The organism is Streptomyces sp. Edi4, assembly GCF_040253615.1.
GTDB lineage: Bacteria > Actinomycetota > Actinomycetes > Streptomycetales > Streptomycetaceae > Streptomyces.
This window is the reverse complement of sequence record NZ_JBEJGY010000004.1, coordinates 6,573,604-6,799,994: the sequence shown is the minus strand read 5'-3', so window position 1 is coordinate 6,799,994 and position 226,391 is coordinate 6,573,604. Positions and strand designations below refer to the sequence as shown.

Annotated in this window: 208 protein-coding genes and 4 pseudogenes (2 of these 212 only partly in view); 94 read left to right on the top strand and 118 right to left on the bottom strand. The window is 71.3% G+C overall.

All coding sequences use genetic code 11. From position 1 onward, the window contains the following. From ABR738_RS32610 to ABR738_RS32600, 3 genes are all read right to left on the bottom strand, one after another. Positions 1-95: the start of a VOC family protein gene (locus tag ABR738_RS32610; RefSeq protein ID WP_350233525.1), read on the bottom strand. Its footprint begins 361 nt before the window's first position; 95 of the gene's 456 nt are visible here — the first part of the coding sequence; the start codon lies at positions 93-95; its stop codon lies off the left edge, out of view. 65 nt (positions 96-160) lie between these two features. Beyond that, positions 161-529: a hypothetical protein gene (locus ABR738_RS32605; RefSeq protein WP_350233524.1), complete on the bottom strand. Its 369-nt coding sequence runs from the start codon at positions 527-529 to the stop codon at positions 161-163. A 149-nt stretch (positions 530-678) separates the two neighbouring features. Further along, on the bottom strand, positions 679-2,646 hold the full coding sequence (locus ABR738_RS32600) for a DUF5107 domain-containing protein (protein ID WP_350233523.1): 1,968 nt from the start codon (positions 2,644-2,646) through the stop codon (positions 679-681). 428 nt (positions 2,647-3,074) lie between these two features. Here ABR738_RS32600 and ABR738_RS32595 point away from each other — a divergent pair, with 428 nt between their 5' ends. Then, a complete protein-coding gene (locus ABR738_RS32595; protein ID WP_350233522.1) occupies positions 3,075-3,416 on the top strand; it encodes a DUF6204 family protein in 342 nt (113 codons plus the stop codon). Positions 3,417-3,431: 15 nt separating this feature from the next. Here ABR738_RS32595 and ABR738_RS32590 read toward each other — a convergent pair whose 3' ends face one another. The 3 genes from ABR738_RS32590 to ABR738_RS32580 all read right to left on the bottom strand — a co-directional run bounded on the left by ABR738_RS32590 (position 3,432) and on the right by ABR738_RS32580 (position 4,807). After that, complete coding sequence (locus ABR738_RS32590; protein WP_350233521.1) at positions 3,432-4,010, bottom strand: GNAT family N-acetyltransferase; 579 nt, start codon at positions 4,008-4,010, stop codon at positions 3,432-3,434. Between the two features lie 17 nt (positions 4,011-4,027). Continuing rightward, positions 4,028-4,369 (bottom strand): hypothetical protein, encoded by a 342-nt coding sequence (locus ABR738_RS32585; RefSeq protein WP_350233520.1) that lies wholly within the window; start codon positions 4,367-4,369, stop codon positions 4,028-4,030. Between the two features lie 195 nt (positions 4,370-4,564). Then, on the bottom strand, positions 4,565-4,807 hold the full coding sequence (locus ABR738_RS32580; RefSeq protein WP_350233519.1) for a LapA family protein: 243 nt from the start codon (positions 4,805-4,807) through the stop codon (positions 4,565-4,567). Positions 4,808-5,033: 226 nt separating this feature from the next. Here ABR738_RS32580 and ABR738_RS32575 point away from each other — a divergent pair, with 226 nt between their 5' ends. Then, positions 5,034-5,765: a GntR family transcriptional regulator gene (locus ABR738_RS32575; protein ID WP_350233518.1), complete on the top strand. Its 732-nt coding sequence runs from the start codon at positions 5,034-5,036 to the stop codon at positions 5,763-5,765. Between the two features lie 44 nt (positions 5,766-5,809). Further along, positions 5,810-6,913 (top strand): adenosine deaminase, encoded by a 1,104-nt coding sequence (locus ABR738_RS32570; RefSeq protein ID WP_350233517.1) that lies wholly within the window; start codon positions 5,810-5,812, stop codon positions 6,911-6,913. Here the strand turns inward: ABR738_RS32570 and ABR738_RS32565 are convergent. The 5 genes from ABR738_RS32565 to ABR738_RS32545 form a co-directional block, all read right to left on the bottom strand. Further along, positions 6,894-8,678 carry a CocE/NonD family hydrolase gene (locus tag ABR738_RS32565; protein ID WP_350233516.1) on the bottom strand — a complete coding sequence of 595 codons (1,785 nt, stop codon included), beginning with the start codon at positions 8,676-8,678 and terminating at the stop codon, positions 6,894-6,896. The genes ABR738_RS32570 and ABR738_RS32565 overlap by 20 nt on opposite strands. 131 nt (positions 8,679-8,809) lie before the next feature. After that, positions 8,810-9,748, bottom strand: a complete 939-nt coding sequence (locus ABR738_RS32560) for a S66 peptidase family protein (RefSeq protein WP_350233515.1) — start codon at positions 9,746-9,748, stop codon at positions 8,810-8,812. Continuing rightward, positions 9,745-11,724, bottom strand: a complete 1,980-nt coding sequence (locus ABR738_RS32555) for a S9 family peptidase (protein WP_350233514.1) — start codon at positions 11,722-11,724, stop codon at positions 9,745-9,747. Before ABR738_RS32555 ends, ABR738_RS32560 begins: the two co-directional genes overlap by 4 nt. A 14-nt stretch (positions 11,725-11,738) precedes the next feature. Continuing rightward, on the bottom strand, positions 11,739-13,070 hold the full coding sequence (locus tag ABR738_RS32550) for a M20/M25/M40 family metallo-hydrolase (protein ID WP_350233513.1): 1,332 nt from the start codon (positions 13,068-13,070) through the stop codon (positions 11,739-11,741). Beyond that, positions 13,063-13,896: a M55 family metallopeptidase gene (locus ABR738_RS32545; protein ID WP_350233512.1), complete on the bottom strand. Its 834-nt coding sequence runs from the start codon at positions 13,894-13,896 to the stop codon at positions 13,063-13,065. Before ABR738_RS32545 ends, ABR738_RS32550 begins: the two co-directional genes overlap by 8 nt. A gap of 1,151 nt (positions 13,897-15,047) precedes the next feature. Between ABR738_RS32545 and qcrB the strand changes: the two genes are divergently transcribed. Both qcrB and ABR738_RS32535 read left to right on the top strand, forming a co-directional pair. After that, on the top strand, positions 15,048-16,688 hold the full coding sequence (gene qcrB, locus ABR738_RS32540; protein WP_350233511.1) for a cytochrome bc1 complex cytochrome b subunit: 1,641 nt from the start codon (positions 15,048-15,050) through the stop codon (positions 16,686-16,688). Between the two features lie 229 nt (positions 16,689-16,917). Further along, positions 16,918-17,523 (top strand): flavin reductase family protein, encoded by a 606-nt coding sequence (locus ABR738_RS32535; RefSeq protein ID WP_350233510.1) that lies wholly within the window; start codon positions 16,918-16,920, stop codon positions 17,521-17,523. 283 nt (positions 17,524-17,806) lie between these two features. On the opposite strand, the gene ABR738_RS32530 is transcribed toward ABR738_RS32535, so the two are convergent. Further along, complete coding sequence (locus ABR738_RS32530; RefSeq protein WP_350233509.1) at positions 17,807-19,078, bottom strand: hypothetical protein; 1,272 nt, start codon at positions 19,076-19,078, stop codon at positions 17,807-17,809. 363 nt (positions 19,079-19,441) lie between these two features. On the opposite strand from ABR738_RS32530, the gene ABR738_RS32525 reads away from it, so the two are divergent. Both ABR738_RS32525 and ABR738_RS32520 read left to right on the top strand, forming a co-directional pair. Next, complete coding sequence (locus ABR738_RS32525) at positions 19,442-19,834, top strand: response regulator (protein WP_350233508.1); 393 nt, start codon at positions 19,442-19,444, stop codon at positions 19,832-19,834. A 130-nt stretch (positions 19,835-19,964) separates the two neighbouring features. After that, positions 19,965-20,780, top strand: a complete 816-nt coding sequence (locus tag ABR738_RS32520; protein WP_502964178.1) for a VOC family protein — start codon at positions 19,965-19,967, stop codon at positions 20,778-20,780. 37 nt (positions 20,781-20,817) lie between these two features. On the opposite strand, the gene ABR738_RS32515 is transcribed toward ABR738_RS32520, so the two are convergent. From ABR738_RS32515 to ABR738_RS32500, 4 genes are all read right to left on the bottom strand, one after another. Then, on the bottom strand, positions 20,818-21,543 hold the full coding sequence (locus tag ABR738_RS32515; protein ID WP_350233507.1) for a class I SAM-dependent methyltransferase: 726 nt from the start codon (positions 21,541-21,543) through the stop codon (positions 20,818-20,820). A 175-nt stretch (positions 21,544-21,718) separates the two neighbouring features. Next, the gene (locus ABR738_RS32510) at positions 21,719-24,211 is read right to left on the bottom strand and encodes an ATP-binding SpoIIE family protein phosphatase (RefSeq protein ID WP_350233506.1); all 2,493 of its coding nucleotides are present in this window, start codon (positions 24,209-24,211) and stop codon (positions 21,719-21,721) included. A gap of 181 nt (positions 24,212-24,392) precedes the next feature. Next, a complete protein-coding gene (locus tag ABR738_RS32505) occupies positions 24,393-26,822 on the bottom strand; it encodes an MFS transporter (protein ID WP_502964177.1) in 2,430 nt (809 codons plus the stop codon). Between the two features lie 201 nt (positions 26,823-27,023). Continuing rightward, positions 27,024-27,467, bottom strand: coding sequence for an SRPBCC family protein (locus ABR738_RS32500; RefSeq protein ID WP_350233505.1), 444 nt, complete (start codon positions 27,465-27,467; stop codon positions 27,024-27,026). Between the two features lie 170 nt (positions 27,468-27,637). Between ABR738_RS32500 and ABR738_RS32495 the strand changes: the two genes are divergently transcribed. Both ABR738_RS32495 and ABR738_RS32490 read left to right on the top strand, forming a co-directional pair. Continuing rightward, positions 27,638-28,672: an Rv2578c family radical SAM protein gene (locus tag ABR738_RS32495; RefSeq protein ID WP_350233504.1), complete on the top strand. Its 1,035-nt coding sequence runs from the start codon at positions 27,638-27,640 to the stop codon at positions 28,670-28,672. A gap of 46 nt (positions 28,673-28,718) precedes the next feature. Then, positions 28,719-29,120 carry a RidA family protein gene (locus tag ABR738_RS32490; protein ID WP_350233503.1) on the top strand — a complete coding sequence of 134 codons (402 nt, stop codon included), beginning with the start codon at positions 28,719-28,721 and terminating at the stop codon, positions 29,118-29,120. Positions 29,121-29,161: 41 nt separating this feature from the next. On the opposite strand, the gene ABR738_RS32485 is transcribed toward ABR738_RS32490, so the two are convergent. Then, positions 29,162-29,737, bottom strand: coding sequence for an adenylosuccinate lyase (locus tag ABR738_RS32485; RefSeq protein ID WP_350233502.1), 576 nt, complete (start codon positions 29,735-29,737; stop codon positions 29,162-29,164). A gap of 106 nt (positions 29,738-29,843) precedes the next feature. Between ABR738_RS32485 and ABR738_RS32480 the strand changes: the two genes are divergently transcribed. The 8 genes from ABR738_RS32480 (at position 29,844) to ABR738_RS32445 (ending at position 42,549) form a co-directional block, all read left to right on the top strand. Further along, on the top strand, positions 29,844-32,909 hold the full coding sequence (locus ABR738_RS32480) for a helix-turn-helix transcriptional regulator (protein WP_350233501.1): 3,066 nt from the start codon (positions 29,844-29,846) through the stop codon (positions 32,907-32,909). A 427-nt stretch (positions 32,910-33,336) separates the two neighbouring features. Continuing rightward, positions 33,337-35,118 (top strand): 3-hydroxyacyl-CoA dehydrogenase family protein, encoded by a 1,782-nt coding sequence (locus tag ABR738_RS32475; protein WP_350233500.1) that lies wholly within the window; start codon positions 33,337-33,339, stop codon positions 35,116-35,118. Positions 35,119-35,191: 73 nt separating this feature from the next. Beyond that, the gene (locus tag ABR738_RS32470; protein ID WP_350233499.1) at positions 35,192-36,013 is read left to right on the top strand and encodes a TetR family transcriptional regulator; all 822 of its coding nucleotides are present in this window, start codon (positions 35,192-35,194) and stop codon (positions 36,011-36,013) included. Positions 36,014-36,479: 466 nt separating this feature from the next. Beyond that, a complete protein-coding gene (gene ccrA, locus ABR738_RS32465) occupies positions 36,480-37,817 on the top strand; it encodes a crotonyl-CoA carboxylase/reductase (protein ID WP_350233498.1) in 1,338 nt (445 codons plus the stop codon). A 14-nt stretch (positions 37,818-37,831) separates the two neighbouring features. Next, positions 37,832-39,859, top strand: a complete 2,028-nt coding sequence (locus ABR738_RS32460; protein WP_350233497.1) for an ethylmalonyl-CoA mutase — start codon at positions 37,832-37,834, stop codon at positions 39,857-39,859. Next, positions 39,856-40,830, top strand: coding sequence for an HpcH/HpaI aldolase/citrate lyase family protein (locus ABR738_RS32455; protein ID WP_350233496.1), 975 nt, complete (start codon positions 39,856-39,858; stop codon positions 40,828-40,830). The genes ABR738_RS32460 and ABR738_RS32455 overlap by 4 nt, the downstream gene beginning before the upstream one ends. A gap of 5 nt (positions 40,831-40,835) precedes the next feature. After that, entirely contained in the window at positions 40,836-41,342 is a 507-nt protein-coding gene (locus ABR738_RS32450; RefSeq protein ID WP_350234839.1) for a MaoC family dehydratase, read from the top strand. A 1-nt stretch (position 41,343) separates the two neighbouring features. Continuing rightward, on the top strand, positions 41,344-42,549 hold the full coding sequence (locus ABR738_RS32445) for an acyl-CoA dehydrogenase family protein (protein ID WP_350233495.1): 1,206 nt from the start codon (positions 41,344-41,346) through the stop codon (positions 42,547-42,549). A gap of 35 nt (positions 42,550-42,584) precedes the next feature. Here the strand turns inward: ABR738_RS32445 and ABR738_RS32440 are convergent, their stop codons facing one another. Next, entirely contained in the window at positions 42,585-42,731 is a 147-nt protein-coding gene (locus ABR738_RS32440) for a hypothetical protein (RefSeq protein WP_350233494.1), read from the bottom strand. A gap of 2 nt (positions 42,732-42,733) precedes the next feature. Between ABR738_RS32440 and ABR738_RS32435 the strand changes: the two genes are divergently transcribed. Together ABR738_RS32435 and pssA are read left to right on the top strand one after the other, a co-directional pair. Next, the gene (locus ABR738_RS32435; RefSeq protein ID WP_350233493.1) at positions 42,734-43,390 is read left to right on the top strand and encodes a phosphatidylserine decarboxylase; all 657 of its coding nucleotides are present in this window, start codon (positions 42,734-42,736) and stop codon (positions 43,388-43,390) included. Continuing rightward, positions 43,377-44,231: a CDP-diacylglycerol--serine O-phosphatidyltransferase gene (pssA, locus tag ABR738_RS32430; protein WP_350233492.1), complete on the top strand. Its 855-nt coding sequence runs from the start codon at positions 43,377-43,379 to the stop codon at positions 44,229-44,231. The genes ABR738_RS32435 and pssA overlap by 14 nt, the downstream gene beginning before the upstream one ends. 602 nt (positions 44,232-44,833) lie before the next feature. On the opposite strand, the gene ABR738_RS32425 is transcribed toward pssA, so the two are convergent. Together ABR738_RS32425 and ABR738_RS32420 are read right to left on the bottom strand one after the other, a co-directional pair. Continuing rightward, on the bottom strand, positions 44,834-46,354 hold the full coding sequence (locus ABR738_RS32425; RefSeq protein WP_350233491.1) for an MFS transporter: 1,521 nt from the start codon (positions 46,352-46,354) through the stop codon (positions 44,834-44,836). Positions 46,355-46,603: 249 nt separating this feature from the next. Continuing rightward, positions 46,604-47,758: a glycerate kinase gene (locus ABR738_RS32420; RefSeq protein ID WP_350233490.1), complete on the bottom strand. Its 1,155-nt coding sequence runs from the start codon at positions 47,756-47,758 to the stop codon at positions 46,604-46,606. Positions 47,759-47,899: 141 nt separating this feature from the next. Here ABR738_RS32420 and ABR738_RS32415 point away from each other — a divergent pair, with 141 nt between their 5' ends. Further along, the gene (locus ABR738_RS32415; RefSeq protein ID WP_350233489.1) at positions 47,900-49,615 is read left to right on the top strand and encodes a BCCT family transporter; all 1,716 of its coding nucleotides are present in this window, start codon (positions 47,900-47,902) and stop codon (positions 49,613-49,615) included. A gap of 80 nt (positions 49,616-49,695) precedes the next feature. On the opposite strand, the gene ABR738_RS32410 is transcribed toward ABR738_RS32415, so the two are convergent. Next, positions 49,696-49,839 carry a hypothetical protein gene (locus tag ABR738_RS32410; protein ID WP_350233488.1) on the bottom strand — a complete coding sequence of 48 codons (144 nt, stop codon included), beginning with the start codon at positions 49,837-49,839 and terminating at the stop codon, positions 49,696-49,698. Positions 49,840-49,919: 80 nt separating this feature from the next. Between ABR738_RS32410 and ABR738_RS32405 the strand changes: the two genes are divergently transcribed. From ABR738_RS32405 to ABR738_RS32390, 4 genes are all read left to right on the top strand, one after another. Then, positions 49,920-50,579 carry an ArsR/SmtB family transcription factor gene (locus ABR738_RS32405; RefSeq protein WP_350233487.1) on the top strand — a complete coding sequence of 220 codons (660 nt, stop codon included), beginning with the start codon at positions 49,920-49,922 and terminating at the stop codon, positions 50,577-50,579. 38 nt (positions 50,580-50,617) lie between these two features. Further along, positions 50,618-51,352: an ABC transporter ATP-binding protein gene (locus ABR738_RS32400; protein ID WP_350233486.1), complete on the top strand. Its 735-nt coding sequence runs from the start codon at positions 50,618-50,620 to the stop codon at positions 51,350-51,352. Beyond that, positions 51,352-53,898, top strand: a complete 2,547-nt coding sequence (locus ABR738_RS32395) for an ABC transporter permease (RefSeq protein ID WP_350233485.1) — start codon at positions 51,352-51,354, stop codon at positions 53,896-53,898. The genes ABR738_RS32400 and ABR738_RS32395 overlap by 1 nt, the downstream gene beginning before the upstream one ends. Positions 53,899-53,989: 91 nt before the next feature. Continuing rightward, positions 53,990-54,337 carry a BTAD domain-containing putative transcriptional regulator gene (locus ABR738_RS32390; protein WP_350234837.1) on the top strand — a complete coding sequence of 116 codons (348 nt, stop codon included), beginning with the start codon at positions 53,990-53,992 and terminating at the stop codon, positions 54,335-54,337. Positions 54,338-54,610: 273 nt separating this feature from the next. Here the strand turns inward: ABR738_RS32390 and ABR738_RS32385 are convergent, their stop codons facing one another. Further along, the gene (locus ABR738_RS32385; RefSeq protein ID WP_350233484.1) at positions 54,611-55,411 is read right to left on the bottom strand and encodes a maleylpyruvate isomerase family mycothiol-dependent enzyme; all 801 of its coding nucleotides are present in this window, start codon (positions 55,409-55,411) and stop codon (positions 54,611-54,613) included. A 472-nt stretch (positions 55,412-55,883) separates the two neighbouring features. Here ABR738_RS32385 and ABR738_RS32380 point away from each other — a divergent pair, with 472 nt between their 5' ends. After that, positions 55,884-56,219, top strand: coding sequence for a hypothetical protein (locus tag ABR738_RS32380; RefSeq protein WP_350233483.1), 336 nt, complete (start codon positions 55,884-55,886; stop codon positions 56,217-56,219). Positions 56,220-56,263: 44 nt separating this feature from the next. Here the strand turns inward: ABR738_RS32380 and ABR738_RS32375 are convergent, their stop codons facing one another. Together ABR738_RS32375 and ABR738_RS32370 are read right to left on the bottom strand one after the other, a co-directional pair. Further along, positions 56,264-56,764 (bottom strand): methylated-DNA--[protein]-cysteine S-methyltransferase, encoded by a 501-nt coding sequence (locus tag ABR738_RS32375; RefSeq protein WP_350233482.1) that lies wholly within the window; start codon positions 56,762-56,764, stop codon positions 56,264-56,266. A 27-nt stretch (positions 56,765-56,791) separates the two neighbouring features. Beyond that, complete coding sequence (locus ABR738_RS32370; RefSeq protein WP_350234836.1) at positions 56,792-58,261, bottom strand: AlkA N-terminal domain-containing protein; 1,470 nt, start codon at positions 58,259-58,261, stop codon at positions 56,792-56,794. A 629-nt stretch (positions 58,262-58,890) separates the two neighbouring features. On the opposite strand from ABR738_RS32370, the gene ABR738_RS32365 reads away from it, so the two are divergent. Beyond that, the gene (locus ABR738_RS32365) at positions 58,891-59,745 is read left to right on the top strand and encodes a metallophosphoesterase family protein (protein WP_350233481.1); all 855 of its coding nucleotides are present in this window, start codon (positions 58,891-58,893) and stop codon (positions 59,743-59,745) included. Between the two features lie 79 nt (positions 59,746-59,824). On the opposite strand, the gene ABR738_RS32360 is transcribed toward ABR738_RS32365, so the two are convergent. From ABR738_RS32360 to ABR738_RS32345, 3 genes are all read right to left on the bottom strand, one after another. Continuing rightward, positions 59,825-60,346, bottom strand: a complete 522-nt coding sequence (locus ABR738_RS32360; protein ID WP_350233480.1) for an O-acetyl-ADP-ribose deacetylase — start codon at positions 60,344-60,346, stop codon at positions 59,825-59,827. Next, on the bottom strand, positions 60,343-61,758 hold the full coding sequence (locus tag ABR738_RS32355; RefSeq protein WP_502964176.1) for a phytoene desaturase family protein: 1,416 nt from the start codon (positions 61,756-61,758) through the stop codon (positions 60,343-60,345). The genes ABR738_RS32360 and ABR738_RS32355 overlap by 4 nt, the downstream gene beginning before the upstream one ends. A gap of 533 nt (positions 61,759-62,291) precedes the next feature. Beyond that, positions 62,292-63,119 (bottom strand): inositol monophosphatase family protein, encoded by an 828-nt coding sequence (locus ABR738_RS32345; RefSeq protein ID WP_350233478.1) that lies wholly within the window; start codon positions 63,117-63,119, stop codon positions 62,292-62,294. Positions 63,120-63,349: 230 nt separating this feature from the next. On the opposite strand from ABR738_RS32345, the gene lplAB reads away from it, so the two are divergent. Then, the gene (gene lplAB / locus ABR738_RS32340; RefSeq protein ID WP_350233477.1) at positions 63,350-64,405 is read left to right on the top strand and encodes a lipoate-protein ligase LplAB; all 1,056 of its coding nucleotides are present in this window, start codon (positions 63,350-63,352) and stop codon (positions 64,403-64,405) included. Here lplAB and ABR738_RS32335 read toward each other — a convergent pair. From ABR738_RS32335 to ABR738_RS32320, 4 genes are all read right to left on the bottom strand, one after another. Then, a complete protein-coding gene (locus ABR738_RS32335) occupies positions 64,402-65,928 on the bottom strand; it encodes an NCS1 family nucleobase:cation symporter-1 (RefSeq protein ID WP_350233476.1) in 1,527 nt (508 codons plus the stop codon). The genes lplAB and ABR738_RS32335 overlap by 4 nt on opposite strands. A 114-nt stretch (positions 65,929-66,042) precedes the next feature. Next, positions 66,043-67,041, bottom strand: coding sequence for a TIGR03842 family LLM class F420-dependent oxidoreductase (locus tag ABR738_RS32330; RefSeq protein ID WP_350233475.1), 999 nt, complete (start codon positions 67,039-67,041; stop codon positions 66,043-66,045). Between the two features lie 314 nt (positions 67,042-67,355). Further along, complete coding sequence (locus ABR738_RS32325; RefSeq protein WP_350233474.1) at positions 67,356-70,193, bottom strand: stealth family protein; 2,838 nt, start codon at positions 70,191-70,193, stop codon at positions 67,356-67,358. Continuing rightward, entirely contained in the window at positions 70,190-71,191 is a 1,002-nt protein-coding gene (locus tag ABR738_RS32320) for a hypothetical protein (RefSeq protein ID WP_350233473.1), read from the bottom strand. Before ABR738_RS32320 ends, ABR738_RS32325 begins: the two co-directional genes overlap by 4 nt. Before the next feature lie 412 nt (positions 71,192-71,603). Here ABR738_RS32320 and ABR738_RS32315 point away from each other — a divergent pair, with 412 nt between their 5' ends. After that, positions 71,604-73,388, top strand: a complete 1,785-nt coding sequence (locus ABR738_RS32315) for a stealth family protein (protein ID WP_350233472.1) — start codon at positions 71,604-71,606, stop codon at positions 73,386-73,388. Positions 73,389-73,435: 47 nt separating this feature from the next. Continuing rightward, complete coding sequence (locus ABR738_RS32310) at positions 73,436-75,499, top strand: PIG-L family deacetylase (RefSeq protein ID WP_350233471.1); 2,064 nt, start codon at positions 73,436-73,438, stop codon at positions 75,497-75,499. A 65-nt stretch (positions 75,500-75,564) separates the two neighbouring features. On the opposite strand, the gene hydA is transcribed toward ABR738_RS32310, so the two are convergent. The 5 genes from hydA to ABR738_RS32285 form a co-directional block, all read right to left on the bottom strand. Beyond that, positions 75,565-76,956, bottom strand: a complete 1,392-nt coding sequence (gene hydA / locus ABR738_RS32305) for a dihydropyrimidinase (protein ID WP_350233470.1) — start codon at positions 76,954-76,956, stop codon at positions 75,565-75,567. Positions 76,957-77,036: 80 nt separating this feature from the next. Then, the gene (locus tag ABR738_RS32300) at positions 77,037-78,320 is read right to left on the bottom strand and encodes an aspartate aminotransferase family protein (RefSeq protein ID WP_350233469.1); all 1,284 of its coding nucleotides are present in this window, start codon (positions 78,318-78,320) and stop codon (positions 77,037-77,039) included. Next, a complete protein-coding gene (locus ABR738_RS32295) occupies positions 78,317-79,159 on the bottom strand; it encodes a nitrilase-related carbon-nitrogen hydrolase (protein WP_350233468.1) in 843 nt (280 codons plus the stop codon). The genes ABR738_RS32300 and ABR738_RS32295 overlap by 4 nt, the downstream gene beginning before the upstream one ends. A gap of 134 nt (positions 79,160-79,293) precedes the next feature. Continuing rightward, complete coding sequence (locus tag ABR738_RS32290; protein WP_350233467.1) at positions 79,294-79,827, bottom strand: HAD family hydrolase; 534 nt, start codon at positions 79,825-79,827, stop codon at positions 79,294-79,296. 141 nt (positions 79,828-79,968) lie between these two features. After that, positions 79,969-80,229 (bottom strand): helix-turn-helix domain-containing protein, encoded by a 261-nt coding sequence (locus ABR738_RS32285; RefSeq protein WP_350233466.1) that lies wholly within the window; start codon positions 80,227-80,229, stop codon positions 79,969-79,971. A 112-nt stretch (positions 80,230-80,341) separates the two neighbouring features. On the opposite strand from ABR738_RS32285, the gene map reads away from it, so the two are divergent. After that, the gene (map, locus tag ABR738_RS32280) at positions 80,342-81,109 is read left to right on the top strand and encodes a type I methionyl aminopeptidase (RefSeq protein ID WP_350233465.1); all 768 of its coding nucleotides are present in this window, start codon (positions 80,342-80,344) and stop codon (positions 81,107-81,109) included. Between the two features lie 51 nt (positions 81,110-81,160). Here the strand turns inward: map and ABR738_RS32275 are convergent, their stop codons facing one another. From ABR738_RS32275 to ABR738_RS32230, 10 genes are all read right to left on the bottom strand, one after another. Next, complete coding sequence (locus ABR738_RS32275) at positions 81,161-81,862, bottom strand: glycoside hydrolase family 75 protein (protein ID WP_350233464.1); 702 nt, start codon at positions 81,860-81,862, stop codon at positions 81,161-81,163. Between the two features lie 156 nt (positions 81,863-82,018). Continuing rightward, positions 82,019-83,833, bottom strand: a complete 1,815-nt coding sequence (gene ggt, locus ABR738_RS32270; RefSeq protein WP_350233463.1) for a gamma-glutamyltransferase — start codon at positions 83,831-83,833, stop codon at positions 82,019-82,021. A gap of 94 nt (positions 83,834-83,927) precedes the next feature. Next, entirely contained in the window at positions 83,928-85,214 is a 1,287-nt protein-coding gene (locus tag ABR738_RS32265) for a cytochrome P450 (protein WP_350233462.1), read from the bottom strand. An 8-nt stretch (positions 85,215-85,222) separates the two neighbouring features. Next, on the bottom strand, positions 85,223-85,996 hold the full coding sequence (locus tag ABR738_RS32260) for an alpha/beta fold hydrolase (protein WP_350233461.1): 774 nt from the start codon (positions 85,994-85,996) through the stop codon (positions 85,223-85,225). A gap of 114 nt (positions 85,997-86,110) precedes the next feature. Beyond that, complete coding sequence (locus tag ABR738_RS32255; protein ID WP_350233460.1) at positions 86,111-86,713, bottom strand: hypothetical protein; 603 nt, start codon at positions 86,711-86,713, stop codon at positions 86,111-86,113. A gap of 97 nt (positions 86,714-86,810) precedes the next feature. Then, the gene (locus ABR738_RS32250; protein ID WP_350233459.1) at positions 86,811-87,320 is read right to left on the bottom strand and encodes a hypothetical protein; all 510 of its coding nucleotides are present in this window, start codon (positions 87,318-87,320) and stop codon (positions 86,811-86,813) included. Next, positions 87,317-88,786: an ATP-binding protein gene (locus ABR738_RS32245; RefSeq protein WP_350233458.1), complete on the bottom strand. Its 1,470-nt coding sequence runs from the start codon at positions 88,784-88,786 to the stop codon at positions 87,317-87,319. The genes ABR738_RS32250 and ABR738_RS32245 overlap by 4 nt, the downstream gene beginning before the upstream one ends. Next, positions 88,783-89,472 (bottom strand): response regulator, encoded by a 690-nt coding sequence (locus tag ABR738_RS32240; protein WP_350233457.1) that lies wholly within the window; start codon positions 89,470-89,472, stop codon positions 88,783-88,785. Before ABR738_RS32240 ends, ABR738_RS32245 begins: the two co-directional genes overlap by 4 nt. 35 nt (positions 89,473-89,507) lie before the next feature. Continuing rightward, on the bottom strand, positions 89,508-91,151 hold the full coding sequence (gene murJ / locus ABR738_RS32235; protein WP_350234835.1) for a murein biosynthesis integral membrane protein MurJ: 1,644 nt from the start codon (positions 91,149-91,151) through the stop codon (positions 89,508-89,510). Positions 91,152-91,198: 47 nt separating this feature from the next. After that, entirely contained in the window at positions 91,199-92,359 is a 1,161-nt protein-coding gene (locus tag ABR738_RS32230; protein ID WP_350233456.1) for a lipid II:glycine glycyltransferase FemX, read from the bottom strand. A 224-nt stretch (positions 92,360-92,583) separates the two neighbouring features. Between ABR738_RS32230 and ABR738_RS32225 the strand changes: the two genes are divergently transcribed. Further along, a complete protein-coding gene (locus ABR738_RS32225) occupies positions 92,584-93,810 on the top strand; it encodes a L,D-transpeptidase (RefSeq protein WP_502964175.1) in 1,227 nt (408 codons plus the stop codon). 203 nt (positions 93,811-94,013) lie between these two features. On the opposite strand, the gene ABR738_RS32220 is transcribed toward ABR738_RS32225, so the two are convergent. The 8 genes from ABR738_RS32220 to pcaDC all read right to left on the bottom strand — a co-directional run bounded on the left by ABR738_RS32220 (position 94,014) and on the right by pcaDC (position 100,815). Next, positions 94,014-94,898: an amino acid ABC transporter permease gene (locus tag ABR738_RS32220; RefSeq protein WP_350233455.1), complete on the bottom strand. Its 885-nt coding sequence runs from the start codon at positions 94,896-94,898 to the stop codon at positions 94,014-94,016. Further along, complete coding sequence (locus tag ABR738_RS32215) at positions 94,895-95,539, bottom strand: amino acid ABC transporter permease (protein ID WP_350233454.1); 645 nt, start codon at positions 95,537-95,539, stop codon at positions 94,895-94,897. Before ABR738_RS32215 ends, ABR738_RS32220 begins: the two co-directional genes overlap by 4 nt. Before the next feature lie 7 nt (positions 95,540-95,546). After that, positions 95,547-96,452, bottom strand: a complete 906-nt coding sequence (locus tag ABR738_RS32210; RefSeq protein ID WP_350233453.1) for a glutamate ABC transporter substrate-binding protein — start codon at positions 96,450-96,452, stop codon at positions 95,547-95,549. A gap of 19 nt (positions 96,453-96,471) precedes the next feature. Then, complete coding sequence (locus ABR738_RS32205; protein WP_350233452.1) at positions 96,472-97,215, bottom strand: amino acid ABC transporter ATP-binding protein; 744 nt, start codon at positions 97,213-97,215, stop codon at positions 96,472-96,474. A gap of 283 nt (positions 97,216-97,498) precedes the next feature. Continuing rightward, on the bottom strand, positions 97,499-97,924 hold the full coding sequence (locus ABR738_RS32200; protein WP_350233451.1) for a DUF6278 family protein: 426 nt from the start codon (positions 97,922-97,924) through the stop codon (positions 97,499-97,501). An 87-nt stretch (positions 97,925-98,011) separates the two neighbouring features. Further along, positions 98,012-98,791, bottom strand: a complete 780-nt coding sequence (locus ABR738_RS32195) for an exodeoxyribonuclease III (RefSeq protein WP_350233450.1) — start codon at positions 98,789-98,791, stop codon at positions 98,012-98,014. Positions 98,792-98,821: 30 nt separating this feature from the next. Further along, the gene (locus ABR738_RS32190; RefSeq protein ID WP_350233449.1) at positions 98,822-99,460 is read right to left on the bottom strand and encodes an MBL fold metallo-hydrolase; all 639 of its coding nucleotides are present in this window, start codon (positions 99,458-99,460) and stop codon (positions 98,822-98,824) included. A gap of 44 nt (positions 99,461-99,504) precedes the next feature. Further along, positions 99,505-100,815 carry a bifunctional 3-oxoadipate enol-lactonase/4-carboxymuconolactone decarboxylase PcaDC gene (gene pcaDC, locus ABR738_RS32185; RefSeq protein WP_350233448.1) on the bottom strand — a complete coding sequence of 437 codons (1,311 nt, stop codon included), beginning with the start codon at positions 100,813-100,815 and terminating at the stop codon, positions 99,505-99,507. A 250-nt stretch (positions 100,816-101,065) separates the two neighbouring features. Here pcaDC and ABR738_RS32180 point away from each other — a divergent pair, with 250 nt between their 5' ends. Continuing rightward, positions 101,066-101,533, top strand: coding sequence for a hypothetical protein (locus ABR738_RS32180; protein WP_350233447.1), 468 nt, complete (start codon positions 101,066-101,068; stop codon positions 101,531-101,533). Positions 101,534-101,688: 155 nt separating this feature from the next. Here the strand turns inward: ABR738_RS32180 and ABR738_RS32175 are convergent, their stop codons facing one another. The 3 genes from ABR738_RS32175 to ABR738_RS32165 form a co-directional block, all read right to left on the bottom strand. Next, complete coding sequence (locus ABR738_RS32175) at positions 101,689-102,270, bottom strand: TetR/AcrR family transcriptional regulator (protein WP_350233446.1); 582 nt, start codon at positions 102,268-102,270, stop codon at positions 101,689-101,691. Between the two features lie 214 nt (positions 102,271-102,484). Continuing rightward, positions 102,485-103,879, bottom strand: a complete 1,395-nt coding sequence (locus ABR738_RS32170) for an amidase (RefSeq protein WP_350233445.1) — start codon at positions 103,877-103,879, stop codon at positions 102,485-102,487. Further along, on the bottom strand, positions 103,866-104,072 hold the full coding sequence (locus ABR738_RS32165; RefSeq protein WP_350233444.1) for a hypothetical protein: 207 nt from the start codon (positions 104,070-104,072) through the stop codon (positions 103,866-103,868). Before ABR738_RS32165 ends, ABR738_RS32170 begins: the two co-directional genes overlap by 14 nt. Positions 104,073-104,273: 201 nt before the next feature. Between ABR738_RS32165 and ABR738_RS32160 the strand changes: the two genes are divergently transcribed. Further along, positions 104,274-105,209, top strand: a complete 936-nt coding sequence (locus ABR738_RS32160; RefSeq protein WP_350233443.1) for an MBL fold metallo-hydrolase — start codon at positions 104,274-104,276, stop codon at positions 105,207-105,209. Positions 105,210-105,722: 513 nt separating this feature from the next. Then, on the top strand, positions 105,723-106,484 hold the full coding sequence (locus tag ABR738_RS32155; protein WP_350233442.1) for a TetR/AcrR family transcriptional regulator: 762 nt from the start codon (positions 105,723-105,725) through the stop codon (positions 106,482-106,484). Here ABR738_RS32155 and ABR738_RS32150 read toward each other — a convergent pair. Then, on the bottom strand, positions 106,453-109,332 hold the full coding sequence (locus tag ABR738_RS32150; protein WP_350233441.1) for a BREX system ATP-binding domain-containing protein: 2,880 nt from the start codon (positions 109,330-109,332) through the stop codon (positions 106,453-106,455). The two genes, ABR738_RS32155 and ABR738_RS32150, sit on opposite strands and share 32 nt — an antisense overlap. A gap of 455 nt (positions 109,333-109,787) precedes the next feature. Between ABR738_RS32150 and ABR738_RS32145 the strand changes: the two genes are divergently transcribed. From ABR738_RS32145 to ABR738_RS32105, 9 genes are all read left to right on the top strand, one after another. Continuing rightward, a complete protein-coding gene (locus ABR738_RS32145; RefSeq protein WP_350233440.1) occupies positions 109,788-110,273 on the top strand; it encodes a condensation domain-containing protein in 486 nt (161 codons plus the stop codon). Next, on the top strand, positions 110,270-111,013 hold the full coding sequence (locus ABR738_RS32140) for a thioesterase II family protein (protein WP_350233439.1): 744 nt from the start codon (positions 110,270-110,272) through the stop codon (positions 111,011-111,013). The genes ABR738_RS32145 and ABR738_RS32140 overlap by 4 nt, the downstream gene beginning before the upstream one ends. Before the next feature lie 110 nt (positions 111,014-111,123). Then, positions 111,124-112,014, top strand: a complete 891-nt coding sequence (locus ABR738_RS32135; protein WP_350233438.1) for a class I SAM-dependent methyltransferase — start codon at positions 111,124-111,126, stop codon at positions 112,012-112,014. 377 nt (positions 112,015-112,391) lie between these two features. After that, entirely contained in the window at positions 112,392-113,219 is an 828-nt protein-coding gene (locus tag ABR738_RS32130; RefSeq protein WP_350233437.1) for an AfsR/SARP family transcriptional regulator, read from the top strand. A 47-nt stretch (positions 113,220-113,266) separates the two neighbouring features. Continuing rightward, on the top strand, positions 113,267-113,731 hold the full coding sequence (locus ABR738_RS32125; protein ID WP_350233436.1) for a group II truncated hemoglobin: 465 nt from the start codon (positions 113,267-113,269) through the stop codon (positions 113,729-113,731). A 372-nt stretch (positions 113,732-114,103) separates the two neighbouring features. Next, positions 114,104-115,330, top strand: a complete 1,227-nt coding sequence (locus tag ABR738_RS32120) for an MFS transporter (RefSeq protein ID WP_350233435.1) — start codon at positions 114,104-114,106, stop codon at positions 115,328-115,330. Positions 115,331-115,477: 147 nt separating this feature from the next. Continuing rightward, complete coding sequence (locus ABR738_RS32115; RefSeq protein ID WP_350233434.1) at positions 115,478-116,227, top strand: methyltransferase; 750 nt, start codon at positions 115,478-115,480, stop codon at positions 116,225-116,227. A 111-nt stretch (positions 116,228-116,338) separates the two neighbouring features. Beyond that, positions 116,339-117,796: an NAD(P)/FAD-dependent oxidoreductase gene (locus ABR738_RS32110; RefSeq protein ID WP_350233433.1), complete on the top strand. Its 1,458-nt coding sequence runs from the start codon at positions 116,339-116,341 to the stop codon at positions 117,794-117,796. A gap of 130 nt (positions 117,797-117,926) precedes the next feature. Then, a complete protein-coding gene (locus ABR738_RS32105; RefSeq protein ID WP_350233432.1) occupies positions 117,927-118,334 on the top strand; it encodes a RidA family protein in 408 nt (135 codons plus the stop codon). A 71-nt stretch (positions 118,335-118,405) separates the two neighbouring features. Here the strand turns inward: ABR738_RS32105 and ABR738_RS32100 are convergent, their stop codons facing one another. Continuing rightward, positions 118,406-118,990: a flavoprotein gene (locus ABR738_RS32100; RefSeq protein ID WP_350233431.1), complete on the bottom strand. Its 585-nt coding sequence runs from the start codon at positions 118,988-118,990 to the stop codon at positions 118,406-118,408. Between the two features lie 222 nt (positions 118,991-119,212). On the opposite strand from ABR738_RS32100, the gene ABR738_RS32095 reads away from it, so the two are divergent. From ABR738_RS32095 to ABR738_RS32075, 5 genes are all read left to right on the top strand, one after another. After that, a complete protein-coding gene (locus tag ABR738_RS32095) occupies positions 119,213-122,485 on the top strand; it encodes a non-ribosomal peptide synthetase (RefSeq protein ID WP_350233430.1) in 3,273 nt (1,090 codons plus the stop codon). Continuing rightward, the gene (locus ABR738_RS32090) at positions 122,482-124,122 is read left to right on the top strand and encodes a GMC family oxidoreductase (RefSeq protein WP_350233429.1); all 1,641 of its coding nucleotides are present in this window, start codon (positions 122,482-122,484) and stop codon (positions 124,120-124,122) included. The genes ABR738_RS32095 and ABR738_RS32090 overlap by 4 nt, the downstream gene beginning before the upstream one ends. A 2-nt stretch (positions 124,123-124,124) precedes the next feature. Continuing rightward, a complete protein-coding gene (locus tag ABR738_RS32085; RefSeq protein WP_350233428.1) occupies positions 124,125-124,874 on the top strand; it encodes a thioesterase II family protein in 750 nt (249 codons plus the stop codon). Between the two features lie 4 nt (positions 124,875-124,878). After that, a complete protein-coding gene (locus ABR738_RS32080; protein WP_350233427.1) occupies positions 124,879-126,021 on the top strand; it encodes an acyl-CoA dehydrogenase family protein in 1,143 nt (380 codons plus the stop codon). Positions 126,022-126,218: 197 nt separating this feature from the next. Further along, on the top strand, positions 126,219-126,821 hold the full coding sequence (locus ABR738_RS32075) for a helix-turn-helix domain-containing protein (RefSeq protein WP_350233426.1): 603 nt from the start codon (positions 126,219-126,221) through the stop codon (positions 126,819-126,821). 45 nt (positions 126,822-126,866) lie between these two features. On the opposite strand, the gene ABR738_RS32070 is transcribed toward ABR738_RS32075, so the two are convergent. Both ABR738_RS32070 and ABR738_RS32065 read right to left on the bottom strand, forming a co-directional pair. After that, positions 126,867-127,859: an NAD(P)/FAD-dependent oxidoreductase gene (locus ABR738_RS32070; protein ID WP_350233425.1), complete on the bottom strand. Its 993-nt coding sequence runs from the start codon at positions 127,857-127,859 to the stop codon at positions 126,867-126,869. A 104-nt stretch (positions 127,860-127,963) separates the two neighbouring features. Next, complete coding sequence (locus tag ABR738_RS32065) at positions 127,964-128,881, bottom strand: LysR family transcriptional regulator (RefSeq protein ID WP_350234833.1); 918 nt, start codon at positions 128,879-128,881, stop codon at positions 127,964-127,966. A 134-nt stretch (positions 128,882-129,015) separates the two neighbouring features. Here ABR738_RS32065 and ABR738_RS32060 point away from each other — a divergent pair, with 134 nt between their 5' ends. Next, a complete protein-coding gene (locus ABR738_RS32060) occupies positions 129,016-129,450 on the top strand; it encodes a tautomerase family protein (RefSeq protein WP_350233424.1) in 435 nt (144 codons plus the stop codon). 211 nt (positions 129,451-129,661) lie between these two features. Here the strand turns inward: ABR738_RS32060 and ABR738_RS32055 are convergent, their stop codons facing one another. Next, the gene (locus ABR738_RS32055) at positions 129,662-130,087 is read right to left on the bottom strand and encodes a MarR family winged helix-turn-helix transcriptional regulator (protein ID WP_350233423.1); all 426 of its coding nucleotides are present in this window, start codon (positions 130,085-130,087) and stop codon (positions 129,662-129,664) included. 116 nt (positions 130,088-130,203) lie between these two features. Here ABR738_RS32055 and ABR738_RS32050 point away from each other — a divergent pair, with 116 nt between their 5' ends. Further along, the gene (locus ABR738_RS32050) at positions 130,204-130,848 is read left to right on the top strand and encodes an MBL fold metallo-hydrolase (protein ID WP_350233422.1); all 645 of its coding nucleotides are present in this window, start codon (positions 130,204-130,206) and stop codon (positions 130,846-130,848) included. Positions 130,849-130,926: 78 nt separating this feature from the next. Here the strand turns inward: ABR738_RS32050 and ABR738_RS32045 are convergent, their stop codons facing one another. The 3 genes from ABR738_RS32045 to ABR738_RS32035 all read right to left on the bottom strand — a co-directional run bounded on the left by ABR738_RS32045 (position 130,927) and on the right by ABR738_RS32035 (position 134,340). Then, entirely contained in the window at positions 130,927-132,432 is a 1,506-nt protein-coding gene (locus ABR738_RS32045) for a DEAD/DEAH box helicase (protein WP_350233421.1), read from the bottom strand. Positions 132,433-132,910: 478 nt separating this feature from the next. Further along, entirely contained in the window at positions 132,911-133,666 is a 756-nt protein-coding gene (locus tag ABR738_RS32040; RefSeq protein WP_350233420.1) for an SDR family oxidoreductase, read from the bottom strand. 62 nt (positions 133,667-133,728) lie between these two features. Next, positions 133,729-134,340, bottom strand: coding sequence for an NAD(P)-dependent oxidoreductase (locus ABR738_RS32035; RefSeq protein ID WP_350233419.1), 612 nt, complete (start codon positions 134,338-134,340; stop codon positions 133,729-133,731). Positions 134,341-134,501: 161 nt separating this feature from the next. Between ABR738_RS32035 and ABR738_RS32030 the strand changes: the two genes are divergently transcribed. The 3 genes from ABR738_RS32030 to ABR738_RS32020 all read left to right on the top strand — a co-directional run bounded on the left by ABR738_RS32030 (position 134,502) and on the right by ABR738_RS32020 (position 136,476). Beyond that, a complete protein-coding gene (locus tag ABR738_RS32030; protein ID WP_350233418.1) occupies positions 134,502-135,170 on the top strand; it encodes a TetR/AcrR family transcriptional regulator in 669 nt (222 codons plus the stop codon). 118 nt (positions 135,171-135,288) lie between these two features. Further along, complete coding sequence (locus ABR738_RS32025) at positions 135,289-135,450, top strand: DUF5670 family protein (protein ID WP_261712857.1); 162 nt, start codon at positions 135,289-135,291, stop codon at positions 135,448-135,450. Positions 135,451-135,759: 309 nt separating this feature from the next. After that, positions 135,760-136,476, top strand: a complete 717-nt coding sequence (locus ABR738_RS32020) for a restriction endonuclease (RefSeq protein WP_350233417.1) — start codon at positions 135,760-135,762, stop codon at positions 136,474-136,476. 33 nt (positions 136,477-136,509) lie between these two features. Here ABR738_RS32020 and ABR738_RS32015 read toward each other — a convergent pair whose 3' ends face one another. The 8 genes from ABR738_RS32015 to ABR738_RS31980 form a co-directional block, all read right to left on the bottom strand. After that, complete coding sequence (locus ABR738_RS32015; protein WP_350233416.1) at positions 136,510-137,220, bottom strand: ricin-type beta-trefoil lectin domain protein; 711 nt, start codon at positions 137,218-137,220, stop codon at positions 136,510-136,512. 161 nt (positions 137,221-137,381) lie between these two features. Then, a complete protein-coding gene (locus tag ABR738_RS32010; RefSeq protein WP_350233415.1) occupies positions 137,382-137,969 on the bottom strand; it encodes a hypothetical protein in 588 nt (195 codons plus the stop codon). Then, positions 137,969-139,156 (bottom strand): ROK family glucokinase, encoded by a 1,188-nt coding sequence (locus ABR738_RS32005; RefSeq protein ID WP_350233414.1) that lies wholly within the window; start codon positions 139,154-139,156, stop codon positions 137,969-137,971. Before ABR738_RS32005 ends, ABR738_RS32010 begins: the two co-directional genes overlap by 1 nt. A 79-nt stretch (positions 139,157-139,235) precedes the next feature. After that, on the bottom strand, positions 139,236-140,075 hold the full coding sequence (locus ABR738_RS32000; RefSeq protein WP_350233413.1) for an ATP-binding cassette domain-containing protein: 840 nt from the start codon (positions 140,073-140,075) through the stop codon (positions 139,236-139,238). Continuing rightward, the gene (locus tag ABR738_RS31995; RefSeq protein ID WP_350233412.1) at positions 140,072-141,109 is read right to left on the bottom strand and encodes an ABC transporter permease; all 1,038 of its coding nucleotides are present in this window, start codon (positions 141,107-141,109) and stop codon (positions 140,072-140,074) included. The genes ABR738_RS32000 and ABR738_RS31995 overlap by 4 nt, the downstream gene beginning before the upstream one ends. Further along, a complete protein-coding gene (locus ABR738_RS31990) occupies positions 141,106-142,089 on the bottom strand; it encodes a sugar ABC transporter substrate-binding protein (RefSeq protein WP_350234832.1) in 984 nt (327 codons plus the stop codon). The genes ABR738_RS31995 and ABR738_RS31990 overlap by 4 nt, the downstream gene beginning before the upstream one ends. A gap of 128 nt (positions 142,090-142,217) precedes the next feature. Continuing rightward, positions 142,218-142,394 carry a hypothetical protein gene (locus ABR738_RS31985; RefSeq protein WP_350233411.1) on the bottom strand — a complete coding sequence of 59 codons (177 nt, stop codon included), beginning with the start codon at positions 142,392-142,394 and terminating at the stop codon, positions 142,218-142,220. A 114-nt stretch (positions 142,395-142,508) separates the two neighbouring features. Beyond that, positions 142,509-143,228 (bottom strand): GntR family transcriptional regulator, encoded by a 720-nt coding sequence (locus ABR738_RS31980; RefSeq protein ID WP_350234831.1) that lies wholly within the window; start codon positions 143,226-143,228, stop codon positions 142,509-142,511. 156 nt (positions 143,229-143,384) lie between these two features. Between ABR738_RS31980 and ABR738_RS31975 the strand changes: the two genes are divergently transcribed. Continuing rightward, positions 143,385-144,386: a Gfo/Idh/MocA family protein gene (locus ABR738_RS31975; RefSeq protein ID WP_350233410.1), complete on the top strand. Its 1,002-nt coding sequence runs from the start codon at positions 143,385-143,387 to the stop codon at positions 144,384-144,386. A 1-nt stretch (position 144,387) separates the two neighbouring features. Here ABR738_RS31975 and ABR738_RS31970 read toward each other — a convergent pair whose 3' ends face one another. Beyond that, positions 144,388-145,590 (bottom strand): cytochrome P450 family protein, encoded by a 1,203-nt coding sequence (locus ABR738_RS31970; RefSeq protein WP_350233409.1) that lies wholly within the window; start codon positions 145,588-145,590, stop codon positions 144,388-144,390. Positions 145,591-145,769: 179 nt separating this feature from the next. Here ABR738_RS31970 and ABR738_RS31965 point away from each other — a divergent pair, with 179 nt between their 5' ends. Continuing rightward, entirely contained in the window at positions 145,770-146,549 is a 780-nt protein-coding gene (locus tag ABR738_RS31965; RefSeq protein ID WP_350233408.1) for a hypothetical protein, read from the top strand. 1 nt (position 146,550) lies between these two features. Here ABR738_RS31965 and ABR738_RS31960 read toward each other — a convergent pair whose 3' ends face one another. The 3 genes from ABR738_RS31960 to ABR738_RS31950 are packed head-to-tail and all read right to left on the bottom strand — an operon-like array spanning position 146,551 to position 149,670. Continuing rightward, positions 146,551-147,741: a cytochrome P450 family protein gene (locus tag ABR738_RS31960; protein WP_350233407.1), complete on the bottom strand. Its 1,191-nt coding sequence runs from the start codon at positions 147,739-147,741 to the stop codon at positions 146,551-146,553. A 31-nt stretch (positions 147,742-147,772) separates the two neighbouring features. Further along, positions 147,773-148,450 carry a response regulator transcription factor gene (locus ABR738_RS31955; protein ID WP_350233406.1) on the bottom strand — a complete coding sequence of 226 codons (678 nt, stop codon included), beginning with the start codon at positions 148,448-148,450 and terminating at the stop codon, positions 147,773-147,775. After that, positions 148,447-149,670, bottom strand: coding sequence for a sensor histidine kinase (locus tag ABR738_RS31950; protein WP_350233405.1), 1,224 nt, complete (start codon positions 149,668-149,670; stop codon positions 148,447-148,449). Before ABR738_RS31950 ends, ABR738_RS31955 begins: the two co-directional genes overlap by 4 nt. 145 nt (positions 149,671-149,815) lie before the next feature. Between ABR738_RS31950 and ABR738_RS31945 the strand changes: the two genes are divergently transcribed. Continuing rightward, the gene (locus tag ABR738_RS31945; protein WP_350233404.1) at positions 149,816-150,022 is read left to right on the top strand and encodes a hypothetical protein; all 207 of its coding nucleotides are present in this window, start codon (positions 149,816-149,818) and stop codon (positions 150,020-150,022) included. Here ABR738_RS31945 and ABR738_RS31940 read toward each other — a convergent pair. From ABR738_RS31940 to allB, 3 genes and pseudogenes are all read right to left on the bottom strand, one after another. After that, positions 150,023-150,520: pseudogene (locus tag ABR738_RS31940) on the bottom strand (DMT family transporter); the annotation flags it as partial. A gap of 353 nt (positions 150,521-150,873) precedes the next feature. Beyond that, positions 150,874-151,989, bottom strand: coding sequence for an allantoicase (alc, locus tag ABR738_RS31935; RefSeq protein WP_350233403.1), 1,116 nt, complete (start codon positions 151,987-151,989; stop codon positions 150,874-150,876). Positions 151,990-151,993: 4 nt separating this feature from the next. Beyond that, the gene (gene allB, locus ABR738_RS31930) at positions 151,994-153,331 is read right to left on the bottom strand and encodes an allantoinase AllB (RefSeq protein ID WP_350233402.1); all 1,338 of its coding nucleotides are present in this window, start codon (positions 153,329-153,331) and stop codon (positions 151,994-151,996) included. A 336-nt stretch (positions 153,332-153,667) separates the two neighbouring features. Between allB and ABR738_RS31925 the strand changes: the two genes are divergently transcribed. Continuing rightward, positions 153,668-154,471: an IclR family transcriptional regulator gene (locus ABR738_RS31925; RefSeq protein ID WP_350233401.1), complete on the top strand. Its 804-nt coding sequence runs from the start codon at positions 153,668-153,670 to the stop codon at positions 154,469-154,471. 51 nt (positions 154,472-154,522) lie between these two features. Here the strand turns inward: ABR738_RS31925 and ABR738_RS31920 are convergent, their stop codons facing one another. Together ABR738_RS31920 and ABR738_RS31915 are read right to left on the bottom strand one after the other, a co-directional pair. Beyond that, the gene (locus ABR738_RS31920; protein WP_350233400.1) at positions 154,523-155,227 is read right to left on the bottom strand and encodes an ABC transporter ATP-binding protein; all 705 of its coding nucleotides are present in this window, start codon (positions 155,225-155,227) and stop codon (positions 154,523-154,525) included. After that, positions 155,224-156,267, bottom strand: a complete 1,044-nt coding sequence (locus tag ABR738_RS31915) for an ABC transporter permease (RefSeq protein ID WP_350233399.1) — start codon at positions 156,265-156,267, stop codon at positions 155,224-155,226. The genes ABR738_RS31920 and ABR738_RS31915 overlap by 4 nt, the downstream gene beginning before the upstream one ends. A 133-nt stretch (positions 156,268-156,400) precedes the next feature. Between ABR738_RS31915 and ABR738_RS31910 the strand changes: the two genes are divergently transcribed. The 3 genes from ABR738_RS31910 to yczR all read left to right on the top strand — a co-directional run bounded on the left by ABR738_RS31910 (position 156,401) and on the right by yczR (position 160,467). Continuing rightward, complete coding sequence (locus tag ABR738_RS31910) at positions 156,401-157,588, top strand: sensor histidine kinase (RefSeq protein ID WP_350233398.1); 1,188 nt, start codon at positions 156,401-156,403, stop codon at positions 157,586-157,588. Continuing rightward, positions 157,585-158,223, top strand: a complete 639-nt coding sequence (locus ABR738_RS31905; protein ID WP_350233397.1) for a response regulator — start codon at positions 157,585-157,587, stop codon at positions 158,221-158,223. Before ABR738_RS31910 ends, ABR738_RS31905 begins: the two co-directional genes overlap by 4 nt. A 762-nt stretch (positions 158,224-158,985) precedes the next feature. Beyond that, a complete protein-coding gene (yczR, locus tag ABR738_RS31900; protein WP_350233396.1) occupies positions 158,986-160,467 on the top strand; it encodes a MocR-like transcription factor YczR in 1,482 nt (493 codons plus the stop codon). Positions 160,468-160,514: 47 nt separating this feature from the next. Here yczR and ABR738_RS31895 read toward each other — a convergent pair whose 3' ends face one another. Next, positions 160,515-160,832: a DUF5955 family protein gene (locus ABR738_RS31895; protein WP_350233395.1), complete on the bottom strand. Its 318-nt coding sequence runs from the start codon at positions 160,830-160,832 to the stop codon at positions 160,515-160,517. 153 nt (positions 160,833-160,985) lie between these two features. On the opposite strand from ABR738_RS31895, the gene ABR738_RS31890 reads away from it, so the two are divergent. Both ABR738_RS31890 and aceB read left to right on the top strand, forming a co-directional pair. Then, entirely contained in the window at positions 160,986-161,609 is a 624-nt protein-coding gene (locus tag ABR738_RS31890; protein ID WP_350233394.1) for a nucleotidyltransferase family protein, read from the top strand. Positions 161,610-161,896: 287 nt separating this feature from the next. After that, positions 161,897-163,528: a malate synthase A gene (gene aceB, locus ABR738_RS31885; RefSeq protein ID WP_350233393.1), complete on the top strand. Its 1,632-nt coding sequence runs from the start codon at positions 161,897-161,899 to the stop codon at positions 163,526-163,528. A 75-nt stretch (positions 163,529-163,603) separates the two neighbouring features. Here aceB and ABR738_RS31880 read toward each other — a convergent pair whose 3' ends face one another. Beyond that, positions 163,604-165,085, bottom strand: a complete 1,482-nt coding sequence (locus ABR738_RS31880) for a YfcC family protein (RefSeq protein ID WP_350234830.1) — start codon at positions 165,083-165,085, stop codon at positions 163,604-163,606. A gap of 243 nt (positions 165,086-165,328) precedes the next feature. On the opposite strand from ABR738_RS31880, the gene ABR738_RS31875 reads away from it, so the two are divergent. After that, positions 165,329-166,531 (top strand): FAD-dependent monooxygenase, encoded by a 1,203-nt coding sequence (locus ABR738_RS31875; RefSeq protein WP_350233392.1) that lies wholly within the window; start codon positions 165,329-165,331, stop codon positions 166,529-166,531. Positions 166,532-166,735: 204 nt separating this feature from the next. Beyond that, positions 166,736-167,401: a TIGR03086 family metal-binding protein gene (locus ABR738_RS31870; RefSeq protein WP_350234829.1), complete on the top strand. Its 666-nt coding sequence runs from the start codon at positions 166,736-166,738 to the stop codon at positions 167,399-167,401. A gap of 153 nt (positions 167,402-167,554) precedes the next feature. Here the strand turns inward: ABR738_RS31870 and ABR738_RS31865 are convergent, their stop codons facing one another. Beyond that, positions 167,555-168,406 (bottom strand): pentapeptide repeat-containing protein, encoded by an 852-nt coding sequence (locus ABR738_RS31865; RefSeq protein WP_350233391.1) that lies wholly within the window; start codon positions 168,404-168,406, stop codon positions 167,555-167,557. A gap of 227 nt (positions 168,407-168,633) precedes the next feature. Here ABR738_RS31865 and ABR738_RS31860 point away from each other — a divergent pair, with 227 nt between their 5' ends. Together ABR738_RS31860 and ABR738_RS31855 are read left to right on the top strand one after the other, a co-directional pair. After that, positions 168,634-169,500: a chitosanase gene (locus tag ABR738_RS31860; protein WP_350233390.1), complete on the top strand. Its 867-nt coding sequence runs from the start codon at positions 168,634-168,636 to the stop codon at positions 169,498-169,500. A gap of 190 nt (positions 169,501-169,690) precedes the next feature. Next, positions 169,691-170,164, top strand: a complete 474-nt coding sequence (locus ABR738_RS31855) for an excalibur calcium-binding domain-containing protein (RefSeq protein ID WP_350233389.1) — start codon at positions 169,691-169,693, stop codon at positions 170,162-170,164. 29 nt (positions 170,165-170,193) lie between these two features. On the opposite strand, the gene ABR738_RS31850 is transcribed toward ABR738_RS31855, so the two are convergent. The 8 genes from ABR738_RS31850 to ABR738_RS31815 form a co-directional block, all read right to left on the bottom strand. Then, entirely contained in the window at positions 170,194-171,612 is a 1,419-nt protein-coding gene (locus ABR738_RS31850) for a nucleobase:cation symporter-2 family protein (protein ID WP_350233388.1), read from the bottom strand. A 404-nt stretch (positions 171,613-172,016) separates the two neighbouring features. Further along, positions 172,017-173,408, bottom strand: a complete 1,392-nt coding sequence (locus ABR738_RS31845; protein ID WP_350233387.1) for an 8-oxoguanine deaminase — start codon at positions 173,406-173,408, stop codon at positions 172,017-172,019. A 50-nt stretch (positions 173,409-173,458) separates the two neighbouring features. Beyond that, the gene (locus tag ABR738_RS31840; RefSeq protein ID WP_350233386.1) at positions 173,459-174,859 is read right to left on the bottom strand and encodes a nucleobase:cation symporter-2 family protein; all 1,401 of its coding nucleotides are present in this window, start codon (positions 174,857-174,859) and stop codon (positions 173,459-173,461) included. Positions 174,860-174,924: 65 nt separating this feature from the next. Then, on the bottom strand, positions 174,925-175,848 hold the full coding sequence (pucL, locus tag ABR738_RS31835) for a factor-independent urate hydroxylase (protein ID WP_350233385.1): 924 nt from the start codon (positions 175,846-175,848) through the stop codon (positions 174,925-174,927). 5 nt (positions 175,849-175,853) lie between these two features. Further along, complete coding sequence (gene uraH / locus ABR738_RS31830) at positions 175,854-176,261, bottom strand: hydroxyisourate hydrolase (RefSeq protein ID WP_350233384.1); 408 nt, start codon at positions 176,259-176,261, stop codon at positions 175,854-175,856. Beyond that, positions 176,261-176,773 (bottom strand): 2-oxo-4-hydroxy-4-carboxy-5-ureidoimidazoline decarboxylase, encoded by a 513-nt coding sequence (uraD, locus tag ABR738_RS31825; protein ID WP_350233383.1) that lies wholly within the window; start codon positions 176,771-176,773, stop codon positions 176,261-176,263. The genes uraH and uraD overlap by 1 nt, the downstream gene beginning before the upstream one ends. 168 nt (positions 176,774-176,941) lie before the next feature. Next, positions 176,942-177,286, bottom strand: a complete 345-nt coding sequence (locus ABR738_RS31820; RefSeq protein WP_350234828.1) for a helix-turn-helix domain-containing protein — start codon at positions 177,284-177,286, stop codon at positions 176,942-176,944. A 152-nt stretch (positions 177,287-177,438) separates the two neighbouring features. Beyond that, on the bottom strand, positions 177,439-177,690 hold the full coding sequence (locus ABR738_RS31815; protein ID WP_350233382.1) for a YkoF family thiamine-binding protein: 252 nt from the start codon (positions 177,688-177,690) through the stop codon (positions 177,439-177,441). Positions 177,691-177,814: 124 nt separating this feature from the next. On the opposite strand from ABR738_RS31815, the gene ABR738_RS31810 reads away from it, so the two are divergent. From ABR738_RS31810 to ABR738_RS31790, 4 genes are all read left to right on the top strand, one after another. Beyond that, positions 177,815-178,669: a TIM barrel protein gene (locus ABR738_RS31810; RefSeq protein WP_350233381.1), complete on the top strand. Its 855-nt coding sequence runs from the start codon at positions 177,815-177,817 to the stop codon at positions 178,667-178,669. A gap of 50 nt (positions 178,670-178,719) precedes the next feature. Beyond that, positions 178,720-179,634: a 2-hydroxy-3-oxopropionate reductase gene (locus ABR738_RS31805; RefSeq protein WP_350233380.1), complete on the top strand. Its 915-nt coding sequence runs from the start codon at positions 178,720-178,722 to the stop codon at positions 179,632-179,634. 205 nt (positions 179,635-179,839) lie between these two features. Further along, the gene (locus tag ABR738_RS31800) at positions 179,840-181,306 is read left to right on the top strand and encodes a catalase (RefSeq protein ID WP_350233379.1); all 1,467 of its coding nucleotides are present in this window, start codon (positions 179,840-179,842) and stop codon (positions 181,304-181,306) included. A 613-nt stretch (positions 181,307-181,919) separates the two neighbouring features. Continuing rightward, the gene (locus ABR738_RS31790) at positions 181,920-182,339 is read left to right on the top strand and encodes a hypothetical protein (protein WP_350234906.1); all 420 of its coding nucleotides are present in this window, start codon (positions 181,920-181,922) and stop codon (positions 182,337-182,339) included. 26 nt (positions 182,340-182,365) lie between these two features. Here the strand turns inward: ABR738_RS31790 and ABR738_RS31785 are convergent, their stop codons facing one another. The 4 genes and pseudogenes from ABR738_RS31785 to ABR738_RS37790 form a co-directional block, all read right to left on the bottom strand. Next, complete coding sequence (locus ABR738_RS31785; protein ID WP_350233378.1) at positions 182,366-183,271, bottom strand: MvdC/MvdD family ATP grasp protein; 906 nt, start codon at positions 183,269-183,271, stop codon at positions 182,366-182,368. Continuing rightward, entirely contained in the window at positions 183,268-184,152 is an 885-nt protein-coding gene (locus ABR738_RS31780) for a hypothetical protein (protein ID WP_350233377.1), read from the bottom strand. Before ABR738_RS31780 ends, ABR738_RS31785 begins: the two co-directional genes overlap by 4 nt. Before the next feature lie 12 nt (positions 184,153-184,164). Then, on the bottom strand, positions 184,165-184,476 hold the full coding sequence (locus tag ABR738_RS31775) for a hypothetical protein (protein WP_350233376.1): 312 nt from the start codon (positions 184,474-184,476) through the stop codon (positions 184,165-184,167). Between the two features lie 484 nt (positions 184,477-184,960). After that, positions 184,961-185,417 (bottom strand): annotated as a pseudogene (locus tag ABR738_RS37790) (transposase); the annotation flags it as partial. Between the two features lie 318 nt (positions 185,418-185,735). Here ABR738_RS37790 and ABR738_RS31765 point away from each other — a divergent pair. The 4 genes and pseudogenes from ABR738_RS31765 to ABR738_RS31750 all read left to right on the top strand — a co-directional run bounded on the left by ABR738_RS31765 (position 185,736) and on the right by ABR738_RS31750 (position 189,157). Beyond that, a complete protein-coding gene (locus tag ABR738_RS31765; protein WP_350233374.1) occupies positions 185,736-185,960 on the top strand; it encodes a hypothetical protein in 225 nt (74 codons plus the stop codon). 769 nt (positions 185,961-186,729) lie between these two features. After that, positions 186,730-187,296 carry a YciI family protein gene (locus ABR738_RS31760; protein WP_350233373.1) on the top strand — a complete coding sequence of 189 codons (567 nt, stop codon included), beginning with the start codon at positions 186,730-186,732 and terminating at the stop codon, positions 187,294-187,296. 130 nt (positions 187,297-187,426) lie between these two features. Further along, positions 187,427-188,068, top strand: coding sequence for an HAD family hydrolase (locus ABR738_RS31755; RefSeq protein WP_350233372.1), 642 nt, complete (start codon positions 187,427-187,429; stop codon positions 188,066-188,068). Positions 188,069-188,179: 111 nt separating this feature from the next. Continuing rightward, positions 188,180-189,157: pseudogene (locus ABR738_RS31750) on the top strand (serine hydrolase domain-containing protein). Positions 189,158-189,462: 305 nt separating this feature from the next. Here the strand turns inward: ABR738_RS31750 and ABR738_RS31745 are convergent. Continuing rightward, on the bottom strand, positions 189,463-189,684 hold the full coding sequence (locus ABR738_RS31745) for a hypothetical protein (protein ID WP_100579962.1): 222 nt from the start codon (positions 189,682-189,684) through the stop codon (positions 189,463-189,465). Between the two features lie 132 nt (positions 189,685-189,816). On the opposite strand from ABR738_RS31745, the gene ABR738_RS31740 reads away from it, so the two are divergent. After that, complete coding sequence (locus ABR738_RS31740) at positions 189,817-190,641, top strand: ArsR/SmtB family transcription factor (protein ID WP_350233371.1); 825 nt, start codon at positions 189,817-189,819, stop codon at positions 190,639-190,641. 67 nt (positions 190,642-190,708) lie between these two features. Here ABR738_RS31740 and gcl read toward each other — a convergent pair whose 3' ends face one another. Beyond that, positions 190,709-192,499: a glyoxylate carboligase gene (gene gcl, locus ABR738_RS31735; RefSeq protein ID WP_350233370.1), complete on the bottom strand. Its 1,791-nt coding sequence runs from the start codon at positions 192,497-192,499 to the stop codon at positions 190,709-190,711. Positions 192,500-192,789: 290 nt separating this feature from the next. Between gcl and ABR738_RS31730 the strand changes: the two genes are divergently transcribed. Beyond that, positions 192,790-193,497 carry a hypothetical protein gene (locus tag ABR738_RS31730; RefSeq protein ID WP_350233369.1) on the top strand — a complete coding sequence of 236 codons (708 nt, stop codon included), beginning with the start codon at positions 192,790-192,792 and terminating at the stop codon, positions 193,495-193,497. 21 nt (positions 193,498-193,518) lie between these two features. Here the strand turns inward: ABR738_RS31730 and ABR738_RS31725 are convergent, their stop codons facing one another. The 3 genes from ABR738_RS31725 to ABR738_RS31715 form a co-directional block, all read right to left on the bottom strand. Further along, positions 193,519-195,126, bottom strand: a complete 1,608-nt coding sequence (locus ABR738_RS31725) for an AMP-binding protein (protein ID WP_350233368.1) — start codon at positions 195,124-195,126, stop codon at positions 193,519-193,521. Positions 195,127-195,264: 138 nt separating this feature from the next. Next, the gene (locus tag ABR738_RS31720) at positions 195,265-196,806 is read right to left on the bottom strand and encodes an AMP-binding protein (protein ID WP_350233367.1); all 1,542 of its coding nucleotides are present in this window, start codon (positions 196,804-196,806) and stop codon (positions 195,265-195,267) included. Positions 196,807-197,030: 224 nt separating this feature from the next. After that, positions 197,031-197,843: a helix-turn-helix domain-containing protein gene (locus ABR738_RS31715; RefSeq protein ID WP_350233366.1), complete on the bottom strand. Its 813-nt coding sequence runs from the start codon at positions 197,841-197,843 to the stop codon at positions 197,031-197,033. A gap of 63 nt (positions 197,844-197,906) precedes the next feature. Here ABR738_RS31715 and ABR738_RS31710 point away from each other — a divergent pair, with 63 nt between their 5' ends. Next, positions 197,907-199,175, top strand: a complete 1,269-nt coding sequence (locus ABR738_RS31710; RefSeq protein ID WP_350233365.1) for an MFS transporter — start codon at positions 197,907-197,909, stop codon at positions 199,173-199,175. Positions 199,176-199,231: 56 nt separating this feature from the next. Here ABR738_RS31710 and ABR738_RS31705 read toward each other — a convergent pair whose 3' ends face one another. Next, complete coding sequence (locus ABR738_RS31705) at positions 199,232-199,927, bottom strand: SDR family NAD(P)-dependent oxidoreductase (protein WP_350233364.1); 696 nt, start codon at positions 199,925-199,927, stop codon at positions 199,232-199,234. A 103-nt stretch (positions 199,928-200,030) separates the two neighbouring features. On the opposite strand from ABR738_RS31705, the gene ABR738_RS31700 reads away from it, so the two are divergent. The 4 genes from ABR738_RS31700 (at position 200,031) to ABR738_RS31685 (ending at position 203,781) form a co-directional block, all read left to right on the top strand. Next, positions 200,031-200,909 (top strand): helix-turn-helix domain-containing protein, encoded by an 879-nt coding sequence (locus tag ABR738_RS31700; RefSeq protein ID WP_350233363.1) that lies wholly within the window; start codon positions 200,031-200,033, stop codon positions 200,907-200,909. A gap of 118 nt (positions 200,910-201,027) precedes the next feature. Then, positions 201,028-201,615 (top strand): LysE family translocator, encoded by a 588-nt coding sequence (locus ABR738_RS31695; protein WP_350233362.1) that lies wholly within the window; start codon positions 201,028-201,030, stop codon positions 201,613-201,615. A 193-nt stretch (positions 201,616-201,808) separates the two neighbouring features. Then, positions 201,809-202,207, top strand: a complete 399-nt coding sequence (locus tag ABR738_RS31690) for an SAV_915 family protein (RefSeq protein ID WP_502964174.1) — start codon at positions 201,809-201,811, stop codon at positions 202,205-202,207. A gap of 338 nt (positions 202,208-202,545) precedes the next feature. Then, positions 202,546-203,781, top strand: coding sequence for a magnesium and cobalt transport protein CorA (locus ABR738_RS31685; RefSeq protein ID WP_350233361.1), 1,236 nt, complete (start codon positions 202,546-202,548; stop codon positions 203,779-203,781). Positions 203,782-204,192: 411 nt separating this feature from the next. Here the strand turns inward: ABR738_RS31685 and ABR738_RS31680 are convergent, their stop codons facing one another. Continuing rightward, positions 204,193-204,360, bottom strand: coding sequence for a hypothetical protein (locus tag ABR738_RS31680; protein ID WP_350233360.1), 168 nt, complete (start codon positions 204,358-204,360; stop codon positions 204,193-204,195). Positions 204,361-204,394: 34 nt separating this feature from the next. Beyond that, positions 204,395-204,751 carry a PRC-barrel domain-containing protein gene (locus ABR738_RS31675; protein ID WP_350233359.1) on the bottom strand — a complete coding sequence of 119 codons (357 nt, stop codon included), beginning with the start codon at positions 204,749-204,751 and terminating at the stop codon, positions 204,395-204,397. Positions 204,752-205,060: 309 nt separating this feature from the next. Between ABR738_RS31675 and ABR738_RS31670 the strand changes: the two genes are divergently transcribed. From ABR738_RS31670 to ABR738_RS31655, 4 genes are all read left to right on the top strand, one after another. Next, the gene (locus ABR738_RS31670) at positions 205,061-205,228 is read left to right on the top strand and encodes a hydrophobic protein (RefSeq protein WP_350233358.1); all 168 of its coding nucleotides are present in this window, start codon (positions 205,061-205,063) and stop codon (positions 205,226-205,228) included. Between the two features lie 90 nt (positions 205,229-205,318). Then, entirely contained in the window at positions 205,319-205,504 is a 186-nt protein-coding gene (locus tag ABR738_RS31665) for a CsbD family protein (RefSeq protein ID WP_350233357.1), read from the top strand. Positions 205,505-205,578: 74 nt separating this feature from the next. Beyond that, the gene (locus ABR738_RS31660; protein ID WP_350233356.1) at positions 205,579-205,941 is read left to right on the top strand and encodes a PRC-barrel domain-containing protein; all 363 of its coding nucleotides are present in this window, start codon (positions 205,579-205,581) and stop codon (positions 205,939-205,941) included. Between the two features lie 490 nt (positions 205,942-206,431). Continuing rightward, positions 206,432-207,286, top strand: coding sequence for a hypothetical protein (locus ABR738_RS31655; protein WP_350233355.1), 855 nt, complete (start codon positions 206,432-206,434; stop codon positions 207,284-207,286). A gap of 159 nt (positions 207,287-207,445) precedes the next feature. On the opposite strand, the gene ABR738_RS31650 is transcribed toward ABR738_RS31655, so the two are convergent. From ABR738_RS31650 to ABR738_RS31635, 4 genes and pseudogenes are all read right to left on the bottom strand, one after another. Then, complete coding sequence (locus tag ABR738_RS31650) at positions 207,446-207,850, bottom strand: DUF1003 domain-containing protein (RefSeq protein ID WP_350233354.1); 405 nt, start codon at positions 207,848-207,850, stop codon at positions 207,446-207,448. A 216-nt stretch (positions 207,851-208,066) separates the two neighbouring features. Then, a complete protein-coding gene (locus ABR738_RS31645) occupies positions 208,067-208,558 on the bottom strand; it encodes a hemerythrin domain-containing protein (protein ID WP_350234826.1) in 492 nt (163 codons plus the stop codon). Between the two features lie 168 nt (positions 208,559-208,726). Continuing rightward, positions 208,727-208,906 (bottom strand): annotated as a pseudogene (locus ABR738_RS31640) (ANTAR domain-containing protein); the annotation flags it as partial. A 92-nt stretch (positions 208,907-208,998) separates the two neighbouring features. Then, a complete protein-coding gene (locus ABR738_RS31635) occupies positions 208,999-209,454 on the bottom strand; it encodes a hypothetical protein (RefSeq protein ID WP_350233353.1) in 456 nt (151 codons plus the stop codon). Positions 209,455-209,471: 17 nt separating this feature from the next. Between ABR738_RS31635 and ABR738_RS31630 the strand changes: the two genes are divergently transcribed. Next, positions 209,472-209,936: a DUF5994 family protein gene (locus ABR738_RS31630; protein ID WP_350233352.1), complete on the top strand. Its 465-nt coding sequence runs from the start codon at positions 209,472-209,474 to the stop codon at positions 209,934-209,936. Here the strand turns inward: ABR738_RS31630 and ABR738_RS31625 are convergent. From ABR738_RS31625 to ABR738_RS31610, 4 genes are read right to left on the bottom strand one after another with little or no spacing between them, the layout of a single operon-like run. Further along, positions 209,837-210,556: an ANTAR domain-containing protein gene (locus tag ABR738_RS31625; protein WP_350233351.1), complete on the bottom strand. Its 720-nt coding sequence runs from the start codon at positions 210,554-210,556 to the stop codon at positions 209,837-209,839. The two genes, ABR738_RS31630 and ABR738_RS31625, sit on opposite strands and share 100 nt — an antisense overlap. Before the next feature lie 50 nt (positions 210,557-210,606). Next, positions 210,607-211,470: a GAF and ANTAR domain-containing protein gene (locus tag ABR738_RS31620; RefSeq protein WP_350233350.1), complete on the bottom strand. Its 864-nt coding sequence runs from the start codon at positions 211,468-211,470 to the stop codon at positions 210,607-210,609. Positions 211,471-211,474: 4 nt separating this feature from the next. Beyond that, complete coding sequence (locus tag ABR738_RS31615; protein ID WP_350233349.1) at positions 211,475-213,361, bottom strand: CheR family methyltransferase; 1,887 nt, start codon at positions 213,359-213,361, stop codon at positions 211,475-211,477. Beyond that, positions 213,361-213,960, bottom strand: coding sequence for a chemotaxis protein CheB (locus ABR738_RS31610; protein ID WP_350233348.1), 600 nt, complete (start codon positions 213,958-213,960; stop codon positions 213,361-213,363). Before ABR738_RS31610 ends, ABR738_RS31615 begins: the two co-directional genes overlap by 1 nt. 471 nt (positions 213,961-214,431) lie before the next feature. On the opposite strand from ABR738_RS31610, the gene ABR738_RS31605 reads away from it, so the two are divergent. From ABR738_RS31605 to ABR738_RS31585, 5 genes are all read left to right on the top strand, one after another. Continuing rightward, a complete protein-coding gene (locus ABR738_RS31605) occupies positions 214,432-214,761 on the top strand; it encodes an STAS domain-containing protein (RefSeq protein ID WP_350234824.1) in 330 nt (109 codons plus the stop codon). A 386-nt stretch (positions 214,762-215,147) separates the two neighbouring features. Further along, the gene (locus ABR738_RS31600) at positions 215,148-215,597 is read left to right on the top strand and encodes an STAS domain-containing protein (RefSeq protein ID WP_350233347.1); all 450 of its coding nucleotides are present in this window, start codon (positions 215,148-215,150) and stop codon (positions 215,595-215,597) included. Beyond that, positions 215,594-216,259: a hypothetical protein gene (locus ABR738_RS31595; protein WP_350233346.1), complete on the top strand. Its 666-nt coding sequence runs from the start codon at positions 215,594-215,596 to the stop codon at positions 216,257-216,259. The genes ABR738_RS31600 and ABR738_RS31595 overlap by 4 nt, the downstream gene beginning before the upstream one ends. Beyond that, a complete protein-coding gene (locus tag ABR738_RS31590; protein ID WP_350233345.1) occupies positions 216,256-217,014 on the top strand; it encodes a GAF and ANTAR domain-containing protein in 759 nt (252 codons plus the stop codon). The genes ABR738_RS31595 and ABR738_RS31590 overlap by 4 nt, the downstream gene beginning before the upstream one ends. Positions 217,015-217,103: 89 nt before the next feature. Further along, positions 217,104-217,820: a GAF and ANTAR domain-containing protein gene (locus ABR738_RS31585; protein WP_350233344.1), complete on the top strand. Its 717-nt coding sequence runs from the start codon at positions 217,104-217,106 to the stop codon at positions 217,818-217,820. Between the two features lie 318 nt (positions 217,821-218,138). Here the strand turns inward: ABR738_RS31585 and ABR738_RS31580 are convergent, their stop codons facing one another. The 3 genes from ABR738_RS31580 to ABR738_RS31570 form a co-directional block, all read right to left on the bottom strand. Continuing rightward, positions 218,139-219,560 (bottom strand): NAD(P)/FAD-dependent oxidoreductase, encoded by a 1,422-nt coding sequence (locus ABR738_RS31580; protein WP_350233343.1) that lies wholly within the window; start codon positions 219,558-219,560, stop codon positions 218,139-218,141. 439 nt (positions 219,561-219,999) lie between these two features. Continuing rightward, complete coding sequence (locus ABR738_RS31575) at positions 220,000-220,608, bottom strand: toxin-antitoxin system, toxin component (RefSeq protein ID WP_350233342.1); 609 nt, start codon at positions 220,606-220,608, stop codon at positions 220,000-220,002. Further along, the gene (locus ABR738_RS31570) at positions 220,605-221,237 is read right to left on the bottom strand and encodes a hypothetical protein (RefSeq protein ID WP_350233341.1); all 633 of its coding nucleotides are present in this window, start codon (positions 221,235-221,237) and stop codon (positions 220,605-220,607) included. The genes ABR738_RS31575 and ABR738_RS31570 overlap by 4 nt, the downstream gene beginning before the upstream one ends. Positions 221,238-222,028: 791 nt before the next feature. Here ABR738_RS31570 and ABR738_RS31565 point away from each other — a divergent pair. Both ABR738_RS31565 and ABR738_RS31560 read left to right on the top strand, forming a co-directional pair. Next, positions 222,029-222,448 (top strand): hypothetical protein, encoded by a 420-nt coding sequence (locus tag ABR738_RS31565; protein WP_350233340.1) that lies wholly within the window; start codon positions 222,029-222,031, stop codon positions 222,446-222,448. Beyond that, positions 222,445-223,188 (top strand): (2Fe-2S)-binding protein, encoded by a 744-nt coding sequence (locus ABR738_RS31560; RefSeq protein WP_350233339.1) that lies wholly within the window; start codon positions 222,445-222,447, stop codon positions 223,186-223,188. The genes ABR738_RS31565 and ABR738_RS31560 overlap by 4 nt, the downstream gene beginning before the upstream one ends. Before the next feature lie 24 nt (positions 223,189-223,212). Here the strand turns inward: ABR738_RS31560 and ABR738_RS31555 are convergent, their stop codons facing one another. Beyond that, on the bottom strand, positions 223,213-223,860 hold the full coding sequence (locus ABR738_RS31555; RefSeq protein ID WP_350233338.1) for a hypothetical protein: 648 nt from the start codon (positions 223,858-223,860) through the stop codon (positions 223,213-223,215). A gap of 436 nt (positions 223,861-224,296) precedes the next feature. Beyond that, a complete protein-coding gene (locus ABR738_RS31550; protein ID WP_350233337.1) occupies positions 224,297-225,229 on the bottom strand; it encodes a hypothetical protein in 933 nt (310 codons plus the stop codon). A 915-nt stretch (positions 225,230-226,144) separates the two neighbouring features. On the opposite strand from ABR738_RS31550, the gene ABR738_RS31545 reads away from it, so the two are divergent. Continuing rightward, positions 226,145-226,391, top strand: partial view of a phosphatase PAP2 family protein gene (locus ABR738_RS31545; protein WP_350233336.1) — the 5' portion only. Its footprint extends 1,049 nt past the window's final position; the window shows 247 of its 1,296 coding nt (coding positions 1-247); it begins with the start codon at positions 226,145-226,147; the stop codon falls past the right edge of the window.

The following is a 226,391-nucleotide window of genomic DNA, read 5'->3' as shown; positions in this document are numbered from 1 at the left end:
GGTGCACTCCACTCGACCCCAGCCGAACGCCGAAAGTCCTGCATCGCTCGCTCGATGTCCGCGACCACGAAGCACACGTGATAGAAGGCAGTCATCTGCCCATGATCGTGCCCCCCGTCCCAGCGGCACAGGGGATGAAAGACAAGCTGAGCGGCGGGCCCTAAACCGTCGCGCCGTTGAGGACCGCGCGGGCCACGGTGGCGCGGGGCGGGGCCAGTTCGGTGGCGATGGCGGCGGAGCGCCGTGCGTCGACGACGACCGCCGCCGTCTGCGGTGACCCGGCGGTGATCAGGTGGCGGCGCAGATGCGTGGGCGGGTGGGTGGAGTCGACGCTGTGGCCACACAGCGCCGCGAGGCGGCGAAGCCGCTCGTATTCGCGTTCGGGGACGGTGGCGGCGCGCTCGGCGATCCGCTCCCACAGGCCATCGGCCGTGACCCCCGGCCCGGCGGCGCCGGTCTTCGTCCGCGCGCGGACGGACTCCGTGTGCAGCGCTCCGGTGACGGAAGCGCCGATGAGCAGCCGGTCCACCGGGGCGGCGGCCGCTTCGGACGAGCCGACCCGTGCCGCGGCCCGGTCGGCGAGGTATTGGCCCCGCTGCGTAGCGCGCAGGGTGAGCCCGTCCAGGAGCAGGGTGAGGCCATTTTGGCAACGGCGCGCTCTAACCCGTCACGTCGGGGCTACTCCTCGGGGCGCATCCGGTACTGGTAGCGGTCGGGAAGCGGGTCGTCGGTCAGGCGGGACCACAGGTCGTTCAGGGTCTCGGCGCCCTCGCGCAGGTCGGGCACGTCGAAGCCCGCGTCGAAAAGGGCCCGGGCGGCCTCCGGGCGACCCTCCACCAGGAGGAGTTGGGCCTCCAGGAGGCGGAACCTGCCGCGTGCGCGCACGGCGGGGCGAAGCCGGTCCCAGATGGCGCGGGCGTCGGCGGGGCGCTCCACCGCGAGCAGTGCTTCCATCGCCTCGCGGCCGAGTGCCGCGTCGGCCGCCGTCCACGGCTCGCCGTCCCCGCGCTCCTGGCAGAAGTCGTCGTAGGCGTCCGCGTAGCGGTCGGCGGCGCGGCTCGGGTGACCCATGGACTGGTCGGCGACCGCGAGGCAGCGCAGCAGGGGCCAGCGGGAGGGGGCGAGGGTGAGGCCTCGCTCCCAGCTGCGCACCGCCTGGGCCCGGTCCCCCGCGTGCCATTGCGCGATGCCGAGGTGGTATTCGGTGAGCGGGTCGGCGGGCGCCGTCTCCAGCATGTCGCGCCAGTGCGGGGCGACGAGGGTGGGCCCGGGCGGGGCGACCTCGCACGGTTCGGGGAACACCCCGGTGCGCAGCAACCCCAGCCATGGCAGCTGTTCTTGAGTGAGTGTCAGATCCGGGAAGGGAGTGCCGGGCAGCTTCACTTCCGTACGCAGGACTTCAAGGGCGCCCCAGCCCGATCCGGTGGCCAGGCTTTCGCCGGGCTCGGCGTCGGCGAACGGGCGCCAGGCGGCGTAGGCCCGCTCCACGGCGGCTCGCGGCAGCGCCCGCTCCAGTTGGCCCTCGGTCTCGGCGCGTGCGGCCGCCCAGTCCTCACCGTGCACCAGCGCCGCGTCGGCGGTCAGCGGACCGTACGCCTCGAGCCAGGAGAACTCGGCGCCTGCCTCCAGCGGCACATGCTCCAACTGTGTGCGGGACAGGCCGGCCTGGATCTCGGCGTACCCGGCGGTGCCGGGCTCGGTCAGCCATTCCTGCCAGCGGCGCCCGCCCCGGCCCGAGCCCCACAGGAACAGCTTGCGGCCGCGCAGGGTGTCCGTGGAGGTCTGGACGAGGCCGTGGCCGTCGGCGTCGAGCGAGGCGATCCAGCGGCGGGCGCCGTCGGGGACCTCGTAGAAGTAGTCGGCGGGGTGTTCGCCGCGCAGCGGATAGGTGCGGTCCACACCGTCCCAGACGGGCACGGGCACCCGGCGCAGCGCGTGCTCGTATCCGAAGTGCCAGGCCTCGTCGGCGGGGGCGAGCACGCGGGTGCGCTCGCCCTCCTCGACCGCGATGTTCGACCACCAGTAGACGGGCGCGGTCCGCTCGTGCGGGTTGCGGACGCGGACGCCCACGTACAGGAAGTCGCTGTCGTCGGGGAGCCAGAGGTCGACCTGGAAGGGGAGGTCGCGCAGCCGCTCCCACTCCCACAGGCGCACCATCCGCCCGCCGTCGGGCGCGGGGACGAGGGCCGCGTGCAGGGGGGCGCAGGAGAGGGTGGTGTGGCCGGTGGCGCCGATGTTCCACTCGATGCCACCGGAGAACCACGCGCCGTTCAGGGCGAAGTCGGCGGGCTGTAACACCGGGTTGGCGTACAGGAGTTCACGGTTGGTCGGCTTGTGGAACAGGGAGTGCACGCGGCCACCGAGGCCTGGCAGGACGGTGGCGCGCAGATGGTCGTTCTCGATGACGATCGTGTCCAGGTCGACCGGGGTCCGCTCGCGCCCGTATCCGTCGAGGATCCGCACCGGCAGCAGCGTCTCCAGCGGCTCGTATCCGATCTGGCGGGCCATGTCGCGGGGCAGCCCGTCGAGTGCCCGCTCGTCGAGCCGGTGCGCCTCGTCGCGCGGGCGCAGCGCGGGCAGGGGGTTGGCCTGGCCCAACGGGGCGCCGGGCAGGGTCAGTACGGCTCGTCGCACGGTCGTGGCCAAGGCAACCTCACTCCCTCGTACGGGGCTTCGGCGCCATTTTCGGCCGACCCCCCCGATGACCATGGAACACCGCGCCACTGACAACGGCCAGGGGCACCTCGGGTCAGGATTGCGCAAAGCCGCCCTGACCTGCACGGACCTGGCCTGCGCCGATCCACCCTGCACCGGCCTGCCCTGGCCTGCCCCCGCCCTGCTCCGACCCGCACGGCGGGGAGGGCCGCACGCCCGGGAGGCCGCACGCCCGGGAGGCCGCACGCCGGGAAGGCCGCACGCCGTGCGCGGCCCGGACGGGGGGCACGATCCGGGCGGCGTGCGCAGTGCGGCGTATATCGATCGACACGTTCCGCTCCCCTGGGCGAGGATCTCCCCGACGGGCAGACGGCGCGTGCTGTACGGGCAGTACGGGCCTTGGGAAAGGACAGCGGGACATGGGCGAGCAGCACACCTACCGGGTGATCGTGCGCGGCGTGTGGGACGGACTGAGCGCGGACTCGCGGGCGCGGCTGCTGGCCGAGGCCGACGAGCACGGGCTGACCGCGATGGCGTTCACGCCGGAGGGCTCGCTCGCCTACGACCGCGCCCTGAAGCACTTCTCGTGGCGTTTCACCGTCGTCTCCGACGCCGCCGACGGCGAGGAGATGGCCGCCGCGATCGCCGAGGACAGGGCGGAGTCCGCGCTGTCGGCGCTCGGCCACGGGTTCCGCGACCTGCGCTCGACGGTGACGGACCTCGACACCATGAAGATCAACTACAAGGGCGGCCGGCGCTAGCGGACCGGGCAGGCGTCATCGGGGGTCCGCGGTGGGCGCCGGCTCCGCGTCCCACCGCGTCATCTCCTTCGTGATCGCCCAGCGTTCGTGGTCGCGCCAGGCGCCGTCGATGAAGAGGAAGTCCGGCGAGTAGCCCTCCAGACGGAAGCCGGCGCGGCGGACCAGGTTGACCGAACTCTCGTTGCGGGGCTGGATGTTCGCCTCAAGACGGTGCAGTCCGAGTCCGGTGAAAGCGTGGCGCAGGACGAGGGCCAGGCCCTCGCTCATCAGGCCGCGCCCGGCCGCCGGGGCGAAGGCGCCGTAGCCGATCGCGCCGCACTGGAAGGCGCCTTCCACCACGTTGTTGATGTTGATGAATCCGGCGATGCGGCCACTGTCGCGCTCACACACCAGAAAGCCGTGGCGGGACGGATCGTCGATGAGCCGGTCCGCGTAGGTGGCGTATGCCTCGAGGTCGGCGGGCGGGAAGAGCCAGGGGGCGTGCAGGGCCCGGCTCGCCGCCGCGAGCGCGGTGAACTCCCCGGCGTCTTCGCGGGTGAGGGTGCGTATGCCCACGCGGGGGCCTTCGGCGAGAAAGCCGGACTCGGTTCGCATCGGGTCAGGTTACTGATCTACGAACGGGCGGCGCCCGGGGGGCAGTTCTCGGTCTTCTTGACCACGCCGACGCTGACGCGGGTGCGGGCGGCGAGCGGCGCGCCCGGAGCGGGACTCTGGCGGCACACCTTCCAGTTGAACGGCCACAGCACGCCGCGGTGCCCGCCGCCGATGTCCTCCACCTCCAGTCTCGTTCTGGCGTCGAGTGTGTTGAAGACCTGGAGCAGGCCCTGGCCGACGAACGCCGGCATGCGTGCGGGGCGCTCGGGTGTTCCGGCGTCCTCGGCGAGGGCGGCGCCCGTCGTCAGGGCAGTCGCGAGGACGACGCCGGCCGTCACCGTGGCGGCGCGGGCCCGCATCCGCATCCGCGTACGCGCCCGTGCCCGGGTCCGCGCCCGTGCCCGGGTCCGGGTCCGGGTCCGGGTCCGGGTCCGGGTCCGGGTCCGGGTCCGGGTCCGGGTCCGGGTCCGGGTCCGGGTCCGGGTCCGGGTCCGGGTCCGGGTCCCGGGTCCGGGTCCCGGCCCCTGCCCCTGCCCCTGCCCCCGCTCTTACGCTCATCGGCGTCCCCGCCTCCTGAGGAAGTAGCCGCAGCACAGGCCCACCACGAACACGGCAAGCAGGGCGAGGTACAGCGGCATGGTGACCTCGGGGATCAGCAGCCTGATCTTGACGTGCCGGGTGTTCTCGAAGATGAAGACGAGCGCCAGGACACCGAGGATCAGGACCGCCACCCTGCCCGGCGTCACGAGGCCGCCCGCCCTGCCACCCGTACCGCTGGACTCGCCCCTTGGGCTCATGACCCGGCCCTTCCGTTCGGCCGCACGTGGTGCGCCGTCAGCTCCGTAGCGCCCAGCGTGACGGATGCGCCGCACGGGAGTGCGGTGGAGCGAGCCGTACGGGTGAGCGGGACCTCTGGGCGGCTGAAGGATGCGCGGCACCCGGGACGGACAGCCGTGGGCCCGCCTTGTCAGACAAGTAGGGGCCGGGCATGCTGGCCTTCCGGCACGTCGAGGGGTGGAGTTCATGGCAGGGAGCGGGCAGCGGCTCAGGCCGGTCGTGGCGCTGTACGAGCGGATCGCGGACGCCATCCACGACGGCACCTATCCCCCGGGGTCCACGCTGCCGTCGGAGCCGAGGCTCGCGGGTGAGCTCGGGGTGAGCCGGCCCGCCCTGCGCGAGGCGCTGCTGCTGCTCCAGGAGGACGGGTTGCTGTCAGTGCGGCGGGGGGTCGGCCGCACCGTCAACGACCGGCCGCCCCGGCGCGGCTTCGAGCAGCTGGGGCCGCTGGAGGACCTGCTGGGTCCTGTGAGGGTGTCTGCGCTGCTGCGCAGCCGGGAGGAGCCGACCGACTTCACGGCCCAGCATCTGCTCGCGCCCGCCGGGGCCGAGCTGCGTTTTTGGGAGTCCGTGCTGGTCGGGGCGGATCTGGCGGTGGCGCTCAGCCATGAGTGGGCGGCCCCCGAGGACGTCCTCGCGCGGCTGCACCCCGCGTTCGGTCAGGCTCTGGCGGCCGAGCCCGCGTCCTCGATGCTCACCGTGCTCGCCGCCTCATCGCGCGGGGTGCGCCTTGGCGCGGTGAGCCAGATCAGCGCGACCCTGCTCGGGCGGCGCAGGGGTGAGCAGCTGGACCGGCCGGCGGACACCCCCGCGGTGCTGGTCACCCAGGTGGTGCGGGTCGAGGGGGTCCCGGTGATGGCCGCCAAGCACATGCTGCCGACCGGGGCCCCGGCGCTCACGGTTCTCCAGTCGCTCTAGGCACCGGCCGGGTGGCGCTCCGGCACGCTGTACACTCCCGCCTCATGCACTTGTCAGACAACTCCGCCGCCGCCTCCTCGGCCGTTCCCGCCGAGTGGATCCGCCGCGCCCCCAAGGCCGTCCTCCACGACCACCTCGACGGTGGCCTGCGCCCCGCCACCATCGTCGAGCTGGCCCACGCGTGCGGCTACACCGCGCTGCCCACCGAGGACCCGGTCGAGCTCGGGCTCTGGTTCCGCGACGCCGCCGACTCCGGCTCCCTGGAGCGCTACCTGGAGACGTTCGCGCACACCTGCGCGGTGATGCAGACCCGCGACGCGCTGCGCCGCGTCGCCGCCGAGTGCGCCGAGGACCTGGCCGCTGACGGAGTCGTCTACGCGGAGGTGCGCTACGCGCCCGAGCAGCACCTGGAAGGGGGCCTCGGCCTCGACGAGGTCGTGGACGCCGTCAATGAGGGTCTGCGCGAGGGCGAGCGCCGCACCGGTGGGAAGATCACGGTGCGGGCGCTGCTCACCGGCATGCGGCACACCCGGCGCTCCCTGGAGATAGCCGAACTCACCGTCGCGCACCGCGACCGCGGCGTGGCGGGCTTCGACATCGCGGGCGGCGAGATCGGCAACCCGCCGGCCGCGCACCTGCCGGCCTTCCAGCACCTCAAGCGCGCCAACTGCCACATCACCATCCACGCCGGTGAGGCCGTGGGCGCGGAGTCGGTGCACGAGGCGGTCCAGGTGTGCGGCGCCGAGCGCATCGGTCACGGCGTGCGGATCACCGACGACATCGCCGCCGACGGCACCCTCGGTCATCTGGCCGCGTACGTGCGGGACAATCGGATTCCCCTGGAGGTCTGCCCGACCTCCAACCTCCAGACGGGGGCGGCGCTTTCGTATGAGAAGCACCCCATCGACGAGTTGCGCCGGCTCGGCTTCACGGTGACCCTCAACACCGACAACCGCCTGGTGTCCGGCACGACCATGAGCGAGGAGTTCCAGCACATGGCGGACGCCTTCGGTTACGGCCCGGAGGTCTTCGAGGAGTTCACCGTCGCCGCCGTCGACGCGGCGTTTTTGCCGCTGCCCGAGCGCCGTCGCATCATCGAGGAGATCGTGCGTCCCGGTTACGCGGCTCTCAGTTCAACCGCCCGCTGACGATGGGCAGTTGGAGCGTCCCCGTGTCGCCGGGGGCGCTCACGACAGTCACCGGCTTGACGCCCTTGTTGCCGAGGTAGGCGTCGTCACTCGCGGCGATCGCGAATTCGAGGCGGTGCCCGGCCTCGTAGCGGTGGGCGATGCCGGGCAGGGCGACGGTGAAGGGCTTGCTGACGTCGGGCACCCGCACAGGGGCGATCAGACGGCGCACCAGCGTCTTGGTGCCGTCGGGCGCCACGTCGTACAGCTTGGCGAACAGGACCAGCTTGTCGGCGGCGTCCTTGGACCTCTGTGTCCTTCTCGCCTCCGGTGAGGAGACCTTCAGGGTGGCCTTCGCCGAGCCGACCACGTCCACGGGCGCCGTCAGCGGGGCGGTGTCCCAGCCGAGGTAGGTGCCGGGCGTGTCGTAGGGCGCGGGGTCGGGCAGGCCGACCATGCCGGCCAGCGAGCTCTCCGAATGGCTGGTCGGGACAACGGCGTTGGTGTACGCACGGCTGCCACGCGCCACCTTCGCCCGGTTGTCGACGAGTTTGCCGTCGCCGGAGAGGTACACCTTCTGCGACAGGGGCGGCACCTTTGACGCCTCGCCGTAGCCGCTCTGCCAGTCGCGGTAGTAGGCGAACGCGGGGCCGGTGTCGGTGTGCTTGCGCCCGCGCAGGTAGCGGTCGAACCAGGACAGGATCCGCCGGCCGGTGTAGCTGGTCTCCACGTTCCCCTGCGCCAGGTCGAGTTCACCGGGCACATGGCCGCCGCTGTGTCCCCAGGACTGCCAGATCATCTTGGTGGGGGTGCCGTTGTCCTTCAGCGTGTTGTACGTGGCCGTCGCCTCGTTGAGGTTGAACAGGGTGTCGCTCTGGCCCTGGATGAGGAGCGTGGGCGCCTCGACCCGGTCGAGGTAGGTGACCGGGGAGACGCCGCGGGCGTAGCGCAGCATGGCGGCGGTGGGGGCGGCGGGGTAGCTGCCGGAGTTGAGCAGGCCGATGGTCTGGCACGCGTCGGGGACGAAGTGCGTGCAGCCGAGCGTGCCCCAGCGGGACGGGTCCAGGTTGGGCGCCGTGATGGGCAGGCGCTCCCCTATGAGGTAGAAGCCGTTGGTCCACTGCCATTTGAAGGCGCCGGGCACCTTGCGGTCGGCGACGTTGTTGGGGTCCAGCGCGTACGACAGGTCGTGCCAGGTGATCATGGGGACGAGCGCGTCGACGCGGTGATCGACGGCGGCCGTCGCCAGTTGGACCGCGCCGCCGTAGGAGCCGCCGATCATGCCGACGCGCGGGTCGCCCGGGCGGTCCTTGGTGACGAAGTCGATACGGGTGCCGTCGTCGGCGGCGCGGGTACCGGCGAGGAAGTCGATGAGGCCGGACGCGGCGCGGCCGTCGATGGCCGGGGCGTCCAGGGAGATGAGGCAGCCCGACTTGCCGAAGCCGAGCCCGGAGTAGGCGAGGGTCACATAGCCACGGGCCGCGAACGCCTTGGCGGTGGCGTTGGTGGAGCCGTCGGACTTGCTGCCGCCGAAGCCGTTGGTGGTGAGCACGGCGGGCGCCGGGTGGGCCTTGTCGACGCCGGCGGGGCGGTAGAGGTCGGCGTCGACGGCGCAGGTACCGCCGCCCGCGCGGACCGTGAACTTCAGTGCGGTGACCGTGACTTGCCCTGCTGCTGCGCCGCTCGCCGTGGCGGGGGCGGTCGCGAGCAGCGGCACGGCGAGCGCCGCGCCGAGGACGGCCGCCAGGGGCTTGCGGTTTCTGGGCACGGCAGGGCGACGGGTCACGGTGTCCTCCACGGCGAGCGGGCCTACCGATCGGTAGGCCCGGCGCCCTCATGCTCGGACACGTCAAACTCGTGCGTCAACGCCCGGGACGCAAGGTTCTTGCCCGGCACGGGAGTTCGGGCCGGGTTCGGTCACGCGAGTGCGGGTGTCTCCAGGGTAAGGGTGCCCCGGTCCGCGTCCAGGACGGCCGCCACGCCGAGCGGCATCGTCAGGGCGTTGTCGCAGTGCCCGAATCCGACGTTCTCGGCGATGGGCACGCCCAGGCGGCCCAGGCGTTCGCGCAGCACCGGACGGACGCGCTCCTCGTAGGGTCCGCACTCCCGCCAGGAGCCCAGCGCGATGCCGGTGACGCCCTCCAGGCGTCCCGCGCGCAGGAGTTGGCTCAGCGTGCGGTCCAGGCGGTAGTCCTGCTCGCCGATGTCTTCGAGCAGGAGCAGGCCGCCCTCGGCCGGCGGGCGGGCGCCGGGGGTGGCGAGGTCCGCGGCGAGCAGCGACAGACAGCCGCCGAACGTGACGCCGCGGGCCCTGCCCGGCACCAGGGCGCCGGCGCCCGGCAGCCCGAGCGTCAGGGCGGCCTCCGGCTCGAACAAGGTGGTGCGCAGGGACTCCTGCGTGGCCGTGTCGGTGAGGAAGGAGAGCGTGGCGGCCATCGGTCCGTACAGGGTGGACAGGCCGAGCCGGGCGGCGAATGCCTCGTGCAGCACGGTCGCGTCGCTGTAGCCGATGAACACCTTGGGGCCTGCGGCGCGCAGCGCGTCCCAGTCGAGGAGGTCGATCATGCGCTGGGCGCCGTAGCCGCCGCGCGCGCACATCACCGCTTCGACGCGGGGGTCGCACCAGGCGTCCTGGAAGTCGCGCGCCCGCTTCTCGTCCTCGCCCGCCAGATATCGGAACTCCGGGTCCCGTTCGGCCACTTGGGCGGTGGTGACGGGATCGAGTCCCCAGCCGCGCAGTACGTCGAGCCCGGCCCACAGCCGCTGTTCGACCACCGGGCCGCTGGGGGCGACCACGGCGATCCTGGCGCCCGGGCGCAGGCGGGGCGGCCGGGTGAGCGCGGTGGCGGCGTTCATATGGTGAGCTCCAGGACCGGGATGTCGTTACGGTCGATCGCGAACACCTGGCTATACAGGGAGAGTTCGGCTTCGATCGCACGGATCATGGTCTCGGAGCGGCGGAAGCCGTGGCCCTCGCCCTCGAAGGTGAGATAGGCGTGCCCGATGCCGCGTCCGGCCATCTTCTCCAGGAACTCCTCGCACTGCACGGGCGGGCAGATCGCGTCGTCCATGCCTTGGAGCAGCAGGAACGGCGCGGTGACGCGGTCCGCCTTGCGGCCGGGCGAGCGTTCGAGATAACGGCCCGGCACGTCGGCATAGGGGCCGATCAACGTGTCCAGGTAGCGCGATTCGAAGTCGTGGGTGACGCCGAGCCAGCCGGCGAGGTCGAGGACGGGATAGCTGATGGTGGCGCACGCGTACACGTCGGTGGTGGCGAGGGAGGCGGCCGCGGTCCAGCCGCCCGCGCTGCCGCCCCGGATCGCGATGCGGCGGGGATCGGCCGCGCCTTCCTCGGCCAGGGCGCGGGCCACCGCGGCGCAGTCCTCGACGTCGACGACGCCCCACTGCTCGCGCAGCCGGTTGCGGTAGGCGCGTCCGTAACCGGTGGAGCCGCCGTAGTCGACCTTGACGACACCGATGCCGCGCGAGGTGAAGTAGGCGGCCTCCAGGTCGAGTACGAGGGAGAAGCTCGCGGTGGGGCCGCCGTGCGCCCAGACCACATAGGGCGGCCGTTCGCCTTCGGGGCCCGTGCGGTCCGGGTGGCGCGGCGGGTAGACGTGCGCGTGGACGTCACGGCCGCCGGGGCCGGCGAAGGTGCGGATCACCGGCTCGGGGTAGTAGGCGGGATCCACGGTGTCGGTGTGGCCGCGGCCGATCACGCGGGCGCGGCCCGTGGCGGTGTCCAGTTCGACGAGTTCGGCGCCGGTCCGCGAACTCGCGGCGACCCCGACGACACGGCTGCCGTGTGCGGTGAGTGTCGCGCCCCACTGCTGCCAGGGTCCCACCGCGTCGACGAGGTCGCCGCCGCGCGGATCGAGTATGCCGAGCGCGGTGGCGCCCTTGCCGTGCACGACGGCGATCAGGCCGTTGTCCAGGGGCTGGAACCAGCGTCGTCCGATCTGCCACAGCGGCCCGGCGAACTCCTCCTCGCGCGGGCACAGAGCCGTCGTCGTCCCCTGATCGGGGTCCATGGCGTACAGGTTCCACCAGCCCGAGCGGTCGGAGCTGAACAGGAGCTGCCCCTCGACGGACCACTCGGCCTGTGCGATGGACTCGTCCGGGCCTCCGGCGACGGCGCGCGCACCGTGCGCGAGGCCGTCCGCGCCGATGTCCGCGAGGATCAGCTCGGTGCCGTCCCACGGCATCCTCGGGTGGTCCCAGGCGATCCAGACGGCGCGGCCGCCATCGGGCGAGAGCCGGGGGCCGGTGACGAAACGGTGGCGGCCGTCACTCAACTCCCGTATACGCGACCGCGCTTGGGCCGCCGACCCGTCCAGCGGTACGGCCGCGATCACCCGGCGTACGTCGGTGGGCGCCTCACCGGTGAACTCCTCCAGGACGCACCACACTTCGCCACGCTCCACGTCGATCCGGGGATCGGCCCAGCGCAGCCCGGAGCCGACCGGACAGAGCGGAGTCAGCGGGCGCGGCGGGGCGCCGGTGTCGGGCTCGTAGGCGTAGAGCCGCTGGTCGGCGAAGTGCACGAACACGATCAGGGGACCCTCGCCGGCCCGGGCCGCGCCGTGCCAGGGCGTACCGCCGTACTCCATGAGGCGGCTGCGCACGTTCCACGGCTCGGGCAGCGCCACCTCGCTCTCGCCGTCGGGGCGCCGGCGCACCAGGGCGGACCGGCCGCCCTCGGTGGGGCGCGCCAGCGTCCACCACAGCTCGTCACCGACCATCCCCACGTGGTCGGGGTGCCCGTCGCGGGCGACCGCGACGGCGGCGTCGATCGGCGAGGGCCAGCTTCCATAAGCCCCGGTGGGCACCATCGTGTGCAACTCCCCTATGCGGACCGCAGGTAGTGGTCGAGGACGCGGACGCCGAAGTGCAGGGCGTCCACGGGCACTCGTTCGTCGACGCCGTGGAACAGCGCCTGGTAGTCGAGGCCGGCCGGCATCCGCAGCGGCGCGAAACCGTAGCCGGTGATGCCAAGGCGCGAGAACTGCTTGGCGTCGGTGCCGCCCGACATGCAGTACGGCACGACGTGGCCCTCCGGCGCGAACCGCTCGATGGCGGCCCGTAGTTTGCGGTACGTCGGCGCGTCGACGGGCGCCTCCAGCGGCACACCCCGGTGGTAGTAGTCCCAGTCGACATCGGGGCCGGTCAGCTCGTCCATGGTGGTCTCGAAGGCGTCCTCACCGCCGGGTACGGTGCGCCCGTCGACGTATCCGGTGGCGATCCCCGGGATGACGTTGACCTTGTAACCGGCGTCCAGCATCGTCGGGTTGGCGCTGTTGCGCAGGACCGGTGCGACCAGGGCGGCGGCGGGGCCGAGCTTGCCGAGCAGTTCGTCGGCGTCGAAGTCGTCGGCGCCCGGGTCGGCTTCGATTCCGTGCAGGGCGGCGAGCGCGACCAGGCTCGCGCGGACGGTCGGCGTGAGGCGGACCGGCCACTCGTGGGCGTCGATGCGGGCGATGGCGGCGGCGAGCCTGCTGACGGCGTTGGCGCGGTTCACCTTCGAGCCGTGGCCCGTGCGGCCGCGCGCGGTGAGCCGCAGCCAGGCGGTGCCGCGCTCCCCCGCGCCGATCGGGTAGATCTCCATGCCGGGTCCGGCGTGGAAGGTGACGCCGCCCGATTCGCTGATGCCCTCGGTGCAGCCCTCGAACAGCTCCGGGTGGTGGTCGGTGAGGAAGGACGCGCCGTCGATGGCGCTGTCCTCCTCGTCGGCGGTGAAGGCGAGGACGATGTCGCGCCGCGGCCGCACCCCGTGCCGGGCCCAGGCCCGTACGACGGCGAGGACCATCGCGTCCATGTTCTTCATGTCGACCGCGCCCCGGCCCCACACCATCCCGTCGCGGACCTCGCCGGAGAAGGGGTGCACCTGCCAGTCGGCGGGCTCGGCGGGCACCACGTCGAGGTGGCCGTGGACAAGCAGGGCGTCGGCGCAGGGGTCACTGCCCTCGATCCGGGCGACCACGTTCGTACGCCCTACGGTGCGCTCCAGCATGCGGGGCTCAAGGCCCGCATCGGCCAGCCGTTCGGCCACGTACTCGGCGGCGGGGCGCTCGCGGCAGTCGCCGCCGCCCCGGTTGCTGGTGTCGATCCGGATCAGCCCGGAGGTGAGGGCCACCACCTCGTCGAGCGCCACCTGATCGGCCGTCTCCACCTCAGCCATACTGCTCCTCCACCGCGGACGAGACGATCGTGGTGACCGCCTTGAACGTGCGGATTCCCTCATACATCGTCGAACTGGTGTAAGAGACGCGCCGTTCACCCGTACGCGCCACGCCGGGCACGACGGTGGCCGCGTCGGACAGGTGCTCGGCGTCGAACTCGATGTCCACGGTGAACGGGCCGCCGTCCACCGGGGCCGCTCTGCCGGCGAGCCGCGTGGCCTCCTTGGCGGCGGCCCGGATGTCACGGGCGGTGCGGGCGGGGGTGCGGCACACCGCCGCGTACCGCGAGACATGGTCCTTGACGGCGACCTTGCGGGCGTCGGGCGCGTACGCCTCGGCGTCGGCGCAGGTGAGGTCGTCGCCCGTCACCAGGACCACGGGCACGCCGTACTCCGCGGCGACATGGGCGTTGAGCAGCCCCTCGCTTGCGCGGGCACCATTGAGCCACACCCCGGTGATGGAGTTGGCGAGGTAGGTGTGGGCGAGGACGCCTGCCGTGCCGGCGCCCGTGTGGTAGCCCACGAAGGCGATCGCGTCCACGTCGCCGTGCTGGATTCCTTCCACCATGGACAGCGACTTGTGCTTGCCGGTGAGCATCTGGGCGCGCTCGTCGAGGCGTTCGAGCAGCAGGTTGCGCATGGACCAGTGCGCTTCGTTGATGAGTACGTCGTCGGCGCCTCCGTCGAAGAATCCGAGCACGGCCGCGTTCACGTCGGAGGTGAACATCGACCGGCAGCGCTCCCACTGGGGCGTACCCGGCAGCACATCGGCCGGCCAGGTGACTCCGGTGGCGCCTTCCATGTCGGCGCTGATGAGGATCTTCATGCGCACGACGCTACCGGCCGCCGAATGTGCTGGCCAGGGGTGGCACCGGCCGAACAGGTCCACAAGGTGACATCAGTCGCGGCCGAGTTGAGAGGGCACCGACCCTGGCCGACTCGCGATGCCCCGTGGTGACGCAGACCGCGTATCGGCGCAGGGGATTGCGTTGTGGGATTACCCGTTTGAGCGGTGTTGGCCACAGCACGACGTCTCGTAACGAATTGGCCCTCTTGGTGGGCGCGGAAAGCGGCTCGTCAACACCGGATTCTTTCGCCACCACACCGGGGCTCCGACACCGGGGCTGAAAGCGTGGTGACGTTTTGCGACTTGTGGTTGCATCTGTCGCGTTGGGGGCACGGCAACCACGCCGTGAAAGATCTGCCGAGCCGGAGGTGTTCAGGTCGTGGGCACACGTGGATGGGTCCGTGCTTTTCATCAGCTCGCGGCCAGAAGGCATGCGCGTGCTTACCCCTATGGACTGCTCGCGCCCGTGGCACGGGTCGCTACTACTGAAACCGCTGAAAAAGTCCGTGCGTTCCTGGCAGGCCACGGAATCCGGTCCACTGTCGCCCCCAGCCCGCCGCATTGGCGCAGGAGAGGCGTGCGAGCGCAGCTGCACGTGCAGGTGCTGGTCTTCATCGAGGATGTTTCACTCGCGAGGCATCTGGTGAACCTCTGGGCCGTCCCCGTCCAGCCGGCCTGACGGCGTCGCCGGTGATCCGGCGCCGAATCATTCACCCTGACCAGCATGGGCCAACGGCAACCCTCTCCAGAGCCCGACCGGCAAGACATTCATATCGCCACTCTTCCGCCTCATCCGGGTGAAAAACTCCGCCCACGCGTCCCACTCTCGTGCGAACGGGTGGAATATGGGGCTACGTTGGCGGAACGGGCAATTTATTGCTGTGGCTCAGCGCGGTCAGGATGGGCACACATACCCACCGCACCGCATGAGGAGATCGGTTCCGCGACCAGTCATACGTTGTCATAAACCACGCCGGCGGGGTCGCCCCGACTCGGAGTGGCGTTGCCTTCAGCGCGACCAGCACACAGCAGCAACCAAGTAGAAGCGATGGAACACAGCCCCAGCCCGCAGGGCACAAGTGGGGCGTGGCCGCCTGAGCAGGCGGCCCCAACCTTCGGGAGCACGACGTATGACCTCTGCGCACCGCACCCCTTCTTCCGGTCATCGTGCAGGGCCGGAATCCAAGGGTGAAAAGCTCGCGACGTGGGCGGATGGCCGCGTCGGCCTGTTCGCGATGGCCAAGCCGAATCTCAGGAAGATCTTTCCCGATCATTGGTCTTATATGCTCGGAGAGGTCGCCCTCTACTCCTTCGTCATCATCATTCTGACTGGTGTCTATCTGACCTTGTGGTTCAAGCCCAGCATGGCTGAAGTCATTTACGACGGATCATACGTACCGTTGAGCGGCATCCGTATGAGTGAAGCCTTCAAGTCGACCATGGACATCAGCTTCGAGCAGCGTGGCGGCCTACTGCTCCGTCAAATCCATCACTGGGCCGCTGTCATCTTCATCGCATCCATGCTCGTCCATATGATGCGCGTCTTCTTCACCGGCGCGTTCCGTAGGCCCCGAGAGGTGAACTGGCTCTTCGGCGCCGGGCTTTTGATCCTCGGAATGTTCGACGGCTTCATGGGCTACTCACTCCCGGACGACCTGCTCTCCGGAACCGGAGTGCGTTTCATGGAGGGCGCGATTCTCTCCGTGCCGATCGTCGGCACGTATCTTTCCTTCTTCTTCTTCGGCGGGGAGTTCCCCGGCGTGGAATTGATCGCGCGGTTGTACACGATCCACGTGCTGCTGATCCCGGGCATCATGCTGGGCCTGCTCGTGGCCCACCTGGCGCTGGTCTTCTACCACAAGCACACCCACAGCTGGGGCCCCGGCAGGAACAACAACAATGTCGTCGGAATGCCCCTGATGCCGGTCTACATGGCTAAGGCCGGCGGATTCTTCTTCCTCGTCTTCGGTGTCATCGCCGCAATGGCGGCCACTGCCCAGATCAACCCGATCTGGGCGTACGGGCCCTATCGGCCCGATCAGGTGACGACCGACGCCCAGCCGGACTGGTACATGGGTTATTCCGAGGGTTTGATCCGCATCATGCCCGGCTGGGAGATCAATCTTTGGGGGCACACCCTTCAGCTCGGTGTTTTCATTCCGCTGATCATCTTCCCGTGCGTCCTTCTGGTGCTGTGGCTGTATCCGTTTTTCGAGGCCTGGGTCACCGGCGACCATCGCGAACACCACATCACGGAGCGTCCCCGGAACAACCCGACGCGTACGGCGTTCGGGGCTGCCTGGACCGCCGAGTACATGCTCCTGCTGCTTGGCGGCGGCAACGACTTGCTGGCCACGCACTTCCACCTTTCGATCAACGTGATCACCTGGTTTGCCCGGATCGGCTTCTTCGTGGTGCCGGTGCTCGCGTTCGTCGTCACCAAGAGGATCTGCCTCGGGCTTCAGCGCCGCGACAAGGAAAAAGTGGAACACGGCCGGGAGACCGGCCTCATCAAGCGCCTGTCGCACGGTGAGTTCGTCGAGCTCCATGAGCCCCTTTCGCGGGAACAGTTGTTCACGCTGACCGCGCACGACCAATACGCTCCCCGTGACCTGCCGTCGTCCACGGACGAAAACGGCGTCGAGCGCAAGATCAAGTGGAGTGAGAAGCTGCGTATCAGGCTCTCGAGGTCCTACTACGGTGACGATGGGCAGATCGCCAAGGCGACCGCCGCCCATCACAGAGAGCATGCCACCAGCGATCATCACTGATCGAACGCCACCGTGAGCTGTGCTCAGGCTTTGGGAGCGGGATGCGGCGCCGGTGGTGACAACGGGTCGGGTGGCTTCGCTTCGAGACGGCGGGCTGGCGCTTGCGTGGACCGACTGCTCCGTAGGTTCTGGTGGCCCAACGCCCCTGCGTGAAGGGGGCGTTGGTGGCGGCGCACGCCGATTCACCGGGGCCGTCCGGAGTCGCCCGGGGTCTGTGGATACTTGCGATATGCGTATCGACTTCGATCCCGGCGCCATGTCCTCGACCGAGTTCTACCGGCTGCTCACGGCGACCGTGGTGCCCCGCCCCATCGCGTGGGTGTCGACGGTGTCGTCCGACGGGATCCCCAATCTCGCGCCACACTCCTTCTTCAGCATCGCCGCCATCGCGCCGCCCGTCGTGCAGTTCACCTCGGTCGGGCGCAAGGACTCGCTGCGCAATGTCGAGGCGACGGGACAGTTCGTGGTCAATCTGGCGTCCGAACCGCTCATGAACCAGGTCAACGCCACCGCGACCTCCTTCCCGCACGGGGTGAGCGAGTTCGAGCAGGCGGGCCTGGCCACCGAGCCGAGCCTGCGGGTGAAGCCGCCCCGGGTGGCCGAGTCGCCGGTGGCCCTGGAGTGCGAGCTGCACAGCACGCTCGGCATCGGCGACTCGACCGTCGTGTTCGGCCGGGTCGTGCACGCGGTGGTGGCGGACGAGGTCATGGTCGACGGACACCCCGAGATCGGCCGCCTGCTGCCGCTGACCCGGCTCGGCCGGGACGAGTGGGGCACGGTCGGTTCCGTGCATGAGGTCAGCCGGGTGCCTTACGCGGGACCCGAGGGCGCTTGAGCGGTCCGGCCGCGCCGGGGAGCCCGCGGGCGGGTCGGTCGCCCCGGGGACGTGGGGCGCGGCCGGGGCGTGCGGGGCCCGGGTACGCGGACCACCCTGGGGGCATGGGGACATCAGAAACACGCCGACGCCGGTCCTCGCTCGGACTCGTACGGACACGCGGGGCGGCGCGCCTCGCGAGGCGGGTCTGGGCCGCTGGACGCCTGGCGGGCCGCTGGGAGGAACGGCTTCGCCGCCTGTCGGGCCGCCGCACACGGTGGTCACGGCGCCCCGCGCGCCGGATCTAGCGTCCGGCGGCGGCCACCGTGCCCAGCTGCTCCACGCGTCGGCGCACCGCCTCGACGGCGCCCTGACGACGGCCCGGCACCTGCTCACGCAGCGCGATCAGGGCCGGCGCGAGCGCTCGCGCGCGCTCGGGGTCGGCCAGCTGCTCCCACTGGTGATGGGCGCGGTCCACGGCGGCCTGCACATCGCTGTCGTCCGCGTCCTGGCCCCGGGTGAGTCTGCCCTGCGCGCACGACATCCACAGCTCGCACGAGCGCGCCGGATCCTGGGCCAGCCGGGCGAGGTCGGCGCGCACCTCCAGCCAGTGCAAAGCTTCCTGGGACGAGGGGCCGTGGGCCCGCCACGCCTCGCTCTCCCACATCGCCGCCATCGACGCCGCCTCACCGTGGCGTCCCGCACGGGCGGCGGCCAGGATCGCCGGGTGCGGGTCGGCCGACGCGCGCGGGGTGACGGGCGGTTCGGAGGGCAGGGGCGGCAGGGGCGGCAGAGTCCTGGCTACGCCGGCCCGTAGTGCGGGCGGGGTCGCCCGCGGTACGGGCGGGGTCTCCCGCGGTACTGGCAAGGTCGCCCGCGTTCCGGGCGGCGGCGCGGTGGGGTCGCCGCTCGGGGGTGCGGGGTTCGGGGCGGATGCCGCGTCCGCGCTCAGGAGCAGCGCGTTCTCGGGGCCGCTGTGATCGACGGCGTACGCGTGGAGCTCGGCGAGCGGCGGCCGGGCCCCACCGCGCCAGACCCGCGCGTACGTTTTGAGGTAGTCCGGCGAGGCCACCGCGCGGCGTGGCGCGGGCGGGACGATCCTGCCGTGGAGCCGGACACCGGGGCCAAGGGCGAGGCCTTCCTGGCGCAGTCGCTCCCACGCCTCCGGGTCGGCGACCAGGTCGACGATCACGGTGGTCGTGCCGGGCTCGCGCGCCTGGAACGCGTGCGCCAGCCAGAGCCAGGGCAGGGCGGTGTAGCGCACGCTCGTCCGCGTGGTGCGGGCCAGCGCCAGATGCGCCTGGTGCGCGCGGGAGTCGAGGTGCAGTTGGCCCGCGAGGTACACCGACACCGGCCCGGGCGACGCGGCCACGGCACGGACCCTGGTCAGCACGGTCTGCGGGTCGACCGGATCGGCGAGCTCCACGACGCTGGCGGTGTCCGTACCGGTCAGCACACCCGGAGGCACGGCGGCCAGCCCGGGAAGCACCGACGCCGCGTCGATGAGACGCCCCTTGTTCGCCGGGGCGGCCGCCAGCAGCAGCGCCGTACCCGGTTCCTGCCCCTTGATCAGCACACGAGCACCGTATCGGGTCCGCCCCACCCGTGGCTGCGCCGCGGGCTCAACTCCCGCACGGGGAGCGGCAATCGGGAACGCTTCGGGATGTAGGTGAGCAAACCGTCTCCGTCCCGGCAATCCGGTGGACCGACCCGGGGCCCTGGTCGGCTCGGGCCCTGGTCGGCTCGGGCCCTGGCCGGCTCGACCCTTGGCCGACCCGGCTCCTCGCGGGCCCGGGTCCTCACCGGCTGGGGTCCGGGGCCGACCCGGGCCTCGCCAATCCGGGGCCGGGTCCGGTCCGGTTCCCCACCAGCCCGGGCCCGGGCCGGCCCGCCGCCCCTTCGCGTGGCTCGCGGCGGGCGCTCGCGCCATGCTGGGAGCGTGATCACCGTGCTGCTGGTAGCCACCGACGAGGAAGCGGCCGTGCTGCGTGAGCGCATCCACCGCAATCCCCACTTCCGCGTCATCGCACATACGCCGAGCCCCCGGCTCGCCCTGGCGCAGGCGTACGTCCTGCTGCCCGACGTCACCGTCCTCGACCCCAGCATGGACGGTGACAGCGATCCGGCCGCCCTGTTCACGGGGCTGCGCTCGCTGACGCCGCCCAGCGCCGTCGTCCTGCGCACGACGCCTGCCACCGCCGTCTTTCCCGAGCTGCGCACCGTCCTGGAGGAAGGCGCCGTCCACACCGCCGCCCGGGACGATCACGATGCCCTCATGGACGCGCTGCTCACCATCGGGCGCCGGCGCGAGAGCTGCGACCCCGACCACTGACCCGCACCCGCCCCCGGGCCGCCTGCGACCGGGCCGGGGGCGTCCGGCGTGCGGGCGCTGGGCCCGCGCGAGACAATGGACAGGTCTATGTGCCGAAAAGTTGGCATTCCTGGGCGTGAGTGAGGGTCCCGTGACGGCACCACCGAGCAAAACCGGCATCTCCGCGAAGCGGGCCATCGCCTCCAGCGAGGTGGCTCTCGGGGCGCCGTGCTGGGTGAGTCTGATGGCGCGGGACCTGAGTGCCGCGCTCGATTTCTACGGCACGGTCCTCGGCTGGCGCTTCCGCTCGGGCGTGCTGGGCGAGGAGTTCCGGATCGCGCTCGCGAACGGGGTGCCGGTGGCGGGGATCGGCGCGCTGGCGCCCGCGCTCCAGGTCGCGGTCGCCTGGACGCCGTACTTCGCGGTGGAGGACGCCGATGTCACCGCGTCCCGGATCCGTGAGCGCGGCGGCACGGTGGCGGTGGGCCCGGTCGCGCTGCACACCGGGCGCGGGGCGCTGGCGGCGGACCGGGACGGGGCGGTGTTCGGGCTGTGGCAGGGGCCGCTGGTGTCGCAGTGGGAGACGTGGCGCGACACCGCGCCGGCCTGGACGCGGTTGCAGACCCGGGACGCCTTCGACGCGGCGATCTTCTACGGGGAGGTCCTGGACTGGGCGCGCGAGGGCCCGGGCTGCTGCGATGTGCGCTACGAGCACGACGAGGTCGTCCTGCGCCACGGCGGCCACGTGGTGGCGCGGCTGACCTCAGGGGCGGTGGAAGCCGCACCCGATCCGAGCCTGCGCCCGCACTGGCACACCCACTTCACCGTCGACGACCCGCTCCACCACGCGGTGAAGGCCCGGGCGCACGGCGCCACCGTCCTGGCCGAAGGCGTCTCACCCGGCGGCCCGTGGGCCCGCCTGAGCGACCCCGACGGGGCCACCTTCACGCTCAGCACGCCGGGCTGACCGCCGCGCGGCGCCGTCCACACTCCGGTCGGGCACCTCAGGCCGCGCGGCCCACGACCAGCCAGCGCGAGGGCAGCTCGATGCGTCGGCCGTCCCCGGTGTACTCCGTGGTCAGGAGCGGGAGTTCGCCTTCGGCGAGCACCGTGAGACCCGCCGTCGCGAGGAGTTCTGTGAGCGCGCGGTCGGAGACCTCGCCCGGCGCTATCCCGTGGGCGAAGACCGGCCGCAATTTGGGTGGCGGGCCCGCCGGGCTCTGGGCGAGGCCCATCAGCACGGGCTTGGCGTCCTCGGCGAGTTCCACCACGAAGGCGCGGCCCGTGTCGCCGATCAGGGTGGCTATGGCGTCCGCCACGGGCTGGCGGTCGCTCTGCTCGCACTGGTGCAGCACACCCCGTACGTACACGTTGACGTCTCCGAGCCGGTCGCGCAGGGCCTGGACCGCCTTGGCGTCGGCGGCGTCCAGCTGCTCGAACTCCGCCTCACCGGCCGGGTCCTGGCTGCGTGCCCGCTCGACGGCGGCGAGGGAGAGGTCCACACCCACCACCTTCGCGAAGTGGCTCGCGAGGTAGCGGGTCTGCGTGCCGTTGCCGCAGCCGAGGTCCACCATCGGCAGGTCGGGGCGGTCGATGCGCGGCGAGAAGTGGGCCAGGTGGCGGGCGGCGGTGAGCGCGGGTTCCGCGTCCCAGAAGACCGTGCCCGGCTCGTTGGGCGCCTCGCCCCAGAACCCGTCCCAGGCGTCCTTGTACTTACGCGTCACGCTCATGACCGACTCCCCGGGCAGCCTCACAGTGTCAAGATCGGTGTACCGCGTGGGGCGCACGCCGGGCAAGCCTCCGGCAGACACCTTCACCTGCCGTTCGAGCGGTCGTGATGGATACCGACCGCAGGCATCTACCGTGGAAGCAGGGCGATTTAAGGCTTCGCCGTCTCCCTTCGCGTCACCTGCTTCCGCGTGCCGCGCGGGGCAGCGCCACGTCGAACCAGACCGTCTTGCCGTTGCCGGTGCGGCTGCTGCCCCAGGCGTGGGCGAGCTCGCTGACCACCCGCAGACCCCGGCCCGCCTCGTCGTCGGGGCCGGCGCTGAGCAGCGAGGGCAGGGTGTGGTCGTCGTCGGCCACCTCGCACAGGAGCGCTTCGGCGCGCACCAGACGCAGCTCGACCTGGCGGCCGTGCGCGTGCCGGATGCCGTTGGTGACGACCTCGCTGACCAGCAGCTCGACGGTTTCCGTGACGGCCGCGAGGCCCCACTGGACGAGCTGTTCGCGCACCAGGTGCCGGGCGCGGCCCACCTCTTGCGCGTCGGCGGCGAGCCGCCACTCGGCGACGTCCTCGCGGGCGATCCCGTTCAGGCGCGCCATGAGCAGGGCCACGTCGTCCTTGCGTCCGCCCCGGGTGTTGAGGGAGCGGATGATCGTGTCGCAGGCGTCGTCCATGGACGCCGCCGGGTGGGCGGCGGACTCGCAGAGCGTGGCGAGGCCCACGCCTATGTCCTCGCCGCGCACTTCGACGAGACCGTCGGTGCACATCACCAGCCGGTCGCCGGGCTCTACCGCGATACGGGCCGTCTCGAACGGCACTCCGCCGACGCCGATGGGGGCGCCCGTGGGCAGGTCGATCAGTTCGCTGCGCCCGTCGGCCGACCGTACGATCACCGGCGGTACGTGACCCGCGTTGGCCATCAACAGCTCGCCCTTGATCGGGTCGTACACGGCGTACAGACAGGTGGCGAGGTAGTGCTCGCCCAGGCGCTGTGCCAAGTCGTCCAGATTGCGCAGGAGTTGATCGGGTGGCAGGTCGAGGGCGGCCATGGTCTGGACGGCCGTGCGCAACTGTCCCATCATGGCGGCCGAGTTGAGGCCGTGGCCCATGACGTCGCCGACCACGAGCGCGGTCCGCGAGCCGGGCAGCTTGACCGAGTCGAACCAGTCGCCGCCGACGCGGCCGAGCAGCGTGCCCGGCAGATAGCGGGTCGCGGTGTCGCAGCCCGCCATGCGCGGGGCGACCTGCGGGAGCATCGAGTCCTGAAGGGTCTCGGCGACGCTTTCCTGGTAGGTGTACATGCGGGCGTTGTCGAGTACGAGCCCGGCGCGGGCGGCCAGTTCGGCGCCGGTGACGCGGTCCATGTCGTTGAACTCGGCCCGCTCGGCGTGGCGCAGCAGGATCATGAAGCCGAGCACCACGTTGCGCGCCTTGAGCGGGACCACCAGCATGGAGCGGCCGTTGATGAGCGGCCGGATGTCGCGCTTTTCGAACTGCGAGGCGATGGCGGTGCCCATCTGCTCGCTGATCCGGGGCACGAGGACGGGCTCGCCCGAGGTCATGCACTGGAAGAACGGGGTGTGCGCGGGGAACGGCATGGATTCGCCGACCGGTACGACGTCGTCCCAGCGGCCCGGTTCCTCGACGTGTTCGAGGGCGACGCGGTGCCACAGGGTGCGCTCGTCGGGCGCGCCGTCGGGGAAGCCCTCGCCCGCGATGACCTGCTCGCGCAGATAGGTGCCGGCGACATCGGTGAAGCGGGGGACGACGGCGGCGCTGACCTCCTGGATGGTGCGGGCGAGGTCCAGTGAGGAGCCGATGCGGCCGCTGACCTCGTTGAGGAATTCCAGCCGTTCGCGCACCGCCGCGTATTCGAGGTCGGCGGCGAATTCGGGTGAGCGGGGCTGGGCCCACGACACGGGCTCCAGGGGGTGGCGCCGGCGCGCGGAGCGGAGTTCGGCGCGCCGGGGCACACCCCAGTCGGGTGTGACGGGCACCCGGTCGTGACGGCTGAACTCCAGGACGGGATAGCCCAGTTCGAGGACCTGGGACACGATGCGGGAGCTCTCGCCGACGCTCACGCTGGGCAGGATCTCCGGCAGCCGCCGGGCCAGCTCGTCGGCGCCGGGGAACTCGGTGTGCAGGGCGAAGCCGGGCGCTATCCGCTCGAAGGGGTTCGCGTCGTCGTCGGGGCCATCGAGGCCATCGAGGCCGTCGGGACCGTGGGGGCCGTCTGGGTCCTCGCGCTCCCGGTGCAGCTGGGCCGCGTCGGCCGCCAGGACCAGGAGCCGTTCGGGCCCGGGGCCGACCAGCGGATAGGCCCACCACACCACGTCGGTGCGCTCACGGCCGGGCTCGCGCAGCGTGGCCCGGCCGGTGCTGGGGAAGGCGGTGCGGCCGGTCAGCGGCCCGTCGAGGCCGGGACCTGCCTCCTCGAACTCCTCATAGCCGTCGCAGTCGTGGTCGTAGTGGCGCTCCAGCGCTCCGGAGACCGGGAGCAGGTCGACGGCGGGCCGGCCCACCGCGTCCTTTTTGTCGGGACCGAAGAGCCTGCGCGCGCCGGAGGACCAGTGCGACACCAGGCCCTCGCCGTCCACGACGATCACGGCGAGCGGGATCCGGCCGGCCACGGCGGGCTGTCGCGCCGGCTCCGGCGCAGTACCACGGTCCATGGATGGGGGGCTCCTTCCCCGCCGCGGCGAACGGCGGCTGTCCACCACCGTACGGCTATCGGCGCACCGCGCGCGGGGCAACTCCACAATAGGCGTACGCCCCCGCGCACATGCCGGACGCATTGACCAAAGGTCAGCCTCCGTGGTCCGGTTGAGGCCAGTCCCAGTGGTTCAGTCGAGGTCAGTCCTCGTGGCCCAGTTGGAGGTCGCGCTCGGTGCGGCCGCCGCCGGCGACCTGGAGGACGGTGGCCACCGGCGGATACCCGGCCGCGATGACCGTGTACTCGCCGGAGGACAGGTCGACGAATCTGAAGGTGCCGTCGGGGCCGGTGGTGAGGGTGTCCACGACGTTGCCCGCGGCGTCGAGCAGGGTGACCCGGGCGTCCTCGACGGGGCGTCCGCCGCCCGCGCGGACCGTGCCGCGCAGCACCGCGCCGCCGGCCAGCTCGATGTCCTGGCGGGTCTCGCGCGAGGCCTGCACGCTGACCGGGAGCGCGGCGGGCCGGAAGGCGGGGGCGCTGGCGGCCAGGGTGTACTCCCCCGCCACCAGCTCCGTGATCACATAGCCCCCCTCGCGCCCGCTGCGGGTGGCGGCCACCACCTCGCCGCGTACGTCGGTGAGGGTGACGGCGGCGTCCCGCACGGGCGTGCCGTCGGCGGTGACGACGGCACCTGCGAGGCGGCCCGCGCCGCCGAGCACCACGTCGAGGTCGACGGGGCGTTCCCCGACGGTCACGGCGACGGCCTGCGGCTGGTGACCGCCGGCGGCGGCGATCAGGACGTAGGACCCGGCGCCCGGCACGCTCAGCGCGTACCGTCCGTCCGCGCCGCTCGCGCCGCGCCCGACCTGTTGGCCGCGTACGTCGACGAGGGTGAGGGCGGCGCGCGGCACGGTGGAACCGTCGTGGTGCTGGACGGTGCCGCAGACCGGAACGCCACTGGAGAAAGGGGAGGTGGGGGCGGTTCGCGCGTGCGGCAGGGGCGCGGTCTCGGCGATGGCGGCCGGGGGAAGCGTCTCGGCGGTGGGGGCGTTCTGGGACACCAGCGGTTTCTCCTTGAGGAAGAAGGCGAGGACGAAGCCGAGCACGAGCACCGGCACGAGGTAGAGGAAGATCCGCGGCATGGCGTCGGCGTAGGCCTGGATGTAGCCGTCGCGCAGCGCGGGCGGCATGGCGCGCACCAGCTGCGGGGTGATCGACTCGGGGTCGGGAAGGCGCGCCGAGGCCGGCAGCCGCTCGGCGAGCGCGTGGGCGAGGCGGTTGGTGAACAGGGTGCCGAAGACGGCGGCGCCGACGCTGCCGCCGATCTGCCGGAAGTAGTTGTTGGCGCTGGTGGCGGTGCCGAGGTCGGCGGGGTCGGCGGCGTTCTGCACGGCGACGATGAGGACCGGCATGACCAGGCCGATGCCCGCGCCGAGCACGGCCATCCAGATGCTGTAGTCGAGCCGGGGGGTGTCGGTGCCGAGCCGGGAGAGCAGCCACATGCCGACGGCGGAGACGGCTCCCCCGATGATCGGGTAGGGCTTGTAGCGCCCGGTTCGGCTGATGAGCTGGCCCGCGATGACGGAGGCGATGACGATGCCGCCCATCATGGGCAGCACGAGCAGTCCGGACGCGGTGGCGCTGACGCCGTCGACCATTTGCAGGAACGTCGGCAGATAGCTGGCGGCGCCGAAGAGGGCGACGCCGATGACGGCGCCGACGAGGCCGGAGACGGTGAAGACGGGGTCGCGGAAGAGCCGCAGGGGGATGACCGGTTCGGCCGCGTGGTTCTCGACGACCAGGAACAGCAGGGTCGTTCCGGCGGCGCCGGCGGCGAGCCCCAGGATGGTGCGCGAACCCCAGGCGTACTCGGTCCCGCCCCAACTGGTCAGCAGGACCAGACAGGTGGAGGCGGCGGCGAGCAGCAGCATGCCGAGCAGGTCGAGGCGGGGGCGCACGGCGGGCCTCGGCAGTCGGAGCACGGCGGTGACGACGGCGAGGGTGACCAGGCCGAAGGGCACGTTGATGTAGAAGCACCAGCGCCAGGAGGTGTGGTCGGTGAAGAACCCGCCGAGCAGGGGGCCCGCGACCGAGGCCAGCCCGAAGACGGCGCCGATCAGGCCCATGAAGCGGCCGCGCTCGCGGGGCGGCACGATGTCCGCGATGATCGCCTGCACGCCGATCATGAGGCCGCCGCCGCCGACGCCTTGCAGGGCGCGGAAGGCGATGAGCTGGTCCATCGTGCGCGACCAGCCCGCCAGCGCGGAGCCGATGACGAAGACGACGATCGCGAACTGGAAGACGGGTTTACGACCGAAGAGGTCGCCGAGCTTGCCGTAGATGGGCAGCCCGATGGTCGAGGCGAGCAGATAGGCGGTGACGGCCCAGGAGACCTTGTCCAGGCCGCGCAGATCGCCGACGATCTTGGGCAGCGCGGTCGCGACGATCATCTGGTCGAGCGCCGCGAGCAGCAGCGTGAGCATCAGGCCCAGGAAGACCATCCGCACCCGGCGGGGGTCCAACTGCTTCTGGGGCGCGGCGCGTTCCTCCCCTGAAGGCACCGCCGCCACCGCCGGGGCCGCGGCGGGCCCGGTGGCCCGCCCGTCCTTCACCAGAGTGATCCCGCCCACGAAACTCTCCCCTCGTCACGCCCTGCGCCGACCATTTCTCGCATTACGCGACAACCGGGGCAAGCGGAGTGAGGGAGGGCGCCGGGCGTGCGCCGGGCGCTTATGCGCTGGCGGGAGCCCCTACGGCGCACAACCGTGGTGGACGGGAAGTCCACCCGAACCGGTGACCGCGCGGAGGGGGGCGCCCGGGGCCTCCCGGGGCTACTTCTCGGTCTTGGCGGCGAGGTTGGCGAGCATCGCGTCGTAGATGCGGCCAAGTCCCTTGGGCGCGAAGGTCCTTTCGAAGAACCCGCCGATGCCCGAAGCACCGTTCCACACGGTGGAGACGACGGCCTTGGAGCGGCCCTCGCCGGCCGGCGTGACCGTCCAGGTGGTGACCATGGAGGAGTTGCGGTCCTTCTCGACGAGCTGCCCGTCGGTCGGCTCGGTGACCTCCAGGAGGCAGTCGCGCACCCGCTTGCTGGTGGCCTGGAGCTTCCAGTGGACCAGGGTGCCCGCGCCGTCGCCGCCCTCGCGGACCTCGTACTCGCTGAAGTGCTCCGTCAGGAGTGCCGGGCGGCCGGCCCGGTAGTCGGCGAGCGTGTCGAACACGGTCTCCGGATCCGCCGCGATGATCCGTTCCGTCGTGGCTTCGACCTGTGCCATGGCGCTTCCTCCAGCAGTGGGTTTCCGGGGTCTCCGGGGATTTCGGGGTGGGCCAAGCCAACCACCTCGCGCTCGGCCGTCACAATCCGGGTTGCGATCAAGAAGGGAACATGTGTTCTATTCAGGGGTAGGAGTGACCGAACAGACCCGTGCGACCCGAGGAGGCGTTCATGCGCTGGGAGAATCTCGCCGATGACGACGCCCCGGCGGCCCGGGCGGGTACGGCCGCGCTGTTCGCCGCCGACGCGGTGACGACCCGAACGTTCGACACCCCCGAGTTCCGGGGGATCACCTTCCACGAGATCCGGGCACGCTCGATCGTCAACCGGGTGCCGGGTGCCTCCCGCATGCCGTTCGAGTGGACCGTCAACCCCTACCGGGGCTGTTCGCACGCGTGCGTGTACTGCTTCGCCCGCAAGACGCACAGCTATCTGGACCTGGACACCGGCCTCGGTTTCGACTCCCAGATCGTGGTGAAGGTCAACGCGCCGGAGCTGCTGCGCTCCCACCTCTCCTCGCGCCGCTGGCAGGGGGCGCACATCGCGATGGGCACCAATGTCGACTGCTACCAGCGCGCCGAGGGCCGTTACCGCCTGATGCCGGGCATCATCGCGGCCCTGCGCGATCACGCGAACCCGTTCTCCATCCTCACCAAGGGCACGCTCATCCTGCGGGACCTGGAGCTCCTGAAGCAGGCCGCCGCTGTGACGGATGTCGGCGCCTCGGTGTCCGTCGGCTTCCTCGACCAGGAGCTGTGGCGCACCGTCGAGCCGGGCACGCCCGCGCCGGAGCGCCGCCTCGACGTCGTACGGACGCTGACCGAGCACGGCGTCGGGTGCTCGGTCCTGATGGCCCCCGTGATCCCCTTCCTCGGCGACCACCCCGACCAGCTGCGTGCCACGGTCCGCGCGATCGCCGCGTCGGGCGCCACCTCGGTGACCCCGCTGACGCTCCATCTGCGGCCCGGCGCCCGCGAGTGGTTCATGGCCTGGCTCGGGCAGCACCATCCGCATCTGGTGCGCCGTTACGAGCGGCTGTACGCGGAAGGGGCGTACGCGCCCAAGTGGTACCAGCGCCGGATCACCGGCCAAGTGCACGAGCTGGCCACCGAGTTCGGCATCGGACCCGCCCGTCGCGGAGCGGCCCGGCGCATCCCGGCCGCCGCGCCGAGCGAGCCGGAGCCGACCCAGCTCACCCTGCTCTGAACCGCCCCGACGGCGCGCTGTCAGTGGCGTGCGCGAGGATGGGCGCATGACCTCATTGACCCATGTCCCCGCCCCCGAAGGCCTCGCGCCCAGCCCCGCCTACAGCCATGTGGTCTGGGGGACGGGACGGTTCGTCGCGATATCGGGGCAGTGCGCTCTGGACGAGGAGGGCGACGTGGTCGGCGCGGGCGACGCCCGGGCCCAGGCCGAGCGGGTCTTCGAGAACCTGCGCCGCGCCCTGGCCGCGGCGGGCGCCACGTTCGACGACGTGGTGAAGCTGACGTACTTCGTCACGGACATGGCCCACATGCCGGCGGTCCGCGCGGCGCGCGAGGCCGCCATGGGCCACGAGCGGCTGCCCGCGAGCTCGGCCGTCCAGGTCGGCGCCCTGGTCCGGCCCGAACTGCTCGTGGAGATCGAGGCGTTCGCGGTCACCGCGCCCGCCTAGATCGTGTCTTCGAAGTGGCGTCGTCCGGGCCCCCGCTCGCCTCACCGGCCGGCTTCGATGCGGCGCAGGGCCCACGCCGCCTGACGGGCGAGGCGGGGGTGGGCCAGGGCCTCGGTCAGGATCTCGACGGCCCGCCGGTCACCGAGCTCGCCCAGGCCCTCGATGCAGGCCACGGCCACCCGGCCGTAGGGGCCCTGCGGCGAGAGCAGCGGCCGCAGAGTCTTGATCAGGGCCGGTACGGACTCGGGGGCGCGCAGCGCGGTGAGCAGCCGCACCGGATGCAGGGCGTAGGCCGTGCGCAGTTCGTTGGTGGCCAGCGCCGCCGCCGCGCGCGCCGTGCGGGGGTCGCCCAGGCGCGCGAGGGCGTGGGCGGCGCTCACGCACCGCTCGGGGTCGCGGTGGTTGAGCAGCAGGACCAGCGCCTCGAAGGCCCGCCGGTCCCCCGCGACCCCCAGCCGGAAGGCTGCCAATTCCCGTGCCCAGAGCGGGCGTTCACGCTCGGTGAGCACGGCGGCGAGCTCATCGGGATCTACGGCGGCGAGCAGCCGTTCGTACGCCGCCGACCCGCCGCTCTCGCCGCGCACCCGGTCCACGAGGGAACGGAACTCCTCGTCCATGTCCAAAAGCCTAGTGGCGTAAGGCCGTTGGGGACCCAAGGATGATCGGATCCCGGCACACACCGGGACATGCCACGGGCAAGGACCCCACGCGAGGAGCAGCCCCATGGAGGCCATCGGCAGTCCGGCACTGGGCGATGGGCCCGCGCGTCCCTGGTTACCGGGCCGCCGGGCCGAGCTCGCGGCGCTCGCCGCGCGGATCCGCTCGGTGGGGCCCGCCCCCTCGCGCACCTCGCCCGGCGGGGGCGCGCTCGTCATCCGGGGGGCGCCCGGCAGCGGCAAGTCGACCCTGCTGCGCGCGGCACGCGGGTTCGCCGCCGACGCGGGCCTGCTGGTTCTGGCCACATCGGGCACGCCGTGCCCTGCGTCCCCTCCCTACGCCGCACTGCGTGAGCTGCTGCGCCCGCTGATGGGTGCGGCGGGCGCGCTGCCCGTGGCTCAGCGCACCGCGCTGCTCACCGCGTTCGGCGAGCCGGCGGGGCCCGCGCCGGGACCCCACCTCGTGGCGCTCGCCGCGCTGCACCTGTTGAGCGAGTGCGCGGTGGGCCGGCCGGTGTTCGCCGCCATCGACGATCTCACCTGGCTCGACGAGCCCAGCTTCGAGGCGTTCGGCTTTCTCGCCCGGCGCGTGGGTGACGATCCCGTCCTGCTGTGCGCGACGGCCAGGAGCGGTCCCGGCGAGCGGCCGCCCCCGGCCGGTCCTGAGCGCCTTGACCTCACAGCGCTCGGCCCGGCGGCGGCCCGTGAAATCCTCGCGGTCACGGCCACCGGCCTCACGCCCGCCCAGCGCCGGCGCGTGCTCGCGGCGGCCGGGGGAAACCTCCTTGCTTTGGCCGAACTGCCCAGCTCCTATCGCGGAATTGAGCACGGCGACCAGCAGTGGTGGGACTCCCCGACACCCCTGCCTGAGCGCCTTGAGCAGGTGTTCGCCGCACGTCTGGAGGGGCTTTCGCCGCCCGCGCGGGACGTGGTGCTGGTGGCGGCCGTCGCGGGCGTCGGGCGGGTCCTGGAGGTCCTGGCCGCCGCCTCCGCGCTCGGCGGTGGCGTCCCGGTGTCCGCCGGTGATCTGGGCCGCGCGGTGGACGCCGGTCTGCTGCGCGTCGAGGAGGACCGGGTCCGCCTCCGCCACACGGCGGCGCGCGCGGGCACGTTCCGCGCCGAGCCCCGGCCGCGGCGGCGGGCGGCGCACGCGGCGCTCGCCGGTGTCTTCGCCGCCGATCCCTACCGCGCGAGTTGGCACCGCGCGCTGGCGGTGGAGGGGTTCGACGACGCCGTGGCGGACGAGCTCGCGGCCGCCCACCAAATCCCGCTCGACCGGGGCTCGGCCGCCCTCACGGTCCGGACGCTGGAGCAGGCCGCACGGCTCACATCGTCCCCGGCGCGCCGCGACCGCCGACTGCTCCTGGCCGCCGACCACAGCGCCCGCGCCTCCCGCCCCGACCTCGTACACCGCCCGCTCTCCGCCCTGACCGCGACCACCCTGGACGAGCGCGAGCAGGCCTGGGCGGCGTGGCTGGGGGAACGGGCGCGGGAGCACGGGGAAGGCGACGCCGCTACGTCCCCGCGCCGGTGCGGCCGGACCGGGCCCGGCCCGGAGAGGGACGATCGGGCCAGGACCGCGCGTCCCCCGGGGCGCACGCCGGACGGCACACGAGACGACGACACCGTCCTGCGTTTGTGCGCGATGGCCGAACGCGTCGCGTGCGCCCGGGACTTCCCGCTGGCGGACGGAGACCTCTCGACGGCGGACCAGGACTTGTCGCTGGCGTTTGATCTGCTGCTCGCCGCCGCGCTGCGCTGCCGGCGCGCGGAGGCCGACGCGCCGGTGCGAGAACGCCTCGTCGCCCTCGCCACGTCCCTGCGGGGACCGGCGTGCGAACCCCGGCTGACCGCCACGCTCGCGCTGGCCCAGCCGGTGCGTCAAGCAGCGTACGTACTGGGGCAGTTGGGAGGGACCCGATCCGCCTTGACGAGGAACGTCACCGATGCCGAGCGGCTGTGTCTGCTCGGCTCGGCCGCCCACGCGGTGGGTGATCCGGTGGCGGCGGGCGACTTCCTCGACCGCGCGGAGAGCGGGCTGCGCGCGCGGGGGCGTCTGGACCTGCTGCCGCCCGTGCTCGCCACGCAGGTACGGGCCCGGCTCGACGTGGGCGACTGGCACCGGGCCGCCCAGGCCGCCGACGAGGTCCGCCGGATCGCGGTCGAGACGGGGCAGCCGGCGGATACGGCGGGCACGCTGGTGGACGACGCCCTGGCCTCGGCCCTGCGCGGTGACGGCCGGGCGGCCCTGCGTCTGGCGGGTCGCGCCGAGGGCGCCTGCTCGGTCCGGGACGCGGGTCTGGCGGTGCGGGTGGGCCTGGCCCGTGGCATCGCCGCGTGCGCGGCCGGGCGCCACGGCGATGCGTACGACGTGCTGCGCGGCCTGTTCCCCGAAGACGAGGACCTTGATTGCGAGGGCCCCGATTGCGATCGCGGCCCGCTCGCCGGGGAGGGGGGCCCGGATTCGCAGAGCCCGGAGCCGGACGGCGGCGCGGTGTGCCTGGAGAGGCTGGGCGCGATCGGCTTCCTCGCCGACGCGGCCGTACGCGCGGCGCGACGCGGTGACGCGGCGCGGGTGCTCGCGTCCCTCGCGCGGCGCACCGCCCGGTCCCCGGCGCCGCTGGTGCGCGTCCACCTGCGGTACGCGGCGGCGGTCCTGGCCGACGACGTCGAGGCGGAGACCCTGTTCCGGCGGGCGCTTGGCGAGAATCTGGCCCGCTGGCCCTGGCCACGGGCCCGCGCCGAGCTCGCGTACGGCGGCTGGCTCGCCCGCCGGCACCGTAGCGCCGAGGCACGTCCGCTGCTGCGCTCCGCGCGGGTCGCCTTCGACCGGATCGGGGCGCGGCCCTGGTCGGCGGCGGCCCGCGAGGAGTTGGCGCTCGCGGGCGGGCGGACGGTGACGCCGGACAGTGCTGCGGCCAGCCGTCCCCACCTCGCGGCGGCGCGGGCGCTGTCGCCCCTGGAAGCGCACATCGCGCGCCTCGCCGGGCAGGGTCTGACCGACCGCGAGGTGGGTGCGGAGCTCTTCCTGTCACCGCGCGCGGTGGCCGCGCACGTGGACCGCGTCCTGACGAAGCTGGCGCTCGCCTCACGCGACCAGCTCGCCACGGCCCTGGACGCGCCGCTCGGCTGACACCCGCACGCACCGTCCCCGAGAGCCGGACCCACCGCACTCCCCACTCCCATCCACCCGCCCCGCCGCACACACCGCCCCAGCCACAACCCCCAGCCCGCACGCGACCCACGTCACAAAGACTCAGCGGGGCGGAGGTCTGGCGCGCTCGTTACTCGCCGGTTAATCTCAGGTGAGCGGGTAACCCCCGCGACTCCGGTGGCCTGGTGACGCAGCCACCGCGAGTGATCGTCGGTTCGGCAGTTCTGTACGACGTGCCCCGGGACAGGGCCGTCGGCCCCCTTTGCACTACGACGCACCACGGCTCAGCACGACGCTCCCCGGCTCGACTCCCGCACGCCGTGCGCCCGTCGGCGTATCCGAGCGCCCTTCTGCCGCTGGTCGCGTGCGCCCTCTCTCAGTCGTCACTCATCCCTGGAGTCCCGTGATGGACATCCCCCTGAACACTGTCGCCGTGGTCGGCCTCGGCACGATGGGCACCGGCATCGCCGAGGTCCTGGCCCGCGCCGGGCGCGAGGTCATCGGCATCGACATCAGCGAGCACGCCGCCCGCCAGGCCGTGTCCTGCCTCGAGGCCTCCACGGCCCGCGCGGTGTCCCGCGAGCGGATCACCCCGCAGGAGCGTGGCGACATCCTCGCCCGCTTCCGTACGTTCACCGACCTCCAGGCCGCGGCCGAGGCCGATCTCGTCATCGAGGTCGTGCCGGAGTCCTACGAGCTCAAGCACCAGGTCTTCCAGGCGCTCGACTCCATCGTCGCGCCCACCACCATCTTGGCGACCGGCACCAACGCGCTCTCGGTGACCCGGCTCGCCGCCGACTCCGCGCACCCCGAGCGCGTGCTCGGCCTGCACTTCTTCAACCCGGCGCCCGCCATGAAGCTGGTCGAGATCGTCTCCTCCGTGCTCACCGCTCCCCCGGCCGTGGACGCGGTCACCGCGCTCGCCCTCGACCTCGGCAAAGAGCCCGTCGCGGTCGGCGACCGGCCGGGGTTCGTCGCGGACGGCCTGCTCTTCGGCTACCTCAACCAGGCCGCCGCGATGTACGAGTCCAAGTACGCCTCGCGCGAGGACATCGACGCCGCGATGAAGCTGGGCTGCGGGCTTCCGATGGGCCCGCTCGAACTGCTCGACCTGATCGGCATCGACACCGCCCGCACCGTCCTCGAGGCGATGTACTCCGCCTCGCACGACCGTCTGCACGCCCCTGCGCCCATCCTCGGCCAGCTCGCCGAGGCCGGCCTGACCGGCCGCAAGAAGGGGCGCGGCTTCTACACGTACGAGGGCGAGGGCAGTTCGGTCGTGGTGGCCGACGCGCAGACGCCGCGCGCCATCGCGGGCGCGGGCGGAAGCCGCGAGATCCGTTCGGTCGGCGTGGCCGGTTCGGGCACGATGGCGTCCGGCATCGCGGAAGTCTTCGCCAAGGCCGGCTACCAGGTGGTGCTCGCGGCGCGCAGCCTGGAGAAGGCCGAGGGGGCCAAGTCCCGGGTCGCCACGTCGCTTTCGCGCTCCGTCGACAAGGGCCGCATGAGCGCCGGGGCGCGCGAGGAGACCCTGAACCGGATCTCGGCGGCGGGCGCGCTGGAATCCTTCGCCGACGTGGATCTCGCGGTGGAGGCGGTCGCGGAGGACCTGGCCGTCAAGCAGCAGCTCTTCGCGACGCTGGACAAGATCTGCAAGCCGGGTGCGGTCCTTGCCACGACCACCTCCTCGCTGCCCGTCGTCGCCTGCGCCCGCGCCACCTCGCGCCCGCAGGACGTCATCGGGATGCACTTCTTCAACCCCGCCCCGGCGATGAAACTGGTCGAGGTGGTCCGCACCGTGCTCACCTCCGACGAGGTGCACGCCACCGTCCGCGAGGTCACCGCGAAGATCCGCAAGCACCCGGTGGACTGCGGCGACCGCGCCGGGTTCATCGTCAACGCGCTGCTCTTCCCGTACCTCAACAACGCCGTCAAGATGGTCCAGGAGCACTACGCGACCCTGGATGACATCGACGCCGCGATGAAGCTGGGCGGCGGCTACCCGATGGGCCCGTTCGAACTGCTGGACGTGGTGGGCCTCGATGTCTCGCTCGCCATCGAGAAGGTGCTGCACGCCGAGTTCCGCGACCCGGGCCTGGCCCCGGCGCCGCTGCTCGAACACCTCGTGGCGGCCGGGTGCCTCGGCCGCAAGACGGGCCGCGGATTCCGCGAGTATGCCCGGCGCTGAGCCGGACACGGGGTGGGGCGGGCTGTTGCGGCCTCCTGACAGCTCGCCCCCGTGGGCGCGGCCTGCCGCGCCCATGCAGTACGTTCGGTCCATGCCCCAGCCAGTCAGGTCCTCCCGTACGAACGCCGTGCCCGACGCCCCGGAGAGCGCCGCGGGCAGCCGGGCCGCCGCCCAGCGGCTCAAAATGCGCCGGGAGCTCGCGGCCGCGGCCATGGACCTGTTCTCCGCGAAGGGGTACGAGGCCACCACCGTCGACGAGATCGCGGCGCGGGCCGGCGTCGCCCGGCGGACCTTCTTCCGTCACTTCCGCTCCAAGGAAGAGGCGATCTTCCCCGACCACGACGACACCCTGGTACGGGCGGAGGCGGTCCTGAACGCCGCGCCCCCGCACGAGCATCCGCTCGACACGGTGTGCCGGGGCATCAAGGAGGTCATGAAGATGTACGCGGGCTCGCCCGCGGTGTCGGTGGCCCGCTACAAGCTGACCCGCGAGGTGCCGACGCTGCGCGAGGCGGAGATCGCCTCGGTCGCCCGCTACGAGCGCCTTTTCACCCGCTATCTGCTCGGGCACTTCGACGAGCACGACCACCAGCCGGGCAACGACGACCCGCTGCTCGCGGAGGTCGCCGCCTCGGCCGTGGTCACCGCGCACAACCACGTGCTGCGCCGCTGGCTGCGGGCCGGGGGCCAGGGCGATGTGGAGGCCCAGCTCGACCACGCCTTCGCCATCGTGCGCGAGACGTTCGGGTCCGGCATAGGAGCGGGCCGCACGGCCAGGCCGAAGCCCGCCGCCACCGTGTCGGCCGGCGACGAGGTGCTGGTCGCGGTCGCCCGCACGGACGCGCCGCTCGAAGAGATCATGCAGAGCATCAAGCAGGCGCTCAGGACGAGGTGACGCTCGCGACGACGTGGGCGGCACGCAGTGCCATCGGTGGCCGCATCCCTCCGGCAGGGATGCGGCCACCCGTATGTCCGGCCCCACTCAGCGATGTCCGGCCCCGCTCCGCGCCTGCGGCCGGGCGACCCCGCTGACCTGCAACGATCGATCATCGCTCATCCGTGCGGGGCGCTCGGCAATTGAGAGAAAGTCTTGGCACGCAGTGTCTTGCGGGTTGGCACGGGGTGCCATACGTTGATGTTGTCCGGGCGGTCGGCGCACGGAGCATCCTCGTACGCCGGCCGTGTCCCGCATCCGCCGTCCCGGCGAATGACCCGGACGCCTGCGTCACAGGCACCCCTCCCGCGCCCACCAGGCGCTGCCGTACTCGCACCACACCGCCGAACCGACGGCACACCTCCACAGCACCAACCCCCGAAGACCCTCAACGCCCCCCGTCGGGCGCTTCGCCGGAGGCAACACCGTGAAGGAAATCCTGGACGCGATCCAGTCGCCGGAGTCCACCTCCGCCGACTTCGCCGCTCTGCCGCTCCCCGACTCCTACCGCGCGATCACCGTGCACAAGGACGAGACGGAGATGTTCGCCGGGCTCAGCACCCGCGACAAGGACCCCCGCAAGTCGATCCACCTGGACGAGGTGGCGATCCCCGAACTCGGCCCGGGTGAGGCCCTGGTGGCCGTCATGGCCTCCTCGGTCAACTACAACTCGGTCTGGACCTCGATCTTCGAGCCGGTGTCCACGTTCAGCTTCCTGGAGCGCTACGGCAGGCTGAGCGAGCTCACCAAGCGCCATGACCTGCCGTACCACATCATCGGCTCCGACCTCGCGGGTGTCGTGCTGCGCACCGGCCCCGGCGTCAACGCCTGGCAGCCCGGCGACCAGGTCGTCGCGCACTGCCTGTCGGTCGAGCTGGAGAGCTCCGACGGCCACAACGACACGATGCTCGACCCCGAGCAGCGCATCTGGGGCTTCGAGACCAACTTCGGCGGCCTCGCCGAGATCGCGCTGGTCAAGTCCAACCAGCTGATGCCCAAGCCCAAGCACCTCAGCTGGGAGGAGGCGGCGGCGCCCGGTCTGGTCAACTCGACCGCGTACCGCCAGCTGGTCTCCCGCAACGGCGCCGGCATGAAGCAGGGCGACAACGTCCTGATCTGGGGCGCGAGCGGCGGACTCGGCTCCTACGCCACGCAGTTCGCGCTCGCCGGTGGCGCCAACCCCATCTGTGTCGTCTCCAGCCCCGAGAAGGCCGACATCTGCCGCGCCATGGGCGCCGAGGCGGTCATCGACCGCAACGCCGAGGGCTACAAGTTCTGGAAGGACGAGCAGACCCAGGACCCCAAGGAGTGGAAGCGCTTCGGCAAGCGCATCCGCGAGTTCACCGGCGGCGAGGACATCGACATCGTCTTCGAGCACCCGGGCCGCGAGACCTTCGGCGCGAGCGTCTACGTCACGCGCAAGGGCGGCACCATCACCACCTGCGCCTCCACCTCGGGCTACATGCACGAATACGACAACCGCTACCTGTGGATGTCCCTCAAGCGCATCATCGGCTCGCACTTCGCCAACTACCGCGAGGCGTGGGAGGCCAACCGCCTCATCGCCAAGGGCAAGATCCACCCGACGCTCTCCAAGGTGTACTCCCTGGAGGAGACCGGGCAGGCGGCCTATGACGTGCACCGCAACCTGCACCAGGGCAAGGTCGGCGTGCTCGCGCTCGCGCCCCGCGAGGGTCTTGGCGTCAGCGACCCCGAGCTGCGCGAGAAGCACCTCGACGCCATCAACCGCTTCCGCAACATCTGAGACCGGGAGCGGTTATGACGGAGCGTCAGAAGGATCGGCCGTGGCTCATGCGGACGTACGCCGGTCACTCGACCGCCGAGGCGTCCAACGAGCTCTACCGCAACAACCTCGCCAAGGGTCAGACGGGTCTGTCGGTCGCGTTCGACCTTCCGACGCAGACCGGATACGACCCCGACCACATCCTCGCCCGCGGCGAGGTCGGCCGGGTCGGGGTCCCCGTCTCCCACCTCGGTGACATGAGGCGGCTGTTCCAGGACATTCCCCTGGAGCAGATGAACACCTCGATGACGATCAACGCCACCGCGATGTGGCTGCTCGCCATGTACCAGGTGGTCGCCGAGGAGCAGGGCGCGGACATCACCAAGCTCCAGGGCACCACGCAGAACGACATCGTGAAGGAGTACCTTTCGCGCGGGACGCACGTCTTCCCGCCGGGTCCTTCGCTGCGGCTGACGACAGACATGATCTGTTACACCGTGAACAACATCCCCAAGTGGAACCCGATCAACATCTGTAGCTACCACTTGCAGGAGGCGGGTGCCACCCCGGTCCAGGAGATCGCGTACGCGATGTCCACGGCGATCGCCGTGCTCGACTCGGTCTTCGCTTCGGGCCAGATCCCCGAGGACCGCAAGGGCGATGTGGTGGCCCGCATCTCCTTCTTCGTGAACGCGGGTGTCCGCTTCATCGAGGAGATGTGCAAGATGCGCGCCTTCGGCCGCATCTGGGACAAGATCACGCGGGAGCGGTACGGGATCGAGGACGCCAAGCAGCGCCGCTTCCGCTACGGCGTCCAGGTCAACTCCCTCGGCCTGACCGAGGCGCAGCCCGAGAACAACGTCCAGCGGATCGTGCTGGAGATGCTGGCCGTGACGCTGTCCAAGGACGCGCGCGCCCGGGCGGTCCAACTCCCCGCCTGGAACGAGGCGTTGGGCCTTCCGCGCCCCTGGGACCAGCAGTGGTCGCTGCGCATCCAGCAGGTGCTCGCGCACGAGAGCGACCTGCTCGAGTACGAGGACATCTTCGCCGGCTCGCACGTCATCGAGGCCAAGGTGGATTCGCTGGTGAGCGAGTGCCTGGCGGAGATCGACCGCATCCAGGAGATGGGCGGGGCGCTCGCCGCCGTCGAGTCGGGCTACCTCAAGTCGCAGCTGGTCTCCTCGCACGCCGAGCGCCGGGCCCGCATCGAGGCCGGCGAGGAGAGGATCGTCGGCGTCAACTGCTACGAGTCCACCGAGCCGAGCCCGCTCACCGCGGACCTGGACGGGGCGATCATGACGGTCGACCCGGCCGTCGAGGCCCGGGTCGTGGCCGCGCTGAAGCACTGGCGCGACACCCGCTACCAGCCGCCCTTCAACCACCCGCGCCCGTGCAAGGCCCTGGAGAAGCTCAAGGAGGCCGCCAAGGGGACGGGCAACCTTATGGAGGCCACGCTGGAATGCGTGCGCTCGGGGGTCACCACCGGCGAGTGGTCGCAGGCGCTGCGCGAGGTGTTCGGCGAGTTCCGGGCCCCCACGGGCGTCTCGTCGGCCCCGGTCGCGGTCACCGCCGAGCAGGGCACGCCGCTGGCCCTGGTACGCGAGAAAGTGGCCCGCACGGCGTCGGACCTGGGCTCGGGGCGGCTGCGCCTGCTGGTCGGCAAGCCCGGTCTCGACGGGCACTCCAACGGGGCCGAGCAGATCGCGGTGCGCGCGCGTGACGCCGGCTTCGAGGTGGTCTACCAGGGCATCCGGCTGACCCCCGAGCAGATCGTCAGCGCCGCACTCGCCGAGGACGTGCACTGTGTGGGTCTGTCCATTCTGTCCGGCTCGCACGCCGAACTCGTCCCGGACGTCCTGGTGCGTCTGCGCGAGGCGGGCGCGGGCGACATCCCGGTGATCGCCGGCGGGATCATCCCGCCCGCCGACGCCGAGGAACTGCGCACGGCGGGTGTGGCCGCCGTTTTCACCCCCAAGGACTTCGGTATCACGGAGATCATCGGCCGTATCGTCGACGAGATCCGGAAAGCGAACAAGCTCGACCCGTTGGAGGTCCCCGCATGAGCTCCCCCGTCTCCCCCGTCAACCGGCTCCGCCCGCGCCGCTCCTGCCTCGCGGTCCCCGGGTCGAACCCCCGCTTCCTTGAGAAGGCCCAGGGGCTCCCCGCCGACCAGGTCTTCCTCGACCTGGAGGACGCCTGCGCGCCGCTGGCCAAGCCCGAGGCGCGGCACACCATCGTCAAGTTCCTCAACGAGGGCGACTGGACGGGCAAGACGCGGGTGGTGCGCGTGAACGACTGGACGACCGAGTGGACGTACCGCGACGTCGTGACCGTCGTCGAGGGCGCGGGGCAGAACCTCGACTGCATCATGCTGCCGAAGGTGCAGACCGCCGACCAGGTGGTGGCGCTCGACCTGCTGCTGACGCAGATCGAGAAGACGATGGGCTTCGAGGTCGGCAAGATCGGCATCGAGGCGCAGATCGAGAACGCGCGCGGCCTGAACAACGTGAACGCGATCGCCGAGGCCTCACCGCGCACCGAGACGATCATCTTCGGCCCGGCCGACTTCATGGCCTCGATCAACATGAAATCGCTCGTCGTGGGTGAGCAGCCGCCCGGCTACGGCGCGGACGCCTACCACTACATCCTGATGAAGATCCTGATGGCCGCGCGCGCCAACGACCTCCAGGCGATCGACGGACCCTACCTCCAGATCCGCAACGTGGACGGCTACCGCGAGGTGGCCAAGCGCGCCGCCGCGCTCGGCTTCGACGGCAAGTGGGTGCTGCACCCGGGCCAGGTCGAGGCGTCCAACGAGATCTTCTCGCCGTCGCAGGAGGACTTCGACCACGCCGAGATGATCCTGGACGCCTATGAGTGGTGCACCTCCGAGGCGGGCGGCAAGAAGGGCTCGGCGATGCTCGGCGACGAGATGATCGACGAGGCCAGCCGCAAGATGGCGCTGGTCATCTCCGGCAAGGGCCGGGCCGCCGGCATGAAGCGCACCACGACGTTCGAAGCCCCGGAGGCGTGAGCACCATGCAGTTCGGCCGTACCTACGAAGAGTTCGAAGTCGGCGCCGTCTACAAGCACTGGCCCGGAAAGACGGTCACCGAGTACGACGACCACCTCTTCTGTCTGCTCACCATGAACCACCACCCGTTGCACATGGACGCCAACTACGCCGAGAACACCACCGACTTCGGCAAGAACGTCGTGGTGGGCAACTACATCTACTCGCTCCTGCTCGGCATGAGCGTGCCGGACGTCTCCGGCAAGGCGATCGCCAACCTGGAGATCGAGTCGCTGCGGCACGTGGCGCCGACCTTCCACGGCGACACCATCTACGGCGAGACGACGGTGCTCGGCAAGACCCCGTCGAAGTCCAAGAGCGACCGCGGGATCGTGCACGTCGAGACCAAGGGCTACAAGCAGGACGGCACCCTGGTCTGCGTCTTCCGCCGCAAGGTGATGGTGCCGACCGAGACGTACATCAAGGAGCGCGGCGGAGAACAGCCCGGCCGCCCGGAACTTCGGGAGAACTGAGATGGCCCGTCTCGCGCAGACCGCCGGTCTGACCGACGTCCAGCAGGAAATCCTCTCCACGGTGCGGGACTTCGTCGACAAGGAGATCATTCCGGTCGCGACCCAGCTGGAGCACAAGGACGAGTACCCGACGCGGATCGTCGAAGGGCTCAAGGAGCTGGGCCTGTTCGGCCTGATGATCCCGGAGGAGTACGGCGGTCTCGGGGAGTCGCTGCTCACCTACGCGCTGTGCGTGGAGGAGATAGCGCGTGGCTGGATGTCGGTGTCCGGCATCATCAACACGCACTTCATCGTGGCGTACATGCTCAAGCAGCACGGCACCCAGGAGCAGAAGGACACGTTCCTGCCGCGGATGGCGCTCGGCGAGGTGCGCGGCGCGTTCTCGATGTCGGAGCCGGCGCTCGGCTCGGACGTGTCGGCGATCACGTCCAAGGGCGTCAAGGACGGCGAGGGATACGTCCTCAACGGCCAGAAGATGTGGCTGACCAACGGCGGGACGTCCTCGCTGGTGGCCGTGTTGTGCCGGAGTGACGAAGGACACCCCGAGGGGACCGCGCCCCACAAGTCGATGACGACCTTCCTTGTGGAGAAGGAGCCGGGCTTCGGAGAGGTCCGCCCCGGGCTGACCATTCCCGGCAAGATCGACAAAATGGGATACAAGGGCGTCGACACCACCGAGCTGATCATGGACGGGCTACGGGTTCCGGCCAATCGCGTTCTCGGCGGGGTCACCGGCCGAGGGTTTTACCAAATGATGGACGGCGTGGAGGTCGGGCGCGTCAACGTCGCGGCCCGTGGCTGCGGAGTCGCGCAGCGTGCATTCGAGCTGGGTGTCTCTTATGCCCAACAAAGGCACACTTTCGGAAAGCCGATCGCTCAGCATCAGGCGATTCAGTTCAAGCTCGCCGAAATGGCTACCAAGGTCGAAGCGGCCCATGCAATGATGGTCAACGCAGCACGCAAAAAGGACTCCGGGGAACGAAACGACCTCGAAGCAGGGATGGCGAAGTACCTCGCCTCCGAGTACTGCAAGGAGGTGGTGGAGGACGCCTTCCGTATCCACGGCGGTTACGGCTTCTCCAAGGAGTACGAGATCGAGCGCCTGTACCGCGAGGCGCCGATGCTGCTCATCGGTGAAGGTACCGCCGAGATCCAGAAAATGATCATTGGGCGCCGACTTCTTGAGGAGTACCGGCTCCAGGGTTGATTGTCGCTTTTGAGTCGGTTCGGCCGCGAAGAACATCACACCCCGTAGGCGTTTTCTGAGCGCTTCCGGCCGACCGACTCGGCTTCTGGCTTGCCCAGTTGCGGCTCGCAACCGATACCATCGCCGGTAAACCTGCCGCCGTCCCCCGTTGCCAGCGCGGCATCATCCGCTACGAAGGTCATCCATGCCCCACAGCCAAACCTCTGCACCACGCGACGGCTTCCTCAAGGGACGCCTTGCTCGCGGAGCATCGCCGTGGCTTCTGCCGACCGTCGCCACCGCAGCCCTCAGCCTGGCCCGATCCCGCCACTCCAAGGGCGCCGCGATCGTGGCCGTGCCCACCACCGCACTGGCGGCGGGCATGCTGTGGTTCTTCCGCGACCCCGAGCGTGAGATCACGCAGGGGCGGGTCATCTCCCCCGCCGACGGTGTGGTGCAGAGCATCATGCCGTGGAAGGACGGGCGTACGCGCGTCGCGATCTTCATGAGCCCGTTGAACGTCCACGTCAACCGCGCGCCCCTCGCGGGCACGGTGACCTCGGTGGAGCACATCCCCGGTGGCTACGTTCCGGCGTTCAACAAGGAGAGCGAGAACAACGAGCGCGTCGTCTGGCACTTCGACACCGAGCTCGGCGACATCGAGATGGTGCAGATCGCCGGCGCGGTCGCGCGGCGCATCGTCCCGTACATCCCCCAGGGCACCAAGGTGGAGCAGGGCGAGCGCATCGGCCTCATCCGCTTCGGCTCGCGGGTCGACATCTACCTCCCCGAGGGTGTCGAGGTCGCGGTCGAGGTCGGTCAGGCGACCACGGCGGGGGTGACTCGAATTGACCGTGATTGATCCCGAGACGCAGGCCGGCTGGGTGCCCGAGGCGGAGTCCGAGGACGACGTCGAGGAAATGCCGCTGTCACTGCGCCTGTCGATAGCGGACACCCTCACCCTCGGCAACGCCACGTGCGGGTTCATGGCGGTGTACTTCACCACCACCGGCATCCTGATCCCGCACCTGTCCGGCAGCCAGGAGACCGGCATGGCGCGGCACTCCGCCGCGACGGCCGTGATCCTCATGCTGCTCGCCGCGATCTTCGACCTCTGTGACGGTCTGGTCGCGCGCAAGCTGCGCAGCTCCCCGATGGGCGCCGAGCTGGACAACCTCTCGGACCTGATCAGCTTCGGGCTCGCCCCGGCCTACTTCGTGCTCGTGTACGGCATGGTCGCCGACGACGCCCATCAGCGGGTGGCGGCGGTGGCGGCGATCACCGTGCTGCTCGCGGTGGTGCTGAGACTGGCGCGCTTCAGTTGCGTGACGATGAAGGACGGCATGTTCCAGGGCATGCCGAGCCCGTTCGGCGCGCTCACGGTGGTCTCGATCGTGCTGCTCGAGCTGCCGTTCGTGCCGACGCTGCTCGCCGTCATCGGGGTCGCCTGGCTGATGGTGAGCCGGGTGGAGTACCCCAAGCCCCGGGGTGTCCTCGCGGTGGCGATGCTCAGCTGGATCATCGGGGCGATGGGTCTGCTCGCGGCGTGGGCGTTCGACGCGCCGGGCGGGCAGATGCTGCTCCAGACCGGCTGCGCGCTCCAGATCGTCCTGGCCGCCACGATCCCCCTCTTCGCGACGGCCCGGCGGGTGAACACGTTCCGCGGCAACCGGCGTGAGGCGCGGGCGGCGCAGCTGCCGTAGCTCCGCACGGTGCTGGACTCGAAAGGGGCCCCGGGTCGATGAACCCGGGGCCCCTTTTGCGATCCCCCGATGGTGCGTTGCTGGTCGCGTCGGGCGTCGGGCGTCGGATTGATTCGCGGGGGCGGGCGCGGGGCGTCGGGCGTCGGGCGGATTCACGGGGGCGGGCGCGGGCGTCGGGTGCGGACCGCGGGCGCTTGCCGCGCAGTTCCCCGCGCCCCTGGCGGGGCTGGTGCCGGCCCACCCGGCATACCTCAGCCCGTCATGGGGGCCCCTGGCCCTTAAAGGCCTTGGGGGAGATAGAGGACGCCGTTCAGGCCGAACGGGGTCTGGGGTGGGCCCCAGGGACCTAGGCCTGCCGACCGTGGTCGCTTCTCGCGCGGTTCCCCGCCCCCCTGGCAGGGCTGGTGCCGGCCCGCACCGGCAACCTCAGCCCGTCATGGGGGTCCCCCTGGAGGGACGAGCACCCTTCAGGCGCGAACGGGGTCTGGGGGCGGTCCCCCGGGGTTGGAGGGGCGTAGCCCTCCAGGGGGCTGGGGCGCGGCCCCTCAGGGGTCTCTGGGGCGCAGCCCCCAGGGCTCGGCCGGTTCGGCGCCCGCGCCGGGTCAGTGGGAGTTTTCCGTGGGGCGGAGGTCGCCCGGGATCTTCGCCCAGGCCAGGACCGCCGCGGCCAGCGGCAGGGCGGCCGCCAGGAGGAACGTCGGGGTCATGCCCGAGGTGAAGGCCGCCGACGCCTGCTCAAGGAGCAGCGCGCCCGGCCGCCCGCCCAGCGACGAGGCCACGTGGGCCGCCTCGCCCACCGAGTCGCGTACGGACGCGGTCGCCGCGTCGTCCAGCGCCAACCGCGGCAGGTGCGTGCGGTACAGCGCCGCCGCGACGCTGCCGAGGATGGCCACGCCCATCGCCGCGCCCAGCTCGTAACAGGTCTCCTCGACGGCGGCCGCGCCGCTGACGTGCTCCTTGGGCGCGGACGCCATCAGGGTCACGGACGCGGCGGTGGTCGCCACGCCGACACCGCAGCCGAGCACACCCAGCGCCACGGCGACACCGGGGTAGGCCAGCGGCCCGGACTGCTGGAAGAGCCACGGCAGCGCGAGGCCCGCGGTCATCAGGAGCAGGCCGCCGCCGATGACGTGCCGGATCGGGAGGCGGTGCATCAGGACCGGGGTCACCAGCGAGGTGACGACCAGGCCGAGCGGGGCCGGAAGCAGCCGTGTCCCGGCCTCCAGGGGGCTGTACCCCTGGCCGTACTGGAACCACTGCGTGACCAGGAACAGCGCCGAACCCAGCGCGATCATCCCGAGGAAGATCGAGGCGGCCGCGATGCTGAACGACCGGTTCGTGAAGAGCCGCACGTGGAAGAGCGGCTGGGCCAGGCGCAGCTGGCGACGGACGAAGACCGTGAGAGCGAGGGCCGCCACCGCGAGCAGGACCCATGCGAGGGGATCGGCGGGCCCGCCCTTGCCCAGTTGCTTGATGCCGCCGGCGAGCGCGAGCATGCCGACCACGGACTGACCCACGCCCCACCAGTCCCAGCGGCCCTCGCGGGGCTGCCGTGACTCGGGCAGCAGGCACGCGCCGAAGGCGATGATCACCAGGGCGACCGGCACGTTGATCAGGAACGCGGACTGCCAGCCGTTCCGCTCGACGAGCAGTCCGCCGACCACCGGGCCGAGCGCCATGCCGCCGCCGAACACGGCGGCCCACACGGCGTAGGCCAGGGCGCGTTCGCGGGCGTCGGTGAAGACGTCGCGCAGGATCGACAGGGTGGACGGCATGATCGCCGCGCCGCCCACCCCGAGCAGCGCGCGGGCCGCGATGACCTGCCAGGCCTCGGTGGCGGACACCGCGATCAGGGACGCGAGGGCGAAGGTCGCGAAGCCGGCGAGAAGCAGCCGCTTGCGGCCCCACCGGTCACCGAGCGCGCCTGCCGTCACGAGGAGGCCGGAGAGCGCGAGCGCGTACACATCGATGATCCACAGCTGCTGTACGGAGCTGGGCTGAAGGTCGCTGACCAGCGAGGGAAAGGCGACGTTGAGGATCGTGGTGTCCATCGCGATGAGCAGCAGGCTGCCGGAAAGGATCGCGAGGACGACCCAGCGCCGTGGGTCGAGGGGCGGTGTCATGGAACACTCCAGTATCGAATGAGACACTAGTGTCTCATATGGCGTGGAGAGGATGCAGTGCGGTGGTACGGCGAGGGTGGCCGACGGGCCGCTCGGGCGCGGGGCGGCCGCCTGGACGGCGTCGGCCTCCGTTCGACCGGCCCCGCATCCAGGGAACGACACAACGGCCCCCCTCGCGCGGTGCAAGGGGGGCCGTGGGGTTCGTGGCGGCCGGGGGCCCAGGGGGGCGCCGATGATCGCGCAGGCGGGCTACCGCAGGAAGTCGCCCGCGATGTTCTGGGCGACGCGCTCAAGGAGCGGGCCCGCTTCGGCCATGCAGCGGGCCGGGTCGGGTTCGAGGTCGGTCAGGGCGTAGGCGCGGCGGATGCCGGCCTCGCCGAGCTGGCGGGGCTGGAGCGCGAGGCGGCCGCATACCGCGACGACCTCGATGCCGGCCGCGCGGGCCGCCGCCGCGACACCCGCCGGAGCCTTGCCGTGCAGGGTCTGCTCGTCCAGCGAGCCCTCACCGGTGATGACCAGGGTGGCCCCGGCCAGCGCGGGCCCGAAGCCGAGCACGTCGAGCATGACCTCGATGCCCGGGCGGAAGACGGCGTCCAGGGCCACCAGCGCGCCGTACCCGATGCCGCCGGCCGCGCCGGCGCCCGGAGCGAGCGCGGCTTCGGCCGCCTTCGCGCCGAGGGCGGCTTCGAGGACCTTGGCGTAGTGGGCCAGGGCCGCGTCCAGGGCCGCCACGTCGTCGGGCGAGGCACCCTTTTGCGGACCGTAGACAGCGGGGGCGCCCTTGGGACCGGTCAGCGGATTGTCGACATCGCTGGCGAGGACGAGTTCCACGTCCGTGAAGCGCGGGTCGAGGCCCGAGAAGTCGGCCGTGGCAAGGTCGGCGAGGGCGCCGCCGCCGGGGCCGACGGGAGCGCCCGCCGCGTTCAGGAAGCGGGCGCCGAGCGCGGCCAGCATGCCGGCGCCACCGTCCGTCGTCGCGCTGCCGCCGACGCCGAAGACGATGGTCCGCGCGCCCGCGTCGAGCGCGGCGCGCAGCAGTTCGCCCGAGCCGTAAGTGGTGGCGGTCAGCGCCGCGAAGACGCCCTCGGGGAGGTGCTGGAGCCCGGAGGCCTCCGCCATCTCCACCACGGCCACCCCGTCGCGCACCGCGTACGCGGCGGTCACCGGCGTGCCGAGCGGCCCGGTGACCAGCGCCTCACGGCGCTCGAATCCGGCCGCCACCGCGGCCGCCACCGTGCCGTCACCGCCATCGGCGACCGGCAGGGTGTCCACCCGCAGATCCGGGACGACCCGCCGCAGCCCGGCCGTCACCCGCTCCGCGACCTGTACGGCCGTGAGCGAGCCCTTGAACTTGTCCGCCGCCACGAGTACGCGGGCGGTCTCCAAAACTGCGCCGTCCGTCACTTGCCATCCCTTGCTTTCGAACAGGCAGTCGCGCCGCTTCAGACCCTATCCGTCCGGAGTGCGCCTGCCCATAGCCGACCGTGCCCGCAGGCGGCGCGCCACCCCACAAAGTGCGTACTTTCCCCACCATAGTGGGGCGTCATGAAGAGGGATCCGATCGATCATTCTGGCTCCGGCACCGCGCCGGACGGCCCGCCCGACGAGCCCGCCCCCTCCCCCGACCGCACCGTGATCGCCGTCGGTGTGCTCGCGGTGGCGGCGGTGGTCGCCTGGGCGGCCCTCGGCAAGAGCTCCTTCGACAGTGCCTCCTCGACCGCGCTGGCCTGGGTCCTGGACAACTTCGCCTGGCTCTTCGTGGTCGCCGCCGACACGTTCCTCGTGCTGTGCCTGGTGCTCGCGATCAGCCGGTACGGACGGATCAGGCTGGGCGCCGACGACTCCGAGCCGGAGTTCACCAATCTGGCCTGGATCGCGATGATGTTCAGCGCCGGCATGGGCATCGGCCTGATGTTCTACGGCGTGGGCGAACCCCTCACGCACTTCCTCAGTCCGCCCCCGGCCACCGGCGCGCGTCCCGGTACGGGCGACGCCGCCCGCACGGCCCTCGAGTACTCCTTCTTCCACTGGACGCTCACCCCCTGGGCGATCTACGGCATCTCGGGCCTGGCGCTCGCGTACGCGGGCTTTCGCAAGCAGCGCGGCAACCGGCTCTCCTCCGCCTTCGTGCCGCTCATCGGCGCCCGGCGCGCGGACGGCGCGCCGGGCAAGTGCATCGACCTGCTGGCCGTCTTCGCCACCGTCTTCGGCACCGCCACGAGCCTCGGCCTCGGCGCGCTCCAGGTCGCGGAGGGACTGGACATCACCTCCGGCGTCAGCAACTCCCGGACGACCCAGCTGGTCATCATCGCCTCGCTCTCGGCGGCCTTCGTGCTGTCCGCCTTCTCCGGCCTGCACAAGGGCGTGAAGTGGCTGTCCACCATCAACATCGTGCTCGCGGCGGTGCTGATGCTCTTCGTCTTCCTGCTCGGCCCCACCGTCTACGTCCTGGATACGATCCCGGCCTCGATCGGCGGCTATCTGCACGACCTGATCCCCATGGCCAGCCGCACCGGCGCCTTCACCGACCGGACGTGGCTCGGGGCCTGGACGATCTTCTACTGGGCGTGGTGGCTGTCCTGGGCGCCATTCGTCGGCACCTTCATCGCCCGCATCTCGCGCGGCCGCACGATCCGCGAGTTCCTGATCGGCGTGCTGCTCGTGCCCAGCGGCGCCACCATCATCTGGTTCTGCGTCATGGGCGGCACGGCGATCCGGCTCGAAGCCACCGGCGCCGCCGATCTCGCGGGGGCGGTCAAGGACGGCGCGGAGGCCTCGCTGTTCGGGATGCTGGACGCGCTGCCCATCGGCACCGTCACCTCGTACATCGCGATGGCCCTGGTGATGACCTACTTCGTCACCAGCGCGGACTCGGCGTCCCTGGTGATGGGCTCGCTCACCAGCCGGGGCTCGCTGCACCCGCCGACGTGGCTCGTGGTGATGTGGGGCGTCCTGATGGCGGCGGTCGCGGCGGTGCTGCTGGTCGCGGGCGGCCTCAAGTCCCTCCAGACGGCGACGATCTTGGTCGCGCTCCCCTTCGTCCTGGTGATGCTCGGCCTGTGCTGGTCGCTGGTGAAGGAGTTGCGTGAGGACCCGGGCGCGGGGCCCTCGCGCCACGGCGCCCTGCACGGGCTGCGGGACGCGGTGCGGGCGATGGTCGGCGACGCGATCACCGAGCAGGGCCCGGCCCTGCACCCCCGGCTGCGCCGCGCCGCCAAGTCCCGTACGGAGGACGACGGTTCGGGGCGGCCCCAGCCCTGAGGCCGTGGTCCGGCCCGGGCAGGCCCCAGTCCTGAGGGAGTGGTCCGGTGCGGCCCGCGCACCGGACCCCGGCCGTCCGCTCAAGCCCCCAACGAGCCGCGCAGAAAGCCCAGTTCGTGCCGGAGCAGCGCGTCCGCGACGCCCTCCCCGGTCAGGGTGTGCCCCACCCCCGGTAGCGGCAGCACTTGGTGCGGCCTGCCCGCCGCGAGCAGCCGGGCCGACACGACCAAAGTTGTGGAGCACCACCCACTCGAGCCCTCTGACCGGATTGCACAAAATGCTGTGCACATGAAATTGTGCATGGATGCCAGGAGAACCCAGACTGAGAGAGATCGCCGATCTGGCGGCACTGAAGACACTGAGCCATCCACGGCGGTATCAGATCTTCCAACAGCTCTCGCTGCTCGGCTCGGCCACGTCGGCGATGCTCGCGCGGGAACTCGACCTCAACACCGGCGCGACCAGCTACCACCTGCGCGAGCTGGCGCGGTACGGGTTCATCGAGGAGGTTCCCAAGGACGCGCAGGCGCATGGGCGGGAACGGTGGTGGCGCGTAGCGCCCGTCGATCTGCGGTTTCCCGAGCGGAGCCGGCAGAGTGCGGAGATCCGGCCCGTCATCGACGAGATGAACCGCCGCGCCTATGCGGCGGACGTCGAGTTGTTCGAGCAGCTACGGCGACAGAGTGACGATCTCGCGGAGTGGGCCGACGCCTTCCTCTACTCGCGGGGCTCGATGCAGCTGACCCTTGACGAACTGCGCTCCTTCTTCGAGGAGTACATCGCCCTGATCAACCGCTTCAAGCGCACCGGCGACGAGGTCCCGGCCGGGGCGCGGACCGTGCTGACCCGTTTCTTCGCGCTTCCGGCTCCCGACCCGGAGCGGATCGTGACCGAGAGCAGTGCCCCCGTCGTAGAACCAGGGGCCGCGTTCGAGCCCACGTCGGAGAGGAACGAGAGCCCGTGAGGATGAGAGCCAGGGATCGGTCGAGTACGCGAGAGAACATGATCAGCCAGGCCGTGCGGCTCGAGAGCGTCACCAAGACGTACGGTCGTGGGAGCCAGGCCGTCACCGCGCTCGACAAGGTGTCCATCGAGATTCCGCGCGGGACCTTTACCGCGGTCATGGGCCCCTCGGGTTCCGGGAAGAGCACCTTTCTGCACTGCGCCGCGGGCCTGGACCGGCCCTCCTCCGGCTCCGTCAGGATCTCCGACGAGGAGCTCACGGGCATGGACGAGACCGCGTTGACGCATGTGCGCCGGCGCCGGGTGGGCTTCGTGTTCCAGGCGTTCAATCTCGTGCCCGCGCTGACGGTCCGTCAGAACATCACCCTGCCGCTGCGCTTGGCCGGAGAGCGTGCCGACCGAGGCTGGCTGGACGAGATCATCCATCGAGTCGGGCTGACCGGGCGGGTCAACCACCGGCCGTCGCAGCTGTCCGGTGGTCAGCAGCAACGGGTTGCCATCGCCCGGGCCCTCGTCACCCGGCCCGACGTCATCTTCGGTGACGAGCCGACCGGTGCACTGGACACCGTCACGGCCAAGGAGATCCTCACGCTGCTGCGTGCGTGTGTCGACGACGCCGGACAAACCGTCGTACTGGTGACTCACGATCCGGTGGCGGCCTCGTACGCGCATCATGTGCTGTTTCTCGCCGATGGGCGCATCGTCGACCGCACGGATCGCCCAACGGCCGATCAGATCGCCGAGCGCATGACGCGTTTAGGGGCGTGGACCTGATGATTCGTTACGCCTTCAGCACGCTGCGGTACCGCAAGGGGGGCTTCATCGGGGCCTTCCTCGCGCTGCTGTGCGCCGCGGCTCTCATCACCGCCTGCGGCACGCTGCTGGTGACGGGACTGACCGGGAAGATCAAGACGGAGCGCTACGCGGCAGCCTCGATCATGGTGGCCGGGGACCAGAACGTCCACTCGGTGCAGGTGCAGGAGAAGCACGGAAAGAAGAAGGTCAAGCGCAAGGCCAAGCCGCTGGATGAGCGCGTCTGGCTGCCGGCCGGTATCACGGCGAAGGTCGCCGCCGTCCCCGGCGTCAAGGCCGCGGTGCCGGAACTGGAGTTCCCCGCCCATGTCGTCACCGGCGCGGGACGGATCATCTCGGGGCCGGACGACGAGGTCTCATTGGGGCACTCCTGGCAGTCGGCGGCGCTGACGCCGTTCAAGCTTGTGGACGGTAACGCCCCTGGGGCAGCAGACCAGGTTGTACTTGATCGGGAACTCGCGGCGCGGACGGGTCTCAAGGTCGGCGACCGAGTGACCGTGCAGGCCACGGGCGCACCGGCCGTCTACCACGTGTCCGGTATCGCGGCCGCTCGGGGCGGCGATCTACAGGAGCAGTCGTCGCTGTTCTTCTCCGAGCAGGAGGCCGAGCGGCTGAGCGGGCGCCCGGACCAGGTATCCGTCATCGGGGTGATCCCCGACCAGGGGGCCGGCCAGGCGGAGTTGAAAAGCGCCATCGCCGGTGCGCTGGACGGCACCACCGCCCAAATACACAGCGCCGACGACCGCGGAGCCGTGGAGTTCCTCGGGGCGAGCAAGGCCCGGGTGCGGCTGATCAGCATGGGCGGCGCCATCGCGGCGGTCTCCTTGCTGGTGTCGATCCTGGTGGTGGTCGCCACCTTCGCGCTCTCCATTCAGCAGCGGTACCGGGAACTGGCACTCCTGCGCGCCATAGCGGCGACGCCTCGACAGATCCGCGGGCTGATCGGCCGGGAGGCCGCCATCATCGGTCTGGTCGCGGGCGGCGTCGGCGCGGTCGCAGGACTGCCGATCGCCGTGTGGCTGCACGGCGAGTTCGTGGACTTCGGCACCATTCCCGACGCGTTGGGGCTGACCCTCAGCCCGTATCCGATGCTCTGTGCGGTGATGCTCACCGTGCTGGGCGCCTGGGCGGCGGCCAGGCTGTCGGCCCGGCGGGTGGCGCGGATCCGCCCGGCTGAGGCTCTTTCCGAGGCCGCGATGGAGACCCGGCCCTTCGTCGCGAAACGGCTGATCCCTGGGGCCATCTTCCTGGTCGTCGGGGTGGTGCTGCTGTTCGTGCTGAGCATCCTGCACACGGAACCGGCCTCAGCACCCGTCACCTATCTGTGCGTGATCACGCTCTCCGCGGCGGTGGCACTGCTCGGACCGGTCATCGCCCGGGTCGGTACAGCGGCGCTCAGCCCGCCGCTCAGGCTGTCCCGGATCAGCGGGTACCTCGCGGTGGCCAACAGCCGGACCAATCTGCGGCGGTTGTCCGGCGCGCTCACTCCGCTCACTCTTCTGGTGGGGATGACCTGCACCATCATCTTCGTCCAGTCGACGCTGGGCCACGCGGCCCAGAGCCAGGCCCGGGACGGCAGTCGGGCGGACTACACCATTGCCTCGTCCGGGCCCGGAGTGCCCGGTAAGGCGGCGGACAAAGTGCGAGGGCTTTCCGGAGTAACCGGTGTCACCGAGGTCGTGCGCAGCACGGTCCGGGTGGGCCTGGACAAGTTCCAGATCCAGGGCGTCACACTCAAGGGCCTGGACAAGACCATGGATCCCGGGGTTGTCTCGGGCTCACTGAAGGACCTGAGCGAAGGCAGCATGGCCGTCAGCGAGGTCGCCGAACGCATCGTCGGCGGCGTCGGCAGCAAGGTCGAGGTGACCATGGGCGACGGATCCCGAGTGTCGCTCACGGTGGTCGCGGTGTACGACCGCGGGCTGGGCTTCGGCGACCTCACCATGGCCCATGACCTGGTGGCCGCGCATGTCGACAACCCGCTCAGCTCGGCGGTGCTCGTCAAGGCCGACGGGACGAAGAAGGAACTGGCCTCGGCGGTGAACGGCTACCCGGGAGTACAGGTCCTGGACGGCGATCAGGCCGACTCGCTCCGGGCGGACCAACAGCAGTCCAACGCCGCGGTCAACTTCGTGGCGATGGGGCTGATCATCGCCTTCACAGCCATCGCGGTGGTCAACACCCTGGCCATGTCCACCACGGGCCGCGCCCGGGAGTTCGCCCTGCTGCGCCTGGTCGGCACCACCCGGCGGCAGGTACTGCGGATGCTGTGCCTGGAGTCGCTGGTGATCGTGCTGCTCGCGGTGATCATCGGCACGGTGATCGCGGTGGCCACGCTCACCGCCTTCGCCCTCGGCATGACGGGCAGCCCGGCTCCCTATCTCTCCGCGATCACCTACGCGGGCATCGTGGCAGTCGCCGCCTGTCTGGCCCTGGCCGCCACGATGATCTCGGCACGCGTCTCCCTGGCCGGCAAGCCGGCGGACGTGATCGGCGCCAGGGAGTAGTTCCGGCCGACTGGTCTGTTCTCTCCCCATCCGGGCACGGGCGCGGAGGGAACAGACTCGAAGCCAGCGGGCCACCAGATGCGTCTGATCCCTGAACTCATCGGGCTGGACGCAGGCACACCCGCCGGCGGAATGGCTTCGGGGCCGGCCGCTGACAGCGTTGCACCAGTGCGACCAGCAGGCCGACGCGCTCTCGGTGTTCCAGAAAGGACAGGCAGGCGCTGGCCGAGTCGCAGGGCATCGACCGTGGGCCACCGCGCACAACGCCACCCGGCCATCCTGGTCGACGATCCACAGGCCACCACGACCGTCGCGTCGTCGCACGTCGCGGCCCGCGCGTGGGAGTCACGCTGAAATTGAGCAGCAGAGTCGCCGTAGTCGATCCCAGACGCGCAAGGGGGCAGCTCTCCGGAGAGGGCACGATCCGCGCGTTCGCTGAGACACCTGGGTCCCGATTGAAATCGGCCTCCCCGAGAGCAGGCCCCCCGGGTGAGACACAGGGACTCTGAGGGGTTGTTGTCTTTGCACAATGCGAACAACAGGGCCTCCTGGACCGCAGGGACGGACAAATTTCGCACTGCCCTCCAGGTAGACGGTCGGCTTGGTGACGCCCCGAGGCCGCCTCGCGGGTTTGAGCCCGGTGTCGCGGCTGACGAATGGCGAAGAGTCGTGTCCTACCGGCTCGAGGCGCGCCCAACCGCCCTGCCACGTCCTACTTCTCCTCCGGCTCCCAGGCGCGGAGCAGGTCGAGCAGCCCTGCGTCTCCGTCAACGTGCAAGGAGACGGCCTGGATCCGGTCGTACAGGTAGAGGACCAGCTCACCGGCCGTGCCGTGGACGGAGGCGCCGGCTGCGTCCGAGTCCTCGCCGGTCGCGGCGGTGGGCGCGGGGATGCGGGTGGTGCGTGCGCCGTCGTCGTCGACGGTGAGGCGCCAGGAGCGGCCCTCGGCGGCGTGGAAGTCGAAGGCCGTGGGCTTGTGCGGCCAGGGACTCGGCGTTGCGCAGACGGTGAACAGGAACTCCTCCACGCCGTCGAGTGCCAGCTCGACCGGCAGCGGCTGCGGGGCTCCCAGGGCGAGCTGGGCGTCGTAGGTGTGCACCGCGGTCTCCTGGACCCGGTGTCGGGCGGTGCCGCCGGCGGTCTGGGGTGACTGCGACGCGGGCCACCACGTCCAGCAACCGTTCTCCGGCCCCGCTGCGCGCAGGGCGCCCAGCAGAAGCTGCGTCGACGCGTCCAGCCAGGCCAGCAGGGCCTCACGCTCCTGCGGCACTTCCAGCGCGGCGCGCGCGGCGACGGCCTCCGCCGGGGGCGCGTCGGCGGGCCCCGCGCCGACGATGGCGGCCCAGAAGCGGTCTCCCCCGCCCAGGTGCTTCACCAGATCGAACAGCGTCCACCCAGGACAGGTCGGCACTTGTGCGTCGAGATCGGGCGCGGCGGCGACCACGGCGCGGAAGGCGGTCGACCGCTCATCGATCAGTCGCAACAGGTCGGAGAACTCAAGATCCTCTTTCACACCGGATGTCTATCACCGTGCCCTGGTGTCGTACAGCGATTTTCACGGTCGCCGCCGGCTGGCCATGTGCGGAAGTGACCTCCTCCTGCTGCGCCAGGGGTTGAACGATGCCTCCCCCGGCCTGTGGAAGGGGGCAGGCAGGCTCTCGGTCGTCATGGGAATGGCATCGGCGTCGCTGAACGGACCCGCCGCCTCCGCGCGGTGGTACCGAACGGCCGTCGCCGCGGCCGACAGAAGCGGCGGTATCAGCCTTCGGGAGTGGGCCCGAGGACAAGGCGCGCCCGCCCTCATCCACGAAGGATCACAACCCGGACCCGTCATTCGGATGGCACAGGTGGGTCTTGCCCTGTCCGAGAAACCGTCACTCGGGCGACTATGTGCTCTGCTCGCACTCGCTCACGCCTACGGAAAGCTGAACCAGTCGGTTCCCGCCCTGGACGCCCTCAGGAATGCAGACGACATGTTCCCTGCCGTGGAGACCGACGAAGATGCCTCGGTGTTCTGCATGCCGAGGTGGGGTTACAGCCTGACGAAGACACTCGTACACGCGAGGCTCGGCAACATCGCGCGGTCCCGGGCCGAGCAGGACACGGCCGACACCCTCAGGCCCAGGCAGCTGGAACGCTATGCGGCCCACACGAACGTGCACCGCGCCCTGTCCGTGGTGAAGTCGGGTGACGTCGGTCCAGGGCTCGACATGGCACGTAAGGCGCTGGCGTCCCTGCCGGAGGGCCACCGGTCACAGATACTGCGGGGCTTCGTCGCCGAAGTGAAAGCCGCGGCCCAAGGAGGCGCAGGCCACGGGTAGAGCCCAAAGGCAGCGCGCTGCCCCCGGCTCCTGCGCACGTTCGGCTAGAAGAGCACGTCCTCCCTCGCCGCGCCGCGTTCGAACGCGAGCAACCGCTGTTTGCGCTCCAGGCCGCCGCCGTAGCCGGTGAGGCTGCCGTTGGCGCCGATGACGCGGTGGCAGGGCACGATGATGCCCACCGGGTTCTTGCCGTTGGCCAGGCCCACCGCGCGGGATGCGCCCGGGCTGCCGAGGGCTTCGGCGAGTTCGCCGTAGGTGCGGGTCTCGCCGTACGGGATCCGTTGGAGCCCGCGCCAGACGCGCTGCTGGAAGGGGGTGCCCAGCAGGCTCAACTCCATCGTGAATTCGGTCAGTTCACCCGCGAAGTACGCCTGGAGCTGAGCGATAGCCCCGGGGAAGGGGCCGCCGTCACCTCGCTCGCCGAAGGTCTCCTGCGGCGGGCGGTGACGCTGGTTCTCCATGTAGAGGCGGCTCAGGACGCCGTCGGCGGCGACGAGGGTGAGCGGGCCGTAGGGGCTGTCGATGAGGGTGTGGGTGATGCGCACGGCTGACTCCGTCGATCCTCGACTTCCCTATGCGGGAAGGTAGTTGATGGCGTGGTCCTCGGTCGCCCAGAGGTACTGGACGGCGTAGGCCCGCCAGGGACGCCAGGCGGCGGCGCGGGCGGTGAGCGCGGCGGGGGTGGCCGGCAGGCCGAGGTGCTGGGCGGCCCGGCGCATGCCGAGGTCGGTGGGCAGGAACGCGTCCGGGTCGCCGAGCGCCCGCATCGCGATCGCCTCGATGGTCCAGGGTCCGAAGCCCGGCAGCGTCCTGAGCTGGGCGCGGGCCAGATCCCAGTCGCTGTCGAGGCCGAGCTTGAGGGTGCCGTCGGCGAGGGCGGCGACGAGGGTGGTCAAGGTGGTACGACGGCTGCGCGGCAGGGCCAGGGACTCCGGGTCGATCTCCGAGAGCTGGGCCGGGGTCGGAAAGAGGTGGGTGAGACCGCCCGCCGGATCGTGGACGGGGTGACCGTGCGCCGCCACCAGACGCGCCGCGTGGGTGCGGGCGGCGGCCGTCGAGACCTGCTGGCCGAGCACGGCGCGCACAGCGAACTCGGCGGCGTCCACCGTGCGTGGCACCCGCCGCCCCGGCGCCTTGGCGACCAGCGGCGCGAGCAGCGGGTCGGTGCGCAGCCGGTCGTCCACGGCGACCGGGTCGGCGTCCAGGTCGAGCATCCAGCGGCACCTGCTGATGGCGATGGTCAGATCGCGCAGGTCCGTGAGGTGCAGTACGCAGCCGATGTGCTCGGGCCCCGGGGTGAGCTCGGCGATTCCGTGCCCGTACGGGAGGGTCAAGGTGCGGCGGAACGAGCTGTTCCGCCACTCCTCCACGCCGGGTACGCCCGTCGCGGCGAGGTGGCCGAACAGGTTGTCCGGGGTCAGTGGAGCCCGGAAGGGCAACCGCAGGGTGATCGCCCCCGGCGTCTGGCGGGCGATGCCTCGCGCGGCGCGGGTCCGCAGCTCGGTCGGGGCGAGCGCGAAGACTTCCCGCACGGTGTCGTTGAACGTACGGATCGAGGAGAACCCGGCGGCGAAGGCGACCTCGGCCATGGGCAGCGGGGTCGTCTCGATGAGGAGCCGCGCGGTCTGGGCACGCTGCGCCCTTGCCAGGGCCAGGGGGCCGGCTCCCAGCTCGGCGAGCAGCTGGCGCTCGATCTGCCGGGCGCTGTAGCCGAGGCGGGACGCGAGCCCGGGCACCCCTTCGCGGTCGACGACGCCGTCCCGGATGAGACGCATGGCCCGGGCGACGGTGTCGGCGCGGGCGTTCCACTCCGGCGAGCCCGGGGTCGTGTCCGGACGGCACCGCTTGCAGGCCCGGAACCCGGCCTGCTGACAGGCGGCCGCGCTCGGGTAGAAGGTCATGTTCTCGACCTTGGGCGGCACGACGGGGCAGCTGGGGCGGCAGTAGATGCGGGTGGTGAGGACGGCCGTGAAGAACCATCCGTCGAAGCGCGCGTCCTTGGACTGAACAGCGCGCACGCAGCGCTCGGTGTCGGTGTGCATGGGTGCGGGAGCGACGGGGGGCATGGATCCAGCATCCGGCACGGGCAGCGCCCCCGCTGGCGAGAATCCGACATGCACCTCGCGGGGCCTGGGGCGGCCGGCGGCCCGCCCCCCGGTGGGGCAGGGCCACTGCTGCTGCCGCCTGCCGACTGCCGTCTGCCGTCTGCCGTCTGCCGTCTGCCACGGTCGGGCGCTCGGGTCCGGGAGTGCTTCCAACCGCCCGCGTGGGAGCGCTTCCAACCACCGGTCCGGGCCTGGGAGGGAGCGCTTCCAACCACCCGCGCGGGGAGCGCTTCCAACCACCCGTCCGGGCCTGGGAGCGCTTCCAACGGTCTGCCCGAGCCTGAGACGATGGCAAGCCGACCGACATGAAAGCGCTTCCAGCCACTTGCTCGGGCAAGGGCGGCCGCCCGGCGGGCGGTCCGAGAGCGCTCTCGACCACCGCCCCTCCCCCACCGCCCCTCCCCCGCCGCGCCCTCCCCGTCGGCCCCGCCCGCCGACGACACCGACCCACGCCGGCCGGCCAAGCCGCCTCAGCCACGCTCGGAGTCATAAAGGAAACAGTTGTCCGAGCGGTGCGGAGTGTGATCTCGTGGTCGCGATCACGTACTCGGAACGGGGGGCCACATATGGCGGACGGTACCGGGCAGTTGCTGGCCATCAGCGACCTGCACATCGGATACGCCGAGAACCGCGCCCTTGTGGAGAAGCTGGCGCCCGGTTCCGACGACGACTGGCTCCTGGTGGCCGGGGACGTCGCCGAGAAGGTCCCTGACATCCACTGGGCCCTCTCCACCCTGGCGAGCCGCTTCCGCAAGGTCGTGTGGGCGCCCGGCAACCATGAGTTGTGGACGCACCCGAAGGACGACATCACCCTGCGCGGTACCGCCCGTTATGCCCACCTGGTCCAGATGTGCCGCGATCTCGGCGTGCTCACCCCTGAGGACCCCTACCCGGTCTGGGACGGCCCCGGCGGCCCGGTCGCCGTCGCGCCGCTGTTCCTGCTGTACGACTACAGCTTCCTGCCGGCCGGCCGGACCACGAAGGCCGAGGGGCTTGAGTACGCGTACGGCACCGGGGTCGTGTGCAACGACGAGTACCTGCTGCATCCCGACCCCTATCCGAGCCGCGAGGCCTGGTGCCGCGCCCGGGTGGAGGAGACGGAACGCCGGCTCAAGGCACTCCCCGACGACCTGCCCACGGTCCTGGTCAACCACTACCCGTTGCACCGCCATCCCACGGACGTCCTGTGGTACCCGGAGTTCGCGATGTGGTGCGGCACCCGGCTGACCGACGACTGGCACCGCAGGTTCCGGGTGGCCGCCATGGTCTACGGCCACCTCCACATACCCCGGACCACCTGGCACGAAGGGGTCCGCTTCGAGGAGGTGTCGCTCGGCTATCCCCGCGAGTGGCGCTCCCGCTCGACGGCGCCCGGGCAGCCGCGCCGCATCCTGCCGCCCCCGGCGGAACACCCCCGCTGACCGGGAGCCGCAGGCGTGGGGTGGGCGTGTCAGAGGCTCTGCCTCAACCCCCGCCCGGCGCGCGCGTCATGACAACCCGTCAGCTCACCCACGCCGCGAACGCCTCGTACGCCCGCTCGTCGAAGAGTACGAACCTGACCTCCTCGACCGACGTCTCCGCTGCTTGCACCGTCTGAACCGCGATCCTGGCAGCGTCCTCCATCGGCCACGCGTAGACACCGGTGGAGATCGCCGGGAACGCGATCGTGCGCGCGCCCAGTTCGCCGGCCACTCGCAGCGACTCCCGGTAGCAGGAGGCAAGCAGCGACGCGTCGCCGCCGCCACCGCCGTACACCGGGCCGACCGTGTGGATCACATGGCGGGCGGGCAGCAGCCCCGCCGTGGTGGCGACCGCCTGGCCCGTTTTGAGGCCCTTGCCGTACTGCGAGGCCCGCAGCGCGCGGCACTCGGCCAGGATGGCGGGGCCGCCGCGCCGGTGGATCGCGCCGTCCACCCCGCCGCCGCCGAGCAGCGAGGAGTTCGCGGCGTTGACGATGGCGTCCACCACCTGCTCGGTGATGTCACCGCGTACCAGGACGATCTTCGCCCGCGCCGGTGTCATCGCCGGTCCGCCTCGCGCAGGCGGCGCCACACGGCCTTCGCGGCGTTGTGGCCGGACATGCCGTGGACGCCCGGGCCCGGCCAGGCGGCCGACGAGCACAGGAACACCGAGGGGTGCCGGGTCGCGTACGGGAACAGGGAGATCTTCGGGCGGAGCAGCAGTTGGAGGCCGCGGGCGGCGCCGCAGGCGATGTCGCCGCCCACGTAGTTGGCGTTGCGCGCGGCCAGTTGGGGCGGGCCCGCGGTCGCACGGGCCAGGATCCGGTCGCGGAAGCCGGGCGCGAACCGCTCGAGCTGGCGCTCGATGGCGTCCGTCAAGTCGCCCTCCCATCCGTTGGGGACATGGCCGTACGCCCAGAACACGTGCTTGCCCTTTGGCGCCCGTGAGGCGTCGACGAGGCTCGGCTGGGCGGTGATCAGAAACGGCGTGCGGGGGGCGGTGCCGCCGGATGCCTGGCTCAGGGCGGCGCCGATGTCGCGGCTCGACGGGCCGATCTGGACGGTGCCGGCCTGCTGGGCCTCCTTCGCGGTCCAGGGCACGGGTCCGTCAAGGGCGTAATCGATTTTGAAGACGGCGGCGCCGTACCGGTAGTCCGCGTAGGCGCTGCCCAGGCCCGCGATGCGGGCGAGCGCGGTCGGCGAGGTGTCGAAGAGGTAGGCGCGGGCCGGCGGCAGGTCGTCGAGGCGCTTGACCTCGAAGCCGGTGTGGACGACGCCCCCGAGGTCGCGCAGATACCCGGTGAGGGCATCGGAGATCGACTGGGAGCCCCCGCGCGGCAGCGGCCACCCGTTCTCGTGCGCGGCGAGTGCGAAGAGCATGCCGACGCCCGCCGTGGCGATGCCTCCCAGCGGGGCGATGACGTGGGCGACGAGCCCGGCCATCAGGGCGCGCGCCCGGTCGTCGCGGAAGCGGCGCATCAGCCACGTGTAGGGCGGCAGCCCCACCGTGCCGAACCGGGCGAGTCCGACAGGGTCGCGCGGCAGGGCGGTGAGCGGCAGCGACATGAAGTCCCGTGCCAGCACGTCCCATTTGCCGAGGAAGGGGGTCATCAGACGGCGGTACGCTCCCGCGTCGCGCGGGCCGAAGGACGCGGCCGTCTCGGCGACCGAGCGGGAGAGCACCGCGGCCGTGCCGTCGTCGAAGGGGTGGGCCATCGGCAGTTCGGGGTGCAGCCATCGCAGCCCGTAGCGCTCCAGCGGCATGGCGCGGAAGGCGGGCGAGCCGATGCCCAGGGGGTGCACGGCGGAGCACGGGTCGTGACGGAAGCCGGGGAGGGTGAGCTCCTCGGTCCTCGCGCCTCCGCCCACGGTCTCCTTGGCCTCGAAGACCTCGACGCCCAGGCCCCTCCTGGCCAGTTCGACGGCGGCGGTCAGCCCGTTGGGACCCGCCCCCACGACGACTGCATCGAGCATCGACGCCACCTCGGACTCCTCACGCCACGGCCAAGGACCCCAGGATATTCCGGCGCGCCGACAATCCCGCCGGGGGTGGCGTGCGAGGGGTGAACTCGCCATCCCACACCGCCATCGGACACCACCATCGGACGTCGCCTTCGGTCACCGCGTCTCCGCCATCGCCGCGTGGCTGACCGAGGTGCCCGGCGTGGTGGCCGTCACCCTGGGCGGCAGCCGCGCCCGGAGCACGTACCGGCCGGACTCCGACTGGGACCCCGGCGTCCACGACCGGGGTGAGCTCGACGTGCCCGCGCGGGCCCGGCCGGCCGAGCGGGTGACCGGCGCCCCGGTGGAGGTCGCCCATCACCGGGGCTGGCCGCTCAGCGAGAAGGGCGCGGCGGCCGCCCTGCCCGCCGCGCCCGCGGGCTTCGGCGGCCCTGACCCGCCTCGACCCCGACGCGATGGATCTGGCCCAGGACCCGGTGAGCGAGGTGCGGACAGCGCCGGCCTGACCGGGCCCGGGACGCCGCGGGTCACCCGCGCCCGATGCCTCACTCCCCCGCGAGCAGCCCCCGGATCCGCTCCGCCGTCGCCGCGTCGCGTGCCGCGGTGAACGGAAGCTCGTTGCCCCCGGCGATCCGGAACGGCACCCCGGCGACAGTGGTCTGCGCGCCGCCCGCCTCGGTGACCAGGAGCAGCCCCGCCGCGTGGTCCCAGGCGTACTCCCAGGAGAACGCCAGCGCGTCGAGCTCTCCTCGCGCGATCGCCAGGTATTCCAGGCCGGCCGAGCCGCACGGCACCGCCTCCACGCCCTCGGTGCGCAGGGCCAGGAGGGCCTGCTTCTGCTCGGGCGTGGTGTAGTCCGGGTGGGAGGTGGCGACCCGCAGGACCGCGCCCGGCTGGGGTGAACCGGCGTGCAGCGGCTCGCCGTTGAGGGTGGCGCCCCGGCCGCGGACGGCGACGGCCATCTCGTCGAGCGCCGGCGCGTACGTCCACGACGCCAGCAGTTCGCCCCGGTGGGCGAGGGCGACCAAAGTACAGAAGCCGGCTTCGCCCCGGACGAACTGGCGGGTGCCGTCCACGGGGTCGACGATCCACACCGGCGCGTCGCCGCGCAGCGCCTCGTACACCGCCGGATCGGCGTGCACGGCCTCCTCGCCGACGACCACCGAGCTCGGAAGTATCGCGGTCAGGGCGGCTGTCAGATGTTCCTCGGCGAGCCGGTCGGCGACCGTCACGAGATCGTGCGGGCCGTTCTTCTCGACGATCTCGTGCAGGGCCAGGCGGCGGAAGCGCGGCATGATCTCAGCGGCCGCCGCCTTGCGGACCGCCTCTTCCACCGCTGCCGGGACACCCTCGAGAATTCCTTCGTCGATCATGCGTCCAGCAAAGCACGCGCCACTGACAACGGGCGAGCCACGGGAGCTCCCTCGGTGAACAGTGCGTGGCCACAGGGCGACGTCCGGCCGGAGCGCCGCCGGGGTTTTCCGCGGCCGCCCGGAGCCCGGCCGGCCGGCCCCGGCTTTCCCGGAGCGGGCGGCCCCGCGCCGCGAAACAGCGCGGAGCGCATTACCGTTGAGCCCGCTCAGAACAGAGGGAGGCACAAACGGTGCACGGCGAATACAAGGTCCCCGGCGGCAAGCTCGTCGTGGTCGATCTGGAGACGCGCGACGGCGTCCTGCGGGACGTACGGGTCGCGGGTGACTTCTTCCTCGAACCCGACGAGGCGATCGACGCGATCAACGGCGCTCTGGAGGGCGCCCCCGCCGACACCACCGCCGCCGGCCTCTCGGCCCGTATCGACGCGGCCCTGCCGCCCGGCACCACCATGTACGGTCTGTCGTCGGACGGGGTCGCGGTCGCGGTGCGCCGGGCCCTGGCCCATGCCACCGACTGGAACGACTACGACTGGCAGCTCATCCACGACGGTCCGCAGGAGCCCGCCCTGCACATGGCGCTCGACGAGGTCATCACCGCCGAGGTCGCGGCCGGCCGGCGTCCGCCGACGCTGCGGGTGTGGGAGTGGGGCGCGCCCGCGGTGGTCATCGGCAGCTTCCAGTCGCTGCGCAACGAGGTCGATCCGCGGGGCGCCGAGCGCCACGGCATCACGGTCGTGCGGCGGATCAGCGGCGGCGGCGCCATGTTCATCGAGCCCGGCAACACCATCACGTACTCGCTCTCCGTGCCGAACGCCCTCGTGCAGGGTCTCTCCTTCGCGGACAGCTACGCCTACCTCGACGACTGGGTGCTCGGCGCGCTCGGCGACATGGGCGTCAAGGCCTGGTACCAGCCGCTCAACGACATCGCGACCGAGGCGGGCAAGATCGCGGGCGCGGCGCAGAAGCGGATGGTCGCGGACGACGGCGCGGTGCTGCACCACGTGACGATGGCGTACGACATCGACGCGGACAAGATGATGGACGTGCTGCGCATCGGCAAGGAGAAGCTGTCCGACAAGGGCACCACGAGCGCGAAGAAGCGCGTCGATCCGCTGCGGCGCCAGACGGGTCTGGCGCGCGAGACGGTGATCGAGCGGATGATCGCGTCCTTCCGCTCCCGCTACGGCCTGGCCGAGGGCCGTGTCACGGACGTGGAGATGTCCCGGGCGCGCGAGCTCGCGGCCACGAAGTTCTCCGCCGAGGAGTGGACCGCGCGCGTGCCCTAGGAGCGCGGCCCGGGGGCGTCCGGGTCCTGGGCCGCGCGGTGTGCGGGCCGGTTTCCGGCCGACAGGGCGGCGTACAGCACGAGCGCCGAGCCGAGTCCCACCGCCCAGCCGTAGTCCGCGAGCGGTTTCAGGAGGGGGATGAGACCGCGCGTGGGGAAGGGGCCGGCTTTGGCTCCGTGCTCGTCGAGCGTGGAGTACGAGCCGCCGACCGCGAGGACGCCGCCCATCGCGAACGCGGCCACCGCCCGCCAGTTCCAGCCGCCCCGGTACCAGTAGCGGCCGCCGACCCGGTAGAGATCGGCGACGTCCAGGACGGTGCGGCGCACCACCCAGTAGTCGGCGATGAGGATCCCCGCGACCGTGCCGAGGAGCCCGCCCACCACGCCGAGCCAGGTGAAGATGTACAGCTGGGGCGTCGAGGTCAGCTTCCACGGCAGGACCAGGACGCCGACGACACCCGTGATGAGCGCTCCCCGGCGGAAGGTGATGATCCTGGGCGCGAGGTTCGCCAGGTCGTACGCCGGGGAGACCACGTTGGCCGCGATGTTGACGGAGATCGTCGCGACGAGGACGGTGACCAGCGCGAAGAGCAGCCCGAAGACGTTGTCGGTCTTGGCGACCAGGTCGACCGGGTTCCAGATCGGCGCCCCGTACACCGCCTGGGAGCCGGAGGTGACCAGGACCGACAGGAGCGCGAAGGCGGTCATCGTGGTGGGCAGCCCGAGCGTCTGGCCCCAGACCTGGGCGCGCTGGCCTCGGCCGAAGCGGGTGAAGTCGGGGATGTTCAGGGACAGCGTGGCCCAGAAGCCGATCATGCCCATGAGGGACGGGAAGAAGACCCGCCAGAAGTGCGGGCCCCAGCCGTACCGTGCGGGCTGGTCCAGGAGCGGGCCGAAGCCGCCCGCCTTGTGGGCGATCCACGCGAGCAGGACGAGCGCGCCGATCAGGACGAAGGGCGCCGCCCAGTTCTCGAAGCGGCGCAGGGTCTCCATCCCCCGGTGGATGATGGCGAGTTCGAGGGCCCAGAAGGCGGCGAAGCACAGCCACAGCGTCCAGGGCTGGCCGCCGATCTCCGCCGCGTGGGTCCAGCCGCCGAAGACCTTGCCGAGCAGGACGAAGACGCCCTGGCCGCCGATCCAGGTCTGGATGCCGAACCAGCAGCACGCCACGGCGGCACGGATCATGGCCGGAAGGTTGGCGCCGCGCAGCCCGAAGGAGGCGCGGGCCAGAACGGGGAAGGGGATGCCGTACTTCGGGCCCGCGTGTCCGGTCAGGAGCATCGGGACGAGCACGGTCACGTTGGCGACGGCGATGGTGAAGACCGCCTGTTTCCAGTCCATGCCGAGCGCGACGAGGCCCGAGGCGAGCGTCCAGGAGGGGATGTTGTGGGCCATGCCGACCCACAGCGCGGCGAAGTTGTAGGTCGACCAGACGCGCGCCTCGCGGGGCACAGGACGCAGGTCCGCGTTGCTGAACCGGCCCTGGCGCGCGGGGAGTTCGGGTATGGCGGAGGTGTCGGGCATGAGCAGGCCATCCGTTCGGGGACGCGGCGGGGGGAGGCGAACGGGCCTTGCGGGGCGGGTGGTTGAGGGGCCGGGCAGCGGGTTGAACGGCCCGGCAGGGGAGTTGGCGGGCCGTCAGCTCAGGGCCGGGATGACCTGCGCGCCGTACGCGTCGATGACCGCCTCGCGCGCGTCGTGCATGGCGTACAGCGCGAACTGGTCCACGCCGAGTTCGCGCAGCGCCCTCAGTTTGTCGATGTGGGCCTGGACCGGGCCCAGCAGACAGAAGCGGTCCACGATCTCGTCGGGCACGAAGGCGGTGTCGGGGTTCCCGGTCCTGCCGTGGTGGCTGTAGTCGTATCCCTGACGCCGCTTGATGTACTCGGTGAGCGCTTCGGGGACCAGACCGGAGTGCTCGCCGTAGCGGGCCACCAGGTCCGCCACGTGGTTGCCGACCATGCCGCCGAACCAGCGGCACTGCTCGCGGGCGTGGGCCAGGTCGTCGCCGACGTAGGCCGGCGCGGCGACACAGATCGTGATGGACTCCGGGTCGCGCCCCGCGTCGGCGGCCGCCTCGCGGACCGCCTTGACCATCCACTCCGTCAGATAGGGATCGGCGAGCTGAAGGATGAACCCGTCGGCCTTCTCGCCCGCGAGCGCGAGGGCCTTCGGACCGTACGCGGCCATCCAGACGGGCAGTTTGCCGTCCTTGACCCACGGCAGCCTCAGGCGCTGTCCGTCGACCTCGGCCTCCCGGCCCTCGGCGAGGTCGCGGATGACGCCGATCGCCTCCCCGAGCCTGGCCAGGGTGTTGGGTTTGCGTCCCGCCACTCGCATCGCCGAGTCGCCGCGCCCGATGCCGCACACCGTGCGGTTGCCGTACATCTCGTTGAGGGTGGCGAAAGTGGAGGCGGTGACCTCCCAGGTGCGGGTGCCGGGGTTGGTCACCATGGGGCCGACGGTCAGCTTGGTGGTGTGTTCCAGGATGCGGCTGTAGATGACGAACGGTTCCTGCCAGAGCACCGAGGAGTCGAAGGTCCAGCCGTAGCGGAAGCCGTTGCGTTCCGCGCGCCGCATGAGGCCGACGACGGCCGACGCGGGCGGGTCGGTCTGGAGGACGAGTCCGAAATCCATCAGTGCTCCTAGCGGTCCACGTGGCGGTGGTGCGTCCGTGCGGGTGCGTCCGTGCGGTGCTTCCGGGCCGGGGGGTAGGGGCTGGTGTCCTTCCACGTCAGACCATGCCGGGCCGGGTCGAGCGAGCCTCATGAGCGGTCCGAGGAGGGAAATCCTGGACCTTCCCCCAAGGCTTGGCAAGAGGGCTTCGGCGCGTGTCCCGGCCTCTTGGCACAGTGTCCACGAACGGGTGCTCCCGCCCGGTCGCGGCGCGCGGTGAAAGGCCGAGGGGGCGGCGCCGAAGCGCCGCCCCCTCCTCATGCCGCTGTGTTCCTTCAGCGCCTCTGCTCGAAGGGCGAGGGCACGGGGAAGTAGGCCGCGAGGAAGGCCCGCAAGGTGCGGTCCTGTTCCTCGACGGAGACCTCCGCGTTGGCCGACTCGCCGATGCAGAAGACGCTGCGGTTGCGGGTGGCCAGCAGACGGCTCAGGACCGTGTGGTGCTGGGGGTTGCCCACATTGACGTAGGTGCAGGAGATCGTCGAGGGCGTGGAGCGGCCCGTCAGGTACCCGTAGTGGTGGTGCAGGGAGGAGGTGATGGACAGGTCGGAGGAGGCCCGGAAGCGGCTGGCCGCCGTGGCCGCGACCTGCTCGGGGAACTTCTCGCTGATCTCCTGAAGGACGCTGCGCCGCAGCGGGTGGGGAGCGTGCAGGAAGCTGTGGGTCGCGGTGCGGCCGAACATCTCCTCAAGCAGCGCCCGGTTGTTCTTCGCGGCGGCGAAGTAACCCTCGTCGTCGTCGGAGAGCTCGCTCGGCGGCACGGCGGTGGGCGAACGGAAGTGGAGGGCGTTGCCGCTGCTGTCGAAGAAGGACTGCGGGGTCAGCGGCCGCCCGATGAACACGTCGTCATTGAGGTAGAGGAAGTGCTCGGACAGGCCCTCGATGCGGTGCAACTGGCTTTCGATGGCATGGGAGTTGAAGGTGGGAAGCCAGCTGGCGTCGCCGAAGATGTCGCGGTGGCTGACCAGGTTGACGCGCGGGTCGCTGGTGTCGAGCCAGGAGGGGGCCTGGTCGTCGGTGACCAGGTGGATGGTGCGCACCCAGGGCGCGTACATGGCCAACGACCGCAGGGAGTACCGCAGTTCGTCGCGGTTGCGGAAGCGTACGTCGCCGTGGTCGGCGTCGGCGGCCGTGGTGATGCCGGCCGCGCGGCGCGCGGCGTCGCGGCGCTCCTGCCACGCGGGGTCGGTGTCGTCGACCCAGGTGTAGACGACGTCGATGGGGAAGTCGATGTCGTTCATGAGGCGGCCGGTGTACGCCTTGTCCGTGGGGTGCTCGCGCTCGCCCACCCGCAGCGTCGCGCCCCCCTTCAGGTCGGGAAGGCGGGGCCCGACCAGGGTGGAGCCGCGCGGCGCCTTGCGCCAGCCGGGGAACTCCTCGTCCGGTCCGCTCTCGTCCCAGAACTCCACGGTGCAGCCGAAGGCCGGCCCGTAGCGCAGGGTGCGGCTGGTGGTGACGACCGGCTTGAAGACGCGCACCCCCGCCACGTCGTCTGCGCCGCGCAGCCGTTCGGCGAGCCAGGCGCCGGGCACCGCGCCGTTGGGCGAGATGAGTTCGCCGTAGACGGGCTTGCCGTGCAGTTCGGTGGCGAGCGCCGCCAGGGCTTCGGGCCTGCGCTCGACCTCGACCGCGACCCGGTAGGAGGTGCCGGCGTCGCGCAGGAGCACGTAGGGCACGTTGTGGGCGTCGAGGGCGGAGGTGGCGAGTTCGAGGTTCCACTCGGCCATGCGGGGAGCCAGGATGTCGTCACGGACCTCGGCCAGGCGGCCCGCGGTGCGCACGATGGTGCCGGTGCGGTCCTGGGCCTGGAGCAGTACCTCGCGGGCCTTCTGCTCGTCGACGGAGTCGGCGAGGCCGCTGACGGGCGCGCTGACGTTGAAGCTGCGGGTGCCACCGGCCGCGACGCGCCGGGCGATCCGGTCGGCGCGCTCGGCGAGCCGCTTGGGGTCGTCGCGCCGGGCCAGCAGGCGGGTGAAGAGCTCTTCCCAGCGGCCGGTGATCTCGGCGGCGCCGAAGCGTTCGCGCACGCCCGTGCGGGCGGCGGCGCCGAACGCGCGGCGCGTGTCGTCGTCCTCCATCAGCTTGGCCATGGAGGTGGCCAGCGCGTCCTTGTCGGCTGCGGGCACGAGCAGCCCGTCCACACCGTGGCGGATGATCTCGGCGGGGCCGGTGACGATGTCGTACGCGACCACGGGCACGCCCGCCGCGAAGACCTCGAGCAGCACCAGCGGGAAGGCCTCGTTGCGCGAGGGCAGCACGGCGAGGGCAGCCTTGGCCCACTCCTGCTCCATCTGGGCGGAGCGGCCCATGAGCTGGACGCGGTCGTGCAGCGAGAAGCCGTCGACCAGACGGCGCAGATTCACTTCCTGGGGGCCGTCGCCGAAGATCCGCATGGTCCAGCCGGGGTGCTCGTCCGCGATCGCGGCGAAGGCCTCGACGGCATGGTCGATCTGCTTCTCCGGTGTCATGCGGGCGGCCAGCACGATGGTCTTGCTGTCGAGGTCCGAGCGCGGACGGAAGCCGTCCGGCACCGCGTTGGGTATCGCGACCAGCTCGGGGGCGGCCGCGCCGAGGCTGTCGGCGAACCAGTCGTTGGTGCGGTCGGTCAGGGAGACCAGCGCGTCGATGCGGGGCGCGTAGACCAGCAGGGGCTCGCCGGAGACACCACGCAGCTGGGAGGCGCGGTGCTCCTGGTGGACCGTGACGACGCGGCTGGGGGCCAGGGTGGCGGCGGCGGCCATCAGGGCGGGGGTGGTCGTGATGAGCACGTCGGTGTCGAGCGAGCCGAGCGCGGTGGTCATCTCGATGTCGGAGAGCCGGTCGAAGGTCGACTCCCAGGACGGCTTGATCAGCTCGCTCGGCAGGGACGCCAGGGTGCGGCAGTCCTGCTCGGCCAGGCCGGTGGCGCGCACGGGGCGCTCGTAGGACCCGGTGCGGTCCACGAGGTAGCGGCGCGGGACGTCGCGGCCCGCCTCGAAGAACGGCTCGGGGCGGGTCTTGAAGACGCTGATCACTTCCACCTGATGACGCGACATCAGATGGTGGGCCTGGGTGTAGACGGCCATCTCGGTGCCGCCCATCTCGTCGCCCCAGGTGAGCAGGAAAGTGATCTTCATCGGTTGGTGTCCTCGGGAGTGACGAAGGGGGCGCAGCTGACGGCGAGGGTGCCGGCTGCCGAGAGGTGGGCGTGCACGCGCAGCACCGTGCCGTCCGCCAGGGCGACGCTGCGGAAGGGCGTGCGGAAGACCCGCTTGGGGTGGCGTACGTCGGTGAGCCTGCGCGCGATCTTGAGATGGGTCGTCCCCGACCGCAGCCGGATGTCCCACATGCGCTGTCCCCGGCCCTCACGGCTCATCTCGGCGAGCGGCAGGTCGAAGGTGAACTCGGGACCCTGCCACTGGGTGGGGATGGCCAGCGGCGTGCCGCCGACGCCGCGCCGCACGGCCTCGGCACCGGCCTGGGGCCCGGGAGCACGGACCGCGATGAGCCTGCCGCGCACGGTGATCCGGTCCCACTTGAGGTCGAGGGAGACCAGTTCGGCCTGGCGGCGCGGCGCCGAGACCTTGATCATGGCGTGGCCGTCGAGCGTGCGGACCACCCGGTAGTGCACCCCGGTCGCGGGGTCGGGCGGGGTGCGCAGGGTGGGCCCGTCCGACACCGCGTCGCCCAGCGCGGCGATCGGGGTGCGGCGGGTGCGGCCCTGGTGGTCGACGGCCACCAGGCTCATGCGCCACAGACCGTCGGCGAGGCGGGGGCCGTGCGCGGAGGGCGGGTTGTACCGGGCGTGACGCAGGGGGGTGGTCACGGTCAGGAGCGTGGTGCCGTCGGGCTGCGCCTCCTGCTCAAGGGGCAGCTGCTCGACGCGGCCGTGGGACTCCAGGTGGAGCTGCATCTCGGCGACGCCGGCCGGCGGCACGGGGCAGGGCACGGCGAGGTTGAGCGTGCGGCCGCCGAGGAGCGACAGATGCACGGGCCGCAGCGGCGGGCGGGAGCGGGCACGGGCGCCGAGCGCGGGCACCGTGTCGATCTGCTCGGCCCGTCGCCGGGCGCGCACCGCTGTGCCCCGGGCCCACTTGGCGGCGCGCACCGCGTGGGACAGAAGGGGTTCACCCATGACGCTCCGTTCTCCGAATCTCTCAAGCCGCGTCCCTTTGCGTGAGACGCACCACCCCCGTGCGAGGCGAACCCGCGCCAGCTCGTCGGGCCCCGCGGTTTTCCGTTGTGCCGGACACAACCGCACCATGGCGTCGACCACCGAATTGAGCCGGCGAGACGTATCTCACAGAGATCGCATCGGTGGTGGTGGAACGCCACAGGTTTCCCAGGGCTTTACCGAGTAGCCAAGGCCCAACATGTTAACTTCACATGTGATTCACATGAGAATCGCTGGTTCAGGTCACTCGCCGCGCCTTTGGGGGGTCCGCGTGGCTGCCGTCCCGGCTGGGACGTTTTTTACACGGAGACAGAAGAATATGACGAAGGCCCAAGAAGTAGATGCGACCGGGGCCCGTCGGCAGGGGGCAGTCGTGGTGAACCAGCCGGACGCATTCGGCGTCCAGGTCGGACATGGGGGGATTCGGCCCAGCGCCGAGGCGTCCAGTCTGGTCTCGTTGTACCGAAAAGTGCTGCCCGTCCAGGGCCGGCGAGCCATCGCCCGGCGTTTCTCGCCCGAGCAGCGCCGCCGGGTCAAGCAGCGCATCGGCGCCGCCTCCAGCGCGCTTCAGGCCGTCCAGGTGCGGTCCTCCGCTTTCGCCGCGACCCACCACGCGCTGATCGCCGAGTCCGGTGCGACCGTCGTCACGGCAGAGGGCCGGCTGCGCATCGCGCTGCCCGAGCCCCGCCTCTCCCCCGAGACCGCGCGGCGCACGAATCTGGCCACCGTCACCCAGGCCCTGTCCGGCGCGGGCATCGACTACTTCTGCGTCCGCCGCCAGGACCGTTCGGCCACCACCGTCGCCGTCTCCCGGGCCGACCGTCCCGCCGCGCTGCGGGTCCTGAGCGAGCATTGCGGCTCCTACCCCGGTTACCTGACGTCCCCCGAGAACGGCGGCCGGGTCCTGGCCGGCTTCCGGCCCGCGAGCTGGGGGCGGTTCTCGCAGGCGGACGTGGTCCGCGTCTTCGCCTACCGGACCGACCCCACCCGGCAGCTGGTGCTCGGGCCCGAGCACGGCTGCGACCTGGAATTCTGGGCCGCCGACGGCGACCGCCTGACGGCGCCCCGGCGCAACTCCATCGCCGAGACCGTGGCCGTCGAGGGGAAGACCGTCGAGGTCCCCGCGGAGACCTTCACCGCGCCCTACGGCTCCCGCGACCGAGGCCTGCTGACGGTCCGTACGCGCGAGGAGTTCACCACCGTCCTGCCGCGTGACATATCGTTTCCCATCGACGCGGTCTACACCTGGGTCGACGGCTCCGACCCCGCCTGGCTCGAGCGCCGCTCGCGGTTCTCGGGGACCAGTTACCACGCGGAGGCGGCCAACGCCGCGCGCTACGCCGACCACGACGAACTGCGGTACTCGCTGCGCTCGTTGGACATGTACGCCCCGTGGATCCGCACCATCTACCTCGTCACCGACGACCAGACGCCGGCCTGGCTCGACACCTCGGCCCCCGGCATCCAGGTGGTGTCGCACCGCGACATCTTCAGCGACTCGAGCGTGCTGCCGACCTTCAACTCCCACGCCATCGAGAGTCAGCTTCATCACATCGACGGGCTGTCGGAGCACTTCCTCTACTTCAACGACGACGTGTTCCTCGGCTCGGAGGCCGCGCCCGGCGACTTCTTCCTCGCCAACGGGCTGACCAGGTTCTTCCCCTCCCCCGCCCTGGTGCCGCTCGGCCCGCCCTCCGCCGACGACGTGCCCGTGGCAGCGGCCGGGAAGAACAACCGCTCGCTCATACAGCAGCGCTTCGGCACCACCCCCGTGGAGAAGATGCGGCACATGCCGCACGCGCTGAGCCGCAGCGTCCTGGACGAGATAGAGGAGGAGTTCGCCGAGCAGCACGCCACGACGGCCTCCCGGCGCTTTCGCAGCAGCGACGACATAGCCATACCCTCGTCGCTGTACCACTACCACGCCTTCCACACCCGTCGCGCGGTCCCCGGGGACCTGCGCTACGTCTACCGCGACGTGGCCCACCCGCACACGCCGAGCCAGCTCGACCGGCTGCTGCGCGACCGCGACAAGGACGTGTTCTGCCTCAACGACACCACGTCCGACGAGGCGGACTTCGCGCGCAGCGACCGTCTCATCCGTACGTTCCTCAAGGCCTACTTCCCGGTGGCGAGCAGGTTCGAGCGGACCCCTTGACCCAGGGCCGCAGACCGGACCCCGCACTTTCTGCCCAGGACTTCGCCATGCAGCCGCTTCCTTGCAGCCGTCCTGCCCGCCGCACCGTCGTGGCGGGATTCGTCGCGTTGGGCGCCGCCGCCTGCTCCTCCCACGCCGACAAGCCCGCCGGCACGGGCCGCGCCACTGTGCCCGCCGCGCAGGACGGACACAGCGGAGGGCGGGTGATGCAGGTCGTGGCGCACCCCGATGACGACCTGTACTTCATGAATCCCGAGCTGTCGCAGTCCATCTCCGCCAATGACCAGGTCGTCAGCGTCTATCTCAACTGCGGCGAGACCGGGGGCATCAACAAGGTCCCCGGGTCCACGACGCCGCCGAAGCCGGACGTGGCCGCCTACGCCGGGGCGCGCCGGCAGGGCCTGCGCCAGGCCTACGCGCAGATGGCCACCGGCGCAGCAGACGCCGCGTGGCGAGCCGAAGCCGTGGCCCTGCCGGACGGCACCCGCGTCGAGGTCGACACCCTGGACGGCCACCCCGGCCTTCAGCTGGTCTTCCTCGGCATCCGTCAGCACAGCTCCTACGGCTCGGGCCCCAGCAAGGGGCTTCCCGAACTGTGGGCGGATCCGTCCATGGCGACCAGTACGCTCGTCAGCACCGGCTCACCGGTACAGGGCACGCATCCGGTCACCCGCGACAGTGTGATCGCGGCCCTCGCCCACCTGCTCGACAAGTACCGCCCCACCGTGGTCCGGATGATGGATCCGGACCCGGACATGCAGGTGCACGACGCCAAGCAACGCCTCCACCACGACCAGCCCGGGTACTCCGATCACCCGGACCACACCGCCGCCGCCCTGTTCACGCTGGCCGCTCTTGAGCGCTATCAGGGTCCGGGTGCCGGGCGCCCGTACGCGGTCGTGTCCTATCGCGGCTACTACAACGAGCGCTGGCCCCAGAACCTCCCCGCCCAGCTCGTCCGCGCGAAGGCCGACGTCCTCAATGTCTACGGCGGCTCCCCCGACAGCTGCGACTTCGCGGCCGGCTGCGGCGACTACGACGTCGGCAAGGACCGCTCGTACGGAACGGGCTGGTTGCAGCGGACCTCCCTGCGCGATCCCGCGGGTCCGGTGCTGCACGCCGCGGCCGACGGCCGATTGACCGCTTTCGCGGTCCTCGGCGGCCGGGCCGTCATGTGGCAGGAGACCGCCAAGGGCAGTGGCACCTGGGGCGCGCCCCAACTGCTCGCCGCCGAGCGGCTGTTGCCCGGTATGGCCGCCTGTCTCACGCAGGACGGCCGCTGGCAGCTGTTCGCGGAACGCACCGCGGCTCTGGGCGCCTCCGTGGACGACAACCGGCGGGAGATCGTCTTCGCCGAACAGCGCTCGCCCGGCGGCCCGTTCGGCGCGTGGTCCTCCTTGGGCAACCCCGAGGGAACAGACCCGGACCGTGGCCGCCGCGTCGGCGCCCCGGTCGTCACCACCGACGGACAGAAGAGGCCGCTGGTCTTCGCCCGCAACTGGTCCAAGGGCATCTCCATGCGCCAGCAGCGCCCCGACGGTCAGTGGACCCCGTGGAAGGACCTGGGCGGCGCCGAGGTCCAGGAGGGGCTGTGCGCGGTCACCGACCGTGAAGGCCGTGTGCACGTGCTGGCTTCCGGCCACGACGCGGTGCACCACTGGTCGCAGAGCAAGCCCGGCGCCCCCTTCACCGTCGCGCAGACGCGTCTGCCGGCCCCCGCGGACCCGCCGGCCGCCGTGCTCTGCCCCGATGGGGGCATCGCCTTGGCCTACCGGGAGGCCAAGACCAGTCGCCCCGTCGCCGCGCGCCTCGCCCCCGGCTCCGCCGACTGGCGCGACGAGCGACTGGGCCTGACCGCCCGGGGCTACGGCCCGCTCGCGCTGCTGGCCCAGGGCGACGCGATCCTGCTGGCCGGACGCAACAACAACGGCACCACCAGTACGGCGCTGTGGCGTCCCGGCACGAAGGCCCAGTGGACCACGGACGCCGGCCGTGTCGTCGGCGCCCAGGCACTGAGCGCCGACGCGCAGGGCCGTCCTGTACTGGCCCATGTGACCCCACAGGCCGCACTGCGTACCGCGTTCGTGGCCAAGGGCGCCTCAGGCCACTGACGTGGCCCGACGGGGCGGCCGCGCGTCGCCCCCGGGCCGGCTTGGCCCGGCCCGGGGCCGGAGGGTCACCCGAGGTACTGGGTCACCCCGCGCGGCAGGAACGCCCCGTGGCCCGCGTGGCCGGTGTAGGCGCCGTTGTCGATGATCACTTCGCCCCGGGACAGGACGGTGCGCACCTTGCCCCGCACGCGCTTGCCCTCGTAGGCGTTGTAGTCGACGTTCATGTGGTGGGTGGAGGCGGAGAGGGTCTGTTCGGCGGCGGGGTCGTAGATGACCACGTCGGCGTCGGCGCCCGGCGCGATCGTGCCCTTTCTGCCGTACAGGCCGAACATCCGGGCCGGGGCGGCGCAGGCGATCTCGATCCAGCGGCGGCGGGTGATGTGCCCGTCCACCACGCCCTGGTGGAGGAGGTCCATGCGGTTCTCCACCCCGGGCAGGCCGTTGGGGATCTTGGAGAAGTCGCCCCGGCCGAGCTCCTTCTGGCCGCTGAAGCAGAAGGGGCAGTGGTCGGTGGAGACGACCTGGAGGTCGTCGGTGCGCAGGCCGCGCCACAGGGCCGCCTGGTGCTCGCGGGGGCGCAGCGGGGTGGAGCAGACGTACTTGGCCCCCTCGAAGTCCGGCTCGGCGAGGTTGTCGGTGGACAGGAACAGGTACTGCGGGCAGGTCTCGCCGAAGACGGGCAGGCCCTTGTCGCGGGCCGTGACGATCTCGGCCAGCGCCTCGTCGGCCGAGACGTGCACGACGTACAGGGGCGCCCCGGCGACCCGGGCCAGCTGGATGACCCGGTGGGTGGCCTCCGCCTCGAGCAGGACCTTGCGCACCTCGCCGTGATGGCGCGGGTCCCGCTCACCCCGGGCCAGAGCCTGCTGGACCAGGACGTCGATGGCGAGGCCGTTCTCCGCGTGCGCCATGATCAGGCCGCCGTTGCCCGACGCCTGCTGCATCGCGCGCAGGATCTGGCCGTCGTCGCTGTAGAAGACGCCCGGGTAGGCGGTGAACAGCTTGAAGGAGGTCACGCCCTGGGCGACCAGGGCGTCCATCTCCCTCAGCGTCGCGCCGTTCACATCGGAGACGATCATGTGGAAGCCGTAGTCGATCGCGCACCGGCCGTTCGCCTTCTCCATCCAGGTGTCGAAGCCCTCGGTGAGCGAGCGGCCCACCGACTGCACGGCGAAGTCGACGATGGTGGTGGTGCCGCCCCAGGCCGCGGCCCGTGTTCCCGTCTCGAAGGTGTCCGAGGCGAAGGTGCCGCCGAAGGGCAGCTCCATGTGGGTGTGCGCGTCGACACCGCCCGGGATGACATAGGTGTCGGTGGCGTCGATGACGCGGTCCGCGCTCCAGCGCTGGCTGCCCGGCGCGGCGAGGGCCGCGATCCGGCCGCCCTCGATGAGTACGTCGGCGTGGACTTCCTCGGCGGCCGTGATGACGAGGCCGCCCGTGATCAGTGTGCGGGTCATGCTGGTCGTGTCTCCTTCCCCGAGCCCGGGTGAGAACCCCTTGGGTACGCGCACGCGCGAGCGGCCGCGTCGGCCCCCGATTACACGGCGCGCAGGGCGCGTTCGAGGATGGCGGCGCCTTCCTCGGCCTCCGCGACGGTGAGCGAGAGGGGTGGCGCGACGCGCAGCACGCTGGTGTCGTGGCCGCCGCCCTTGCCGATGAGGAGGCCGCCTTCGCGGGCGGCTTCCAGGACCGCCGCTGCCGCTTGCGGGTCGGCCTCGTCGGTGCCGGGCCGCACCAGTTCGATGCCGGCCATCAGGCCCCGGCCGCGTACCTCGCGCACGATGGGCAGCTGCGCGCCGATCGCGCGCAGTCGCTCGATGAGCAGTCCGCCCACGCGCCGGGCGTTGCCCTGGAGGTCGTGTTCGAGGAGGTGGCCGAGGTTGGCGAGGCCTGCGGCCATGGTGACCGGGGAGCCGCCGAAGGTCGAGATCGAGTTGCTGTCCAGGCAGTTCATGACGTCGGCGCGGGCCACGACGCCGCCGATGGACATGCCGTTGCCGATGCCCTTGGCGAAGGTCAGGATGTCGGGCGGGCCGCTGTCGGCGTGGGCCTGCCAGCCCCAGAAGTGATCGCCGGTGCGGCCCCAGCCGGTCTGCACCTCGTCGGTGATCCACAGGATGCCGTGCCGGTTCAGGACCTCGCGAAAGGCGGCGTACAGGCCGTCGGGCGGTGAGGTGAACCCGCCGACGCCCTGGATGGGTTCGGCGATCAGGGCGGCCACGTCGCGGGTGTGCCCGAGGAGGTCTTCGAGGTCGGCGACGCACGCCTCGATGAACCGGGCGTCGCTGAGATGGGCGTAGGGCCCCCGGGTGCGCACCCCTCCGTGCACGTACAGCGTCTGGAGCGGCGAGAGGCCGGTCGGGGACCAGGAGCGGTTGCCGGTGATCCCGACCGCGCTGAAGGAACGGCCGTGATAGCTGTTGCGCATCGCGAGGATCTGGCTGGAGCGGCGGTGGGCGGTCGCGAGCAGCAGGGCGGTGTCGTTGGCCTCGGTGCCCGAGGTGGTGAAGAAGACCCGGGCGTCGGGGATGCCGGACAACTGGGCGATGCGCTCGGCCAGTTCGACCATGGGGCGGTCGAGGTAGAGGGTGGAGGAGTGGATGATGCGGCCGGCCTGTTCGGCGACGGCCTTGGTGACCTCGGGCAGGGCGTGGGCGGTCATCGTGGTGAGGATGCCGCCGAAGAAGTCCAGGTACTTCTTGCCGCTCGCGTCCCAGACGTGGCGGCCCTCGCCGTGGGTGATCTCGATGGGCTCGCGGTAGTAGAGCGCGAGCCAGTCGGGCAGGACCGCGCGGTGGCGGTCGTGGAGACTGCGGGTCACGGGCGCACCAGCCCTTCGTAGGCGTCGGGACGGCGGTCGCGGTAGAACGCCCACTGGCGGCGGACCTCTTCGATGAGGCCGAAGTCGAGGTCCCGTACCAGCAGTTCCTCCTCCTTGTCGCTGGCCACCTCGCCGACGAACTGGCCGCGCGGGTCCACGAAGTAGCTGGTGCCGTAGAAGTCGTTGTCGCCGTACTCCTCGCGGCCGACCCGGTTGATCGCGGCGATGAAGTACTCGTTGGCGACGGCGGACGCGGGCTGTTCCAGCTGCCACAGGTAGCCGGAGAGGCCGCGCGAGGTGGCGGAGGGGTTGTAGACCAACTGGGCTCCGTTGAGGCCGAGTTGGCGCCAGCCCTCGGGGAAGTGGCGGTCGTAGCAGATGTACACGCCGACCCTGCCGACGGCCGTGTCGAAGACGGGCCAGCCGAGGTTGCCCGGTTTGAAGTAGTACTTCTCCCAGAACCCCTTGACCTGGGGGATGTGGTGCTTGCGGTACTTGCCGAGGTAGCTGCCGTCGGCGTCGATGACGGCGGCGGTGTTGTAGTAGAACCCCTCGCCCTCGATCTCGAAGACCGGTACGACGATCACCATGCCGGTCTCTCGCGCGAGTTCCCTCATCCGGGTGACGGTGGGGCCGTCCGGGACGGGCTCGGCCCAGCGGTAGTGCTCGGCCTCCTGCACCTGGCAGAAGTAGGGGGCGTTGAACACCTCCTGGAAGCCGATGATCTTCGCGCCCTGCCTGGCCGCCTCACGGGCGTGTTCCTCATGCTTGGAGATCATGGATTCGGTGTCGCCGGTCCAGGTCGCCTGGACCAGAGCGGCACGCACGACATTGGCCATGAGCTGCTCCTTCGACGGTTGTCAGCCAGCCAAATCCACACGCGTAGATCCGTGTGTGGATGCGACCGTAAGGCGCGTCACGCACCGTGGCAAGACCATCGCGGCTTCGGCGGGGCTGATTGTGGCGTCACAGGTCAACCGGGGGTGACCGGAGCCCCCGGACCTGACGCACCGTCACTTCCCCGGGGGCCGGGCCCCGAAAGGCGCCGCCAGTTGCCGCGCCGGGCGTGGCGCAGCAGGACCGGGTCCTCGCCCACCACCACGGGGTGCCCCACCTCGGCGAGCAGCGGCAGGTCGGCGGCCTCGTCCGCGTACGCGTAGCAGCGTGCGGCCGGGATGCCGCGCTCACGCAGCAGGGCGCGCACCGCGTATCCCTTGCCCTGCCCGGTCATGGGGGCGCGCGGGCGCGAGCAGAGCACGACATCGGGCGCGAGGGCGCGGGCTATCGGCGCGACGTCGGCTGCGCCCGCGCGGGCGATCAGGACGACGAGGTGCCCGAGCGCGGCGTGGCCGTGCAGCGCGGCGAGGACCGGCGGATGCCAGAGCCGGCCGAGCGGCAGGGTAAGCCCGGCCAGGTCCGGCGCGGCGAGGAGCGTGCCCTCGACGTCGAAGAAGGCGGCGGGCGGTCCGGGGCGCGGCCCCGGCCGGGGGCGGGTGGTCGTGTCCATTGCCAGGGACCATGCCCATCTCACCCCATGGCTCAATCCCCTATTTCAACGTTCTGTTGAACTCGTCCGGAAAGCCGCCTCGCCAACGCCGGATTCCGTCCGGCGGGCAGCGCCTTTCGGGGGTACGGCGGCCCGGCTTCCTCAGGCCGCGACGGCGGGCGGCGCCGCGCAGTCGGACACGATCTCGTCCATGGACAGGCCCAGCACCGAGGCGAGCGCGGCCACGGTGAAGAACGCGGGGGTCGGGGCGCGACCCGTCTCGATCTTGCGCAGCGTCTCGGCGGAGAGCCCCGCCGCCGCCGCGATCTCCGGCATGCTGCGGTCCCCCCGCGCGGTTCGCAGCAGCCGGCCAAGTCGCTCGCCGCGTGCGCGCTCTTCCGGTGTGAGTGGGGTGCGGACCATGCGCCGATTCTAGCCCCGCCGCCGGGAAGGGCACCGGAAAACGCGGGCCCGTGCGCGACCCTGCGGGCGACCCGCGAGCGGACACCATTTAAATACCGGTATAGTAATGGCCATGGTGAAGATCAAGAGTGACCGGCAGATGGACGCGATGCGTGAGGCGGGGCGGGTGGTGGCCCAGGCCCTGGCCGCGGCACGGGAGGCGGCCGACGTCGGGGTGAGCCTGCGCGCACTGGACGCGGCGGCGCGCGAGGTGCTGGAGAAGGCGGGCGCCACCTCGCCCTTCCTCGACTACCACCCGGACTTCGCGCCGGTCCCCTTCCCGGCCACGGCCTGCGTCTCCGTCAACGACGCCATCGTGCACGGCATCCCGGACGACTACGTGCTGCGCGACGGCGACCTGGTCAGCGTGGATTACGGGGCGCTGCTCGACGGCTGGGCCGGCGACTCGGCGATCAGCTTCACGGTGGGCCGGGCACGGCCCGAGGACACCGCGCTCGTCGAGACGGCGTTCAGGGCGCTGGACGCCGGGATCGCCGCCGCGCTCGTGGGCAACCGCATCGGCGACATCGCGCACGCGATCGGACGGGTCTGCCGTGAGGCCGGCTACGGCATCCCCGACGGGTTCGCCGGCCACGGCATCGGCCGGGACATGCACGAGGACCCGGGCGTGCCCAACGAGGGCCGGCCCGGGCGCGGCATGGTGCTGCGGCACGGGATGGTGCTCGCGATCGAGCCGATGGTGATCGGCGACGGGAGCGACGCCTACTACCCGGCGGCCGACGGGTGGACCCTGCGCACCGTGAGCGGGGCGAGGGCGGCCCACGCGGAGCACACGGTCGCCATCACCGACGCGGGCCCGCGCGTCCTCACGCGCCTCTAGCGGCTCCGGCCGACACCACGCGCCGCCCGGTCGCCCGGAGTTGACGATTCATCAGTTGCTGGCAAGGAAGTGCTGCGCCAGCTCGTCGCCCAGCGACACCGCCGCGCTGTGCTCCTCGATCGGAATGGCCTCGGAGTCCTTGAACAGGATGTAGGTGACGTCCGACTCGGCCCCGCCCGTCCTCGGATCGGGATCGAGGCCGAGCGCCTTGGCGGTGGCGTACGACGCCTCACCGATGGTGTCCTTGGGCCCGGTGTCGCCGACCACGGCGTAGGCGACCTTGTCGCCGTGGATGACGGCCGCGACCCCGCCCCCCTTGATCCCGGATGTGCCGTAGTCCCACACGCGGCTGGGCTTGGGCACGACGACGTAGGGCAGCTTCGCCGCGTCGAGCGGCTTGTCGTCGCTCTGGTGGAAGCGGGTGTCGGGCTGGAAGTACGGGTCCGTCCTCCTGTTGCAGACCGCGCCGCTCTGCCCGTCGCAGTCCACGTCCAGGTCCGCCTTCCAGAAGACGGCGCCCTTGGCCCCGCACACCGGCACGGTGCGCGGAGCTCCGGCGTCCATACGGTACTTGCCGTGCGAGAGGGGGGCGCAGCCGGTCACCTTGGCGAGGAGAGCGGCCGCGCTGACCGTGCCCTCGCCGGCCAGGGCCCGCCTGGGAAGGACACGGACGCCCTGCGCGGAGGCGGGGAGCGCCGCGGCGAGCAGGGCGGCGCCGCAAGCGGCGGCGAGGGCGAGCGTTCTGGAGCGCACGGGAGGACCCTTCTGTTCGGACAAGGTCCTTTACCCGCCGCTCGCCCTTTCCGCCTCACCACCGTGACCCGTTCACCGCCTTCTTCGGCAAGGGGCCACTGGCCCGGAGCCGTTCAGCTCCCGGCCAGTGGCCCCGTCCATGCCCCCGGGAAGGGGTTACTGCTTTCCACTCGGATGGACCACGAGGGCGGAGCCGCCGCCCCGGCGCACCTTCTCTGCGGCCGCGAGCCAGCGCCCGTCGGGCAGGCGCTGCACTCCGGTCGCCGCGCCGATCTCGGGGTTGAGCGAGAAGGAGTGGCCGAGCGCTTCGAGACGGCCCCGCAGCGGGCTGTCGTAGAGCGCGGGTTCCAGCTCGGTCCGCGCGGCGTTGCGCTGGCTGGCGCGGGGCGCCGCGATCGCGTCGACGAGCGGCATGTCCCGGTCCAGGTGGTTGATCAGCGTCTGGAGCACGGTGGTGATGATCGTCGCGCCGCCGGGCGAGCCGAGCGCGAGCACCGGCTTTCCGTGCCGGTCCAGCACGATGGTCGGCGAGATGGAGGAGCGCGGCCGCTTTCCGGGCCCGGGCAGGTTCGGGTCGTGCACCGCCGGATCGGCCGGGGCGAAGGAGAAGTCGGTCAGCTCGTTGTTGAGCAGGAAGCCACGGCCCGGCACGGTCATCGCGCTGCCGCCGGTCTGCTCGATGGTCAGCGTGTACGCGACGACGTTGCCCCACTTGTCGGCCACGGTGAGGTGGGTGGTGTTGTCGCCCTCGTACGTGGTCTCGGCGGCGGGCCCGGTGGACCCGCACCGCTCGGGGTGGCGCGGGTCGCCGGGCGCGAGGGGGCTGGTCAGGACGGCGTCGTCCTTGATCAGGCAGGCCCGTGAGTCGGCGAAGCGCTGCGAGAGCAGGGCCTTGGTCGGTACGTTCTCGAACGCCGGGTCGCCGACCCAGCGGCCCCGGTCCGCGAACGCGATGCGGCTCGCCTCGATGTAGTGGTGCAGGTACTGCACGTCCGACGCCTTCGACAGATCGGTCCGCTCCAGGATGTTGAGCGCTTCGCCGACCGTCGTGCCGCCGGAACTCGACGGCGCCATGCCGTACACGTCGAGCCCCCGGTAGTTCACCTCGGTGGGCGCCTGGTATTTGGCACCGTAGGCCCGCAGGTCCCGCGCGGTCAGGTCACCCCGGCGCACCGTGCGCCCCGACGCGGGATCGACGGGCGGATTGCGCACCGTACGGACGATGTCCGCGCCGAGGTCGCCCCGGTAGAGGGCGTCGATGCCCTTGCGGCCCAACTCCTCGTAGGTGCGGGCCAGATCGGGGTTCTTGAAGGTGGAGCCGACCACCGGGAGCTGTCCGCCGGGCAGGAACAGCTCGGCGGTGTCGGGGAAGTCGGCGAAGCGGTCCTGGTTGTCCTTGGTCTGCGAGCGGAAGGTGGCGTCGACGGTGAAACCGTCGCGCGCGATCCGTTCGGCGGGCTTCAGGAGCGTGCCGAGCGACTTGCTGCCCCAGGCGCGCAGGGCCCGGTCCCAGGTGGCGGCGGTGCCCGGGGTGCCGACGCTGAGGCCGCTGGTCACGGCGTCGGCGAAGGGCAGTGGCCGGCCGTCCTCCAGGAAGAGCGAGGAGGTGGCCGACGCGGGGGCGGTCTCGCGGCCGTCGATGGTGTGCACGGAGCGGGACGCCGCGTCGTAGTAGACGAAGTAGCCGCCTCCGCCGATGCCCGAGGAGTACGGCTCGGTGACGCCGAGGGCGGCGGCGGTGGCGACGGCCGCGTCCACCGCGTTGCCGCCGTCCTTGAGGACCCGCAGGCCCGCGGCGGAGGCGTCGGCGTCCACGCTGGACACCGCTCCCCCGTAGCCGATGGCCTCCGGCACCTTGGCCGGGGACCTGCCGGGCGGGGCGGCGGTCGTGGGCGGCGCGGCGGCCACCGAGGCCACCACGGCGGCGGCCGCCGCGAGCAGGGACAGGGCGCGGGCAGCAGGTCGACGCATGCGTACCTCCCGTAGGGCGAACGTCCGCGCAGCGTAACTCCGCGCGCGGGCTCACGTCATGAGCACGTCGGGTGGCGCCGCGCCGGACATCGCGTCAGCTCACCCGCAGGGGCAGCGCCTTGACGCCGTTGATGAAGTTCGAGACGAGCCGGCGGGGCGGGCCCGCCGCTTCCGTGCGGGGCAGCACGCGCAGCGCCTCCTCGTGCAGCACCCTCAGTTGCAGCCGGGCGAAGTGGGCGCCGAGGCAGACGTGCGGGCCGTCGCCGAAGGAGACGTGCGGGTTGGGGGTGCGGGCGAGGTCCAGGCGGTCCGGGTCGGTGAAGACGCGTTCGTCGCGGTTGGCGGAGGCGTGGAAGACGACCACCTTGTCCCCGGCCGCGATGGGCCGGCCCGCGAGCACCGTGTCCCGCAGTGCGGTGCGCCGGAAGCTCAGGACCGGCGGATGCCAGCGCAGCAGCTCCTCGACCGCCCCGTCGACTGACACCTGACCCTCCGTCAACCTCACGTATTCGTCCGGATGGTGGGCCAGCGCCAAAAACCCGCCGGGCGCGGCGGCGCGCACCGTGTCGTTGCCGGCCACCGTCAGGAGGAAGAAGAACATCTCCAGCTCGGCGTCGCCGAGCCCGCCGTGGGCGAGCGCGGTCATGAGGTCGTCGCCGGGCCGCTCGCGCTTGTGGGCGGCGAGCTCCTGGGCGTACGCGAACATCTCGGCCAGCATCGCGGGTGAGCGGGGATTGACCGGCCGCCCGTCGGGGCCGAGGGCCGGTGGCTCGTCCGGGTCCTGGTAGGCGATGACGCGTTCGGTCCACTCCAGCAGGAGCCCCCGGTCCGCCGGCGGCACCCCCAGCAGGTCGGTGAGGTTGAGCAGCGCGTAGTCGTCGGTGACGGCGGCGACCAGGTCGCACACGCCGTCCTCGGCGCCGTCGCGCGCGGCTCTCAGCAGGGCGCGGGCCCGCTCACGTGCCTGCGCCTCGAAGCGCTCGACGCGGCCCGGCGTGAAGGCGCGGCTGACCAGGCGGCGCAGCCGGCCGTGGTCCTTGTCCGCCCCGCCGCCACCCGGCGCGCCTGCCGCGGCGGGGTCCTGGTTGAGCATCATGCGCCGGATGAAGGGCAGGTCGGCGGGGTCGGGGTCGCGGATCTGGGTGGCGCCGACGGCGGAGGAGAAGGTGCCCGCGTCCTTCAGGACTCCTACGACGTCGGCGTGGCGGGTGACGGCCCAGAAGCCCGGGCCGGCCGGCCAGCCGAGCACGGCGGGCTCGGCCTGCCAGGAGACAGACCGGTGATCGCGCAGTTCGCGGTAGGCGGCGTAGGGCGGTCCCGTCGCGTAGCGGCGCGGGTCGAAGACGTCGGGCGCGGCGGCCTCGCGGGTGTCCTCAGACATGGTCGGCATCAGACATGGTCGGCCCGCAGGAAGTCCTCGACCGTGCGGATCAGGTCCAGCGGCGACTCGTCCATGGGGTGGTGCCCGGCCAGGGGCAGTTCGACCAGTTCGCCCGCCGGGTACCAGCGCATCCATGTGCCGCGCAGGAAGGCGGAGTTGATGGCCGGATCGAGCGCTCCGGCCACCGCGAGGGCGGGCACGGGTGAGCCCTCGGTCTCCTCGTGGAAGTCCTCGCCCGCCCACGACTCGAACCAGGCGCGGAAGGCCTTGGGGTCGCTGCGCTCCAGCGAACGCCAGGTCATCCGGTCGAGCCAGGCGTCGGGGCGGTTGCCGCCGGTGGTGAGGTCGATGATGGCCCGGCGCTTGGCGGGCTGCTCGGCGGCGGCGGTGAACATCGCCCGCATGTCCCGCTCCATCGGCATGCCGCTCGCGGGGACCGGCGCTATTCCGACCATGCGCCGCACCCGGTCGGGGGCGGCGGCCAGGACGCGCTGCACGACGGCCCCGCCCATCGAGTGCCCGATCAGCGAGAAGCGGTGCCAGCCGAGCCGGTCGGCGAGCCCCAGTATGTCCTCGGCGCCCTCGCTCGTGGTGAACGCGCCGGGGGCGCCCTTGGCCTCGCCATAGCCGCGCAGGTCGACGAAGGCGTAGGTGAAGACGGCGGCGTCCAGGTCGGGCAGCACGGCGGCGAAGTCGCTCCGGTCGGCGAGCCAGCCGTGCACGGCGACCACCCGGTGCGGGCCGTCGCCGTGGAGGGTGTGGGGCAGCGTGAATCCGGCCATGTGCACTCCGTTTGTGGACGGCGGTCGTCGGCGTACGGCTCGCGGCGGGACGGACGGCGTGCGGGACGTACGCGTACACGGTGGCGCTCGCCCTGCCACGAGGCAATAAGCCGGTCAGAACTCCCAGGGACTGCCGCCGGGACGGTCCGTACGGTCCTCGACGGTGACCTCGGCCGGCGCGAACCGCCTCACTCGGGCGAGGACTTCGACGGCGTCGAAGGCGAAGACCTGCTCCTCGAAGCAGAGCCCGTGGGCGCCGCCGTCCGGGGTGAGCACGGACCCGAGCCGCCGGTACATGGCACGGGGCCGGCTGACCCGGGGCAGCGCGGGGGAGCGCAGATTGACCACGAGGAAGCGACGCACTTTCGGGCCGGCCCGCACGGCGACCGCGCTCACCGCGTCCACCTCGTCCCAGTCGACGCGCCCGGCGAGCCAGGTCGGCAGCCGCACGGTGAAGGTGTCGGCTTCCACCTCGATGCGCAGCGGGCGCAGCAGATAGCCCGCGAGGAGGGCGGCGACGGCCGTCAGGGCCACGCCCGCCACGGCCATCACCGAGCCCGCCACGCCGCCGTTGGGTCCGTCCAGGACGGAGTCGACGGCGAGCCACCAGATGACGGTGACCGCGAGGGCGGCGAGCGGGACCCAGGTCACGGGGCGCCGCAGCCGCAGGACGATCGGGGCGGCGAGGGGTCGCGCCGCGTCGGCTGAATTCTCCACACGCAGAGCTTGGTCCGTCCGCGGCCCCGGCGCCAGAGTGTTACCCACGGGTTTACTGAATTGAGGTCAACGAGGCGAGGGAGGCAAGCGCTCCCGGTCAGCCCTCGCAGGCCAGCGGACCGAGCGGGCCGCCAGGGCCGCTCCCCTGGAGCGTCACCCGCAGCTTCGCGCCGCGCGCCACCGCGCGCAGGACGGTGCAGGCGATCTGGCGCCGGGCGAGCGTGGAGAGACCGGAGACGTCCTGGTCGAGCGTGATCGTCACGCCGCCCTCGACCACGGTCATCCTGAACGGGCCGTTCATCGAAGGGAGTTCGGTGCGCAGACCGACCGCCCGTTCGTCGGCGTTCGGGCCCGCGAAGAGCAGCGGCAGCGGGGGCTTGGCAAGGCCCTCGCGCACCACGGGCATCAGTCCGTCGGGGCCCACGAAGTAGAGCACCGTGCCGTCGTCGGCGGGCGGCATCGCCCGCGCGCTCGCCGGGTCCCCAACCGCGATCACACCGGTGGACTGGATGCCGCAGCCGGCGATCAGCGCGGGCAGCAGGGCGAGCGCGGCCAGGGCGCGGGGCCGGGCGGCCAGCGAGCGGAGCCGGGCGGCCTTGAACCTCATCGCGCCGCCTCCACGGGCACGGTCGCGCCGAGACCGGTGGGCAGTTCGACGGTGAAGACGGCGCCGCCGCCGGGCAGGTTGGCGGCGCCGAGCGTGCCGCCGTGCAGGCGTACGTTCTCCAGGGTGATCGCCAGACCGAGGCCGCTGCCGGCCGAGCGGGTCCGGGCCGCGTCCGCCTTGAAGAAACGGTCGAAGATGTGCGGCAGCACGGCCTCGGCGATGCCCGGCCCGGCATCGGTGACCTCGATGACCAGCGGCCCGTCCCCGGCGGCCGGGCGCAGCCGCACGGTCACCGGCTCCGAGGCGTGCCGCAGGGCGTTGCCCACGAGGTTGGCCACCACGATGTCGAAGCGCCTCGGGTCGATCATCGCCCGTACGCCGGGCGGGAGTTCGGTTGCGACCCGGTCCTGCCAGTGGCGCCGCTGGAGGGTCTTGGCGATGGTCTCGCCGACGTCCACCTCGTCGGTGTTGAGCTCGGCCGCCTTGGCGTCGAAGCGGGAGATCTCCATCAGGTCCTCTACGAGGGTGGCGAGTTTGCCGGTCTCCGCCGAGATCAGCCGTACGGCGCGCGCGGTGTCCGGGTCGAGTCCGCCGGCGTCCTCGTCCAGGACCTCGGTCACCGCCAGCATGCCGGCCAGCGGGGTGCGCAGTTCGTGCGAGACGTCCGAGGCGAAACGCCGGGCCCGCGCCTCGGCCTTCTGCAACTCCTGGACCGAGCGCTCCAGTTCGCTGGCCGATTCGTTGAACGTCAGGGCCAGTTCGGCGAGTTCGTCCGATCCCTTGACCTCGATACGGGTGTCGAGTCTGCCCTTGCCCATGCTGCTCGCCGCCCGCCGCAGATCGCGCACGGGGCGCAGCACGCTGCGGGCGGCGAGCAGCGCGGGCACCACGGCGACGGCGAGCGCGGGCAGCGCGCCGTTCTTGGCGGCCGAGACCATCGCGTCGATGGTGATGCTCTCCGTCTTGAGGTCCATCACGGCGTAGAGATAGACCCCGCTGCGCTGGTTGCCCAGGACGCCGCGGTCGAACATGACCGGCATGCCGATGGTCAGATACGGGGTGCCGTCCTGGATCACCCGCTGGAAGGAGCCGTGCGCGTTGGCGTGGGTCTGGCGGCGCAGCTCGTCGGTGACGACGGTGGACGTGGGCCGGTTGGTGGAGGAGGCGCGCAGGGTGCCGTACTCGGCGAAGACGAACCACGGGTGCGGCTTGCCGGCCCTGGCCAGGGTGCGGCAGGTGTTCTGGAGCGCCTGGGTGGAGGTGGGCAGCGAGAAGTACTCGTTGGCTGTCTGCTCGCGGAACTGCTCGACGGCCTGGTCCTGGGCCTGCTTGAGGATGGCCGAGCGGGCCGACTGGTAGGTGAGGGCCGCCGTGGTGAGCGCGCTGACCGCGGCCACCAGGAGGAACGCGGCGATCAGCCGGGTGCGCAGACCCGGACGCAGGGCGCGGCAGGCCGGGAACCTCACAGCGGTCCGAAGCGGTAGCCGAATCCGCGTACGGTCTGGATGTAGCGCGGCGCGCCGTCGGGTCCCGCGCTGTCGCCGAGCTTCTGCCGCAGCCGGCGCACACAGGCGTCGACCAGCCGGGCGTCGCCGTGGTAGCTGTGCTCCCACACCGACTCCAGGAGTTGCTGGCGGCTGAAGACCTGCTCGGGCGAGGCCGCGAGGTGCAGCAGGAGCTTCAGTTCGGACGGGGCGAGGGCCAGGCGCTCGCCGTTCTTGGCCGCGCTCAGGCCGGCCCGGTCAAGGGCGAGCTCGCCGTGGAACTCCGGGCCCGAGCGGACGACCGGATCGGCCAGGCGGCGCAGCACCGCGCGGATGCGGGCCTCGATCACCTCGGTGCGGGCGGGCTTGACGATGTAGTCGTCTGCGCCCGCTTCCAGTCCGATCACCACGTCGAAGTCGTCGCCGCGCGCGGTGAGCATGATGATCGGCAGCTGGCTGGTCTCGCGTATCCGTCGGCACACCTGGACGCCGTTCATGCCGGGCAGCATCAGGTCGAGCAGGACGAGTTCGGGCTGGAAGGACTTGAGTGAGGCGAGTCCCGCTTCGCCGGTCCCGGCCGTCCGCACCTCGTGGCCGCGCCGGCGAAGCCCGAGTTCGACCCCTTCGCGTACCGAGGGGTCGTCTTCGATGAGGAGCACGCGAGGCATAGGCGTCAGTATCCCAAGGGTGTTGGTCTGTACCGTCACCGGGCTCGGTGTCTGCCGCGGCGGCCGCCGCCGCGCACCTTGTCGAGGACGGCGCTGATGTCGGTGAGACCGAGCGGCCGGGCCAGCAGGGCGAGCACGACGACGAGGGCGACGCACCCCGCGCCGGCCGCCGCGACGCTGCCGAACGGATCGCAGGCGCGGGCCGCCGCGTAGCCGAGCGCCCCGGCGGGCACACAGGCCAGCAGCAGCCGCAGATGGGCGAGGACCGCCGGCGAGCGCGGCAGCGAGCCGCCCCCGAGCCTGCGGTTGAGGGTGGTCGCGGTGGCGGCGAGCCCCGCGAAGAACGCCACCGAGTAGGCGCCGGCCATCCCGGTCACCGCCCAGCGCGCGGGCAGCGCGACATAGGCGACGGCGGTCAGCGCGGCGTTGAGCCCGGCGATGACGAGGTTGAGCAGGAAGGGGGTGCGGGTGTCGCCCAGGGCGTAGAAGCCGCGCGACAGGACGTACTGGCCCGAGAGCGCGATCAGGCCCGGCGCGAACGCCATGAGCATGCCCGCCATCACCGTGATGTCACCGGCGCCGGTCTTGCCGTACTCGTAGACCGAGCCGAGGATCCAGGGCGCGAGCGCGAACAGGGCGCAGGCCGCGGGGACGATCACGGCGGCGCAGGTGCGCAGGGCGTACGACAGGTCGCGCCGCACCCGCGCGAGGTCACCATCGGCCGACGCCCCGCTCATCCTGGGCATCAGGGCGGTGACCAGGGACACGGTGACGATGCCGTGCGGCACCATCCAGAGAATGTAGGCGTTGGTGTACGCGGTGTAGCCCGCTCCCCCGCCGACGCCCCCGCGCACCGCCTCGGCGCCCGCGGTGGTGGACAGGCGGGTCACCACCCAGTAGGCGAGCTGGTTGGAGACGATGAGCAGCACCGCCCAGCCCGCCGACTTCAGCGGTCGGCCGAGGCCGTGGCCGCGCCAGTCGAAGCGCGGGCGCCAGCGGAACCCGGCCGAGCGCAGCGCGGGCACCAGGGCCAGGGCCTGGACGGCGATGCCCGCCGTGGTGCCCCAGCCGAGCAGCCTCGCGTCGCCCGCGCTCAGGGTTCCCCTGCCGCCCGCCGCGAGGGCCAGGTAGAGCCCGAACACCCCGATGACCACGATGTTGTTGAGGACCGGCGTCCACATCATGGCGCCGAACCTGCCGCGCGCGTTGAGGACTTGGCCGAACAGCGTGAACAGTCCGTAGAAGAGGATCTGCGGCAGGCAGTAGCGGGCCAGCGCGATGGTGAGGTCGGCCTGGGCGCCGCTGTAGTCGGTGTAGCCGTGCACGATCCACGGGGCGGCGAGCACGGCGAGCGCCGTGGCCACCACGAGCGCGCAGGCGCAGGCCGTCATGAGCCGGTCGGTGTAGGCCGCACCGCCGTCCGCGTGCTCCTTGGCCGCGCGCACCAGCTCGGGCACGAAGACGGCGTTGAGGGTGCCGCCGATGAGCAGCATGTAGAGGATGTTGGGGACGTTGTTGGCCACCGCGTAGCCGTCGCCGAGCAGCCCGACGCCGAGCGCCGCCGCGATCACCGCCGAGCGGACGAAGCCGGTCGCGCGCGAGACGATGGAGCCTGCGGCCATCAGCGCGCTGCTGCGCAGCAGCGCGGAGCCCTTGCTCGCCGGCGGCGCGGGCGGCATGGCGGTCGCGGACACGGCTGCCGACGCGGACGCGGACGCCGACGCGGTCACCGGCGTGCCAGGTAGGCCTGGAAGGCCCGGTACAGCGTGTTGTTGGTGGTCCCGCCCATGGATGTCTCCCACTCCCCCAGCGTCTCGACGACCTGGCCGCCCGTGCCGAGCTTCCAGCGCAGCAGCCCGAAGGGCCGGTCCTGCGGATCGAGCGTCGAGGGTACCCCGCGCATGTCGTAGACCTCGGCGCCGATCGCGTGGGCGTCCTGGATCATCTGCCACTGAAGGGCGTTGCTGGGGCGGACCTCGCGGCGGTGGTCGGCGGAGGCGCCGGTCTGGTACCAGACCCGGCCACCCACCGTGATCATGGTGTGGGCGGCCAGCACCTCGCCCTGGTGGAGGGCGAGGTAGAGCCGCATCCGGCCGGGCTGTTCGGCGTTCAGCGCCTCGTACTGGCGCTCGTAGTACGCAAGCGAGCGGCCGAGCCGGAACCCGTCGCGCTCCTCGGTGATCCTCAACAGCCGGTAGAACTCCGGCAGATACTCGGGCCCCGCGATCACCACGCGTACCCCGGCCCGGTCGGCGGCGCGCACGTTGCGCCGCCACTCCTGGTTGAGCCCGGACCACAGCTGCTCGGTGGTGCGGCCGGCGAGCGGCAGCCGGAAGACATGGCGGGGCTGTGCGTCGGCCTCACCGTCGTCGTCCCCGCCGCACCGCTTCCAGCCCCGGGTCCGCAGGCGTTCGGCGACGGCGGAGCCGAGCGGATCGACCTCGGTGGCCAGGACGTCGCCGATCCTGCGCCCGGCTCCCGTCGATGCCTTGAGGCGGGCGGCGTCCCAGCGCCGGTAGGCGGGCATGGGTCCGATCCGTACGGCGAACGCGCCCGCCTTGCGCAGATGGCGCAGCAGGGGTTGGAGCCAGCGGTCGATGTCGGGGTCGGACCAGTCGGCGACCGGGCCCTCGGGAAGATAGGCGAAGTATTTCCGGGTGCCGGGGAATTGCCGGTAGAGAACCTGGGCCGCGCCGGTCAATTCGCCGTTGTCAAGGGACCATCCGACCCTTTCGGTGACCCATTGGTCCTTTACGTCGGCCCATGAGGGGCATTGCAGAAAACTGACGTCGGCTCGGCCCGCTATGAAAGAGCGGTACTCGGCGGCGTCCAGGGTACGGACCCCGGCGTCCTGGTCGCGCGCCCCGGTCACCAGCAGTGCGGACACGTCAGTGGCCTCCCAAGTGCGCCCCGGCGTCGGACTCCGGGGATGCACAGGATGCTCACAGCGGTCCATGACCACTTCTCGCGTCGAATGTGACCAAACGATGACCGTTGGCCTGCGGTCCTTGTCACAGAGGAATCCCGGAGCTCTTCCGTGCGTCCTGCAACGTGAAGTCCCGCTGGTGACTCTCACCTACGGAAAACGCTTGTGCAACGGAGGTCTTTCAGTTGAGCCGTATACGTCGCCATCGCCCCCTGTCCCGCCCGGCCCGTCTGGCCGCCGTCGCCTCGACGGCGGCGCTCGCCGCCGCGCTCACGGCGTGCGGGGGCGGCGGCGGGTCCTCCTCGGGTGAGGGAAAGACGGATCCCAAGGCCGGGAAGAAGACCGAGATATCGGTGAATCTGACGGGTGAGCAGGCCAAGGCGGGCGAGCCGGTGAAGGTGACGCTGGCCGACGGCAAGCTGGCGAGCGTCGCGGTCACGGACACCAAGGGCGGCAAGCTGGAGGGCAAGGTGGCCGCCGACGGCAGGTCCTGGACCTCCGAGCGTCCGGCCGCGCCGGGCACCTCCTACGCCGTCGAGGCCAAGGACGCCGCCGGGGGCACGGCGCGGGCCGCGTTCGCCACGGCGGCGCCCGGCAAGGTCAACAAGGTGAGCATGGTGCCGGGCAAGGACACCTCGGTCGGTGTCGGCCAGCCCGTCTCGATCGTGTTCGACAACCCGGTCAAGAACAGGGCCGAGGTGGAGCAGCGCCTGAAGGTGACGACCTCGGACAACACCGAGGGCTCCTGGGGCTGGATGCGGGACTACTCGGGCAAGGACCGGGTGGACTGGCGCCCCAAGGACTACTGGAAGTCCGGCACCAAGGTGAGCCTTGAAGCCGACCTCAACGGCGTCGACTCGGGCGCCGCGGGCGGCTTCTTCGTGAAGGACTACAGGACGAACTTCACCATCGGGAAGAATCAGATCGCCAAGGTCGACCTGGCCACCCACCACCTGAAGCTGTACCGCGACGGCCAGTTGGTCAAGGACATCCCGGTGTCGGCGGGCACCCCCGGTGGCGACAAGGCGTCCTGGCGCGGAAAGACCGTCCTGATGGCCAAGGAGGGGACGATCAACATGAACTCCGAGACCGTCGGCCTCGGCAGCTCCTACAACAAGATGGTCGACTACTCGATGCGGCTCACCTGGTCGGGGATGTATGTGCACGCCGCGCCGTGGAACGCCGACTACTTCGGCTCCGCCAACAAGAGTTCCGGCTGCATCGGCATGAGTGACGCGGACGCGAAGTACGTCTACGGCGAGGCGCAGGTGGGCGACCCGTTCGAGATCGTCGGCGCCGACGCCAAGGGCACGCAGGCCGTCAACAACGGCTACGGCGAGTGGAACCTGTCGTACGACGAGTGGAAGGCCAAGAGCGCCCTGGCCCCGGGCGCGGCCCCGGCCGCCGGCTGAGCCGCCGAGCGAGAGCGGTGCCCCCGTCGCACACCTCCACGACGTGGGCCCGCTCCGCATCGAGCACAACCCGCTCGGCACACAGCTGACCTTCTCCTCGCCCGCGGCGGACCGTCATCCACGACGGCGCCGCTCCGCGAGAAGTGATCACCGGCTGCTGCCGGGCGGGCATGGCCCCTGAGCTGCTGCACTCCCCCCGGGCCTCAAGGACCCTGGAGGGGCCCCCTCGGCAGCAGCGTCCCTGGTTCGGCCGGGGCGACGTCCACGGCCTCCGTCTTGGGATTGCGCTTCTGTCGCCTGGCCATCCAGGTGGCGAACCAGGAAAGCAGCATGCACATCCCGATGTAGATCGGTGAGATCACCATCACCACGGGGATGAACGGCAAATCGTAGTCGAGATTCGACGCGATGAGCTTCCCCGCGTGCAGGAACTCCTCATAGGTGATCAAGTAGCCGAGCGAGGTGTCCTTCAGGGCGACCACCAGTTGGCTGATGATGGTCGGCAGCATCGCCCTGATCCCCTGCGGGACCAGCACGTACGTCATGACCTGCGTCTTGCGCATGCCGAGTGAGAATGCCGCCTCCTTCTGACCGCGTTCCACGGAGTTGACCCCGGCCCTGAAGACCTCCGCCAGGACCGAGCCGTTGTACAGCGTGAGGCCGGCCACCAGAGCGGGCAGCGGCTGCACCTTCAACGCCACGAAGATGAAGAAGATCATCACCAGGACGGGCATGGCGCGGAAGAACTCCACCAGGACGGTCGCGATCCAGCGCACCGGCCGGTGGTCGGAGAGCCGTCCGGTGGCGAGCACCGCACCGAGCGCGAGCGAGAGCACCGAAGCGAAGGCGAAGGCCCGCAGGGTGTTGCCGAGCCCGCGCAGCAGCAGCTCCTGGATGCCCTTGTACTCGAACGGCGTCCACTTGGCGGAGGTGAACTGGTCGGTGTCGAACAGGAGATACAGGACCCAGCCGATCAGGGCGAGAATGAGGGCCGTGGAGATGGCTCCGTAGAGCAGGTGCCGCCGGCGGGTCCTGGGACCGGGGAAGTCGTACAGGGCGGTGGATCGCGTGGCCAGTGGCGCGGTCATCGGGCGACTCCCCAGCGCTTTTCGAGAATGTTGAAGACGGCGCTGATGAGGAGGGTGATGATCAGGTAGCCGACGGCGATCCAGACGAAGGTCCAGATGATGTTGTAGCCGAGCTCGCTCAGCGTCTTGTAGGTGCCGAGCAGTTCGGTCACGCTGAACGCCCCGGCGATCGCGGAGTTCTTGGCGAGCGCGATGAGGGTGGAGCCGATCGGCGGGATCACCGAGCGGAACGCCTGCGGCAGCACCACCGCCGACAAGGTCTGCCCGAACGTCATCCCGAGGCTTCTGGCCGCCTCGCCCTGGCCCGTGGGCACGGTGTTGATGCCGGAGCGCAGCGCCTCACAGATGAACGCGGATGTGTAGCAGCCGAGCGCGATCACCGCGAAGAGCTGGAAGGGCAGCACCAGGCCGAAGCGCGGAAGTCCGAGCAGCACGGCGAAGAAGAGCAGGGTCAGGGGTGTGTTGCGCAGCACGGTCACCCACACCGTGCCGAGCGCGCGGAAGGAGCCGACCGGCGACACCCGGAAGGAGGCCATGACGAAGCCGAGCACCAGCGCGAGGAGGGAGGCGTAGACGGTCAGTTCGACGGTGCCGAGGAAACCCTTGCCGTACAGCGAGAAGTTCTTGGTGAGTACGTCCATTGCGGCCTCAGCTCGCCGGGTAGCGGTCGATGGGCGGCGCGGGGGCCGGCGGGCGCCCGGACAGTCCGAGCGTGGCGGCGTACGCCTTCTTCCAGTCGCCGTTCTTCTCGTGGGCCTCGATGGCGTCGTCGAGAAAGAACCGCAGCGTGTTGTCGCTCCTGGGCACGCCGATGCCGTACGGCTCCTTCGAGAACGGCCTGCCGACCACCTTGAGTTCGCTGGGCACCTTGGCCGCGTAGCCGCTCAGGATGGTGTCGTCGGTGGTGACGGCCGCGACCTGGAAGGTGAGCAGGTTGTCCACGCACACCGAGTAGGTGTCGTAGGCGACCATGTCGACCTTCGGGTACTCCTTCTCCATCCGTTGGAACGGGGTGGAGCCGGCGGCCGAGCAGACCCGCTTGCCGTCGAAGTCCTGGGGCGTGGTGAGGTGGTTCTCGTCCGTACGCACCAGCAGGCCCTGGCCCGCCAGGTAGTACGGGCCCGCGAAGCCGACCAGTTTCTTGCGGTTGTCGTTGATGGTGTAGGTGCCGACGTAGTAGTCGATCTGGCCGTTCTGGAGCGCGGTCTCACGGTTGGCCGAGGCGATCGTCTTGAACTCGATGGTGGCCGGGTCGAAGCCGAGCGAGGCGGACATCATCTTGGCGATCTCGATGTCGAAGCCGGTGTAGACACCGCTGGCCGGGTCCTTCTCGCCGAGGTAGGGCTGATCCTCCTTGGCCCCGACGACCAGGTGGCCGCGGCTCTTGGCGCGCCGCCACACCGATGAGCCGGGCAGGCTGACGTTCTTGGCCACCGTGTAGTGCGGCAGCAGTTCGGCCTTGGGGCCCTTGACCGGCGGGCTGCCCGACTTTCCGCACCCGGCAAGGGCCAGGGTGAGCAGCAGCGCGACGAGCGCGCGTCGTGTGGCCATCATCGTTGCGTACACCCCCCGTTCAGTGCTTGAGGATCTTGGAGAGGAAGTCCTTGGCCCGGTCGCTCTGCGGGTTGGTGAAGAAGTCGTCGGGGGTGCGGTCCTCGATGATGCGTCCGTCGGCCATGAACACGACGCGGTTGGCGGCGGACCGGGCGAAGCCCATCTCGTGGGTGACGACGACCATGGTCATGCCGTCGCGAGCGAGCTGCCGCATGACTTCGAGTACTTCGTTGATCATCTCGGGGTCGAGCGCCGATGTGGGCTCGTCGAAGAGCATGACCTTGGGGTCCATGGCAAGGGCGCGGGCGATGGCCACGCGCTGCTGCTGGCCGCCGGAGAGCTGGGCGGGCAGCTTCTGCGCCTGCGAGGCGAGGCCGACCCGCTCCAGGAGCTCGTGGGAGCGCTTGTCGGCCTCCTCCTTCTTGCGGCCGCGGACCTTCGTCTGGGCCAGCGAGACATTGGCGAGGACGGACTTGTGCGCGAAGAGGTTGAAGGACTGGAAGACCATGCCCACTTCGGCGCGGAGCTGGGCCAGGCCCTTGCCCTCCGCGGGGAGCGGTCTGCCGTCGATCGCGATGGAGCCCGACTCGATCGTCTCCAGCCGGTTCATCGTCCGGCAGAGCGTCGATTTGCCCGAGCCGGACGGGCCGATGACCACCACCACCTCCCCGCGTCCGACGGTGAGATTGATGTCCTGGAGGACGTGCAACGCCCCGAAGTACTTGTTGACATCACGCAGCTCGATCAACGGATCGACGGCCATACGCTGTCCTGCCCATTCATCGCTGTGCCGAGGTCAGCGCAAACTATCCAGCCCGGTAAGGGACTTCACCTCGACACGCGCGAATAGGGCATAAACCGTATTTTGGCCACGCCGTTCCGCGCGGTCGCGCGACGGACGAGCGGGCCGCGCCGGGGCGACTGGGGCGACTGGGGCGACTGGGGCGACTGGGGCGACTGGGGCGACTGGAGCAGTCGGGGCAACGGAAGCGGCGGGGGAAACGGAAAGCACCGGGGCGACCGGGGCGACCGGGGGCACGCTCGGCTCAGGCCTCCGAAGCCTCGGCGTAGATCTGGAACAGCTCGGGGGCGCCGGTCGCCGCCCAGGTCAGACCCGCGTCCACCACGTCGATCTCCCGGCCGGAGGCCAGGCGCACCACCGGCTGGCCGCTGGGCCACACGTCCCAGCTCGCGCCCGGGACGGTACGCACGATGACGGTGCCCAGATACAGGCCCGCGTCGTTGCCGAGCCAGGGCAGCTCCTCCGGGTCCTCGCGCCAGCGCGGGGTCAGCTGGTCGAGCGCGCCCAATGACGCCGGGGAGTCGTCGAGTTCGAGGCTGTTCTGCCAGGCCCTGGTGCGCAGCAGCTCGCACTCGGAAAGCACCTCCGCGACGCCCTGCGGGTCCTCCCGGTAGATCGCCGCCACGGATGTGGCCGGGTGCCGCCTTCGCCAGTTCTGGAGGAAGTTCATACGATCCACACTCCCATTTGAACGGTCAGTAGCACTACGGGGCACGCGGGACGGCGTGCGGGTGGCCCCGGGCGGCCGCGCCGCGCGCTACACCTCCAGGTCCACGACGACCGGCGCGTGGTCGGAGGCGCCCTTGCCCTTGCGCTCCTCGCGGTCGACGTAGCTGTCCTTCACGGCCTTGGCGAACGGCTCGTTGCCGTAGACCAGGTCGATCCGCATGCCCCGGTTCTTGGGGAAGGCCAGCTGGCGGTAGTCCCAGTAGGTGTAGGGGCGGTCGTACTTGAGCGGGCGGGGCACCACGTCGGACAGGCCCGCCTCGCGCAGCGCGGCGAGCGCGGCGCGCTCCTCGGGGGTGACGTGGGTCAGACCCTCGAAGACGGCCGGGTCGTAGACGTCCTCGTCGGTGGGGGCCACGTTGAAGTCACCGAGCACCGCGAAGGGGCGCTCGCCGGCGGCGTCCTCCGCGACGGCGGCCTTGAGGGCCGCGAACCAGCTCAGCTTGTACGCGTAGTGGTCGTGCGCGACCTCGCGTCCGTTGGGCACATAGACCGACCAGAGCCGCACGCCCCCGCAGGTCGCCGAGATCGCGCGGGGCTCCTCCACACCCTCGTAGGCAGGGCCCCCGGGCAGGCCGAGCACGACGTCGTCGAGGCCGACCCGGGAGACCAGGGCCACCCCGTTCCACCGGCCGGTGGCGTTGACCGCGGACTCGTAGCCGAGCTCGCGCAGCTGGGCGGCGGGGAAACCGTCGACGGTGGTCTTGGTCTCCTGGACGCACAGGACATCGGTGCCGGTGCTCTCCAGCCAGGCCAGCAGACGGGGCAGCCGAGCGGTGATCGAGTTCACGTTCCAGGTGGCGATGCGCATGGATCCCAACCTACCGCCCGGCACTGACAGTCACAGCTGCGTCGAGTCCCCCGGCGTCAGGCGGGTGTGCTCGGCGCCGCCGAGGGAGCCGATCTGGGAGTCGTAGATCGGCCGGGCGAGGTCGGTGAGCAGGGCGTCGTGGATGTCGATGGCGCGGCGCGGCTTGACCTCGCGCACGTACTCGATCACCTCGGAGATCTTGTTCCAGGGAGCCATCACGGGCAGCATCAGGGTGTCCACGGGGTGATCGGGCACGGTGAGCGCGTCGCCGGGGTGGAAGAGCGAACCGTCCACCAGGAAGCCGATGTTGGTGATGCGCGGGATGTCGGGGTGGATCACCGCGTGCAGCTCGCCGTGGACCTGGAGGTCGAACCCGGCCGCCTCGAAGGCGTCACCGTGGCCGACGGTGTGGACGCGCCCGGGGAAGGCCGCCGAGATCTTCCCGGCGACGCTGCGCAGGGTCCAGATCTCGGCGCCCGGATTGGCTTCCAGGCCCGCTCGCAGCCGCTCCTCGTCGAAGTGGTCCGGGTGCTCGTGGGTGACCAGGATGGCGTCGGCGCCCACGGCCGCGTCGCGCTCGCTGAACGCGCCCGGGTCGATGACGAGGGTCCGGCCGTCCTTGTGCAGCCGGACACAGGCGTGGGATTTCTTGGTCAGCTTCAGGCTCATCCCTCCATCCTGCTCCCGGCCCGGCCGACGGACACGGAATCAGGTCATCCGCGCGGCGTGGTCTCCTCCCTGATCACCGCGCCCGCGACCCGGAAGGCGGCGCTCGCGGCGGGAACGCCGCAGTACACGCCGGTCTGGAGGAGCACTTCCTTGATCTCGTCGGGGGTGAGCCCGGCGCGCAGCGCGGCGCGGGTGTGCGCGGCGAGGTCGTCGAGGTGGCCGCCGGTGGCGAGCGCGGCGAGGGCCACCGCGGCGCGGGTGCGCCGGTCGAGCCCGTCGCGGGACCACACCTCGCCCCAGGCCTGGCGGGTGGTGAGCTCGTCGAAATCCTTGCCGAAGGCGTCGGCCCCGGCCGTCTCGGCGTCGACGTGGGCGTCGCCCAGGACCTCTCGCCGGATCCTCATGCCGCGCTCGTACAGGTCCGGGGGCGCGGCGGGGGCGGCGGGCGCGGCCGGCTGAAGGGGGGCGGGGGCCGGGGCGACCGCGTCGGCCGGGACCTCCGGCCCGGGCGGGGCGGGCGCCGACGCCAAGGGGGCGCTCGCGGCGGGCGGGGTCACGAGGCCGGTCAGGGTCTCCTGCCGGGCCGTCGAGAAGTGGCGTACGAGCAGGTCGGTGACGGCGGCGGGCTGCTCGACCGGCGCGAGGTGGGAGGCGCCGGGCACCACGGCGAGGCCCGCACCGGGGATGCCCGCGACCAGGGTGCGCGCCTCGCCGGGCCCGGTCACCCGGTCCTCAGCGCCGACCAGGGCGAGCGTGGGAACGGTGATGCGGCCCAGATCGCTGCGGATGTCGAAGGCGGCGAGCGCTTCGCAGGCCGCGATGTAGCAGGCCGGGTCGGTGGTGCGGACCATCTGCACGGCCCACTCCACGATGGCGGGCTGGGCGGCGGCATAGGCGGGGGTGAACCAGCGCTCGGGCGCGGAGCGCGCCATCGGCTCCATGCCGTTGGCCCGCACGATCACCCCGCGCTGGCGGTATTCGTCGGCGGTACCGAACCGGGGCGAGGCCGCGACCAAGGCCAGCGAGGAGACCCGGTGCGGATGGCGCAGGGCCAGATCGGCGCCGATCGCACCGCCGATGGAGCACCCGGCATAGCCGAAGCGCTGGACGCCGAGCCCGTCGAGAGTGGCGATCAGCCGGTCCCCGAGCTCGGCCACGGAGTGCGCGGGCTGAGCGGGCGCCCCGCCGTGCCCGGGCAGATCGAACCGCACGACCCGCCAGGCGCCGGCGAGCTCGGGTATCTGGCGGTCCCACATGTGCCAGGTCGTCCCGAGGGAGGGGCCGATGACCAGGACAGGAGCGTCCTCCGGCCCGTCGACGCGGTATTGCAGGGTGCTCTGTGGTGTCTCGCTCACCCGCCCGACCCTCTCATCCGTCACGACGAGTCACATCGCCGGGGTGAACCCACCGGCTCTGGCCCCGTGGAGGAGACTTGCCGCCGCCGGGTGGGCGCCCGGCCCGCCGGTCCGCCGCCGGTAAGCCGGGTTCCGAATCGACATCCCTCTGCCGACATCCGACTCCGTAGGCTCAGCGGGTGGAGCGCGTGCCTCGCGCCCGCCTCACCGCCGCACCCCCACGCACGCCCTCCCAGGTGGAGGGGATCGGATGACGATGCTGACGACGACACCTGGCCGAAGCGCCGCCCTGTCCGGCATGGCTCTCGTATGCCTCCTGGCCCTGGCCGCCTGCGGCAAGGGCGTCGACCATTCCGAGGCGACCGCCCCCGCCGCCGCGCCCGGAACCTGCGACGAGAGCACGCCCGGCGGGGCCGGTACCTGGAAGCCGGTGCTCACCGAATTCCGCGCCTACCTTGAGGAATCGGGGTCCGTCGGCGTCAAGGACCACGTCAAGGACGCACAGCTGCGCGACTGCCCCGGTGGAGACAGGGAGGCGAACGTCCTCACGGACTACGACCCCCACCTGGACGCCCCGAACGTGGACGCCGATACCAAGGAGAGGGCCGATCGCGTCGCCCACGCCTTCGCCGAGTGGCGGGACCGGAAGTCGCACGACGAAGGGTGGGTGTACGTCGTCAACGGAGCAGTGGAAACCGTCACCAAACAGGCTTGGTGACCCGCGGCCGGCCGACCCTCACGACGCGCTTGACCTGAGCACTCCTGCGGGAGTCGCAAAAGGCGGCCCCCCGGTGGCGCCGTCCAGGGGCCCGTTTGGCTCTGGCGAAGGCGGCGTCCGGGAACGCGCACCCACCTCGGCCCGGCGGCCGCTTCCTAATCCTCGGCGCCGGCCCCTGCCACGCCGCTCAAGGCGTTCGTCACGAGCTCGCGGGCGTACGCCGCGTCAAGGGGGCCGGGGCGGAAGAGGATGCGGTACATGATCGGGGCCACGACGCGGTCCATCAGCACTTCCGTCCCGGGGGCCGCCTCCCCCCGCCGCGCCGCACGGGTCACCACGGCGTCGATCTGCTCGGCGGCATACGCCGAACACTGACCGGCATGGGTGCCGTCGGGATCCCCGAGCAGGGCGTCCCGGATGTAGGCGCGCCCCGGCGGCGAGGCCATCTCGTCGAGGAACTGTTCCGCCCACGCGTCCAGGTCGGCCCGCAGGCTTCCGAGGTCGGCCGGGTCCGTTTCCGGACGCAGGCGTTCGACGGCCACGTCGGACAGGAGTTCCTGAAGGTCGCCCCAGCGCCGGTAGATCGTGGAGGGGGTCACACCGGCCCGGGTGGCCACCATGGGGACAGTGAGCGCCCCACGGCCCACCTCCCCCATGAGTTCACGGACCGCCGCATGGACGGATTCCTGCACGCGTGCGCTGCGCCCACCGGGGCGGGCCATGGGCCTGGGACTCATGCCGTCCACCTTAATTTAATGCGAATCCATTGCTCTTAAGCGGTCGCGTCTGCGCGGGCCTCCCGGAGGGCCACTGCAAGCCACCTCAGGGCCACTGCAAGCCACCGCAGGGCCACCTCAGGGGCCACCCGCCGGGCAACGCGTGCGTGGGCGGCCGAGCGCGGCGGACGCCCTTGCGGGGACGTAACCACGGGCCGCTGACCTGAACGCCCCCTCAGGCGGCGACCGGAGCGAGCCGTCCCGCGCCCGGCGCCGATTCCTCGTAGACCCGGCCCACCCGCAGCACCGTCGCGTCCCGGAAGGGGGCGGCCATCAGCTGCATGCCGATCGGCAATCCCGCGTCGCCGTGAGCGACCGGCAGCGTGAGGGCCGGAACACCGGTGATGTTGGCGGGCGCGCAGAGGCGGACGTAGCTGTCCGACACCGCTTCGGTCGTACCATCGGCCCACTCCACGGTTTCCTGCCCCGCCGCGACGGCGGTCATCGGCACCGTCGGCGCGGCTAGGACGTCGATCGTGTCGAACATCCGGGCCCAGGCGTCCCGCATCAGGCTGCGGGCCCGCTGGGCACGGAGGTAGTCGCCCGCGGAGGTGAGTTCGCCGGCTTCCAGCAGGACGCGTACGTCCGCCGCGTACAGGTCGGGGGCGGCCCGCAGCGACTGCTCGTGGTACGCGGTGGCCTCGGGAACCATAAGACCCCACTGCACGGCCTGGATGTGACGCGCCATCGGGATCTCGACGTCGACGAGCTCCGCCCCGAGCTCCGCGAGCCGCGCGATCGCGCCGCGTACGGCCTCCTCGACCTCGGGCGTGACCCGGTCGAAGTAGTGGTTGCGAGGCACGCCGATCCTCAGCCCTCGCAGGTCGTCTCCTTGCCAGAAGTGGTCCGGCGCGGGACCGGCCACGCTCGCCGGGTCGCGCGGGTCGTGGCCCGCGGTCGCCGCCAGCACCAGCGCGGCGTCCTGGACGGTGCGGGTGAGGGGGCCCACGTGGTCCAGGGACCACGACAGCGAGGTCACGCCGGTGCGGGGAACCAGGCCGTAGGTCGGCTTGAGGCCCACCACGCCGTTCAGAGCCGCCGGGACCCGGATGGAACCGCCGGTGTCCGTGCCCAGCGCGAACGTCGCCGCCCCGGCGGCGACGGCCACCGCCGAGCCGCCGCTCGACCCGCCCGCGACCCGGTCGCGGTCCCAGGCGTTGGTGGTCTGCGGGGTCGTCAGGCCGTAGGCGAACTCGTGCGTGTGCGTCTTGCCCAGGAGGACGGCTCCGGCGGCGCCGAGCCGTTCGGCCACCCGGCTGTCGCGTTCCGCCACGTGCCCGGCCCGGACCCGCGAGCTCGCCGTGGTGGGCAGCCCCGCCGCGTCGATCAGATCCTTGAGCGCCATGGGGATCCCGTGCAGCGGCCCGCGCGGTCCGCCGGTGGCGATCTCCCGTTCGGCGCGGGCCGCCGCCGCCCGTGCCCCATCGGCCGTGACGGTGACGTACGCCCCCAACTCGCCGTCTACGGAATCGAGTTGGGCCAGTACCGATGCGGTGAGTTCGACGGGGGACAGCTCGCGTGCGCGCACCGCGCGGGACGCTTCGGTCAGCGACAGCTCAAAGGGTCGCATCGGCGTTCCCCTGTCCGGCTCGGTAGGCGGACGCGGGAGGGGTCTCCCCGAAATCGAGTTCGCGCAATGTGCTGATCACGGAGTGGATGTGATGAGCCGTCACGGCCACCGCTTCGTGTCGGTTGTCATCGAGGGGGAGCCCCGCGCGCAGCGCCCATCGGGCTGCTTCTTGGGGGGTGGGTCCGCTGTTCATGGCGTCCTTCCGGTTCGGGTGGGCGTGGCAGGGCAGAGCAGGGCTGCCTGCGCCACTCACCGCAAAAGCGAATCGTTTGCTTTAGAGGACCGTAGGGCTTACGGTGGCCAAACGCAAACCGATTGCTTTTACGCCGGGGGAGGTCGCCCCGCCGCCCACCGCCCCACCACCCCGCCGCCCCAACACGTAAGGAAACCCACCGTGTTCACCTCGCCGCAGACGACCGGGTCCATCCCCTCCCCCGCCGCTTCCTGGGCTGTGGGCGACCACACCGTACGGCGCATCGACGAAGTGGCCCTGTCCGCTCCGACGGGTGCGTGGCTGCTGCCGGGGGCAACCGCCGACCTCGTGGGCCGCACCCCTTGGCTGAGCCCTGAGTTCGCCGATGCCCAGGGCGTCCTGCGCCTGGCGAGCCACAGCTTCGCCGTCGAGGTGGACGGCATGCGGGTCCTGGTGGACACCGGCATCGGTAACGGAAAGCCGCGCGCCAATCCCGCCTGGCACAACCTGAACAGCGACTACGAAGCGCGGCTACGGGCGGCCGGCTTCGCGCCGGAGAGCGTCGACCTCGTGATCCTGACCCACCTCCACGCCGACCATGTGGGGTGGAACACCCGCGCCGAGGGCGGAAGTTGGGTGCCGACCTTCCCCAACGCACGTCATCTCGTGTCGCGCACCGAGTGGGACTACTGGGCCGGCGTCGACATGGAGGAGGCACGTCGGCAGATGTTCCGGGACTCGGTCCACCCCGTACGAGAAGCGGGCCTGTTCGACGTCGTCGAGGTGGCCGACGAGGGCACGGCCGTCGCGCCGGGCATCCGCCTGCTCCCCACCCCGGGCCACACGCCGGGCCAGGTGGCGGTGGAACTGAGCAGCCGCGGCGAGCGGGCACTGGTCACCGGAGACAGCATCCACCACCCGGTCCAGATGGCGCACCCGGAGCTGTGCAGCTGTGTGGACATCGCTCCCGAACTCGCGGCCAGGACCCGGAACCGGGTGCTCGGCGCACTGGCCGGTACGTCGACTCTCCTGCTCGGCAGCCACTTCCCGCCGCCGACCGCCGGGCATGTACGGCGTGACGACGGCGGGTACCGTCTGATCCCGGCCCACTCGAGCGCCATGCCCCTCGGCGGCTGAGGCGGACTGAAGCACCTGGTGCGTGCCCGGCACCACGGCCTTGCGGCATGTGCCGGACAAGCACATCCCTGGGGTACGTGCCGGACACCACGCCCCCCGGCACATGTCCCGCACCACGTCGCCCGGTACATGCCCGGCGCCGCGCACCCATCCATACGCCCTTCCGCGCCGGTGAATTCGAGCCGCGTACGGCGCTCGGTCCTCGGCCACGCGCCCCCTGGCGGCGATGGCGCGTCGCCGGGGTCGTCGGGAGGTCACGGCGCGGGGCGTGCGGGGCGGTTCGGAGCCGGACCGGGGCGGGTTCACGCACCAGGGGGCCATCGGCGGGCGGTGGGCGCGGGATCGGCGGGGCCGTGGGCGGAGGCGGTGCGGGCCGGGCGCGGGACGGTGGTTCGTGGCCGGTGAGATGCGCGGAAACACGACAGTCATGTTTCGTGAGCTCTTTTTCCGTACCGGACGCCGCCGGGTTGCGAGAAGATGTCGCTTCCCAAGCCCCCGACCCCGGAGCGAGCGATGCAGCCGCTGACGCGTCCGCACATCGTGGCGGCGGGACTGCGTCTGCTGGAGCGTGAGGGCGCGGCCGGCCTCAGTATGCGCAAGCTCGCGGACGAGCTCGGCAAGGCCCCCGCCGCCGTCTACAAACACGTCAGCGACAAGCGGGAGTTGATGTCCCTGCTGTTCGACGAGGTGTCCCGGCGGATCGAGCTGCCGGGCCCGGGCGACGATCCACGCTCGGCCATCATGGCGGCGGCGCAGAGCGCGCACCGCGTCCTGGAGGCGCACGGCTGGATCGCCACCGGGATGATCGACGGGCCCCTCCTCGGCGTCACGTCGATGCGGCTTTCCGAGTTCATCCTGGACGCACTCGTACGCAAGGGGATGAGCGATGTGCAGGCCGCGCGCCTCCAAGTCGCCATCTGGGAGTACCTGGTGGGACATCTGGTGGCCGCCCGGGCCGGGGCGCAGGTCCCCTTTCCGCGCCCGGAGGCGGGCGGCAAGGACGCCGAGGACTATCCGACCGTACGCCGCGTCGCCCCTCTCGTGGCCGAGATGAGTGACCAGGAGCGGTTCGACGCGGGGCTACGGGTCCTGCTCGACGGGGTGTTCACGGAGCCCGACCCCACGCACACCTCGGACACCCCCCACGACCACCCGCCCCACCCGCCCGCGGGCGCGGACCCGCCGTCCGTCAGTCAGTCCACGCCCGCCAGCCCGCCTACGTCCGTCAGCCAGTCCACGTCCGTCAGCCGGTCCGCAGCTGATGTGGCGGGGTGAGCGCGGGGCGGACCGGCCGCAGCAGCACCGGGGGCGCCGTGGACTCCTCCTCGGGCGGGAAGTACTTGGCCAGCTCGTGCCGCCTGCTGATCCGCAACTTGCGGTAGGAGTGGGTGAGATGGGACTCGATGTTGCGCAGACTCACCTTGAGCAGACGCGCGATGTCGCGGTTGCTCATCCCGCGCGCCGCCAGCTCCGACACCTGCCGCTCGGTCGGAGTGAGCAGCGACTCGGCGGAGTCCTTGCGCGGATCGGGCCGGCCGCCCGCGTACCGCAGCTCCCACTGCACCGCCTCCACGAGCCCGTCGGCGCCGAGCGAGATGGCCATCTCGTTGGCGCGGTGCAGCAGTTCGCGGGTGCGCCGGGTTTTGCCGGCCTGCCGGTGGGCCCGTCCCGCCTCGTACAGCGCGTGGGCGAACAGCAGGGGCGTGGGGGACGGTTCGAGGATGTCCAGGGCCTGCCCGGCGAGGTGCAGCGCCTCGCACCCCGAGCTCGCGGCGGCCTCCGCGACCAGGGCGCGGCCGAGGGCGAAGGGCGCGTTCCAGCGACGGGCGAGCTCGCTCTCCTCGCGTGCGGCGCGCCGGGCCGCGACCACGTTGCGCTGCGCCAGCAGGAGCGTGGACCGGGTGGAACGCCAGGGCAGGACGGCGGGGTTGACGATGCCCCTGCGGGCCAGCTCCTCCTCGCACTGGGCGATCAGGGCGAGCCCGCGCGGAACCTGGCCGAGGCGGCCGAGTGCGCGCCCCGCGCTGTGCAGGAGGTACAGCCGCCACCAGGTGCGGGGCTGCTCACCCGCGAGCGGCGGAGCCCCGTCGAGCAGGGCGCTGGCCGCGGCGATGTCGTCCTTCTCCAGGGCCACGTCGATGAGGACGCTGCGGGCCAGCGCGCCCACATGATGGCGCGCCGCGCGGATCCGGGTGAGCAGGTCGAGCGACTGGCAGGCGTCGTCCTCGGCGTCCGCGAGCAGCCCCCGGTGCAGCTGGACCAGAGCGCGTACGGCCAGGGCCTCGGCGATCCGGGTCACCACGCCCGAGGCGCGGGCCAGCCGCACCTCGGTGTCCATGTGCCGCTGCGCCTCGTCCACGTCGCCCGACCACAGCAGGGCGAGCAACGCGTGGTACCAGGTGGAGGAGCCGTACGGCGCGCGGGGCACGGTCAGGGACCGGTTGGCGATGCGCCAGGCGGCCCGGGCCGAGTCGCCCGCCGCGGTGCGCAGCAGCAGCACCCGTTCGAGCCGGTCCTCCCGGCCGCCCCAGTCCTGCGCGCGGTAGGTGCCCTCGTGGAGCCGGACATGGGTGAGCCGGCGCCGCAGGCGGCCGGCCAAGGAGGGATCACCCGGGCCGGCTTCGGCCCGGGCCCTCTCCAACACCTCGCGTGCTCCGGCGAGTTCGTCCAGGCGCAGCAGGATGTCGGAGAGCCGCAGCGATTCGCGCAGCCGTTCCTCGGGGCGCAGGGGCCCGGCGACGTGGGCGCTGAGCGCGCGGGCGGCGGCCGGCAGGTCGAGGGCGGTGAGCGCCTGGATGCGCATCCCCTCGGCGCGGACGGCCAGGTCGTCGGGTACGCCGTGCAGGACGGCCTTCTCGATCAGCCGCCTGGCCCGTGCGGGGTCGCGCCCGATCATGCCCTGCGCGGCATCGAGGAGCAGCCGGACCATCCACGGCTCGTCGAGCCGGTGGGAGCGCAGCAGATGCGCGGAGACGTCCTCGGGCGGCGCGCCCCTGCGGCGCATGAACCGGGCGGCGAGCAGGTGGAGTTCGGCGCGCTCGGCGCACGGGATGTCCTGATAGAGGAGTTCCGAGAGCAGGGGGTGGCGGAACTTCTTGTCGTGGCGGCACAGCAGTCCCGATTCGGTGAGCCGCGACAGGCTGCGGCAGGCCTCCTCGGTCGGCACCCCGCACAGGTCGGAGAGGAGGGCGGGGTCCAGCGGCGCGCCGAGGGTGCTGGCCGCCCGGGCGATCTTGAGGCAGTGGGGATCGAGGCGGCGGAGCATGCACAGGATGCGCTCCTTGACCCCCTGTAGGTGCACCCGTTCGTCCTGCGGGTGCGGCGGTGACGGTTCGGCGGCGGTGTCGCCGGCGGCCTGCCCCGGTCCGTCGTGGGGCGCGTCGCCGGAACCCGGGGACGCGGTGCGTATCTGCTCGGCCGGTACGTGTCGTATCTGCTCGGTCAGCAGATACGGGTTGCCGCCCGCGCCCGCGACCAGCGCGCCCACCGACTCGTGGTCGTGGCCGCACAGCGCGGCGGCCAGATCGGACGCGGCGCTGGGGCTCAGATCGTTCAGGTGGATGTGACGGTCGGGCCGGATGCCCTCCATGAACTCGACCAGCAGATGCTGGTCGCTGGCCGTCTCGCCGCAGCGTTTGGTGGCGAGCAGCACCACGGGCAGGTTGGCCAGGCGGCGGCTGAGGAAGCCGAGCCACAGCAGGGACTCGCGGTCGGCGTGCTGGAGGGAGTCGACGGTCAAAAGGATCGGGGAGCACCGGGCCGCCCGGCCGACGCCCGCGCAGAGCTCCGCGAGCAGCGCGTAGTCGTGCCCGGTCCGGTCGCCGTCCCTGTCGGTGGACGTGGCCAGGGCGCGCTCCCAGCCTTGCGCCGTCTGCGGCAGGGTGGCCAGAAGCTGGTGCACGATGCCCAGCGAGAAATGCTGCTCGACGGGGGACGCGGTGGCGGAGAGTACGACCATTGACTTCTCGCGGGCCCTGGCCTCGGCCCAGCGCAGCAGAGCGGTCTTTCCCGTCCCGATCATTCCCTCCATCAGCGAGACCGCGCCGGCTCCCGCCACCGCGGAATCGAGCATCTCATTGATGATCTTGAATTCTTCGCTCCTGCCGAACAGCTCCTGGGGCATCGCCCTACATCTCCTGCCTGAACAGTGAATGACTGGACGACGCAGCGGGTCCGGTAAAACGTGTCCGAACCAGCGTCGTCAAGGCCGCTTTCCGGCCACTGCCAGGCCACCCGCGCCCTGGCAGAAAGAGCTTCTTCGGACAATGGTGACGGTGAATTCGAGTCCCCCCGCTACGCCCACCGACCGCTGGTGAACGGTGTACACCTACGACGCGTCCAGACGCTAGCACGGCCTCTGCTCCATAGGCAGGACGCCTTCCGGCCGAAGGAATCGACGCGTGTTCCATCGGTCATTCCTTCGGCCCCACCGTATTGATGTGCACAGGTACCGCATGGGTACGGTCTGCGCGGCATTGCGAAGGTCGCAGGCGGCGTGCCCGGAAAGCGCTCATCCGGATACCGCCGAATTGGCCCCGCGACCCAATGGCGAAATCTGACGGAAGGATGGGTGCTCGCGTGACCGCGACCAGTGAGGAGTTTCGCCCGTTATGGGAAACCCGCCGGGCCAGGCCGCCCGCGGTTTCCACCTCGTCGGGAGGCGGCCGCACCGAGCAGTTCCTGCTGTCCCTGACGGGCCTGTTGCCCCTGGTGTACGAGCAGGCCTGGCAGACGGTGCTCGGCTCCGGCTTCCACCTCCAGGTCATCGACTGGCGGGCCACCCGCCCCGCCGTGCAGGACGTCCGCCTCGCCGAGCGCCTTGCCCAGGAGGCCGCCGCGTGGCCGCCGTTGGGCCAGGGACCCGAGATGCGCGCCACGCTCATCCGGCGCGACGAGCGCACCTGGTCCTTCGCCTGGCGCTATACGCGGGAGCTGATGGACCGCGCGGCGGGCCTCTCGCTGCTGGATCAGGCCACCGAGGCGTACGCCGTCCTGCTGCGCGGCGGCACGCCTGGGCGCGGACAGGACGCGGACAGGCTGCTTGCCGGGAGGGTGAACCGATGAGTGACGAGAATTCGGTACGGCTCTTCTGCTTCCCCTTCGAAGGGGTGTCGGCCGGCGTGTATCTGCCGTGGACGCGGATCACCGGCGGTTCGCTGGTGATCACACCCGTCGAACTGCCCGGCCGTGGACACCATCCGCGCGCGAGACCCTGCCGTGATCTGGAGGCGTTGCTGGCCGAGATCATGCCGTACGTGGCCCGCATGTGCGACCGGCCGTTCGCGCTGTACGGGCACGGCTTCGGGGCCCTGCTCGCCTACGAGACAGCCGCCCGGCTGGAATGGGAGCACGACGCGGTGGCCGAACGGCTGTACGTGTCGGGTACCGGCATCCCGCACCGGACCGCGCCGGAGCGGGCGGTGGGCCATCTGCCGGACGCGGCCATGACCGGCAGGCTCCGCGACCGGGGCCGGATGCCCCCGCTCGCCCGCGACCCGCGACGGGCGGCCCGCACGCTGGGCGCGCTGCGCGCGGACCTCACCGTCATGGAGGCCTACCGGCGCGACCCGCGCCACATCCTGCACTGCCCCGTCACCGCGATGGGCGGAGTGCGCGATCGCGGCCTGAGCGGCGCAGAACTGAGCGGCTGGCGCCGGTGCACCCGGCGCGCCCTGCGCGTGGAGATGTTCCCCGGGGATTACTACTTTCCCATCACCGCGCAGCAGGAGCTCCTGGAGACCTTCGGGCGGGATCTGATCCGTCCGGCGGCCGCCCGGCGCCTGCTGTCGGTCGCCGGATACTGACCCGCCGGACACCTACCCAAAGGGGCGCCCCGGCCGCCCGGTTCCCGAATCGGCAACAAGAATTGCGCGGGCTCCGCGGCGTCCACATCCTGGCCGCTGGAGGTGACCGTATGACACCCACTTACCGCGCCCAGGGGCTCGACGACGAGGCCCGGGGCGCCGAGCCGGAGCACGACGCGGAACCGCTCTCCGGTTTCCTTGCCGAGGCGTCGCACTGGCTGCGTGAACTGCTCGGGCCCAAGGACCGGGTCACGGCCGCGGTCCGCCGGATCCTCGACATCGGCAGCGGGCCCGGCGCGGCCTCCTGTCAGCTGGCCCGCGTCTTCCCGCAGGCGGACGTCGTCGCCGTGGACCGGTCCGAAGAGCGCCTTGCCCAGGCCGAGATCCGCGCCGCCGAGTGCGGCCTGGGCGGGCGCGTCACCACGCGGCGCGCCCAACTCCCGGAGGAATTCAGCGCGTTGGGGCCCGCCGATGTGATCTGGACCGGCAACGTCTGCCAGCATCTGGGCGATCAGCAGGCCGCGCTGCGGAGCCTCGCGTCCGCGCTGCGCCCCGGGGGCATGCTCGCCGTCGCCGAACGCGGCCTCGCTCCGCGCTTCCTGCCCCGCGACATCGGCATCGGAAAGCCCGGCCTCCAAACCCGCCTCGACGCGGCCCTCGATGAGCGCTACACCGCCCGAAGAGCCGGGCTGCCGGGCGTCACGTCCGTGATCGAGGACTGGCCGTGCATGCTGGCGTCCGCCGGACTCGTGCCCACCGGCAGCCGCAGCTTCCTCATCGACCTGCCCGCCCCGCTCGGTCTGACCGCGCGCCGGCACCTGCACACCCGGTTGCGCCGCATCCTGGAGGAACTGGGCGACGAGCTCGACCTCGTCGACCGGCTGACCCTGGAACAGCTCCTGGACGGAGATGCCTGTACCGGCATCCTGTGGCGCCCCGACGCCTTCTACCTCTCGGCGGTCACCGTGCACACGGCCCGCCTGTGCCGCGCCCGGGACTGACCCGCCCATCCCCCGGCCGCCGGTCCCCCCACTCTCCCCCACCGCGCACCCCACGGCGCGTCCGTGTGCGCGGCGCCCGCATGCCCCGGCGCCGCCCGCAGGGCTCTGCCCCGGTGCGCGAAGGCCGCACCCCGTGCCCTGCGACGCCCAACTCCCGGCAGCGGCAGCGCAGTTCAGGCGGCCCGTGGCGCTCACGCCACGGGCCGCCTCCGTGTGCCCTCGCGACCGTAGGGCGACCGCGGCCACAGATGCTTCGGTCAGTCCTGCGGTCGCACCGTATTGAGGGGGCCCCGCCCGCACTCCTACCGTCCTTCCCAAGCGGCCACCCCGGCGACGACGGGGCGCCGGACAGGATGCGAGCGAGCGACGGAGGACGCGTGAAGATACGGATTCTTGGCCCGCTGCACGCCGAGACGGACGGCGTTCCCGTCGTTCCCACGGCGGCCAAGACGCGGCAGGTCCTGGCCCTCCTCGCGCTCCGCGCCGGACAGCTCGTCCCCGTGGACGTCCTGCGGGACGAGCTGTGGGGGCCGGTGCCGCCGCGCAGCGCGCACGCCACGTTCCAGACCTACATCCTGCGGCTGCGCCGCGCCCTGGCCGAGGGGCTCGGCGGCCCGGAAGGACCGGCGAGGGCGCGCCGGCTCCTGTGCACCGGACACGGCGGCTACCTGCTGCGCGTCGCCGAACAGGACGTGGACGCCTTCGCCTTCCAGCGGGCCGCACGGGCGGGCCACGCGGCCTTCACCGACGGCGACGACGAGGCGGCGTCCCGGCTGCTGCGCCAGGCCCTGGCACTGTGGCGGGGACCGGCGCTCGTGGACGTACCGGCCAAATCCGCGCTGCGGATCCACGCGGCGGCACTGGAGGAGAGCCGGACGCTCGCCACCGAGCGGTGCATCGACGCCGAGCTCCGGCTCGGCCGGCACGCCGAACTCCTCGCGGAGCTCGTGCAATTGACGGAGCGTCACCCCGCCAACGAGCGGCTGCACGCGCAGGCCATGGTGGCGTTCTACCGCTCGGGGCGCCAGTCCGCCGCCCTCGGCCTCTACCGCAGGCTGCGCCGGGGCCTGATCGAAGAGCTCGGCCTTGAGCCGGCACCACAACTCCAGCGTCTGCACCAGGCGATGCTCACGGTCGACCCCCGGCTCGACACCGACGCGCGGGGTGGCCCGCCCACGCCGGCCTTCGACCTCTACGCGGCCTGAGCACGCCGCACCACGGACAGCGAGCACCCACAGAAGAGGTGACCGAAGTGACGGACTCGATACCCACCCTGTACGAACGCATCGGCGGCGCCGAGGCGTTGGAACGCCTCACCGAGGAGTTCTACCGGCGCGTACGCAAGGACGAGATGCTGGCCCCGCTCTTCCAGTACATGGAGGACGACCACCCCCAGCACGTGGCGACCTTCCTCGCCGAGGTCCTTGGCGGACCCGAGGCCTACACCGAACACCACGGCGGCTACCCGCACATGGTCTCGCGCCACCGGGGCCGGTCCATCAAGCCCGAGCAGCGCGCGCGGTGGGTGGAGCTGATGCTGGAGGCCATGGATGTCGTGGGCCTGCCCGAGGACGCCGAGTTCCGCTCCGCGTTCGTCGGCTACATCGAGTTCGGCTCACGCCGGGCGATGGCCAACTCCCAGCGCGGGGCGGCACCTTCGAGCCGTACGACCATCAAGAAGTGGGGCTGGGGCGAGGCCCCGCCCGGCGAGGACTGACCCGGTGGCGAAAGCACGCGGGCGGCTTCGCCGGATCCCGCCCGCGTGTCCCTGGTTCGGCAACAAAGATTGTCGCTCCGCCACGCTCGGTTCCAGCATGGGGACCGCTGGTCACCACCGTCCTCAGGCGGACAGCGACGCAGGCGTCCGTGCCACCCGGACGGCCGCGGCGGGAGCCATGTGGCGCCGCTCCCCGCACGCCCGGCCGACCGGCGCCCGGTCGCCCTGATCCGCCGGAACCATCCGAACAAGGAGTTCGCCCATGCGTTTGACCCCCTCTGTGCCGGTGCACAGCGGCTCCGCGCCGACCCGTTTCGAGTACGTACCCGCCGGCCGGCGGACGGCCACCGAGCGGACGGGAGGCGGCAGCCGATGAGTGCCCAGACCGAAACCCACGAGGCGGCCTCCCCGAAGGCGAGCAACCGGCTGCCCTTCGCGGTCTATCTGCTCGCGTTCAGCCTGTTCGCCATGGGCAGCGCCGAGTTCCTGCTCGCCGGTGTCCTGCCGGACATCGCCGACGACCTGCACATCTCGCTCTCCTCCGCCGGTTCGCTGATCTCCGCGTTCGCCATCGGCGTGGTCATCGGCGGTCCCCCGCTCGCGGTCCTGACCCTGCGCTGGCCCCGCCGGACCACGCTGGTGGTCTCGCAGGTCCTGTTCGCCCTGTTCGTGGCGGTCGGCCTGGTCGCCGACAACCTGACCGTGCTGATCATCACGCGCTTCCTGTGCGGTCTGGCCTACGCCGGATTCTGGGCGGTCGCCGCGGTCACCGCGATCGGTCTCGTCACCCCCGACCGCACCGCACGGGCCTCCGGCGTGGTGGTCAGCGGCCTCAGCATCGCCATGGTCGCCGGCGGCCCGGCCGGCGCGCTGCTCAGCCACTTCACCGGCTGGCGCGGCGGGTTCTGGGCGGTGGTCGCCCTGACCGTGCTCGGCGCGCTCTCCACGGCCGTCGTCGTCCCCACCACCAAGGCGGTCCAGGAGCCCAGCGTCTCCCGCGAGCTGCGCACCATGCGCAAGCCGCAGCTGTGGGTGGTGTACGCGGCGACCCTGCTGAGCACCGCCGCGTACATGATCTCCTACAACTACCTGGCGGCCTTCCTGAAGGACATCACCCACGTCGGCTCCGTGTGGGTGCCCGCGATCCTCGTGCTCTTCGGCGTCGGTGCCTTCATCGGTCTGTCGGTGGGCGGCCGGATCGCCGACGGGCGGCCGCACCACGCGCTGCTCATCGGCGCCGGCGGCATCCTGGTCACCTCCGCGCTGCTCGCCGTCCTCGGCCACCATGTGGTCGCCGTCGTCATCCTGGTGCTGCTCCTCGGCGTCGCCGGGTTCGTTCTCAACCCCGCCATCTACGGGCGGGTGTTCACCGTGGCGGCCGACGCGCCGACGCTCGCGGGGGCCACCGCCGTCTCGATGTTCCAGCTCGGCATCAGCCTCGTGCCCGTCCTGGCGGGCGTGGCCATGGGAGCCGGAGCCAGTCTTGACGCCATCCCCTGGCTGGGCGCGGGCATCGCCGTCCTCACCATCCCCGTCGTCCTGATCGAACGGACGATGGCCCGCGGCCGGGCGGGGAGCCCGGGAACCGTCGAGGTCTGACCTCGCCCTCCCGCTCCCGCTCCAGGTCCGCGCTCACGCACCATCGCGGGCGTGCGCTCCTCGTACGCCGCGAGCAAACCGTCACAGGGAGCCGCAGGGCGATCCTCGCAGAGGATGTCCCGGCGGCTCCCCCTGAGGGAGGACTCCATGGACAACAAACTCGGTTACGAACTCGGCAACTGGGTGGTGTCGCAGATCCAGAGCCCGGACCGTCCCACGCAGACGGTCTTCACTCTGCTGGACCAGGAGTGGGAACTGCTCGACGACGTGTTTCCGCCCTATACCGACCCGGGCCCCGGCCTTTTCGCCTCCTGGGTGCCGTACGAGAAGGGCAGCCGCTTCCTGGAGATGGGCTGCGGCGCGGGAATCGCCGCGGTGCTCGCCGCCCAGAACGGCAGCGAGCGCGTGGTGGCCCTCGACATCAACCCGGCCGCCGCCGAGAACGCCCGCCGCAACGCGGTCAAGCACGGCGTGGCCGACCGGGTCACCGCGCTCGCCAGTGACCTGTTCGACGCCCTTGAGCCCACCGAGACCTTCGACCTCGTCTTCTGGAACACCCCGTTCATCGAGGCACCCGAGAGCCGCCCCTACGCCGACCAGATCGAGCGCGCGGTCTTCGACCCCGGATACGAGATGGTGCGCAGGTTCTTCCGCGACGTGGCGGGGCACCTGGCCCCCGGCGGCACGGTCTGCATCGGCACCAGCGAGGCCATGGGCAACAAGGACAAGCTGCTGCGGGCGGCCGCCGACGCCGGTTTCGAGAGCCACCGCTACCGCAGCGAGACCGCCGAACTGCCCGCGGCCGACTTCCCGCAGTCCCCGGTGGTCGCCGCCCACACCAACGAGCGCGGAATCGTGGACATGGACTTCACGATGTACACCTTCCAGCGCCGCTGATCCGCCTTCCCGGCCTCTGCCGGGACACCCCGTATCGAGTGATGAGCCCCAGGTCAGACGAGTTCGATTACAGGTGAGGGCGGCAGGGCCGCCCCGGAAGATGGGAATGTCATGAGCGCCAACGGGAACGCGAACGGTGCCGGCTTCGACGTCGCCATTGTCGGCAATGGAGTCCTCGGGCTTTCGCTCGCATGGGTCCTGGCACAGCGCGGACAGCGCGTCGCCGTGCTGGGCCAGCCGCACCGCCCCTGGGCCGGATCCACCGCGTCCGGAGCGATGCTCGGCTGTTTCGGTGAGGTCACCACCTCGCTGCTCGCCACCGAGCAGGGCCGCGCCAAGCTCGAACTCGGCATCCAGGCCAAGAACTTGTGGCCGCAGTGGCTCGCCGAGCTGGAGGCGGGCACCGAGGGTGCCCCGGTGAAGACGGCGAACGGCACGAGCGTCATCCTCAACACCATCGGCACGGCCGAGATCGACGACGCCAACTACAACGCCATCCGCGCCGAACTCACCCGCTACGACGAGCCCTTCGAGGACGTCGACGCCACCGACGTGGACTGGGTGGACGCCGAGCCGATCTCCCGGCCGCTGCGGGCCTTCCACATACCGGGCGAGCACGCCGTCAACTCCGCGGCACTGCTGGAGCGCCTTGAGCAGGCGGCCGTCCGGGCCGGCGCCACCCTCGTCGCCGAGTTCGCCACCCGCGTCGTGCACCGGGGCGAGCAGGTGACCGGCGTCGTCACCACCTCGGGCCAGACCATCAGCGCCGACCATGTGACGCTGGCCGCCGGCGCGCGCAGCCAGGAGCTCCTCGACAGCCTGCCCATCGGCTCCCGCGTCCCGCGCCTGGTCAGCGGCTACGGTGTCTCCTCCCTGGTCAAGACCCAGGACGGCACCATCCCCGACAGCGTCATCCGCACCCCCAACCGCTCCTTCGCCTGCGGCCTGCACGTCGTGCCGCGCGGCGACGGGCACGTCTACCTCGGCGCCACCAACGTCATCTCCGTGGAGCCGCGCGACACGGCCGAGATGCGTGACCTCGTCTTCCTCCTCCAGTGCGCCCACCGCCAGGTCCGCCGCAACCTCTGGAACAGCGACGTCGCCAAGGTGCAGGTCGGCAACCGCCCGGTGTCCATGGACGGCTCCCCGCTGCTCGGCCAGGGCGGCATGAAGGGCCTGTGGATCATGACCGGCACCTACCGCGACGGCCTGCACCTCTCCCCGCTCCTGGCCCAGGACTTCGCCGCCCGGATCCTGGGCGAGGAACCGCTGGCCGACCTGGACCGCTTCACGCCGCTGCGCCAGCCCCTGCCCACGGGCACCCGCGAGGAGATCGTGGACGTCCTCATCGACCACCAGATGGGCATCGGCTACGAGCAGGACTGGACGATTCCCGTCGAGTGGCACCAGTGGATCGAGATGGACCTGCGCCCGGCGACCCTGGCCTGGGCCAATGAGCTCGACCCGGAGTTCACCCCGCCGGCCGAGCTGCTGTTCGCCTCCCGTTTCGACCCCGAGCTGGTCAGCCTGCTGCGCAAGTACTACGCGACCTGCCGCGAGAACAGCTGACCCCGGTCCCCCGCACCCCACACCCCTCCCACACGTACCCTTCCGCACCCTCGCGCACCACACAGCAGCCGTGCGGGCAGGCAGGCTCAACCGCCCCTGCCCGTACGGCACTTCGAGAAAGGACAGTGCCATGGCAGTCGAGGCGATGGACCCGCCCGGCCTTCCCAAGCCCTACGGATGGCGGCAGCTCGCCGTCGGTACCGGCAGCCGGGTGATATTCCTCAGCGGCCAGACCCCCCGCACCGCCGACGGCGAGCCCGTCGGCATGGGTGATCTCGCGGCCCAGACCGAACAGGTCTACCTCAACATCGCCACCGGCCTCGAAGCCGCCGGCGCCACCTTCGACGACGTACTGCGTCTGACCGTGTACGTCGTGGACTGGTCGCTGGACAAGTGGGAGGCCATCACCGCGGGCGCCGAGCGCGCCGCCGCCAAGCTGGGCGCGGACGTCATCCGTCCCACCACCCTGGTCGGGGTCGCCACGCTGGCCGAGCCCGACTTCCTCATCGAGGTCGAGGCGACCGCCATCGCCTCCTGAGCCACCGCGCACGACGAGAGGCCCCGCCGGTCCCGGCGGGGCCTCTCGTCATGTGCGGCCGGTGGAGCCAATCAGCGCTGTTTGGCGAGGAGTTCGTCGATGACGGTGGCCACCGCGTCGGGCGCCGGCAGCCCCGGGTGGTGGCTCGCGGTGCCCGTGGTCGGGTCGAAACCGTCGTGCCACTCGGGCTCGTTCACGATCCCGCCGTCCTCGCGGATCCGCGCGATGTTGCGCTGGACGGCCGGCTTCTGCCACATCTTGGCGCCCATCACCGGGAAGTAGACGACGGGGTAGTCCACCGAGAGCGCCACCGTCATCACGCGGTTGGGGGCGGCGCCGCCGGCCGCGGCGGCGAGGGTGTGGGCGGTGGCCGGCAGGACCGCGAGGATGTCGTGGTCGCCGGCGAGCCGGGAGGGTTTGTCGGTCGGCCAGTGCGCGGGCGAGTCCCCGTACACCACGCGCTCGGCGAAGAGCGCGAGGCTGTCGGGTGAGACGAACGAGGCCGCGGTGTGCGTGAGGAGGACCGTGAACGTGCTGCCCGCGATCCTTCGGCGCATCGCCTCGATGTACGACGAAAGCCCGGTCACCGCGATGGAACCGGTGGCTCCGATGAGTATGCGTTTCCCGGTCTTCTCCGGGGAGTTTCGCTTTTCCATGCCCGATGATGCCGCCGCGCTCCCGCCCGTGGTCAATGCCCGACTCCCCTGTGTGGAGCGGGAGTCCAGCGCCGGTCCAGCGGCCGTCGAGTGCGGACCGAACCCTACGGTCGTCCCTACGGTCGGACCGTATTGAGACCGTTTGCCGCCCTGCCTAACCTCCGATTCCGTACGGGAATTCGAAAGCCCACCGGGGCATCTGATGAAAAGGGGCGGATCTCGATGGAGGATCTTTTCGCACAGCTGCGCGGCCAAGACGGCCACCCCCGCCTGGACGACACCCGGCTGCCCGACCTCAAGCCGCGGCCGGAGCACCGGCACGAGCCGTTCCCGCTCACGGACATCCAGCAGGCCTATCTGATCGGCCGCCACCGGGGACTCGAACTCGGCGGCATCTCCAGCCAGTACTACCTGGAGTTCGACTGTCCCGCTCTCGACGTGGACCGGCTGACCGTTGCCCTGCGCAAGGTCGTCGAGCGGCACGACGCACTGCGCACGGTGGCCGGGCCCGACCAGACCCAGCGGGTGCTCGCCGCGCACGAGGTGGACCCGTACGTCATCCACGCCGGCGATCTGCGGGGCCGCGCGAGCGAGGAGCAGGAGGCCGAACTCGCCCGCATCCGGGCGGAGTTGACGGATCAGGTGCTGCCCGTGGACCGGGCGCCACTGTTCGACATCCGCGCGACCCTGCTCGACGGGGGCCGGATGCGGCTGCACCTCGCCGTGGACCTGCTCTTCCTCGACATGCGGGGCCTGTACCGGCTCCTCGGCGAGTGGCGCCGCCACTACGACGAGCCCTCCTGGGCTCCGGAGCCCCTTGAGCTGTCCTTCCGCGACTATGTGCTCGCGCAGGAGGAGCTGCGCGGCGACACCCTGGGCGAGGAGGCCGAGGAGTACTGGACCAGCCGGCTCGACACGCTGCCCCCCGCGCCCGAGCTGCCGCTCGCCGTGGCGCCCGAGCAGCTGGGCACCCCCCGTTTCGTACGGCACCGGGCGGTGCTCGCGCCGCAGCGCTGGGCAGCTTTGCGCGCGAGCGCCGAGCGGCACGGCCTCACCGCGTCGGGTGTGCTGCTCGCCGCGTACGCCGAGGTGGTGCGGACCTGGTCGCGGCGGCAGGAGTTCACCCTGACCGTCACCCAGTTCCACCGGCTCGGGCTGCACCCGCAGCTCGGCTCCGTCATGGGTGACTTCCTTGCGCCGAGCCTGCTGGCCGTCGGCGGCCGGCCCGATGAGACCTTCGAGGAGCGGGCGCGCGGCGTGCAGCGCCAGGCGCTCGAAGATCTGGCGCACTCCGCGCACGGCGGCATCCGGGTCCTGCGCGACCTGGCCCGGCGCAGGGAGGACAACCGTGCCTCGATGCCCGTGGTCTTCTCCAGCACACTCGGCGCCGGCGCACCGGACGCGGGCCGCCTCGAGTCGTTCGGGGACCTGGTCCACGACCACAGCCGGACCCCGCAGGTGTGGCTGGAGAACCAGATCCTGGAGCTCGACGACCGGCTCAGCGTCAACTGGAACGCGGTGGAGGGCCTGTTCCCCGAGGGCACCCTTGAGGCCATGTTCGAGGCGTATGTGACGCTGCTCGACCGGCTGGTGGATGACGCCTCGGTGTGGGAGGCCACGCGCGGGATCGTGCCGCTGCCGAGCGCGCAGGCCACTGAGCGGGAGCGGGCCAACGCCACCACCCAGGACATCGAGCCGGCGCTGCTGCACGAGCTCGTCGCCGATGCGGCCGCGCGCCGCCCCGGCCACATCGCGGTCATCACCCCCGGCGCCGAGACCACCTACCGCGCGCTCACCGAGGACGCGCACCGTCTCGCGCACCGGCTCATCGAAGGTCCCGGCGCCGGGCCGAACGAGATCGTCGCCGTGTCGATGCGGCCGGGCGCCGCCCAGTTCTCCGCCCTGCTCGGCGTGCTGCACTCCGGCGCCGCCTATGTGGCCATCGACCCCGAACTGCCCGAGGAGCGGCGGCTGAAGCTGCTGGCCCGGTGCTCCGTGCGGGCCGTGATCACCGAGCAGGACCTGCGGGACAAGCTCGCCTGGCCGCAGGGGGTGAGCGTGCTCACCCTGGACGAGGAGGCCACGCGGAAGTGTTCCGCCGAGCGGCCCGCGCGCCGGCAGGGCCACGACGATCTGGCCTATGTCATCTTCACGTCGGGCTCCACCGGCGAGCCCAAGGGCGTGATGATCACCCACCGCAGCGCCGCCAACACCGTGCAGGACATCAACCGGCGCTTCGGCGTCGGTGAGGACGACCGGACGATGGCGCTCGCGCCGACCGGCTTCGACCTGTCGGTCTACGACCTCTTCGGCGTCCTGGGCGCCGGCGGCACCGTCGTGGTGCCCGACCCCGCGCGCGGCAACGACATCGCCCACTGGTCGCAGCTCATCGGCCGCTACGGCGTCACCATCTGGAACAGCGTGCCCGCGCCGATGCGCATGTGGATCGACTCGCTCGGCGAGGGCGGGGTGCCGCGCGGCTGCCGGCTGCGGCTCGCCCTGCTCAGCGGCGACTGGATCCCGGTGGACCTGCCGAACCGGATCCGCGAGAAGCTGCCCGCGATGCGGGTGATCAGTCTCGGCGGCGCCACCGAGGGCTCGATCTGGTCCATCCACCACCCGATCGGGCACGTGCCGCCCGAGTGGTCGAGCATCCCCTACGGCAAGCCGCTGGCCAACCAGACGATGCACGTGTTCAACCAGTGGCTCGAACCGTCCCCGGTCGGGGTCACCGGCGAGATCCACATCGGCGGTGTCGGCGTGGCCCAGGGCTACCTCGGCGACCCCGAGCGCACCGCCGAGCGCTTCCTTCTCCACCCGGTCACCGGGGAGCGCGTCTACCGCACCGGCGACCTCGGACGCTATCTGCCGGGCGGCGACATCGAGATCCTGGGCCGCGAGGACTTCCAGGTGAAGATCAACGGCTACCGGGTCGAGCTCGGCGAGATCGAGGCCGCGCTGCTGCGCCAGCCCGGGGTGCGCACCGCGCTCGTCACCGCGCCCGCCCACGCCCGTACCGGGCAGCGGCAGATCGCCGCCTATGTGGTGCCGGAGCCGGGCGCGGATCCGGACCCGGCCGTGCTGCGCGAGGCCCTGAGCGCTCTGCTGCCCGGCTACATGGTGCCCAGCCGGTTCCTGGCCCTCGACACCCTGCCCCTGACGACGAACGGCAAGATCGACCACAAGGCGCTGCCCGCGCCGTGGAACGAGACGTCGGACACCGCCTCCGCGCGGGTGGCGCCGCGCGACCGGGTCGAGGAGCGGCTGTTCGCGCTCTGGTCCCAGCAGCTGGGGCACGGCGACTTCGGGGTCGAGGAGGGTTTCTTCGACATCGGGGGCGACTCCCTGCACGCCGTCGGTCTGCTGGCCCATCTGCGCGCCGAGTTCGGCATCGGGGCCGACATGGAGCAGGAGATGGTCGAGGGACTGTTCATGAACGCCTCGATCGAGTCGTTCGCCGAACTGATCGCGAATGTCGAGGAGTCCGCCGCGTGAGTACCCGCCATGACAACGCCGCCCCGGCCCGCGAATGGGAGTACGTGATCGTCGGCGCGGGCTCCGCCGGCGCCGTGACCGCAGCCCGGCTCGCCGAACGGGACTGCGGGGACGTCCTGCTCATCGAGGCCGGCGACGACCAGCCGCGCCCCCGCGACCGCTCGCACCCGCTGGCCGACGCCGGGCGCCTCGTGCTGGCGGGCCACAACTGGGACTACCGCGCCAACCTGCGCACCAGCAGCCGCTGGGACGACCTGGTCGGGCAGGGCGCGGGCGCCGGTCAGGCGCCGCTCGGCCGGCCGGCCAACCGGGCCCTGTGGGAACGCTTCCCCTATCAGCTCGGCAAGGTCGTCGGCGGTGGCTCGGCGGTCAACGGCGCGATCGCCCTGCGCGGTCTGCCCCGTGACTTCGCGGTCTGGGAGGCCGCCGGCAACCCCGACTGGTCCTGGGAGCGTGTCCTGCCCTTCTACAAGGACATCGAGAACGACGCCGACTTCCCCGGCCGGCTGCACGGCGACAGCGGGCCGCTGCCGATCAGCCGCACCCCGCGCGGCGAGGTGCACGCGCTGGACGCGGCGTTCTGGGAGGAGTGCAACCGCCAGGGCGTCACCGACCTCCCCGACCTCAACGGCGGCAGCGAGGCGGGCGTCGGCCCGATCCCCGGCAACACCGTGGACGGGGAACGCATCGACGCGGCCACCGCCTTCCTCGACGGCGCCCGCAATCTGCCCAACCTCCATCTGCGCACCGGCGTCCGGGTCACCCGGGTGCTGTTCGAGCGGAACCGGGCCGTCGGCGTGGAGATCGAGGCCGACGGCGCGCTCACCGAGATCCGGGCCCGCCATGTCGTGCTCAGCGCCGGGGCCGTGGGCACCCCCGTCATCCTGCAACGCTCGGGCGTCGGCAGTGCCGCTCTGCTGCGGGCCCTGGACATCACTCCCGTGGCGGACCTGCCCGGGGTGGGCCGTGATCTGGTGGACCATCCCTCGGTCGTCATCTGGTCCAAGCCGGCCGACGGGGTGTGCACCCCGGGCCTGCCCTGGCGCCAGGTCGCGGCCAGGATGAGCAGCGGCTTCGACGACGACGTGGACATCCAGGTGGGGCTGCTCAACAACGTCGAGAGCCACACCATCCCGGGCTTCGCCGACCGGCTCGGCTGGCCGCTGGTCGTCGGCATGTCGGTGATGCTGATGCGCCCGCGCTCCCGTGGCCGGGTCTTCCTCGACAGCCGCGACCCGGGCGCCTCCCCCGTCATCGAGCTGGGCATCGGCACCGACCCCGAGGACGTGGAGCGGCTGTGCCACGGGGTGCGCCGCACCTGGAACTTCCTGAACTCGCCCGGCCTTTCGAGCCGGCTGACCAAGACGCAGTTCTGGAGCGACCGGATGGTCGCCAACGACGGGGTCGTACGCAGCGGGGTGCGCCACATCATGAACCCCGGCTGGCACGCGGCCGGTTCGTGCCGGATGGGCCGCGAGGACGATCCCGCGGCGGTCACCGACCAGGAGGGGCGGGTGTACGGCACCGAGAACCTGCGGATCGTCGACGCCTCGCTCTTCCCCGCGATCCCGAGTGCGCCCACCAATCTGACCACTTTGATGCTGGCCGAGAAGCTGGCCCGGAGCACGAAGGAGTGACGGTGCGACCCCAATCAAGGCCCCCGGTACGGCTCTACGGATTTCCGCACGCCGGGGCGACCTCCCTGGTCTACCGCGCCTGGCAGCCGCTGGGCGAGCCACATCTGCTGGTGCGGGGCGTGGACGCGCCGGGCCGTGGCACCCGCCGCCAAGAACGCGGGGCGGCCGGCTTCCAGGCTCTCGTACGGTGCATGGCCGAGCAGGTGGTGGCCGACCTGCTGACGGAACGGGAGCGGGTGCCGGGCCTGCGCTGGGCGACCTTCGGGCACAGCTTCGGCTCGACCACGAGCCTCGCGGTGGCCGCGGAGGTCACCCGCCAGGTGGGTCTCGCGCCGGAGCGGGCCGTGCTGTCCGGGGCGGTGCCGCCCGCCCTCCAGCGGCCCGGCCCGCTCCTGGACTCGGTGTCCGACGAGGAACTGCTCGCCAGGACCGCCGCCGACGGCGGCACCCCCTCCGCCGTTCTCGCCAACCCCACGATGAGCCGGATGCTGCTCGGGATGCTCCGCGAGGACGACGCGGTCCGGGCCGAGTTCGCGCGGGAGGCCGGCGAGCTGCGGGTGGACTTCCCGCTCACCCTGATCGCGGCCCGGCAGGACGTCTACGCGCCGCCGGAGAAGGTCTGGCAGTGGGCCGCGCACAGCACGGCCGCCGTCCACCGGGTCGAGATCGACGGCGGTCACTTCGCCGCCGTGCAGCGGCCCAAGGACACGCTGGCCATCATCGTCGACGACATCGACCCCGGGCAGAGGTGACGGCATGGCACGCAGTCGGTACGAGGCCGAGCACGAGCAGTTCCGCGTGACCTGCCGGGAGTTCTTGACCCGGGAGGTGCTGCCCCACCACGCCCGCTGGGAGCGGGAGGGCATCGTGGACCGGGAGGTGTGGCGCAAGGCCGGCCGGGCGGGGCTCCTCGGCATCGGCGTGGACCCCGAGTACGGCGGGGGCGGCGAGAGCGACTACCGCTACCCGGCGGTGCTGTCGCAGGAGATCATGTGGGCCCGCGCGACGGCGCCCGGTTTCGTGGCGCACAACGACATCATCGCCACCTATCTGGATCAGCGGACCACCCCCGAGCAGCGCAAGAGGTGGCTTCCGGGGCTCTGTTCGGGCGAGCTGATCGCGGCCATCGCGATGAGCGAGCCCGACGCGGGCTCCAACGTCGCCGACATCCGCACCACGGCCGTCCGCGACGGCGACTGCTATGTCCTGAACGGGCAGAAGACGTTCATCACCAACGGCGAGAACTCCGATGTCATCGTGGTCGCCGCCAAGACCGCCCCCGAGCGCGGCGCGCAGGGCATCAGCCTGATCGTGGTGGAGCGCGGCGCGCCGGGCTTCACCCGGGGCCGGCGCATGGAGAAGCTGGGCTGGCACGCCAGTGACACCTGCGAGCTGTTCTTCGACGACTGCCGGGTACCGGCCGACAACCTGCTCGGCAAGGAGAACGCGGGCCTTGCCTACATGATGGCCGCGCTCCCCCGGGAACGGCTGAGCATCGCCACCGTGGCGGTGGGCGCGGCCGAGCGGATGGTGACGGACACCCTTGAGTACGCCAAGACCCGCGAGGCCTTCGGCCAGACCATCGGCAGCTTCCAGCACACTCGCTTCCAACTGGCCACCATGGACACCGAGTTGACGATTGCTCAGGTGTTCCTCGATCACTGTGTGGCCGAACTCAACGCCGGGCGGCTCTCGGTGACGGACGCCGCGAAGGTGAAGTGGTGGACGACCGAGCTCCAGGTCGACATCGCCAACCGCTGCCTGCAAATTCACGGGGGCTACGGCTATCTGAAGGAGAGCCCCATCTCCCGCGAGTGGGCCAACAGCCGGGTGCAGACGATCTACGGCGGAACCACGGAGGTGATGAAGGAGCTGATCGGCCGCTCCCTGGGCCTGTGACCCCCGCCCCGCCGCACTGAGCCGTCCCCGCCGCACCGAGCCACCCCGGGCGCTCGGGCCCCACCCCGGGGCGCCCGGTCCACACTCCCCCGCGCCGCCGAGCCGCAGCACGCCGTGCTGCGGCTCGGCGGCGCGCCTCCTTCCCCAACTCGGCACCTATAGTTGCGATTTGAGGAACCACTCGGTCTAATGGCGACGTGGAGCAGTCACTGACGATCGCCCAGGCCCTGTCCGCCGTCGGCCCCCGGCTCAAGCGCGCGCGCACCGCTCGTGGTGTCACCCTCGCCGCGCTGTCGGAGGCCACCGGAATCTCCAAGAGCACCCTGTCCCGCCTCGAAGGGGGGCAGCGCAGACCCAGCCTCGAACTGCTGCTGCCCATAGCCCAGGCCCACCGGGTCCCCCTGGACGAACTGGTGGGCGCGCCCGAGGTGGGCGATCCTCGCGTCCGGCTGAAGGCGCACGCCGTGAACGGCAACACGGTGCTTCCGCTGACCCGCCAGCCGGGTCCCTTGCAGAGTTACAAGATGGTCCTGCCGGCCAGCCGCGACACCCCTGAACTGTGCACGCACGAAGGGTATGAGTGGCTGTACGTGCTCTCGGGGCGGCTGCGGCTGGTCCTGGCCGACCACGATCTGATCCTGGAGGCCGGCGAGGTGGCCGAGTTCGAGACCCGGCTGCCGCACTGGTTCGGCAGCGCCGGGGAGAGCCCGGTCGAGGTCCTGAGCCTCTTCGGCCGCCAGGGCGAGCGCATGCACGTACGTGCGCACCCGGCACGGCCCGCGCCCGCCCCCGGCGGGTGAGCCGGGGGCGGGCGCGGGCCGTGTCCGGGGAGGCCGTCCGCGGGGTCAGGACGTGGGCACGGGCGTGTCGGACGCGCGGCCGGTGGCGGCGCGGTGCGCGGCGAGGTCGCGCTCGATCTCCTCGTCCACGAGGTCGTGGTTGAGGAAGAAGGCGGCCTGGGCGCCCATGCCGGCCGCCGTGACGGCCTGGGCGCGCGAGTCCACCACATTGCCCACGGCCCACAGGCCGGGGCGGGTGGTGCGGCCCGCCGGGTCGGTCACCAGCCAGCCCTGCTCGTTGCGCTCGCACCCGAGGCCGTCGAAGGCCCCGTCGTTGGGCGTCATGTTCGGGAAGAGGAACACCCCGCCGCACTCCAGCGTCCGCCCGTCGGCGAGCTCGACGGCGTACAGCCTGCCTTCCTTGCTCAGGAGCGTGGAGACCGGGCCCTCGACGACCTCGACCCCGCGCGCGTCCATGCGCTCGCGCTCCTCTTCGGTGAGCGGCCGGCTGTGCGGTACGTACACGATGTGCGGCGACCACTGGCGAAGCAGCAGCGCCTGGCCGGGGGAGGCGGGGTGCACTCCGAGCACGACGATCGGGCGGTCGCGGACCTCGTAGCCGTGGCAGTACGGGCAGAAGTGCACGTCCTCGCCCCACATCGCGCGTACACCCGGGATCTCGGGCAGCTGGTCGCGCAGGCCGGTGGCGAGCACGACGTGGCGGGCGTTCAGGCTCGCGCCGCCGTCGAGACGGACCACGTACCCCCCGCCGTCGCCGGCCTCCACCTGGTCCACCCGGCCCTCGATCCGGACCGCGCCGTAGCGCGCGATCTCCGTGCGGCCGATCTCGAGGACGGTGGACGGGGGGACGCCGTCACGGGAGAGGAAGCTGTGCATATGGGCCGAGGGAGCGTTGCGCGGCTCCCCCGCGTCGACGACGGCGACGGTGCGACGGGCTCGCGCGAGCACGAGCGCGGTGTTCAGCCCGCCCGCCCCGCCGCCTATCACGATCACGTCGTACGAGGTCCGGTCCTTGGTGTTGTTGTCTGCGCCGGTCACGGCGATCACCTCCGCCGCAAGGGTGGGGTGCGCCGCCCGCCGGGGCAATCTTTGTTGCCGTTTCAGGAAAACGGGAGGACTGGCCCGCGCTTGGGCGGTGGATCTCACCGCTCTCGGCCGGACCCCGGGGCCGCCTCACGGCGCAGCACCTCCATGACCTGCGCCAGGGCCGCCGGGCGTGGGCCCGGCAGGCGGGCCGCGACGACGCGGCGCTGTTCGGCGGGGCCCTGGCGGACCTCGATCAGGCGTACGCCCGCGGGGACCACGTCGGCCAGTTCCGGCGGCAGCGTGGTGATGCCGCAGCCCGCCGCCACCAGACGCAGTTTGGTCAGCCAGTCCCGGGTGGTGTGCGTGACGCGCGGACGCCCGGGCAGGCCGGGCCAGACACCCATCGTCGGCTCGGCCGGGTGGGAGGCGCCCGAGATCCAGTCCTGGTCGGCCAGATCCTCCAGGTCCACCACCGCCCGGCCGCCCAGCGCTCCGTCCGCCGGCACCGCGAGCAGCAGCCGCGTCTCCAGCAGGGTCTCGCACTCCAAAGGGGGCCTCTGGTCGTCGAGGGGCCGGTAGGGCGGGCGGACCGCGAGGACGGCCAGGTCGATCGTGCGGGCCCGAAGTGCCCGTACCAGTACGGGAGTTGCTGCCTCGCGGGTCGTGACGCGGATGGCGGGATGGGTGCGGCGCAGCGCGGCGAGCGTACGCGGCAGGATGAGGGCTCCGGCGCTCGGGAAGGCGCCGAGCCGTACGACGGCGCGCTCCGGCGCCAGACCCTTCAGCTCGCGCTCGGCCGCCGCCAGCGCGTCCAGGGCGACCACCGCGTGCCGCAGCAGGGTCAGGCCGGGCGCCGTGAGGGTGACACCGCCCGGGCGCCGGTCGAAGAGCCGCACCCCCGAGGCGCGCTCCAGTGCGGCGACCTGCCGCGAGACGGCGGACTGGGTGTAACCGAGCGACGACGCGGCAGCGGTGAAGCTGCCGCGCTCGGCGATCTCCCGCAGGACCCGCAGGCCGGTCAGCGAAGGCTCCATGACGTTCACGCATACCCACCATGCCACAGTTTCGCTGGCCGCATGCCGGGGCGGCGCCTAGCGTGGTCCGTGCGAGCCGCCCGACAGCGCGGCCCAGCAGCCCACTTACTCCACATACCGCAAGGAGCATCGCCATGCCATTCGTCGAGATCTACCTGCGCAGGGGCAAGTCGCCGGACGTCCGCAGGGCGCTGTCCGAGGCGGTCCACGCGTCGATGCGGGAGGTGTTCCGGATCCCGGAGGACGACTACTTCCACGTCGTGCACGACATGGAGCCTCATGACCTCCGCCACCCGCCGGTCTTCTTCGGCCTGGAACGCAGCGCCGACGTAGTGATCATCCGCATGACGTTCAACCGCCGTCCCCCGGCGCAGAAGGCGGCGCTGTTCGAAGCTGTCGCCGACCGGGTCGTGGCCGACACCGGGATGCGCCGCGAGGACATTTTGATGAGCATCCTGGAGACCGCGTCGGAGAACTGGTGGGTGTACGGCAGGACCGTCGATCCCGAGACCGGTTTCGACACCCGGATGAGCCCGGAGGCCATGGCGGCGGGCCGCGTCGACGCCTGAGGCCCCGCCGGCTCCCGGGACCCGTGCGATCCGGGATCACGCGCCCCCTGACCGCCGCACTGGCAGCACGGGCACGGGCCGGCGGCCGGGCGGCCCCCCGGCGACTTCGAACCCGCTTGCTCTCAGGCCTAAGTGATGAAGCGTCAGGGGCAGCGTCGAGAGTTGTCCAGGACGCGCCGGTGCGGCCGGACCCGCACCGGCGCGGCGCTGCTCACCTGCTCTTCAGGTGCGTGTCCAACCGCGCCAGCAGGGGCAGGACGCGCGCGAGGGCTTTTCGCTCGGCGGGGGCGAGGGCTTCGGTGATCGCCGTGCCGAGCCAGTCCGCGCGCCGCTGCCTCTCCCGCGCCAGGCGCTCCCGTCCCGCCGACGTGAGGCTGAGCAGGAGCTTGCGCCCGTCGCTGGGGTGCGCCTCGGCTTCCAGAAGGCCCTGGGCCTCCAGATCCTTGACGGCCCGGGCGGCCGACTGATGGCTGACACCCCACTGGTGCGCGATGTCCGCCGTGGTGAGCGGGCCGCCCCGGTCCAGGTACCCAAGGACGGCGGACTCGCCTGCCGGCAACGTGTCGGCGGCGCGCACGGTGCGTACCAGCCGGCCTACGGTCAGGCGGAGTTCTTCGGCGAGCTGGTTGTCGTCCATGAGCCCAGCTTACGTGCGCCTCACCGCCAAGGTGTACACCTTAGCTGTACACCCAAGGTGTACAGTTTCGGCTTGCGCCCATGACCATCGCCGCCGCCTTTGGAGAGGAACCCCCCGTGCAGCTCACCAAGCACGCCCACGCCTGCGTCACCGTCGAGAAGGACGGCACCCGTCTCGTCATCGACCCCGGCACGCTCACTCCGGACGCGCCAGGGGCCGTCAGCGGGGCGCACGCCGTCCTGATCACACACGAACACTTCGACCACTTCGACGAGAAGCTGATCGCCGCAGCTCTCCGAGCCCGGCCCGAACTCCTGGTCTACGGCACGGCCGCCGTCGCCGCCGCTCTGGGCGGCCACGACGGACGGGTGCGGACGGTGAGCGCGGGCAGCACCTTCACCGTCGGCTCCTTCACGGTCTCCGTGCACGGCCACCGTCACGCCGCGATCCACTCCGACATCCCGTGCCCGGACAACGTCGGCTACCTCATCGACGACGGAGCGCTCTACCACCCCGGGGACGCCTACTTCGCGCCCGACGCGGCCGTACGCACCCTGCTGCTGCCGACCAGCGGGCCGTGGACGAAGCTCGGCGAGGCGGCCGACTACGTACGGGCGGTCAAGCCCGAACGTGTCATCCAGATCCACGAGCTCATGCTCAGCGACCTCGGCCAGGCCTCCACCGCCACCATCCTGGGCGAGAACGGCCTGACCGGCCTGCCGATCCAGCGCGTCGAGCCAGGCACCGGCGTCGAGTTGTAGCGCTCACTCCCGCACCGGCGGCGCAGACCGTTCAACTGGCCACCAAAGGCGTGCAGTTGAGGGCCGAGTGGCGCGACTCTAGGCGGCCGCGTCGAACGAGGACTGACGCGTCGTCACGCGTCGGGCCGCCGACGCGGGGCTGCGGCGGCCGCGCGAGGACGCGGTGCGCCGCCGCCGCTCGGCCACCGGCTCGGTGATCGTGACGGGGATGCCGGACGGCGCCTTGGCGCCGGTGATCCGGCTGAGGGCTTCCTCACCGGAACGGACCTGTGTGGTCTGGGGCACGATGCCGGCGGCGGTCATGAGGCGGGTCATGTCGCGGCGCTGCTGCGGGGTCACCAGGGTGACGACACTGCCGGACTCGCCCGCGCGCGCGGTGCGGCCGCCCCGGTGCAGGTAGTCCTTCGGGTCGGTCGGCGGGTCGACGTTGACGACGAGGTCGAGGTTGTCGACGTGGATGCCGCGCGCGGCGACATTGGTGGCCACGAGCACGCTCACATGTCCGCTCTTGAACTGGGCCAGGGTGCGGGTGCGTTGCGGCTGCGACTTGCCACCGTGCAGGGCCGCGGCCCGCACCCCGCTGTTGAGCAGGTCCTGTGTCAGCCGGTCCACGGCGTGCTTGGTGTCGAGGAACATGATGACCCGGCCGTCGCGGGCCGCGATCTGCGTCGTCGTGCACTGCTTGTCCGCGCCCTGCACATGCAGGACGTGGTGCTCCATCGTGGTGACCGCGCCTACGGAGGGGTCCACGGAGTGGACGACCGGGTCGCGCAGGTAGCGGCGGACGAGCCGGTCGACGTTGCGGTCGAGGGTGGCCGAGAAGAGCATCCGCTGGCCATCGGAGCGCACTTGGTCCAGGAGCTCGGTGACCTGCGGCATGAAGCCCATGTCGGTCATCTGGTCGGCCTCGTCGAGCACGGTGATCGCCACCTGGTCGAGGCGGCAGTCACCACGGTCGATGAGGTCCTTGAGGCGGCCCGGCGTCGCCACGACGACCTCGGCTCCGCCGCGCAGCGCGTTGGCCTGGCGGCCGATCGGCATGCCGCCCACGACGGTGGCCAGGCGCAGCCTGACCGAGCGGGCGTAGGGCGTCAGCGCCTCGGTCACCTGCTGGGCCAGCTCCCGGGTCGGCACCAGGACCAGGGCCAGCGGAAGGCGGGGCTCTGCGCGCTGTCCCGCCGTGCGGGCCAGCAGCGCGAGGCCGAAGGCGAGAGTCTTGCCGGAACCGGTGCGCCCGCGGCCGAGGACGTCACGGCCCACGAGCGTGTTGGGCAGGGTCGCGCCCTGGATCGGGAAGGGGACGCTGACGCCCTGCGCGGTCAACGCGGCCAGCAGGGGCGCGGGCAGACCGAGGTCGGCGAACGCCTCGACCGGCGGGAGCGCGGGGGTGATCGTCTTCGGCGGGGCGAATTCACCCTGGACGGCGACGGGCCGACGGCCACCGGGGCGGCCCTGGCCACCGGAACGGCCGGCCGTGGAGGAGCCGAAGCGGGTCCCTCGCGGCGAGCCGGAGCCCGAGGCGTAAGCGGGGGCCTCGCTCCGGCGGGGGCTTGAGGAGCGGCGATTCGTACGGGTGGGGTTCAACGGGAACCTTCCTTGCTACGGCGATACGGAGGTACGGCGCGCAGCAAGGAATTCCCGCAGCGAAATGCGGCGCTGGGAATTACGAGAACGAACCGAAGGACAGAACAAAAAAGAATGACTGCGGGCGGTGGGCGACGAATTCTTCGCGGAATGCGCGCCAGTGAAACCGGGCGGTGGCGACATGGCGGTAGCTGGGGCCCAGGAGCCCCGCTGCCACATCGAATGTGACCCTCTGGCGGGACCCTCCGGCCCTCGACCAGCTCGCGAAACGGTGCCCAACCACACCTGCAACTGAGATCGACAGTAGCATGCGGTAGCAGCCGCCGTACGGTAAATAACCCCAGTCTCCGCACGCCCCAAAAACACTCCCAGTGCCGCGCGTCAAAAGCTCATCGGGCCGCGACAGATATCATCTCGGGCAGGCGGGGCGGCGCTGGAATTGGAGGCCGCCCCGGCCGCCCTTGCCGCGACGGGCGTCCTATGCCCGCCGCCCGCCGTCCACCGAAAGCGCCGTCCCGGTGATGTACGAGGCGGCGTCCGAGCACAGCCAGACCGCCGCCGCTGCCGCCTCCGGCGCCGTGGCCATGCGGCCCATCGGGGTGGCGGCCTCCTGCGCCGCGATGAGACCGGTGCCGGCCGCGACCCGTTCGAAGCCGGGGGTGCGGGTCGGGCCGGGACAGACCGCGTTGACGCGGATGCCACCTTTCGCGTAGTCCACCGCGGCGACCTTGGTCAGGCCCACGACGCCGTGCTTGGCGGCGACATAGGCGGGGGCGGTGGGGATGGCGTACAGGCCGCCGTTGGACGCCACGTTGACGATCGCGCCGCCGCCCCGGCGCTCCAGAGCGGGCAGCTCGTACTTCATGCACAGGAAGGTGCCGCCCATGTTGACGTGGGCCACGTGCTCGAACTCCGCCAGGCTCATACGGTCCAGCCGCCGGTGGTGGGAGTCCAGGCCCGCGTTGTTCACGGCGAAGTCGAGGCCGCCGTACACCGCGACGGTGTGCTCGACAGCCGCGCGGACCTCGTCCTCATCGACGACATCGACACGTAACGCCGTCGCCCGGCCGCCGTCCCGCTTGATCATGACGGCGGTCAGGGCCGCCGAGCTCTCGTCGATGTCGGTGACGGTGACGCAGGCGCCCTGGCGGGCGAGTTCCACCGCCGTCGCGCGGCCGATTCCACTGCCGGCGCCCGTCACGAGCCCGGCCTTGCCGAGGAATGAACTACTCACGGATCTCCTTCATGAGGGTGCGCACCCGGCCTTGTGACCGGGGCTGGGTGGTGGGCCCGCGGTCAGGCCACGGGCACGACGATGCCGTTTCCGTGCCGGCCGGACTCCGCCTCGTCCAGGAGCAACGAGGCCAGCGTCGTGCGGGAGATGCGGGGCGGCAGCAGGGGGCGGCGCAGATCCGCCAGCGGTACGAGGACGGGTGACGGGCTCGGGGGGCCGTCGGTGACGTCGGGGGCGTGGAAGACCGTGGCGCCCGCGTCCAGGGCGATCCCGTCCGCCTCGGCCTTCTCCGCCAGTTCCGATCCGACGAACATCCGCATCACGGCGGCGTAGATCAGCCCGCCCGACCGGCTCGACACGCCCGATCCCAGCGCGCCGAGCCAGACCGTGCGGACGCCGGCCGAGGCGAGCCGCCGGGCTCCGGCCACCAGGGCTCCGGGGCCCTCGCCCTTGCCGACGCCGAGCGCCGAGACGACGACGTCCGCATCGCTCAGGCCGGGAAAGGTGCCCGGGCGCGTGACGTCCGCCCGCCGGACATCGAGGCGCGGGGACGCGGGCGCGGTGATCTTCGCCGGCGTGCGGACCAGGGCCACCACCTCGTGGCCGCGGTCGAGGGCCTGGCCGACGAGCACGGCGCCGGTGCGGCCCGACGCTCCGAGCAGGGCAATGCGCATGATCTTCCACTTCCAAGACTCACCAAGACTCACCGACGAATGACTGAACAGGTGTTGGTCAGATGAGTAAACAAGTGTTGGTTAACGGTGTCAAGGCAAGGATCCCTGTAGGGTGAACAGGTGTTGTTCGCCATTCGCGCTGGTAGGGAGGGGGGCGACCGATGTCGACCGAGGAGCGGTCCGCGCCCCGGCGCCGCAACCCGCGGGGGCAGGGGCAGGTACTCAAGGCCCAGCTCGTGGACGCCGCCGCCAAGCTGCTGGCCACGCTGGAGCAGCCCGAGACGCTGACGCTGCGGCAGGTCGCGCGTGAGGTCGGTGTGGCACCGGCCAGCATCTACAGCCACTTCACCGATCTGAGCGCCCTGATCCAGCACGTCCTACGGCAGCGCTACCAGGAACTGGCCCAGCTGATGGACGACGCCGCGCGGGCGGCGGGCCCCGCGCCTCTGGCCGACCTCGCGGCGCGCTGCGCCGCCTATGTCCGCTGGGGCGTCGGCCAGCCCGGCCACTACCGCACCCTGTTCGGCGGCCGCATGCCGGCCGACCTCGTCCCCGGCTCGGCGCACGGCGACGGCGCCGAACCGCTGGCCGCCGTGGTCGTCTCCCTCGCCGAGGCGGCGACCCCGGAGCGCGCCAAGCCCACGGCGGACCAGCGCGCACAGGCCGGCCTGATGCTCTGGACCGCGCTGCACGGTCTCGTCAGCCTCTACAACGACCACGGCACGATGCCCTGGCCACCTCTGGACGATCTGATCACCGACGTGGTCGCCCTGCACACCGGCCGGCCCGCCACCGAGGTCGCGCCCCTGGTGGGCCGCCCCGAAAAGTGAGGCCGCGCGCGTCGCGCGAGCAGGAGCGAGTGCCCGGACAAGGACCTCGCAAACAGACGCGTCACGGGTGTGTGGACGGGTTCTGGCGGGGCATTCGGTGGCTCGGAGGTTGATAACTATGGTTCCCCTGCTTCTCGTTCTTCTGCTGGCTCTGATCCTGTTCGGCGCGGGCTTCGCGCTGAAGGCCCTGTGGTGGATAGCCGTCATCGTGCTCGTCGTCTGGCTCGTCGGGTTCATCGCCCGTCCCAAGTCGGGCAGCGCGCGCTGGTATCGCTGGTAGGCATCCCCGTGTGTCCGTGTGGGCCTCCCGCCTGAGTGATCAGGCGGGAGGCCCACACGCGTACCCGGCCCACCGCCCCTTCGTCACGCGCGCCGACAGCGTCCCCAACTCACGTGTCGACAGGCCTGGTTGGCCCTCCAGGACGGCGGGTCCGCGTGGATTTCTTCGGGGCGGGCAGACGGACTGGGAGTGATCTTGCTCAACGTCCACGCACACGACGCCACGCATCACGCCCGCGCACCACGCCCACGCCCCAGGTCCGACGCACCACCCGGTCCCGGGCCGCCGCCCGTTCGAAGGAGCCCACCGATGACGATGCCGGTCCGCCGTCACCCCGCCGTCGCGCGCCGGCGGCGCCAGGCGTTCAGCCTGCGTACCACCTCGCTGGGTTTCGGACTGGCCGCGCTCGTCATCTGGGGCGTGGCCCTCACCTTCAAGTCGGCGGTGCGCCCGCACTCCCATCCGCTCGGCGCCGTACTCGCGCTGCTCGCGCTCCTGCTGTTCTCCACCGCCGCGATACGCAGCAACTGGCTTCGCCGCGCGGCCCGCAGGGCGGCGCTCGACACCGCCGTGGCACCCGTTCCCGAGCAGCCGGATCCCGTCCTGCCACCCACCGTCGGCGCCCCCGAGGCCACCGACTGCGCCGACATCGACCCGTTCGCCTTCGAGGACGCGGTGTCCCGGCTGTGCGAGCGGGACGGCTGCTCGGACGTCCACGTGGTGGGCGGCGCGGGCGACCTCGGCGCGGACGTGGTGGCCACGACGCCGGGCGGCCGCCATCTGGTGATCCAGTGCAAGTGTTACGGCCCTGGCCACAAGGTCGGCTCGCAGGACCTGCAACGTTTCGGCGGCACGTGTTACGCGGTGCACGGCGCCGAACTGGCCGTGGTGGTCACCACCAGCGAGTTCACCGAGCCCGCCCTCGACTACGCCGAGCAGTGCGCCATCCTCTGCTTCGACGGCGCCCTCCTGCGCGCCTGGAACGACGGCACGGGACCCGCGCCCTGGGAGCTGCCAGGCACCTGACGCGGCCTCACGCCATGCGCGCGGTGCGATGCGTCAGGGGGTCAGGACCCACTTCTGGTTGGCCAGTCCGTTGCAGTCCCAGATACCCAGCTGCGTACCGTTGGCGGTGTTGAAGCCGAGGTCGTCCAGGCACTTGCCGGTGAGGACGTTCTTGAGGGACCCGTCCGCCTGCGGCACCCACTGCTCGCCCTGGCTGTGCACGCAGTCGTAGATCTCCACCTTGGTGCCGTTCTCGCTGCGACCCCACACCACGTTCAGGCACTTGCCGAGTCCGCGCACCGTCTGGTCCGTACCCAAGGTCCACCACTGCGCCCCACTGCCGTTGCAGTCGTAGATCTGCACGGGGGTGGCGTTCGTGGACTTTCCGGCGTGGATGTCCACGCACTTGCCGCCGTAGCCGACCAGGCGGCCCTGGCGGCCCGCGATGCCCACGACCACCGCGTCGATGTGCTTGGTCGCGTAGGAGGCGCCGGTACACACGCCGGTGGACGTGCCGTCTCCGGTGACGACGTTCCCCACCGCCTGGAAGTCGACCGGCTGGCCGTCCACCAGGTAGAAGCAGCCGATCACCGCCCGCCACTGCGTGCCGGGGGCGACCCCACTGCACGAGGCGCTGCCGAGCGGCCCGTCATAGTGGGTTGTGCACGATCCGGGTGTCTCCGCCCGCGCGGAGGCGGCGGGCAGGACGAGGGCGGCGCAGAGCGCCAGCAGCGCGGTGCATAAGGCGGCGACGGTACGTCTCATGAGGTGCTCCTTCGTTCACAGGGGCATGACCGGACGGACTCGCGAATCCGGTCGAAGCTTGATCGAAGGGCCAGGAGGGTGTCAACAGGCCTGCGTTTACTGGGCAGTTCATCCCATGCTGTCGCGCGGCGCCACCGCCTCGCACTTGCGGAGGCCGGCCGTCAGGGGGTCGTCGTGGACACCACGAAGACGTAGGGCCGATCCGGGTTGGTCTCGTCCACGGTGATGTCCAGGGTGGGGCGGGGCTTGTCCTGGACGCGGGTGGTGCCCGACCAGTCGCGGCCCTTGTGGAAGGGCCAGTGCACCTTCGCCGCGTCCTTGGCGTTGATGGTCACGTCACCGGGCCTGAGCGTGGCCGTGGTGGTGCCTGCGCCCTTCATGAACTCCGCGAGGCCGGCCGCGCTCGTCTTGAACTGGACGTAGAGCTTGCTGACCTTCCAGGTGTTGGACTCGTAGTAGTACACGCCGATCGAGTCCATCGGGATCGTCACGTCGTAGATGCGCCGCTGCGCCTTGGAGGGCCAGTCGTGCACGAGACCCGTGGCCCGTGCCTCGGTCTCCGCGTCGCGGCCGCTGGTGCGGCTCTGCTCGGCGGAGATCGCCAGATAACCGGCGGGCACGCCGATGAGCAGCACGATGATCACCGCGGTGATCCAGCGCCGCCGGATCATGTGCTGGCGCGTCTCGGGCGGCTTCTCGTCCGGCGGCGGGGACTGGCGCGGCACGGCGGGGCGGTCGGTCGGTGTCATCAGTCGTTTTCCTGGGTGGTGCGGGTGGTGCGGGTGGTGCGGGTGGTGCTCGTGCCGAGGACGGCTTCGGCGGCCCTCGCGTAGCGCTCGTAGCGTTCCACGCGGCGCCGGTTGGCCCGGCGGAAGCGGCGGGCCACCAGACGCGCCAGGTCGGCGGCGCCGACCATGCCCGCCTCGGGGCCGAGCTGTGCCTTGGCGATCCTGGCCTCGGGGCGGTAGCCGCGGCCGGTGAGATGACGCTTGAAGGCGTCCCTCGCGGGCCGGATCAGGAGGTCGTCGGCGGCGCTCACGCCGCCGCCGATCACGAAGCAGGAGGGGTCGAGGGCGGCCGCCAGGTTGGCGATCCCCACCCCGAGCCACTGCCCGATGTCCTGCAACAACTCGACGCACATGGCGTCGCCCTCGCGGGCCAGCTCGGTGATGAGCGGGCCGGTGATCTCGGAGATGTTGCCGCCGACGCGTTCGATGATGTTGTACGCCACCGGGGAGTCCGCGCCGGCCAGTTCGCGGGCCTCGCGCACCAGGGCGTTGCCCGAGCTGTACTGCTCCCAGCAGCCCCGGTTGCCGCAGGCGCAGCGGTGCCCGCCGGGCACGACCTGCATATGGCCGAATTCGCCGGCGACCCCGTACTTGCCGCGTTTGACCTGGCCGTCCTCCAGGATCGCGCCGCCGATGCCGGTGCCGAGCGTGATCATCACGAGGTGGTCCTCGCCGCGCCCCGCGCCGAAGCGCCATTCGGCCCAGGCGGCGGTGTTGGCGTCGTTGTCGACCATCACGGGCACCGCGAGGCGAGCCTGGAGGGCGTCGCGCAGCGGCTCGTTGCGCCAGGCGAGGTGGGGGGCGAAGAGGATGGTGGAGCGGTCGGCGTCCACCCAGCCGGCCGCGCCGATGCCCACCGCGTGCACGTCGTGACGGTCGGAGAGGTCGAGCACCAGCTCGGTGATGGTGTCCTCGACGACCTTGGGGCTCTTGGACTTGTCGGGGGTCTCCGTGCGGAGCTTCTCCAGGATGTTGCCGTCGGCGTCCACGACGCCGGCCATCACCTTCGTACCGCCGATGTCGATCCCGACGGTGGGGACCCGCGGGGCCGTCAGGTGCGAGCGGCGTTCCCGGGTGCCGACGGTGCGCAGCACGGTGGCCCGGGCGGATCCCCGGTGGGCTAGGGCGAAGTCGCGGTACGTGGTCATCGGGGCCGATTCTGCCATCCGGACGCGGCGGGGACCTCGCGCGCCGACGCCGCCCCGGGGCCGGGGCGGCGACGCCGGACTAGGCCGGGTCCTCGCTCGCGCCGGACCTCTGGAGTTCGTGGCTGAGCTCTTCGAGCTCGCTGCCGCCCGCCATCTGGCGGGTGAGCTCGTCCAGGGTGATGTCCGAGCGCAGATGGCTGCCGGTCATCGTGCCGCGCTTGAGGAGGACGAAACGGTCCCCGACGAGGTAGGCGTGGTGGGGGTTGTGCGTGATGAGAACCACGCCGAGACCGGCGTCGCGGGCGGCCGCCACGTACTTCAGGACGACCCCCGACTGCTTCACGCCGAGCGCGGCGGTCGGCTCGTCGAGTACGAGGACCTTGGCGCCGAAGTGGACCGCGCGCGCGATGGCCACGCACTGGCGCTCGCCGCCGGACAGGGTGCCGATGGGCTGGTCGACGTCGCGCAGGTCGATGCCCATGCGCAGCAGCTCCGCGCGGGTGGTGGCGCGCATCTTCTCGACGTCCAGGCGCTTGAAGGGCCCCGCTCCCCTGGTCGGCTCGGAGCCGAGGAAGAAGTTGCGCCACACCGGCATGAGCGGGACCACCGCCAGGTCCTGGTAGACGGTGGCGATGCCCCGGTCCAGGGCTTCGCGGGGGTTGCTCAGGTGGACGTCCTCTCCCTCGATGCGGAAGGCGCCCGCGTCGTGCCGGTGCAGACCCGCGATGATCTTGATGAGGGTGGACTTGCCGGCGCCGTTGTCCCCGAGGACACAGGTGATCTGCCCGGCGTGGACTTCCAGGGTGACGCCTTGCAGGGCGCGGATGTTGCCGTAGTACTTGCTGACGTCGTCGAGCTCGACGAGGGCCGTCTCCCCGGCCGCCGTGTCCGGTGCCGCCATGTCCGGTGTGGTCGTCATGCTGTCGCCTCCGCCCGCTTGCGCACCCAGGCGTTGAGCAGGGTGGCGAGGAGAAGCATCGCGCCGAGGAAGAACTTGAACCAGTCCGGGTTCCACTCCGCGTACACGATGCCCTTGCTGGTCATGCCGAAGATGAACGCGCCGACGGCGGAGCCGATCGCCGAGCCGTAGCCCCCGGTGATCAGGCAGCCGCCGATGACGGCCGCGATGATGTAGATCAGCTCGTTGCCGACGCCCTCGCCCGACTGCACCACCTCGTAGGAGAACAGCAGGTGCTGGCCGGAGATCCAGGCCGCGAGGGCGACACCCATGTAGAGGCCGATCTTCGTCCGGAAGACCGGTACGCCGACCGCGCGGGCCGCGTCCGCGCCGCCGCCCACGGCGAAGATCCAGTTGCCGAAGCGGGTCCGCAGCAGGATCCAGGTGGCCACCGCGATCAGCGCGGCCCACCACAGGATGGTCACCTTCAGGTCGACGGAGCCGATGCTGAACTGGGACGCGAAGAGCTTCTTCGCGGACTCGAAGCCCTCCATGTCGGAGATGGACTTCGTCGAGACCGTGCCGCTGATCAGCTTGGTGAAGCCGAGGTTGAGGCCGGTCAGCATCAAGAAGGTGCCGAGCGTGATGATGAAGCTGGGCAGCTTGGTGCGGGTCAGCATGAAGCCGTTGAAGGCGCCGATGGCGAGGGTGACCAGGAGCGAGACACCCACGCCCACCCATACGTTCGCGGTCATCTGGTAGCTGAACATCGAGGAGACGAGAGCCGATGTCGTCACCAGGACACCGGCCGACAGGTCGAACTCGCCGCCGATCATGAGCAGCGCCACCGGCACCGCCATGATGCCGATCGTGGAGGCCGCGTACAGGACGGTGGACAGGCTCGAGGGGCGCAGGAAGCTGTCGGCGACGACCGCGAAGAAGAGGAAGACGGCGGCGGCGCCGACCACCGAGCCGAGTTCGGGACGGCCCAGGATCCTGCGCCAGACCGAGCGCCGCAGCAGCCGCTCGTCCCCGGTCAAGGGCGTGGCGGTCATCGCGTCCCCCGGTCCGTGTACGCCGCCAGTGTGCCGGCCTCGTCCTTCGTGACGATCTGCGGTCCGGTCAGGACCGGGAGCCCGCCGCCGAGCACGTCGCCGTTGTACTTGTAGAGCCAGAGCAGATCGACGGCCTCGTACCCCTGGAGGTAGGGCTGCTGGTCGACGGCGAAGCCGAGGGTGCCGGCCTTCAGGGACGCGGCCACCTTGGGGTTGAGGTCGAACGTGTCGATCTCGGCGGAGCTGCCTGCCGACTGCTTGGCCTTGACGGCGGTGTCCGCGAAGGGCGCGCCGAGGGTGACCACGGCGTCGATGGAGGGATCGGCCTGGAGCTTGGCCTCGACGGAGGACTGCACGTCGGGCATGTTGGTGCCGGTGACGTAGAGGTTCTGGACCTCGCCCTTGAAGGTTTCCTTGGTGCCGGCGCAGCGCTGCTCATGGCCCACGTTGCCCTGCTCGTGCAGGACGCAGAGCGCCTTCTTCTTGCCGCGCTTGGTGAGCTCGTCACCCACCGCCTTGCCCGCGATGGTCTCGTCCTGACCGATGTGGGTGAGCGCCCCGAACTCCTTGGACTTCTCCGAGCCCGAGTTCACGGTGACCACCGGGATGCCGGCCCTCTCGGCCTTGGCGAGGACGTCCTTGAGGGCGTCCGGCTTGGCGAGCGTGACGATCAGCCCGTCGACCTTCTGGTCGATCGCGGTCTGCACGAACTGGGCCTGCTGCTGCCCCTGGTCGCTGTGCGAGTAGAGGAAGTCGATGTTGTCCTTCTGGGCGGCCTGCTTGGCGCCGCTCTGCACGATGTCCCAGAACGTGTCGCCGTCACCCGAGTGGGTGACCATCGCGATCTTCCAGCGGGGCGTGTTCACCGCGGCCCTGCCCTGGGCCTGCGCGGACTTGCGCGCGTCCTCGGCGCGCTTGCCGCCGGTGCTGCTGCACCCCGCCAAGGAGACCCCGAGCGCCACTGCCAGCACCGCGCCCATGACGCGTACCCCTGTCCCAACCCTTGCCACGACGCCGTGCCCTTCTTGCTGTACCACCGGGTGCCGCCGGGGCTGCTTCAGGCCTGCCCCGGCCGCCCAAGTATGGGTCACGCCGGGTCCCGGGGCGGTCATCGGGTACCGCGGGCGGCGCGCTTCTCCAGCATGGGCGCGCCCTTGCCGGTGACGCTCGCGAGCCCGGCCAGGAACGGTCCGCCGCCGGGCGTACGCGCCGGTGCGGCGAGAGCCGCCGCCGTGTTCGCCGTGCTTGCCGTGCTCGCCGTCCTCGCCGTGCGGGGTCCGCTCATGGAGTCCGCCTTCCGTCCCGGCCGCCCGATTGCGGCCGTTGAGTTCTAGCGGCGGGTCCCCGACAACGTCAATACTTTGTCCGAACATTCTTACCGGCACGGCGCCGAATCGGCTCAAGGGCGTACGAGGAGCTGGAACTCGAAGGAGTAGCGCGAGGCACGGTAGAGGTGCGAGCCGAACTCGACGGCGCGGCCCGTATCGTCGAAGGTGGTGCGCTCCATGGTGAGCAGCGGCGCCCCTGCGGCCTCGGTCAGCAGGTCCGCCTCCTGGGCGGTGGCCGCCCGCGCCCCCACGGTCTGACGCGCGCTGTGCAGGGTGATGCCCGCGCCCCGCATCAGGCGGTAGAGACCGGTGCTCTCCAGGTGGTCGGTGTCCAGCGGGAGCAGCCCGGGCGGCAGGTGGTTGCGCAGCCGTGCCATGGGCTCGCCGTGCGCGTACCGCAGCCGCTCCACCAGGTGGACGTCGCTGCCCTCGGTGAGCCCGAGCGCGGCCGCGATCTCGGCGGTGGCCGGCTCCACGGTGTTGCGCAGCACGGTGGTCGCGGGTTTCTGGCCGGCCGCCTCCAGGTCGTCGTAGAGGCTGCTGAGTTCCAGCGGGCGCTTGACCTGGCTGTGCACGACCTGGGTGCCCACCCCCCGGCGGCGCACCAGGAGGCCCTTGTCGACAAGCGTCTGGATGGCCTGGCGGACGGTGGGCCGGGACAGGCCGAGCCGCTGGGCGAGCTCGATCTCGTTGCCGAGGAGGCTGCCGGGCGTGAGGGTGCCCTTCTCGATGGCCGCCTCCAGCTGCTGCGAGAGCTGGAAGTACAGCGGGACCGGGCTGGTGCGGTCCACGCTGAGCTGGAGCGGTCGCGCGACATCGGCCGCTGGTCTGGGCTGCTTGGGCACGCACGTGAGCGTAGTGCGCCGGGGATGTTGACGGGAAGTCGTGAAGTTCGATTGTCAGGACAAAGTCTTGACAGGACGATCCGTCCCGGCCACGGTGTGGCCATGCGTATCGGACTGATCGGGACCGGGCGGATCGGCGCCTTCCACGCGGGTGTCCTCGCCCGCCACCCAGCGGTCGAGGAGCTGGTGGTGGCGGACGCCGACGCGGCGCGGGCCGCCGAGGTCGCGGCCCTGACCGGCGCGAGCGCCGTGCCGAACGTGCCGGAGGCCTTCACCGGCGTGGACGCGGTGGTGATCGCCTCGGCGACGTCCACGCACGCCGCCTTCATCGCGGCCGCGGCCCGCGCGGGTCTGCCCGCCTTCTGCGAGAAACCGATCGCCCTGAACGTGCCGGGCACCCTGGAGGCGCTGCACGCGGTCGAAGCGGCGGGCACCGAGCTCCAGCTCGGCTTCATGCGGCGTTTCGACGCCGGGTACGCGCGCGCCCGTGACCTGGTGCGCTCGGGGCGCCTCGGCCGGCTGCACACCGTACGGGCCATCACCTCCGACCCGGCGCCGCCGCCCGCCGCGTATCTGCCGCTGTCCGGCGGGCTCTACCGCGACTGCCTGGTCCACGACTTCGACATCGTGCGCTGGGTGACGGGCCGCGAGGTGCGCGAGGTGTACGCGACGGGCTCGGACGCCGGGCCCGGGATGTTCCGCGCCGCCGGTGACATCGACACCGCGGCCGCCGTGCTCACCCTGGACGACGACACCCTGGTGACCGCGACGGCCACCCGCAGCAACGGCGCGGGCTACGACGTACGTCTCGAACTGGCCGGGGAGCGCGACCAGTTCGCGGTGGGCCTCGACGACCGCACCCCGCTGACCTCGGCCGAACCGCACGGCCCCGGCCGCCCCGACAAGCCGTGGACGGGCTTCCTCGAACGCTTCGCCCCCGCCTACGAGGCCGAACTCGACGCCTTCGTCCGCCTGGTGCGGGGCGAGGCGGACAACCCCTGCGACGGCCGGGAGGCCCTGCGCGCGCTGCGCGTCGCCGAGGCGTGCGAGAGGTCGCGCGCCCAGCGCCGTGTGGTGGAGGTCGCGGAGATCCCGGGCGGCTGAGCTACCAGCGCACCGGCAGGCGCTCGGGGCCGCGCATCATCATGCCGGTGCGCCAGGGCAGGGCCGCCGGGTGGATGTCGAGGGCGAGCCCCGGGCAGCGCTCCAGCAGGGCGCGGACGGCGATGCGGGCTTCGAGGCGGGCCAGCGGCGCGCCCAGGCAGTAGTGGATGCCGTGGCCGAAGGCGACATGGCCACGGGCGTCGCGCCGGATGTCGAAGCGGTCCGGGTCCGCGAAGCGCGCGGGGTCGCGGTCGGCGTCGGCCAGCGCCACCAGAACCACCTCGCCGCCCCCGGGAATGAGCGTCCCTGCGATCTCGACGGGGTCCCTGGTGAAGCGGTACGTCGGCGTCTCGACGGGGCCGTCGTAGCGCAGCATCTCCTCCACGGCGTTGTCGATGAGACCGTCGAAGTCGGCCCGCAGGGCGGCCAGTTGGTCGGGGTGGCCGAGCAGGGCCAGCATGCCGTTGGAGATGAGGTTGACGGTGGTCTCGTGGCCCGCGACCAGGAGCAGCCAGGCCATGCCGAGCAGTTCGGGCCCCGACAGGTGGTCGCCGCCCTCCTCGTCGGCGGCGTGGATCAAGGCGCTGATCAGGTCGTCGCCGGGGTGCGCGCGCTTGTCCTCCAAAAGGCGCGTCAGGTACTCGTTGACCGCCCGGGCCCCGGCCATGCGGTCTTCGAGCAGGGGCGCGCAGACGGAGGCGTTGGACCACTGGCGAAAGGCGTCACGGTCGAGTGCGGGGACGCCGATCAGCTCGCAGATGACCGTGATCGGCAGCGGGAAGGACAGCGCCTCGACGAGGTCGGCCCGCCGCTCCGGCGCCGCGAGCATCGAGTCGAGCAGCGCGTCGGTCATCTCCCTCACACGCGGGGCCAGTTCCTCCACGCGGCGGGGCGTGAAGTGGCGGGTGACCAGTTTGCGCAGCCGGGTGTGGGCGGGCGCGTCGGAGTTGAGCATCGTGGGTCCGGAGGAGACCTGGCGCACGCCGAGCCCGGGCGCGGCGTTGCGCCACTCCTTGGACAGCCGCTCGTCGGCGAGCGCGGCCCGCCCCGCCTCGTACCCCACGACGAGCCAGGCGTCGGCCCCTTCGGGCATCCGGATCCGGTGCACCGGCCCGAGGGCGCGCAGCTTCGCGTACACCGGATAGGGGTCTCGGGTGAAGTCCTCACCCAGCGCGGCGAGATCGACTACGGCTTCGGTGGTCAACGCGTGCCCCTTCCGGGCGACGAGATGGACACGGCGGACGATACGGCGCCGGACGCGCCCGTGCACAGCCCCCCGGCGCAGCGCCGCCCCTGGCCGGCCCTCGCCCGCCCCTTCGGCCGCCGCCCCTGTCTCCGCGCCGGCCACTGGGGCTTCTACCCTGGTCACAGCGAGGAGGCAAGGTGCTCAAGCGTTGGTGGTTCGTGGACAGGCTGCGCTCCTTCGACAGCTCCGTGCCCGGACAGCGGGGCGCGGAGCTGTCGAAGGAGCGCCAGCAGCTGGTCCTTGAGGAGTGGGCGGCCGCGCGGGAGCGGCTGGAGCGGCTGGTGTCGGCGCGGGTGACGGCCGTGGGCGACGTACTGGGCGCGGCCGAACTGCCGCGAGCGGATTCCTCGTCGGAGTCCGGTGGCGGGGACCCGCTGGCCGCGAGCGACTGCGCGTGGGCCCTCGACGCCTTCCAGGCCGCGGGCAAACTGCTCGACGAGGCGGCCGATCTGCCCGACCTCGCGGCCGCGTCCGTCCTCGCCGACCGCGCCCTCGAACGGTTCGCGGCGGTCCAGGCCCGGGCCGCCGGGCAGCCGGCCCCCAAGCCCGCCCGGCGGTGTTTCTACAACCCGCTGCACACGGCGGCCGAGGACGCCCACTCCCCCGTCCGCAAGCAGCACCGCCAACGGGCCAGGCGGCGCACCGGCCCACGCGAGGCGGCGGCCGACCGGCGCCCCGCCTGCCCCTCGTGCCGCCGGGCGATCCTGGCCGGGCAGGCGCCGGACGTCCTGCCCGCACTCGTGCCGGTCAAGCTGTCGCGACTGCGCACGGCCCAGGTGCTCGTGCCGTACTACTCGGTGCCGCAGCAGTGGTCGCTGTGGTCGCTGTGTGCCTGTGGGGCGTACGGGGACGAGTGGCCCTCGCTGGTGCTGCGCGGCGAGCACCGCAAGCGGGCGCGGGCCGCCCGCAAGGCGTGAGTCACCAGCGCACCGGCAGATGGCGCACGCCCCGGATCAGCATGCCGGGCAGCCACTCCAACTCCTTGTTGTCGACGTCCAGTTGAAGGCGCGGGGCCCGCTCCAGAAGGGTGCGGATCGCGATCCCGCCCTCCATGCGGGCCAGCGGGGCGCCGAGGCAGAAGTGGATGCCGTGGCCGAAGGCGAGGTGGCTTCCGGGGGCGCGCCGGATGTCGAAGCGGTCCGGTTCGGCGTGGCGCTCGGGGTCGCGGCCCGCCGAGGCCAGCGCGACCAGGACGGGCGCGCCGGCCGGGATCAGCGCCTCACCGATCCGGATGTCCTCGCGCGCGATGCGGTACGTGGCGTTCTCGACCGGGCCCTCGTGGCGCAGCACCTCCTCGACGGCGCCGTCGAGGAGCCCGTCGAAGTCGGCGCGCAGCGCGGCCAGTTGCTCGGGGTGGGTCAGCAGATCGCGTATGCCGTTGGAAATCAGGTTGACGGTCGTCTCGTGGCCCGCGACCAGCAGCAGGAAGGCCATGCCGACGAGCTCGTCCCGGGAGAGCCGGTCGCCGTCCTCGTCGCGGGTGCGGATCAGGGCGCTCAGGAGGTCGTCGCCGGGCCCGGCGGCGCGCTTGTCCTCGATCAGGCCGGCCAGATAACCGCCGAGCTCGCGGACGGCCTTCTCTCCCCCGTCCTGCGTGAGCGGCGCGACGGCCTCGTTGGACAGCACGCGAAAGGCGGCGCGGTCGAGCTCGGGCACGCCGATGAGCTCGGCGATCACGGTCATGGGGAGTGGGAAGGCCAGGGCGTCGACGAGGTCGGCGGTGCGCGAGGGCGCGGTCAGCATGGCATCGACGAGCGCGTCGGTGACCTCCTGGACACGGGGGCGCAGGGCCTCGACGCGGCGCGGGGTGAACTCGCGCGCCACCAGCTTGCGCAGCCGGGTGTGCTGGGGCGGATCGGTCTCCAGCATGTTGGCGCCGACCGGCAGTTCGGTGCTGTCCTCGCCGGTGTGGCGGCGCCAGTCCTTGCAGAGGCGGGGATCGGCGAGCGCCGCTCTCGCCTCCTCGTACCCCACGACCAGCCACACCTCCGCGCCGGTGGCCGGGACGCGCACGCGGTGGGCGGGGCCCGCCGCGCGCAGCTCCGCGTAGACCGGATAGGGGTTGGCGGTGAAATCGTCAGCGTACTCGGCCAGATCGACAACGTCCATGAGGGCGCCCTCCGTTGGGTTTCGCCTCGGCCTAATCGCCGCCCCCGTCGTCGAGGAGCCCGGCCTCGTGCGCCAACAGGGCGATCTGCACACGGTTGTTGAGACCGAGCTTGGCCAGCACGCGCGACACATGGGTCTTCACGGTGGGCACGCTCAGATACAGGCTCGCGGAGATCTCCGCGTTGGAAAGGCCCCGGCCGACGGCGACGGCGACCTCCCGTTCGCGCTCGGCGAGCAGCGCCACGCGCGCCCTGGCCCGGGCCGCGCGGTCCACGGGCGCGCCGGTGGTGTGCGACACCCGCGCCATCAGCTGACGCAGGACGGCCGGCGAGAGGAACGGGTCGCCGTGCGCGACGCGGCGTACGGCGGCGACGATCTCGGCCGGCGGGGTGTCCTTGAGAACGAACCCGGCGGCGCCCGCGCGCAGGGCCCGCAGCACCTGTTCGTCGGCGTGGAAGGTGGTCAGGACGACGACCTCGGGCGCGTCGGGGCGGGCGCGCAGCGTCTCGGTGGCGCTCAGGCCGTCCACGCGGGGCATGCGGATGTCCATGAGCACCACGTCCGGCCGCAGTTCCAGGGCCAGTTGGTCCACCCCTTCGCCGTCGGCGGCCTCGCCGACGATCTCGATGTCGTCGGCGCCGCCGAGCATGAGCCCGAGGCCCGCGCGGACCAGGGGGTCGTCGTCGACGATGAGCAGGCGGATGGTCATGAGGGCCACGGTAGCCAGGCCGCGACCGTGAAGGAGCCGTCGGGGCCTGGCCCGTGGCGCAGGCGCCCGCCGGCCAGGGTGGCGCGTTCGGTGAGACCGATGAGCCCCTGTCCGGATCCGGGCACCTGGGGGACGGGCCCCGGCGGCGCGGGGTTGCGTACCTCGACGGTCAGCCCCTGACCGGGGTGGCCGGTGACCGTGACGGTGACCTCGGCGCCGGGCGCGTGCTTGCGGGCGTTGGTCAGGGCCTCCTGCGCGATGCGGTAGGCGTTGCGTCCGGTGGCGGCGGGCACGCCGGAGGCGTCCGCCACTCGGCTGTCCAGGACGACCTTCATGCCGGCCTCGCGTGATTCGGCGACGAGCGCGTCGAGGGTGGCCAGGGTGGGCTGGGGCCGGTCATCGGCGCCCTCGCCCGGGCTGCGCAGCACCCCGATGATCTGGCGCAGGTCCTGCAACGCCTCGTGCGCGCTGTCCCGGATGACGCCGGCGGCCCGTGCGACCTCGGCGGGCGGCGCGCCGGGACGGAACTCCAGGGCGCCGGCGTGCACGGAGAGCAGGGTGAGGCGGTGGGCGAGCACGTCGTGCATCTCGCGGGCGATGGCCTCGCGGGCCAGGCGCTGCGCGTTCTCGGCCCGCAGCGCCGCCTCGGCCTCGGCGCGTGCGGCCCGCTCACGCAGCGCGACGACGAGCTGGCGGCGGGAGCGTACGAGCATGCCCCAGCCGGTGACCAGCAGGATCAGCACGGTGCCCACGACGGCGTTGGTGAGCCAGCCCGTGGTCGGGTCGGGTCGCAGAACGGGCTGGAACACCGAACTGAGGACGGCCCCGGCGCCCACCACGAGCACGACGGGCTTGAACGGCCGGTGCACGGCGAGACTGAACAGGGCGACCAGGAAGGCCCCGGAGGAGACCGGAGCGACCAGTGACACCGCGGCGAGCGCCACGGCGAGCGCGACCGGACGCCGGCGCCGCAGCCACACCGCGCAACAGGCCGCGGCGCCCACCAGCTGGTCGAGAAGCAGCAGCGTGTCGGAGTAGCCGGGCGTCTTGTCCAGGGCGTCGGCGGTGAGCATGCCGATCAGGGCGGCGGCGAGGAAGGCGCAGAGGTCCACGGCCCAGTCGCGTACGGTGCGCCGGGGCCGGGCCCGGTCGCCGGGCAGCTCGGGGTCGGCCACCGCCGAGGGCAGCAGCCAGCGGAACTCCGGTCCAGCACGTGTCATGTCGACAAAGTTACGCAGCCCACGGGCCGGGCGGCACGTGAGCGGCGCGGCTCGCTACCAAAGTCGCGACGGCGAAGACTTTGGACGCGCGGTGGTGTTCCGACGGCCGACGCGGCGCCGGGCCCGGTCGGCGCAGGGTCGGGGCATGAGGAAATTCCTGGAGGTCGCCGGGTGGCTGCTGCTGCTTCAGGGCGTCGGCGCTCTGCTGCACGAGTGGACCGGATGGTTCCAACCGTGGGCGTTGGTGTACCGCGTCGGTGTGCCGGCGGGCCATGAGGTCTTCGCGAGCATCGTGCTCGCGGTGGCGGGCGCGGCGGTGCTCCTCGCCTCGCGGCGGACCGCAGGCGGCTAGTCAGGCCACCGCCCGGCGTCCCCAGGTGGTACCCGCCAGGACCAGGACGGCGCCCAACACGCCTGCGGCGCCCAGGCGTTCACCGCCGAGCGCGATGCCGGCGGCCGCGGCCCAGAGCGGTTCGGTGCCGAGCAGGAGGCTGACGCGGGAGGGTGAGGTGCGCCGGACCGCCCACATCTGCGTGAAGAACGCGAACAGTGTGCAGAACACGGACAGGAAGAGCGGACCGCCCCACTCGCGCGGCCCGAACCCCGAGGCCACCGCTCCGGGCGCGGGCCCCGCGCCCGGAGCGGCGGCGAGCACCGCGAACACCGCGGCGGCGCCGCCGAGTTGGACGGTGGTCAACGACAGCGCGTCGGCGCCCCGGACGGACTTGACGCGGGCCATGAGCAGGACGTGCGCGGTACGGGCCAGCGCGGCGAGCAGCATCAGGAGGTCGCCCGCCGACGGCGTGATGAAGCCGCCGCCCTGGGTGAGCAGGACCACGCCGACGACCGAGCGGGGCCCGGGGGGGGCGCAGCCCCCAAGCGGGCCCGGGGGCGCAGCCCCCAAGGGGGCCCGGGGGCGCAGCCCCCAAGCGGGGCCCGAGGGGCGCAGCCCCCAAGCGGGGCCCGAGGGGCGCAGCCCCCAAGCGGGGCCCGAGGGGCGCAGCCCCCAAGCGGGGCCCGAGGGGCGCAGCCCCCGGAGTAAGGCTTACCCCCCCAACCCCCGGCGGGTCTCGGGAAGGGGCGGGGTGGGGAAAACAACGGCGCGAGACACCCCGGTGCTGTCGGGCCGGGGTGTCTCGCGCCGGCGGGCGGGTGTCGTGCCGCCCTGTTCAGGGGGCCCGGGTCGCAGCCGGCCCGGTGGGGTCAGGCGCCCAGTTCCTGGTGGCGCGCCGTCAGGCGGGACGTGCCCTCGTCCGTCAGCGAGCCGAAGAGACGGAGCCGGGAGATACCCCCGTCGGGGAAGATGTCGATCCGCACGTGCGTGCCGACGGCCGGCGCGTCCAGGACGAAACGGTGGTTGGTGTCGGGCTGCAAACGCGTACGCGGCAGCACCTCCACCCACTCCCCCGCCTCCCCGTCGCGCACGGAAAGCGCCGCCCACCCCGCCGAGTTGCCCTTGAGATACGCCGTGTCGATCTCGACCGCGCGGATCTCGGACTGCGCCGCCAGCCGGTAGCGGATCCAGTCGTTGCCCTTGTCGCGGCGGCGCCGGGTCTCCCAGCCGTCGTCCATCTTGCGCGAGCGGCCCGGCTGGATGGTGTTGGTGGCGGGCGAGTAGAACCGGTCGGACGCGTCCTCGACCTGGCCGCCGTTCTCCAGCGCCGCGAGGTCGAACGTGCCGAGCACGCCGAGCCAGCGCGGGTCGGGCGCGACCTCGCCGTACACGCGAAGGCGGGCGACGCCCCCGTCGGGGTGCTGGTTGAGCCGCAGATGCGTGAAGCGCTGCTCGACGTCGACCGCGAAGCCGTTGGCCGCGTGCCCGCCAACAGCCGTACGGGGTACGAGAGTTGTCCACTTCACGTCCGGTGCGAGCAGTTCCTCGGGCGAGGGGGAGCCCGCCACCGAAGCGGCCTCGACCGAGACGGCCTGGGGGTAGTTGCCCCGGAAGTGCGCGGTGTCGACGACGATGCCGCGTATCACGCCGGGTGCGCCCAGGCGTATGAGCGCCCAGTCGTGGTCCTCGTCGGTGGGGTGCGGCTGGTCGGCGCCCGCGCCCCGACGGCGCCGGGTCTCCCAGCCGTCCATGATCTTGCCCTTGTGCCCGAAGTGCTCGGGGTCGAACTCGGCCGCCTCTGGCTTGAGCAGGTTCTCGCGCTCGGCGAAGAACTCGTCGTTCGCGGCGATCACCCCGGCGCCCAGGCGCCGGTCGGCGAGGTCGGCGTACTGGGTGAAGGCGAAGTCGGCACTGCGGTAGTCCGCGTACGGGTCGCCGCCGCCGAAGGGGCTGGCGTCACCGGTGAAGGAGGGCAGGGTGCTCACGGTGTCAGTTGTTCCTTTCGAGCAGGCGGCCGGTGGGCTCGGCGATGACGCCGTCGTGCTGGATGCGCTCGCCGCGCAGCCACGTCGACTTGACGACACCGTGCAGCGTCTTGCCCGCGTAGGCGGTGACGCGGTTGCGGTGCTGGAGTTCGGCCGGGTCCACGGTGAAGGTCGCGTCGGGGTCGAGCACGGCGAAGTCGGCGTCGCGGCCGGCCTCGATGGCGCCCTTCTGGGTAAGCCCGACCAGGTTCGCGGTCGCGGTCGACATCCAGCGGACGACGTCCTCAAGGGTGTGGCCGCGCTTGCGGGCCTCGGTCCAGGTCGCGGACAGGCTGAGCTGGAGGCCCGAGATGCCGCCCCAGGCCGTGGCGAAGTCGTCGGTCTTGAGGGCGACGGTGGAGGGCGAGTGGTCGGTGACGACGCAGTCGATGGTGCCGTCGGCGAGGGCCGCCCACAGCAGGTCCCGGTTGGCGTCCTCGCGGATCGGCGGGCAGCACTTGAACTCGCTCGCCCCGTCCGGGACTTCCTCGGCGGTGAGCGTGAGGTAGTGCGGGCAGGTCTCGACGGTGAGGCGTACGCCGTCGCGCTTGGCGGCGGCGATCAGGGGCAGCGCGTCGGCGGAGGACAGGTGCAGCACGTGGACACGGCCGCCGATCCGCTTGGCGGCGGCGATCAGACCCTCGATCGCGGCGTTCTCGGAGACCTTGGGCCGGGTGGCGAGGTAGTCGGCGTACTTGGGGCCGGTCAGGTGCGGGGCCGCGTCGAGCTCGTGCGGGTCCTCGGCGTGGATGATCATCAGCCCGTCGAACCCGGCGATCTCCGCGAGCGAGCGCTCCAGCTGCGCCTGGTCGAGCTCGGGGAACTCCTCGACGCCCGAGGGCGAGAGGAACGCCTTGAAGCCGAAGACGCCGGCCTCGTGCAGCGGCGCGAGGTCCTTGACGTTGTCGGGCAGCGCGCCGCCCCAGAACCCGGTGTCGATGTGCGCCTTGCTCGCCGCGACCTCCTGCTTGATCCGCAGGTTCTCGACCGTGGTGGTCGGGGGCAGCGAGTTGAGCGGCATGTCGACGAGGGTGGTGATGCCGCCGGCGGCGGCCGCGCGGGTGGCGGTCCAAAAGCCCTCCCACTCGGTGCGGCCGGGGTCGTTCACATGCACATGGGTGTCGACGATGCCGGGCAGCAGCACGTCGTCCCCGAAGTCCTCGATGCGCGCCCCCGCCGGTACCTCGGCCTCGTACGGCAGTACGGCCGCGATCTTCCCGTCGGCGACGGCGACCGCCGCAGGGCGCGTCCCATCGGGGGTGATGACGCGCGTCGAGCGCAGTACCAGGTTGACGTCGGACACCCGAGCCTCACTTCCAGACTTCCCGGACTTGCCGGCCTACCGATGGGAACTTTTCCGGGACCGGAATTCAACGATCTGTTGAAGGAGTTTGCGCGCCGGCCGAGGAAGCCGTCAAGGGTCGCCGGCGCGTGACGGCCGACACGGACGGCCATCTTGGAGGTTTCCACAGAATGGAATGCTGATTTCGCCAGGCAGAATGGAGGTACCGCCACGCGGTGTCGCCGACGAACGGACAAACCCGCTCTGACCGGCAAGGACACCTGCCCTGTCCAGGGTGGGGCGGACAACCGCCCGATAGGCTGCTCCCTCGCCTGCCAGTACCGAAAGGAACGCGCCGTGCCGACGTCAAGCGCCAGCACCACCGACGCCTCCAAAACCTCCGCCGCCAGCGGAGGAGTCCAGTCCCTCGAGCGCGCCTTCGACCTCCTCGAGCGGATGGCCGACGCGGGGGGCGAGGTCGGCCTCAGCGAGCTCTCCGCGAGCAGCGGCCTGCCCCTTCCGACCATCCACCGCCTGATGCGTACGCTCGTGGCCTGCGGCTACGTCCGCCAGCAGGCCAACCGGCGCTACGCGCTCGGCCCGCGGCTCATCCGGCTCGGCGAGTCGGCGTCCCGGCTGCTCGGCACCTGGGCCCGGCCGTATCTGACGCGTCTGGTCGAGGAGACCGGCGAGACCGCGAACATGGCGCTGCTCGACGGCGACGAGATCGTGTACGTGGCGCAGGTGCCCTCAAAGCACTCCATGCGGATGTTCACCGAGGTCGGCCGCCGGGTCCTGCCGCACTCCACGGGCGTGGGCAAGGCGCTGCTCGCGTACACCGCGCCGGATGAGGTGCGCGCGCTACTCGCCCGCACCGGCATGCCGGCCGCGACGGAGAAGACGATCACCACGGCGGAGGGCTTCCTCGACGCCCTGGAACAGGTGCGGCGCGCCGGGTACGCGGTCGACGACAACGAGCAGGAGATAGGAGTCCGCTGCTTGGCGGTGTCAGTGCCCAACTCCCCCACGCCCGCGGCCATTTCGATCTCGGGCCCGGCCGGCCGGGTCACCGAGGCGGCCACCGACCGGATCGTCCCGATCCTCCAGGGCATCGCCGACGAACTGTCGACGGCGCTCGCGAACACGAGCGCTAGTTCCTGAGCCCGCCCCTGGCCGCGCCAGTGGCCCCGCCCCCGGCCGCGCCGGCGGCGCTCAGCGCGCGTGCGCCCGGGGTGCGCTCAGGCGTCCGTCCGTCATGGTCACCACGGCGTCCATCCGGTCCAGATGGGCGCGGTCGTGGGTGACGAGGACGGTGGCCGTGCCACGCTCGCGGGTGAGGGTGAGCAGGAGGTCGAGGACCGCGGCGCCCCGCTCGTGGTCGAGCGCGCTGGTGGGCTCGTCGACCAGGAGGACGGCGGGGTCGTTCATGAGGGCCCGGGCGATGTTGATCCGCTGACGCTGGCCGCCGGAGAGCTGATGGGGGCGGCGGTGGGCCTGCCCGTCGAGCCCCACGGCGGCCAGCGCCTCCAGGGCGCGCTCGCGGGTCCGGCGGGGCCCGTGGCCCGCGAGGTGGGCCATCACCTGAAGCTGTTCGAGGGCGGTGAGCGCGGGCAGCAGGTTGGGCTGCTGGAAGACGATGCCGACGCGGTCGCGGCGCAGCGCGGCCTTCGCGGCGGGGCTGAGCGCGCCGGTGTCGGTCCCGGCCACCACCACCCGTCCGACCTCCGGCGCGACCAGGGTCGCCGCGACGGCGAGCAGGCTGGACTTGCCGGAGCCCGAGGGGCCCGCGCAGGCCGTGACCGTACCGGCGGCGACGGAAAGGCTCACGCCGTCGAGCGCGGTGAGGCGGCCCTCGCCGTCCGGGTAGGTCAGGGTGACGCCGTCCAGCAGGAGGGGCGGATTCGTGGACGGGTTCATCGGGCACTCCCGAGCGCGGTCAGCGGGTCGACGGCGGTGATGCGCCGGATGGACAGGGCGGCGCCGAGCACGCCGAGGACGATCAGGACGGCGGCGGGGCCGAGCGTGGTGGCGGAATCGAGGACGAAGGGCACGGAGGCGCCGACGAGCGACCCGGCCAGCGCGGCGAGACCGGTGCCGATGAGCGTGCCGGCCGTCAGCATCACGACCGCCTGGCCCAGCGCGTCCTTGAGGAGGTAGGGCGTCGAGGCGCCGAGCGCCTTCAGGACGGCGATGTCGCCGCTGCGCTGGATCGTCCAGATGGTGAAGAACGCGCCGACGACCAGCGCGGAGATGACGAAGAGAAAACCGCGCATCAGCTGGAGCGAGCCGTTCTCCGCCTGGTAGGAGGGGAGCGCCGAGAGCGCCCCCGCCAGGGTCAGGGTCGTGGTGCCGAGCGCCTTGTCGGTGGCGGCGAGATCCGCGCCGTCCTTGAGGGTGAGCGCGACGACGGTCGCGGGGGCGTCGGGCGCGAGGGCGGTCCACACGACCGGGGTGTGGCTGTAGGAGTCCTCACCCGTGACCGCCGCCACGCTCAGCGTCCGGCCCCCCAGTGTCAGCCGGTCGCCCGCCTTCGCGGCCAGCTCAACGGCCGCGCCCCGGGACAGGACCACCGATCCGGCGCGCACCTCGAAGGGCGCGAGAGGCGATCTCGGCGGTACGGCGAAGCAGGAGACCGCCGCGGTGCGCTCGCCCGCCTTCGCGTTCAGCGTGGAGATGGCCAGCGGCTCGGCATCGCGCACCCCCGGCGCCTGCCGCCAGGCGCGCCAAGTTGCGCTCGGTACAACGGAGTTGGTGAAGGACGCCGACTGTCCCGACGGCGGCGCGGCGAAGGCGAGCCGGTCGGCGGGCAGCGCGCCGACGGCCGATGTGTTGTCCCGTGCCAGGCCCGCGGTCAGCCCGGACAGCAGCCCCACCAACAGGGTGATGAGCACCACGACCGTACCCATCAACGCGAACCGGCCCTTGGCGAACCGGAGATCTCTCCATGCGACGAACATGGAACCAACCCTGGCGTCCCAGGACCGCCGCCACATCGCGCCCCGGCAGGCCCGTCGGCGTCGAAAGGCGGAGCGGCACATCAAACTTTCGGTTGACCGCGAGCGCGGGCCCGGCCCGTACGCTGGACGGGCTATGTATTCCGCTCCCGTACGCCCCCACACCCCCGTCGCCCCCCTGCTGCGCCTGTGTCTGCACACACTGCTCGGCGGTCTCCTCGCGCTCGCTGTGGCGCGCTCGGTGAGCGACGGCGCACCGCACGCGGCGGCGGTGGGGGCGGTGGCCGTCCTCATGGCGGCGGTGTACGCGGCCGGTGTCGCGCTGCCGTCGGTGCGCCCACGCGGTTCTGGCGCGGCGTGGTGGCTCGGGGCGCTCGGCGCGGTCTGGCTCGCGCTGCTCGTCGTCACCGCCGACGCGCTGTGGGTCGCCTTCCCGCTCTACTTCCTGCTGCTGCACCTGCTGGCGCCGCGCTGGGCGCTGCCGGCCGTGCTGGTCACGGCGGGCGCGGCCATCGCGAGTTTCGTACTGCACGGGCAGGGGGTCACGCCGGGCGCCTTCATAGGGCCGCTGCTCGGCGCGGCGGTCGCGGTGGCGACCGTGCTCGGCTATGACGCGCTGTACCGGGAGAGCGAGCGGCGCCGTGAACTGATCGACGAGCTGGTGGCGACGCGGGCCGAGCTCGCGGAGGCCGAGCGCACCGCGGGCACCCTGGCCGAGCGCGAGCGCCTGGCCCGCGAGATCCACGACACCCTCGCCCAGGGCCTGTCCTCCATCCAGCTGCTGCTGCGCGCCGCCGAACGCGCGCTGCCGGCCGGCGCCCCGGCCCGCGACCACGTCGAGCAGGCGCGCCGCGCGGCGCAGGACAACCTGGCCGAGGCCCGCCGCTTCGTGAAGGCCCTCACCCCGCCCGACCTGGAACGCGGCTCGCTCCCCTGCGCCCTGGAGCGGCTGTGCGCGGGGACGGGAGACGTGGCGGTGCAGTTCGGCGTGAGCGGCACCCCCGTCGAGCTTCCGACGCCGTACGAGGTGGCCCTGCTGCGCGTCGCGCAGTCGGCGCTCGCCAACACGGTGCGGCACGCGGGAGCGGACCGGGCCGAGATCACGCTGAGCTTCATGGACACCTCCGTCGCCCTCGACGTGGTCGACGACGGCCGCGGCTTCGACCCGGCGGACGGGCGGCCCCTGGGCAGCGGCGGCTTCGGTCTTCCCGCGATGCGCTCGCGCGCCCGGTCGCTCGGCGGCACGCTGAGTGTGGAGTCGGCGCCCGGCCAGGGCACCGCCGTCGCGATCACGCTGCCGCTGCCCGTGGCGGGTGCCCGGTGAGCGCCCCCATCCGGCTGCTGCTCGCCGACGACCATCCCATCGTGCGGGCCGGGCTGCGCGCGGTCCTGGACACCGAGCCCGACTTCGCCGTGGCCGGGGAGGCGGCGAGCGCCGAGCGCGCGGTGGAGCTGGCCGCGACGGGGGCGTACGACGTCGTCCTCATGGATCTTCAGTTCGGGGCCGGGACGCACGGCGCCGAGGCCACCGCGCGGATCACGGCGCGGCCCGGCGCACCGCGTGTCCTGGTCCTCACCACGTACGACACGGACGCGGACATCCTCGCGGCGGTGGAGGCGGGGGCGGCGGGCTATCTGCTCAAGGACGCGCCTCCCGAGGAACTGGCGGCGGCGGTACGCACGGCCGCGTCGGGGCAGTCGGCGCTCGCCCCGGCCGTGGCGCACCGGCTCATGGACCGGATGCGGATGCCCGAGCGGGCGCTGACGCGGCGCGAGCTGGAGGTTCTGCGGCTTGTGGGGGACGGGCTGTCCAATCAGCGGATCAGCAAGCAGCTGTTTCTGAGCCAGGCGACGGTCAAGTCCCATCTGGTCCACATATACGCCAAGTTGGGGGTGGACTCCCGCACGGCAGCGGTGGCGGCGGCCACGACACGCCGCCTGATCCGCCCCCCGGGCTGAGGTTGCCGACGCGGGCCGACACCGGGTGCGCAGGGGGCGCAGGGGGCCGAGACTGCCCATGCGGGCCGGCACCAACCCCGCCAGGGCGCGGGGGCCTGGGGTTACGCATGCAGGGCCCGCAGCAACCCCGCCAGGGGCGCCGGGAGGCCCGAGGTTACCCACGCGGGCCGGCACCGACCCCGCCAGGGGGTGGGGGCCGAGGCTGCCCATGCGGGCCGGCACCAACCCCGCCAGGGGCGCGGGGAACTGCGCGCCCGGCCATCCACGGTCCGCAGCCGGGATTCCCTGGGGCTCCGCCCCAGACCCCCATTCGGCCTGAACGGCCTCGTCCTCAAGCGCCGGACGGGCTGAGGATGCCCGTGCCGGCCCACAGCGAGTAGTCAGGGGCGCGGGGAACTGCGCGCTCAGCCACCCACGACCCGCAGCCAGGGTCCCTGAGGCTCCGCCCCAGACCCCGTTCGCGCTGAACGCGCTCGTCCTCAATCGCCGGACAGGCTGAGGATGCCCATGCGAGCCCGCGCCAGATACTCAGCGGGCTGAGGATGCCCGTGCCGGCCCGCGCCAGATGCTCAGCCGCGCAGGGGGGCTCAGGATGCCCATGCAGCCCCGCGCCAGATGCTCAGCCGGCTGAGGTTGCCCGTGCGGGCCCGCACCCAGGGTCGAACAGGACTCAGGGGCGCGGGGAACTGCGCAATGGCGCCCCGGTACGCTGATTGGCCTGGCAAACGAGGGCCACACGCAGGCCAATTCCAGGAGACCCGCATGGCAGGCACCCCCGCGCTCAAGGACACCGCGCCCCACCCCACCCGCACCCTGCGCGGCCGCCAGCTCGCGGCGCACGTCACCGCCCTCACCGCCCCGCGCCCCGGCTACCGCCCCCTCGCCCGGGCCATCCGCACCCTCCTCCTGGACGGCCGCATCCCGCTGCGCACCCGGCTGCCCGCCGAGCGGGAGCTCGCCGTCGCCCTGGAGGTCAGCCGGGCCACCATCACCGCGGCCTACGATCTGCTGCGCGAGAGCGGCTACGCCGTCAGCCGGCGCGGGGCCGGCACCTGGACCGAACTGCCCACCGGCGCGAACCCATCCAATGTGGCCCGCTACCAGGCGCCGGACGGCGTCATCGACCTCGCCATGGCCGCCCCCGACGCCCCCGCCGCGGAACTGGCCGCCGCGTTCGAGCTCGCCGGGTCCGAACTGGCCCGGCACGCCGCGACCACCGGCTACCACCCCCTCGGCCTGCCCGAGCTGCGCGCCGCCGTCGCCGAGCGCTACACCCGGCGCGGCCTGCCCACCCTGCCCAACCAGATCCTGATCACCACGGGCGCCCAGTCCGCGGTGTCCTTGGTGGTGAACCTCATCGGCCGGCCCGGGGACCGGGCGCTGGTGGAAAGCCCCTCGTACCCCAACGGCCTGGACGCCGTGCGCCACGCCGGTCTTCGCCTCACTCCCGTACCGGTGAGCGAGGACGGCTGGGACAGCGAACTCCTGCACTGCGCGCTGCGCCGGACCGCGCCCCGGCTCGCGTATCTCATCCCGGACTTCCACAACCCCACCGGCGAGCTCATGAGCGCGGACCAGCGCGCCGGGCTGCTGCGCGCGGCGCGGGGCACCGGCACCTGGCTGCTCATCGACGAGACCCTGGCCGAGATCGCCCTGGACGCGCCCGCGCCCGCGCCGTTCGTGTCCCTGGCCCACCGGGGCGAATCCGAGCAGATCGTCACGGTGGGCTCGCTCAGCAAGACCCATTGGGGCGGTCTGCGCATCGGCTGGGTACGGGCGGGCTCGCGGCTCATCACCGAACTGGCCGCGCTGCGCGTCCATGTCGACCTGGCCCCCTCGCTGGTCGACCAGCTGCTCGCCAAGGCGCTGCTGCCCGGCATGGACGAGGTGCTGCGCGCCCGGCTGCACCAGCTGCGGGAGCGCCGGGACGCGCTCGCCGCCGCGCTCGGGCGCCATCTGCCCGGGTGGCGCTGGCGGACGCCGCCCGGCGGGCTCTGCCTCTGGGTCGATCTCGGCGCCCCGGTCGCGGGGGCGCTGGCCCGGGCGGCGCGGACCCACGGCGTGAGCATCGAGCCGGGTTCCCGTTTCGCCGCGGACCCCGGCACCCACGAGCATCGCCTCCGGCTCCCCTTCGTACGCGAGCCGGCGGTCCTGGAGGAGGGGGTGCGCCGGCTGGCCGCGACGCTCGACGCGGGCCTGCCGGCGTTCACGGGCGAGCCGGGCCGCCCCCACTGGGTGGCCTGAACTCCCCGGCGGAGAGGGCGAGTTCGGACACTCGTACCCGGCCCCCGTCAGTACCGCCCCGGCGTGCCGCCGAAGAGCTCGACCGCCTCGCGGACCTCGGCGACCGCGCCCGCCAGCGCGCTGACGGAGCCGATCGAGCCCGCGATCAGTAACAGCGAGCGCCGCAGCCGGGGCACCTCGGGGACCCCGCCGATGGCCATCGCCTCCAGCGCCGCGAGCTCGTCCTCTGCCACGGCCCGGTCGGGGAACTCCACCGGGTGTCCGGCCAGCTGTCGGCGCAGCCGGGACACGGCGGCCCGCAACGCGCTCACTCTGGGGTCCTCGCCGCTGCCGGCCACGGCCCTCTGCTCCACTCCTCGCAACAAAAGTCCTCCCCCACGCACGTCCTTGTGCAGGTGTTCAGAACCCGTACAGCGAAGGTCAACTGCCGGGATGCGCGGGCCAGTTAACGCCATGCGATGTGTCGTGCGCCACTACGGGGACGGAATTGGGGAAACGCGGGAGGTATATCTGGGGCCATGACGCGATCAACCACACAGACGGCGCGGGTCACCGGACTGCTGCTCGCGGCGGGCGGCGGCCGGCGGCTCGGCGGACGGCCCAAGGCGCTGCTCACCCACCGGGGCCGGCCGCTCGTCGAGAACGCGATCCGGGCGCTGCGCGAGGGCGGCTGCGACACGGTGTACGTGGTGCTCGGCGCCGCGGCCGACGAGGTGCGGGCCCGGGCCGACCTGAGGGGGTGCGTGCTGGTCGACAACCCCGGCTGGGCCGACGGCATGGGCTCCTCGCTGCGCGCGGGCCTGGAAGCGCTGGCCGCCTCGGGGGGCCGGGCCGGCGGGGCCGGGGCCGCGCTGGTGAGCCTGGTCGACCAGCCGGGCATCGGCGCGGCGGCGATCGCGCGGGTGCGCGCCGCCCACCGTTCGGGCGACTGCCTCGTGGCGGCCTCGTACGACGGCAGGCGCGGGCACCCGGTCCTGTTCGGCGCGGCCCGCTGGGCGGACATCGCCGCGTCCGCGACGGGCGACCGGGGCGCCCGCGCCTACCTGAAGGCCCATGAGGACGAGATCACGCTCGTCGAATGCGGGGACGTGGCCGAGCCCTACGACATCGACACCGAGGCGGATCTGAGCCGTCTCCAGTAGATCTGGAGTACACAGGGAAGGACGGGACAGCAGATTCGAGGACGCCCGGTAAGGGCCGGGGACACGGAGTGAACGGGGTGGCACCCAGAGCCATGGTCCCTCGACCCGAAGAATCTCGACATCAACAAACCATTGAACTTCCACCATGAGGAAACTACTATCCACTGTTCAGAAGCGCTCGTCAGATCAGGCGGCGCCCACAGTCGTATCTCGGAGCCCTGGCACTGAGTGCCATTGCATGGCGACCCGGCGGCCGTCAGGGCATCCCCGCGAAGGAGTGACAGCTCATGTCCGCACCAGCGCCGTCTCCGCTGGCCATCGTCGATGCCGAGCCCCTGCCCCGGCAGGAAGAGGTCCTTACCGACGCGGCCCTCGCCTTCGTGGCGGAGCTGCACCGGAACTTCACGGGGCGCCGCGACGAGCTCCTGGCCCGCCGCAAGGACCGCAGGAGCGAGATCGCCCGCACCTCCACGCTGGACTTCCGCCCCGAGACCGCCGCGATCCGCGCGGACGAGTCCTGGAAGGTCGCGCCCGCGCCGGCCGCGCTGAACGACCGCCGCGTGGAGATCACCGGTCCGACCGACCGCAAGATGACCATCAACGCCCTGAACTCGGGCGCGAAGGTCTGGCTCGCCGACTTCGAGGACGCCTCTGCCCCCACGTGGGAGAACGTCGTCCTCGGCCAGCTCAACCTGATCGACGCCTATGAGCGCCGCATCGACTTCACCGACGCCACCTCGGGCAAGTCGTACGCCCTCAAGGACGCCGACCAGCTCGCGACCGTCGTCATGCGCCCGCGCGGCTGGCACCTGGAGGAGCGCCACCTCCAGTTCGACGGCCGCCCGGTGCCCGGCGCCCTGGTCGACTTCGGCCTGTACTTCTTCCACAACGCCCAGCGCCTGATCGCCCTCGGCAAGGGCCCGTACTTCTACCTCCCGAAGACGGAGTCGTACCTGGAGGCCCGCCTCTGGAACGACATCTTCGTCTTCGCGCAGGACTACGTGGGCGTCCCCCGGGGCACCGTCCGCGCCACCGTCCTGATCGAGACGATCACCGCGGCGTACGAGATGGAGGAGATCCTGTACGAGCTCCGCGATCACGCGGCGGGGCTGAACGCGGGCCGCTGGGACTACCTCTTCTCCATTGTGAAGAACTTCCGGGACGGCGGCGAGAAGTTCGTCCTGCCCGACCGCAACGCGGTGACGATGACGGCGCCCTTCATGCGCGCCTACACCGAACTCCTCGTCCGCACCTGCCACAAGCGCGGCGCGCACGCGATCGGCGGCATGGCCGCGTTCATCCCCTCGCGCCGTGACGCCGAGGTGAACAAGGTCGCCTTCGAGAAGGTCAAGGCCGACAAGGACCGCGAGGCGGGCGACGGTTTCGACGGCTCGTGGGTGGCCCACCCCGACCTGGTCCCGATCGCGATGGCCTCCTTCGACGCGGTGCTCGGCGACCGGCCGAACCAGAAGGACCGGCTGCGCGAGGACGTCTCGGTGGCCCCCGGCGATCTGATCGCCATCGACTCCCTGGACGCGAAGCCCACGTATCAGGGCCTGGTCAGCGCGGTCCAGGTCGGCATCCGTTACATCGAGGCGTGGCTGCGCGGCCTCGGCGCGGTCGCCATCTTCAACCTGATGGAGGACGCGGCCACCGCCGAGATCTCGCGCTCGCAGATCTGGCAGTGGATCAACGCCGGTGTCGTCTTCGAGCACGACGGGAAGACGGTCCGGGCCACGGCCGACCTCGCCCGCCAGGTGGCCGCCGACGAACTCGCCGCGATCCGCGCGGAGATCGGCGAGGACGCCTTCGCGGCCGGCAAGTGGCAGCAGGCCCACGACCTCCTCCTTCAGGTCTCCCTCGACGCCGACTACGCCGACTTCCTGACCCTGCCGGCGTACGACCAACTCGTCGGCTGATCACGGCAGTTGTCGCGATGCCCGCCCCCGCTACCGCACAGCACCGGGGGCGCGGCCGCGCCGGGCGGGCGCGCGTCAGGTGAACGCCGCGCCCACCGCCACGAACGCGCAGATCAGCACGGCCAGGACCGCGAGCAGCGGGGCCACGAAGCGCAGATACTTGTCGTAGCCCACCTTCGCCAGGGCCACGCCGCCGATGGTGACGGCGGTGGTCGGGACCCACAGGTTCATCCAGCCGCTCGCCGCCTGCCAGGCGGTCACCACGACCGCGCGCGAGACGCCCGCGAAGCCGGCGAGCGGAGCCAGGATCGGCATCGCGAGGGTGGCATGGCCCGAGGTTGAGGGGATCAGGAAGGCCAGGGGAAGGTTCACCACGAAGACCAGCACGGCGAACACGGCGGACGGCGCGCCCTTCACGACGCCCTCGATCGAGTGCAGCACCGTGTCCGTGATCCCCGAGTTGTTCATGATCACCGTGACGCCCCTGGCCAGCACGATGACCAGGGCCGGGGAGATGAAGTCCGCCGCGCCCTGGATGATCGTCGAGCTCAGCCGCGCCTCCCCCAGCCGGGCCGCGATGCCCACCAGGGCCGCCGCCACCAGGAAAAGGGCCGCCAACTGCGGGAAGGACCAGCCCAGTTCCCAGGGGTAGGGGGTGGCGTCCGCCCTGCCGGTCAGCGCGCTCGACCACGGCACCACCGAGAAGATCATGAAGGCGAAGACGAGGGTGAGCAGGACCAGGACCAAGCGGTGGGTACGGGTCAGCTCGGGTGGCCCGGCCCCGTCCTCCTGATCCGTCCGCGCGTGCTCCCGGTCCCCGGGCAGGAACCCGGTCAGGGACTTCGCCGGGTCCCGCTGGACGCGGCGGCCGTAGCGGATGACGTACGCGATGGACACCGCCGTCAGGGCCAGCCACATCACGAAGCGCAGCGCGATGCCGTCGCCGAGCGAGATCCCCGCTGCCGAGGAGGCGACGCCCGTCGCGAACGGGTTGACCGTCGAGCACAGCACGCCGATGCCCGCGCCCACGATGATCGTGCCCGTCGCGACCAGACGGTCGTAGCCGAGCGCCAGCATCAGCGGCACGATCAATCCGTAGAAGCCAAGCGTCTCCTCGGCGAAGCCCTCGACCGTGCCGAGGACGGAGAAGACCGTCATCACGCCCGCGATCAGGAGCGCGCCCCGCGCGCGCAGACGGTGGGCGAGCAGACCGATCCCCCGGTCGAGGGCGCCGGTGGCGAAGACCACCGTGATGAACGCGCCGATGGCGAGGACGAAGAGGAACACCCCGGCGCTGCCGTACAGTTCGCCGGCCATGGTGGGGCCGACCCGGCCGGACTTGGCGTCCTGGATGCCGTAGAGCCCGTTGACCGGGGAGAGGAAGAGGTCGCTGAGGCGGTCGGTGAAGCTCTGGCCGGTGCCGGCGCGGTGATAGGTGCCCTGGACGGGCGCGCCGTCGGCGTTGCGCTCGTACGCGCCCGAAGGGATGACGAACGCCAGGAGCCACACCGCCAGGGTGACGACCGCGAGAATCGTGAGCGCACTGGGAAAGCGCATCCGGCTGTCCGGCGCGCCGGAGGGCGGCGCTGCCCCGGCCTGCGCCCGCGGGTCCTGGTCGGCGTCCATGGGCTCAATGGACCACGCCGGACCCGCCCGCGCATCCGGTGCTCACCCGGGTGCCGCGGGCCGCCCGGGTCACTGGCCCGCCGTGGCCCGGTGAGCCCGATGCTGCGACAATCCGGCGGGGGGCGGCCCGGGCCCGGGCGGCACGCTGTCGGACGAGACTGCGAGGGTGTGGGGATGCGGGGAGGGCGAGTCGCCATCGTCGGCGGGAGCATCGCGGGGTGCGCGGCGGCGCTGGCCGCGCACCGGGGTGGCGCCGAGGAGATCACGGTGTACGAGCGGGCCACGGGCCGGCTGGCCGACCGGGGCGTGGGACTGGCGATGCACAACGACCGTTACGCCGAACTGGAGGCCGGCGGATTCGTGACGGCTTCGATGCCATGGCTCCAACTGACCAGGCGCGCCTGGTACGTTCGCGACGGCTCGGCCCCGATGGGCCGCCTGGTGGGCACGCTGCCCTTCCCCTTCCGCACCTACAACTGGGGCCCGCTCTGGCGCGAACTGCGCGCCCGCGTACCGGAGTCGGTGGACTTTCGCCCCGGCGCGGTCGTCGACCAAGTGGAAGTCGACCCCGATGGCGTCGAGTTGAGGACCGCGGCCGGGGGACCGGACCGTTTCGACTTCGTGGTGGGCTGCGACGGCTACCGCTCCGTGGTCCGCGCGGCCGCCTGCCCCGAGGTCCGCCCGCAGTACGCCGGCTATCTCGCCTGGCGCGGCGCGTTCCCCGTCGAGCGGCTGCCCGACGAGAGCCGCTGGCCGGTGGAGGACTGCGTCTATGTCGTCTTCGACGGCGGGCACGCCGTCATCTACCGCATCCCCGACGGCCGGGGCGGCCACCGCGTCAACTGGGTGCTCTACGCGGCGCCGCCCGCCGGTCACGATCTCGGGCTCGACTCCCCCACCAGCCTGCCGCCCGGCACCCTGACGCAGGAGCTGCGCGCTCACGCCCGCCACCTGGCGGACCATCACATGCCGCCGTTCTGGGGCGAGTTGGTGCGTCTGACCGCGCCGGACGAGCTGTTCATCCAGCCGATGTACGACTTCACCGCGCCCCGGTACGCGACCGGACGCGTCGCGCTGAGCGGTGACGCCGCCACGGTGGCACGGCCGCACACCGGCGGTGGCGCGGTGAAGGCCCTCCAGGACGCCACCGCCCTGGCCGGCGCGCTGTCCTCGGCCACGACCTGGCCCGAGGCGGTGGCCGCCTACGACGCCGGCCGCGCGGCGGTCGGGCGCGGCATGGTCGAACTCGGACGAGGTCTCGGCCTCGGGCTCGTCCAGCGGACCCCCGACTGGAGCGCCATGGACCAGACCGGCCTTGAGGCATGGTGGCGCCGGGCGGACGGTTCGAACGCGTTCGGCGGCCGCAGGCTCGCGTGAGGCCATCCGGGGGCGCCCATCAGGGGGCCACCACCGCCGGCTGCGCCCAGAGTCGCCCCACTCCCCGTCCGCGAGCCGGGCGCGCAGCTCCACGCCGTGGTGGGTGCCGACGGGCCGGTGACCGTGAAGTTGCGGGGGGTGAGGCCCGTGGACCTTTCGCGCGGGCCCGCGATGATTTTCCGGCTCGCGCGCGGTCTCTCCTTCATGAACACCGATCCGAGCACCGATCCGAGCACCGACGCCGACGTCCGGCGCGCCCACCCCGATCTCGGCCCCGCGGCCGCCGAGCTGGTCCGCCTGCTCGACGGCGTGGGTGACGATCAGCTGTCCGCGCCGACGCCGTGCCCCGAGTACCCCCTGCGGGACCTGCTCGCCCATGTGCTGGGTCTGAGCGTGGCCTTCCAGGACGCCGCCCGCAAGGTGCGCGGCCCTTCGACCGGCACCGCTCCGAGCTCGGCGGCGCCGCCGGCGCTGCCCGACGACTGGCGCGCCGCTCTGCCCCGCAACCTCGCCGCCATGGCCGAGGCCTGGCGGGACCCGGCGGCCTGGGAGGGCGACACGCAGATCGGCGGCCTCGACCTGCCGGGCGCGGTCAGCGGCCGCGTAGGCCTGGACGAACTGGTCGTGCACGGCTGGGACGTGGCCCGCGCCACCGGGCAGGACTACCACCCCTCCACCGCCGACCTGGAGGTCTCCCGGGCCTTCCTCGCACCGTCCAAGGACGATCCGGCCGCCCGTGGCGGTGCGTTCGGACCCGCCGTCGACGTGGCCGACAGCGCCCCTCTGCTCGACCGCGTGATCGGCCTGAGCGGGCGCGACCCGGGCTGGTCGCGCAACGGCCTGTCCGGCGGATCTGGTCGCCTCCTGTAAGGCTCAGCTTCTCCACCCTGGTGAGCGGGGGCCTGGTGCGTCCAGCTGCAAGGCGGAGGAGGGCGGCGACGCGGAGCGTCGGCAACCGACGACAACGCGGCAGATGGGCGTGCCAGGGCCGCGCGTCCCAGACAAGATCCGCCGGACAGGCCGCTAGCGCGCGGCCCAGTGGGCGGGGCGTGCCAGGGCGGACGGGATCCGGGTCGCCCGGTCGCCCTTCGCCGCGTTCAGCTGGGCCTGGGTGAGGAAGAACGCGTCGGTCAGATCGGCGCCGTCGAGCAGCGCGTCGCGGAAGTCCGCGCCGATCAGGTCGGCCACGCGCAGATCGGCGCCGCGCAGGTCGGCGGCGATCACGAGCGCGCCCCGCAGGTTCGCGCCGCGCAGGTCGGCGCCCTTGAGGCGAGCGCCCATCAGGTCGGCCCCGCGCCGGTCCTTGCCCTTCTTGCCCTTGAACTCCGCCCTGGTCAGTTCGCTCGCCTTCAGGAGCAGGCGGTTGACCCCGTCGCGGTGGGCAGCCACGTCCAGGTCGCGCAGCTCGTCGGGGGCGAGCTCGGTGAACGCCTCCGTCTCGCGCAGCGCCGCGCGCAATTCGTCGTGCACGGGCCGGGCCTTGGGCAGCGCGAGCGCTTCGGTGACGTACCACAGCAGCTCGTGGAGCTGACGCATCACCGGAAAGACCTCGAACATCGCGGCGGCGCTCTTGGGAGCCGTGCGCCAGTCGCGGCCCTTGAAGGTGTGCTGGGAGACCTTCTGGCCGGCCCCGAAGCAGTCGTACACGGTGCAGCCCTGGAAGCCCTTGGCGCGCAGGTCCCGGTGGATGCCGCAGCTGAACTCGCCCGTGAGGTTCGGGCAGGGCCGGCCGGCCGGCTTGTCGATCGCGAAGTCGGCGGACGCCGTGTAGGCGAGGGCCACACAGCACAGGCCGAAGCAGTCGCCGCAGTCGGAGACGAGGTTCAGACGGGTCGCGCCGGGCGCCGGGGCGACTGTCTCGTGGTTCTCGGACAACGTGCGGGACTCCTGTGATGTGCGGTGACAGCAGCCCGCCAGTCTAGCCGCACCGGCCCGTCCGGCCGCGCCAGGGTCCGTGCGCGCGGGGGCGGTCGCGGCCCTCGGCCATGTGCCGCCACCGCCTCAACTTCCTTGTGTCACAGGGGTGTACGGGCGCTCCGGCGCAGTGGTAGGAAAGTTTCCTAACAGAACACCGGAGCGACCGACTCCCTGTGGAGGTCCACGTGCACACCCCCCACGGCACCACCCCCGCACGTCGTACCAGGATCGTCATCCGCGCCTTGCTCGGCGCCGCGCTGCTCGCGGTTCCGGTCACGGCCTACGCCGCCGACGACCCGGCCGCCGCGCCGGCGGACAATGTGACGGTGATCAACGCCGCCGCGACCGGGCTCGACGACCCGGCGAAGAAGGACATAGCCATGCAGCTCGTCTCCAGCGCGGAGAACTCCTCGCTGGACTGGAAGGCGCAGTACAAGTACATCGAGGACATCAAGGACGGCCGGGGCTACACCGCCGGCATCATCGGGTTCTGCTCGGGCACCGGTGACATGCTCGACCTGGTCAGGCTCTACACCGCGCGCAACCCCGGCAACGTCCTCGCGAAGTACCTGCCGGCTCTGGAGAAGGTGAACGGAAGCGACTCCCACAAGGGACTGGACCCGAACTTCACCAAGGACTGGAAGACCGCCGCGTCGGAGACGGCCTTCAAGGAGGCCCAGAACGACGAGCGGGACCGGGTGTACTTCGACCCGGCCGTCAAGCAGGGCAAGTCCGACGGGCTCGGCACGCTCGGCCAGTTCATCTACTACGACGCCATCGTGATGCACGGTGACGGCACCGACCCGACCAGCTTCAGCTCCATCCGCAAGCGCGCCCTGGCCAAGGCGAAGACCCCGGCCAAGGGCGGCAACGAGACGACGTATCTCGACGCCTTCCTCGACGCCCGCGTGTGGGCGATGAAGCAGGAGGAGGCGCACAGCGACACCAGCCGGGTCGACACCGAACAGCGGGTCTTCCTCAAGAAGGGCAATCTCGGCCTGAACACGCCGCTGGACTGGAAGGTCTACGGCGACCCGTACCACATCGGATAACTCCCCCACCGCGGACGGCGGGTACGGCGGCGAGGAGGCCGCCGTACCCGTCGTTCCCGTGTGCGCCGCCCTCTTCGGTGGCTGGACCCGGACGAGTTCGGCGATTGCGCTTTACGGAACCTTTGCGGCCCGTATTCTCTCCTTCACCAGATCATCACAGGAATCCCGAACGCCCGAGAGAGTCCGCCGCATGCGCATATCTGAATCAGCCGTCCGCACTCTGCTCGTCTCCGGCCTGCTCGGTGCGCTCGCCCTCACCACGACGGGCTGTCAGGACGACACCACGAAGACCCCGGCGGCCACGGTGTCGGCCGCGACCCCGTCGCAGTCCGCCGCGCCGTCGCCGTCGCCGTCACAGTCGGCCGACGAGAGCCCGACGCCAAGCCCGGCGCGGACCGACGACGCGACGCCGACCGCTCCCCCCGCCGCCGCCAAGACCCCGGCCACCGGGACCGTACCGAAGCCGAAGCCCAAGGGGCCGAGCGTGCCGCCCCCGATGAACGGCGGCGGCGAGAAGGTCAGCGGGGGCAGCGGCGGGGGCAGCAGCGCCTCGTACAAGAACTGCGCCGCCGCCCGCGCCGCCGGGGTCACTCCCCTGCACCGGGGCGAGCCGGGTTACGCCGCGCACCTGGACCGGGACGGCGACGGCGTGGCCTGCGAGTAGCGCCCGGGACCGGTCGGGCCGTCCGTCCGTCAGTGCAGGGCGGCCTCCGGTTCGGCCATGGGCAGGACCCCGGCCTCGGCCCCCTCGTCATCGGAGCGGCGTGAACCGAGGTGGTTGAAGGCGAGGTTGAGCACGATCGCCACGACACAGCCGGTGGATATGCCGGAGTCGAGGACGACGAGCAGCTTGTCGGGGAAGGCGTGGTAGAAGTCGGGCTTGGCTATCGGTATCAGGCCGACGCCGACCGAGGCGGCCACGATGAGAGCGTTCTCACCCTTCTCCAGCGCGGCCGTGGAGAGCGTCTGGATGCCGCTCGCGGCCACCGAGCCGAAGAGCACGATGCCCGCGCCGCCGAGCACCGGCAGTGGCACCAGGGAGATCACCGAGGCGGCGACGGGACTCAGGCCGAGCGCCACGAGGATGAGACCACCGGTCGCCACCACGAACCGGCTGCGCACCTTGGTCATCGCGACGAGCCCGATGTTCTGCGCGAAGGCGCTGGCCATGAAGCCGTTGAAGACGGTGCTGAGCACGGATCCCAGGGTGTCGGCGCGCAGGCCGGCCGCGATGGTCTCCTGATCGGCCGGACGCTCGACGATCTTGCCGAGCGCCAGCATGTCGGCCGTGGACTCCGTCATGCACACGAGCATCACGATGCACATCGAGACGATCGCGGCGATGTCGAACTGCGGGGCGCCGAAGTGGAAGGGGGTCGGAAAGCCGACGACATCCGCGTTCTTGATGGCGTCCAGGCTGGTCTTGCCCATGGGGATCGCGATGACCGATCCCGCCACGAGGCCGAGCAGGATGGCGATCTGCTGCATGAAGCCGTGCAGGAGTTTGCGCAGCGCGAGCACGATGACCAGGGTGATCGCGGCGAGCGCGAGGTTGGAGAGCGAACCGTAGTCCCCGGCCTTCTCGTTGCCGCCGGAGGACCAGTTGAAGGCGACGGGCAGCAACGAGACACCGATCAGGGTGATCACGGTGCCGGTGACGACCGGCGGGAAGAAGCGGACGAGCCTGCCGAAGTAGGGAGCGGCCAGGAAGCCGAGCAGTCCGGCGACGATCACGCCGCCGAGTATGACGGGGATCGCGTGGCCGCCGTGCTCCTTGCCGATGGCGATCATCGGGGTGACACCGGCGAACGAAACCCCGTTCACGAAGGGCAACTTGGCGCCGATCTTCCAGATCCCGAGAGTCTGGAGGAGCGTGGCGAGCCCCGCGGTGAACAGGCTCGCGGCGACCAGGAACGCGGTCTCCTTGGCGTCGAGCCCCACGGCGGGACCGACGATCATGGGCGGGGCCACCACACCCGCGTACATGGCGGCCACGTGCTGGAGGCCGCTGGTGAACATCTTCAGTGGGGGAAGCGTCTCATCGACCGGGTGCTTCTCGCCGGTCTGGGCGGGGCGGACTGCGAAGTTGCGAAACCTGGGCTGTGCGGCCACGGCGGTTCCTCCGGTCGGTTACGCGTCGGCGGTGGACGCGGGTGTCTTGGAGGTGGTGCGTTGTGGTGCGTTGAGCAGCGGGAACAGGTGGTGCGAGGCAGTACGGGACAGCGCGGCTCGGCTGTGGTGTGCGCGGGGGCCCGGTCGGCGCGGGGTGGGGTTCCGGTGCGGGCGTGCCCCGGTCGAGCGGGCGTGGGTGGCGCCGCTCCCTGAAGTGACGGAGCGTCAATTGCCGTGCGGTGTACGGGAGGTGCGGTGGCGACGTGGCGATCGGGACGGGTTTCACCGTTCCGGGGGGTGCGTACGTCCTTGCAGTACGCACCCCCCGGCCCAGCTGCCGCGGACCCCGCTCGGGTCCGCGGCGACCGGCCGAGGGCCGTCCCCCTCGGCCGGACTCCTTGGGGTCAGGCCTGTGCGGCGATCCGGGCGAGGCGCTGGGCCTCTTCACGGGTCGCCACCGCGATGGCGTCCTCGTCGACCGTGGTGAGACGGTTGTCCTCGACGATCTGCTTGCCGTTCACGAACGAGGCGGTGACCGGTGCGGCGGCGCCGAAGACCAGCGCGGTGACCGGGTCGGCGATGGAGGCGTGGGCGATGGTGTCCAGCTTCCACAGCACGAAGTCCGCGAGCTTGCCGGCTTCGAGGGAGCCGATCTCGTCGGCGCGGCCGAGCACCTGGGCACCGCCGTAGGTGCCAAGGCGCAGCGCCTGACGGGCGCTGAGAGCGCTCTCGCGGTGCTGGGCGTTGAGGCGGTTGATGAGCAGCGCGTTGCGCAGCTCGGTGTGCAGCTCGCCCGACTCGTTGGACGCGGTGCCGTCCACACCGAGGCCCACCGGCACGCCGGCCGCCAGCATGTCCGGGACACGGGCGATGCCCGCGGCCAGACGCGCGTTGGAGGAGGGGCAGTGGGCGACGCCGGTGCCGGTGCGGGCGAAGGCGGCGATGTCGGAGTCGTTCATGTGGACGCAGTGCGCCATCCACACGTCGTTGCCGAGCCAGCCGGTCGACTCGAAGTAGTCGGTGGGGCCCATGCCGAACAGCTCCTTGCAGAACTGCTCCTCCTCCACGGTCTCCGAGCCGTGGGTGTGCAGCCGTACGCCCTTGGCGCGCGCCAACTCGGCGCCCTGCTTCATGAGTTCGGTGGAGACCGAGAAGGGCGAGCAGGGCGCGACGGCGACCTGCGTCATCGAGCCGAAGGTCGCGTCGTGGAAGCGGTCGACGGTCTCGGCGGTCGCCGAGAGCGCTCCCTCCAGGGTCTCCACGGCGAAGTCCGGCGGCAGACCGCCGTCCTTCTCGCTGCGGTCCATGGAGCCACGGGCCAGGGTGAAGCGCACGCCCATCTCGGAGGCCGCGCCGATGATCGCGCCGGACAGGTCGCCGGCGTCACGCGGGTAGACGTAATGGTGGTCCATGGCGGTGGTGACGCCGCCGCGGGCCATCATGGCGAGCGAGCCCTGGGCGGCGACGCGCCCCATCCGCTCGTCGATGCGCGCCCACGTCGGGTACAGGGCGACCAGCCAGTTGAAGAGGTTGTGGTCGGTGGCCAGACCGCGCGTGATCCACTGGTAGAAGTGGTGGTGGGTGTTGATCAGGCCCGGGGTGACCAGGTGTCCGGTGCCGTCGATGCGGCGGACCACGTTGTCCAGGCCCTTCGGGGCCTGGCCGGCTCCGATCGACTCGATCTTGTTGTCGGCGACGACGAGGTACCCGGAGGCGTACTCGGTGTCATTCGCGTCCACGGTGGCGATCGCACAGTTCTCGATGACGATGCGCTGGGGGGCTGCCGAAGGTGCCATGGTGCTTCCTTCTTCGATCAGTGGCGGTTGTGATGGGGCACGGCAGGACCCTACGAGGATTTGAGTGCCGGGGCCGCGACGCGGCTCCGGGTGCCGAGATGGTGGAAGAAAAGGTTGAGCAGGACCGCCGTGAGCGCTCCGGCGCTGATGCCGGACCCGAGCACGGTCTGTGCCCAGGCGGGGAATCCGGCGTAGAAGGTGGGCGCGGCGAGCGGGATGATGCCCGCCCCGAGTGCCACGGCGACCAGGATGATGTTGGAGCTGTCGTCGAGTCCGGCCTCGGAGAGGGTGCGGATACCGCTGACGGCTATGGAGCCGAACAGGACGATTCCGGCGCCGCCGAGCACGGGCATCGGGACCAGCGAGACCACCGCGCCGAGCATCGGGAAGGCGCCGAGCACCAGGAGGGCGCAGCCCGCGACGGCGACAACGTACCTGCTGCGCACGCGAGTCAGCGAGACGACGCCGACGTTCTGCGCGAACGCGCTGGTGGGGAAGCCTCCGAAGACGGGGCCGAGCAGGGTGGCGATGCCGTCGGTGCGCAGGCCGCGGGCGATGGTGCGTCCGTCGGTGCGGCGCTCGCAGATCTCTCCGATGGCCAGCATGCCGGCGCTGGACTCGGTCATCAGGACCAGCATCACGATGCACAGCGACAGGACGGCGGCCGGGTGGAACTCGGGCGCCCCGAAGGCGAAGGGCGTGGGCAGAGCGGCGACGGGCGCGGACCGCATGGCGGAGAAGTCCGCCATGCCGAACGGGACAGCGGCGAGCGTACCGATCAACAGGCCCAGCAGCAACGCCACTTGACGCACGAAGCCCCGGCCGAAGCGCTGGAAGAGCAGGATCACGACGAGGGTGAAGGCGGCGAGCGCCAGGTTGTCCATGGAGCCGAAGCCGGCGGCGCTCTTGTCGCCGCCCTGCGCCCAGGAGACGGGAACGGGCATCAGCGTGACGCCGATGAGCGTGATCACGACACCGGTCACCAGCGGCGGGAAGAAGCGCAGCAGCCGTCCGAAGAAGGGGCCGACCAGGAGGCAGAAGACCCCGGCCACCATCACCGCGCCGTAGATGGCGGGGAGTTGGTGGCCCTTGGCGCTGGTCTCGGCGATCGCGAGCATGGGCGCGATGCCGGCCGACGAGGCGGCGTTGACGAACGGGAGCCGGTTTCCGGCGAAGTTCGCCACGCCCAGGGTCTGAAGGACGGTGGCGAGCCCCGCGATGAGCAGACTGGCCGCGATGAGCCGGGTCTGTCCCGCGGTGTCCAGGCCGACGGCCTGGCCGATGATGAGCGGAGGGGTGACGACGCCCGCGTACATGGCGGCGATGTGCTGGAGCGCGGCGGGGACGAGCCGCGAGGCGGGAAGCTTTTCGTCCACCGGGTGCACGGCACCTTCAGGTGGGGTGGTACATGGGCCGTCGGCTGGTGCCGGCCCCATTGCAGGCTGTGCCATGAGAATCCCTCCGGTCTGGCCGGCCCCCGCCCGACTGCGGGCGGGCGGGGACGGTCAGTGCCGCGTCAGAGGTTGGTCATGTCGACCGGGATCTGCGGCTCGGCACCGTCACGCAGGACGGTCCCTTCGATCAGACCGTACGGACGGTCCGCCGCGAAGTAGACCTCGTTGTCGTTCTTGAGCCCGAACGGTTCGAGGTCCACGAGGAAGTGGTGGCTGTTCGGCAGCGAGAAGCGAACCTCGTCGATCTCGGACCGGCTGTTGATGATGCGCGAACCCATTTGGTACAGGGTCTGCTGGAGTGAGAGCGAGTACGTCTCGGCGAAAGCCTGGAGCATGTGCTTGCGCACCTGCTCGTAGGACTTCTCCCAGTTCGGCGCCTTCTGCTCGTCGTCGGTCCAGTTGAACCGCCAGCGGGCGGAGACACTGGTCGCCAGGATGCGGTCGTAGGCCTCCTGGAGCGTCGTGTACTTGTCCTTGACGTAGCCCCAGAACTCGGAGTTGGTCGAGTTCATCACCGTCAGGTCCTTGAGACCGGAGATGACCTCCCACTTCTCGCCGTCGTAGGTGATCTGGGAGACCCGGGTCTCCTGGCCCTTGCGGACGAAGGAGTGCTTGACGTCGTCGGAACCGATGAACTTCGAGTTGGCCTCGGAGGTCTCGATGCGGTCCCAGGCGAACTCCTCGATACGAATCCGCGCGATCTTGATCGGCTCCTGCGAGGTCACGAAGTGCCGCGCGAGGTGGATGCCGAACTGCTCGGCGGACTCGATGCCGTACTCCTTGGCGAAGGCGAACACCGTGTTCTTGGTGGTGTCCGTCGGGAGCACGTTGGCGTTGGAGCCCGAGTAGTGCACGTCCTCCATGTCGCCGGACAGGGCGACCGAGACGTTCAGGTCCTTGATGTGGTGCGTGTCGCCGTCCCGCGTGATCTTGACGACGCGGTTCTCTGCTTTGCCGTACTGGTTCTGGCCGAGAATCGTGGGCATGTCTGCTAGCTCCCTCGGTAAACGGAGTAGCCGAACGGGTTGAGCAGCAGCGGTACGTGGTAGTGCTCGCCCGGGGTGACGGCGAACGTGATCGCCACCTCCGGGAAGAACGCACCGCTGTCCCTTACGCGGGGGGCGTCCTGCTGCGCCTCGGCTTGCTTCTTGTCGCTGGACTGGTGGGTGGAGAAGTACTCCTCGACCGCGAAGTCGAGCCGTACGTGGGTGGTGCCTTCCGGCAGGGCCGGCAAGTCCTTGCAGCGCCCGTCCGCGTCGGTCGTGGAGCCGCCGAGCGCGGTCCACTGGGCACCGGAGCCCGAGCGGGCCGCGAGCGAGACGGCGACGTTCCCGGCGGGGCGTCCGACGCTGGTGTCCAGGATGTGCGTGGACACCGATGCGGTGGTGGCGGTGCTCATCAGTCCTTGTCCTCTTCTACGAGACGGGTCAGCCGGATTCGGTTGATCTTCCCGAGTTCGGTGCGCACGATCTCGCGCTCCTGCTCGGATGTGTTGCCGATCCGGGTCTTTACCGCATCGCGCATCTGCTCGCCGGTGGCGCCGGTCGCGCAGATCAGGAAGACATGGCCGAACTTGTCCTGGTAGGCCAGGTTCAGTTCGAGCAGCTCGGCCTTCAGGGCCTCGGAGGCCCCGGCCATGCCGCGTTGTTCACGGGCGGAGGTGGGGTCACCGGGCTTCGGCCGGCCGATCGGCGGGTGCCCGGCCATCGCCTCTTGAAGGTCCTTCACGGTCAGCTCGGCCAGAGCGGCGTCGCTTGCGGCGAAGAGGTCCTGCGCGGTGGCGTACGGGCGCCGGGCGAGCACCTTGCTCCCCCACACCGAACTGGCGCACACCTCGTGGAGCGCGGCGAGCGCCGCACTGTCCTGTGAGGTGTTGAACCGGGCGAGGCCCGGCGTCGAAGTCGAAGTCACGGCGGCCTCCGTGGCCTTGGTGCTGAACGGGCTGCGGATAGCTAACGCCCTGAGAAACATCCCGTCAACACTTTGTTGAAAACTTGGGATGACAAAAACCGCCGCCCGGCATCCGGACGGCGGTTCGTTGCATCAAGGGGCATCCCACTGGGCACCGAGGGTGCTCGCTCAGTCGCCCTTGGCGGTGTTTCCCCTGGTCAGATCCCTGTTCAGATCCCTGTTCAAGTAGTTGTAGACGGTGAAGCGGCTGACCCCGAGCGCCGAGGCGACCGTCTCCACGCCGTGCCGTACCGAGAAGGCGCCGCGCGCTTCGAGGGTCCGTACGGCGGACTGCTTGGCCTTGCGGTCCAGGGCCGCGAGCGGCATGCCGTGCCGGCGCTCCATGGCGGCGAGGATGTGATCCAGGGAGTCGGAGAGCTGCGGCAGGCGCACGGCCACCACGTCCTCGCCCTCCCAGGCGAGCACCACGTCGTCGGGCCGGGCGAGCGCGGGCGGCAGCACCTCCGCGCCCATCGCGTCCACGAGTGGCTTGACCGCCCGGAGCAGGGGGTGGTCCCCGGGCTCGCCCGGGCCGGCCGGCACCTGGTCTGCGGAGGCGGCCGGGGGCGCGGGGGGCTGGTCCACCGATGCGGCGGGAGGCGCGGGGGGCTGATCCACCGATTCGGTCACTTCTCGCCCTCCCCGAGCACATTGACCTGGAGCGAGACGCGGGTGGCGCCCGCCGCCAGGGCCTCGCGCAGCAGCGCGTCAACGGCGTTCAGGACGTCGTCGGCGCCGCCTTCCGCGGTGTTGCCGAAGGGACCGACGTCGACCGCGTCGAGCCGGGCCGCCTGGATGACATCGCGGGCGACCACGGCATGCGGCGGCGCCTCGTCGAGATCGAAGGGCTCGGTCGTGAACTCCACTCTCAATCGCACGCGCTCAACCTACTGCGCGGTGGACGAAATCAGACAGGCCCCCTTGACAAGCTCGCGGGTCCCCCGGCAACCTTCCATCAAGCAGAAACTAACTTCCGCAATACGGAAGGAACGCACACCCCTCATGGCCCCTCTTTTCTCGAATAAGCGCGGCTCGAACCAGCGCTTCGATGTGAACCTCTCGATCCTCTTCACGGAACTCCCGCTCCTTGAGCGCCCGGCGGCTGCCGCCGCGGCGGGCTTCACGGCGGTCGAGCTGTGGTGGCCCTGGATCGAGACGCCCACCCCCGAGCAGGCCGAACTCGACGCCCTCAAGAACGCGCTCGACGACGCCGGCACCCAGCTGGTGGGCCTCAACTTCTACGCCGGCGCCCTGCCTGGCCCGGACCGCGGCGCGCTGTCGATTCCCGGCGAGGAGTCGGACCGCTTCCGCGCCAACATCGAGGTGGCGGCCGGCTTCGCCGCCTCGGTCGGCTGCAAGGCGCTCAACGCGCTCTACGGCAACCGCGTCGAGGGCGCCGACCCGCAGGTGCAGGACACCCTCGCCCTGGAGAACCTCGTGCTCGCGGCCCGCGCGGCCCACCGGGTCGGGGCCATCCTTCTGGTCGAGCCCCTGAACAAGCCGGAGTCGCCGCTCTACCCGCTGGTGAGCGCCCCCTCGGCCATCGAGGTCATCGACAAGGTGAACGCGGCGACGGGCCTTGGCAACGCCAAGTTCCTGCTCGACATCTACCACCTGTCGATGAACGGCGAGAACGTCTCCGAGGTCATCGAGGCGTACGCCGACAAGACCGGCCATGTGCAGATCGCCGACAACCCGGGCCGCGGCGCGCCGGGCACCGGCTCGCTGCCGCTGGAAGACCTGCTCGACCAGCTCACGAAGGCCGGCTACGACGGCTGGGTCGGCCTGGAGTACAAGGCCCCCGAGGCCGCCGCCTCCTTCGGGTGGCTCCCCGCCGAGGCCCGCGCGGCGAACTGACCGCGCTCCCGAACTTCTTGACGTACCACCGCAGTTAGAGAGGCACCCTCATGAGCAACCTCGCCGATACCTCCCGCCCGGCCCTCCCCAAGATCGCATGGGTCGGCCTCGGCATCATGGGCTCCCCCATGTCCGAGAACCTGATCAAGGCCGGCTACTCGGTCACCGGCTACACCCTTGAGCAGGACAAGCTGGACCGCCTCGCGGCCGCCGGCGGCACCGCCGCCTCCTCGATCGCGGACGCGGTCAAGGACGCGGACGTGATCATCACCATGGTCCCGGCGTCCCCGCAGGTGGAGGCCATCGCGTACGGTGAGGCCGGCATCCTGGCCAACGCCAGGAAGGGCGCGCTGATCGTCGACATGTCCTCGATCACCCCGCAGACCTCGGTCGACCTGGCCAAGAACGCCGGCGAGCAGGGCATCCGCGTCCTGGACGCCCCCGTCTCCGGTGGCGAGGCCGGCGCCATCGAGGCCGTCCTGTCGATCATGGTGGGTGGCGAGCAGGCCGACTTCGACGAGGCGCTGCCGATCCTGGAAGCCCTCGGCAAGACCATCGTGCTGTGCGGTCCGCACGGCTCGGGGCAGACGGTGAAGGCCGCCAACCAGCTCATCGTCGCGGTCAACATCCAGGCCTGCGCCGAGGCGGTCGTCTTCCTGGAGAAGTCGGGCGTGAACCTCACCGCGGCCCTCGACGTCCTCAACGGCGGTCTGGCCGGCTCGACCGTCCTGACGCGCAAGAAGGACAACTTCCTGAACCGGGACTTCAAGCCCGGCTTCCGGATCGACCTGCACCACAAGGACATGGGCATCGTGACCGACGCCGCCCGCAACGTGGGCGCGGCCCTTCCCGTCGGCGCGGTCGTCGCCCAGCTGGTCGCCTCGCTGCGCGCCCAGGGCGACGGCGGCCTCGACCACTCCGCCCTGCTGCGCGCGGTCGAGCGCCTTTCCGGCGCGCAGGTCTGATCCGGCGCGTCCGCGTCCCCCTCGGGGGCCCTTGATTTCCGGGCGGCGGCGGTGCTGACACCTGTCCTGTCGCGCCCAGGTGCCGCCGCCGTCCGGAAGCCCAATCCTTCAATTTCAACAAACTGTTGACGTTCTGTTCCGGGCTTCCTTACGCTCCAGGAACCGCCGAACAGTCAGCGGTGCAGCTTCAGTACGGAAGGTCACGATGTCGAAGCGCGTGCTTACGACCGAGTCCGGCGCCCCCGTCGCCGACAACCAGAACTCCGCCACCGCCGGCGTCGGTGGCCCTCTCCTGCTTCAGGACCAGCACCTCCTGGAGAAGCTCGCGCGCTTCAACCGTGAGCGCATCCCGGAGCGTGTGGTGCACGCCCGTGGCTCCGGCGCGTACGGCTACTTCGAGGTGACCGACGACGTCACCGGCTTCACGAAGGCCGACTTCCTCGGCGAGGTGGGCAAGCGGACCGAGACGTTCATCCGCTTCTCCACCGTGGCCGACTCGCTCGGCGGCGCGGACGCGGTGCGCGACCCGCGCGGCTTCGCGCTGAAGTTCTACACCGAAGAGGGCAACTACGACCTCGTCGGCAACAACACCCCGGTGTTCTTCATCAAGGACCCGATCAAGTTCCCCGACTTCATCCACTCCCAGAAGCGCGACCCCTTCACGGGCAAGCAGGAGCCGGACAACGTCTGGGACTTCTGGGCGCACTCCCCCGAGGCCACCCACCAGATCACCTGGCTCATGGGCGACCGCGGCATCCCGGCCTCCTACCGCCACATGAACGGCTACGGCTCCCACACCTACCAGTGGACCAATGCCAAGGGCGAGGCCTTCTTCGTCAAGTACCACTTCAAGACGAACCAGGGCGTTCGCTCGCTCTCCGCCGAGCAGGCCGCCGAGACGGTCGGCAAGGACGCCAACAGCCACCAGACGGACCTGCTCCAGGCCATCGAGCGCGGCGTGAACCCGTCCTGGACGCTGTACGTGCAGATCATGCCGGTCGCCGAGGCCGCGGACTACCGCTTCAACCCCTTCGACCTCACCAAGGTGTGGCCGCACAGCGACTACCCGCTCCAGCGCGTGGGCCGGCTGGTCCTCGACCGTAACCCCGACAACGTCTTCGCCGAGGTCGAGCAGGCCGCCTTCTCCCCGAACAACTTCGTTCCGGGCATCGGCCCCTCGCCCGACAAGATGCTCCAGGGCCGCCTGTTCGCCTACGCGGACGCACACCGCTACCGCCTGGGCGTCAACCACACCCAGCTCCCGGTCAACGCCCCGAAGGCTGTTCCTGGGGGGAGTGCGGACAACTACGGCCGCGACGGCCTGATGGCGACCCGCTACGGCCGCCGCACCGACAAGAACTACGAGCCCAACTCCTACTCGGGCCCCGCACAGACCGACGCCGCCCTGTCGGCCCCGCTCGCCGTCCACGGCTGGACGGGCACGCACGAGGCGCCGCTGCACAACAAGGACGACGACTTCTTCCAGGCGGGCGAGCTCTACCGTCTGATGTCCGAGGACGAGAAGTCCCGCCTGGTGGCGAACATCGCCGGCGGCCTCTCGCAGGTCACCCGCGACGACGTCGTCGAGAAGAACCTGGCCCACTTCCACGCCGCCGACGCCGACTACGGCAAGCGCGTCGAGGAGGCCGTCCGCGCCCTGCGCGAGGACTAGCGGCTGGCTCAACCCACAGACCGTGCAAGGGAATTGACGGGAGGTCAACTTCCTTGCACCGTCCGGTCCGCCGACCCGGATGAGGGGTGGTCGGCGGATTCGGACAACCTGAGGATCGCGGCGGTGAGGCGATGCCAGTGCGGTGGTGAAGGCGTGTGCGTCCCCCTTCCGACCTGAAGGAGGGGAAGGCGCCCACCCCAATCGCCGCCGCCGCGATCCCAGATCCCCCGACCCCGTCCGGCGGGCACGAACGTCCTGTCGCGCCAGCCTCGTCCCGCCGGACGGCCACACCTCCCAGCCAGGGCGCCGGGTTCGGTTTACGGTCCCGAACCGAGCGCCCGATGATCAAGGCCCCATCCGCATGGTCGGGTGGGGCCTTGATCTTTGCGTGGGCCTGGGCGACATCACGGGAACCCGATCAATATTCGATGCCCGTGCGGGCAATGCGGTGCCGGATGCCTCGCTCGCGTAGCCATCGGCGCGGGTGGTCGTAGTGGTAACCCTTGTCCGCGTGCAGCTCGGCGGGTCGGGCGGCGGGAGAGCGGTTGCGGTTCCGACGGGACGCCCACAGGCTGAGAACAGGGGAATTCTGCTCCAGCAGAGGAGTAGCCAGATGTCTCGTTTCCCCGTGGACCCCGCTGCCGATCGCGACCCTCGGACCGATGAAGCCGAGACCCTGACACTGGCGCTGGGCGTCACCGGCTACGCCCGCAGTCACGCCGGCCTTGCCGCCTCGGCCGACCATGTCAACCACATCAAGCTGCCCGGCCGCTTCACGCCGGAAGACCTCCACCGCGCCCTGCGCGACTTCGAGCTCCTCGCCGACACCCTGCGTGCTCACCCGGAAGAGATGACGCAGCTGCTCGAAGCACACGCGATGAAGGATGCGAAGGCCGCGCGTGCTGTCGCTGCTCGTCTGGGGATCTCGGAGGAGAGCTTCGAGGCCGAGGGCGGTGGAATAGTCTGGGGCGTCGTCGTGGCGGTGATCGTGTGTGACGTCTTCACCGGGTGCTTCACCGGCGGATTCGTCTAGGAGGCGAAGTCGTCCAGGAGGCGAAGTCACGGTCCGTCCTGACCTTGCAGAAGGCCGAGCAGGGCGTGGGACACACGCAGCCCCAGGCGCCGGTCGTACCCGTCATAGCCCGGCATGGGGTTGGCCTCCAGAACGGTGTAGCGGTCGTCGTCACCCACCATGAAGTCAAATCCGATGAAGGCCAGACCACTCGCGGCCTGATACGCGAGGCACTGCTCGACGACTTCGTTCGGCGCCCGTATCGGGGCGAACTTCTTGGCGCCCTGCCAGTACTGGTAGTTGACTCCTTCGCAGTCGATCCGTTCGGAAATGTGCTCCTTGCCGACCAGATGCGTGCGGACGTCCGCTCCTCTCACACGCTCCTGGAACAGCACGGGACTGCGGGGCAGCAGCCCCAGCTCGTCGAGCTGGTCGGGCCGGAATGTCGACGCCACCGTCTTCTCGCCGCTGGCGCCCTTGAATACGGCATCCGGACCGGTGTGCAGGAACGCGCGTGCTTCGTCAGGGTCATTGGTGAGCAGCGATGTCGGCACGGTGAAACCGCACTGGCTGAGCAGGGCGAGGTGATACGCCTTCGTCCAGTTGCTCAGGTCGGATCCGGGACGGTTGACGACGAGGGTGTCGACCGACGCGAGGATCTCCGTGAGTGCCTTGAGCCGTACCGCGGCCGCGGCACGATGGCGAGCGTCGAAGTTGTCGACAACATCGACCAGCCGTGCGTAGATGCCGGTAATGCCGCAATCGGGCAGGTCCACCGTCAGCGATCCGTCGCTCAACTGTCCACAGCGCCCCTGGAAATCCCACCAGTAGGTGCCGGCGCGCAGGAAGAGCACGATGTCGAAGAAGAGGCAGGGCACGCCCTTGTGCCGGGCGGCACGGACGGTGTGCACGATCGTGCGGTCATGGGGCGACCCGACGACGAGAACGGTCATCGGATTTCCTCCGTCGCCGCCGGGTGGGCGTGGCCGAGTTCAGCACAGAGCTGCTCATGCACCGCGTCGGCGAATTCCCGGTACCAGGAGAACGGAGGAACGGGCAGAACGCTGCTCACTGAGATCCGCCGCCGTTCGTCGGCGACCAGGGCGACCGCGAAGAACCGGACGCCGTGTGCGCGCAGTGCGTCCGCGAGCTCGCGCACGAGCTTCCGGTACGGCTCCGCGTCCACATCGATCCCGGGTTCGTTGAGCAGGGTGAGCGACTTGCTCCCCACGCACAGCTGGACAACGTACTCGCTGGAGGGGGCGAAGAACCCGCGCAGGGGCGCGAAAGCGGTGTCCGACGTCCTGGCGCCAAGTTCAACGGGCTCTTTGACGATCCAGCGCTCGCGGCTCAGCACATCCTCGACGTGGAGCTCGGGTGACGCGCGGAGCCCCCATCGGTCGAGCAGCTGCCGTGCGCTGGTCGTCCAGCACTCCGGCAGCAGCACCGATTGATCGAGGCAGCGACGCAACTGACGATCGTCGTGCCACCCTCGCGGGCCGGGCCGGTTGACGACCTTGGGGAGCAGAGCGCACAGGGACCACAGCGCGGCGCGGTATTCATCGGCCGCGAAGCAAGCGTCCGCGCTGTCATCGCCGGCCGGAGCGAGCGTCCACGGGTTCTGGACGAACACCCCCACCTGATCTCCCGGCAGCGTGCCGTGTCCGGGAACCCGAAGACGCGCATACGTCCTGCCGTCAGCGTCGATGCGCAGCGCGAAGGCGATGTGCCTCAGGTCGGAGCAGACAACATGCGGTACGGCATGACGTGTCAGGTAGCCGTCGAAAGCCGACACCGCCGCATCGCCCGGCCCGGCCCCCAGCAGAAGGATCACGGTCGCGTCGCGCTACATGATCGGACGGATGAAATCCGCCACGGCTGAAAGGTCGCCGTAAACGATCTTGGCCTGGGCGTCGCATGCTTCCTTGCCCGTGTCGGAGGTCTCCTTGCCGGTTCCCTCGCTCTGCTCTTTCCCGGTGCAGTCCGTCGACTTGTCCAACAAGAGGCGACGCTCGACGCCGTCCTGCTTGTCCACGACCCGCTCGCCACGTGCCACCGCGGCCTTGATGGCATCCTCGAGCCCCACCGGCTCGACGTCGTGCGTGCTGGCCAGGTCCGGACGCAGCTCGGGATGGATGAAGATCATGGGCGTGGGCATCAGTGCGCACCTTTCTCTGAAGCGATCAGGTCCCCGATCCGCACTCCATCGATGATGAGACCACTGAGGTCGCAGTTTTCGATGACGACATCGCGCAACGAGCACCCCACGAGACGGCTGCCGTCCATGACGGTGCCCGCGAAGGTCGTGCGTTGCGCTTTGCCGTGGAGGAACTGGGAATCCTCCATGCTTGAATCCGCGAACACCGAACCGAGGAAAGCGCTCTCGTGCCATGTGCTCTGTCGGACATCTACGTTGCTCACGTACATGTTCGGTGTCAGTTCTTTGCTGTAAGCCTCTCCGTCGGACGCCATCTCGCTCTCCTCCCATGGAACTTCATACCAATATCGTCCCTCCAGACGAGGGGATGCGCCAACCGGATCACGGCGGGGACGGGTCAGGGCGACGGCGCGCAAAACGGGCATCGTCTCGGCAACGCCCCTGCCCGGGCGAGCCAGCGTCAGCAATTCCCCGTTTCTTACCTCGTGCGGATTCGCGCCGGAGACAGCGATAGAAAAATGCAAACCGGACCGCTGGGTGATCAAGTGGATCTCTGATCCCTTCTTGGGCCCCGGTGGACAGGATTCGGACCTGTCAGGTCCCCCTTTCAGGGCCCGCATACTCGCCGAGTCGATAGCGCGGCGCGACCAGTCCAGGTCTCCGCGTGAGCCCAGCTCGTCAAGGATGAGGCGGTGCGGCTTCGCCCAGGCCCGGGCGGCGCTCCACTCGGTGAAGCGACGGTGCGCGGTCGAGCCCGACGGGCCGAAGACCGGCGACAACTGCCGCCAGGTGCAGCCCTTCGTGGCCACGAAAATGATCGCGGCCAGCACCTCACGATCCGCGTACCGGCGTCGCCCACCGCCTCGAGGCCGCGATGGGGCAGGTGGGACCACCCGCCGGAACAGCACCCACAATCCGTCCGGCACCATGCGCTCAACCATCACCACACGGTGCAGACAACCCAGCACTCCACATGAGACAACGTCTCCTGTAAGGGGGCGCACGGAACGAGCCTTGCCATACCCTGACGGCGCCGAGTTGGAGGGAATTGGAGGGAAGGGGCAAGGCCGTTATGTCAGCCGACGCTACCCCGGATCCGTACGAGGACCCCGTGCGCTTTGGGCAGCGCGTCCAGATTCTGCGTGCCCGGCGCGGTATGACCCGCGACCAACTGGCCGGCCTCTTGGGCCATCACTCCTCGTGGGTGAAGAACCGGCCCGGTCATCCACGACCCCCGCGGCCGCCGCTACTACGTCCTCGTGCCACCCGCCCCACCCGGCCCGGACCACGGCCCCCACGCGACGTACCTCGGCCTCGGCCACTACATCGGCGTACCGCGCATCGGAGACGACCAGCACACCGACACATGGACCAGCCACTGGACCATCCCCATGTCAGCGCCCGGCACCCTCTGCGACCCGAACCGCGTCCTGAGACTCATCCGCACCGGCACGGCCGCGCTCGACGAGGAAGCCGACACGTGACAGCCACGCGAACTTACGTCACACCCGAGTGTCGTGAAGCGCGCAACCTCTCCTGGCAGGAGGGCCACTCCCTCTGCCCCGGCCCCGCCGAAGTGCGGCTGTCATCGAGCACCGTACCGATCGAGCGCCTTACGTGCAGTTGCGCTTGCCACAGCACGCCCACGGTTTCGTCCGCGAGGGGCGGCCCCGCCGCGCCGGCGCCGTGAGCAGGACGCTTGAGGAACGGCTGCCCCGGATGCGGCGGCAAGTCGTACTCCGTGGACGCGAACGGCAAGCAGCACTGATGGAGCGCGGACACGCCTATCGCGCCGGCGGCATCACCGCGCCCGGGTGCCCGGCTCCGCCAGCATGTCGTCCACGAGCAACAGGCGGGTCTCCGGGTGGCGTTCGGCGATCGCGTCGCTCATCATGGCCGCCCCCTCGGGATCGGGCATCGCGCACCGGTCGCGGCTGGCCTCGTCGGGCCAGCGCGCGTAGGCGACCCAGGTACCGTCGTCCGCCTGGTGCAGCCGTGAGCCGGCTGCCGCAACGTTCGAGGATCGCCTCGGTCACGCGGTGCCAACCGTCCACGAACTGCTGCTCTTTGCCCTGCTTGAGGTCCCAGCGGTAGATGACCGCGAACATCTCCTCTCCTCTCCTCGTCCCGGCCCAGTCCTTGATCACGACAGTAGACGACGGCGGGGGGCGGACGTCCGGCCCCTGTGTCCCGCTGCATCCCGCTCGCGATCTCCGTTGCTCTGTCGGTCCGGTTGCGGAAGAGTCCCTGGCCATGGAGTTCTTCTGCTACCACCGGGACCGGCCGGGCTCGCTCTCTCTGCGAGCTGAGCTGCTTGAGGAGCACTGGTCCTACATGGACCAGTACGCCGACCAGATGATCGCCCGGGGCCCCACCCTCTCCGACGACGGCGAGACGCCCACGGGCAGCGTGCACATCCTCGACCTGCCCGACGCCGCCACCGCCCGCGCGTTCGTCTTCGACGAGCCGGGATACCAGGCCGGGGTCTATCGGGACGTACAGCTGCGGCGGTGGCGCAACCTGCTGGGGCGCACCATGTGGGACTTTCCCGGCGGCCGCGTGGACGGGGACAGGTTCCTGGTGCTCGGGCTCGGCGGCGAGGGCGACGGCGGCGACGGCAACGGCGACGGGCTCACCCTGCCCGCCAGCACGGACGAGCTGATCGCGTTCGGCCCGCTGCTGTCCGACGACGGCGCGGCCCAACTCGGCGCGGCGGCGCTCGTGCGCGCGCCCGGCCCTGACACGGCCCGCGCCGTACTCGCCCGGGACCGGTACGCCGTCGTGGAGGTCCACCGCTGGCAGTTCGGCGGGCGGCAGTGACCCGGCGGTGACGTCTCGGCCCTGCCCGCCGCGCCCGCGGGCGCCCCGTCGCGCGAATCGGACAACACCGCGCATCCCGAAGTGGCGTCGTCCCCGGCATATGCGCAGGCGAGCGCCTAGGATCGCCCCGATGATTGAGACGATCGTGCTCGACATGGGCGAAACGCTGGTACGCGACGACCGCTACTGGGCATCCTGGGCCGACTGGATCGGCGTGCCCCGGCATACCCTCTCCGTCCTGGTGGGGGCGGTCGTCACGCAGGGCCGCGACCCGGCGGACGCGCTGCGCATACTCAAGCCCGGCATGGACGTGCGCGAGGCGTATCTGGCCCGGGAGGCCTCGGGCCGGGGCGAGCACCTGGACGAGACCGACCTGTACGACGACGTGCGGCCGGCCCTGGGGGGTCTGCGCAAACTCGGCGTCCGGGTCGTCGTCGCCGGGAACAAGTCGGCCCGGGCCGGCGAACTCCTGCGCGGTCTCGATCTGCCCGCCGACCTCGTCGCCACCTCCGAGGAGTGGGGCGTCGCCAAGCCGGAGCCCGCGTTCTTCGAGCGGGTTCTGGAGGCGTCCGGGAGCGGCCCGCACGAGACCGTGTATGTGGGCTCCCACCCCGTGCACGACGTGTATCCCGCCAAGGCGGCCGGGCTGCGCGTGGCGCATCTGCGGCGCGGCCCGTGGGGGCACTGGTGGGCCGAGGACCCCGAGGTGGTCGCCGCGGCCGACTGGCGTCTCGACTCGCTGACCCAGCTGGCGTCCATCCTCGCGGACTGACACGGGCCGACCCACCTGACGGGCCGTCACCATCCTTACCGAGGCGCCGAGTTCGATGTGACGGTCGGCCCGGGTGGGGACAGTCCCCGTAACGGGCCGGGCGCCAGCCGGATGGGCGCCGGGCGCCCGCTTTGGCACGCTCGGCCGGAAACGGCACAGGCGGGCGAGGAGCGGGAACGATCGGTGAAGGCACGTACGAGGGCCGTGGCGCTGTGGGCGGTACTGTGCGCGGTGGCCGTGGCGGGAATCGGCCCCGCGACCGCCGGTGAGCGCATCCCGGGACCGCCGCCCGCCGGGCTCGAACAGGCCCTGGTGCACACGGTCGCGGACGGATTCCCGGGCGCAGTGGCATACGCCGGACGGGGAGAGCGGGAGTCGCGGCTCGCCGCGGGGCTCGCGGACACGGCGACCGGCGAACGCGCCCGGCCGGACCAGCGGTTCAGGATCGCCGGCAACACCAAATCGTTCGTGTCGGCCGTGCTGTTGCGGCTGGAGGGCGAAGGGCGGCTCTCGCTGGACGACAGCGTGGCGAAGTGGCTGCCCGGCGCGGTCCGGGGCCACGGCAACGACGGCCGGGCCATCACCGTGCGCCAGCTGCTCTCGCACACCTCCGGCATCTACGACCCCACCACCGAGCCCGCGTTCTTCGCGCCGTACCTGAAGCGCCACCAGTGGGGCCACGTCTAGCCACCGCGCGAGGTGATCGCCCGCGCCGTCCGGCACGGGCCGCTCTTCGCGCCGGGCACCGCATGGTCGTACTCGAACACCAACCATCTGCTGGCCGGCCTGGTGATCGAGGCCGTCACCCACCGGGCCGCCTCCTCGGAGATCCAGCGGCGCATCCTTGCCCCGCTCGGCCTCAAGGACACCTCATTCCCCCTGACCGACCCGGACATCCACGGCCCCCATCCGCACGGGTACGACCTTTCGGGGCGCGATGTGACGCGGTTCAGCCCGTCCTGCGACTGGACGGCGGGCGCCATGATCTCCACGGTCGACGATCTGGCCGCGTCCGAGCCGGTCGTGGCGTGGGAGGCCGACGGGGGCGGGCCGCTTCACCAGCGCGTCCCTGATCTCCGCCGACGGTGAGCGGCAGCTGGTGCTCGCGGTCAACGTCTACGATCTCGGCGCGGACCTGAGAGGCGATCCGCCCGTCCCGCGCGGCGCCGGCCCGCTCGCGGCACAGCGGGCGGCCCTGTGCGGCTGAACGGGGTCGACGGCGGCGGGGAGGCACTGCGCGGACCGCACGTGAGGTTCACCCGGACGGGCAGCCGCGCGCGCAGTCGTGCCTCGTCACACGTCGTACGTCGGCCGCGTCCCCGACGGGATGGAAAACGCCCCCGGTCCGGGCCACGACTGCGGTCCGGACCGGGGCATTCCTTGGGGCGGCGGGCCTAGAGCTTGTCCATACGGGTGTACGGGCTGACGATTCGGGCCTGGCGGGAGCCGAAGTCGACGAGCATCGCGACGCCGTCCTCGACCCCGATGATGGTGCCCAGGCCGAACTGGTCGTGTGTGACCCGGTCTCCCAGGACGAAGTGCTTGGCCGCCGGGGCGTCCGGGGCTTTGAAGGGGCTGGTGGGCAGGTGGCGCCGGGGCGCGGATGGCTTCGTCATCGTCACCCCAGTATGCGCTGTCGAAGGGCCCCAGGGGCAGGCCCGTCGGATGACGATGGGGAATCGATCCGGCCCACGCCTTCGCCCGCAACGCGTATCGGTGCGAAAATCGTCACGAATTGAAACGCAACCGTGAGGTTGCCCGAGGGCTCGGAGGCGATGGTGGACGACGTCTTCAGGGCGCTGGCCGACGCGGGCCGGCGCCGGCTGCTCGACCGGCTGCGGGCGCGCGACGGACAGAGCCTGCGGGAGCTGTGCGAGGGGCTCGCGATGTCGCGGCAGGCGGTGAGCAAGCACCTGGCGGTACTGGAGGCGGCGCGCCTGGTCTCCTCGGTCCGGCACGGCCGCGAGAAGCTGCACCACCTCGATCCGGGCCCGATACGGGAGCTGTCCGAGCGCTGGATCGGCAAGTACGAGCGCGACCGGCCCCAGGACCGCCCGAGCGGGCCGGAGAAGGAACTCACCGGGCACAGGCCCGAGTTCACGTACGCCCTCTACATCCGGACCACCCCCGAACGCCTCTACGCGGCCCTGACGGACGCCGAGTTCGCCCGGCGGTATTTCGACGGCGGGGGCCCCATGTCGGTGTGGCGGGTGGGCTCGCCCGTGCTGTGGAGGATGGGGCCCGCGGGAACGTACGAGGACCTGGATCAGGTCGTCCTCGACGCGGAGCCGGGCCGGCGGCTCGCGTACACCTGGCACCGACTTCAGCAGACGCGTCGTCAACTCCGTGGCGGCGAGGCCGAGTTCGAACACGCACGGCAGGAGCGGTCCCGGGTGGCCTTCGACATCGAGCCGGCCGATCCGGCCTTCCCCGGCGTGCGGCTGACGCTCACCCACGACGGATTCGACAGCCCGGACGGCGACATGCTCAAGGGCGCCGGCGACGGCTGGGTGATGATCCTCTCCACCCTGAAGACGCTCATCGAACAGGAGGACACGGGCGCGAGCGCCTGATCCCCGGCATGCGTCCGGCCCCCGCTCCCCAGTGCGGGGGAATGGGGGCCGGACCGTTTCGGGTGGCTCAGGAAGCCGTCAGGGGGCGGATGGCCGTCGGGGCGTGGCCCGGCTCGGTGGCCAGCTCCTCGAACTCGCTGATGTCACTGATGTCGTTGGTGCGGCTCATCGAGATGTTCGTGATCCGCTCCAGGATCGCCTCGACGACGACCGGGACACGGAACTCGGCGGCCAGCTTCTTGGCCTCCTCGAACGCGGGCAACAGCTGGTCCGGCTCGGTGACCCGGATCGCCTTGCAGCCCAGGCCCTCGACGACCTTGACGTGATCGACGCCGTAGACGCCCAGCTCCGGGGAGTTGATGTTCTCGAACTCCAGGTTGACCTGGAAGTTGATGTCCAGGCCGATCTGCGCCTGACGGATCAGACCCAGGTAGGCGTTGTTCACGAGGACGTGGACGTAGGGGATCTTGTGCTGGGCGCCGACCGCCAGCTCCTCCAGCATGAACTGGAAGTCGTAGTCGCCGGACAGCGCGACGACGGGGACCTCGGGGTCGGCGGTCGCGGCGCCGAGCGCGGCCGGGATGGTCCAGCCGAGCGGGCCCGCCTGGCCGCAGTTGATCCAGTTGCGCGGCTTGTAGACGTGCAGCATCTGCGCGCCGGCGATCTGGGAGAGGCCGATGGTGGTGACGTAGCGCGTCTCCGGGCCGAAGGCCTTGTTCATCTCCTCGTAGACCCGCTGCGGCTTCATCGGCACGTTGTCGAAGTGCGTACGCCGCTGGAGCGTGGACTTGCGCTCCAGGTGGGAGGCGACCCACGCCGAGCGGTCGGGCAGCCTGCCTGCGGCCTTGAGCTCCTTGGCGACCTCGACGAACAGCTCGAGGGCGGCCTTCGCGTCGGAGGCGATGCCGTAGTCCGGCGCGAAGATCTTGCCGATCTGGGTGGGCTCGATGTCGACGTGGACGAACTTACGGCCCTGGGTGTAGACGTCGAGCTTGTAGCCGGTGTGACGGTTGGCCCAGCGGTTGCCGATGCCGAGGACGAAGTCCGACTCCAGGAACGTGGCGTTGCCGTAGCGGTGCGAGGTCTGAAGGCCCACCATGCCGGCGTTCAGCTCGTGGTCGTCGGCGATGGCGCCCCAGCCCATGAGGGTGGGGATGACCGGCGTGTTGGTGATCTCCGCGAACTCGACCAGGAGGTCGGAGGCGTCCGCGTTGATGATGCCGCCCCCGGCGACGATCAGCGGGCGCTCGGACTCCAGCAGGAAGCTGATGGCCTTCTCGATCTGGGCGCGCGTCGCGGCGGGCTTGTAGACCGGCAGGGGCTCGTAGGTCTCGGGGTCGAACTCGATCTCGGTGAGCTGCACGTCGATCGGCAGGTCGATGAGGACCGGGCCGGGACGGCCGGAGCGCATCAGGTGGAAGGCCTGCTGGAAGACGCCGGGGACCTGGGCCGCCTCCAGGACGGTCGTCGCGGCCTTGGTGACGGGAGCTGCGATCGAGGCGATGTCGACCGCCTGGAAGTCCTCCTTGTGGATCACCGCGACCGGGGCCTGGCCGGTGATGCACAGGATCGGGATCGAGTCGCCGATGGCGGAGTACAGGCCGGTGATCATGTCGGTGCCGGCGGGGCCCGACGTGCCGATGCAGAGACCGATGTTGCCCGGGTTGGAGCGCGTGTATCCCTCCGCCATGTGGGAGGCGCCTTCGACGTGGCGGGCGAGCGTGTGGTCGATGCCACCGCCCTCCTTGAGCGCACGGTAGAAGGGGTTGATCGCCGCGCCCGGCACACCGAAGGCGTGGCTGACGCCTTCGCGCTTGAGGATCTCAACTGCCGCTCGGGCAGCGGTCATACGAGGCATGGGGTGCTCCTGCTTCGGCCGGCGGAGTGGACTCTGGCGCGCCGCCTGACCGCGCCGCCTTCGAGCCCTTTTCCGTAATGCGGAAGTATCATTCTGCTATGTGGAAGCAATGTAGGACGGCTTCGGCGGCGCGTCAAGGGAGGGCCGGGATGTGCGAATGAGCCACACGGCGGTCGCGGTTGGTGGACGATGGACCGCGAGGCCCCGGAACGGCTGCCGAGACCACCCGGGGCTTCGTCCGGCGTGGAACGGGGGCCCCGCACGGGGTCGCGTCGCGGAGGTGGGGGCGGATGAACGGCGAGGGCGTACCGGTGCGCTGTCCGGCCTGCGGGCGGGACCACGTCTATGTGCCGCCCGCCTACCCGTGCGCCTGCGGGACGCCGCTGGCGCCCCCCATCCAGCGCGGCGCCCCGCCCTCCCCGATCACCCACCGAACCTGGACGGACACCTGGGTCACCGTCCGCTGCCGGGCGTGCGACCGGCAGAGCCAGTGGCCCCAGCCCGAGCTCGGCTGCTCCTGCGGCACGGTCCTGAAGGTGCCGGTGCGCCCGGTGACGGCGCCCGCCACGGCGCCGGCGCCCGCGCCCACGGCCCCGCCGCCCACGGGCGCCCGGCGGCGCGGGGCGTTCCGGCCGCGCACGATCCGTACCGCGCGGGACACGGTGACGGCGGCCGCGCTCTATCTGAGCTGGCTCGGATTTCGCGACCTGCTCCGGGCGGAACGCCGCCCGGTCTCCGGCATCGACCTGCGCGGCCACGGTCTGGTGGCCCGGGTGGACCCGACGACGCGGCCCGCCTCACCGAGGGCGGTCGAATGCCTGTGGCTGCACGCCATGACCGCGTCCGCGCGCGGTGTCCACTTCTCGCTCGCGGGGTACACCGAGGGCGCCCGCGAGCGCGCCGACGCCCTCCACGTCCCGCTGTTCGTGCTCGACCTGACGGGGACGCCCTCGCCGGTGAACGAGGCGGCGCGGGAGCTGGTGCTCGCGGGCGCCTAGCCTGATCGCGCTCTCAGGCCGTCAGGCGCCGTAGCCCTGTCTCAGCTCCACCTTGCGCACCTTGCCGCTGACGGTCATCGGGAAGGCGTCCAGAATCCGCAGATGGCGGGGGATCTTGTAGTGGGCCAGCCGTTCGCGGCAGTACGCGGTCAGCTCCTCCAGGGTGGGCGGGTCACCGGGGTCGCGCGGGATGACGCAGGCCAGGATCTCCTCGCCGTACCGCTCGTCGGGGACCCCCACCACCTGCACGTCCATGACCTTGGGGTGCCCGTACAGGAACTCCTCGATCTCGCGCGGATACACGTTCTCGCCACCTCGGATGATCATGTCCTTGATCCGGCCGACGATCTCGACGTACCCGTCCTCACGCATCACCGCCAGGTCGCCCGTGTGCATCCAGCGGCCCTCGTCGATGGCCTCGGCGGTCTGCTCCGGCTCGTCCCAGTAGCCCAGCATCACGCTGTAGCCGCGCGTGCGCAGCTCGCCCGGTTCGCCGCGCGGGACGGTGACGCCGGTGGCGGGGTCGACGACCTTCACCTCCACATGCGGCATGACGCGCCCCACCGTGCCGGTGCGCCGCTCCAGGTCGTCGTCGGTACGCGTCTGCGTGGACACCGGGGACGTCTCGGTCATGCCGTAGCAGATGGACACCTGCCCCATGTGCATCTCCGCGACCACCCGTTTCATCGTCTCCGCCGGGCACGGCGAGCCCGCCATGATCCCGGTGCGCAGCGAGGACAGGTCGTAGCCGGCGAAGCCGGGCAGGTTGAGCTCCGCGATGAACATGGTGGGCACCCCGTACAGCGAGGTGCACCGCTCCGCCTCGACGGCGCGCAGCGTCGCCCCGGGGTCGAAGGAGGGCGCCGGGATCACGACGCAGGCGCCGTGCGAGGTGGCCGCGAGGTTCGCCATCACCATGCCGAAGCAGTGGTAGAAGGGCACGGGCACGCAGATCCGGTCGGCCTCGGTGTAGCCCAGCAACTCCCCCACGAAATAACCGTTGTTGAGGACGTTGTGATGGGAGAGCGTCGCTCCCTTCGGGAAGCCCGTCGTGCCCGAGGTGTACTGGATGTTGACCGCGTCGTCACAGGACAGCCGCGCCTCGCGGGCCGCCAGCTCCTCGCGCGCGACCCCGGCGCCGCCGGCCATCAGGACGTCCCAGCTCCCGTCGCCGATGTAGACGGTCCGGCGCAGCGCCGGGCACGTGTCGCGCACCTGCTCCACCATCGCCCGGTAGTCGCTCGACTTGTGGGACCGCGACGCGAACAGGACCGACACCCCGGCCTGGCGCAGCACATACGCCAACTCGTGCGCGCGGTAAGCCGGGTTGATGTTGACCAGCACCGCGCCGATGCGCGCCGTCGCGTACTGGACCAGCACCCACTCGGGGCAGTTGACCGCCCAGATGCCGACCCGGTCGCCCCGCCCGACACCGTCCGCGAGCAACGCGCACGCCAACTGGGCCACGTCCAGGGCGAATTGGCCGTACGTCCAGCGCCGGCCCGACACGAGGTCGACCACTGCTTCGCGCTCACCGTACGCCGAGACCGCGCGGTCCAGGTTGGCGCCGATCGTGTCGCCGAGCAGGGCGGTGCCGCTCACCCCGTGGGCGTACGAGTAAGTCACCATCGCAGCGTGCCCTCACTTCCCTCACGTGGCCCTCAGCATGCCCCGGCCGCCCCTGACCTGCCTACCCTCACGCGCCGGGGAGATCGTCGGGGCGTGCCGGGGCGGGGGACAGGGGCGGGCAGGGCCCGGGTGCGTGCGTCAGTTGATCCCCCGGTCGAGGCCGGTCCAGTACGGTTCGCGCAGCTTGAACTTCTGGATCTTGCCGGTGGCCGTGCGCGGGATGGCATCGCGGAACTCCACCGTGGTCGGCGCCTTGTAGCGGGCCATCCGCTCCTTGCAGTACGCGATGAGGTCGGCCTCCGTGACGGCCGCGCCCTCGGCCAGGACCACCAGGGCCTTGATCGTCTCGCCCCACTTCTCGTGCGGCACGCCGATGACGGCGACCTCCGCGACCGCCGGGTGACTGAAGAGTGTGTCCTCCACCTCGATCGAGGACACGTTCTCACCGCCGGTGATGATCACGTCCTTCTTACGGTCCGAGATCGTCAGACAGCCGTCGCTCTCGTCGATCGCGCCGCCGTCGCCGGTGTGGAACCAGCCGTCTTTGAGGGCCGCCGCGCTCTCCTGCGGCTTCTCCCAGTAGCCGTCGAGCACCACGTTCGAGCGGGCCAGCACCTCGCCCGTCTCGGACACCTTCAACTTGACGCCGAGCGCGGGCACACCGGCCCGCGACAGTTTGCGCGCCCGCTCGTTGGCGGACAGCTTCTCGTCGCCCGGCCGGGCACGGTTCATGGTGAGCAGCGGGGACGTCTCGGTCAGGCCGTAGATTTGCAGGAACTCCCAGCCCAGCTCCTGCTCCATCCGCTGGATCATCCGGCTCGGCGGGGGCGCTCCGGCGCAGACGACCCGTACCCGGTCGCGGCCCGGGATCTCGCCGTCCCAGGACGCCGCCGCGTCGAGGACCGCGTTCCACACCGCCGGCGCCCCGCACATCAGGGTCACCCCGTGCTCGTCCACCCGGCGCAGGATCTCCGCCCCGTCCACCTTGCGCAGCACGACCTGTTTCACGCCGAGTCCGGCCATCACATACGGCATGCCCCAGCCGTTGCAGTGGAACATCGGCAGGGTGTGCATGTAGACGTCGCGCTCCCACGTGCGGGTGTGCAGCCCGAAGGTGAGACCGTTGACCCAGATGTTGCGGTGGGTCAGCTGAACTCCCTTGGGGCGCGCGGTGGTTCCCGAGGTGTAGTTGATGGTGGCGGTGGCGTCCTCGTCCGGATGCGACCAGGGGCGTGGCGCGACGTCGAAGCGCATGAGTCCGGATTCCGTCGCCTCGCCCAGCACGAACCGGTGACGCGCCGTGACGCCGGACAGCGCCCCGTCCACCTCGGGATCCACGAGCAGCACCGATGCGCCGCTCTGGCGCACCACGTACTCGACCTCCTCGGGCTTCAGCCGGAAGTTGATGGGCACGCAGATCCGTCCGCTCATCGGCACCGCGAACAGCAGCTCCAGCAGGCGGGTGGAATTGTGGCTCACCACCGCGACCCGTTCGCCCTCGGCGACGCCCAGCGCGTCGAACCCCGCCTGCCAGGCGCGGACCCGCTCGGCGAGCCGCCCGTAGGTCAGCGAGGGCACAGGCGGCCCCGGCTGGTCCGGCTCGTCCACGACACCGGCGCTGGAGGCGAACCCCAGCTCCGCCCGGTCGAGGAAGTCCGAGACCGTCATCGGTGTCCGCATCGCTCTTCTCCCCTGCGTCGGCGGATCCCCTTCCCCAGCAAGATCCGCATGGTGTGTCCGGGGGAAGTCTGATACCAACCACCGCCGGAAGCGGCCGAAAACCACGAATTGATCGGGGCGGGCCGACGGGGGGCGCGGGCGGGACGGGCCGGTGTCTGATCGCGCTCTCAGCGCCGGGCGCCTCAGGCCGGGCACCTCAGACCGGGCGCCTCGGACGGCGCTCCTCAGGCCAGTTGGCGCAGGGCCGCTTCGGACGCGGGGCCGTCGGGGAGGTAGGCCAGGAAATGGTGGCCGGGTTCGTCGACGGCCGCGAGCTTGACGGGACGCAGCCGCAGCTCGCCCGCCACGGGGTGGTGGAAACGTTTGACGGCCGGGCGGAAGGCGGCGGTCTCGCGCTGTGTGAGCCAGCGCGCGGCGTCCGGGTCCGCCCCGATCGACTCGATGATCTCGGCGTACCTCTGATCGTGGGGCTGCCGGGCCGCCCTGGCCCTGAACTGCCCGAGCAGCGCCCGGGCTTCGGGTTCCCAGTCGGCGAGCAGCGTCCGGCACGGCGGCCAGCGGAACACCAGCCAGAGCATATTGCGCCGCTTGGGCGGCAGGCGGGCCAGGTCGGTCAGGAGCGCGGCGTAGGAGGCGTTCCACGCCAGCAGGTCCCAGTGCGGGTCGATGACCATCGCCGGGTGCGGCACCAGCGCGTCGACCAGCGAGCGCAGGTGCGGCGAGACCCAACTCGCTGGCGCGGCAGGCACTTTGGGGTCGTCCGCGAAGGCCAGCACGTGCGCGGTCTCGGCTGCGTCCAGGCGCAACGCGCGGGCGACGGCGCGCAGCACCTGCTCCGAGGTGCGCACCCGGCCCTGCTCCAGCCACGCGTACCAGGAGGTGCTGATGCCGGCGGACTCGGCGACCTCCGCGCGCCGCAGGCCCGGGGTGCGCCGACGCGGCGTGACCGGCAGTCCCAGCGCGGCGGGAGCCAGTCGCTCGCGGCGCGAACGGAGGAACGCGCCGAGTTCCACTCGGGGGTCGGATGAGTACGTCACGGTGTGAGTGATGGTAATCGGCTGAGCCCACCTGAACCTCGGCCCCCCTGCTGAGCTGGGAACATGACCAATTCACCGCCCCAAGGCGGGCTCCGCGGCAGCGCCGGACTGCTCGGCGCCGCCGGTTTCCTCAGCAACTTCGACCGCTTCTCGATCGCGCCGATGCTCGTGCTCATCGGACCCGCTCTTGGCGTGCCGCTCGGCACGGCCGCGCTCGCCGCGAGTGCGTACACCCTCGGATACGGCCTGACCCAGCCGGCCTGGGGCATGGCGAGCGACCGGTTCGGAAGGGTGCGGGTGATGCGCGTCTCGCTTGCGGCGGCCGCGCTGGGAGCGCTCTCATCGGCGGCGGCGCCGGGAGCGGCCGCGCTCATCGTGGCGCGGGGCTGCACCGGGGCGTGCTTCGCGGCCGCCATCGCCGGCTCCCTGACGTATGTGGGCGACACCGTCGCGCCGGCCGGCCGCCAGCGCGCCCTGAGCTCCTTGATGACGGCGTTCGCCCTCGGCACCGCGCTGGCGACGGTGGCCGCGGGGGCGCTGGCCCACTGGGTGAGCTGGCGCCTGGTGTTCGCGCTCCCGGGCGTGGTCGCCGGATATCTGGCCCTGGCCCTGCGCCGCCTGCCCGAACCCGCGCTCGCTCCCCGCGAGGGCGGCGCGCTGCGCACGGTCCTGCGATCGCGCTGGCAGTGGTACGTGATGGCGGTCGCCCTGCTCGAAGGCGGCGTACTCCTGGGCTGTTTCACCTATCTGCCGCCCGCGCTGGAGTCGCTTGGCACGGCTCCGGCGACGGCGGGCGCGGTGGCGGCGCTGTACGGGGTCGCGGCGATGGCCGGCGCCCAGCTGGTGCGCCGGCTGTCCGGACGCCTCGGCCCGGTCGCGCTGATCGTGGCGGGCGGCGCCCAGGTCCTGACCGCGTACGCCGTGGCCGCGCTGCATCCGTCCCTGGTGACCCTGGGCCTGAGCGCGCTGCTCCTGGGCGGCGGGTGGGCGTTCCTGCACTCGACGGTGCAGGCGTGGGCGACCCTGCTGGTGCCGAGCGCCCGGGCGAGCGGGATCGCCCTGTTCGGGGTCGCCCTGTACCTGGGCAGCGCCCTGGGAACGGGACTCGCCGCGGGGCCCGCCCAACGGGGCTCATTCCAGGCCCTGTTCGCGGTGGCCGCCGTCCTGACCGTGCCTCTCACCGCGCTGGCGGCGTATGGACGCCGGCGGTACGGAGACGGGGGTGCGAGTGGGCCCGGGGACGTAGGGGCCGATGGCCCGGTGAACGCGGGCGGTTCGGTGAGAGGGGGCGGTTCGCCGAGCGCGGGCGAGGCCGGGGGTGTGCCTCGTTGAGAGACGCAGCGTCCGCGCCGCCCCGGAAGCAGGGCGCTGAGCGCCGCGCACACGACTCACCAGCCGAGCGTGCCGTGGCGGTCACGGAGGGTTCCCGTCGGGCCGTCCGCTCCGATGGTGGCCAGTTCGACGATGGCGTCGGTTCCCTGGGTGACGGTCTGCGGGCCGCTGTGTCCGTTGAAGTCGGTGGCGGTGTAGCCCGGATCGGCCGCGTTCACCTTCACGTCCGGCAAGGACTTCGCGTACTGCGTGGTCAGCATGGTCACGGCGGCCTTCGACGCCGTGTACAGCGGCGCGACGACCCGCCCCTCGACGCGTCCGGGATCGTGGGTGGCGGCGAAAGACCCCATACCGCTGGACACGTTGACGATGACCGGGTTCGTCGAGGTGCGCAGCAGGGGCAGGAAGGCGTGCGTGACCCGGACGATCCCCACGACGTTGACCTCGAACACCTCGCCGGCGTCAGCGGCCGTGATCCGGTCGGCGGGGCTGTGTGTCCCCAGGACACCCGCGTTGTTGATCAGGACGTCGATGCCGCCCTCGTGCGCCCTGATGTCGTCGGCGGCCGCTGCCACCGATGCGTCGTCCGTCACGTCGATGCGGACGAAGCGGGCACCGAGTGCGTCGGCGGCCGCCTGGCCGCGCCCCGGATCACGAGCACCGATGAGGACGGTGTGGCCGGCGTCGGTCAAGCGGCGGGCGGTCTCGTACCCGAGGGACTTGTTGGCTCCTGTGATGAACGTTGTCGTCATGTGTTCACTTTCTGCCCGTGATGGCAGGGCAACCAGTGCCCCGTGCGACGGTAGGACAGCCAGTACCAGGCACAGCGGCACGTCGGACGGACACAATGGCCGAGTGGACGAGACCCTTGGCGCGGCATTGCGTCGCTGGCGTGACCGGCTTTCTCCCGTCGACGTCGGGCGGGCACTGCGGCCCGGCCGGCGCGCGGCAGGGTTGCGGCGCGAGGAACTGGCCGAGCTCGCGGGGCTGTCGGTCGACTATGTGGTACGGCTGGAGCAAGGCCGTGCCACGAACCCTTCGGCGCAGGTCGTCGCGAGCCTGGCCAGGGCGCTGCAACTGCGGCCGCCGGAGCGCGACTACGCCTATCGGCTGGCCGGCCTCCTTCCACCACAGGAAGGCACGATCTCCACGCACGTCCCCGCCGGGGTCCAACGGATGCTCGCTCGCCTCGGAGAGTTCCCTGTGGGCGTGTTCAGCGCCGACTGGACCCTGCTGACCTGGACCCCGGCGTGGGCGGTGCTCATGGGCGACCCGAGCTCACGGACACACGCCGAGCGGAACCTCGTACGGGCGGCCTTCGCCACCGGGCCGACCGGGCTCACGTCCTGGCCCGTCATCCAGGACGGCGACACCCTGAACACCGCGCTCGTGGCCGATCTGCGCACCGCGCTCCTCAACTATCCCGACGACCGATCCCTCGCCGGCCTCGTCGCGGAACTGCGCTCCACCAGTGCGGAGTTCACCCGGCTGTGGGACGAGGGCGCGGTCGGTCCGCACGTCTCGGCCCGCAAGACCATCCTGCACCCCCAGGCGGGCGAGGTGACATGCGACTGCGACGTGCTCACCGTCCCGGGCAGCGACATCCGCCTCGTCGTCTACACGGTGGCCGCGGGTTCCGCCGATGCGGAAAAGCTGGAGTTTCTACAGGTCACCAGCGGCGTCCGTGTCGGCGGTTCCCCGCCTTCGGGGCCCGGACTGTTCTCGGCGCCGTGACAACCGGACCGGCCGGATCCGGCTCCAGCGCCACGGGCCGCCGACTGGAGCTCGCGGACGCCGGCGGAGCCATCCTCGTGGGACGGAACAACAACCAGCGGGCCGCCGAGCGAGGCGCGTGCGTGGTTCGGGCCGGGCCCTCGCGCACGGCCGCCGCACGGCGTTGGCGACGGTTCTCGGCAACGTCCTCGGCTCCTACGTGTTGGTGTGTGCGGTGGCGCTGGGGATCGGCACGCTGGTGGAACGCTCGGCGGCGGTCTTCACGGCGGTGAAACTCGTGGGCGCCGCCTACCTTGTCCTGCTCGGGGCGCAGGCGTACCGGCACCGCAAGGACATGCGGCTCGGGATGGAATCCCCCGGCGGGGCGGCAACGCCGGCCCGACCGCCGCCCCGCGGTGATCTGCGGACCGTCGCGGACGGCGTCCTGGTCGGCGTCCCCAACCCCAAGGGAATCGTGTTCTTCGCCGCGGTGCTGCCGCAGTTCGTGGACCACACGGCAGGACGTCTGCCGTCCCAGATGCTGCTCCTCGGCCTCATCCCGATCACCATCGGACTGGTCACGGACACGCTGTGGGGCCTGGGCGCGGCCGCGGCCCGTGGCTGGTTCGCCCGCTCCGAGCGGCGGCTCTCGATGATCGGCGGCGCGTGGGGCTTCGCGATGATGGGGCTCGGCGTGACGGTCGCGGTGACCGGCCGGGCGGACTGATCTCCGTCCGCCGACACCCACTGGGATGAAATCCGCACGCGGCACACCCCGAACCGACGGACCGCCGCAGACCGCCTCTCCCCGCGCCGACCTGCGCCAGGAACGCGTCAAAAACGGGTTCCACCGGGTCAATACCGCGTCACCCGGGGACAGGGGCCCGGCGCCGGGGGCATAACTTCAGACGTATGGGCGCATGATGCCCAACGCCTACGGCATCCGCACTTCCGTACCGGAGGACACCATGGACAGCCTCACCGTAGAAGACGCCGACCCGGAGGAACGCCGCCCGGCAGGGCCGCTGTATGTGCCGGTCCGGCTCGGCTCTGCCGGAGGGCATCAACTACGCTTCCTGCGCGACGAGTTCGGCGTGCGGACGGCGGTCGGGTTCACCAGCCAGGACCGGCTCAAGGCGGTGCTGGGCCGTGACCAGAGTTGGATCCGGCTCGCGGAACCGGCATTGAGAGCGCTTTCGGCACCGCTGGGCGTCACCCGTATGACGGTCGACCCCCTGCTCGCCCCGCCGACCCCCCGCCCCCGACACGGCGAGACCCCACACCTGTGCGCCCGGCGGGATCACACGTTGTCGCGGTAGCGCCGACGACTGGGACCCGGACAGCCCCCGCGTCGAGCCGGCCCCTCCGTCCGCACCCACGCCGTACTCCCGTCCACACCCACACGGTGCCCCGCCCACACCCACGCCGTGCCCCCGTCCGCACCCACGCGGTGCTCCCGCCCACACTCCCCCTACCCCTCTGCCTGGCGCCCGCCCGCACCCACGGCCGCCATGCCGCGCCTTTTGCACGGGGTGGGCGCGTCCGTGCCCATGCCCGTACCTTTTGGGGCGTATATCCTGCTCCGGGGGTATACAGACGAGCGTTCGGACGTTCGGCCGGCTCTCGTGCCGGTCGCGGAGCGGGAGGTGAGGTGGCCATGCCTGAACGACGCGCCCGCCCCGAACGGTCACCGAAGAAGCACTCCTGGCGCAGGCAGCCTTCCGTCGACAGCAGGACTCCCCCGGGACCGGCCCATCCTCCCGGCGCTCGGGAGCCGGCCCCGACCCCGCCCCCGGTCTCGCCGCCCGGACCCCCCGGGGGCGTACCGACGGCGAGTGGAGAAGACGTCGGAACGCGGCCCGGGGAATGGGTCGGCAGCGTCGTCCAGTCCTCCCTCTACCGCGACGGGCAGCACATCGCATCGCCCGGCACGCTCGCCGAGACGTTCCGCCGACTGCGCGAGACCCCCGACGGCATGGCCTGGATCGGCCTGCAACGCCCCTCGGCATCCGAACTCCGTTCTCTGGCCGACGAGTTCGACCTGCACGAGCTCGCGGTCGAGGACGCCCTCGAAGCCCACCAGCGTCCGAAGCTGGAGCGCTACGGCGACACTCTCTTCGTCGTGCTGCGGGCGGCGCGCTACCTCGACGCCCCGGAAGAGGTCGACTTCGGCGAGCTGCACGTCTTCGTCGGCCAGGACTTCCTCATCACCGTCCGCCATGGCGCCGCCCCGGACCTCTCGGCGGTCCGCCGCCGCATGGAGGAGGACCCCGAACTGCTGGCGCTGGGCGCCGAGGCGGTGCTGTACGCGATTCTCGACGCGGTCGTCGACGGGTACGCCCCCGTGGTCGCGGGCGTACAGAACGACATCGACGAGATCGAGACGGAAGTCTTCCGCGGCGACCCGGAGGTCTCCCGCCGCATCTACGAACTCTCCCGCGAAATGGTCGAGTTCCAGCGCGCCACCCGCCCTCTGGTGGGCATGCTGCACGGACTGATGGCGGGCTTCGCGAAATACGGCACCGACGAGGAACTACAGCGCTACCTCCGCGACGTCGCCGACCACGTGACCCACATCAGCGAACGAGTGGACGGCTTCCGCCAAGCCCTCACCGACATCCTGACGGTCAACGCCACGCTGGTGACCCAGCAGCAGAACGCGGAGATGCGGGCACTGGCGGAGGCGGGGTTCGAACAGAACGAGGAGATCAAGAAGATCTCGTCGTGGGCGGCCATCCTCTTCGCCCCCACGTTGGTGGGAACCATCTACGGGATGAACTTCGAGAACATGCCGGAGCTGGGCTGGGCCTTCGGCTACCCGTTCGCGGTCCTGTTGATGGCAGCGGTGTGCGTGAGTCTGTACTTCATCTTCAAGCGGCGGCATTGGTTGTAGGCGGCAGCGCGAGCACGTGGAGAAACTCCGCAAACGCGAACATCATTGAAGGTCCCGTCAGGCCCCTGGGGAGAACGCGCGGCGGCGGGGCTTCGCCTGACGGTCCGGCCTTCGACGCCCATGTTCGGCGTGCCCCTATCCAGCTCTTCCTTCGCGCACCGTCACTGACGATGTTGACTGAGGCTCGGCGGCAACCACACAGGAGAGGACTCATTGGAACCGAGAAGTGCCGCGGGTGGCCCACCGGTCACTGGACCACTGGGGGCCGGTCACACGCGGCATCCGCTCCGTCCCGCTCTGGTTCGTTCACAGAGTCGGCGCCTGGCTCGTTTCCGGGCAGCTCCGCCAGCATCGGGCTACCGGAGGGCCGGCCCGGAAGGACCTTGCAAAGGGTCGGAACCGCGCGCCTGGTCAGCGCACCCGGCGTCGGCCGGAGCGCCGCAAGCGCACGGCGAGATGGACCAGCGCGCCGGCGAACAGCACGATCGCGATGAACAGCAGATACAGCAGTCCGTGCGCGAGCACGCCGACGACGCCGAGCACGATCGCCGCGATGACCAGGAGCAGGAAGAAGACCATGGCGCGGATGCCTCCTCGTCCGATGCCAGGCGTTCTATCGACGGGCGAGCTGCCGCTCACCGCCGGCACCTGGCTGGTAGGTCAGGCCGTAGTGCGCGAAGACCGCCGCTTCGTCCTCGGCGGGCAGCACGTCGTCCGTGCCGATCGGCGGGCACTTCTTCACCAGCGCCTTTTCGTAGGCGACCTTCACATAGCCCGGCCCGACGACCGTGTCGTCCAGGGGTACGAAGACCAGCCGGTGTCTCGTGGGCAGACCCACCTGCACGGTGGCCATGGCCGGCTCATCGGTACGGGTGTCCACATAGACCGCCTCCAACGAGCCGATCCTGTGCCCGTCCCGGTCGATGACGCCGTGAGTACGCCACTCACGGATGTCCGCGGCTTGGATCACCTTCAACCCCTACACCCTCGACAGTGACTCCGGGTTCACCGCTCAAGTCTGCTGCCGCGCGTCCACGTGCGCCAGGGGGCGGCGGTCAATCGAAGGCGTCCGCTCGGTCGGGGGGCACGCCCCCGGCAAATCGCGGGCTGTGCGACGTCGGTCTCGCGGAGCCATTGACAGGGCATGCGGCGCGGCGTTGAGTGGCGGCTAGGGCGCTGGGCCATGATGCTCCGGATCTCCGGACGCCACCCGCCGCCACTCGCTTCGCCGGGACCCCGCGGAACGCAGAGCGCACTCCTGCGAACCGGAGGTTCGGTCATGCTTCTCTGGATCGTTCTGATCGTGCTGGTCCTGGCGTTGTCCGGGTTCGGCTTCACGCTGCACGTCCTGTGGTTCGTCGCCGCGGCGCTGCTGGTTCTGTGGGTCATCGGATTCCTCACGCGCGGCCGTATGGGCTTGGGCCGCTCCGCCGGCAGCCACCGCTAGCCCCCGCCTGCCCGTCCTCGCGTCTGCGAGACGGGTGACCTGCGCCGGTGGCCCCTCCCGGCGCCCCGCCGAACGAGAAGAGGGTCCGTCATGGGCCTCGCCGACAAACTCAGGAACAGCTCTCAGTCGCTCACCGGGCGGCTGAAGGAACGGACCGGCCGGGCCGTCGGCAACAGGCGGCTCAAGAGAACGGGCCGCCGCGAACAGACCGGTGGCGACCTGAAGCAGGCCGGAGAGAAGGCCGCAGAGAAGGCCAAGGACGCTTTCCGGGACTGAGCACGATCGAACGCCCCGCTCCCCCAGAACTAAACGTCCCACTCCCCCAGAACTACTCGCGAAGGAGCACCTCGGTGAACGAGAACGTATGGGCATACCGGCCGATCGCTTCCCACCGGACCGGCATGGATCTGACCGGCTACAAGGTGGAGGCGAGCGACGGCGGCATCGGCAAGGTCGACAAGCACTCCGAGGACGTCGGCGCCGCCTACATCGTCGTCGACACCGGAACATGGATCTTCGGCAAGGAGGTCCTTCTGCCGGCCGGGGTCGTGGCGCGCGTCGACCGGAAGGAGAAGAAGGTCTACGTCGACCGCACCAGGGACCAGATCAAGCGCGCACCCGAGTTCGACAAGGAGAAGCATCTCGGCAACCCGGACTACCACGAAGAGATCGGCACCTACTACGCACACCCGCGTCCGCGACCGATGATGTAGCGCGACCGGCCTCCCCGCCGAAATCGCGATCTGGGTGCCCGGCCTCACCGGCCGGGCACCTGCCGTTGGTCCGGCAGGTACCGTCACGGTCCTTGTCGCCGGCCGACGCGGCCGGCCGCGGTAGTGATCGCGGACACCGGGGCTGGGCCTTCGGTGGTCACGGACGCCGGAACTGGGCCTTCGGTGGTCACCGACGCCGGAACTGGGCCGTCGAAGGACGCACCCGCGAAACGCATCGGCGAGGTCGCGCACATCCTCGCGCGGGTCCGGCCCGGTTCGAAGCCGTCGGCCGCCGAAAGGCCCGCACGGTGACGCGCGGGTACGTCGTGCGACGGGACCCAGGTGCTCGGCGGGGAACGGGGACTGTCCGTGTGAACGGCTCGGAGTGTCTCGTGGAGGTGCAGCATGGAGAGAGGGGAACCTCGGCCCTCCCGGGTGGCAGCACCTAGAGCTCCACCGCGCCGGGCTTCACAATCGGGACGGAACGCGGATGGCTGTTCAGAGGTACACGGCACAGGAAATCGTCCGCAAGAACGTGCAGCGCAAGGCGACCGGGATGACCCGCGAGCAGGTGGCGGCGGAGGCCAGGACGGCGCAAGGCTGGGAGCACCGGACCGAGCGGGGCCCGCAGGAGCTGGGAGGTCTGGAGGCGGGGCGGCTGGAGGCTCTGCGGCTGGCGCGGTGGAAGCACGCGGAGTGGCGCCGGATCGGCTCTGTGATGACCGAGGAGGCGATGGACCTCTACGCACCGGAGCGCGATTCCAGGGTCCAGGAGTTGGAGCTGCGGCGTCTGGAGAGGGTGGCGGCCGACGCCGAGGCCGCGGAGCGGGAGGGGCGGGGGCCGGTCACGGTCGAGGAGAACCGGGTCTACCGAGTCGTGGCGGAACGCGTCAGCGCGTCCCTGCCTGGTGTCTTGTCCATCACCGTGCACGTGGAGGCGCCGTCGGTCGCCGAGGCCGCGATGTCCGCCCTGCGGGAGAACGAACGGAAGGACGGACTGTACGGAGACGGCCGGTACCGGATCATCCGCGTGGAGGAGGACCTGCTCGGCGCCGATGGCGAGCTGGAGGCGCTGCGGGCCTTCGTCCAGCGTGCGGCGCGCTCGGCTCGCGCCCACAGCACCGCTCGCCGCCGGGCCCTGGAGGCGCTGGGGGAAGCCGGGAACCTGTGCAACGCCACCACGGTCCACTCCCCCTCCGGGGTCAGGGTCACCTGCACCCGGGAAGCCGGCCACTACGACCCGCAGGACCGACCGGCTCGCGGCCGCCCAGGCGGATGGCACATCGCGGACACCACCACGTGGACCGACGAGGAAGCGGAGTCCACCCCGCACAGGCCCGCCTGACCCTGCCCGCCAACTGCCTCCCGCCGCCCACCGGTTGGCCCGGCACCGTCTCATCGGCGCGACCCTCCGGTGGGAGTGGACCGCAACACGCGGCGGCTTCGGACTGCGACCGGCCGTGCCGCCACCCGCCGAGGCTTGCCGCCGGACCGAGGGGACAGGCTACTGCTGCCCGGGCTCCGCCATCAGCCGGCGGTGGAGTTCGGCGGTCATCGTGTGGATGGCCCGGGTCAGCTCGGTGTTGGTCTTGAGTTCCAGTTCCTGCTCGACGAAGTCGTGATCGGCCTTGGCCTGCTGGAACTCCGCCTGCCGATTCTGGCCGATCATGACGAACGTGGAAAGGAAGATCGCCTCCAGGGACACGACGAGGGTCAGCGTGGGCCACGGTGTGGATTCCACGAAGAGCATCCACACAGCGAAGCCGAGCGCGTGGAGATATACGAACACCATGGAGCCCGCGAACTTGGTGATCGCATCAGCGATGCGCAGTTGGATGTCACCGGCACGGCTGGATCGATGGGCGACGACGACCGGGTGGTGCCGCGTCGTGCTGTCGGGTTCGCTCATCCGCTCCGGCCCGCTTCCCTGAGTCGACGTCGCAGCTGTACCTGATGGGGCTGGATGACGTCAGATGCTCCGAGGGACAGTCTGTCTGTGCTCCTCGGACGGCGCACGGGATCGGCAGAACTGGGCGTCTCGGAGGGCCGGTTGGACGGCTCGCCGCGCGCGGCGGCCGGGCGGCGGCCATCGCGCCCGACAGGGGCCATCGCGCCGGGCGGGGACTCAGTGCCGTACGACGCGGCGGACGTGGTCGATGTTCCCGCAGTCCTCGGCCAGATACTTCTCCCGCTGTCTGATGAAGGCCTGACCGAGCTCGGCGCGGCGTGCGTCGGGGACGTTTTGCCGTGCGCCGTTGAGGATGGTGCGCTCCTCCTCGTCGACGTGACGGGAGACCGCTTCGACGAGCCTCTCCAGCTTCTCGCCCCATGTCTGGGAGCCGATCTCGGTGACTGCCAGAAGAGCCAGCAGTGCCTCGTTGCCCTGGGCGTGCTCGGCAACGCCTTGGTCCACCTCGTCGTTGTCGACCTTCTTGAACCGCTTCAGCGCCGGGTACACCTCGCTCTCCTCCGCCTGGCCGTGGGCGACGAGCAGCGCGGCGAGGGCCTTCAGCGCGCCGGCCCGGTCCGCCTCCACGCTGCGCATCTGCCGGAACAGGTCTTCCATGGTGCGGTGGTCCTTGAGGAGCACCGCGACGACATCCTGGCCCCTGGGCACGGTGCTCTCCTCGTCTCGCGGAACTGACAGCTTCCGGGATGCCGCCCCCTGGGCAGCCGCCGGCTCCTCAAGGCCGCTGGACGCCCGAAGGTGGCTCAGGGCAGCACGTAACGCGTGCCGCATGTCTACGGGCAGCGCCTTGTTGTCGGCTGTGGCGACCAGGGCCGCGGCGACGTCGCGGAGCTGGACGTCGCAGTGCTGCGACACGTCCACCAGCAGCTCCCAGGCCCTCTCGCCGGAGCACGGTGCCATCACGGTCAGCATGCCGCACGCCTGGTCGATCGCCGCACGACCGTGCAGATCCCGGAGCAACCGCTCCGACCGGGCGCGCAGTTCGAGGACTTCCACCACCAGCGCCGCGTCTCCTGACCAGGTGATGGACGCCGCTCCGAGTTCCTCATGAACCGTGATCTCATCCCGCGCGGCGTCCCTTGACACGGTCACCGGTGGTGCTCGCGATCCTGGCGGTCTTGGCGGAGCCGGCGACCCCGGCGCTGTCGGTCGTACCGGCGTCCCCACCGGTCCTGGCGGTCCCGGTAGTCACGGTAGCTCCGGAACCCGGCGTCATCCTCGCGGTCCCATCCTCCGTATCCACCTCGTCCGTGACGGAAGAGGCCGAAGACCACCACAGCGCCAAGCACCCACCACAGGGCATTCACGAATCCGAGGCCGAAGAGGGCCAGGACCAGAAGAACAAGCAGCACGATCATGACGGGCCTCCGAACACGGAAGGGATCATCGCAACCGGGGACTGGGGCCTGACGCAACAGCCTAGCCCCGCAAGGGAGTTGCGGATACCCGGCGTCGGGGGCTCGACGTCGGTTCAAGAGTTGGAGTAGGCGCACGCCCAGGTTGATCAGGACGATGATCGCCGCGATGAGAACGAAGGTCTCCATGTTCCTCGCCTCCACGCATGCGTGGGCGGAGGACCGGACCAACATCCCATCGGATACCCAAACGGGGACGCGCACGCCCCGTTCTCAGGCGTCCTGCCTGGGACGAGATCCCGACGCGCCTGGTGATCGACGACCGGGTCGTACACCTCGGCTCCTTCCCGGTCGGTGACGACACCGTCCTCATCACCCGCGGTCACAACGACCACTTCGCGCTGCTCATGGTTCCTGCGCGCGCGAGCGTCGAGGCCGCGCGCACCGCCATGGCCCGTGCGGTCCGCGCCGACAACACCGCCCGGGCCGCACACCTCCTCCTTACGACACGACCGCCGCCTGGGAAGAGCCCGCTCCCTGATGCCCGCCAAGCCGCTCCGGCCAACAGGGATCAGAGCTCGTCGCCCGCGGACGGCCTCCAAGGGTCCGGCCAGTCCGGTACCGGGCGCCCCTCGACCACATCGCGGGCCACGTCCGCGATCCTCAGATGACGGGACCGCGTGTAGCGGCGCAGCAGATCGAAGACCGTGTCCATGGGGAGACCCATGCGCGTAGCGAGGACGCCCTTGGCCTGTTCGATGACGATCCGGCTGGTCAGAGCGTGTTCCAGCTGGGAGGCCAGGGTGCGGCTCCTGGCCAGCTCCCGTTCCCGCACGAGGGCGATCGCGGCAGCGTCGGCCAGGGACTGTCCTATGGCGAGGGCGTCCATGGACAGCGGGACCGACTTGCCGCGCAGCAGAACGAGTGCACCCACCGGCTCGTCCTGCCATCGCAGGGGCAGCGCCGCGACGCCGGTGAACCCCAGCGCCCGTGCTCGTGCGGAGTACTGCGGCCAGCGCAGCCGGGTCCGTGTCTCTTGGAAAGCGATGTCGGGCAGGGGCTCGCCCGCACGGAGACAGTCGTGGCCGGGCCCCTCCTGCCAGTCGGCCGCGTCCAGTTCCAGCCGTCGCACCCCCGGATCCGAGGCTCCCGCCCGGACGCCTCTGTGCGCGTCGGTGGCGACGAGCACCGCCCCCGCTGCGCCGGCTCCCAGCAATTCGACGCTGCGGTGCGCCAGCGTGGTCAGGAAGTCCGCGGTGTCGAAGGCGTCGCCCCAGGACTGGGCGAGCATCACAAAAGTGTCTGCCAGTCGCTGATCCGGCGTGGGCATCGAATTTCCCCTCAGTAGTGGAGCTTCAGATCTCCGGACACAATGCGGCGCGCCACCGACTCCGGGGGCTCTCCCCGGCTGAAGGCCCGCGCCTTGATGAGCGACAGCGCGTTGTCGAGCGAGCAGTGGATCTGCTCGGACAGCACCCCGGCAGCTTGGTGCACCACGGCCCGGTGGTCCGTCTCGCCGTACAGACCGGGGTCGGCATCGGGGCCGAGGAGCATGCTCTCCGCCAGGGCATCGGCCACCTTGCCGAAGACCCCGGACTCGGCGAGGCCGGGCCGGGGATCGAAGACCGTGAGCGCCCCGAGGCAACCGGCCTGCGACTTCAGCGGCAGTGCGATCACCGAGGCGAGGCCCAGTTCGGCGAGACGTGCGCCATAACCGGGCCAGCGCTCCTCCATCGCGAGTCCCGAGGCGCGTACCGTCCGACGGGTCTCGGCGGCGTCCCGGGCCGGCCCGATGCTGAGTACGAACTCCAAGTCCTGTGCGTTGCGGGCGAGTTGGTCGGACGCGGCCAACGCGAGCTGGGCCATGTCGGCCCCGACCAGAGTGAGAGCGGCACTGGAGGTACCGCACGTCTCCGCGACCGTCGCCATGAACAGATGGCGCGGGCCGCTCCCCGCCGACCGGTCCGCCAGTCCATCGGCGTACTTCTTCTGGAGCTGTGCCACGATGAGATGACGCTCGGCGACCCTGCGGTGCCTCGTCGCCATGGCCACATGGAACTCGCGTCCCGTCTCCCCCGCCAGCCGCTCGTGCCGCTCGGCGGACACCCGCTGGCGCGCCGCGCGCTCGGCGGCGAGAGCGGCCCGCCGCAGCGCGACGGCGATCTGCCCGTCCGCCGAGTGTGGACTCCCGCTCTGTGCGGTCATGTTCTCAGCGTACGGCTTCCCGCGTCACCCGCTGACCCTCGTTCCCGATGTCTTCCATCAGGAGGACGACGCCTCCGTTGTGGCCGTCGAAAGGGGAGCAGACCACGGCGCAGTTGATGCTTCTGCCAATGCGATTGACGGCGGGAACACTTACCGGCCCCGCCCGTTTGCCCGATGCGACGCACTGCTGGATGACGTCGCGCAGTTCGGAGGCGGGCAGCCCGAAGTCGAGATCGAAGAAGTGCACATCCTGTACTTCGTCCGCGCGCAGCCCCCAAAGGTCGGCCGCCCCCCGGTTCCAGCTCTTCACCTTCATGCCCGCGGACAGCACCACCACGCCTGCCGCGATGCTGCCGACCACGCCCTCCAGGAACGCCCTCGCCTCGTCGAGATCGTCGGTACGCAGCCGCATCTCGTCGTTCATGGTCTCCAGCTCTTCATTGCCCGACTGAAGTTCCTCGTTGGTGGCCTCCAACTCCTCATTCGTCGACTGAAGTTCCTCGTTCGTGGTCTCCAGCTCCTCAATACTCGACTGAAGTTCCTCGTTGGTGGCCTCCAACTCCTCATTCGTCGACTGAAGTTCCTCGTACGCGGTCTCCAGCTCCTCGCGGACGCGCTTGACCTCTGCCTTGAGCTGGGTGGCGAGCGTGACGTCGGTGAACGTGACGTTGATGGCGACCGGCAGACCAGGGCCGCTGGAGATCGGCTGGATGAGGATGTCGAAGTACTGGAGCTCGTCCCCCATGCGCCGCTTCGCGCCGTGCACCCGCAGCGTCCGGCGCTCGTGCGTGGCCTGGTCGATCAGGGAACGGAGCTCAGTGGGCCGGTAGGAGAGTTCCAGGTCCTGGAAGGGACGGCCCACATCGTGGGCCGTGAGGCCGAAGTGGGAGCGCGCCTGACTGTTGATCATCACGACGACGCCCTCGGCGTCCAGGGCCACGGCCGCACCGGGAGTCGCGTCGAGGATCAGGTCGCGCAGCTGCCGGACGCGGGTCGCCGCCTGTATCTCCACGCCCACGCCGGCCCTGATCTTCAGCGGCGCCGCGGTGTACGGCGGACTGCTCTCGCCGGGGCGCCGGCGGAAGATCCGCTGGCGGATACTGATCGCCTCGAACCGATCGCCATCGTTCAGTAGCATCTCGGCCTTGCCGAGGAAGAGGAAGCCGCTCTCGCGCAGGGCGAAGTGGAAACGGTCGATGATCTGACTCTGCGCTTCCACGTTGAAGTACATGAGCGTGTTGCGGCACACGAGCAGGTCGAGCCGGGAGATCGGGGCGTCGCGCGTGATGTCGTGCCGCCCGAAGATCACCCGCCGCCGCAGGTCGGGACGGAAGAGGTACTGGGTACCGCTCGGTTCGAAGTACTTGTCACGCAGCTCCGGCGAGAGCGATTCCAGGGACTTGGCCGGGTACAGCCCCGCGCGAGCCTGGCGCAACGCCTCCTCGTCGACGTCCGTGGCGTAGATCTTGACGCGGTTCAGGCTTTCGTCGAGACCCAGTGCCTCCGCGAACATGATCGCAAGCGAGTACGCCTCCTCACCACTGGAACAACCGGCGCTCCACACCCGGATCTCGTCCTCGGCGGCGACGTTGGCGATCACCTCCGGCACGACCTCGCGCTGGAGCAGAGCCCATGCTTCCGCGTCACGGAAGACCGAAGTGACGTTGATGAGAATGGTGTTGAACAGGGTGCGGAATTCATCCGCGTCGGTCTCCAGAAGGTCCTGGTAGTCCGCGTAGTCGTGGACTCCGGCATCGCCCATCCGCTTGCGGATCCGACGGCTGAGCGTGGAGCGCTTGTAACCGGTGAAGTCGAACCCGCGGGCATCGCGGATGAAGCGGAGCAGGTCCTCCAGGCTTTGATCCGTCTCGGTCGCGGACGGCTCGCTCATCATTGCCTCTTGATCTCGACTAGTCCACGGACGACCGCGGCGATCTCCTCGAGGGGCAGCACGAAGTCAACCGCGCCCGTCCCCACCGCCGCCTCGGGCATCCCCTTGAACTCCGCGGTCTCGGGATCCTGGGCGATCACCGTGCCGCCCCGCGCCTTCACCGCGTCCACCCCCATCGCGCCGTCGCTGCCGGTACCGGTCAGCACACAGGCGATGGCTCGCGGCCCATAGGCGCCGGCCACCGATTCGAAAAGGAGGTCGGCGGAGGGACGCAGGAAGTGTACGAGTCCAGTCCGGGACAATGACAAGGCGCCTTCCGGCCCTACGAGGAGGTGCCGGTCGGGCGGGGCCACATAGACGACCCCAGGCTCCGCGTGCTCGCCGTCCTCCGCCAGCTTGACGGGCAGTGACATCCGACGGGCCAGCACGTCGGCGATGACGGTCCTGTGCCGCGGATCGAGGTGCTGGACGATCAGCACGGGTACGGGAAAATCGGTTCCGAGCGCGCTCAGAAGCACACCGAGACCATGGATACCCCCGGCTGAGGACGCGACGGCAACGATGTCGTACCGCTCCGCCGCGTACTGTTCTGTTGCCACACACCGAGCCTAGCGGACCTGGGCTCCCACCCCGCTGGTGGAGACCGGACGTCAACGGTGGTGACCGACGCGTCCGGTCCCTGTTCGTGGGCGGCGGGGATGAGGTATTTCCGATCGCGGTGCGCCTGTCGCCCGCACGTCGCACTCGTATCCCGCCGACCGGACGACGGCTTCCGAGGACCGCCCCCATGACGTGCTCCGGTCATATATGCCTGTACCAGGAGACATTATCCGGCCATTCACTCTTGAGAGTGAACACTTGACTGCTGGCACGTTTCTTCTTCTTTGTCTGTTTATACGGTGGTGAACGCATCACCCCAGACCTGGTGGCTGCACCCGATGACCGAACTCCCGCTCCTGCGGGGGCATTGTGGGTGAGGAGCTGCTGTGGGAAGCATCATTCAGCCGGGTTTACCGGAACCCGTTCCTCTCGTCGAGGGACTTCCTCCCGAGGTGTCCGGGGGCGCGCGTATGTGTCTGATGCGGGGATCCACCGTGGTCGAGATGTACGGAGAGATCGATCTGACCACCGCTACGGCAGCCCAGGCGCCCCTCGATGTCGCGTCTGCCCAGCCGGGAGCCCGGCTGATCGTGGATTTGCGGGCGGTGGTCTTTTTCGACTGCGCCGCCCTGACACTGCTGCACAGGGCGCACCGGCGGGTGCGCGAGTGCGGTGGCGCGCTGGGGGTGGTCTGTGTTCGGCCCTGGCACCGGAAGGTCCTCGCCGCAGGCGGTGTCGCCGCCCTGGTGCCGATGTTCGTCACGGTGCACGAAGCGCTCGCCGTGACCCGGTCCGACTGATCATCTCGTCCAGCGACCCACGCGAGCGACGCAGTACCACCTCCGAGGCGTTTCGGAGGTGGCGCTGTCGAACCATCGCCGCTCATGGTGTTTCGCCGGAAGAGTCCTGGCGAGGACAGCCGGGACTATGCTGTCGCGTGGACGTCCCAGACCCCGGCGGACATGCGCTGCTCCGAATGAGGCTCGGGGGGGCGGCCCCTTCGTCCGGTCACCCGTGCATCTCCCGAGGTAAACCGTGCGGGTCCCACTCCCGGTACCGGGTTGTCGGGCCTGCCGCCGGTCTGCTTCCGCCGTCAGTACGCCCCCGTCGACAGCGTGCCAGGAGCGGCCGTGAGTCCGGCTCCGCCACTTGGCGCTGCCCGGCGGGTCTACCGAACCGAGGCGTCATGCCCCTGCCCCAGCTGAACATCTACCGCCACGACAGAAGGCAACGGTCGCTGATCACCCTGGCAGGCGAGATCGACCTGGAGACCGTCCCGCAGGTACGCGAGGCCCTGGAACAGTGCCTGCGCGACGGTATCCGTACGATCGACGTCGACCTCACCCCGCTCACCTTCTGCGACGTGAGCGGGCTCAACGCCTTCCTCTGGGCGGCGCGGCGGACCGCCTCGCTCGGCGGATGCCTGCTGCTGCACTATCCGCCACCCACGCTGGCCTGGATGGCCAGGGTCACGAGCACCGAATTCCTCTTCCTTGAGGGTACGTTCGGCCAACAATCCCCTCCTCCCGGGGACGGCCCCCTCACCGCGACACCGGTTTCGCCGCCGACAGCCTGCCGCGGAGCACTGCGCCGGCTCGCGTCCTCGGGGCCCGCCGTCACGGGTGGTGGGATGTGAGCGGTCGGCCTTGGCCGGAGCAAGCCCACAAGCCCAGGCACGACGACCCCTACCTCATGGCCGCCGTGCGGCTGCGCCGGGTGAGCCGCGGGCGGGCCCAGGACTTGCGGGAGGACCTGGCACATCTCTATACCGAGTCCCGCCGGGTGAGGATCGGCGAGACGCACCGCGGCCCCCGACGGACCGTCTTCCTGCGTCGCCTCGCCGCCGACATCCGGCGACCGGGGTTCGCCCTCGTGATCGCGGAGACCGACCACCTGGTGGGGTGTGCCTTCGGATTCCCCCTTCCAAGCGACGGCCGGTGGTGGTTCGGGTTCGAAGGGACGCTCCCGTGCGATGTCGCGCGGCTCACCACCTCCGGCGACGTCTTCGCGATCTCCAAGGTCCTGGTCCGACCGCACCGCGCGGGTCAGGAGTTGGCCTGCCGACTCCAGGAACGGCTCCTGACCGGCCGCCGGGCATTGCTCGGCGCGGCCTTGGTGGACCCGGCCGACCTGCCGGCCCTCGCCGGCTTCCGGTCCGGAGGCTGGCAGGACATCGGGACGGTGTGGAACCCGAGCGGTCCACCGCCGCTGCGGGCCCTGATTCTCCGCCTCGCGAAACGATCCTTCGGACGGCCGACGGAACCTCCACATCCCAGCTGGACCCGGAGGACCGCGTGACGCCCCACAGCCGGTCGTCCCGGATCCAGGCGCTCGTCGCCCGACAGGCGGCCCTGCGCGATGCCCAGGTCGGGGTCGTGGACGTGTGCACCGCCGCGGTCGCCACGCTGCCGGTCGACGGCGCCGGCCTGTCCGCGATGTTCGCGGACACGGCCAGCCATCCACTGTGCAGCACCGACGAGATCAGCGCACGGCTTGAGGAACTCCAGCTCACCCTGGGCGAGGGGCCGTGCGTGGATGCCTTCGCCCACGGTTCGGCGATCCTGACGCCCGACCTGCTCACGAGTGAACTCCAGGACTGCTGGCCGGTGTTCGCCGACGCCGCCCTGGAGGCGGGCGCGCGGGCGGTCTTCTCGCTCCCCTTGCAGATCGGGGCGATCAGTCCGGGGGTCCTTGACCTGTACGCCGACGTGCCGGTCCAGCTGGGACCCGACGCGCTCGCCGACGCCCAGGCCTTCGCCGACACCGCGACGCTGCTCCTGCTCGATGCCCGGATCCCCCGGATCGACCAGTCCGGCGATACGGGGCCGGTGGGGAGTTGTGACGACCTGGGCGCGTACCGGGCCGAGATCGACCAGGCCACCGGCGTGCTCACGGTTCAGCTCGGCGTCGGGATCGAGGAGGCGTTCATCCGGCTGCGCGCGCACGCCTTCGCCCACGGACACCGGCTCGCCGACGTGGCCTCCGACATAGTCTCCCACCGCCTGCGCTTCTCCCCGGGCATGGAGCCGAAGCGGACCGAGGAGGGCCGATGAGGACGGCCAGCTCCCGTGCGTGGTCCGCCGGATCACACACGTTCCCCGGCCCGTTCGGGCGCGGCCGACCTCCATCAAGGGTGTGGACGATGAATGAGCGACTCCTGGCCAAAACCTTCGTCGAGCTGGCGGACAACCTGGTCGCCGACTTCGACCTGATCGACTTCCTGCGCCTGCTCACCGACCGCTGCGTCGGCATGCTCGGTGCCAGCGCCGCAGGTGTCCTGCTCGCGGACCGCGACGGCGAACTCCGCGTCATGGCCGCCTCCGACGAACAAGTACGCCTCCTTGAACTCTTCCAGCTCCAGAACGACGAAGGCCCCTGCCTGGACTGCTACCGCACCGGAACACCCACGAGCGTCCCCGATCTGCGCGGGGAGTCCGACCGCTGGCCGCGCTTCACCACGCAGGCAGGCCTCCATGGATTCGGGGCGGTCCAGGCCCTCCCCATGCGTCTGCGCGACGAAGTCGTCGGCGCCCTCAACCTCTTCTACACCGACCCCGGGCCCTTCGACCCGGACGGCACCTCCATTGCCCAGGCCCTGGCCGACGTCGCCACCATCAGTCTTCTCCAACAACGCTCGACCCACCGCAGCACCGTCCTCAACGAGCAGCTCCAGCACGCCCTCAACAGCCGCGTCCTGATCGAACAGGCCAAAGGCAAACTCGCCGAACGCCACGGCATCGACATGGAGCAGGCGTTCACCGCCCTGCGCGGCTACGCCCGGGCCCACAACCGCCGGCTGTCCGACATCGCCCGAGTCTTCGTCAACGACTCCGAGCCCCTGGTCGGACTGGGCGCCTGACCGTCCCCGCCGGCCATCCCTGGGCGCAAGCCCGCCGCCCGTATGCAGAGGGGGCAGGCCCGGTTGGAAGCAGACGGAACAGCACGGCCCGAACAATCACCGGACCCGAGGCCGACGGGGCTTTTGCCGGAGCAGGAGGACCGGAGCAGAGGATCGGAGCATCGAAGCCCTACGCCGCTACGCCATCCTGGACACCCCGTCCGAGGGCGTTCGGCCCGCCCGTGCCGTCCGGCCGGTCGCCACCGCCATCGACCCGGTGTGAGCCCGTCCTGTTGGGCGACCCACGCCCGCGTCGCGCGGCTCCCGGGGCGGACACGTCTATCCAAGGGCTTGTGAAGGTTGTCCCAGGCTCTTGAGAAGGGCGCGTTCGGCTGGGGTGAACTGGGGGCCTTTGAGGGGTGGGCGGAGGGGGCCGAGGAGGGCTGACAGGAGAACGCCCGGGGTGACGAGTGTGGTGGGCGGGGCCTGGAGGGAGAGGACGTCGGTCAGGGCCGTGGCGGCGTGGAAGGAGCCCGTCGAGGTGCGGGACAGTCGGCTGACGTAGCCGTGCAGGAGGTGATCGGCGAGGTTCGGGCCCTTGCCAGCCGTGGTGGAGAAGTGGATGTCCTGTCCGGTGGCGAGGGCCCACGCACTGTCGATAGGGCGGCTGATGGCGCGCTGGGCTCTGCGAGCGAGATCCGGGGCGAGGCCGCCCGAGAGCAGGTCGCGCAGGGCGACGGCGCCCTGCGCCGCCACCGAAATGCCCTGCCCGTACACGGGGTTGAAGGCTGCGACCGAGTCCCCGAGGGCTAAGAACCCCGTGGGCCAGGTGCGCAGGCGTTCGTAGTAGTAGCGCCGGTTGGCGGTGCTGTGGGTGAGGCTGACGTCGGTGAGGGGTTCCGCGTGTGTCAGGAGCTCGGCGAGCAGCGGGTGGCGCAGCGTACGGGCGAAGGGTTCGAAGGCGTCCGTGTCACGCGTGGGGTGCGCGCCGGGAGCGCCCATCAGGCTGACGTGCCACCGGTCCCCTTCGATGGGCAGAATGCCACCGGCCGTCGCGGGCCGGGGCAGACCCGGGTCGCCCTGCACGCCGATCACGGGCCATCCCTCGGTCGGCACGGGTGCGCGATACATCCGACTGGCGTACGCCAGACCGAAGTTGACGTCGTCCTGCGTGAGTCCAGTGATGCCCAGACGGGTGAGCCACTGGGGCGTGCGGGTCGCCCGGCCGGAGGCATCGATGACCAGATCGGCGTGGAGGTCGGATTCTGGGCCCTCGGCGGCGCGGACCCGTATGCCCGTGACACCGCGATGGTCGCCGAGCAGCCCGACGGCCCTGGTGTGCGTGCGCACGCTGACCCTGGGGTCCTTCAGGACCTGCTCGCGGACGATGAAGTCGATCAGGTCGCGGCTCGCGGTGATCAGGTGGTGAGTGGCTCGTCGCCAGCGGCGGTACCAGCCCTCCGGGGAGCAGATGACCATGTTCGTGGTCACGGGGATGCGGTGGGCGCCTGCGGCGAGCAGCCGGTCGATGGTGCCGGGGAGGAGCGCGTTGATGGCTTCAATCCCACCGGTTTGCAGGAAATGGATGTGGGCGGCCTGGGGAACCCCCGTGCGTGGTCCGGGGTTTGAGGGCAGCTCGTGGGCCTCGATGATCCGAACAGAATCCACGTGCGCCTTGACGGCGGCCGCGGCCAGCATGCCGGCGATGCTGCCCCCGATGACGACGGCGCGGACAGGCGCCTCGTGCACGGCTTCACTCATGAGGGCCTGCCTTTCGTGAGAGGTGTCAGACGCCCCAGGAGGTCTGGCAGTGCGGGCGAAGTGAGCGCCAGGGACAGCGGGATGAGTTCTTGTCCGCGTCGCACGGGTGCGTAGGTGCCCTCCGGCGGCAGTGCGGGGTCGGTACGTCGACGGTCGCGCGCGATGAGGATCATCGCCGCGTCCGCCGTGACGGTGGCGCCGGCCTCGTCCTGGCCGTCGCGCAGGGCCGCGCATCTCGCAACCCCCGAGAAAGAGGAGCAGGCATGCCGCGCGTAACAGGGTGTCATGCCGTCTGCGGGCCAGCGCGGGCAATTTAACGGCACACACCAGGAGAAGGATGATTCCGCAGGCGTAGAAACCGACACTGCTGGATCCGGATGTCACCTTGCTGCTTCGCTCCTTTGTGGTAATGCGGTGGGCGAGCGCTTCGCCGATGGCGTCAGCCCTGAGGGAAACGGTGTGCCATGGAGGCCTGGATGCGCCCGGCGTGTTGGTGCGGATCAAGAGGAGCGCGGGCTCGCGCCAGAGCGGTTTGTACGTCCGTGGCGAACCGGAATCCGAAGAGCTCCGCTTCGACTTCTTCGTGCAGCTCACTGTCATCGGCGCGGGCGGCGCAGTGGAGCGCGATGTCCATCCGCACGTCGAGAGACGGGTCGGCTTCGGCTTCCTCGACAAGGGAAGCCACGAGGTGCGCCGGCGCGCCCGCGGCTTCGTTCGCGCCGGCTCGTGAGGCGGCAGCGGCATGGTCGGCGGCGTAGCTGCCATGGCCCTGGAACATGTGCCACACCTCGTGGCCAATGATCACGAGTTGGTTCTCGGGTTCGGTGTTGGCCTCGTAGACGATCAGGTCGTGGCTGCCGCGTCCCACCCACAGTCCGCTGGCCGTCGCGGGAGGAAAGGCCATGGCGCGCAGGCGGACCGGCCGGCCTCGTTCCAGGCTGGGGGCTCGGGCTATGGCGAGGACGACATCCTCATCCTCGCTCGGCGGCTGGAGGTTTCGGACGAGCTGGGCACTGAACCGTCGCATCGCCTTCGGTGTCGTACTCATTGACTGTCTTCATCGTCGAGTTCCAACAGGGCTTTCAAGGTAGCGGTCAGCACGTTCCAACGTTCCGGTGGAAGGCCGTGGGCCTGCCGAAGGGCGACGCCGCGGATGTCGCCATACCCCGCCAGCACTTCCTCCAGCGGGGCGGTGACAGCATGTGCCGTCCCTGACTGCCTGGGCCGCAGTGCGGCGAGGACGGGCTGCAACGCTCGGCTCAGGGCCTCGGGAGCCGGAGCGGTGAAGAACGCCTCGTCCCCCTCGACTCCGAAGAAACCCACCAAGCCGTGCAGGAGTTCCACACTGGGAACTTTCTCGCCGGAGCACACCTTCCGTGCCCAGACCGCGGAGACTCCCAGATGCCGGGAGATACTTCCGGCAAGGTCCGACATGCGCTGACCCGCTCGAGCCAGGTGGGCATCGGCGACGGCCTTGATGCGGGCGCGGACCCGGTCGTTGCCACTGTCGGCTTCCGGTTCGCCTCCGTGCAGCAGGCTGCGAACCGTTTCCTCGGGCAGGGCTGTCCTTACTGCCAATTCCTTCGGATCAAGCAACTCCGGGCAGGCCGCGCCGCGTTCACGGATGAGCGCCTGAAGGTCCTTGAGCGTGACCGGCAGGGGCGGGACAGGGGCCACTTCGTGCTCCGGGGATTCTCGGACGACCAGGCCTGCTACCGGGCGTGCTACGGCAGCCCGCACCGGTGACAACGATCGTTTATCGCCAAGTTGACGACCGCTGCCGCACTCACCCTCGCTCACCAGTCGCGACGCCACGACACGTGCTTCGGCACGGCAGGGTGCGGGGCTTCGATGCCCGGAAGAACGCGCTGGTCCCCAGGGGGCGGGCCTGCGCGAAGAGGCGTTTTCACACCGCCAGAAACGATAATTTCCTTGCGTGAAACGCTCGTCGACAGGCTGATCGGGCCGTAGCACGATCGAGGCGAAGTCGCTCTCCTGCGAGGCTGACGAGCTCGCCTTGTCAGAATTTCAGAACTTGGAGTCCTCCTCATGCCGGTCTCGACCGTGCCCAATTTTCCTCGGCTGGCAGAGAGCGACTTCACTCCGGAGGATGTGAGGAGTTTCATCGCCTGATGACGGGGCTCCTCACCACGTGCAGGCAGGTCGTGGAGCAGCATGCGCCCGAAGGCGTCTGGCGCCCGTCCTCTGCGAGCCTGTTCGAGCAGTTCGGTGAATCCATGGAGGCGATCGCCGAGGTCTCCCGTACGCTCAACCAGGCTCGCGGCGGCATCCGCCGGATCGGTGGCAGGGCACGGGAGCGCCTGTACGACCGAGACGCCCGGCACGGGGGTCGGCCGCAGCCCCGCCGGTCTTCTTCGGCCCGGAGCGCAGCGCCGAGGTGGTGATCATCCGCATGGCGTTCAACCCCGCCCCCGGCTCGCGGCTTCGGTGACTGGAGCGCGACACTGATGGTCGGCGCGGTGTTCGCCCTCGCGCTGTTTGCTGCCGGCGCGGTGTTCGTCGTCGCGATCGGCGGGGTCATACTTATCCTGCCTTCGCCCCGGCAACACGCCCACAACCCCCGGGGCTTCGGTACCCAGGACACCGAGACACCTCTGCCCCTCAAGGACGCCATGCGCGTGATCGTCCACCCCGACTTCCCCGCCGCCGCCGCCGCCGACGCCGACGCCGACGCCGACGCCGACGCCGACATACTGTTCCCCTTCCGCGTCTTCCCGGTGGCCGCGCAGCTCCTCCCGGTGGCCGCGCGGCTCCTCCCGTGCGCCGCGATCGGGCTATTCTTCGGCCCCTTCGCCGAGCGTCCGCTCGGACCCCGCAGGGAAGCCGCCGGCGCGGGCACGTGGGGTCCGGCCCCCGTCGCCGCGTGACGCCCGGGCCGGTGGCCGGCGCGGTGATCGCTTCCGAGGTCAGCGCGCTCGGGCCGTTCTTCGCCCTCGACGCCCACCCCGCGGCCGCGCCGCCGGCCGCGCCTTGGCAGCAGATGTCCGCCGCGGCGATCGGGGATCGTGTGTCGGCCGTACGGGATCGGCTAGCCACGGCCGGCGGGCAGCGGCCCGACGCGGTCGAGGCGCGTGTGGCCGCGTCCGTGACCCATCTCGGTCTGGCCGCGCGGCTGGTGTCACCCGCGCTCGCCGCCTTCGTCCTGCGCGGAGCTTCCCTGACGTTCGCCCTCACGGAGGTGTACTGGCAGCCGGTCCTCGGCGGCCCCGTCCCCGTGTCCCTGCCGGACACGGGGTTCGCCTCCACTCCCGCCGGACCGGAGAGCCTGGCAGCCGTCATCGAGGGCCCGCTCGCCGAACTCGCCGCCGCCATAGGGCCGTTCGCGCTCTCCCCGCACATCCTGCGGGGCAATCTCGCCTCGGCGCTCAACGGCGCCGCGACCATGATCGCCGCCGCCCGGCCCGCCCTCGGCGCACGCGGCCGCGCCGCCGTCGCACATCTCCTGGCGGGGCCCGCCCTTCGCGGCAGCGCCACGACTTCCGCCAAGGGGGCGTTCCGGCGCAGGAGTTGCTGCCTGATCTACCGGGCCGCCCCGGACCGCAGGGGCGCGCTCTGCGGCGACTGCGCCCTCACCCGCGTCGCCGGCCGGGCCCCCGCCCCCTCCTAGCCATCGAGCGGCCGGGGCGGGTGGCTACTGCGCGCGGGCGGGCGCGGCCTGGCCGGCCTTCAGCCGCCCCGAGCGGGCGAAGGGGAGGGCGGGCCCGCCGAGGTCCGGCTGATCCTGCTGCGTCTCGTGGAGCACGGTGGTGGCAAGGTGGCGTAGGGCATCAGCGTGTTCGGTGAGAACGCGGTGGGTGTGGGAGTCGTCCGGGTCGGTGAGCAGCAGCCGGGCGGCGGTGTTGATGGCCCGCAGCCGGGGTTTCTGGGCGTCCCGGTGGTGGGCGGGCAGACACCGCCAGGCGGTGTTGGCGATCGTGACGAGCCGCCAGGTCGGCGACGAGGACGGTTCGGCCTCGTAGAAGCGCAGGGCATAGCGGCTCACGAGCCAGTACGACACCACCAGGCTCGCGGCTGCGACGGCGTCGAACACCAGCCACAGGTAAGGGAGCCTGCGGTGTCCGGTCAGTTCGTCGGTCAGCCACGCGAGGGCGGCGCCGCCGGCGCCGAAAAGGCTCAGGGCGGCCAGGGTGAAGAGCAGCACCGCGGGAAAGAGGCCAATGCAATTGTCGCTCTCCAGGCGGGTCAGTCCTTTCCAGTGCGGGGCGAGATACCTCGCGTAGCGCACGGTCCTGGGGGCGGGTTCGATGACGGCGATCCGTCTCGCCCAGCTGACAGCCATAATGATTTTACCTCCACGAGTCTCATGTCTGCCCATCTTGGACATGTGAGGGAACGAGTGGAGAGCGCACGGGACCCTGCCCCGGAATCAAAATAACGTTTTTGCTCGCGATGTTACACCGAATAGCGGGGCGCAGAGAGGCGCATTGGGGAGGCGTGTTCCGTATCGTTCAAAAACCTGGCGATTACTGTCGACAATTCCCGGCTCGGCGAACCGCCCTGCGGAGAAACGTTTCCCCATGTGCTCCGCAGGGCCAGGCATGGCGCCGCGCCGCATAAACGCGGAACGCTGGATACGGGATACCGGATACCGGATACGGGAATGACCCGGAGAATTACGGACGGGCATATGAACGATGGCTTCCACAGCGATGTGCGGCGGTGGGCCGGATGAAACACGCACCCCTCGGCCTGATCGGCCACCGCCGCACCTGCGCCTACTGCGAGCCGGGAGACGCCATTTGCCAATGGTTGAGGATCCCGTCCCAGTTGTAGGCGACCGTCGGGGGGTCCGCCGGAACATAGGGCTCGTAATACTCCTGCGACCAGGCGCCCGGATGATTGGCGAGCGGCTGGGGCGGCACGACGCCCATACCGGAAGGCGTATATCTGCGGTGCTCGGACGATTGCTCGTCGTATCCGGTGTCGTCCTCCGGTGCCGCGTGTCCACGGGAACGGCGGTGCCGGCCCGACTCCCGGACCTGTTGCTCACTGAGGCGTCCCTCGGCGGACAGCTGCTGGACCCGGGACACCAGCTGCACCAGCTCGAGCCCGAACTGGCTGGCCAGAACGGTCAGGTCGAGGCCCTGCTGCCAGCTGTTGACCAGCAGCGCGTCCAGCGCGGCAGTCCACTGCTGTCCGCCCGCCGCGGGATACGCGGAGCCCTGTGACCTGGCGGAGGAGGCCGCCGACGGGTCGTACGCGTCCTGCGCGACCGGAGGCGGCGCTTGATTCTGGCCGGCCTGCGCCGGTGCCGACGGCGCCTGGGCGCTCTGCGTGTGCGGGGGTTGCGGCCAGCCGTGCGACTGCACCTGCGGGCCCGGCCCCCCGGGGGGCGGCCCAAGGGGCGCCGCCATGGGCTGGGGGTAGGCCTGAGCGGCGACCTGCGGCTCGAAGGCGTCACACGCCTCGGGAACAGGTTCGTCCTGCGGACGCGGCGGCGGAACGAGAAGCGAATCGGCGACGCTGCGCGCGTTCTCCTTGCCCACCGAGCGCCGGGCCTGGCGCACCTCACGTTCATGCAGCCCGAGCAGTCCCGCCACCACTCCGTCGCTTCCCACGGTGACGGCGAACGCGGCCAGCGTCTGACTCCGGTTGGCCTGCGCCTCATCCAGCGATACCCGGGTTTCGCGCACGTGGTCATCGCTCATACAAAACGCCCTCGCAAGCACTGCGTGACGTTCCCACAATTGCCTAGGTTCCATACCGCACCTAACGTCCCGGAGCCTGATCGGCTCCGCTCCGAAACGATCGCCACTCGATTGGCCCCTTCCGCGCCGATCGCACGGGGCCGAGCGGGGCGCCCGGCCCCCGAATGGTCCAATCCCTCCGTAGGCGAGCGTCGTTGTAAGGGCGTGCATGAAATCAAGACGCCTTTGCTGCGTCGCCTGGGGACCTGGATGATGTACTCCGCGAGCAACGCCGGAAAGGACGCTCTTACGCCCGCCGTATACCTAGAGCAATCGGGCCGGGTCGTCACATTGGAATACGCCGGTGAGCCGCTTATCACTCTGCTCACCGCGCTGGACCGCATTCGGGACGACGCGGCTCCCCGCCCCAGATTCCGGCAGCACGCCGAGGCCCGGTGGACCCGCGCCGAAGCGCCGGCCCGGAAAGTCCCTCTCTAACCGCCCGGTGCGGGGTTGCGATCGCGCATCCCGGACCGTTCCCCCCGCCCCTGGCCGCACGTGACCGTGTCGCCGCCGCGCTCGCCCAGGCGCACCGGCCGGCCGCGCCGGCTCCCGGCCGCCAAGCGCGCTCCCCCGCGAAGGCCGCCGTATTGGCCGCGCGCAGCCGCCGTACAGTCCCCGCACAACGCCCGTACAACGCCCGTACAAAGATGGACGAAGGCGCCGGACCGGTCGCGGGACCCCAATGGCATGATCTAGCCGGGACCAGCAGCCGTCCCGCCCTTCCGTCGCCCCGGGTGACGATCTGCACGTGGGGGGCGGGCCGCCCGCACAGCATCGATCACGACGGCCGGACACTTGATACACATACCTTCGCGGACAGCCCCAGGGACATCGCGCACGCCAGAGCTCGCCCCGCGCGGGCGGCCCCGTGCGGTGCTGTGGGGCGCGGCGGCCGCGGCGGCCCTCGCCTTCTTCGTCACGCTGGAGATCGTCGCCCGTCGTCATGGCATACCGGGGCCGCTCACCGCCCAGGCGCGGGAGCTCGTCCTGCCGCCGAAGCCGGGGCCGCTGTACGGCGGGCTCGCCCTGATGATGGTGGTGCTCACCTGGCGGCAGCGGCTCGTCGCGGCCGGCGCCGCCGTCGGTATCGACCTCGTCTTCGTGCTGGCGCGCTGGGCGT

Coding starts and splice junctions, on each gene's coding strand:
- ABR738_RS32595 (WP_350233522.1), top strand. CDS start 3,075: ATGGGCGAGCAGCACACCTACCGGGTGATCGTGCGCGGCGTGTGGGAC.
- ABR738_RS32590 (WP_350233521.1), bottom strand. CDS start 4,010: ATGCGAACCGAGTCCGGCTTTCTCGCCGAAGGCCCCCGCGTGGGCATA.
- ABR738_RS32585 (WP_350233520.1), bottom strand. CDS start 4,369: ATGCGGGCCCGCGCCGCCACGGTGACGGCCGGCGTCGTCCTCGCGACT.
- ABR738_RS32580 (WP_350233519.1), bottom strand. CDS start 4,807: ATGAGCCCAAGGGGCGAGTCCAGCGGTACGGGTGGCAGGGCGGGCGGC.
- ABR738_RS32575 (WP_350233518.1), top strand. CDS start 5,034: ATGGCAGGGAGCGGGCAGCGGCTCAGGCCGGTCGTGGCGCTGTACGAG.
- ABR738_RS32570 (WP_350233517.1), top strand. CDS start 5,810: ATGCACTTGTCAGACAACTCCGCCGCCGCCTCCTCGGCCGTTCCCGCC.
- ABR738_RS32560 (WP_350233515.1), bottom strand. CDS start 9,748: ATGAACGCCGCCACCGCGCTCACCCGGCCGCCCCGCCTGCGCCCGGGC.
- ABR738_RS32555 (WP_350233514.1), bottom strand. CDS start 11,724: ATGGTGCCCACCGGGGCTTATGGAAGCTGGCCCTCGCCGATCGACGCC.
- ABR738_RS32550 (WP_350233513.1), bottom strand. CDS start 13,070: ATGGCTGAGGTGGAGACGGCCGATCAGGTGGCGCTCGACGAGGTGGTG.
- ABR738_RS32545 (WP_350233512.1), bottom strand. CDS start 13,896: ATGAAGATCCTCATCAGCGCCGACATGGAAGGCGCCACCGGAGTCACC.
- qcrB (WP_350233511.1), top strand. CDS start 15,048: ATGACCTCTGCGCACCGCACCCCTTCTTCCGGTCATCGTGCAGGGCCG.
- ABR738_RS32535 (WP_350233510.1), top strand. CDS start 16,918: ATGCGTATCGACTTCGATCCCGGCGCCATGTCCTCGACCGAGTTCTAC.
- ABR738_RS32515 (WP_350233507.1), bottom strand. CDS start 21,543: ATGAGCGTGACGCGTAAGTACAAGGACGCCTGGGACGGGTTCTGGGGC.
- ABR738_RS32510 (WP_350233506.1), bottom strand. CDS start 24,211: ATGGACCGTGGTACTGCGCCGGAGCCGGCGCGACAGCCCGCCGTGGCC.
- ABR738_RS32500 (WP_350233505.1), bottom strand. CDS start 27,467: ATGGCACAGGTCGAAGCCACGACGGAACGGATCATCGCGGCGGATCCG.
- ABR738_RS32495 (WP_350233504.1), top strand. CDS start 27,638: ATGCGCTGGGAGAATCTCGCCGATGACGACGCCCCGGCGGCCCGGGCG.
- ABR738_RS32490 (WP_350233503.1), top strand. CDS start 28,719: ATGACCTCATTGACCCATGTCCCCGCCCCCGAAGGCCTCGCGCCCAGC.
- ABR738_RS32485 (WP_350233502.1), bottom strand. CDS start 29,737: ATGGACGAGGAGTTCCGTTCCCTCGTGGACCGGGTGCGCGGCGAGAGC.
- ABR738_RS32480 (WP_350233501.1), top strand. CDS start 29,844: ATGGAGGCCATCGGCAGTCCGGCACTGGGCGATGGGCCCGCGCGTCCC.
- ABR738_RS32475 (WP_350233500.1), top strand. CDS start 33,337: ATGGACATCCCCCTGAACACTGTCGCCGTGGTCGGCCTCGGCACGATG.
- ABR738_RS32470 (WP_350233499.1), top strand. CDS start 35,192: ATGCAGTACGTTCGGTCCATGCCCCAGCCAGTCAGGTCCTCCCGTACG.
- ABR738_RS32460 (WP_350233497.1), top strand. CDS start 37,832: ATGACGGAGCGTCAGAAGGATCGGCCGTGGCTCATGCGGACGTACGCC.
- ABR738_RS32455 (WP_350233496.1), top strand. CDS start 39,856: ATGAGCTCCCCCGTCTCCCCCGTCAACCGGCTCCGCCCGCGCCGCTCC.
- ABR738_RS32450 (WP_350234839.1), top strand. CDS start 40,836: ATGCAGTTCGGCCGTACCTACGAAGAGTTCGAAGTCGGCGCCGTCTAC.
- ABR738_RS32445 (WP_350233495.1), top strand. CDS start 41,344: ATGGCCCGTCTCGCGCAGACCGCCGGTCTGACCGACGTCCAGCAGGAA.
- ABR738_RS32440 (WP_350233494.1), bottom strand. CDS start 42,731: ATGACCTTCGTAGCGGATGATGCCGCGCTGGCAACGGGGGACGGCGGC.
- ABR738_RS32435 (WP_350233493.1), top strand. CDS start 42,734: ATGCCCCACAGCCAAACCTCTGCACCACGCGACGGCTTCCTCAAGGGA.
- ABR738_RS32425 (WP_350233491.1), bottom strand. CDS start 46,354: ATGACACCGCCCCTCGACCCACGGCGCTGGGTCGTCCTCGCGATCCTT.
- ABR738_RS32415 (WP_350233489.1), top strand. CDS start 47,900: ATGAAGAGGGATCCGATCGATCATTCTGGCTCCGGCACCGCGCCGGAC.
- ABR738_RS32405 (WP_350233487.1), top strand. CDS start 49,920: ATGCCAGGAGAACCCAGACTGAGAGAGATCGCCGATCTGGCGGCACTG.
- ABR738_RS32400 (WP_350233486.1), top strand. CDS start 50,618: ATGATCAGCCAGGCCGTGCGGCTCGAGAGCGTCACCAAGACGTACGGT.
- ABR738_RS32395 (WP_350233485.1), top strand. CDS start 51,352: ATGATTCGTTACGCCTTCAGCACGCTGCGGTACCGCAAGGGGGGCTTC.
- ABR738_RS32370 (WP_350234836.1), bottom strand. CDS start 58,261: ATGCACACCGACACCGAGCGCTGCGTGCGCGCTGTTCAGTCCAAGGAC.
- ABR738_RS32365 (WP_350233481.1), top strand. CDS start 58,891: ATGGCGGACGGTACCGGGCAGTTGCTGGCCATCAGCGACCTGCACATC.
- ABR738_RS32360 (WP_350233480.1), bottom strand. CDS start 60,346: ATGACACCGGCGCGGGCGAAGATCGTCCTGGTACGCGGTGACATCACC.
- ABR738_RS32355 (WP_502964176.1), bottom strand. CDS start 61,758: ATGCTCGATGCAGTCGTCGTGGGGGCGGGTCCCAACGGGCTGACCGCC.
- ABR738_RS32345 (WP_350233478.1), bottom strand. CDS start 63,119: ATGATCGACGAAGGAATTCTCGAGGGTGTCCCGGCAGCGGTGGAAGAG.
- ABR738_RS32335 (WP_350233476.1), bottom strand. CDS start 65,928: ATGCCCGACACCTCCGCCATACCCGAACTCCCCGCGCGCCAGGGCCGG.
- ABR738_RS32330 (WP_350233475.1), bottom strand. CDS start 67,041: ATGGATTTCGGACTCGTCCTCCAGACCGACCCGCCCGCGTCGGCCGTC.
- ABR738_RS32325 (WP_350233474.1), bottom strand. CDS start 70,193: ATGAAGATCACTTTCCTGCTCACCTGGGGCGACGAGATGGGCGGCACC.
- ABR738_RS32320 (WP_350233473.1), bottom strand. CDS start 71,191: ATGGGTGAACCCCTTCTGTCCCACGCGGTGCGCGCCGCCAAGTGGGCC.
- ABR738_RS32310 (WP_350233471.1), top strand. CDS start 73,436: ATGCAGCCGCTTCCTTGCAGCCGTCCTGCCCGCCGCACCGTCGTGGCG.
- hydA (WP_350233470.1), bottom strand. CDS start 76,956: ATGACCCGCACACTGATCACGGGCGGCCTCGTCATCACGGCCGCCGAG.
- ABR738_RS32295 (WP_350233468.1), bottom strand. CDS start 79,159: ATGGCCAATGTCGTGCGTGCCGCTCTGGTCCAGGCGACCTGGACCGGC.
- ABR738_RS32290 (WP_350233467.1), bottom strand. CDS start 79,827: ATGGACACGACCACCCGCCCCCGGCCGGGGCCGCGCCCCGGACCGCCC.
- ABR738_RS32285 (WP_350233466.1), bottom strand. CDS start 80,229: ATGGTCCGCACCCCACTCACACCGGAAGAGCGCGCACGCGGCGAGCGA.
- map (WP_350233465.1), top strand. CDS start 80,342: ATGGTGAAGATCAAGAGTGACCGGCAGATGGACGCGATGCGTGAGGCG.
- ggt (WP_350233463.1), bottom strand. CDS start 83,833: ATGCGTCGACCTGCTGCCCGCGCCCTGTCCCTGCTCGCGGCGGCCGCC.
- ABR738_RS32265 (WP_350233462.1), bottom strand. CDS start 85,214: ATGTCTGAGGACACCCGCGAGGCCGCCGCGCCCGACGTCTTCGACCCG.
- ABR738_RS32260 (WP_350233461.1), bottom strand. CDS start 85,996: ATGGCCGGATTCACGCTGCCCCACACCCTCCACGGCGACGGCCCGCAC.
- ABR738_RS32250 (WP_350233459.1), bottom strand. CDS start 87,320: ATGAGGTTCAAGGCCGCCCGGCTCCGCTCGCTGGCCGCCCGGCCCCGC.
- ABR738_RS32240 (WP_350233457.1), bottom strand. CDS start 89,472: ATGCCTCGCGTGCTCCTCATCGAAGACGACCCCTCGGTACGCGAAGGG.
- murJ (WP_350234835.1), bottom strand. CDS start 91,151: ATGCCGCCCGCGCCGCCGGCGAGCAAGGGCTCCGCGCTGCTGCGCAGC.
- ABR738_RS32220 (WP_350233455.1), bottom strand. CDS start 94,898: ATGACCGCGCCACTGGCCACGCGATCCACCGCCCTGTACGACTTCCCC.
- ABR738_RS32215 (WP_350233454.1), bottom strand. CDS start 95,539: ATGGACGTACTCACCAAGAACTTCTCGCTGTACGGCAAGGGTTTCCTC.
- ABR738_RS32210 (WP_350233453.1), bottom strand. CDS start 96,452: ATGATGGCCACACGACGCGCGCTCGTCGCGCTGCTGCTCACCCTGGCC.
- ABR738_RS32205 (WP_350233452.1), bottom strand. CDS start 97,215: ATGGCCGTCGATCCGTTGATCGAGCTGCGTGATGTCAACAAGTACTTC.
- ABR738_RS32200 (WP_350233451.1), bottom strand. CDS start 97,924: ATGAACTTCCTCCAGAACTGGCGAAGGCGGCACCCGGCCACATCCGTG.
- ABR738_RS32195 (WP_350233450.1), bottom strand. CDS start 98,791: ATGCGCATCGCCACCTGGAACGTGAACTCGATCACCGCTCGGCTGCCC.
- ABR738_RS32190 (WP_350233449.1), bottom strand. CDS start 99,460: ATGAGCCTGAAGCTGACCAAGAAATCCCACGCCTGTGTCCGGCTGCAC.
- ABR738_RS32180 (WP_350233447.1), top strand. CDS start 101,066: ATGACGATGCTGACGACGACACCTGGCCGAAGCGCCGCCCTGTCCGGC.
- ABR738_RS32175 (WP_350233446.1), bottom strand. CDS start 102,270: ATGAGTCCCAGGCCCATGGCCCGCCCCGGTGGGCGCAGCGCACGCGTG.
- ABR738_RS32170 (WP_350233445.1), bottom strand. CDS start 103,879: ATGCGACCCTTTGAGCTGTCGCTGACCGAAGCGTCCCGCGCGGTGCGC.
- ABR738_RS32165 (WP_350233444.1), bottom strand. CDS start 104,072: ATGAACAGCGGACCCACCCCCCAAGAAGCAGCCCGATGGGCGCTGCGC.
- ABR738_RS32155 (WP_350233442.1), top strand. CDS start 105,723: ATGCAGCCGCTGACGCGTCCGCACATCGTGGCGGCGGGACTGCGTCTG.
- ABR738_RS32150 (WP_350233441.1), bottom strand. CDS start 109,332: ATGCCCCAGGAGCTGTTCGGCAGGAGCGAAGAATTCAAGATCATCAAT.
- ABR738_RS32140 (WP_350233439.1), top strand. CDS start 110,270: ATGAGTGACGAGAATTCGGTACGGCTCTTCTGCTTCCCCTTCGAAGGG.
- ABR738_RS32135 (WP_350233438.1), top strand. CDS start 111,124: ATGACACCCACTTACCGCGCCCAGGGGCTCGACGACGAGGCCCGGGGC.
- ABR738_RS32120 (WP_350233435.1), top strand. CDS start 114,104: ATGAGTGCCCAGACCGAAACCCACGAGGCGGCCTCCCCGAAGGCGAGC.
- ABR738_RS32115 (WP_350233434.1), top strand. CDS start 115,478: ATGGACAACAAACTCGGTTACGAACTCGGCAACTGGGTGGTGTCGCAG.
- ABR738_RS32110 (WP_350233433.1), top strand. CDS start 116,339: ATGAGCGCCAACGGGAACGCGAACGGTGCCGGCTTCGACGTCGCCATT.
- ABR738_RS32105 (WP_350233432.1), top strand. CDS start 117,927: ATGGCAGTCGAGGCGATGGACCCGCCCGGCCTTCCCAAGCCCTACGGA.
- ABR738_RS32100 (WP_350233431.1), bottom strand. CDS start 118,990: ATGGAAAAGCGAAACTCCCCGGAGAAGACCGGGAAACGCATACTCATC.
- ABR738_RS32095 (WP_350233430.1), top strand. CDS start 119,213: ATGGAGGATCTTTTCGCACAGCTGCGCGGCCAAGACGGCCACCCCCGC.
- ABR738_RS32080 (WP_350233427.1), top strand. CDS start 124,879: ATGGCACGCAGTCGGTACGAGGCCGAGCACGAGCAGTTCCGCGTGACC.
- ABR738_RS32065 (WP_350234833.1), bottom strand. CDS start 128,881: ATGGAGCCTTCGCTGACCGGCCTGCGGGTCCTGCGGGAGATCGCCGAG.
- ABR738_RS32060 (WP_350233424.1), top strand. CDS start 129,016: ATGCCATTCGTCGAGATCTACCTGCGCAGGGGCAAGTCGCCGGACGTC.
- ABR738_RS32055 (WP_350233423.1), bottom strand. CDS start 130,087: ATGGACGACAACCAGCTCGCCGAAGAACTCCGCCTGACCGTAGGCCGG.
- ABR738_RS32035 (WP_350233419.1), bottom strand. CDS start 134,340: ATGCGCATTGCCCTGCTCGGAGCGTCGGGCCGCACCGGCGCCGTGCTC.
- ABR738_RS32030 (WP_350233418.1), top strand. CDS start 134,502: ATGTCGACCGAGGAGCGGTCCGCGCCCCGGCGCCGCAACCCGCGGGGG.
- ABR738_RS32025 (WP_261712857.1), top strand. CDS start 135,289: ATGGTTCCCCTGCTTCTCGTTCTTCTGCTGGCTCTGATCCTGTTCGGC.
- ABR738_RS32020 (WP_350233417.1), top strand. CDS start 135,760: ATGACGATGCCGGTCCGCCGTCACCCCGCCGTCGCGCGCCGGCGGCGC.
- ABR738_RS32015 (WP_350233416.1), bottom strand. CDS start 137,220: ATGAGACGTACCGTCGCCGCCTTATGCACCGCGCTGCTGGCGCTCTGC.
- ABR738_RS32010 (WP_350233415.1), bottom strand. CDS start 137,969: ATGACACCGACCGACCGCCCCGCCGTGCCGCGCCAGTCCCCGCCGCCG.
- ABR738_RS32005 (WP_350233414.1), bottom strand. CDS start 139,156: ATGACCACGTACCGCGACTTCGCCCTAGCCCACCGGGGATCCGCCCGG.
- ABR738_RS32000 (WP_350233413.1), bottom strand. CDS start 140,075: ATGACGACCACACCGGACATGGCGGCACCGGACACGGCGGCCGGGGAG.
- ABR738_RS31995 (WP_350233412.1), bottom strand. CDS start 141,109: ATGACCGCCACGCCCTTGACCGGGGACGAGCGGCTGCTGCGGCGCTCG.
- ABR738_RS31990 (WP_350234832.1), bottom strand. CDS start 142,089: ATGGGCGCGGTGCTGGCAGTGGCGCTCGGGGTCTCCTTGGCGGGGTGC.
- ABR738_RS31985 (WP_350233411.1), bottom strand. CDS start 142,394: ATGAGCGGACCCCGCACGGCGAGGACGGCGAGCACGGCAAGCACGGCG.
- ABR738_RS31975 (WP_350233410.1), top strand. CDS start 143,385: ATGCGTATCGGACTGATCGGGACCGGGCGGATCGGCGCCTTCCACGCG.
- ABR738_RS31960 (WP_350233407.1), bottom strand. CDS start 147,741: ATGGACGTTGTCGATCTGGCCGAGTACGCTGACGATTTCACCGCCAAC.
- ABR738_RS31955 (WP_350233406.1), bottom strand. CDS start 148,450: ATGACCATCCGCCTGCTCATCGTCGACGACGACCCCCTGGTCCGCGCG.
- ABR738_RS31950 (WP_350233405.1), bottom strand. CDS start 149,670: ATGACACGTGCTGGACCGGAGTTCCGCTGGCTGCTGCCCTCGGCGGTG.
- ABR738_RS31945 (WP_350233404.1), top strand. CDS start 149,816: ATGAGGAAATTCCTGGAGGTCGCCGGGTGGCTGCTGCTGCTTCAGGGC.
- ABR738_RS31920 (WP_350233400.1), bottom strand. CDS start 155,227: ATGAACCCGTCCACGAATCCGCCCCTCCTGCTGGACGGCGTCACCCTG.
- ABR738_RS31915 (WP_350233399.1), bottom strand. CDS start 156,267: ATGTTCGTCGCATGGAGAGATCTCCGGTTCGCCAAGGGCCGGTTCGCG.
- ABR738_RS31910 (WP_350233398.1), top strand. CDS start 156,401: ATGTATTCCGCTCCCGTACGCCCCCACACCCCCGTCGCCCCCCTGCTG.
- yczR (WP_350233396.1), top strand. CDS start 158,986: ATGGCAGGCACCCCCGCGCTCAAGGACACCGCGCCCCACCCCACCCGC.
- ABR738_RS31890 (WP_350233394.1), top strand. CDS start 160,986: ATGACGCGATCAACCACACAGACGGCGCGGGTCACCGGACTGCTGCTC.
- aceB (WP_350233393.1), top strand. CDS start 161,897: ATGTCCGCACCAGCGCCGTCTCCGCTGGCCATCGTCGATGCCGAGCCC.
- ABR738_RS31880 (WP_350234830.1), bottom strand. CDS start 165,085: ATGCGCTTTCCCAGTGCGCTCACGATTCTCGCGGTCGTCACCCTGGCG.
- ABR738_RS31875 (WP_350233392.1), top strand. CDS start 165,329: ATGCGGGGAGGGCGAGTCGCCATCGTCGGCGGGAGCATCGCGGGGTGC.
- ABR738_RS31870 (WP_350234829.1), top strand. CDS start 166,736: ATGAACACCGATCCGAGCACCGATCCGAGCACCGACGCCGACGTCCGG.
- ABR738_RS31855 (WP_350233389.1), top strand. CDS start 169,691: ATGCGCATATCTGAATCAGCCGTCCGCACTCTGCTCGTCTCCGGCCTG.
- ABR738_RS31845 (WP_350233387.1), bottom strand. CDS start 173,408: ATGGCACCTTCGGCAGCCCCCCAGCGCATCGTCATCGAGAACTGTGCG.
- ABR738_RS31840 (WP_350233386.1), bottom strand. CDS start 174,859: ATGGCACAGCCTGCAATGGGGCCGGCACCAGCCGACGGCCCATGTACC.
- pucL (WP_350233385.1), bottom strand. CDS start 175,848: ATGCCCACGATTCTCGGCCAGAACCAGTACGGCAAAGCAGAGAACCGC.
- uraH (WP_350233384.1), bottom strand. CDS start 176,261: ATGAGCACCGCCACCACCGCATCGGTGTCCACGCACATCCTGGACACC.
- ABR738_RS31820 (WP_350234828.1), bottom strand. CDS start 177,286: ATGGGCGCGGAGGTGCTGCCGCCCGCGCTCGCCCGGCCCGACGACGTG.
- ABR738_RS31810 (WP_350233381.1), top strand. CDS start 177,815: ATGGCCCCTCTTTTCTCGAATAAGCGCGGCTCGAACCAGCGCTTCGAT.
- ABR738_RS31805 (WP_350233380.1), top strand. CDS start 178,720: ATGAGCAACCTCGCCGATACCTCCCGCCCGGCCCTCCCCAAGATCGCA.
- ABR738_RS31800 (WP_350233379.1), top strand. CDS start 179,840: ATGTCGAAGCGCGTGCTTACGACCGAGTCCGGCGCCCCCGTCGCCGAC.
- ABR738_RS31790 (WP_350234906.1), top strand. CDS start 181,920: ATGTCTCGTTTCCCCGTGGACCCCGCTGCCGATCGCGACCCTCGGACC.
- ABR738_RS31785 (WP_350233378.1), bottom strand. CDS start 183,271: ATGACCGTTCTCGTCGTCGGGTCGCCCCATGACCGCACGATCGTGCAC.
- ABR738_RS31775 (WP_350233376.1), bottom strand. CDS start 184,476: ATGCCCACGCCCATGATCTTCATCCATCCCGAGCTGCGTCCGGACCTG.
- ABR738_RS31760 (WP_350233373.1), top strand. CDS start 186,730: ATGGAGTTCTTCTGCTACCACCGGGACCGGCCGGGCTCGCTCTCTCTG.
- ABR738_RS31755 (WP_350233372.1), top strand. CDS start 187,427: ATGATTGAGACGATCGTGCTCGACATGGGCGAAACGCTGGTACGCGAC.
- ABR738_RS31745 (WP_100579962.1), bottom strand. CDS start 189,684: ATGACGAAGCCATCCGCGCCCCGGCGCCACCTGCCCACCAGCCCCTTC.
- gcl (WP_350233370.1), bottom strand. CDS start 192,499: ATGCCTCGTATGACCGCTGCCCGAGCGGCAGTTGAGATCCTCAAGCGC.
- ABR738_RS31730 (WP_350233369.1), top strand. CDS start 192,790: ATGAACGGCGAGGGCGTACCGGTGCGCTGTCCGGCCTGCGGGCGGGAC.
- ABR738_RS31725 (WP_350233368.1), bottom strand. CDS start 195,126: ATGGTGACTTACTCGTACGCCCACGGGGTGAGCGGCACCGCCCTGCTC.
- ABR738_RS31720 (WP_350233367.1), bottom strand. CDS start 196,806: ATGCGGACACCGATGACGGTCTCGGACTTCCTCGACCGGGCGGAGCTG.
- ABR738_RS31710 (WP_350233365.1), top strand. CDS start 197,907: ATGACCAATTCACCGCCCCAAGGCGGGCTCCGCGGCAGCGCCGGACTG.
- ABR738_RS31705 (WP_350233364.1), bottom strand. CDS start 199,927: ATGACGACAACGTTCATCACAGGAGCCAACAAGTCCCTCGGGTACGAG.
- ABR738_RS31690 (WP_502964174.1), top strand. CDS start 201,809: ATGATGCCCAACGCCTACGGCATCCGCACTTCCGTACCGGAGGACACC.
- ABR738_RS31685 (WP_350233361.1), top strand. CDS start 202,546: ATGCCTGAACGACGCGCCCGCCCCGAACGGTCACCGAAGAAGCACTCC.
- ABR738_RS31680 (WP_350233360.1), bottom strand. CDS start 204,360: ATGGTCTTCTTCCTGCTCCTGGTCATCGCGGCGATCGTGCTCGGCGTC.
- ABR738_RS31670 (WP_350233358.1), top strand. CDS start 205,061: ATGCTTCTCTGGATCGTTCTGATCGTGCTGGTCCTGGCGTTGTCCGGG.
- ABR738_RS31665 (WP_350233357.1), top strand. CDS start 205,319: ATGGGCCTCGCCGACAAACTCAGGAACAGCTCTCAGTCGCTCACCGGG.
- ABR738_RS31655 (WP_350233355.1), top strand. CDS start 206,432: ATGGCTGTTCAGAGGTACACGGCACAGGAAATCGTCCGCAAGAACGTG.
- ABR738_RS31650 (WP_350233354.1), bottom strand. CDS start 207,850: ATGAGCGAACCCGACAGCACGACGCGGCACCACCCGGTCGTCGTCGCC.
- ABR738_RS31635 (WP_350233353.1), bottom strand. CDS start 209,454: ATGGAGACCTTCGTTCTCATCGCGGCGATCATCGTCCTGATCAACCTG.
- ABR738_RS31630 (WP_350233352.1), top strand. CDS start 209,472: ATGCGTGGGCGGAGGACCGGACCAACATCCCATCGGATACCCAAACGG.
- ABR738_RS31625 (WP_350233351.1), bottom strand. CDS start 210,556: ATGCTCGCCCAGTCCTGGGGCGACGCCTTCGACACCGCGGACTTCCTG.
- ABR738_RS31620 (WP_350233350.1), bottom strand. CDS start 211,470: ATGACCGCACAGAGCGGGAGTCCACACTCGGCGGACGGGCAGATCGCC.
- ABR738_RS31615 (WP_350233349.1), bottom strand. CDS start 213,361: ATGAGCGAGCCGTCCGCGACCGAGACGGATCAAAGCCTGGAGGACCTG.
- ABR738_RS31605 (WP_350234824.1), top strand. CDS start 214,432: ATGTGTCTGATGCGGGGATCCACCGTGGTCGAGATGTACGGAGAGATC.
- ABR738_RS31600 (WP_350233347.1), top strand. CDS start 215,148: ATGCCCCTGCCCCAGCTGAACATCTACCGCCACGACAGAAGGCAACGG.
- ABR738_RS31585 (WP_350233344.1), top strand. CDS start 217,104: ATGAATGAGCGACTCCTGGCCAAAACCTTCGTCGAGCTGGCGGACAAC.
- ABR738_RS31580 (WP_350233343.1), bottom strand. CDS start 219,560: ATGAGTGAAGCCGTGCACGAGGCGCCTGTCCGCGCCGTCGTCATCGGG.
- ABR738_RS31575 (WP_350233342.1), bottom strand. CDS start 220,608: ATGAGTACGACACCGAAGGCGATGCGACGGTTCAGTGCCCAGCTCGTC.
- ABR738_RS31565 (WP_350233340.1), top strand. CDS start 222,029: ATGGTCGGCGCGGTGTTCGCCCTCGCGCTGTTTGCTGCCGGCGCGGTG.
- ABR738_RS31555 (WP_350233338.1), bottom strand. CDS start 223,860: ATGGCTGTCAGCTGGGCGAGACGGATCGCCGTCATCGAACCCGCCCCC.
- ABR738_RS31550 (WP_350233337.1), bottom strand. CDS start 225,229: ATGAGCGATGACCACGTGCGCGAAACCCGGGTATCGCTGGATGAGGCG.